At 61.0% G+C, this 227,894-nt stretch carries 213 protein-coding genes, 9 tRNA genes and 2 pseudogenes (2 of these 224 only partly in view); 122 read left to right on the top strand and 102 right to left on the bottom strand.

The annotated features are described in order from the left end of the window. The 17 genes from ASD70_RS13795 to ASD70_RS13715 form a co-directional block, all read left to right on the top strand. Positions 1-725, top strand: partial view of an aspartate-semialdehyde dehydrogenase gene (locus ASD70_RS13795; RefSeq protein ID WP_056846723.1) — the 3' portion only. It extends 286 nt beyond the left edge of the window; 725 of the gene's 1,011 nt are visible here — the last part of the coding sequence; the start codon falls outside the window, past its left edge; it ends in the stop codon at positions 723-725. Between the two features lie 161 nt (positions 726-886). Next, a complete protein-coding gene (locus ASD70_RS13790; protein ID WP_056846722.1) occupies positions 887-3,412 on the top strand; it encodes a FimV/HubP family polar landmark protein in 2,526 nt (841 codons plus the stop codon). Positions 3,413-3,642: 230 nt separating this feature from the next. Next, positions 3,643-4,467 (top strand): tRNA pseudouridine(38-40) synthase TruA, encoded by an 825-nt coding sequence (gene truA / locus ASD70_RS13785; protein ID WP_046068935.1) that lies wholly within the window; start codon positions 3,643-3,645, stop codon positions 4,465-4,467. A gap of 64 nt (positions 4,468-4,531) precedes the next feature. Further along, a complete protein-coding gene (locus tag ASD70_RS13780) occupies positions 4,532-5,164 on the top strand; it encodes a phosphoribosylanthranilate isomerase (protein WP_056846721.1) in 633 nt (210 codons plus the stop codon). 242 nt (positions 5,165-5,406) lie between these two features. Next, positions 5,407-6,327 (top strand): acetyl-CoA carboxylase, carboxyltransferase subunit beta, encoded by a 921-nt coding sequence (gene accD / locus ASD70_RS13775; protein ID WP_032888267.1) that lies wholly within the window; start codon positions 5,407-5,409, stop codon positions 6,325-6,327. Continuing rightward, positions 6,324-7,631 (top strand): bifunctional tetrahydrofolate synthase/dihydrofolate synthase, encoded by a 1,308-nt coding sequence (gene folC / locus ASD70_RS13770; protein ID WP_056846720.1) that lies wholly within the window; start codon positions 6,324-6,326, stop codon positions 7,629-7,631. Before accD ends, folC begins: the two co-directional genes overlap by 4 nt. Next, positions 7,615-8,274, top strand: coding sequence for an SPOR domain-containing protein (locus ASD70_RS13765; protein ID WP_043051727.1), 660 nt, complete (start codon positions 7,615-7,617; stop codon positions 8,272-8,274). The genes folC and ASD70_RS13765 overlap by 17 nt, the downstream gene beginning before the upstream one ends. A gap of 249 nt (positions 8,275-8,523) precedes the next feature. Continuing rightward, the gene (locus tag ASD70_RS13760) at positions 8,524-9,081 is read left to right on the top strand and encodes a CvpA family protein (protein WP_005789751.1); all 558 of its coding nucleotides are present in this window, start codon (positions 8,524-8,526) and stop codon (positions 9,079-9,081) included. Between the two features lie 41 nt (positions 9,082-9,122). Further along, complete coding sequence (purF, locus tag ASD70_RS13755) at positions 9,123-10,628, top strand: amidophosphoribosyltransferase (RefSeq protein ID WP_015884965.1); 1,506 nt, start codon at positions 9,123-9,125, stop codon at positions 10,626-10,628. A gap of 65 nt (positions 10,629-10,693) precedes the next feature. Then, positions 10,694-11,905, top strand: a complete 1,212-nt coding sequence (locus ASD70_RS13750; protein WP_056846719.1) for an O-succinylhomoserine sulfhydrylase — start codon at positions 10,694-10,696, stop codon at positions 11,903-11,905. 11 nt (positions 11,906-11,916) lie between these two features. Further along, positions 11,917-12,681, top strand: coding sequence for an SDR family oxidoreductase (locus ASD70_RS13745; RefSeq protein ID WP_046068931.1), 765 nt, complete (start codon positions 11,917-11,919; stop codon positions 12,679-12,681). 107 nt (positions 12,682-12,788) lie between these two features. Beyond that, a tRNA-Val gene (locus ASD70_RS13740) sits at positions 12,789-12,864 on the top strand. 54 nt (positions 12,865-12,918) lie between these two features. After that, a tRNA-Asp gene (locus tag ASD70_RS13735) sits at positions 12,919-12,995 on the top strand. Between the two features lie 105 nt (positions 12,996-13,100). Further along, positions 13,101-13,177, top strand: a tRNA-Asp gene (locus ASD70_RS13730). 415 nt (positions 13,178-13,592) lie between these two features. Continuing rightward, the gene (locus ASD70_RS13725) at positions 13,593-16,424 is read left to right on the top strand and encodes a xanthine dehydrogenase family protein molybdopterin-binding subunit (RefSeq protein ID WP_056846718.1); all 2,832 of its coding nucleotides are present in this window, start codon (positions 13,593-13,595) and stop codon (positions 16,422-16,424) included. Next, positions 16,417-16,956 (top strand): (2Fe-2S)-binding protein, encoded by a 540-nt coding sequence (locus ASD70_RS13720; protein ID WP_056846717.1) that lies wholly within the window; start codon positions 16,417-16,419, stop codon positions 16,954-16,956. The genes ASD70_RS13725 and ASD70_RS13720 overlap by 8 nt, the downstream gene beginning before the upstream one ends. Before the next feature lie 2 nt (positions 16,957-16,958). Next, positions 16,959-18,194, top strand: a complete 1,236-nt coding sequence (locus ASD70_RS13715) for a c-type cytochrome (RefSeq protein ID WP_056846716.1) — start codon at positions 16,959-16,961, stop codon at positions 18,192-18,194. Between the two features lie 65 nt (positions 18,195-18,259). Here ASD70_RS13715 and ASD70_RS13710 read toward each other — a convergent pair whose 3' ends face one another. Continuing rightward, entirely contained in the window at positions 18,260-19,543 is a 1,284-nt protein-coding gene (locus ASD70_RS13710) for an NAD(P)/FAD-dependent oxidoreductase (protein WP_056846715.1), read from the bottom strand. A gap of 184 nt (positions 19,544-19,727) precedes the next feature. Here ASD70_RS13710 and ASD70_RS13705 point away from each other — a divergent pair. The 5 genes from ASD70_RS13705 (at position 19,728) to ASD70_RS13685 (ending at position 23,312) form a co-directional block, all read left to right on the top strand. Continuing rightward, positions 19,728-19,804: transfer RNA gene (locus ASD70_RS13705), tRNA-Val, on the top strand. Positions 19,805-20,441: 637 nt separating this feature from the next. Further along, positions 20,442-21,158 carry a DUF969 domain-containing protein gene (locus ASD70_RS13700; protein WP_056846714.1) on the top strand — a complete coding sequence of 239 codons (717 nt, stop codon included), beginning with the start codon at positions 20,442-20,444 and terminating at the stop codon, positions 21,156-21,158. After that, entirely contained in the window at positions 21,155-22,105 is a 951-nt protein-coding gene (locus ASD70_RS13695; RefSeq protein WP_046068927.1) for a DUF979 domain-containing protein, read from the top strand. Before ASD70_RS13700 ends, ASD70_RS13695 begins: the two co-directional genes overlap by 4 nt. Before the next feature lie 7 nt (positions 22,106-22,112). After that, positions 22,113-22,727 carry a pyroglutamyl-peptidase I gene (gene pcp, locus ASD70_RS13690; RefSeq protein ID WP_046068926.1) on the top strand — a complete coding sequence of 205 codons (615 nt, stop codon included), beginning with the start codon at positions 22,113-22,115 and terminating at the stop codon, positions 22,725-22,727. A 72-nt stretch (positions 22,728-22,799) separates the two neighbouring features. Further along, positions 22,800-23,312, top strand: coding sequence for an anti-virulence regulator CigR family protein (locus tag ASD70_RS13685; RefSeq protein ID WP_046068925.1), 513 nt, complete (start codon positions 22,800-22,802; stop codon positions 23,310-23,312). A gap of 12 nt (positions 23,313-23,324) precedes the next feature. Here the strand turns inward: ASD70_RS13685 and ASD70_RS13680 are convergent, their stop codons facing one another. From ASD70_RS13680 to ASD70_RS13670, 3 genes are read right to left on the bottom strand one after another with little or no spacing between them, the layout of a single operon-like run. Further along, positions 23,325-24,725, bottom strand: coding sequence for a heavy metal sensor histidine kinase (locus ASD70_RS13680; RefSeq protein ID WP_046068924.1), 1,401 nt, complete (start codon positions 24,723-24,725; stop codon positions 23,325-23,327). Further along, positions 24,722-25,393 (bottom strand): heavy metal response regulator transcription factor, encoded by a 672-nt coding sequence (locus tag ASD70_RS13675; protein ID WP_046068923.1) that lies wholly within the window; start codon positions 25,391-25,393, stop codon positions 24,722-24,724. Before ASD70_RS13675 ends, ASD70_RS13680 begins: the two co-directional genes overlap by 4 nt. A 43-nt stretch (positions 25,394-25,436) precedes the next feature. Continuing rightward, positions 25,437-25,697 carry a DUF2790 domain-containing protein gene (locus ASD70_RS13670; protein ID WP_056846713.1) on the bottom strand — a complete coding sequence of 87 codons (261 nt, stop codon included), beginning with the start codon at positions 25,695-25,697 and terminating at the stop codon, positions 25,437-25,439. A gap of 207 nt (positions 25,698-25,904) precedes the next feature. Between ASD70_RS13670 and ASD70_RS13665 the strand changes: the two genes are divergently transcribed. Next, positions 25,905-26,582 (top strand): HAD family hydrolase, encoded by a 678-nt coding sequence (locus ASD70_RS13665; protein ID WP_046068921.1) that lies wholly within the window; start codon positions 25,905-25,907, stop codon positions 26,580-26,582. A gap of 20 nt (positions 26,583-26,602) precedes the next feature. Here ASD70_RS13665 and ASD70_RS13660 read toward each other — a convergent pair whose 3' ends face one another. From ASD70_RS13660 to csrA, 3 genes are all read right to left on the bottom strand, one after another. Continuing rightward, positions 26,603-26,887, bottom strand: coding sequence for a hypothetical protein (locus ASD70_RS13660; protein WP_046072516.1), 285 nt, complete (start codon positions 26,885-26,887; stop codon positions 26,603-26,605). A 93-nt stretch (positions 26,888-26,980) separates the two neighbouring features. Further along, positions 26,981-27,241 carry a hypothetical protein gene (locus ASD70_RS13655; protein WP_056846712.1) on the bottom strand — a complete coding sequence of 87 codons (261 nt, stop codon included), beginning with the start codon at positions 27,239-27,241 and terminating at the stop codon, positions 26,981-26,983. Between the two features lie 209 nt (positions 27,242-27,450). Further along, positions 27,451-27,645, bottom strand: coding sequence for a carbon storage regulator CsrA (csrA, locus tag ASD70_RS13650; RefSeq protein ID WP_003192511.1), 195 nt, complete (start codon positions 27,643-27,645; stop codon positions 27,451-27,453). Positions 27,646-27,907: 262 nt separating this feature from the next. Between csrA and ASD70_RS13645 the strand changes: the two genes are divergently transcribed. Beyond that, positions 27,908-28,273 (top strand): SPOR domain-containing protein, encoded by a 366-nt coding sequence (locus tag ASD70_RS13645; RefSeq protein WP_046068919.1) that lies wholly within the window; start codon positions 27,908-27,910, stop codon positions 28,271-28,273. Between the two features lie 31 nt (positions 28,274-28,304). On the opposite strand, the gene ASD70_RS13640 is transcribed toward ASD70_RS13645, so the two are convergent. The 3 genes from ASD70_RS13640 to ASD70_RS13630 form a co-directional block, all read right to left on the bottom strand. After that, complete coding sequence (locus ASD70_RS13640; RefSeq protein ID WP_046068918.1) at positions 28,305-28,994, bottom strand: endonuclease; 690 nt, start codon at positions 28,992-28,994, stop codon at positions 28,305-28,307. A 4-nt stretch (positions 28,995-28,998) separates the two neighbouring features. Further along, on the bottom strand, positions 28,999-29,250 hold the full coding sequence (locus ASD70_RS13635) for a DUF1654 domain-containing protein (protein ID WP_231989017.1): 252 nt from the start codon (positions 29,248-29,250) through the stop codon (positions 28,999-29,001). A gap of 169 nt (positions 29,251-29,419) precedes the next feature. Then, complete coding sequence (locus tag ASD70_RS13630; RefSeq protein ID WP_046068916.1) at positions 29,420-30,508, bottom strand: asparaginase; 1,089 nt, start codon at positions 30,506-30,508, stop codon at positions 29,420-29,422. Positions 30,509-31,071: 563 nt separating this feature from the next. On the opposite strand from ASD70_RS13630, the gene ASD70_RS13620 reads away from it, so the two are divergent. Genes ASD70_RS13620 through ASD70_RS13590 form a run of 7 tightly spaced genes read left to right on the top strand, consistent with a single transcriptional unit; the run spans position 31,072 to position 38,040 of the window. Continuing rightward, positions 31,072-32,031: a sugar ABC transporter substrate-binding protein gene (locus ASD70_RS13620; protein ID WP_046068915.1), complete on the top strand. Its 960-nt coding sequence runs from the start codon at positions 31,072-31,074 to the stop codon at positions 32,029-32,031. A gap of 57 nt (positions 32,032-32,088) precedes the next feature. Further along, positions 32,089-33,642: a sugar ABC transporter ATP-binding protein gene (locus ASD70_RS13615; protein WP_056846710.1), complete on the top strand. Its 1,554-nt coding sequence runs from the start codon at positions 32,089-32,091 to the stop codon at positions 33,640-33,642. Beyond that, positions 33,639-34,616, top strand: coding sequence for an ABC transporter permease (locus ASD70_RS13610; protein ID WP_003192502.1), 978 nt, complete (start codon positions 33,639-33,641; stop codon positions 34,614-34,616). The genes ASD70_RS13615 and ASD70_RS13610 overlap by 4 nt, the downstream gene beginning before the upstream one ends. A gap of 3 nt (positions 34,617-34,619) precedes the next feature. Next, positions 34,620-35,642, top strand: a complete 1,023-nt coding sequence (locus ASD70_RS13605; RefSeq protein WP_046068913.1) for a LacI family DNA-binding transcriptional regulator — start codon at positions 34,620-34,622, stop codon at positions 35,640-35,642. Positions 35,643-35,665: 23 nt separating this feature from the next. Continuing rightward, positions 35,666-36,583 (top strand): ribokinase, encoded by a 918-nt coding sequence (gene rbsK, locus ASD70_RS13600; protein ID WP_046068912.1) that lies wholly within the window; start codon positions 35,666-35,668, stop codon positions 36,581-36,583. After that, entirely contained in the window at positions 36,580-36,984 is a 405-nt protein-coding gene (gene rbsD / locus ASD70_RS13595; RefSeq protein ID WP_046068911.1) for a D-ribose pyranase, read from the top strand. The genes rbsK and rbsD overlap by 4 nt, the downstream gene beginning before the upstream one ends. Before the next feature lie 27 nt (positions 36,985-37,011). After that, the gene (locus ASD70_RS13590; protein ID WP_043049572.1) at positions 37,012-38,040 is read left to right on the top strand and encodes a nucleoside hydrolase; all 1,029 of its coding nucleotides are present in this window, start codon (positions 37,012-37,014) and stop codon (positions 38,038-38,040) included. 33 nt (positions 38,041-38,073) lie between these two features. Here ASD70_RS13590 and ASD70_RS13585 read toward each other — a convergent pair whose 3' ends face one another. Next, positions 38,074-38,280: a hypothetical protein gene (locus ASD70_RS13585; protein ID WP_056846709.1), complete on the bottom strand. Its 207-nt coding sequence runs from the start codon at positions 38,278-38,280 to the stop codon at positions 38,074-38,076. Positions 38,281-38,435: 155 nt separating this feature from the next. Here ASD70_RS13585 and ASD70_RS13580 point away from each other — a divergent pair, with 155 nt between their 5' ends. Together ASD70_RS13580 and ASD70_RS13575 are read left to right on the top strand one after the other, a co-directional pair. Further along, positions 38,436-38,741, top strand: coding sequence for a hypothetical protein (locus tag ASD70_RS13580; RefSeq protein WP_056846708.1), 306 nt, complete (start codon positions 38,436-38,438; stop codon positions 38,739-38,741). Positions 38,742-38,885: 144 nt separating this feature from the next. Next, the gene (locus ASD70_RS13575; protein ID WP_056846707.1) at positions 38,886-39,206 is read left to right on the top strand and encodes an I78 family peptidase inhibitor; all 321 of its coding nucleotides are present in this window, start codon (positions 38,886-38,888) and stop codon (positions 39,204-39,206) included. 73 nt (positions 39,207-39,279) lie between these two features. On the opposite strand, the gene ASD70_RS13570 is transcribed toward ASD70_RS13575, so the two are convergent. Together ASD70_RS13570 and ASD70_RS13565 are read right to left on the bottom strand one after the other, a co-directional pair. Then, positions 39,280-39,492 carry a cold-shock protein gene (locus tag ASD70_RS13570; RefSeq protein ID WP_003234260.1) on the bottom strand — a complete coding sequence of 71 codons (213 nt, stop codon included), beginning with the start codon at positions 39,490-39,492 and terminating at the stop codon, positions 39,280-39,282. 289 nt (positions 39,493-39,781) lie between these two features. Then, a complete protein-coding gene (locus ASD70_RS13565; RefSeq protein ID WP_080889086.1) occupies positions 39,782-40,096 on the bottom strand; it encodes a hypothetical protein in 315 nt (104 codons plus the stop codon). 365 nt (positions 40,097-40,461) lie between these two features. Here ASD70_RS13565 and thrS point away from each other — a divergent pair, with 365 nt between their 5' ends. The 9 genes from thrS to ASD70_RS13520 all read left to right on the top strand — a co-directional run bounded on the left by thrS (position 40,462) and on the right by ASD70_RS13520 (position 47,918). Beyond that, positions 40,462-42,384: a threonine--tRNA ligase gene (gene thrS, locus ASD70_RS13560; protein ID WP_046068907.1), complete on the top strand. Its 1,923-nt coding sequence runs from the start codon at positions 40,462-40,464 to the stop codon at positions 42,382-42,384. After that, positions 42,384-42,935 carry a translation initiation factor IF-3 gene (gene infC / locus ASD70_RS13555; RefSeq protein WP_169960276.1) on the top strand — a complete coding sequence of 184 codons (552 nt, stop codon included), beginning with the start codon at positions 42,384-42,386 and terminating at the stop codon, positions 42,933-42,935. Before thrS ends, infC begins: the two co-directional genes overlap by 1 nt. Positions 42,936-42,995: 60 nt before the next feature. Then, positions 42,996-43,190, top strand: coding sequence for a 50S ribosomal protein L35 (gene rpmI / locus ASD70_RS13550; RefSeq protein WP_002553160.1), 195 nt, complete (start codon positions 42,996-42,998; stop codon positions 43,188-43,190). Positions 43,191-43,220: 30 nt separating this feature from the next. After that, complete coding sequence (gene rplT, locus ASD70_RS13545; protein WP_002553161.1) at positions 43,221-43,577, top strand: 50S ribosomal protein L20; 357 nt, start codon at positions 43,221-43,223, stop codon at positions 43,575-43,577. Between the two features lie 109 nt (positions 43,578-43,686). Next, positions 43,687-44,703 carry a phenylalanine--tRNA ligase subunit alpha gene (gene pheS, locus ASD70_RS13540; protein WP_003192486.1) on the top strand — a complete coding sequence of 339 codons (1,017 nt, stop codon included), beginning with the start codon at positions 43,687-43,689 and terminating at the stop codon, positions 44,701-44,703. A gap of 26 nt (positions 44,704-44,729) precedes the next feature. Further along, positions 44,730-47,108, top strand: coding sequence for a phenylalanine--tRNA ligase subunit beta (pheT, locus tag ASD70_RS13535; protein WP_056846706.1), 2,379 nt, complete (start codon positions 44,730-44,732; stop codon positions 47,106-47,108). 3 nt (positions 47,109-47,111) lie between these two features. Further along, complete coding sequence (gene ihfA / locus ASD70_RS13530) at positions 47,112-47,414, top strand: integration host factor subunit alpha (protein ID WP_002553164.1); 303 nt, start codon at positions 47,112-47,114, stop codon at positions 47,412-47,414. Beyond that, the gene (locus ASD70_RS13525; protein WP_003174972.1) at positions 47,395-47,751 is read left to right on the top strand and encodes a MerR family transcriptional regulator; all 357 of its coding nucleotides are present in this window, start codon (positions 47,395-47,397) and stop codon (positions 47,749-47,751) included. Before ihfA ends, ASD70_RS13525 begins: the two co-directional genes overlap by 20 nt. Positions 47,752-47,841: 90 nt before the next feature. Next, positions 47,842-47,918 (top strand) — tRNA-Pro (locus ASD70_RS13520). 292 nt (positions 47,919-48,210) lie between these two features. On the opposite strand, the gene ASD70_RS13515 is transcribed toward ASD70_RS13520, so the two are convergent. Then, positions 48,211-48,678, bottom strand: a complete 468-nt coding sequence (locus ASD70_RS13515) for a DUF1203 domain-containing protein (RefSeq protein ID WP_056846705.1) — start codon at positions 48,676-48,678, stop codon at positions 48,211-48,213. Between the two features lie 255 nt (positions 48,679-48,933). Between ASD70_RS13515 and ASD70_RS13510 the strand changes: the two genes are divergently transcribed. The 3 genes from ASD70_RS13510 to ASD70_RS13500 all read left to right on the top strand — a co-directional run bounded on the left by ASD70_RS13510 (position 48,934) and on the right by ASD70_RS13500 (position 50,203). Continuing rightward, a complete protein-coding gene (locus tag ASD70_RS13510; protein ID WP_043049592.1) occupies positions 48,934-49,131 on the top strand; it encodes a hypothetical protein in 198 nt (65 codons plus the stop codon). Between the two features lie 135 nt (positions 49,132-49,266). Then, the gene (locus tag ASD70_RS13505) at positions 49,267-49,530 is read left to right on the top strand and encodes a hypothetical protein (RefSeq protein WP_056846704.1); all 264 of its coding nucleotides are present in this window, start codon (positions 49,267-49,269) and stop codon (positions 49,528-49,530) included. Between the two features lie 112 nt (positions 49,531-49,642). Then, positions 49,643-50,203: an HNH endonuclease gene (locus tag ASD70_RS13500; RefSeq protein ID WP_056846703.1), complete on the top strand. Its 561-nt coding sequence runs from the start codon at positions 49,643-49,645 to the stop codon at positions 50,201-50,203. 144 nt (positions 50,204-50,347) lie between these two features. On the opposite strand, the gene ASD70_RS13495 is transcribed toward ASD70_RS13500, so the two are convergent. After that, positions 50,348-51,844, bottom strand: a complete 1,497-nt coding sequence (locus ASD70_RS13495) for a trypsin-like serine peptidase (RefSeq protein WP_056846702.1) — start codon at positions 51,842-51,844, stop codon at positions 50,348-50,350. 160 nt (positions 51,845-52,004) lie between these two features. On the opposite strand from ASD70_RS13495, the gene ASD70_RS13490 reads away from it, so the two are divergent. After that, positions 52,005-52,313 carry a DUF2388 domain-containing protein gene (locus tag ASD70_RS13490; protein WP_442965903.1) on the top strand — a complete coding sequence of 103 codons (309 nt, stop codon included), beginning with the start codon at positions 52,005-52,007 and terminating at the stop codon, positions 52,311-52,313. 142 nt (positions 52,314-52,455) lie between these two features. Here the strand turns inward: ASD70_RS13490 and ASD70_RS13485 are convergent, their stop codons facing one another. After that, entirely contained in the window at positions 52,456-53,334 is an 879-nt protein-coding gene (locus tag ASD70_RS13485; protein WP_043049434.1) for a LysR family transcriptional regulator, read from the bottom strand. A gap of 131 nt (positions 53,335-53,465) precedes the next feature. On the opposite strand from ASD70_RS13485, the gene ASD70_RS13480 reads away from it, so the two are divergent. The 28 genes and pseudogenes from ASD70_RS13480 to ASD70_RS13345 all read left to right on the top strand — a co-directional run bounded on the left by ASD70_RS13480 (position 53,466) and on the right by ASD70_RS13345 (position 84,076). Beyond that, positions 53,466-54,332: a hydrolase gene (locus ASD70_RS13480; RefSeq protein ID WP_046068848.1), complete on the top strand. Its 867-nt coding sequence runs from the start codon at positions 53,466-53,468 to the stop codon at positions 54,330-54,332. 126 nt (positions 54,333-54,458) lie between these two features. After that, positions 54,459-56,027, top strand: coding sequence for an ABC transporter substrate-binding protein (locus tag ASD70_RS13475; protein WP_056846701.1), 1,569 nt, complete (start codon positions 54,459-54,461; stop codon positions 56,025-56,027). A gap of 11 nt (positions 56,028-56,038) precedes the next feature. After that, complete coding sequence (locus tag ASD70_RS13470) at positions 56,039-56,980, top strand: ABC transporter permease (protein ID WP_046068847.1); 942 nt, start codon at positions 56,039-56,041, stop codon at positions 56,978-56,980. Next, positions 56,977-57,846: an ABC transporter permease gene (locus ASD70_RS13465; RefSeq protein ID WP_046068846.1), complete on the top strand. Its 870-nt coding sequence runs from the start codon at positions 56,977-56,979 to the stop codon at positions 57,844-57,846. The genes ASD70_RS13470 and ASD70_RS13465 overlap by 4 nt, the downstream gene beginning before the upstream one ends. 2 nt (positions 57,847-57,848) lie before the next feature. Further along, positions 57,849-59,480: an ABC transporter ATP-binding protein gene (locus ASD70_RS13460; protein WP_056846700.1), complete on the top strand. Its 1,632-nt coding sequence runs from the start codon at positions 57,849-57,851 to the stop codon at positions 59,478-59,480. Between the two features lie 129 nt (positions 59,481-59,609). Then, positions 59,610-60,890: an OprD family porin gene (locus ASD70_RS13455; RefSeq protein ID WP_056846699.1), complete on the top strand. Its 1,281-nt coding sequence runs from the start codon at positions 59,610-59,612 to the stop codon at positions 60,888-60,890. 66 nt (positions 60,891-60,956) lie between these two features. Then, on the top strand, positions 60,957-62,474 hold the full coding sequence (locus tag ASD70_RS13450; protein ID WP_056846698.1) for a serine hydrolase domain-containing protein: 1,518 nt from the start codon (positions 60,957-60,959) through the stop codon (positions 62,472-62,474). Then, entirely contained in the window at positions 62,471-63,796 is a 1,326-nt protein-coding gene (locus ASD70_RS13445; protein WP_056846697.1) for an aminotransferase class III-fold pyridoxal phosphate-dependent enzyme, read from the top strand. Before ASD70_RS13450 ends, ASD70_RS13445 begins: the two co-directional genes overlap by 4 nt. 14 nt (positions 63,797-63,810) lie before the next feature. After that, on the top strand, positions 63,811-65,229 hold the full coding sequence (locus ASD70_RS13440; RefSeq protein WP_056846696.1) for an aldehyde dehydrogenase family protein: 1,419 nt from the start codon (positions 63,811-63,813) through the stop codon (positions 65,227-65,229). Positions 65,230-65,341: 112 nt separating this feature from the next. Further along, positions 65,342-65,696: pseudogene (locus tag ASD70_RS28350) on the top strand (MFS transporter); the annotation flags it as partial. Between the two features lie 86 nt (positions 65,697-65,782). Beyond that, complete coding sequence (aqpZ, locus tag ASD70_RS13430; RefSeq protein WP_056846694.1) at positions 65,783-66,475, top strand: aquaporin Z; 693 nt, start codon at positions 65,783-65,785, stop codon at positions 66,473-66,475. Positions 66,476-66,891: 416 nt separating this feature from the next. Beyond that, the gene (gene gspE / locus ASD70_RS13425) at positions 66,892-68,589 is read left to right on the top strand and encodes a type II secretion system ATPase GspE (protein WP_046072508.1); all 1,698 of its coding nucleotides are present in this window, start codon (positions 66,892-66,894) and stop codon (positions 68,587-68,589) included. Continuing rightward, positions 68,586-69,782 (top strand): type II secretion system inner membrane protein GspF, encoded by a 1,197-nt coding sequence (gene gspF, locus ASD70_RS13420; protein ID WP_056846693.1) that lies wholly within the window; start codon positions 68,586-68,588, stop codon positions 69,780-69,782. The genes gspE and gspF overlap by 4 nt, the downstream gene beginning before the upstream one ends. A gap of 20 nt (positions 69,783-69,802) precedes the next feature. Further along, complete coding sequence (gene gspG, locus ASD70_RS13415) at positions 69,803-70,213, top strand: type II secretion system major pseudopilin GspG (RefSeq protein ID WP_108240670.1); 411 nt, start codon at positions 69,803-69,805, stop codon at positions 70,211-70,213. Positions 70,214-70,220: 7 nt separating this feature from the next. Next, positions 70,221-70,646 carry a GspH/FimT family pseudopilin gene (locus ASD70_RS13410; protein WP_046068837.1) on the top strand — a complete coding sequence of 142 codons (426 nt, stop codon included), beginning with the start codon at positions 70,221-70,223 and terminating at the stop codon, positions 70,644-70,646. Then, on the top strand, positions 70,643-70,975 hold the full coding sequence (locus tag ASD70_RS13405; protein WP_046068836.1) for a prepilin-type N-terminal cleavage/methylation domain-containing protein: 333 nt from the start codon (positions 70,643-70,645) through the stop codon (positions 70,973-70,975). The genes ASD70_RS13410 and ASD70_RS13405 overlap by 4 nt, the downstream gene beginning before the upstream one ends. Further along, the gene (locus ASD70_RS13400) at positions 70,972-71,580 is read left to right on the top strand and encodes a prepilin-type N-terminal cleavage/methylation domain-containing protein (RefSeq protein WP_046068835.1); all 609 of its coding nucleotides are present in this window, start codon (positions 70,972-70,974) and stop codon (positions 71,578-71,580) included. Before ASD70_RS13405 ends, ASD70_RS13400 begins: the two co-directional genes overlap by 4 nt. Further along, positions 71,577-72,278 carry a general secretion pathway protein GspK gene (locus ASD70_RS13395; protein ID WP_046068834.1) on the top strand — a complete coding sequence of 234 codons (702 nt, stop codon included), beginning with the start codon at positions 71,577-71,579 and terminating at the stop codon, positions 72,276-72,278. Before ASD70_RS13400 ends, ASD70_RS13395 begins: the two co-directional genes overlap by 4 nt. Further along, a complete protein-coding gene (locus tag ASD70_RS13390; protein ID WP_046068833.1) occupies positions 72,275-73,267 on the top strand; it encodes a PilN domain-containing protein in 993 nt (330 codons plus the stop codon). The genes ASD70_RS13395 and ASD70_RS13390 overlap by 4 nt, the downstream gene beginning before the upstream one ends. Further along, complete coding sequence (gspM, locus tag ASD70_RS13385; protein WP_056846692.1) at positions 73,242-73,844, top strand: type II secretion system protein GspM; 603 nt, start codon at positions 73,242-73,244, stop codon at positions 73,842-73,844. The genes ASD70_RS13390 and gspM overlap by 26 nt, the downstream gene beginning before the upstream one ends. Next, positions 73,841-74,341, top strand: coding sequence for a hypothetical protein (locus ASD70_RS13380; RefSeq protein WP_056846691.1), 501 nt, complete (start codon positions 73,841-73,843; stop codon positions 74,339-74,341). The genes gspM and ASD70_RS13380 overlap by 4 nt, the downstream gene beginning before the upstream one ends. A gap of 5 nt (positions 74,342-74,346) precedes the next feature. Continuing rightward, complete coding sequence (gene gspD, locus ASD70_RS13375; protein ID WP_056846690.1) at positions 74,347-76,473, top strand: type II secretion system secretin GspD; 2,127 nt, start codon at positions 74,347-74,349, stop codon at positions 76,471-76,473. Between the two features lie 481 nt (positions 76,474-76,954). Next, on the top strand, positions 76,955-79,348 hold the full coding sequence (locus ASD70_RS13370) for a TonB-dependent receptor plug domain-containing protein (protein WP_056846738.1): 2,394 nt from the start codon (positions 76,955-76,957) through the stop codon (positions 79,346-79,348). A gap of 19 nt (positions 79,349-79,367) precedes the next feature. Next, on the top strand, positions 79,368-80,339 hold the full coding sequence (locus ASD70_RS13365) for an amino acid ABC transporter permease (RefSeq protein WP_056846689.1): 972 nt from the start codon (positions 79,368-79,370) through the stop codon (positions 80,337-80,339). After that, positions 80,332-81,105: an amino acid ABC transporter ATP-binding protein gene (locus ASD70_RS13360; protein ID WP_056846688.1), complete on the top strand. Its 774-nt coding sequence runs from the start codon at positions 80,332-80,334 to the stop codon at positions 81,103-81,105. Before ASD70_RS13365 ends, ASD70_RS13360 begins: the two co-directional genes overlap by 8 nt. Before the next feature lie 17 nt (positions 81,106-81,122). Continuing rightward, the gene (locus ASD70_RS13355) at positions 81,123-82,046 is read left to right on the top strand and encodes an ABC transporter substrate-binding protein (protein WP_056846687.1); all 924 of its coding nucleotides are present in this window, start codon (positions 81,123-81,125) and stop codon (positions 82,044-82,046) included. A gap of 12 nt (positions 82,047-82,058) precedes the next feature. Further along, positions 82,059-83,642 carry a flavin monoamine oxidase family protein gene (locus ASD70_RS13350; protein ID WP_056846686.1) on the top strand — a complete coding sequence of 528 codons (1,584 nt, stop codon included), beginning with the start codon at positions 82,059-82,061 and terminating at the stop codon, positions 83,640-83,642. 11 nt (positions 83,643-83,653) lie between these two features. Continuing rightward, positions 83,654-84,076 (top strand): RidA family protein, encoded by a 423-nt coding sequence (locus ASD70_RS13345; RefSeq protein ID WP_046068825.1) that lies wholly within the window; start codon positions 83,654-83,656, stop codon positions 84,074-84,076. 9 nt (positions 84,077-84,085) lie between these two features. Here the strand turns inward: ASD70_RS13345 and ASD70_RS13340 are convergent, their stop codons facing one another. The 12 genes from ASD70_RS13340 to ASD70_RS13285 form a co-directional block, all read right to left on the bottom strand. After that, the gene (locus ASD70_RS13340; protein WP_046068824.1) at positions 84,086-84,658 is read right to left on the bottom strand and encodes an HD domain-containing protein; all 573 of its coding nucleotides are present in this window, start codon (positions 84,656-84,658) and stop codon (positions 84,086-84,088) included. Between the two features lie 87 nt (positions 84,659-84,745). After that, on the bottom strand, positions 84,746-85,303 hold the full coding sequence (locus tag ASD70_RS13335) for a helix-turn-helix domain-containing protein (RefSeq protein WP_046068823.1): 558 nt from the start codon (positions 85,301-85,303) through the stop codon (positions 84,746-84,748). 111 nt (positions 85,304-85,414) lie between these two features. Then, positions 85,415-86,251, bottom strand: a complete 837-nt coding sequence (locus ASD70_RS13330) for a 5'-nucleotidase, lipoprotein e(P4) family (RefSeq protein ID WP_056846685.1) — start codon at positions 86,249-86,251, stop codon at positions 85,415-85,417. A gap of 59 nt (positions 86,252-86,310) precedes the next feature. Further along, positions 86,311-88,821 carry a fimbria/pilus outer membrane usher protein gene (locus ASD70_RS13325; RefSeq protein WP_056846684.1) on the bottom strand — a complete coding sequence of 837 codons (2,511 nt, stop codon included), beginning with the start codon at positions 88,819-88,821 and terminating at the stop codon, positions 86,311-86,313. A gap of 85 nt (positions 88,822-88,906) precedes the next feature. Then, positions 88,907-89,647 (bottom strand): fimbrial biogenesis chaperone, encoded by a 741-nt coding sequence (locus tag ASD70_RS13320; RefSeq protein ID WP_056846683.1) that lies wholly within the window; start codon positions 89,645-89,647, stop codon positions 88,907-88,909. A 75-nt stretch (positions 89,648-89,722) separates the two neighbouring features. Next, entirely contained in the window at positions 89,723-90,325 is a 603-nt protein-coding gene (locus tag ASD70_RS13315; protein WP_056846682.1) for a fimbrial protein, read from the bottom strand. A 197-nt stretch (positions 90,326-90,522) separates the two neighbouring features. After that, on the bottom strand, positions 90,523-91,170 hold the full coding sequence (locus ASD70_RS13310; RefSeq protein ID WP_046068819.1) for a response regulator: 648 nt from the start codon (positions 91,168-91,170) through the stop codon (positions 90,523-90,525). 23 nt (positions 91,171-91,193) lie between these two features. Beyond that, a complete protein-coding gene (locus ASD70_RS13305) occupies positions 91,194-94,367 on the bottom strand; it encodes a hybrid sensor histidine kinase/response regulator (protein ID WP_046072506.1) in 3,174 nt (1,057 codons plus the stop codon). A 79-nt stretch (positions 94,368-94,446) separates the two neighbouring features. Next, a complete protein-coding gene (locus ASD70_RS13300; protein WP_056846681.1) occupies positions 94,447-95,640 on the bottom strand; it encodes an EAL domain-containing response regulator in 1,194 nt (397 codons plus the stop codon). Beyond that, positions 95,627-98,425, bottom strand: coding sequence for an ATP-binding protein (locus ASD70_RS13295; RefSeq protein WP_056846680.1), 2,799 nt, complete (start codon positions 98,423-98,425; stop codon positions 95,627-95,629). The genes ASD70_RS13300 and ASD70_RS13295 overlap by 14 nt, the downstream gene beginning before the upstream one ends. Positions 98,426-98,482: 57 nt before the next feature. Continuing rightward, complete coding sequence (locus ASD70_RS13290; RefSeq protein WP_236708704.1) at positions 98,483-99,415, bottom strand: fimbrial protein; 933 nt, start codon at positions 99,413-99,415, stop codon at positions 98,483-98,485. A 74-nt stretch (positions 99,416-99,489) separates the two neighbouring features. Next, on the bottom strand, positions 99,490-100,179 hold the full coding sequence (locus tag ASD70_RS13285) for a fimbrial biogenesis chaperone (RefSeq protein ID WP_082561435.1): 690 nt from the start codon (positions 100,177-100,179) through the stop codon (positions 99,490-99,492). 198 nt (positions 100,180-100,377) lie between these two features. Here ASD70_RS13285 and ASD70_RS13280 point away from each other — a divergent pair, with 198 nt between their 5' ends. Further along, positions 100,378-100,899, top strand: a complete 522-nt coding sequence (locus ASD70_RS13280; RefSeq protein WP_056846678.1) for a hypothetical protein — start codon at positions 100,378-100,380, stop codon at positions 100,897-100,899. A gap of 15 nt (positions 100,900-100,914) precedes the next feature. Here the strand turns inward: ASD70_RS13280 and ASD70_RS13275 are convergent, their stop codons facing one another. The 3 genes from ASD70_RS13275 to ASD70_RS13265 all read right to left on the bottom strand — a co-directional run bounded on the left by ASD70_RS13275 (position 100,915) and on the right by ASD70_RS13265 (position 103,663). Continuing rightward, a complete protein-coding gene (locus ASD70_RS13275) occupies positions 100,915-102,120 on the bottom strand; it encodes a DUF1835 domain-containing protein (RefSeq protein WP_056846677.1) in 1,206 nt (401 codons plus the stop codon). 151 nt (positions 102,121-102,271) lie between these two features. Next, positions 102,272-102,514: a hypothetical protein gene (locus ASD70_RS13270; RefSeq protein WP_052501140.1), complete on the bottom strand. Its 243-nt coding sequence runs from the start codon at positions 102,512-102,514 to the stop codon at positions 102,272-102,274. Positions 102,515-102,586: 72 nt separating this feature from the next. Next, positions 102,587-103,663, bottom strand: coding sequence for an aldo/keto reductase (locus tag ASD70_RS13265; protein WP_056846676.1), 1,077 nt, complete (start codon positions 103,661-103,663; stop codon positions 102,587-102,589). 215 nt (positions 103,664-103,878) lie between these two features. On the opposite strand from ASD70_RS13265, the gene ASD70_RS13260 reads away from it, so the two are divergent. From ASD70_RS13260 to ASD70_RS13245, 4 genes are all read left to right on the top strand, one after another. Continuing rightward, complete coding sequence (locus tag ASD70_RS13260) at positions 103,879-104,511, top strand: glutathione S-transferase family protein (RefSeq protein ID WP_056846675.1); 633 nt, start codon at positions 103,879-103,881, stop codon at positions 104,509-104,511. A gap of 16 nt (positions 104,512-104,527) precedes the next feature. Then, positions 104,528-105,448, top strand: coding sequence for a LysR family transcriptional regulator (locus tag ASD70_RS13255; RefSeq protein WP_056846736.1), 921 nt, complete (start codon positions 104,528-104,530; stop codon positions 105,446-105,448). Next, on the top strand, positions 105,448-106,332 hold the full coding sequence (locus tag ASD70_RS13250; RefSeq protein ID WP_056846674.1) for a LysR family transcriptional regulator: 885 nt from the start codon (positions 105,448-105,450) through the stop codon (positions 106,330-106,332). The genes ASD70_RS13255 and ASD70_RS13250 overlap by 1 nt, the downstream gene beginning before the upstream one ends. 79 nt (positions 106,333-106,411) lie before the next feature. Next, positions 106,412-107,344, top strand: coding sequence for a pyridoxamine 5'-phosphate oxidase family protein (locus ASD70_RS13245; protein ID WP_056846673.1), 933 nt, complete (start codon positions 106,412-106,414; stop codon positions 107,342-107,344). Between the two features lie 191 nt (positions 107,345-107,535). Here ASD70_RS13245 and ASD70_RS13240 read toward each other — a convergent pair whose 3' ends face one another. Both ASD70_RS13240 and ASD70_RS13235 read right to left on the bottom strand, forming a co-directional pair. Next, complete coding sequence (locus ASD70_RS13240) at positions 107,536-107,811, bottom strand: DUF6124 family protein (protein WP_032880349.1); 276 nt, start codon at positions 107,809-107,811, stop codon at positions 107,536-107,538. 541 nt (positions 107,812-108,352) lie between these two features. Continuing rightward, positions 108,353-109,840: an aldehyde dehydrogenase family protein gene (locus tag ASD70_RS13235; protein WP_056846672.1), complete on the bottom strand. Its 1,488-nt coding sequence runs from the start codon at positions 109,838-109,840 to the stop codon at positions 108,353-108,355. Between the two features lie 235 nt (positions 109,841-110,075). Between ASD70_RS13235 and ASD70_RS13230 the strand changes: the two genes are divergently transcribed. After that, a complete protein-coding gene (locus ASD70_RS13230) occupies positions 110,076-111,245 on the top strand; it encodes a p-hydroxyphenylacetate 3-hydroxylase oxygenase component (protein WP_056846671.1) in 1,170 nt (389 codons plus the stop codon). 57 nt (positions 111,246-111,302) lie between these two features. Beyond that, positions 111,303-111,776 (top strand): annotated as a pseudogene (locus tag ASD70_RS13225) (flavin reductase family protein); the annotation flags it as partial. Positions 111,777-111,808: 32 nt separating this feature from the next. Here ASD70_RS13225 and ASD70_RS13220 read toward each other — a convergent pair. Next, positions 111,809-113,131, bottom strand: a complete 1,323-nt coding sequence (locus tag ASD70_RS13220) for a hypothetical protein (protein ID WP_056846669.1) — start codon at positions 113,129-113,131, stop codon at positions 111,809-111,811. Between the two features lie 217 nt (positions 113,132-113,348). Here ASD70_RS13220 and ASD70_RS13215 point away from each other — a divergent pair, with 217 nt between their 5' ends. The 3 genes from ASD70_RS13215 to feaR all read left to right on the top strand — a co-directional run bounded on the left by ASD70_RS13215 (position 113,349) and on the right by feaR (position 116,433). Continuing rightward, positions 113,349-114,848: an APC family permease gene (locus ASD70_RS13215; protein WP_056846668.1), complete on the top strand. Its 1,500-nt coding sequence runs from the start codon at positions 113,349-113,351 to the stop codon at positions 114,846-114,848. Next, entirely contained in the window at positions 114,811-115,377 is a 567-nt protein-coding gene (locus tag ASD70_RS13210) for a DUF3156 family protein (protein WP_056846667.1), read from the top strand. The genes ASD70_RS13215 and ASD70_RS13210 overlap by 38 nt, the downstream gene beginning before the upstream one ends. 114 nt (positions 115,378-115,491) lie before the next feature. Continuing rightward, positions 115,492-116,433, top strand: a complete 942-nt coding sequence (feaR, locus tag ASD70_RS13205) for a transcriptional regulator FeaR (protein WP_056846666.1) — start codon at positions 115,492-115,494, stop codon at positions 116,431-116,433. Between the two features lie 135 nt (positions 116,434-116,568). Here feaR and ASD70_RS13200 read toward each other — a convergent pair whose 3' ends face one another. Genes ASD70_RS13200 through ASD70_RS13180 form a run of 5 tightly spaced genes read right to left on the bottom strand, consistent with a single transcriptional unit; the run spans position 116,569 to position 120,640 of the window. After that, the gene (locus ASD70_RS13200) at positions 116,569-117,324 is read right to left on the bottom strand and encodes an SDR family oxidoreductase (protein WP_056846665.1); all 756 of its coding nucleotides are present in this window, start codon (positions 117,322-117,324) and stop codon (positions 116,569-116,571) included. Further along, a complete protein-coding gene (locus ASD70_RS13195; RefSeq protein ID WP_046068800.1) occupies positions 117,314-118,117 on the bottom strand; it encodes an SDR family NAD(P)-dependent oxidoreductase in 804 nt (267 codons plus the stop codon). The genes ASD70_RS13200 and ASD70_RS13195 overlap by 11 nt, the downstream gene beginning before the upstream one ends. After that, a complete protein-coding gene (locus tag ASD70_RS13190) occupies positions 118,110-118,931 on the bottom strand; it encodes a molybdenum cofactor biosynthesis F family protein (protein ID WP_056846664.1) in 822 nt (273 codons plus the stop codon). Before ASD70_RS13190 ends, ASD70_RS13195 begins: the two co-directional genes overlap by 8 nt. Before the next feature lie 13 nt (positions 118,932-118,944). Then, positions 118,945-119,310: a cupin domain-containing protein gene (locus ASD70_RS13185; protein WP_056846663.1), complete on the bottom strand. Its 366-nt coding sequence runs from the start codon at positions 119,308-119,310 to the stop codon at positions 118,945-118,947. 31 nt (positions 119,311-119,341) lie between these two features. Continuing rightward, positions 119,342-120,640, bottom strand: a complete 1,299-nt coding sequence (locus ASD70_RS13180; protein WP_056846662.1) for an NAD(P)/FAD-dependent oxidoreductase — start codon at positions 120,638-120,640, stop codon at positions 119,342-119,344. 206 nt (positions 120,641-120,846) lie between these two features. On the opposite strand from ASD70_RS13180, the gene hpaR reads away from it, so the two are divergent. Continuing rightward, positions 120,847-121,269 (top strand): homoprotocatechuate degradation operon regulator HpaR, encoded by a 423-nt coding sequence (gene hpaR / locus ASD70_RS13175; RefSeq protein ID WP_005789546.1) that lies wholly within the window; start codon positions 120,847-120,849, stop codon positions 121,267-121,269. A 42-nt stretch (positions 121,270-121,311) separates the two neighbouring features. Here hpaR and hpaI read toward each other — a convergent pair whose 3' ends face one another. The 8 genes from hpaI to ASD70_RS13135 form a co-directional block, all read right to left on the bottom strand. After that, on the bottom strand, positions 121,312-122,112 hold the full coding sequence (gene hpaI / locus ASD70_RS13170; RefSeq protein WP_056846661.1) for a 4-hydroxy-2-oxoheptanedioate aldolase: 801 nt from the start codon (positions 122,110-122,112) through the stop codon (positions 121,312-121,314). 16 nt (positions 122,113-122,128) lie between these two features. After that, positions 122,129-122,932, bottom strand: a complete 804-nt coding sequence (gene hpaH / locus ASD70_RS13165) for a 2-oxo-hept-4-ene-1,7-dioate hydratase (protein ID WP_046068795.1) — start codon at positions 122,930-122,932, stop codon at positions 122,129-122,131. Between the two features lie 11 nt (positions 122,933-122,943). Further along, positions 122,944-124,248 (bottom strand): MFS transporter, encoded by a 1,305-nt coding sequence (locus ASD70_RS13160; RefSeq protein ID WP_056846735.1) that lies wholly within the window; start codon positions 124,246-124,248, stop codon positions 122,944-122,946. A gap of 131 nt (positions 124,249-124,379) precedes the next feature. Then, positions 124,380-124,772 carry a 5-carboxymethyl-2-hydroxymuconate Delta-isomerase gene (locus tag ASD70_RS13155; RefSeq protein ID WP_046068794.1) on the bottom strand — a complete coding sequence of 131 codons (393 nt, stop codon included), beginning with the start codon at positions 124,770-124,772 and terminating at the stop codon, positions 124,380-124,382. Between the two features lie 15 nt (positions 124,773-124,787). Then, on the bottom strand, positions 124,788-125,645 hold the full coding sequence (gene hpaD, locus ASD70_RS13150; protein ID WP_056846660.1) for a 3,4-dihydroxyphenylacetate 2,3-dioxygenase: 858 nt from the start codon (positions 125,643-125,645) through the stop codon (positions 124,788-124,790). Between the two features lie 138 nt (positions 125,646-125,783). Then, a complete protein-coding gene (hpaE, locus tag ASD70_RS13145) occupies positions 125,784-127,244 on the bottom strand; it encodes a 5-carboxymethyl-2-hydroxymuconate semialdehyde dehydrogenase (RefSeq protein ID WP_046068792.1) in 1,461 nt (486 codons plus the stop codon). Positions 127,245-127,249: 5 nt separating this feature from the next. Continuing rightward, a complete protein-coding gene (locus tag ASD70_RS13140; RefSeq protein ID WP_056846659.1) occupies positions 127,250-128,020 on the bottom strand; it encodes a fumarylacetoacetate hydrolase family protein in 771 nt (256 codons plus the stop codon). Next, a complete protein-coding gene (locus ASD70_RS13135) occupies positions 128,017-128,682 on the bottom strand; it encodes a fumarylacetoacetate hydrolase family protein (RefSeq protein ID WP_056846658.1) in 666 nt (221 codons plus the stop codon). Before ASD70_RS13135 ends, ASD70_RS13140 begins: the two co-directional genes overlap by 4 nt. 128 nt (positions 128,683-128,810) lie before the next feature. Between ASD70_RS13135 and hpaA the strand changes: the two genes are divergently transcribed. Beyond that, positions 128,811-129,665 carry a 4-hydroxyphenylacetate catabolism regulatory protein HpaA gene (gene hpaA / locus ASD70_RS13130; RefSeq protein WP_056846657.1) on the top strand — a complete coding sequence of 285 codons (855 nt, stop codon included), beginning with the start codon at positions 128,811-128,813 and terminating at the stop codon, positions 129,663-129,665. Between the two features lie 97 nt (positions 129,666-129,762). On the opposite strand, the gene ASD70_RS13125 is transcribed toward hpaA, so the two are convergent. From ASD70_RS13125 to ASD70_RS13105, 5 genes are all read right to left on the bottom strand, one after another. Next, positions 129,763-130,557, bottom strand: a complete 795-nt coding sequence (locus tag ASD70_RS13125; protein ID WP_056846656.1) for a helix-turn-helix transcriptional regulator — start codon at positions 130,555-130,557, stop codon at positions 129,763-129,765. Between the two features lie 600 nt (positions 130,558-131,157). Beyond that, positions 131,158-131,466 (bottom strand): DUF6124 family protein, encoded by a 309-nt coding sequence (locus ASD70_RS13120; protein ID WP_056846655.1) that lies wholly within the window; start codon positions 131,464-131,466, stop codon positions 131,158-131,160. 338 nt (positions 131,467-131,804) lie between these two features. Next, on the bottom strand, positions 131,805-133,322 hold the full coding sequence (locus ASD70_RS13115) for an ArnT family glycosyltransferase (RefSeq protein ID WP_056846654.1): 1,518 nt from the start codon (positions 133,320-133,322) through the stop codon (positions 131,805-131,807). A 26-nt stretch (positions 133,323-133,348) separates the two neighbouring features. Continuing rightward, positions 133,349-135,004 (bottom strand): lipid IV(A) 4-amino-4-deoxy-L-arabinosyltransferase, encoded by a 1,656-nt coding sequence (gene arnT, locus ASD70_RS13110; RefSeq protein ID WP_046068785.1) that lies wholly within the window; start codon positions 135,002-135,004, stop codon positions 133,349-133,351. Between the two features lie 181 nt (positions 135,005-135,185). Beyond that, complete coding sequence (locus tag ASD70_RS13105) at positions 135,186-135,866, bottom strand: Ais protein (protein WP_056846653.1); 681 nt, start codon at positions 135,864-135,866, stop codon at positions 135,186-135,188. A gap of 273 nt (positions 135,867-136,139) precedes the next feature. On the opposite strand from ASD70_RS13105, the gene ASD70_RS13100 reads away from it, so the two are divergent. From ASD70_RS13100 to ASD70_RS13075, 6 genes are all read left to right on the top strand, one after another. After that, a complete protein-coding gene (locus tag ASD70_RS13100) occupies positions 136,140-136,808 on the top strand; it encodes an ABC transporter ATP-binding protein (protein WP_043051335.1) in 669 nt (222 codons plus the stop codon). Between the two features lies 1 nt (position 136,809). Then, the gene (locus tag ASD70_RS13095; RefSeq protein ID WP_056846652.1) at positions 136,810-139,272 is read left to right on the top strand and encodes an ABC transporter permease; all 2,463 of its coding nucleotides are present in this window, start codon (positions 136,810-136,812) and stop codon (positions 139,270-139,272) included. After that, complete coding sequence (locus ASD70_RS13090) at positions 139,262-140,326, top strand: lipocalin-like domain-containing protein (protein WP_056846651.1); 1,065 nt, start codon at positions 139,262-139,264, stop codon at positions 140,324-140,326. The genes ASD70_RS13095 and ASD70_RS13090 overlap by 11 nt, the downstream gene beginning before the upstream one ends. 139 nt (positions 140,327-140,465) lie before the next feature. After that, on the top strand, positions 140,466-141,458 hold the full coding sequence (locus tag ASD70_RS13085; protein WP_056846650.1) for a hypothetical protein: 993 nt from the start codon (positions 140,466-140,468) through the stop codon (positions 141,456-141,458). Positions 141,459-141,460: 2 nt separating this feature from the next. Continuing rightward, positions 141,461-141,817 (top strand): hypothetical protein, encoded by a 357-nt coding sequence (locus ASD70_RS13080; RefSeq protein ID WP_046068780.1) that lies wholly within the window; start codon positions 141,461-141,463, stop codon positions 141,815-141,817. A gap of 135 nt (positions 141,818-141,952) precedes the next feature. Then, positions 141,953-143,398, top strand: a complete 1,446-nt coding sequence (locus tag ASD70_RS13075) for a hypothetical protein (protein ID WP_056846649.1) — start codon at positions 141,953-141,955, stop codon at positions 143,396-143,398. Between the two features lie 5 nt (positions 143,399-143,403). On the opposite strand, the gene ASD70_RS13070 is transcribed toward ASD70_RS13075, so the two are convergent. Next, positions 143,404-144,105: a sterol desaturase family protein gene (locus tag ASD70_RS13070; RefSeq protein ID WP_056846648.1), complete on the bottom strand. Its 702-nt coding sequence runs from the start codon at positions 144,103-144,105 to the stop codon at positions 143,404-143,406. A gap of 303 nt (positions 144,106-144,408) precedes the next feature. Between ASD70_RS13070 and ASD70_RS13065 the strand changes: the two genes are divergently transcribed. From ASD70_RS13065 to ASD70_RS13040, 6 genes are all read left to right on the top strand, one after another. Then, entirely contained in the window at positions 144,409-145,329 is a 921-nt protein-coding gene (locus tag ASD70_RS13065) for a substrate-binding domain-containing protein (protein WP_046068777.1), read from the top strand. A gap of 62 nt (positions 145,330-145,391) precedes the next feature. Beyond that, positions 145,392-146,900, top strand: coding sequence for a sugar ABC transporter ATP-binding protein (locus tag ASD70_RS13060; protein WP_056846647.1), 1,509 nt, complete (start codon positions 145,392-145,394; stop codon positions 146,898-146,900). Next, a complete protein-coding gene (locus ASD70_RS13055) occupies positions 146,866-147,858 on the top strand; it encodes an ABC transporter permease (protein WP_046068775.1) in 993 nt (330 codons plus the stop codon). The genes ASD70_RS13060 and ASD70_RS13055 overlap by 35 nt, the downstream gene beginning before the upstream one ends. A gap of 27 nt (positions 147,859-147,885) precedes the next feature. Further along, on the top strand, positions 147,886-148,977 hold the full coding sequence (locus ASD70_RS13050; protein ID WP_046068774.1) for an alcohol dehydrogenase catalytic domain-containing protein: 1,092 nt from the start codon (positions 147,886-147,888) through the stop codon (positions 148,975-148,977). Positions 148,978-148,981: 4 nt separating this feature from the next. Then, complete coding sequence (locus ASD70_RS13045; protein ID WP_056846646.1) at positions 148,982-150,514, top strand: FGGY-family carbohydrate kinase; 1,533 nt, start codon at positions 148,982-148,984, stop codon at positions 150,512-150,514. 76 nt (positions 150,515-150,590) lie between these two features. Then, positions 150,591-151,316 (top strand): SDR family oxidoreductase, encoded by a 726-nt coding sequence (locus ASD70_RS13040; protein WP_046068772.1) that lies wholly within the window; start codon positions 150,591-150,593, stop codon positions 151,314-151,316. Here the strand turns inward: ASD70_RS13040 and ASD70_RS13035 are convergent. From ASD70_RS13035 to ASD70_RS12970, 14 genes are all read right to left on the bottom strand, one after another. Next, a complete protein-coding gene (locus ASD70_RS13035; protein ID WP_056846645.1) occupies positions 151,313-152,317 on the bottom strand; it encodes a LacI family DNA-binding transcriptional regulator in 1,005 nt (334 codons plus the stop codon). The two genes, ASD70_RS13040 and ASD70_RS13035, sit on opposite strands and share 4 nt — an antisense overlap. 58 nt (positions 152,318-152,375) lie before the next feature. Beyond that, on the bottom strand, positions 152,376-153,239 hold the full coding sequence (locus ASD70_RS13030) for a LysR family transcriptional regulator (RefSeq protein WP_046068770.1): 864 nt from the start codon (positions 153,237-153,239) through the stop codon (positions 152,376-152,378). A 154-nt stretch (positions 153,240-153,393) separates the two neighbouring features. Continuing rightward, positions 153,394-154,797: an amidase gene (locus ASD70_RS13025; RefSeq protein WP_056846644.1), complete on the bottom strand. Its 1,404-nt coding sequence runs from the start codon at positions 154,795-154,797 to the stop codon at positions 153,394-153,396. After that, positions 154,794-156,062 (bottom strand): Zn-dependent hydrolase, encoded by a 1,269-nt coding sequence (locus ASD70_RS13020; RefSeq protein ID WP_056846643.1) that lies wholly within the window; start codon positions 156,060-156,062, stop codon positions 154,794-154,796. Before ASD70_RS13020 ends, ASD70_RS13025 begins: the two co-directional genes overlap by 4 nt. A 13-nt stretch (positions 156,063-156,075) precedes the next feature. Beyond that, positions 156,076-156,771: an ABC transporter ATP-binding protein gene (locus ASD70_RS13015; protein WP_056846642.1), complete on the bottom strand. Its 696-nt coding sequence runs from the start codon at positions 156,769-156,771 to the stop codon at positions 156,076-156,078. Continuing rightward, positions 156,771-157,520, bottom strand: coding sequence for an ABC transporter ATP-binding protein (locus ASD70_RS13010; RefSeq protein WP_056846641.1), 750 nt, complete (start codon positions 157,518-157,520; stop codon positions 156,771-156,773). The genes ASD70_RS13015 and ASD70_RS13010 overlap by 1 nt, the downstream gene beginning before the upstream one ends. After that, a complete protein-coding gene (locus ASD70_RS13005; protein WP_046068765.1) occupies positions 157,517-158,527 on the bottom strand; it encodes a branched-chain amino acid ABC transporter permease in 1,011 nt (336 codons plus the stop codon). The genes ASD70_RS13010 and ASD70_RS13005 overlap by 4 nt, the downstream gene beginning before the upstream one ends. Before the next feature lies 1 nt (position 158,528). After that, complete coding sequence (locus tag ASD70_RS13000) at positions 158,529-159,389, bottom strand: branched-chain amino acid ABC transporter permease (RefSeq protein ID WP_003215751.1); 861 nt, start codon at positions 159,387-159,389, stop codon at positions 158,529-158,531. Between the two features lie 56 nt (positions 159,390-159,445). Continuing rightward, positions 159,446-160,648, bottom strand: a complete 1,203-nt coding sequence (locus ASD70_RS12995) for an ABC transporter substrate-binding protein (protein WP_046068764.1) — start codon at positions 160,646-160,648, stop codon at positions 159,446-159,448. A 161-nt stretch (positions 160,649-160,809) separates the two neighbouring features. Continuing rightward, on the bottom strand, positions 160,810-161,577 hold the full coding sequence (locus tag ASD70_RS12990) for a FadR/GntR family transcriptional regulator (RefSeq protein WP_056846640.1): 768 nt from the start codon (positions 161,575-161,577) through the stop codon (positions 160,810-160,812). A gap of 108 nt (positions 161,578-161,685) precedes the next feature. Beyond that, entirely contained in the window at positions 161,686-162,432 is a 747-nt protein-coding gene (locus tag ASD70_RS12985) for a hypothetical protein (protein ID WP_056846639.1), read from the bottom strand. A 107-nt stretch (positions 162,433-162,539) separates the two neighbouring features. Then, complete coding sequence (locus tag ASD70_RS12980; RefSeq protein ID WP_056846638.1) at positions 162,540-163,952, bottom strand: efflux transporter outer membrane subunit; 1,413 nt, start codon at positions 163,950-163,952, stop codon at positions 162,540-162,542. Then, a complete protein-coding gene (locus ASD70_RS12975) occupies positions 163,945-165,915 on the bottom strand; it encodes a MacB family efflux pump subunit (protein WP_046068760.1) in 1,971 nt (656 codons plus the stop codon). Before ASD70_RS12975 ends, ASD70_RS12980 begins: the two co-directional genes overlap by 8 nt. A gap of 1 nt (position 165,916) precedes the next feature. Beyond that, positions 165,917-167,086 carry an efflux RND transporter periplasmic adaptor subunit gene (locus tag ASD70_RS12970; RefSeq protein ID WP_056846637.1) on the bottom strand — a complete coding sequence of 390 codons (1,170 nt, stop codon included), beginning with the start codon at positions 167,084-167,086 and terminating at the stop codon, positions 165,917-165,919. 253 nt (positions 167,087-167,339) lie between these two features. On the opposite strand from ASD70_RS12970, the gene ASD70_RS12965 reads away from it, so the two are divergent. The 4 genes from ASD70_RS12965 to ASD70_RS12950 all read left to right on the top strand — a co-directional run bounded on the left by ASD70_RS12965 (position 167,340) and on the right by ASD70_RS12950 (position 171,506). Next, a complete protein-coding gene (locus ASD70_RS12965; protein ID WP_046068758.1) occupies positions 167,340-167,822 on the top strand; it encodes a sigma-70 family RNA polymerase sigma factor in 483 nt (160 codons plus the stop codon). Positions 167,823-167,943: 121 nt separating this feature from the next. Next, a complete protein-coding gene (locus ASD70_RS12960) occupies positions 167,944-169,281 on the top strand; it encodes a lysine N(6)-hydroxylase/L-ornithine N(5)-oxygenase family protein (protein ID WP_046068757.1) in 1,338 nt (445 codons plus the stop codon). 174 nt (positions 169,282-169,455) lie between these two features. Beyond that, positions 169,456-170,676, top strand: a complete 1,221-nt coding sequence (locus tag ASD70_RS12955) for a putative DNA modification/repair radical SAM protein (RefSeq protein ID WP_056846636.1) — start codon at positions 169,456-169,458, stop codon at positions 170,674-170,676. Continuing rightward, complete coding sequence (locus ASD70_RS12950) at positions 170,673-171,506, top strand: TIGR03915 family putative DNA repair protein (RefSeq protein ID WP_046068755.1); 834 nt, start codon at positions 170,673-170,675, stop codon at positions 171,504-171,506. The genes ASD70_RS12955 and ASD70_RS12950 overlap by 4 nt, the downstream gene beginning before the upstream one ends. A gap of 136 nt (positions 171,507-171,642) precedes the next feature. Here the strand turns inward: ASD70_RS12950 and ASD70_RS12945 are convergent, their stop codons facing one another. From ASD70_RS12945 to ctlX, 7 genes are all read right to left on the bottom strand, one after another. Further along, positions 171,643-172,140: an Lrp/AsnC family transcriptional regulator gene (locus tag ASD70_RS12945; RefSeq protein ID WP_043048767.1), complete on the bottom strand. Its 498-nt coding sequence runs from the start codon at positions 172,138-172,140 to the stop codon at positions 171,643-171,645. A gap of 4 nt (positions 172,141-172,144) precedes the next feature. Continuing rightward, positions 172,145-172,975 carry an ABC transporter ATP-binding protein gene (locus ASD70_RS12940; RefSeq protein ID WP_056846635.1) on the bottom strand — a complete coding sequence of 277 codons (831 nt, stop codon included), beginning with the start codon at positions 172,973-172,975 and terminating at the stop codon, positions 172,145-172,147. Between the two features lie 3 nt (positions 172,976-172,978). Next, the gene (locus ASD70_RS12935) at positions 172,979-173,692 is read right to left on the bottom strand and encodes an ABC transporter permease (RefSeq protein ID WP_056846634.1); all 714 of its coding nucleotides are present in this window, start codon (positions 173,690-173,692) and stop codon (positions 172,979-172,981) included. Continuing rightward, entirely contained in the window at positions 173,689-174,390 is a 702-nt protein-coding gene (locus ASD70_RS12930; RefSeq protein ID WP_046068752.1) for an ABC transporter permease, read from the bottom strand. The genes ASD70_RS12935 and ASD70_RS12930 overlap by 4 nt, the downstream gene beginning before the upstream one ends. 173 nt (positions 174,391-174,563) lie before the next feature. Further along, a complete protein-coding gene (locus ASD70_RS12925) occupies positions 174,564-175,343 on the bottom strand; it encodes an ABC transporter substrate-binding protein (RefSeq protein WP_056846633.1) in 780 nt (259 codons plus the stop codon). 226 nt (positions 175,344-175,569) lie between these two features. Continuing rightward, positions 175,570-176,616 (bottom strand): ornithine cyclodeaminase, encoded by a 1,047-nt coding sequence (locus ASD70_RS12920; RefSeq protein ID WP_056846632.1) that lies wholly within the window; start codon positions 176,614-176,616, stop codon positions 175,570-175,572. A gap of 11 nt (positions 176,617-176,627) precedes the next feature. Next, a complete protein-coding gene (gene ctlX / locus ASD70_RS12915) occupies positions 176,628-177,554 on the bottom strand; it encodes a citrulline utilization hydrolase CtlX (protein ID WP_046068749.1) in 927 nt (308 codons plus the stop codon). 237 nt (positions 177,555-177,791) lie between these two features. Between ctlX and ASD70_RS28340 the strand changes: the two genes are divergently transcribed. Beyond that, the gene (locus ASD70_RS28340) at positions 177,792-178,682 is read left to right on the top strand and encodes a GNAT family acetyltransferase (RefSeq protein WP_082561433.1); all 891 of its coding nucleotides are present in this window, start codon (positions 177,792-177,794) and stop codon (positions 178,680-178,682) included. A 128-nt stretch (positions 178,683-178,810) separates the two neighbouring features. Here the strand turns inward: ASD70_RS28340 and ASD70_RS12900 are convergent, their stop codons facing one another. The 5 genes from ASD70_RS12900 to ASD70_RS12880 all read right to left on the bottom strand — a co-directional run bounded on the left by ASD70_RS12900 (position 178,811) and on the right by ASD70_RS12880 (position 184,974). Then, the gene (locus ASD70_RS12900; RefSeq protein ID WP_046068748.1) at positions 178,811-179,830 is read right to left on the bottom strand and encodes a branched-chain amino acid aminotransferase; all 1,020 of its coding nucleotides are present in this window, start codon (positions 179,828-179,830) and stop codon (positions 178,811-178,813) included. Positions 179,831-180,025: 195 nt separating this feature from the next. After that, a complete protein-coding gene (gene lpdA / locus ASD70_RS12895; protein WP_056846631.1) occupies positions 180,026-181,405 on the bottom strand; it encodes a dihydrolipoyl dehydrogenase in 1,380 nt (459 codons plus the stop codon). 4 nt (positions 181,406-181,409) lie between these two features. Beyond that, positions 181,410-182,678: a dihydrolipoamide acetyltransferase family protein gene (locus ASD70_RS12890; protein ID WP_056846630.1), complete on the bottom strand. Its 1,269-nt coding sequence runs from the start codon at positions 182,676-182,678 to the stop codon at positions 181,410-181,412. Continuing rightward, positions 182,679-183,737 (bottom strand): alpha-ketoacid dehydrogenase subunit beta, encoded by a 1,059-nt coding sequence (locus tag ASD70_RS12885; protein WP_005789444.1) that lies wholly within the window; start codon positions 183,735-183,737, stop codon positions 182,679-182,681. It lies immediately after the preceding gene. Position 183,738: 1 nt separating this feature from the next. Beyond that, positions 183,739-184,974 carry a 3-methyl-2-oxobutanoate dehydrogenase (2-methylpropanoyl-transferring) subunit alpha gene (locus ASD70_RS12880; RefSeq protein WP_056846629.1) on the bottom strand — a complete coding sequence of 412 codons (1,236 nt, stop codon included), beginning with the start codon at positions 184,972-184,974 and terminating at the stop codon, positions 183,739-183,741. Between the two features lie 195 nt (positions 184,975-185,169). On the opposite strand from ASD70_RS12880, the gene bkdR reads away from it, so the two are divergent. After that, entirely contained in the window at positions 185,170-185,658 is a 489-nt protein-coding gene (bkdR, locus tag ASD70_RS12875; protein WP_003174877.1) for a Bkd operon transcriptional regulator BkdR, read from the top strand. Positions 185,659-185,793: 135 nt separating this feature from the next. On the opposite strand, the gene ASD70_RS12870 is transcribed toward bkdR, so the two are convergent. Further along, on the bottom strand, positions 185,794-186,657 hold the full coding sequence (locus ASD70_RS12870; RefSeq protein WP_056846628.1) for an MBL fold metallo-hydrolase: 864 nt from the start codon (positions 186,655-186,657) through the stop codon (positions 185,794-185,796). 94 nt (positions 186,658-186,751) lie between these two features. On the opposite strand from ASD70_RS12870, the gene ASD70_RS12865 reads away from it, so the two are divergent. The 4 genes from ASD70_RS12865 to ASD70_RS12850 all read left to right on the top strand — a co-directional run bounded on the left by ASD70_RS12865 (position 186,752) and on the right by ASD70_RS12850 (position 190,776). Continuing rightward, entirely contained in the window at positions 186,752-187,087 is a 336-nt protein-coding gene (locus ASD70_RS12865) for an ArsR/SmtB family transcription factor (protein WP_043048744.1), read from the top strand. A 51-nt stretch (positions 187,088-187,138) separates the two neighbouring features. Continuing rightward, entirely contained in the window at positions 187,139-188,383 is a 1,245-nt protein-coding gene (locus ASD70_RS12860) for an NAD(P)/FAD-dependent oxidoreductase (protein ID WP_056846627.1), read from the top strand. Continuing rightward, positions 188,384-189,190 carry a sulfite exporter TauE/SafE family protein gene (locus ASD70_RS12855; protein WP_056846626.1) on the top strand — a complete coding sequence of 269 codons (807 nt, stop codon included), beginning with the start codon at positions 188,384-188,386 and terminating at the stop codon, positions 189,188-189,190. 107 nt (positions 189,191-189,297) lie between these two features. Further along, positions 189,298-190,776, top strand: coding sequence for a DASS family sodium-coupled anion symporter (locus tag ASD70_RS12850; RefSeq protein WP_056846625.1), 1,479 nt, complete (start codon positions 189,298-189,300; stop codon positions 190,774-190,776). 45 nt (positions 190,777-190,821) lie between these two features. Here the strand turns inward: ASD70_RS12850 and ASD70_RS12845 are convergent, their stop codons facing one another. Further along, complete coding sequence (locus ASD70_RS12845; protein ID WP_056846624.1) at positions 190,822-191,634, bottom strand: oxidoreductase; 813 nt, start codon at positions 191,632-191,634, stop codon at positions 190,822-190,824. A gap of 144 nt (positions 191,635-191,778) precedes the next feature. Then, a complete protein-coding gene (locus tag ASD70_RS12840; RefSeq protein WP_046068740.1) occupies positions 191,779-192,879 on the bottom strand; it encodes an alkene reductase in 1,101 nt (366 codons plus the stop codon). A 305-nt stretch (positions 192,880-193,184) separates the two neighbouring features. Here ASD70_RS12840 and ASD70_RS12835 point away from each other — a divergent pair, with 305 nt between their 5' ends. Together ASD70_RS12835 and ASD70_RS12830 are read left to right on the top strand one after the other, a co-directional pair. Beyond that, positions 193,185-194,831 carry an MFS transporter gene (locus ASD70_RS12835; RefSeq protein WP_056846623.1) on the top strand — a complete coding sequence of 549 codons (1,647 nt, stop codon included), beginning with the start codon at positions 193,185-193,187 and terminating at the stop codon, positions 194,829-194,831. Further along, positions 194,828-195,985 carry an HlyD family secretion protein gene (locus tag ASD70_RS12830; protein ID WP_056846622.1) on the top strand — a complete coding sequence of 386 codons (1,158 nt, stop codon included), beginning with the start codon at positions 194,828-194,830 and terminating at the stop codon, positions 195,983-195,985. The genes ASD70_RS12835 and ASD70_RS12830 overlap by 4 nt, the downstream gene beginning before the upstream one ends. Before the next feature lie 73 nt (positions 195,986-196,058). On the opposite strand, the gene ASD70_RS12825 is transcribed toward ASD70_RS12830, so the two are convergent. The 8 genes from ASD70_RS12825 to copC all read right to left on the bottom strand — a co-directional run bounded on the left by ASD70_RS12825 (position 196,059) and on the right by copC (position 203,635). After that, a complete protein-coding gene (locus tag ASD70_RS12825; protein WP_046068738.1) occupies positions 196,059-197,339 on the bottom strand; it encodes a TRAP transporter large permease in 1,281 nt (426 codons plus the stop codon). A 2-nt stretch (positions 197,340-197,341) separates the two neighbouring features. Next, positions 197,342-197,869 carry a TRAP transporter small permease gene (locus ASD70_RS12820; protein WP_046068737.1) on the bottom strand — a complete coding sequence of 176 codons (528 nt, stop codon included), beginning with the start codon at positions 197,867-197,869 and terminating at the stop codon, positions 197,342-197,344. Between the two features lie 65 nt (positions 197,870-197,934). Further along, positions 197,935-198,897: a TRAP transporter substrate-binding protein gene (locus tag ASD70_RS12815; RefSeq protein WP_046068736.1), complete on the bottom strand. Its 963-nt coding sequence runs from the start codon at positions 198,895-198,897 to the stop codon at positions 197,935-197,937. A gap of 51 nt (positions 198,898-198,948) precedes the next feature. Further along, positions 198,949-199,824, bottom strand: coding sequence for an SMP-30/gluconolactonase/LRE family protein (locus ASD70_RS12810; protein ID WP_056846621.1), 876 nt, complete (start codon positions 199,822-199,824; stop codon positions 198,949-198,951). Positions 199,825-199,854: 30 nt separating this feature from the next. Then, complete coding sequence (locus ASD70_RS12805; RefSeq protein ID WP_177342319.1) at positions 199,855-200,673, bottom strand: NAD-dependent epimerase/dehydratase family protein; 819 nt, start codon at positions 200,671-200,673, stop codon at positions 199,855-199,857. Positions 200,674-200,871: 198 nt separating this feature from the next. Further along, on the bottom strand, positions 200,872-202,134 hold the full coding sequence (locus ASD70_RS12800) for an OprD family porin (protein WP_056846619.1): 1,263 nt from the start codon (positions 202,132-202,134) through the stop codon (positions 200,872-200,874). A 274-nt stretch (positions 202,135-202,408) separates the two neighbouring features. Continuing rightward, entirely contained in the window at positions 202,409-203,266 is an 858-nt protein-coding gene (gene copD / locus ASD70_RS12795) for a copper homeostasis membrane protein CopD (RefSeq protein WP_056846618.1), read from the bottom strand. Between the two features lie 3 nt (positions 203,267-203,269). Beyond that, on the bottom strand, positions 203,270-203,635 hold the full coding sequence (copC, locus tag ASD70_RS12790; protein WP_046068731.1) for a copper homeostasis periplasmic binding protein CopC: 366 nt from the start codon (positions 203,633-203,635) through the stop codon (positions 203,270-203,272). Positions 203,636-203,751: 116 nt separating this feature from the next. On the opposite strand from copC, the gene ASD70_RS12785 reads away from it, so the two are divergent. Beyond that, on the top strand, positions 203,752-204,372 hold the full coding sequence (locus ASD70_RS12785; protein WP_043048725.1) for a TetR/AcrR family transcriptional regulator: 621 nt from the start codon (positions 203,752-203,754) through the stop codon (positions 204,370-204,372). Between the two features lie 113 nt (positions 204,373-204,485). On the opposite strand, the gene preA is transcribed toward ASD70_RS12785, so the two are convergent. From preA to hydA, 3 genes are all read right to left on the bottom strand, one after another. After that, positions 204,486-205,760, bottom strand: coding sequence for an NAD-dependent dihydropyrimidine dehydrogenase subunit PreA (gene preA, locus ASD70_RS12780; protein ID WP_056846617.1), 1,275 nt, complete (start codon positions 205,758-205,760; stop codon positions 204,486-204,488). Further along, the gene (locus ASD70_RS12775; protein WP_046068729.1) at positions 205,760-207,127 is read right to left on the bottom strand and encodes an NAD(P)-dependent oxidoreductase; all 1,368 of its coding nucleotides are present in this window, start codon (positions 207,125-207,127) and stop codon (positions 205,760-205,762) included. Before ASD70_RS12775 ends, preA begins: the two co-directional genes overlap by 1 nt. 162 nt (positions 207,128-207,289) lie before the next feature. Then, positions 207,290-208,729: a dihydropyrimidinase gene (gene hydA / locus ASD70_RS12770; protein WP_046068728.1), complete on the bottom strand. Its 1,440-nt coding sequence runs from the start codon at positions 208,727-208,729 to the stop codon at positions 207,290-207,292. Between the two features lie 593 nt (positions 208,730-209,322). Between hydA and ASD70_RS12765 the strand changes: the two genes are divergently transcribed. Further along, positions 209,323-210,810: an NCS1 family nucleobase:cation symporter-1 gene (locus ASD70_RS12765; RefSeq protein WP_056846616.1), complete on the top strand. Its 1,488-nt coding sequence runs from the start codon at positions 209,323-209,325 to the stop codon at positions 210,808-210,810. 46 nt (positions 210,811-210,856) lie between these two features. Beyond that, on the top strand, positions 210,857-212,140 hold the full coding sequence (locus ASD70_RS12760; protein WP_056846615.1) for a Zn-dependent hydrolase: 1,284 nt from the start codon (positions 210,857-210,859) through the stop codon (positions 212,138-212,140). A 122-nt stretch (positions 212,141-212,262) separates the two neighbouring features. On the opposite strand, the gene ASD70_RS12755 is transcribed toward ASD70_RS12760, so the two are convergent. The 4 genes from ASD70_RS12755 to ASD70_RS12740 all read right to left on the bottom strand — a co-directional run bounded on the left by ASD70_RS12755 (position 212,263) and on the right by ASD70_RS12740 (position 218,749). Beyond that, positions 212,263-212,721: an REP-associated tyrosine transposase gene (locus ASD70_RS12755; RefSeq protein ID WP_056846614.1), complete on the bottom strand. Its 459-nt coding sequence runs from the start codon at positions 212,719-212,721 to the stop codon at positions 212,263-212,265. Positions 212,722-212,966: 245 nt separating this feature from the next. Beyond that, positions 212,967-214,385, bottom strand: coding sequence for an efflux transporter outer membrane subunit (locus tag ASD70_RS12750; protein WP_056846613.1), 1,419 nt, complete (start codon positions 214,383-214,385; stop codon positions 212,967-212,969). Beyond that, complete coding sequence (locus ASD70_RS12745; protein WP_056846612.1) at positions 214,369-215,538, bottom strand: efflux RND transporter periplasmic adaptor subunit; 1,170 nt, start codon at positions 215,536-215,538, stop codon at positions 214,369-214,371. The genes ASD70_RS12750 and ASD70_RS12745 overlap by 17 nt, the downstream gene beginning before the upstream one ends. Next, positions 215,528-218,749, bottom strand: coding sequence for an efflux RND transporter permease subunit (locus ASD70_RS12740; RefSeq protein WP_056846611.1), 3,222 nt, complete (start codon positions 218,747-218,749; stop codon positions 215,528-215,530). Before ASD70_RS12740 ends, ASD70_RS12745 begins: the two co-directional genes overlap by 11 nt. Positions 218,750-218,953: 204 nt before the next feature. On the opposite strand from ASD70_RS12740, the gene ASD70_RS12735 reads away from it, so the two are divergent. Continuing rightward, positions 218,954-219,364: a PA0061/PA0062 family lipoprotein gene (locus ASD70_RS12735; RefSeq protein ID WP_046068721.1), complete on the top strand. Its 411-nt coding sequence runs from the start codon at positions 218,954-218,956 to the stop codon at positions 219,362-219,364. Here ASD70_RS12735 and ASD70_RS29135 read toward each other — a convergent pair. Next, the gene (locus ASD70_RS29135; protein ID WP_005789305.1) at positions 219,361-219,522 is read right to left on the bottom strand and encodes a hypothetical protein; all 162 of its coding nucleotides are present in this window, start codon (positions 219,520-219,522) and stop codon (positions 219,361-219,363) included. The genes ASD70_RS12735 and ASD70_RS29135 overlap by 4 nt on opposite strands. 210 nt (positions 219,523-219,732) lie before the next feature. Here ASD70_RS29135 and ASD70_RS12730 point away from each other — a divergent pair, with 210 nt between their 5' ends. Continuing rightward, positions 219,733-220,395, top strand: a complete 663-nt coding sequence (locus tag ASD70_RS12730; protein ID WP_046068720.1) for a peptidase C39 family protein — start codon at positions 219,733-219,735, stop codon at positions 220,393-220,395. A 125-nt stretch (positions 220,396-220,520) separates the two neighbouring features. Here the strand turns inward: ASD70_RS12730 and pbpG are convergent, their stop codons facing one another. Then, the gene (gene pbpG, locus ASD70_RS12725) at positions 220,521-221,444 is read right to left on the bottom strand and encodes a D-alanyl-D-alanine endopeptidase (protein ID WP_046068719.1); all 924 of its coding nucleotides are present in this window, start codon (positions 221,442-221,444) and stop codon (positions 220,521-220,523) included. Between the two features lie 596 nt (positions 221,445-222,040). Further along, the gene (locus ASD70_RS12720; RefSeq protein ID WP_177342318.1) at positions 222,041-223,003 is read right to left on the bottom strand and encodes a bifunctional GNAT family N-acetyltransferase/nucleoside diphosphate kinase regulator; all 963 of its coding nucleotides are present in this window, start codon (positions 223,001-223,003) and stop codon (positions 222,041-222,043) included. Between the two features lie 233 nt (positions 223,004-223,236). Here ASD70_RS12720 and ASD70_RS28335 point away from each other — a divergent pair, with 233 nt between their 5' ends. Continuing rightward, on the top strand, positions 223,237-223,752 hold the full coding sequence (locus ASD70_RS28335; protein ID WP_080944634.1) for a hypothetical protein: 516 nt from the start codon (positions 223,237-223,239) through the stop codon (positions 223,750-223,752). On the opposite strand, the gene ASD70_RS12715 is transcribed toward ASD70_RS28335, so the two are convergent. Both ASD70_RS12715 and folD read right to left on the bottom strand, forming a co-directional pair. Then, positions 223,654-224,076 carry a hypothetical protein gene (locus tag ASD70_RS12715; RefSeq protein WP_068967425.1) on the bottom strand — a complete coding sequence of 141 codons (423 nt, stop codon included), beginning with the start codon at positions 224,074-224,076 and terminating at the stop codon, positions 223,654-223,656. The two genes, ASD70_RS28335 and ASD70_RS12715, sit on opposite strands and share 99 nt — an antisense overlap. Positions 224,077-224,187: 111 nt before the next feature. After that, a complete protein-coding gene (folD, locus tag ASD70_RS12710; RefSeq protein WP_046068717.1) occupies positions 224,188-225,042 on the bottom strand; it encodes a bifunctional methylenetetrahydrofolate dehydrogenase/methenyltetrahydrofolate cyclohydrolase FolD in 855 nt (284 codons plus the stop codon). A 275-nt stretch (positions 225,043-225,317) separates the two neighbouring features. On the opposite strand from folD, the gene ASD70_RS12705 reads away from it, so the two are divergent. From ASD70_RS12705 to clpP, 6 genes are all read left to right on the top strand, one after another. After that, positions 225,318-225,394, top strand: a tRNA-Arg gene (locus ASD70_RS12705). Positions 225,395-225,426: 32 nt separating this feature from the next. Then, positions 225,427-225,502: transfer RNA gene (locus tag ASD70_RS12700), tRNA-His, on the top strand. A 56-nt stretch (positions 225,503-225,558) separates the two neighbouring features. Beyond that, positions 225,559-225,643: transfer RNA gene (locus tag ASD70_RS12695), tRNA-Leu, on the top strand. A 78-nt stretch (positions 225,644-225,721) separates the two neighbouring features. After that, positions 225,722-225,797: transfer RNA gene (locus ASD70_RS12690), tRNA-His, on the top strand. A gap of 397 nt (positions 225,798-226,194) precedes the next feature. After that, positions 226,195-227,505, top strand: coding sequence for a trigger factor (gene tig / locus ASD70_RS12685; protein WP_056846610.1), 1,311 nt, complete (start codon positions 226,195-226,197; stop codon positions 227,503-227,505). A 91-nt stretch (positions 227,506-227,596) separates the two neighbouring features. Continuing rightward, a protein-coding gene (gene clpP, locus ASD70_RS12680; RefSeq protein ID WP_043048706.1) for an ATP-dependent Clp endopeptidase proteolytic subunit ClpP crosses the window boundary here: on the top strand, positions 227,597-227,894 show its 5' portion. The gene runs 338 nt beyond the window's last position; only the first 298 of its 636 coding nucleotides appear in the window; the start codon lies at positions 227,597-227,599; the stop codon falls past the right edge of the window.

The raw sequence follows: 227,894 nt of genomic DNA, 5'->3' as shown, positions 1-227,894 counted from the left end.
TGTCCGGCGCACTGCCGGCCGAGCAGGCGCCGCAAGTTGTACCGCAGGCTAACGCCCATGTGCTGGAGGGTTTGAAAAAGCCGTTCCAGCTCTGCAGCCCAAGCCCTTGCGCCACTTACCTTGCGACGGTGCTGGCGCCGCTGCGTGGCTTGGTGGACATCCAGCGGGTCAGTGTCACCGCCAACCTGGCGGTCTCCGCCCAGGGCCGCGAAGCCGTCAGCGAGTTGGCCCGCCAGACAGCCGAGCTGTTGAACGTGCGTCCGCTGGAGCCGAAGTTCTTCGACCGGCAAATGGCTTTCAATCTGTTGGCACAAGTCGGTGCCCCAGATGCCCAGGGTCATACAGAGCTGGAGAAACGTCTCGTACATGAGTTGCGTGCCGTGCTGGAAACACCTTTGCTAAAGATTTCCGCAACCTGCGTTCAAGCCCCGGTGTTTTTTGGCGATAGCCTGACTGTGTCGTTGCAATTGGCCGCGCCGGTCGATCTGGTCGCGGTGAACCGCGCCCTCGAGGCGGCGCCGGCTATCGAGCTGGTCGAGGAGGGCGATTATCCAACGGCTGTAGGCGACGCCGTCGGCCAGGACGTTGTATACGTAGGACGAGTCCGCGCAGGTGTAGACGACCCCGCGGAACTAAATCTGTGGCTGACGTCAGATAACGTACGCAAGGGCTCGGCCCTGAACGCCGTGGAATTGGCGCAGTTGTTGATAAAAGGCCTTGTGTAAAAGATACTTGGCGGCAATTTGTAGATTGATTCTAGCCAGGCGCTATGCTTGGCCCCAAGTGGAACACAAGCGCGTCGGTAACCTATCGGCTCGCCATGCCTTATGGCAGCGGTTACCAACCTTCTCGCAGGGCGGGGAGTGTTCAAACAAAGGATGAGGCTATGGTTCAAGTTCGCAAACTGGTGTTAGCAATAGCGGCCGCCTCGGCGCTGACCTCCGGTATGGCGCAGGCGCTGCAACTTGGGGAGATGACCCTCAAGTCGAAGTTGAACCAGCCGCTGTCGGTGGAAATCGAATTGCGCGACGTGGGCGGCCTCACGGCGTCCGAGATCACGCCAAGCCTGGCTTCGGCCCAGGCTTTCGTGGATGCGGGTGTCGACCGCCAGGCGTTTCTCGATGACCTGACGTTCACGCCGGTGATCAACCCCGAAGGTCGCAGCGTCGTGCGGGTGACCTCCAGCAAGCCGCTGCCCGATTCCTATGTGCGTTTCCTGATGCAGGTGCAATGGCCCAACGGCCGCCTGATGCGTGACTACAGCGTGCTGCTCGACCCGGCCAAGTTCGACCAGCCGGCCCCGACTGCCAGCGCGCCGGCCAGCACTGCGCCCGCGGTCAGCCAGCCGGCCCAGCACACCACCACCTCCCGCGACACCTTGTGGGAAATTGCGGCGAAGAATCGCAATGGTGCCTCGATCCAGCAGACGATGCTGGCCATTCAGGCGCTCAATCCTGATGCCTTTGTCGACGGCAATATCAACCGTCTGAAAACTGGCCGGGTCCTGCGCCTGCCGGATGCCACACAAAGCACTGCGCTGGCGCAACCGCAAGCGATTGCCGAAGTAAGCGCGCAGAACGCCGCCTGGCGCCAAGGCCGCCGTACCCCTCAAGGCCAAGTGGCCGGCAAGGCGCAGTTGGATGCGACCAAACGCACCCAGGCCGGCAATGCGCCGTCGAGCACCTCGGCCCAGGACAACTTGAGCCTGGTCTCGGCCGAGTCCGCCAAGAAAGGCGTGAAGGGCAAGGCCGCTGACAGCCGCGCCCTGAGCGACAAACTGGCGATGACCCAGGAAGAGCTGGACACCACGCGCCGCGATAACGAAGAACTGAAAAGCCGCGCCGCCGACTTGCAGAGCCAGTTGGACAAGCTGCAAAAGCTGATTCAACTGAAGAATGACCAGCTCGCCCGCTTGCAGGCTGAAAAAGGTGAGCCGGCGACGGCGGCTATGCCTGCGCAGCTGGCCGGCGAGCCCGAGGCAGCGCCGGCAACACCTGCGGCGCCCGTGGCGGCTCCGGCACCTGAACCTGCCCCTGAACCGGTCAAGCCGGCTGCAGCGCCTGCCAGCACCGAAGGCAAGTTCAACGACCTGCTGACCAACCCGATTGTGCTTGGCATCATTGGCGGCGCAGCCATCCTGGTGGTGCTGCTGCTCTTGCTGCTGTGGGCGCGCCATCGCAATGCCCGCCGCGAAGAAGAAAAACACCTGCGCATGGCTCGGGCGTTGGCCGAAGAGCCTGAGTTCACCTCCAACATTGACCAGGACCTGCCGCCCGACAGTTTCGAAGGCCTTGAAGTACCGCCGCCGAGCGTCAAGCTGGCGACCGCTCCAGCGCCTGCCCCGGTGGTTGAGCCCGTAGTCGTGCCGACTGTTGCCTCTGTGCTCGCGCCGCTGGCTGTGGCCGTGGCCCAGGAGAACTCCAGCGATGCCCTGGCGCAAGCCCAGTCCCATATCGACCGTGGTCACCTGAACCAGGCGGCTGATGTGCTCGAGCAAGCCATCAAGCACGAGCCCAAGCGCAGCGACCTGCGCTTGAAGCTGATGGAAGTCTACGGCCTGCAGAACGACAAGGACGGTTTCGTCACCCAGGAGCGCCAATTGGTGGCCAACGGTGAGAACCATGCCCAAGTCGAGCAGCTGAAGGCGCGCTTCCCGGCCATGGCCGTGTTGGCCGCGGGTGTCAGTGCCGCAGTGGCCGCCGCAGCCTTGGATGCGCAATACGTCAAGGACCTGCTCGACGATAAGCCGGCTCCGACGCCTCAGGCGGATGCGGCCGCGCTCGATACCGATTTCGACCTGAGCCTGGATGATCTGGAGGCCGCTTCACCGGCCGAGATCGCGCAAGACCAGCAAACCTTTGAGGCGCTGTTGCAGCAACAGACCGCAGCCAAGCCTGATGCGCAGGACCTGTCGGACTTCGACCTGGACCTGCAGTTGGAGCCGCCGGCGTCGCAGTCCGATGACGATTTCCTTTCGGGGCTCGAAGGGCAGGTGGCGGATGTGCCGCCGGTAGATCCACCCACACTGACACCCGCCGCACTGGACGAATTCGAACTGCCGGAAGACTTCGACCTGTCTCTGGCAGATGAACCGAACGCCCCCGCAGCCAAGCCCGACGCCTTTTCGTCGGAGCTGGATGATGTCAACGCCGAACTGGACCGCTTGTCCCAGAGCCTGGAACATCCGCCCATCGAGCCTTCCTTCACCGCAGAAGATGCGGCGCTGGGCGGTGATGAGCCGGAATTCGACTTCCTCTCGGGCACCAATGAGGTCGCCACCAAGCTGGACCTGGCCCAGGCGTACATCGACATGGGTGATGCGGACGGTGCAAAGGACATCCTGTCTGAAGTGTTGACCGAGGGTGATGAAGGTCAGCGTAGCGAAGCCAAGGAAATGCTCGGCCGCATCTAACGCCAGGCGCTGTAACAGTTTGGGAGGGGGCTTGCTCCCGATAGCGGTGGCTCAGTCAATGAACCTGTTGACTGATACTCCACTATCGGGAGCAAGCCCCCTCCCTCATTTGTTTGGCATCGATCCATAACAAAACGCCCGCCACGCATCCGGCGCCTTTATAATGCCCGCCTTTGCGCAACTCATCAGGCTCTCAGTTCTTGGCAAATATAGATAACGCGGCCGCCGAAATGGCGGCCGCAGGCTTTTACCGCATCGCCCTGGGCGTGGAATACAAAGGCTCGCGCTATCGCGGCTGGCAGCGCCAGGCTTCTGGCGTGCCAACGGTGCAGGAAACCCTGGAAAACGCCCTGTCCAAAGTCGCTGATTCGCCGGTGTCGCTGATGTGTGCCGGGCGTACCGATGCGGGTGTCCACGCCTGTGGCCAGGTGGTGCATTTCGACACCCAGGCCGAGCGTTCAATGAAGGCATGGGTGATGGGCGCCAATATCAATTTGCCCCATGACGTCAGTGTGAGCTGGGCCAAGGTCATGCCGGCGCACTTTCATGCACGCTTCAAGGCCATCGCCCGGCGTTACCGCTACGTGATCTACAACGATCAGATCCGCCCGGCGCACCTCAACGAAGAAATCACCTGGAACCATCGCCCGCTGGATGCCGAGCGCATGGCCGAGGCCGCGCAGCATCTGGTGGGTGTGCATGACTTCAGCGCCTTCCGCGCCGGCCAGTGCCAGGCCAAGTCGCCAATCAAGGAGGTCCACCACCTGCGGGTCACCCGGCACGGCAAGATGATCGTGCTGGATATCCGCGCCGGGGCCTTCCTGCATCATATGGTGCGCAACATTGCCGGCGTACTGATGACCATCGGTACCGGCGAGCGCCCGGTGGAGTGGGCCAAGGAAGTGCTGGAAAGCCGCATTCGTCGCACGGGCGGCGTTACGGCACATCCGTTTGGCCTGTATCTGGTGGATGTGGAGTACCGCGACGAGTTCCAATTGCCGGAACGCTTTATCGGTCCACACTTCCTCACAGGTTTCAGCGAACTTGGCGGCTGACGCCTGGAAAAGCTTTTGTTACCATCCGGGACTTTCACGGTCCAAACCCTGAGGTTCCTACGATATGCCAGCCGTTCGCAGCAAGATTTGCGGGATTACCCGCATAGAAGACGCGCTCGCGGCAGTCGAGGCGGGGGCGGATGCCATCGGTTTAGTGTTTTATGCCAGGAGCCCGCGGGCGGTGAATGTGTTGCAGGCGCGGGCAATCATCGCCGCGCTGCCGCCATTCGTGACCACGGTGGGCTTGTTCGTCAATGCCAGCCGTTGCGAGCTCAACGAAACCCTGGATGCCGTGCCGCTCGACATGCTGCAGTTTCACGGTGATGAAACGCCAGAGGAGTGTGACAGCTATCAGCGCCCTTACATCAAGGCGCTGCGGGTCAAGGCCGGCGACGATATCGCCGCTGCGTGCGCAGCCTATGCCGGTGCTCGCGGGATCCTGCTGGACACCTACGTCGAAGGCGTACCGGGCGGCACGGGCGAGGCGTTCGATTGGTCGCTGATTCCTGCGGGCCTGAGCAAGCCGATCATCCTTGCCGGCGGGCTCAATCCGGCCAATGTCGCGGCGGCAATCGTCCAGGTCCGACCCTATGCGGTGGATGTCAGCGGCGGGGTAGAGCAGGCCAAGGGCGTCAAGGACCATGGCAAGATTCGCGCATTTGTGCAGGCCGTGCGCAACAGCAGTGGTGGGATGTGACGGCTGGCAGTCTGCCGCCGTCCATAACTACCACTGTGTAAAACAGCCCGGCGCCGCCTGTGGTGGGCCGGAAATGAAGTGGCAACCCTGCGCTGGCAGGTTGTCTGGAAGGCTGAGGATACGGCAGGAAATGGCAGGTCGAACGTCTGACCCCGTCCCGCAGGTATCATCGCCACATATGAATTTAGCTCAAGGGCATACGCGGGGCTGTGTTCAAGCCACCGGTACTGGAGAAAGAAAGCATGAGCAACTGGTTAGTAGACAAACTGATCCCTTCGATCATGCGTTCCGAGGTGAAGAAAAGCTCGGTTCCTGAAGGTCTGTGGCACAAGTGCCCATCCTGCGACGCGGTGCTGTACCGCCCGGAACTGGAAAAGACCCTGGACGTTTGCCCCAAGTGCAACCACCACATGCGTATCGGCGCGCGCGCGCGCATCGACATCTTTTTGGATGCCGACGGCCGCAACGAACTGGGCGCTGACCTGGAACCGGTCGACCGCCTCAAGTTCCGCGATGGCAAGAAATACAAGGACCGCCTGACCGCTGCGCAGAAGCAGACCGGTGAGAAAGACGCGCTGATCTCGGTCAGCGGCAAGCTGCTGGGCATGCCCGTGGTGGTCTCGGCCTTCGAGTTCTCCTTCATGGGCGGTTCCATGGGCGCCATCGTCGGCGAGCGCTTCGTACGCGCTGCCAACTACGCCCTGGAAAACCGCTGCCCGATGATCTGCTTCGCCGCCTCCGGTGGTGCGCGTATGCAGGAAGCCTTGATCTCCCTGATGCAAATGGCCAAGACCTCGGCGGTATTGGCGCGTCTGCGTGAAGAGGGCATCCCGTTCATCTCCGTACTGACCGACCCGGTCTACGGCGGCGTTTCCGCCAGCCTGGCGATGTTGGGTGATGTGATCGTCGGCGAGCCCAAGGCGCTGATCGGTTTTGCCGGCCCGCGAGTGATTGAGCAAACCGTGCGGGAGAAACTGCCGGAAGGCTTCCAGCGCAGCGAATTCTTGCTGGAGCATGGCGCAATCGACTTGATCATTCCACGTGGCGAACTGCGCCCACGCCTGGGCAATCTGCTGGCGCAAATGATGGGCCTGCCGACCCCTGTGTACGTCGCGCCTAAAGTCGAGCCAATCGTCGTGCCGCCGGTGCCTGCAAACCTATGACCCAGCGTACCCTGGGCGAATGGCTCGCCTACCTTGAGCAGTTGCATCCGTCCGCCATCGACATGGGCCTGGAGCGCTCGCAACAGGTAGCGGCCCGCCTTGGGTTGGGTCAGCCGGCACCGCGTGTGATCACGGTGACCGGCACCAACGGCAAGGGCTCCACCTGTGCCTTTGTCGCCGCGCTGTTGCAGGCCCAGGGCCTGAAAGTCGGCGTGTACAGCTCGCCGCACCTGCTGCGCTACAACGAGCGCGTGCAGCTCAATGGTGTCGAAGCCACCGACGAACAGTTATGCGAAGCCTTCGCTGCCCTGGATGCCGGGCGTGGCGATATTTCCCTGACGTATTTCGAGATGGGCACCCTGGCGGCGTTCTGGCTGTTCGAGCGTGCGCAACTGGATGTGGTGGTGCTGGAAGTCGGCCTCGGCGGGCGCCTGGACACGGTCAATGTGGTGGATGCCGACCTGGCGTTGGTCACCAGCATTGGTGTCGACCACGCCGACTACCTGGGCGATACCCGTGAGTCGGTGTCGTATGAAAAGGCCGGGATCTTCCGCCAGGGCCGGCCTGCGCTGTGTGGCGACCTGGATCCGCCGCAACCCTTGCTGGACAAGGTGCGCGAACTGGAGTGCCCATTCTACCTGCGCGGTCGCGAATTCAATCTTGAAATCGGTGCTTCCCATTGGCAATGGCGCGGGCGTGATGCGCGTGGCAAGGCGGTAGAGCTGCTGGATCTGCCGCTGCTGAACCTGCCGATGGAAAACGCCGCGCTGGCGCTGCAAGCGTATTTGCTGCTGGACCTGCGTTGGGATGCCGCGCAGATTGCCCAGACGTTGCAAGCCACGAAAGTGGTCGGGCGCCTGGATCGTCGCGCCTTCGACTGGGCAGGCAAACGCCTGAACCTGTTGTTGGATGTGGGGCATAACCCCCATGCTGCCCACTACCTGGCGCAGCGTCTGTCGCGCACGCCACCGGCCGGTCGTCGCCTTGCCGTGTTCGGGTTGTTGGCCGACAAGGACCTCGACGGCGTGGTTGCGCCGTTGCTGGGCAGCGTTCAGTCTTGGGCCGTTGCGCCGCTGGATACGCCGCGTAGCCGCCCGGCGGTTGAGCTGGAAGTTGCGTTGCAGAACCTTGGCGCGCTTGTGGCGTCGTATGCAAGCGTCACCGCTGCCCTCGAGGCTCAGTGTGCGGTAGCGACCGCCGACGACGAAATCCTGTTGTTCGGATCATTTTATTGTGTCGCCGAGGCGCTCGAATGGTTGGCCCGGCGCTCCACGGAGGAAGCTGCACATGGCATTACTGGATAGCGCATACAAGCAGCGAATGGTCGGAGCCCTGGTGTTGGTGGCATTGGCAGTGATTTTCCTGCCGATGCTGTTCTCCCGCCAGGATGAGCAGCGCCAGGTCGTGGTTGAGGCGCCTGCTGCACCCCAGGCGCCCGTGGTGCCTCAGGTTCAGGTCGAGCCGGTGGTGGTGCCTGAACCGCAGGCTTTGCCAGAGGAAGAACCCGTGCCGACTGACGAGGAGGTCGCCGCGCAAGAGGCGCCTTCGATGCCGGTGCAGCCGAGTGTGCCGGTGGTCAAGCCGACACCGGCCCCGACAGTCGCCGCCAAACCAGCTGCGCCTGCACCGGCGCCCAAGCCGGTAGCGCCGCAACCTGCCGCACCGGGTAAGCCGGACGTGGGCCAGAGCCGCATCGACCCCAATGGCCTGCCGATCAGCTGGTCGATCCAGCTGGCCAGCCTGGCCAATCGCGAAAGTGCCGATGCTCTGCAGAAAAAGCTGCGTGCCCAAGGCTATAACGCTTATATCCGTAGTGCTGACGGCAAGAATCGCGTGTTTGTCGGGCCGCTGATCGAGCGTGCCGAGGCTGATCGCCTGCGGGACTTGTTGGGGCGCCAGCAGAACCTCAATGGGTTTGTGGTGCGCTTCCAGCCTGAGCGCGGCTGATTCAAGCAGGCAGTAATGCAATCTAAATGTGGGAGGGGGCTTGCTCCCGATAGCGGTGGGTCAGTGTCAGTTGTATTGACTGATCCATCGCTATCGGGAGCAAGCCCCCTCCCACAGTGGTTTATGCTGGGCTTGAAATGGCGTTCATACCGCCCAATCTATTGATTTGCAAAGCACCCGCAATCACAGCTTACCCATCGCCCGGCGCTCTGCTAAAATGCGCCGCCTTATCCGTACGTAGGCTGCACTGTGCCATTTACCTGGGTTGATTGGGCGATTGTTGCCATCGTCGCCATCTCCGCTTTGATCAGTCTGAGCCGCGGCTTCGTAAAAGAAGCACTGTCGTTGCTGACCTGGATCATCGCAGGAGTCGTAGCCTGGATGTTCGGTGGTTCACTGTCGGTCTACCTGGCTGGATACATAGAGACACCTTCGGCTCGCGTCATCGCGGGCTGCGCCATCATGTTCATCGCCACGCTGCTGGTGGGGGCAATGGTCAATTATCTTATTGGCGAGTTGATACGTGTCACCGGCCTCTCCGGGACCGATCGATTTCTCGGCATGGCCTTCGGCGCTGCGCGTGGCGCGTTGCTGGTGGTCGTGGCGGTCGGGCTGTTGAGCCTGGGGCCGGTACAGCAGGATTCGTGGTGGCAGGAGTCGGTACTCGTGCCAAAATTTCTATTGGTTGCAGATTGGTCCAAGAACCTCATCCTGGGGTGGAGCAGTCAGTGGCTGGCCAGCGGAATCAGCGTACCCGCTGATCTTCCGTTCAAGGAACACCTCTTGCCGGCGCAAACGCCTCAGTAAGCTGTGTTCAGTCAAGATTCATTAAGTAGGGGTTGCGTCGCATGTGTGGCATCGTCGGTATCGTCGGTAAGTCGAACGTCAATCAGGCGCTGTATGACGCGCTAACCGTCCTCCAGCACCGCGGCCAGGACGCTGCCGGTATTGTGACCAGCCACGACGGCCGGTTATTCCTGCGCAAGGACAATGGCCTGGTGCGTGACGTGTTCCATCAGCGTCACATGCAGCGCCTCGTCGGGCACATGGGCATTGGCCATGTGCGCTACCCGACTGCCGGAAGCTCGACCTCGGCCGAGGCTCAACCGTTCTACGTCAACTCGCCTTACGGCATTACCTTGGCGCACAACGGCAACCTGACCAACGTTGAACAATTGGCCAAGGAGATTTACGAATCTGACCTGCGCCACGTCAACACCAGTTCCGACTCGGAAGTGCTGCTCAACGTGTTCGCCCACGAGCTGGCCCAGCGCGGCAAGCTGCAGCCGACCGAAGAAGATGTATTCGCCGCCGTGACTGACGTGCACAACCGTTGCGTCGGTGGCTATGCGGTAGTGGCCATGGTCACCGGTTATGGCATCGTCGGTTTCCGCGACCCCCACGGCATCCGTCCGATCGTGTTTGGCCAGCGTCACACCGACGAAGGCGTCGAGTACATGATTGCGTCCGAAAGCGTGTCCCTGGATGTACTGGGCTTCACCCTGATCCGCGACCTGGCACCGGGCGAGGCTGTCTACATCACCGAAGACGGCAAGCTGCACACCCGCCAGTGCGCCGTGGCGCCGAAGCTCACCCCGTGCATCTTCGAGCACGTCTACCTGGCGCGTCCGGATTCGATCATCGACGGCGTTTCGGTCTACAAGGCGCGCCTGCGCATGGGCGAGAAGCTTGCCGAGAAGATCCTGCGCGAGCGTCCTGAGCATGATATCGACGTGGTCATTCCGATTCCGGACACAAGCCGTACCGCTGCCCTGGAACTGGCCAACCATTTGGGCGTCAAGTTCCGCGAAGGCTTCGTCAAGAACCGCTACATTGGCCGTACCTTCATCATGCCTGGCCAGGCTGCACGCAAGAAGTCGGTGCGCCAGAAGCTCAACGCCATTGAGCTTGAGTTCCGTGGCAAGAACGTGATGCTGGTGGACGACTCCATCGTGCGTGGCACCACCTGCAAGCAGATCATCCAGATGGCCCGCGAAGCAGGGGCGAAGAACGTGTACTTCTGCTCCGCAGCGCCTGCGGTGCGTTACCCGAACGTGTACGGTATCGACATGCCGAGCGCCCATGAGCTGATCGCACACAATCGTTCGACCCAGGACGTGGCCGACCTGATCGGCGCCGACTGGCTGATCTACCAGGACCTGCCAGACCTGATCGAAGCGGTCGGCGGTGGCAAGATCAAGATCGACCAGTTCGACTGTGCAGTGTTCGACGGCAAGTACGTGACCGGCGATGTCGACGAGGCTTACCTGAACAAGATCGAGCAGGCGCGCAACGACTCGTCGAAGATCAAGACCCAGGCGGTCAGCGCGATCATCGACCTGTATAACAACTGAGTAACAGCCGGCCCTGAGGGGCCGGTTTTGTATCTTAAATAAAGTATTGAGTAAGGAGTCGCAGCATGAGTCAGGAATGGGATGCCGGTCGGTTGGACAGCGAACTCGATGGCGTAGCTTTCGATACCCTGGCTGTGCGCGCCGGCCAGCACCGTACCCCGGAAGGTGAGCACGGCGACCCGATGTTCTTCACCTCCAGCTACGTGTTCCGTACCGCCGCTGACGCTGCTGCGCGGTTTGCCGGCGAAGTGCCGGGTAACGTGTATTCGCGCTACACCAACCCGACTGTGCGTGCGTTCGAAGAGCGCATCGCGGCCCTGGAAGGCGCTGAGCAGGCCGTGGCGACCGCCACCGGCATGGCCGCCATCCTGGCGGTGGTGATGAGCCTGTGCAGCGCTGGCGACCATGTACTGGTATCGCGCAGCGTGTTTGGCTCGACCATCAGCCTGTTCGAAAAGTATTTCAAGCGCTTCGGCATCGAAGTGGACTACGTGCCCCTGGCAGATCTGTCCGGTTGGGATGCGGCCATCAAGGCCAATACCAAGCTGTTGTTCGTCGAGTCGCCTTCCAACCCGCTTGCCGAGCTGGTAGATATCGCCGCGCTGGCCGAGATCGCCCACGCCAAGGGCGCTATGCTGATCGTCGACAACTGCTTCTGCACCCCGGCCTTGCAGCAGCCGTTGAAGCTGGGTGCGGACATCGTGGTGCATTCGGCGACCAAGTTCATCGACGGCCAGGGTCGTTGCATGGGCGGCGTGGTGGCTGGCCGCAGCGAGCAGATGAAAGAAGTGGTGGGCTTCCTGCGCACCGCCGGCCCGACCCTGAGCCCGTTCAACGCCTGGATCTTCCTCAAGGGCCTGGAAACCCTCAGCCTGCGCATGAAAGCCCATTGCGCCAATGCTCAGGCCCTGGCCGAGTGGCTGGAGCAGCAGGACGGTATCGAGAAAGTGCACTACGCCGGGCTCAAGAGCCATCCGCAACATGCATTGGCCCAACGCCAGCAGCGTGGTTTCGGCGCGGTAGTGAGCTTTGAAGTGAAGGGCGGCAAAGACGGCGCCTGGCGCTTTATCGATGCGACGCGCCTGATTTCCATCACTGCCAACCTGGGCGACAGCAAGACCACCATCACTCACCCGAGCACCACCTCCCACGGGCGCCTGGCGCCGCAGGAGCGTGAAGCCGCCGGTATCCGTGACAGCCTGATCCGCATCGCGGTGGGCCTGGAAGATGTCGCTGACTTGCAGGCAGACCTGGCCCGCGGGTTGGCGGCCTTGTGATCGAGTGGTCTATGGAGGCTGCAGCGGCCACTAACGGGCGCGTTGCGCTGGTAACGGGGGCGGCGCGCGGCATTGGCCTCGGTATTGCCGCGTGGCTGATCAGCGAAGGCTGGCAGGTGGTATTGACTGACCTGGACCGCGAGCGCGGTTCCAAGGTGTCCAAGGTGCTGGGCGAGAATGCCTGGTTCATCACCATGGATGTGGCCGACGAGAAGCAAGTCGCCCAGGGTGTCGCCGAGGTGCTGGGGCAGTTCGGGCGCCTGGATGCGCTGGTATGCAATGCGGCAGTGGCCGATCCGCGCAATATCACCCTGGAAAGCCTCGATCTGGCCCACTGGAATCGCGTACTGGCGGTGAACCTCAGCGGGCCGATGCTGCTGGCCAAGCATTGTGCACCTTACCTGCGCGCCCACGGCGGTGCCATCGTCAACCTGGCGTCGACCCGGGCCCGTCAATCGGAGCCGGACACCGAAGCCTATGCGGCGAGCAAGGGTGGCCTGCTGGCCCTGACCCACGCCTTGGCCATGAGCCTGGGCCCGGAAGTGCGGGTCAATGCGGTCAGCCCCGGCTGGATCGATGCGCGTGATCCTGCTGCGCGCCGTGCCGAGCCGCTCACCGACGCCGATCATGCCCAGCACCCTGCGGGCAGGGTGGGCACGGTAGAGGACGTGGCGGCGATGGTAGCCTGGTTGTTGTCGCGTCAGGCCGGGTTTGTCACCGGGCAAGAGTTTGTGGTGGACGGTGGCATGAGTAAGAAGATGATTTACAGCGAGTAGGGCGGTTAGCTGTCTTGAAGTGATTTTGTCTTTTTCAGAAAAACTTCAAGCAGGCTATTGACTTAGGTCCGCTACCTGCGTAAATTTCGCGGCCTCAACGAAGCAAAGGGTGATTAGCTCAGCTGGGAGAGCATCTGCCTTACAAGCAGAGGGTCGGCGGTTCGATCCCGTCATCACCCACCACTTCTTGAGAGTTTTGCTCCAGGGCAAGACGCAACGTTAAGGTTGCACCGACGCGCAGCGGTAGTTCAGTCGGTTAGAATACCGGCCTGTCACGCCGGGGGTCGCGGGTTCGAGTCCCGTCCGCTGCGCCATATTTTCCAGGTTCGATGTATCGGGCTTGAGATTGAACAACCCAGGTTGATCGATCAGATGTTTAAAGGTGGTTGAGGCTTTACGCTCAATCAGCCAAGCGATACGCAGCGGTAGTTCAGTCGGTTAGAATACCGGCCTGTCACGCCGGGGGTCGCGGGTTCGAGTCCCGTCCGCTGCGCCATATCTGCCTCAAGGCCCACTGAACGCCTTGAAGCACAAGAAAGCCACCGGCTGACTTGATCCGATAGCAAAGACCCTGGTCGAAAGACCGGGGTTTTTTGTGTCTGGCGTTTGTAAAACCTCACCATCGTGTTCGCAGCAGCGAACGCCCAATCTCTTGAGCTACGCCAATATCTCGCATTAACAGGCAAACGGCCGACAGATCGTATCGATCTTGTCGGCCGTTTTGCATTGTTGTGTCAAAAAATTTCCATGTGGTTATTTGCCGCAGGCGCAGAAACCTTTAAAGTTAACCCTTCGGTCAACTTTGCACTGTCATCATGGCCTTTTAGTTCGTCCAGAAAGGCTTCTGCAAGTCTCCAGATTAGCTGCACTTAACCATAAGGGCGGATGTATAACCGCTCAGAGGATGATCCATGTCCAACCGTGAAATAACCCGGCGCTCGTTCCTCCAGGGCGGGCTGGTGGCGGGCGTGAGCGTCACGCTCACGCCGCTCAGCACCCAGGCGCTGGCAGCCTTGATGGAAAACAGCGTCACCGTGCCCTCCGAAAAGTGGCTGGGCAATAACGGCAAGGCGCGCCAGCGTAACGATGCCTTGTCGAAAGTCTGCGGCAGCAAAGTCTTCGCTCGCGACATTCGTTCCAAGGACATGCCCGGCTGGCCTGCGCAGCAAGGTCACGCCATGCTGCTCAAGACTACCAAGGCCGACCATATCTATGCGGGCTACGACCTGGCGTGGCTCGGCGCCGACCTGCAGCCGGACCGTGTTGTTACCGCTGCCGACCTGGACAACGACGGTATCGTGTTCCCGGAAGAACATGCTCCGGATCCACTGTTGCCAGAAGGCAAGGTGCCGATGTTCATCGGTCATCCGGTGGCGATCCTGATCTGGAACGATTTCGAGCGGTTCCGTCAGGCAAAAAACAAACTCAAGTTCAATGACAAGGCGATTCGTTACGGTGCCAAAGTGCCGTATTACGAAGGCGACCCGTACGGGAGCTTCCGCTATGTGCGCGTTGGCGGCCCGACCTCGGCCGATAAGGATGAATTCGCCAGCCTCAAGGATTCGATCCTGTTCCCGATGCTGAAAAACCGGCGCCCGGTGTGGAATTCCCAGCCGAACCTGCACGGCAACCTGACCGAGCGTGGTCTGTTCTACGCCGACCGCATGAAGAGCCAGATCAACACGCCGCCCGACAACTGGCTGGTGTTCGACGAGCGCTACAAAACCCCGTCTATCGAACCGGCCGCCATGGAGCCGGATAACGGCAACGGTTGGTACGATCCAGCGACCAAGACCCTGCACTTCGTAGTGGCCACCCAGTGCCCATTGGAAGTTGCGACCGAGACCGCAAAAATGATCTCGCCGTCGCGCTTCGGTCTGGCCAACCTGAACATGCACCCCGGTTATACCGTGGGTTACGGCTCAAAAGACCACAATATTTTTGTCTACTACGCCGCCCTCGCCGCATTGTATGGCGGTGGTGTGCCGGTGCGTCTGGCCAATGACCGTTACGAGCAGTTCCAGAGCGGCATCAAGCGTCACTCGTTCGACATCCGCTACCAGTTGGCTGTCGACAAGAACGACCACAGCTTCAAGATCTTCCTGGCTGACATGAGCGTCGACGGCGGTGGGCGGATTAACTACAGCCCATCGGTCGCCGCAGTAGGCGCCACGGCTGCGCAATCGATCTACTACATGCCGCAGAACGATCTGCAAGTCACCGCCTATCACTCGCGGGGCGTTGAAGCCGGTTCGATGCGGGGGTACGGCACTCTGCAGAGCATGGCTGCGACGGAAATGATGGTCGACGAAATCGCCGGTCGCCTCGGTGTGGATGCCATCGAGCTGCGTCGCAAGAATGCCCTGCGTTCGGGCATGAAGAACACCCAGGGCGCCATTCCTGCCGGTGCCTTGCGCCTGCACGAAATTCTCGACAAGGCCGCTGTGCACGACGTGTGGAAGAACCGTGACGCGATCAAGAAACAACGCGAAGCCGCTGACCCGGACAACTGGTACGGCGTCGGTTTCGCCATCTGCCAGAAAGACTTCGGCACCGGTTCCGAAGCGCCGATGGCCAGTATCGAATTCAACGCAGACGGTCGCATCAGCCTGCGCCATATCGGTATCGAAATCGGCACCGGCATGTCTACCTCGCAGTCGCTGGTGGTCGCTGATTTCCTCGGCAGCCCGGCACACGAGGTGAAGACCGGCGAAACCGAATGGAAGGAGATGCAGCTGATCACCAGCGGCAACCCTTACATCATGAGCCAGGCCGAGCAGGACAACCTGCTGCGTAACCCGCGGTGGGTTGGCAAGCTCGCTTCGGCGTCTTCGGCCACCAACTCGGCGTACTACTTCAGCCACGCCACCCGTGAAGCGGCACGCGTGCTGTTCAACCACGGTTTGTGGCCGGCGGCGCTGGAGATCTGGCGGCAGGGGCCGTTCGGCGGCCAGGCCAACCCCTATGTGGTACGCCGTGAAGATGCGCATTGGGTCGACGGCAAGCTCACCGCCAACGGCATGCAGCCGTTGAGCTTTGAGGTGTTGGCCAAGCACGCCCACGAGCGTGGCCTGGTCACCGCTGCCACGGTTCACGGGTTCAACCGCTGGAGCTGGGCAGAGGCTGAATACAGCATCGACGGCGTGCGCGAGCGCCTGCCCCTCGACGGTTTGGCGGTGAAGTACGGCGACGGTGCACCGAAAGCCAAGCAAGCGCTGATGAGCAGCGCCGGTTTCCACCTGTTGGATCGCCAGAACATCAGCTACCCCGCGACGCAGTTGAACAACGCTGCCGTGACTTACTACAGCCCGGTGGCCACATTGGTCGAGTTGAAGGTCAACAAGGGCTCGGCGCAGGTCGAAGTGCTCAATCACCATTCGTGGATCGAGTGCGGTCGCGTGTTGGTTGAGGAGTTGGTCAAAGGTCAGCTTGAGGGCGGTGTCGCCATGGGCATCGGTCATGCGTTGATGGAAGAAATGCCGCTGTACGAAGGCGGGCCGGGGGAGGGCGACTGGAACTTCAACCGTTACCGTCTGCCGATGGCGCGTCACGTAGCCGTGTGGAAGCAAACGTCGGAGATTCTGCCGGCGCTGTCGCCAAGCGACCCGTCCAAGGGGATCGCTGAAGTGGTGATGATCCCGATCGTCGGGGCCATCGGTAATGCCGTGGCGCATGCCATCGGTAAACGTGTTCGCGACCTGCCAATTACGGCTGCGCGCATCAAGGAGGCCCTCAATGGCTGACCGTCCGCTTCAACTGATCCTCAATGGTCAATCCGTCGGCCCGGTGGACATCCCTGATGACCTGCCGATGATCGATTACCTGCACGAATACAAAAACCTCACCGGCTCGCGTCTAGGCTGCGGCCAGGGTATTTGCCACGCTTGCGTGGTGATCGTCGACAACCCGGACGGCACCAGCGAAGAAGTGCGTACTTGTATCACTGGCGCGCATTACTTCGAAGGCAAGAAAGTGCGCACCATCGAATCTCACGCCAAGCGCGACGAGTCGGGGCAGGTCACAGAGCTGAATCCGATCCAGCAGCGCTTCGTCGATGAGTTCGCGTTCCAGTGCAGCTACTGCGCACCGGGCTTCGTCAACGCGGCAACGGTGCTGGTGGAAAAGCTGCAACGCCAGCCGATTGTGCAAAGCCAGCTGGAGCAGGTTATCGAAGACAGCCTGGGACATCACATCTGCCGGTGCACCGGGTACGTGCGTTACTACAACGCCACCCGCAACGTGCTGAACGATCTCGGCCTGGTCAAGGAGGGTTAGACATGAAGCTATTTCTGACCCGCCTGACCCTGGCGGTCGGCCTGGCTGCGCCGGTGTTGTTTGCCCATGCCGATGATCAGGTCAAGCGCGGTGAATACCTCACCCGCGCAGCTGACTGCATGGCGTGCCACACGGCACCGGGCGGCGCGCCATTTGCGGGCGGCCTACCTATCGTCTCGCCGTTTGGCACGATCTATGGCACCAATATCACACCGAGCAAAGCGCACGGCATCGGTTTGTACAGCGATGAGGAGTTCTTTGCGGCGCTGACCGAAGGCAAGCGTCGCGACGGTGCGCATTTGTATCCGGCGATGCCATACACCTCGTACCACCTGATGCCCCGTGAGGATTCGGACGCGATTCATGCGTACCTGAAAACTATCGAGCCCATAGAACGCGCAGCGCCAGAGACCCGCCTGAGCTTTCCATTCAACGTGCGCCTGGGCCTGATCGGCTGGAACCTGCTGTACGGCAAAGCCCTGGAACTGGAGCCAGCCGAAGGCAAGAGCGACGCCTGGAAACGCGGCCAGTACATGGTCGAGGTACTCGGTCATTGCGGCGAATGCCACACACCTCGCGGCCTGCCGGGTGCGATGCAATTGGACAAGCGCCTGACCGGCGGCATTCTCAATGGTTATCTGGCGCCGAGCCTGCTCGCCACTGACCTGGCGGCTCGCGGCTGGAATGAGCAGGACCTGGCCACATTCCTCAAGCACGGCATGAGTGCCCAAGGCACGATGTTCAACGAGATGTTCCCGGTGTTCCATAACAGCACCCAGGGCTTGAGCGATCTGGATCTGGCAGCGATGGCGACGTTCCTGCTGGGCGATAAACCGCCGGCAGCCAAAGCGCTGGTCGAAGTACCGATGGATAAACTCAGCCCGAGCGCTCAGCGCGGTCGTCAGGAATACCTGAACGTCTGCGCGGGTTGCCATGCTGCGGGTGGTGACGGCAAACCCCACATCGCGGTGGCCATGCGCGGCAACACCACGCTGCGTCTGGAAGACCCGCGCAACCTGCTGCGAGTGATCGAGGACGGTATTGGCGAGCAGAAGTTTTCCGGCTTCGAGCACATGCAACCGATGCCGGGGTTCGCCGGAAAGCTCAGTGCGCAACAGCTCACCGATCTGCTCAACTACCTGCGTCAGGGCTGGGGCGGCCAATCGGCTGAGCTGGCCGTCAGCGATGTGCAGAAGCTGCAAGCCCAGGCGCCGTCCGTCGAACACAAGGCGCATTGACGCCAGCGTAGAAAGCGCTCAGCCAGTGTGGGAGCGGGCAAGTCGCTCTCACACTGGATGTGTGTCTACATTCCGAACTTATCACGCAGTCCGTAATACCAAGCCCCCAGCGCCGCAAATGGCGTGCGCAACAGCTGCCCACCTGGGAACGGGTAGTGCGGCAGGTCGGCAAACGCATCAAAACGCTCTGCCTGACCTCTTAGCGCTTCTGCCAGCACCTTGCCTGCCAGGTGCGTGTACGTCACGCCATGGCCGCTGCAGCCTTGTGAATAATAGATGTTGTCGCCAAGGCGGCCGACCTGCGGCAGTCGCGACAGCGTCAGCAGGAAGTTGCCGGTCCAGGCGTAATCGATCTTCACATCCTTCAACTGCGGGAACGCCTTGAGCATTTTCGGTCGGATGATTGCTTCGATATTCGCCGGGTCCCTAGCGCCATACACCACGCCGCCGCCGAAGATCAGGCGCTTGTCGCTGGTGAGGCGGTAGTAGTCGAGCAGGTAGTTGCAGTCCTCGACGCAGTAATCCTGCGGCAACAAGGTCTTGGCCAATTCGTCGCCCAGTGGTGCGGTGGTGATCACCTGCGTGCCACACGGCATCGATTTGGCCGCCAGCTCCGGCACCAGGTTCCCCAGGTAGGCGTTGCCTGCGACTATGATGAATTTGGCCCTGACCCTGCCTTCGGCGGTGTGCACCACGGGGTTGGCACCGCGCTCGATGCGCACCGCAGCCGATTGCTCATAGATCGTACCGCCCAGGGACTCAACGGCTGCCGCTTCGCCCAGCGCCAGGTTGAGCGGGTGGATGTGCCCGCCGCTCATATCCAGCAAGCCGCCGACATAGTTGTCACAGGCCACCGCCGCGCGGATGCGGCGTTCGTCCAGTAACTCCAGTTGCGTATGGCCGTAGCGCTCCCACAGGCGCTTCTGCGACTCCAGGTGGCCCATGTGCTTACTGTTGAGTGCGGCGAACACACCTCCGTCCTTCAAGTCGCACTGGATCTGGTACTTGGCTACGCGCTCGCGAATGATCCTGCCGCCTTCAAAAGCCATCTGCCCGAGCAGTTGCGCTTGCTTAGGGCCGACACTGCGCTCGATCACATCGATATCGCGGCTGTAGCTGTTGACGATCTGCCCACCATTACGGCCTGAGGCACCAAAGCCGACCTTGGCTGCTTCCAGGACTGTCACGCGAAAGCCGTTCTCCAGCAGGAACAGCGCGCTCGAAAGCCCGGTATAGCCGGCACCAATCACGCACACATCGGTTTCGACTTCACCTTGCAGTGTCGGGCGAGGTGGAACTGCATTGGCGGAAGCGGCGTAATACGACTGGGGGTAGGGGGTGTTCGCCATCCTGGAACCTCTGTTTTATATTTTTTACGAGTGCGGCGATCCTACCTGAGTTGAAAATTGCCTGCCAGCCACCGGAAAATCACAGGCGTGCCCGGCGCAAATAAAAAATTCGCATATTCATAGGCTTAGCTGCAAAAAAGATGTTGACACCCCTCCGGAATTCCGTAGAATGCCGCCTCACAGCAGGCACGTAGCTCAGTTGGTTAGAGCACCACCTTGACATGGTGGGGGTCGTTGGTTCGAGTCCAATCGCGCCTACCAAACAAAATCCGCTCTGCTGGGCGGTCTAGAAGGGCTCACCGAAAGGTGGGCCCTTTTTTGTTGCCTGAAATTTGGGCAATGGGCACCCTCAGACGCCTCACGGCGTTCTTTCAGGTTTGAAGGGTGGGTCAGCAGAACAGCGTAGCCACCGACAGCAGGCAAATTATCTGGGCGACCATCTGGCAGCGTATCTCGCCAATCGTTGTTGCCCTGTTACTCATTTGTCCGGCATACATAGCGCGAGCCCTCATTGTCGGCATAACACCGTGAACGAACTGCAGGTACACACAGCTGCATCATGGAGTATAGATCCTGTTTGGGAATTCATACGGCTGAACCGATGGTGAGTGCCTCGTCGGATCATCTACGCGACCTTTTCCCTATAAGCCTGGGTTGAACCTTCCCATGGCGCCCGATTGCGCGTTGCCATCCCCCACAAAAATTATTGGTTTGCAGCAACAATTTTTCTTGTTGGACACCCCCCGTCCCCAGGCAGCAAAGTTGCCGCCACAGACGCTCGACCTTCCGGGTCAACAATAAAAAACCGAGCCGACTGCACGCCACTTTCAAGCTGTGAGCCCTTTGCCCACATCCTGCTGTAATGGCGCCGCAGCGCGCACTAAAGGACCTCTCCGCCATGCAAACAGTTGTGAACTTATGGCCGTTGATCGGCGTACTTGTCATCGTGGTCGGCTTTGTATTGCGCTTCAATCCGCTGTTGGTGGTCACTGCGGCCGCCATCGCCACTGGGTTCGCCGCCCAGTTCCCGCTGGAAAAAATTCTCGCCACCATGGGCGATGGCTTCCTCCAGACCCGTGCCCTGCAATTGATTCTATTACTGCCGCTGGCGGTGATCGGCCTGTTGGAGCGCCATGGCCTGCGCCTGCATGCGCAGAACTGGATCGCCCGCTTCGAGCGCGCCACGGTTGGGCGTTTGCTGATCATTTATCTGTTTGTGCGTGAATCCACGGCCGCCATGGGGCTGACCAGCCTGGGTGGGCATCCGCAAATGGTGCGACCGCTGTTGGCGCCGATGGCCGAAGGCGCGGCGGAAAAACGCTACGGCAAGCTGCCGGACAAGCTGCGGCATAAGGTATTGGCCATGTGCGCGGCCACCGACAACGTTGGGCTGTTTTTTGGAGAAGACATTTTTGTCGCCTTCGGTGCCATTGCGTTGATGCATACCTTCCTGTTGGGCTCGGGCATTGATGTGGAGCCGTTGCACATTGCGGTATGGGGCATTCCCACGGCGATCTGTGCCTTCATCATTCACGCTATCCGCCTGCATCGTTTTGATCGACGCCTGACCCGAGAGATGAGCCCGGCCACCGCCCCGGTGGAGGCTGCGCAATGATCATTTCCATTCAATACCTGTACTGGCTGGCCGGTGTGCTGTTGCTGATCACCGCGGGCATGATCCTGCTCGATCGTTCCCATCCCAAGCGCTGGTCCAGCGCGCTGTTCTGGCTGTTGTTCGCCATACCGTTCCTGGTGGGGGAGCGCCTGCCTTCGGTGGTGATCGGGGTCGGTGTGGTGGTGATGGCATTGATCGCAGGCCTGGGCGGTGTGGGTCGTGGCCAGCACGCCGAATTGCACGACAAGGCGTCCCGCGCCAGTGCCGGGCGCCTGGGCCACAAGTTGTTTATCCCGGCATTGGCGATCCCGCTGACCACGGTGATTGGCTCGGTATTGCTCAAGCACACTGAAATCGGCGGTGTACCGCTGCTGGACCCGAAGAACACCACTTTTGTGTCCCTCGGCATCGGCTGCCTGATTGCCCTCGGCCTGGCCTGCTGGCTGACCCGCGATACGCCGGTACAAGCTTTGCGCGAATCGCGCCGCCTGACCGAGGCGTTGGGCTGGGCGATGGTGCTGCCGCAGATGCTGGCGATGCTCGGCTTGCTGTTCAATGAAGCCGGGGTGGGCACCGCTGTCGCCCACGTCACCACCACTTATATCAACCTGGATTACAAGTTGGTGGCGGTGATGGTGTATGTGCTGGGCATGGCCTTGTTTACCGTGATCATGGGTAATGGCTTCGCGGCGTTCCCGGTAATGACAGGGGGCGTCGGCGTGCCGGTACTGGTGGGGATTTATGGCGGCAACCCCGCGGTGATGGCGGCGATCGGCATGTTTTCCGGCTACTGCGGTACGCTGATGACGCCGATGGCGGCCAACTTCAACATCGTACCGGCAGCCTTATTGGAGCTGCCTGATAAAAACGCGGTGATCAAGGCCCAGATACCCACGGCGCTGATGATGCTGGTGGTCAATATCGTGCTGCTTTATCTGTTGATGTGAGGCTCAAATGCAAACGGTGCTGCTGACGGGCTTCGAGCCCTTTGATAACGACTTGGTGAACCCCTCCTGGGAGGCGGCGCGACAGCTCGATGGCGTGCAAGTGGCCGAGGGTGTGCAGATTGTCGCGCGTTGCTTGCCGTGCGCATTTGCCACCGCAGGCACGTACCTGGCCCAACTGATAAACGAGTTGAGCCCGGCGATGGTGATTGCTACCGGCCTGGCACCTGGGCGCAGTGAGATGTCCATCGAGCGGGTGGCGATCAATATCAACGACGCGCGCATCCCTGACAACCTCGGGCAACAACCGATTGATACTGCGGTGGTGGTCGATGGCCCGGCTGCGTACTTCTCGACGTTGCCGATCAAGGCCATGGTCAAGGCGCTACGCGAGGCGGGTGTTGCCGCAGCGGTTTCGCAAACGGCGGGGACCTTCGTGTGCAACCAAGTGTTTTATCTTTTGCAGCATCGGCTGGCCGGCACCGGGGTGCGCAGTGGGTTTGTCCATGTGCCGAGCTTGCCGCCAGCGGGCCAGCCTTCCCTGGTTGAAGGCTTGCGGCTGGCGGTCTCTACGGCTTGGCTCATCCAGGCCGATGTGGTGGAAACAGGTGGGCAGGTGAGTTGACGGCTAGGCTGCGCATATAGGTGGGGCAACTTCGGCTATAGTTCACAAGCGTATCCACCTTGGAAAACCATCATGATCAAGTGCCCGAAGTTCGTGTCTGTCGCGTTGTCCCTCGCGCTGTTTGCGGGTAGCGGTCTTGCCCTGGCTGATCCCGGTAATGGCAAGGGCCAAGGTAATAACCAGGGGGGACAGGGTCAGGGTAATAACAAGGCTAATAACCCGGGAGGGAAGGGGCAGGGCAATAACAAAGGCAATAACCCGGTAGGACAGGGCTATGACAAACCCGGAGGCAAGGGCGCGTCGGGTGGTCATGGCCCAAGCGTTGACCGAGGGAGCGTACTTAATGTGTTGGGCGGCTATCGCGATTACTGGAGCCCGGGGCCTGCATTGCCACCAGGTATCCAGAAGAATCTGGCGCGTGGCAAGCCGCTGCCACCCGGTATCGCCAAGAAGCTCGACGGCCGCCTGTTGGGACGCTTGCCCCATTACGATGGTTATGAATGGCAGCAAGCGGGAACCGACTTGATCTTGGTGGCCATTGCCACCGGTATCATCTACGAGGTGCTGAACGGGGCCTTGGATTGAGTGGGCGAGCTGTCACGCGTTGCGCTTTGGAAAAAACAATTCAAAGCACGTCACGCCGCCCTCACTGGTAACCCCATAGCGGCCGTTATGCAACTGCATGATGGTCGCCACAATCGACAGTCCCAACCCGTTGGACTGGGACGAACACCCGCGGGATTCATCCACCCGGTAAAAGCGTTCGAACAACCTGGGCAAATGCTCGGCGGCAATGGTTTGGCCGTAGTTGCTGACCCTAAGGCGGATCCCTTCGGTCGTCGGAATTGCCTGAATATTAAGCTCGGTGTTCGGCGCGCCATATTTGATGGCATTGGCACACAGATTTGCCAGGGCCCGGCGCAGTAGCATCGGTTCAGCCCAGATCACGCCTTCGCCCAAGCCAACGATGTGCATGCCCACATCACCGGCCAACCCCTCGAAATAATCTGCGATGCGTTCCACCTCATCCGCTGCGTCCAGCTCCTGGCGTTGGCGCAAGGCGCTGGCAGGGTCGGTACGGGCCAGGAACAACATGTTATCGAGCATCCGCGCCAAGCGTTCGAGCTCTTCGACGTTAGAGGCCAGCAGTTGTTGGTAACTCTCCATGCTGCGGCTCTGTTGCAGAGCGACCTGGGTTTCACCGAGCAAGTTGTTGATGGGGGTACGCAGCTCGTGGGCCATATCGGTGGAGACCTGGCCCAGCTGGATAAAACCTTTGGCCAGCCGTTCAAGCATGGTGTTGAAGGAATCAATCATCGGCAGCAGTTCTTTGGGAGCGCCGTGGCTGTCGAGGCGTTCGGCCAGGTTACTGACGCCGATGCCCTGTGCATGGCTGGCCAGACGCCGCAACGGCAGCAACCCACGGTGTACCAGCACATAACCGACCAAGGCGAGGATCACCGCTGCGATGCTGGCCAGGATGAACACGTTCAAGCGATAACGCGCGAGCATGCTCGTGCGTTCGGCCATCAGGCGCCCGACGGTGACTTGCAGGCTGCCCAGGTCACCGGTATCGATGGACGCCGCTACGGTGGCGAACGGCACGCCGTTCACATCGAGGAAATGCTGCACATCGGCAAGTCCGAGCGCATGGTCTTTCGTCACGGGCGATACCGGGGGAATCTTGATGTTGCCAGGGTTCACCAGCAATAACGCTTGCTGCCCGGGTGCGGCGATGCTCAATACCGACTCACTGTTGCCCAGCATGTTCTGGAACAGCTGCGGTTTGGACTTGATCAGCTCCAGGGTGTTGCCGTCATTAAGCAGGTTGCGCAGTTGGTTGGCGCGCGAGATCAGCGCGGCGTCGTCACGCTTGATCAGTTCACGCTCCAGCTCGCGGTACAATGTCACGCCCAGGGTTGCCAGCAAGGCGAAGGCGAGCAAGGCGAAGATCAGTGCCAGGCGCAGGGTCAGGGAATAGTGGCGATGATGGTTCATGGCTGGGTATCGAAGCGGTAGCCAATGCCCCGCACGCTGTGGATCAGCTTGAGTTGGAACGGGTCGTCGATTTTCAGGCGCAGGCGTCTGACGGCCACATCCACTACGTTGGTGTCGCTGTCGAAGTTCATGTCCCAGACCCGCGAGGCGATCAACGAGCGGGACAGCACCTGGTCCTGGTGCGTGGCGAACAGGTGCAGCAGGGCGAATTCCTTATTGGTCAGGGTAATGCGCGTGCCGGCACGGGTGACACGACGCTTGAGCACGTCAATGTGCAGGTCGGCGATGTGCAGCTGTTCTTCCTCGCGGCTGGGGCCGCGGCGGTTGAGGGTACGCAGGCGTGCGACCAGCTCGGCGAAGGAGAAGGGCTTGATCAAGTAGTCGTCGGCACCCAGTTCCAGGCCTTTGATGCGGTCGGCAATATCATCCCGGGCGGTGAGGAACAGCACCGGCGTATCGGCTTCTTTACGCAGGCGGCGCAGCACTTCCCAGCCGTCCATCTTCGGCATCATCACGTCCAGCACAATCACGTCGAAGGGCGTCTCCAGGGCCTGGTGCAAACCATCCACGCCATCGCGGGCCAGGCTTACAGAGTGGCCCAGCTCCTGCAGGCCGTTGAGCAGGTAATTGCCGGCCTTGGGTTCGTCTTCGACTACGAGGATGTTCATGGCAGATGCCCCTGCTTCAATAAGTGGCGCCAGTGTAGCCCGATCAATTGTCACTGGCGCAACCGATGCCCTGGACCTGGTAATCCAGCACGTGTTCGCGTCCCTGGTGATCCAGGTAACGCAATTGCGCCGGTACGACCCCGCACTGGCCGTAGGTGTCGGTACTCGACACTACCTTGGCGACATCCAGGTGCACGAAGAAGCCGGTCTTGTCATGAATGACGTTGGAGGCAGGGACCGTGGCGGCAGCAAACGCCGAGCCGGTGGTGAGCAGGGCGGCAAAAGCGAGGGTAAACAGTTTCATGGTGGTATCTCTCGTTACGGATTGGCTGCCGCAGTGGCAGTGAGCTCACGGTAACCAGGCGATCCCAACAGCCAACCAACAGGATCATGACAAGTTCGTCATTCTTGACGTGAGACCGATACGTGGGCGGTTTGAGGGGGCTCAGCGTTTACAAGCGTGAAGGTGATCCGTAGATTGCAGGGGTCCAGCTCTTGAGGAAGCCGCGTAGTGTCCATCCCGAATCCAACTGTGTTTACCCGGCGCTATCGCGCCTTCCTGTTCGACATGGACGGGACGCTGCTTAACTCCATCGCTGCGGCCGAGCGGGTATGGAGCATCTGGGCGGAACGTCATGGCCTGGACGTGGAGGCGTTCCTGGGCACTATTCATGGCGCCCGCGCGATTGATACGATCAAGCGTCAAGCGTTGCCGGGTGTCGATCCCGAGGTGGAAGCCCGGTGGATCACCGAAGCTGAGTTGAATGACGTGGAAGGGGTTGTTGCGATTCCTGGCGCTGTAGAGTTTTTGAAGGGCTTGCCCATCGATCAATGGGCGCTGGTCACCTCTGCTCCAAAGGCGTTGGCGATGCGCCGACTGCAAGCGGCAGGCATTCCGGTGCCGGAAGTATTCGTGACGGCCGAAGATGTGGCGAGCGGCAAGCCAGATCCGGCCTGTTATGTGCTGGGTGCCCAGCGCCTGGGCGTGCCGGTGCAAGACTGCCTGGTATTCGAGGACGCCACGGTGGGCATTCGGGCGGGGGAGGCGGCGGGGGCGGATATCATGGTCGTGACCTCTGCGCACCTGACGCCGATGGTGACTGAGCATGCTTGTATCGAGGGGTACAGCAAGTTGCGGGCGCTACGCGACGATGATGGCTTGCTTTGCGTTCATCCGTTGACACCTTAATGCACAGAAAGGCCGAGCCTTCACCGGGCTCGGCCTTCTGTGCAGGCAACTGCTAGCAACCGGCTGCTTTTCATTCCCTGACGCGACAGCACCATTTCCCTGAGTATCTCTGTGGCGAGCCGGTTGATGGCATCAGTGCCGCGATGATGCGCCCGCACGATTCCGGTAATCGCAAAATGATCGGTTTCGGGGCCGCTGAGAACGGCTGACAAGGTACCGTCGGCATGCAGGGTGCACTCAACCGTGTAGCTGGGCAGGCGATCTGCCAAGGCTTTTTCGATTTGGGATTTGCTGAGCGTGTCCATCTGATTCTGCACCTTTGACTGACCGTGCATGCCCAAGCATAGGTCTTGTTGCTCAACTGTAAATACCGGCGATCCGATAGCAGGCAGCGGTGTTCAGCGCAGGGTTTGCTGGTGTGCGCGTTGAGCTGCGCGTTGACACAACTTGCGCAAAATAACCTTTTGCATGGGTTTGAGGCAGAACACCAGCAAGTAGCCAAACAGCAAAAGTGTCAAGTCCAGCCAGCCGTGGTCATCGGGAAAGGCCCGTTCAGCTTCCACTCTCAGCCCATACCCGAGCGCGAGGAAAACCAAGCCGATCAGCAGGGCAATCATCCAGGAGCGGGTAACAAGTGGGGGCGTCGCGGCTGGCCTCATCGACGTGCTCCTGAATGCACTCGGATGGCAGGAAAAAGCGTCACAAATTGGGCTGCGAATAGTTCGACAAGTTCCAGGTACGCTGACAGTTTCATTTTGCGGCGAAGAGGTATGCAAAGGGCGCGCTGGTCACGCAGGAAAGCGCGAGCAGGCCGATCGGGTTTTCGCCAGCCGTTACAGTGAACGAAAAGGCTGGCTACTGAGGCGTTTCAAGGTGTCTGGTTTTTGTCGGGCGCAGTCAGGCCCGCCTGGATGCGCTGGTAAATTTCCTCGCGATGCACGGCAACGTCCTTGGGAGCGTTGATGCCGATTCGTACTTGCTGGCCGCTAACGCCCAGGATGGTGATCGTAATGTCATCACCGATGTTTATGCTTTCACCGACTTTGCGGGTGAGTATAAGCATGGACTTCTCCTTGATTACTTTTAAGGACACATGTTTCAGACAGGGCAGGTGTCGGATGTGTGTAGCTTACTGCGAAGCGCTTCCCTGTGACTGCCTCTTTTAGGACGCATAGAGGCGACATTAATTCCCATGGCGGCATCATACAGGTCGCGATACATCATTCGCATTGTTTAAGCCAACGTTTATGACGGCCAGAATAGACAGTGAATGGTAAAGTCGCCTCTTTGATCCTCAAAGGAGCAGGGCAGTGCGTAAAGTAGCGATGGCAATTGTGGTGTTGGCGTTGGCCGGATGCGGTGAAGGTAAATCGGTCGATGCCCCCAAGGCCAAGCCTGCCGTGACCGAAAGCCTGCCACAAACCGGTGCGATTGCCGCTCAAGAATGGGATCTATGGGTCGGCCCGCCGGACCACAAGCTGCAGGCGATCACTGACCTGACCGCCTGGTTGCTGGAGCATGGTTTCAGTTTTTACATCGTGAAGGTCGATGGCAAGGATGAAGTGCGGCTGGGCCCGTTCGCCACCAAAGCGGAGGCAGAAGCCAGGCAGGCGTTGCTTAACGAAAAGATGGCGAGGGCCAAGAAAACCGATACGGTGTCGGAGATCATCGAACACAAGGTCGCGCAGTAAGGGCCTGAGTGGGCGGCAGCCCCGCCCACATTCAGCCGCAGGCCTTAAGGTTCACCGGGCCGACAAACTCGTTGCCGCGTCCCATCACACAAGCCACTGTCTGGTTGCGCTGGCGCTCCCAGGTCTGCACCGGATAGGTCTTGTTCCAGGCTTCATACAGTTGCCGGTCCTGCTTCGACAGCCGCAGACCGTACTGCTTGCTCATATAAAAATACGTGCGTGCGATCATTCCACGAATGGACGGGCGCGGCATGACCTTCTTGGCCTTGAAATCCACCTGGGTCAGGCATGAGCCGTACTGCCCGCTTTGTATCGGCAGCCAGCCAAAGCTGAAGTTGTTACGGTCGCCATTCACTTCGCCGATGCTCGGCACCAGGTTGTGCAGGTCAGCCTCGGCGCGTTTGAACACCTCGTCGTGGCGCGTGCAGTTTTTTCGCCCGCCACTTTGCCAACATTGGCGCTGATGCCCGATTTGCCAGGCAGGCACGATGTGTTCCCACTCGATGCGCGCAGCGCGGTTGGCGTTTTTGCGTGGGATGTAGCCACAGGCTTTCAGGTCCACACGATTACCCGTGTACTTACACCCGCAGTAGAACTCGGTGGATTGCGGGGCGTAGAGCTTCCAGGCAATTTTCTTGGCTTCGCTGAAGGTTCGAGGGGCTTGGGCGTGGGCGGTGATGGTAAAAAACAGACAGCACAGGGCAATAAAGCGGGCACTCATTCAATCAATCTTCCTTCGGCACAACCCAGAAAATCTGCACGCCGCCGTCATCCCGATAGGCCAGGGTGACATTGTCGTTTTCAGCAATTTCTTCCAGAAGACGCTGCCACTCGTCCTCCGGCTCATCGGGTAAACGGAAGATCAAGGCTGCCTTGGCTTTCTGGGCGTTGGTCGAATTGATGATTTTTTGCACGCGAATGGCCAGGCGCTGGTAGGCGTCAGGCGATGCGGGTACTGCGGACGAGGGCTTTGCCACGGAGCATTCCTTAATAGGCTGTACGCACATACAGTATTTAAATGTAGGCGATTTCGCAACTGCTTAAATTTCAAGAAGTTGGTCTGACAGCGATTAAGGGAATTTGTTGAAGTGCGGAGGGAGGAGGGCTGTAGGAGCAAACTCGCTCCTACAGGTAGATCATCAGGAATCAGTATTCCCAGAACATCCGTTGCAGTTCCTTGCTGTCCTGGGTCTTGGTCAGGGCGACCATTGCCAGGATCCGGGCTTTCTGCGGGTTCAGGTCATGGGCAGCAACCCAGTCATATTTGTCGTCTGGTTGTTCCGCGTTACGCAGGACGAAACCGCCGGCATTCACGTGGGAAGAGCGAATGATCTGCACGCCTTGCTTGCGCAGTTCCTGCAGGGCAGGGACCACCTTGGCCGATACCGAGCCATTGCCGGTACCGGCATGGATGATGGCCTTGGCGCCAGCCTGGGCCAGTGCCTTGACGGCGGTGTCGCTCACGTTGCCATAACCGTAGGCAATTTCGACATCGGGCAGGCTCTTGATGGTCTTGATATCGAATTCGGAATCCATGGTGTGACGCTTGGCCGGCAGGCGGAACCAGTAGGATTTGCCTTCAACAACCATGCCCAGCGGACCCCATGGGCTCTTGAATGCCTCTGTCTTGATGTTGATCATCTTGCTCACGTCGCGACCCGATTGGATCTCGTCGTTCATGGTGACCAGTACGCCTTTGCCCCGTGCATCCTTGCTGCCGGCGACAGCAACCGCGTTGTACAGGTTGAGCATGCCGTCCGCCGACATGGCGGTGCCTGGGCGCATGGAACCGACCACCACGATAGGCTTGTCGGTTTTCTCCACCAGGTTCAGGAAGTAGGCGGTTTCTTCAAGGGTGTCGGTGCCGTGGGTGATCACGATACCATCCACGTCCTTGCTGTCGGCCAGTTCGGCGACGCGACGGCCCAGTTGCAGCAGGTTTTCGTTGTTGATGCTTTCCGAGGCAATTTGCATCACCTGCTCGCCGCGCACATTGGCGATCTGGCCAAGCTCAGGAACGCCGGCAATCAGTTGTTCGATGCCGACCTTGGCGGCCTGGTAGGTAGCGCTATTGGCGGCACTGGCGCCGGCGCCGGCGATGGTGCCGCCTGTGGCCAGGATGACCACGTTGGACAATTTAGTCTTGGTTTCAACTTCTTTTGCCTGGGCGGCAAGGGGGAACAGCAGCAGGAGCGCGAGGGCGCCCGGGACAAAGTTCTTCAGTGCAGATGTCATTATTTTTCTCTCTGGTTTTTGATGAGTGCTGTAGCAGGTTCATCTAGAACACCCGGGCGGTTCTGAGCGCCGCAGGGTGCTGGGAAAGAGCAGGATTCGTACCAGACTGATGGTGCCTGCTGTTTTAATTTAACGTATTGATTTAGAACAAATTTTGTCGGAATTTAAGATTGCTGGTGCGACGCTTCGTCCGGCTTTCCGAACGATGCAGGGCTGTGGTGTTCGGTTGTCCGAAAGCTGTATGGATTATCTTGGCGACTCGTACGGCTTCGGCAAGCATCATCTGTCGTTTCAGGGGTTATTCGGTAAAGGGCTTTGCTTAAACGTATCAGTGGCTTCGGTGAAGTAGCCAGTGCTGGAGAGCTGGATGAAAGGCTTGTTTTCTACCGTTGACAAATCCCGACAAGGTTCTCATAGTTTGTTCAACGCAAACGTTTGCGAGATGTTTCACAGCACTCTCCTCGAGTACCGTGACAACTCGTATCGGCCACCCAGGTGGGAGGCTACCGAAGGGTCTTCGGCGCAAGCGTTGCTCACAATAATCATAAGATCGGAGTGAACCCATGAAGCTGCCATTTGCTGGACGTCTTCTTGCTGTCGCTGTGCTTGCTGCCGCATCCGCCGCTTTACCTCTCTCCTCTGCATTTGCTGAAGACGCCGCCGCCAAACCCAAAGTCGGCCTGGTGATGAAATCCCTTGCCAATGAATTCTTCGTCACGATGCAAGAGGGTGCAAAGGCTTATCAGAAAGATCACGCCGCCGATTTCGACATGATTACCAACGGTATCAAGAACGAAACCGACACCAGCGCACAGATTGCCATCGTCAATGAAATGATCAATTCCAAGGTCAACGCCATTGTGATCGCGCCCGCCGATTCCAAAGCGCTGGCCAACGTACTGAAAAAAGCCTCTGACGCTGGCATCAAGGTCGTCAACATCGACAACCGCCTTGACCCTGACGTACTCAAAAGCAAAAACCTCGATATTCCTTTCGTAGGCCCGGACAACCGCAAAGGCTCCAAGCTGGTGGGCGACTACCTGGCCAAGCAACTTTCTGCGGGTGACAAGGTTGGCATCATCGAAGGCGTACCGACCACTACCAACGCCCAGCAGCGTACCGCAGGCTACAAGGATGCAATGGACGCCGCAGGCATGAAGATCGTTTCCACCCAATCCGGTAATTGGGAAATCGACCAGGGCCAGAAAGTTGCGTCGGCGATGCTGAGCGAACACCCCGACCTCAAGGCCCTGTTGGCCGGTAACGACAACATGGCCCTGGGCGCTGTTTCTGCCGTACGTGCCGCTGGCAAGGCTGGCAAGGTGCTGGTCGTAGGCTACGACAACATTGAAGCCATCAAGCCGATGCTGCAGGACGGGCGTGTGCTCGCGACTGCCGACCAGGCCGCAGCCCAGCAAGCGGTGTTCGGTATCCAGAACGCGCTGAAGCTGGTCAAGGGTGAAAAGGTCGATGCCAAAGATGGCGTGATCGAAACCCCGGTCGAACTCGTCCTCAAGAAGTAATCCTGGCGGTACCCAACAGCGCTCGCTCGTCCTGAGCGGGCGCCTGGAGATTTTCCTATGTCATCTTCCGCCCCGAACGCTGTCCTCTCGGTCAGCGGTATCGGTAAGACCTATGCCCAGCCGGTTCTGTCCGACATCACCCTGACGCTCAATCGCGGGGAAGTGCTGGCGCTGACCGGTGAGAACGGCGCAGGCAAAAGTACCTTGTCGAAGATCATCGGCGGCCTGGTCACACCAACTACCGGGCACATGCAGTTCAACGGTCAGGATTACTGCCCCGCCAGCCGCACCCAGGCCGAAGCCTTGGGCGTACGCATGGTCATGCAGGAACTCAACCTGCTGCCGACGCTGACGGTGGCTGAAAACCTGTTTCTGGACAACCTGCCGAGCAGCTGTGGCTGGATCAGCCGCAAACAACTGCGCAAGGCTGCGATCGAAGCCATGGCCCAGGTCGGCCTGGACGCGATCGACCCGGATACGCTGGTTGGCAGCCTGGGCATTGGTCATCAGCAAATGGTCGAGATTGCCCGTAACCTGATTGGCGACTGTCATGTGCTGATCCTCGACGAACCCACGGCCATGCTCACCGCCCGTGAAGTCGAAATGCTGTTTGAGCAAATCACCCGCCTGCAGGCCCGGGGCGTGGCGATCATTTATATTTCGCACCGGCTGGAAGAGCTGGCCCGTGTCGCCCAGCGCATTGCGGTATTGCGCGACGGCAAGCTGGTCTGCGTCGAGCCGATGGCCAATTACAACAGCGAGCAGCTGGTGACCTTGATGGTCGGTCGCGAGTTAGGCGAACACATCGACCTGGGTCCACGTACGATCGGTGCCCCGGCCTTGACCGTGACCGGCCTGAGCCGCTCGGACAAGGTTCGCGACGTCTCATTTGCAGTGCGAGCTGGCGAGATCTATGGCATCTCCGGCTTGATCGGCGCCGGTCGCACCGAATTGCTCCGCCTGATCTTCGGCGCCGACCTGGCCGACAGCGGCACCGTGGCCCTGGGCTCGCCGGCCAAGGTGGTGAGTATCCGCTCGCCGGTGGACGCGGTCGGTCACGGCATTGCCCTGATCACCGAAGACCGCAAAGGCGAGGGCCTGCTGCTGACCCAGTCCATCAGCGCCAATATCGCCCTGGGTAACATGCCGGAAATCTCCGGTGGCGGCCTGGTCAATAGCCGCGATGAAACTGCCTTGGCCAAGCGCCAGATCGACGCCATGCGGATCCGCAGTTCCAGCCCGGCGCAATTGGTCTCCGAGCTGTCGGGGGGCAACCAACAGAAGGTGGTGATCGGCCGTTGGCTGGAGCGCGACTGTTCGGTGATGCTGTTCGATGAGCCGACCCGAGGTATCGACGTCGGCGCCAAGTTCGACATTTATGCCTTGCTCGGCGAACTGACGCGCCAGGGCAAGGCGCTGGTGGTGGTGTCCAGTGACCTGCGCGAACTGATGCTGATCTGTGACCGCATCGGTGTGTTGTCCGCCGGGCGCCTGATCCAGACTTTCGAGCGTGACAGCTGGACCCAGGACGAATTGCTCGCCGCCGCCTTTGCCGGCTATCAGAAACGTGATGCGCTGCTCAATGAAGCAGCGCCTAGGAATACCCCATGAAAACAAGCATTTCCCCCGGTAAGACTGGCGGCAACTTCTATGGCCTGGGTACTTACCTGGGCCTGGCGGGTGCTTTGCTGGCGATGATTGCGCTGTTCTCTGTGCTCAGCGACCACTTCCTGTCCTATGACACCTTCAGCACCCTGGCCAACCAGATTCCGGACCTGATGGTGCTGGCGGTAGGCATGACCTTCATCCTGATCATCGGCGGCATCGACCTGTCGGTAGGTTCCGTGCTGGCATTGGCGGCGTCGGCGGTCAGCGTGGCGATTCTTGGCTGGGGCTGGAGCGTGCTGCCCGCCGCGTTGCTGGGCATGGGCTGCGCCGCATTGGCCGGTACTATCACCGGCTCTATCACCGTGGCCTGGCGCATTCCGTCATTTATCGTGTCCCTGGGTGTGCTGGAGATGGCTCGCGGCGTGGCCTACCAGATGACCGGTTCGCGCACCGCCTATATCGGTGACTCGTTTGCCTGGCTGTCCAACCCGATTGCCTTCGGTATTTCCCCTTCGTTCATCATCGCGCTGCTGGTGATCATTGCGGCCCAGTTGGTGCTGACCCGTACTGTATTCGGGCGTTACCTGATCGGTATCGGCACCAACGAAGAGGCGGTGCGCCTGGCTGGTATCAATCCCAAGCCCTACAAGATCCTGGTGTTCAGCCTGATGGGCCTGCTGGCCGGCGTGGCGGCGCTGTTCCAGATTTCGCGTCTGGAAGCGGCGGACCCGAATGCCGGTTCGGGCCTGGAACTGCAAGTGATCGCCGCCGTGGTGATTGGCGGCACCAGCCTGATGGGCGGGCGCGGTTCGGTCATCAGTACGTTCTTCGGGGTGTTGATCATTTCGGTCCTGGCTGCCGGCCTGGCGCAGATCGGCGCAACGGAACCCACGAAACGCATCATTACCGGTGCAGTGATCGTGATCGCCGTCGTCCTCGATACTTACCGCAGCCAGCGCGCCAGTCGGCGGGGCTGAACCATGGCAACGATCAAGGATGTGGCAGCGCTTGCAGGCATTTCCTACACCACGGTGTCCCATGTGGTGAACAAGACGCGCCCGGTCAGCGAGCCGGTACGCATTAAGGTGGAGGCGGCGATCAAGCAATTGGACTACGTGCCCAGCGCCGTAGCACGTTCGCTCAAGGCCAAGACCACGGCCACCATCGGCTTGCTGGTGCCCAACAGCCTCAACCCGTATTTTGCGGAGCTGGCCCGCGGCATCGAGGATTACTGCGAGCGTAATGGTTACTGCGTGATCCTCTGCAACTCCGATGACGACGCTGAAAAGCAGCGCAGTTACTTGCGCGTACTGCTGGAAAAGCGCGTCGACGGCTTGATCGTGACGTCGGTAGGTGGTGATGACAGTGGCCTTGCCGCCGGCTTGAGTGCGGTGCGCACGCCCATGGTAATTGTCGACCGGGCGCTGGATGGCATCGATGTCGATCTGGTGCGCATTGATCACGAAGAGGGCGCTTACCTCGCGACACGGCACTTGCTGGAGTTGGGGCATCGGGACATTGCCTGTATCGGCGGCCCGGGGCATACCCGCGTGGCGCAGATGCGGCTTGCGGGCTACCAGCGTGCATTGCGTGAGGCCGGCGTCGAGGTGCTGGCCAATCGCATCCTGGAAAGCGATTTTACCAGCACCGGAGGTTACGCCGCGGCGGTGCAGTTGCTGTCGGAGAACCCGCCCAGTGCGATCTTCGCCAGCAACGACATGATCGGTTTTGGCGTGCTGCGTGCCGCCGCTGAACGTAATATCCGCGTGCCAGGCGAGTTGTCGGTGATCGGCTTCGACGACATCCAGATGGGTCGCTACGTCTACCCGGCGCTGACCACGGTCGGGCAGTCGATCCTGCAACTGGGCGAGACGGCGGCCGAGTTGTTACTGCAACGAATAGCAACACCCCAACTGCCGATCGATCAACGTATCGTGACGCCGAGTATTGTTTTGCGTGAGTCAACGGCGCCACTGGCCGGTGTGTTCGCCCAATACCGCTGAACCGAATTGATGAGTACTGATGTATGCCAGCAAAAGTAGTGGTAGTAGGCAGCTTGAACATGGACCTGGTCACCCGCGCCAGTCGCTTGCCGCGTGCCGGTGAAACCCTGGTCGGCCAGAGTTTTTCCACCGTTCCCGGAGGCAAGGGCGCCAACCAGGCCGTCGCGTCGGCGCGCCTGGGGGCCGATGTTGCGATGATTGGTTGCATCGGTACGGACGCCTACGGCAGTCAGTTGCGCGAGGCGTTGGTGGCGGAAGGCATCGATTGCCAAGCGGTGAGCACCGTAGAAGGTTCCAGTGGTGTGGCGTTGATCGTGGTGGATGACAGCAGCCAGAACGCAATTGTCATTGTGGCGGGTAGCAATGGTGAGCTGACGCCCGAGTCTCTGAAAGCCTGCGACGCTGTGCTGCAGGCAGCAGAGGTGATCATCTGCCAGCTTGAAGTGCCGATGGACACCGTTGGCTATACGCTCAAGCGCGGTCGTGAGTTGGGCAAGACGGTCATCCTCAATCCGGCCCCGGCAAGCGGACCCCTGCCCGCGCAGTGGTATGCCTCGATCGACTACCTGATCCCCAATGAAAGTGAGGCCAGCGCCCTGAGCGGTGTGGCGGTGGACTCGCTCGACAGCGCCAAGGTCGCCGCGACGGCGCTGATCAAGGCGGGGGCGGGTAAAGTCATCATCACCCTGGGCGCCCAGGGTGCGCTGTTCGCGGATGGTAAAAGCTTCGAGCATCTGGTCGCGCCGAGGGTCAAGGCGGTGGACACCACGGCCGCCGGCGACACCTTCGTCGGTGGCTTCGCCGCTGCGCTGGCTGCCGGCAAGAGCGAGTCCGAGGCCATTCGTTTTGGCCAGGTCGCGGCAGCGCTGTCGGTCACCCGTAACGGCGCTCAGCCTTCCATTCCTACGCTGCACGACGTCCAAGGTTTTGTGCCCTCATGAAAAAGACACCTTTGCTCAATATCGCCCTGTCACGCGTGATCGCGTCCCTGGGCCATGGTGACATCCTGGTCATCGGCGATGCAGGCCTGCCGGTACCTCCCGGTGTGGAGCTGATCGACCTGGCGCTGACCCAGGGCATTCCGGATTTCATCAGCACATTACGCATTGTGCTGAGCGAAATGCAGGTAGAAAGCCACGTGCTGGCCGAAGAAATCCTGCTTAAGCAACCGCCGGCGCTGACCGAACTCAATACACTCACAGAGCAGGCTGCGTTGGGTGAGCGACGCCTGCTCAGCCATGATCAGTTCAAGCAACTGAGTCGCAACGCCCGCGCGGTTGTGCGCACCGGCGAATGCCAGCCTTACTGCAATATCGCGCTGGTGTCCGGCGTAACGTTCTAGCGTCCCCCCTATGACAAGGAGTGCTTTATGCAACGTGGTCTACCTACCCTGAAAAACCTGTTCCGGAGTGTCCTGCTTTTGTCCGCGCTCACAGCAGCAAGCGCCCAGGCGGCGGAAAAAATCGACCTGATCATCGACACTGATCCGGGCGCCGATGATGTGGTGGCGCTGTTGTTTGCCATGGCTTCGCCAGAGGAGTTGAGCATTCGTGCACTGACCACCGTCGCCGGTAACGTGCGCCTGGACAAGACCTCCCGCAATGCACGCCTGGCGCGCGAGTGGGCAGGGCGCGAGGACATCCCGGTGTATGCCGGTGCACCCGCGCCGCTGTTGCGCAAGCCGATCTATGCCGAGAACATCCATGGCAAGGAAGGCATTTCCGGCGTCACCGTGCACGAGCCGAAAAAAGGCCTGGCCGAAGGCAATGCCGTTGACTACCTGATCAAGACCCTGGGCAGCGCCAAGCCGCACAGCATTACCATCGCCATGCTCGGTCCGCAGACCAACCTGGCGCTGGCGCTGACCCAGGCGCCGGAAATCACACAAGGCATCAAAGAAGTGGTGGTGATGGGTGGTGCGCACTTCAACGGCGGCAATATCACGCCGGTGGCCGAGTTCAACCTGTTCGCCGATCCAGTCGCGGCTGAGATCGTGCTGAAAAGTGGTGTGAAGTTGACTTACCTGCCGTTGGATGTGACCCATAAAGTCCTCACCAGCGATGCGCGCCTGAAAAAAATTGCGGACCTTAACAACAACGCGAGCAAGGTCGTCAGCAGCATTCTGAATGAGTACGTCAAAGGTGATATGGAGCACTATGGCATTCCGGGCGGCCCGGTCCACGATGCGACCGTGGTTGCCTACCTGCTCAAGCCTTCGCTGTTCAGCGGTCGTCAGGCCAATATGGTCGTAGACAGCCGCGAAGGTCCGACTTTCGGCCAGACCATCGTCGATTGGTATGACGGACTCAAGCAGGAGAAAAATGTGTTCTGGGTGGAGAACGGCGACGCCCAGGGCTTCTTCGATCTGCTGACCGAGCGTCTGGCGCGTCTGAAGTAAGGCGCTTCCCGGTCAGCGTTCGCTGGCCGGTTCTTATTTGTGCGTTTGTGCACCCATATGGTCGGCCGGGTATTTCTCGAATACCTGGCCGATGAAGGCTTGTGCGGCTTGGGTGCCCAGCTCCTTGACCAGCAGGTCGATACCGATGATCGCCATTTCTTCCGGGCTTGCGGGGCTGTAGGAGCTTTGCCCTTGGGGCCATTTGGCTTTGATGTCGGCTTGGATCGTTACGGTGGTCATGGACGTCTCACGGGCTGAAAGTACTGGGCAATGCGCTGGAATGCGGTTCCAGCCGGCGCAGTTAAGCATTTTACGCGGCATTTGGCACTGCTACTTAGGCATGAAGGAGGGGGTGTGCGACACTGCCAGCCTGTCCAATAGCCGGGAAACAACGCGTGCAGATCAATTTGAACAACCCTGAGGACCTGACCCAGGCGGCCGTGCGCGAACTGCTTGCCAGCGCCAGTGACGATGAACATACCCAGCTGCGTGTTACCAAGGAGGGTATTGCCTACATTTCTTCGGGGACCGTGGGAGGCGTTAACATCGACGGCCTGCTCTTTCGCCTGGAGACCTGGGCAAAGGGCTCCGGGTATGTCGGCATCGTCGCGGCAAGCGACGAAGTCTGGGTCATGCAGATTTTTAACGCGTTGAAGCAGAATTGGCCTACACCTTCTTCTGACTACATTGATATCTACTAGGTGCGTTCATATCTAGTCACGATTGACAGGGCGCTTGCCTGCTGTGAGTGAGGCAGACTTGCGCGCAGGCGGTTAACGTTCTGAAACCAATCGCTTTGACTGCTGTCGCACGATCTCTGTCCATTTTTTATCATAGGAGGCTTCATGCCTTGGAAGCTCGCATCATTCGGTACTTTGTTGGCAGCACTCGCGTTGGCGGGTTGCAGCACCCCGGGTGCCTCTGAGCCAGGCAAAGACGCCGCCGCGACCGATGCCGGTCATAGCCGCTGTGAGTCGAAGGCCGCCGAGTTTGCAATCGGCCAGAAAGCCTCGCCCCAGTTGCTGGAGCAGGCCCGTACGCGTGCCGGTGCGCAGAATGCACGCATTCTCAAGCCCAACGATATGATCACGCTGGAGTATCGCTCCGACCGCTTGAACCTGAACACCGATAACAACCTGGTGATCACTCGGGTCAATTGCGGCTGATTGCCCTGCGGCTTTTGCATCGCCCATAAAAAACCCCGTCACATGGACGGGGTTTTTTTAGCTCAGCGGGGAATTACTCGCCGCGAACCTGTGCAGCTTGCATACCCTTTTGGCCTTTCTCAGCCACGAAGGAAACGGTCTGGCCTTCTTTCAGGCTTTTGAAACCGTCGCTTTCGATAGCTTTGAAGTGTACGAACAGGTCGTCACCGCCACCTTGAGGAGTGATGAAGCCGAAGCCTTTTTCATCGTTGAACCATTTAACGGTGCCGGTTTGGCGATTAGACATGGTGTATCTCCAAGAAACATATATTTTCAGTAGTGCTGTGCTGCTCAGGCCAACTGGGCACACTGGGCTATCATAGTCGAAATGTTCGACTTGGGAGCCCCCCCAAGGCATTGTTTGCTAATCAATCGCGTTGCGTTTGATCCCTGGGCCGGCTGAAAGCCCCGATCTACGGGGCTTTGCGGTGAAATATCAGCTGTTAAAAAAAGCCGTAAAACCTGCATATTTTGTGCGAAATAGCAGTTTTGAGGCCGTTTTTTCAGTGAAATGGCCGTCTGATCAGTGGTCAATCTTACTTTTTCTTCACGACTTTGCAGGACGAAATAGCCGCGACTGCTTTGTTTTTAAGCTCCGGGCTGGCGTTCTGGTTGGTCATGAGTTCCTTGATCTCGGCAGAGCTCAATTCGGCATTGATCTTGTCGGCGCCACATTCGCAGTGGGCTTTGGCAGTCTTGACGTCTACGTTCTGACTGGCGGCGGCACTGCAGTCGCTCACGAAGCTGTCACGGGCACCAGCTGGCCAGTTGGACGGGGCTGCGGCCTGTGCACCGAGGGAAAGGAGGCTCAGGGTAGCGGCGACAGCGAGGGTAGAGGTGAAACGCATCATGGGATGCTCCTTTGGGTCGAGGACGAACGGCGATTCTCAGTGGGTTTGAGGCCCGGCGTACAGCTCAAGTTCACTTTTGCAGCTATAAAGCCTTGAAATGCTGTTTACACAAAGCTTCGCCGGCGCGACGACCGTTCATCTGTGCTAGCATCCTCGCCTGGCTATTTCCCGGCGCGCCATTTGCCGCCTTGCCAGGTCCATTTTGTTCACTCCAGTCACTCTGGTTCGATTATCGGTTGGCCGAAAGGCTCCTGCCGCTGTAAGGCAGGCGTTCTTCATTAGAACGGCCTGGTGTTGGATCTTGTACTGGCTCATCCCAACCCACGTGACCTTTGGTAGGGGTCACCACTAGGAGAGGAGGCGCCATGCCAACTATTACTCTTCCCGATGGCAGTCAACGTTCATTCGATCATGCGGTTTCCGTCGCCGAGGTCGCCGCATCCATTGGTGCCGGCCTGGCCAAGGCCACCGTGGCCGGTAAGGTCGACGGCAAGCTGGTTGACGCCAGCGACCTGATCACCAGCGACGCCAGCCTGCAAATCATCACGCCCAAGGACCAAGAGGGGCTGGAGATCATTCGCCACTCTTGTGCACACCTGATTGGTCATGCGGTGAAGCAGCTGTATCCGACCGCCAAGATGGTGATTGGCCCGGTTATCGAAGAAGGCTTCTATTACGATATCGCCTACGAGCGTCCCTTCACCCCGGACGACCTGGCGGCCATTGAGCAGCGCATGCACGCGCTGATCGAAAAAGACTATGACGTCATCAAGAAGGTCACCCCGCGTGCCGAAGTGATCGACGTGTTCACCGCGCGTGGCGAGGACTACAAGCTGCGCCTGGTCGAAGACATGCCGGACGAGCAGGCCATGGGCCTGTACTACCACGAAGAATACGTCGACATGTGCCGCGGCCCGCACGTACCGAATACGCGCTTCCTGAAATCGTTCAAGCTGACCAAGTTGTCCGGTGCCTACTGGCGCGGCGATGCGAAGAACGAACAGCTGCAACGGATCTACGGCACGGCATGGGCTGACAAGAAGCAGCTGGCCGCCTATATCCAGCGCATCGAAGAAGCTGAAAAGCGCGACCATCGCAAGATCGGCAAGCGCCTGAACCTGTTCCACCTCCAGGAAGAAGCGCCAGGCATGGTGTTCTGGCACCCGAACGGCTGGACCCTGTACCAGGTGCTCGAGCAGTACATGCGCAAGGTTCAGCGCGAAAACGGTTACCTGGAGATCAAGACCCCGCAGGTCGTTGATCGCAGCCTGTGGGAGAAATCCGGGCACTGGGCCAACTACGCCGACAACATGTTCACCACCCAGTCGGAAAACCGCGACTACGCCATCAAGCCAATGAACTGCCCATGCCACGTGCAGGTGTTCAACCAGGGCCTGAAGAGCTACCGCGAGTTGCCGATGCGCCTGGCCGAGTTCGGTGCCTGCCACCGTAACGAGCCATCGGGTGCACTGCACGGCATCATGCGCGTGCGTGGCTTCACCCAGGACGATGCCCACATCTTCTGCACCGAAGAGCAGATGCAGGCCGAATCCGCCGCGTTCATCAAGCTGACCATGGACGTCTACCGCGATTTCGGCTTTACCGAAGTCGAGATGAAACTGTCCACTCGTCCGGAAAAACGCGTCGGTTCCGACGAGCTGTGGGACCGCGCCGAAGCGGCACTGGCCGCAGCGCTGGACAGTGCGGGGCTTGCGTACGACCTGCAACCGGGGGAGGGCGCATTCTACGGTCCGAAGATCGAGTTCTCGCTGAAAGATTGCCTTGGCCGCGTCTGGCAGTGTGGTACCCTGCAGCTCGATTTTAACCTGCCGATCCGTCTGGGAGCCGAATACGTCTCCGAAGACAACAGCCGTAAGCACCCGGTTATGCTGCACCGGGCGATCCTCGGCTCGTTCGAGCGGTTCGTCGGCATCCTGATCGAGCACTACGAGGGCGCGTTCCCTGCGTGGTTGGCTCCGACCCAGGCAGTGATCATGAATATCACTGATAAACAGGCAGATTTTGCCGCTGAAGTTGAAAAAACTCTCAATGAAAGCGGATTTCGTGCCAAGTCCGACTTGAGAAATGAAAAGATCGGCTTTAAAATCCGCGAGCATACTTTGCTCAAGGTTCCCTATCTTTTGGTTATCGGAGATCGGGAAGTCGAGATGCAGACTGTCGCTGTGCGTACTCGTGAAGGTGCTGACCTGGGCTCGATGCCCGTCGCCCAGTTCGCTGAGTTCCTCGCGCAAGCGGTTTCCCGGCGTGGTCGCCCAGATTCGGAGTAATTACTATTAAGCGTGAAATGAGACAAGATAAACGAGCTGCACCGAAAGCCCCGATCAACGAGAATATCTCGGCACGCGAGGTTCGGTTAATTGGGGCTGAGGGTGAGCAGCTTGGGATTGTGTCAATTGAAGACGCGCTTCTTAAGGCTGAAGAAGCCAAGCTCGATTTGGTGGAAATTTCCGCCGATGCTGTACCGCCTGTCTGCAAGCTGATGGACTACGGCAAATCGATCTTCGAGAAGAAGAAGCAGATTGCCGCAGCCAAGAAAAACCAGAAGCAGATCCAGGTTAAAGAAATCAAGTTTCGTCCAGGGACGGAGGAAGGGGATTACCAGGTAAAACTGCGCAACCTGGTACGTTTCCTGAGTGATGGGGACAGGGCCAAGGTATCCTTGCGATTCCGCGGCCGTGAGATGGCCCACCAGGAGCTGGGGATGGAACTCCTCAAGCGGGTTGAAGCTGACCTGCTCGAGTACGGTTCGGTCGAACAGCATCCTAAGATGGAAGGACGCCAGCTGATCATGGTCATCGCCCCGAAAAAGAAGAAGTAATCAACAGGGCACGGCAGGCCTTCTGATTATGTTTATCAACTGAATGCGGAGTATCCGAACATGCCAAAGATGAAGACTAAAAGTGGTGCTGCTAAGCGGTTTCTGAAAACTGCTAACGGTATCAAGCACAAGCACGCTTTCAAGAGCCACATTCTGACCAAAATGTCGACCAAGCGTAAGCGTCAACTGCGCGGTAGCAGCTTGCTGCATCCGTCTGACGTGGCAAAAGTCGAGCGCATGCTGCGCCTTCGTTAATTTTTGGATCAAGAATAGAGGAAGTAACTCATGGCTCGTGTAAAGCGTGGCGTCATTGCCCGTAAACGTCACAAAAAAATTCTGAAACTTGCTAAAGGCTACTATGGCGCACGCTCACGCGTATTCCGTGTTGCCAAGCAAGCGGTAATCAAGGCAGGCCAATACGCCTACCGTGACCGTCGTCAGAAAAAACGTCAGTTCCGCGCTCTGTGGATCGCTCGTATCAACGCTGGTGCACGTGTTAACGGTCTGTCCTACAGCCGTTTCATCGCTGGCCTGAAAAAAGCGTCCATCGAGATCGACCGTAAGGTTCTGGCTGATCTGGCAGTGAACGAAAAAGCGGCGTTTGCTGCGATTGTCGAGAAAGCTAAAGCCACCTTGGCTTAAGTACCCCCGACAGTCACCCTGGGCTGCTCCTGTAGCCCAAGGTGTTAAACGTCATAAATAGGGGAAGAGCCTTCAAGCTCTTCCCCTATTTTGTATCTGGAGTCTGTACATGGAAAACCTGGACGCGCTCGTCGCCCAAGCCCTCGAGGCTGTGCAAAGCGCTGAAGATGTAAACGCCCTGGAGCAAATCCGGGTTCACTACCTTGGCAAGAAGGGTGAATTGACTCAGGTGATGAAGACCCTGGGGAATTTGCCAGCTGAAGAGCGCCCGCAAGTCGGTGCGCTGATCAACGTCGCCAAGGAGCGTGTCACAGAGGTTCTCAATGCGCGCAAGGCGTCGCTCGAGGAGGCCGATCTTGCGGCCAAGCTCGCCGCCGAGTCCATTGATGTTACCTTGCCTGGCCGTGGCCAGGCCTCGGGCGGTCTGCATCCGATCACCCGGACTCTGGAACGTATCGAACAGTTCTTCACTCACATCGGCTACGGCATTGCCGAAGGCCCTGAGGTCGAAGACGACTATCACAACTTCGAGGCGCTCAACATCCCAGGCCATCACCCGGCCCGGTCGATGCACGACACCTTCTATTTCAACGCAAACATGTTGTTGCGCACCCATACCTCGCCGGTACAGGTCCGCACCATGGAAGCGAACAAGCCGCCGATCCGCATCGTCTGCCCAGGCCGTGTGTACCGCAGCGACTCGGATATCACCCACTCGCCGATGTTCCACCAGGTCGAAGGCCTGCTGGTGGATCGCGACATCAACTTCGCCGACCTCAAGGGCACCATCGAAGAATTCCTGCGGGTGTTCTTCGAGAAGGAGCTGGCGGTGCGTTTCCGTCCCTCGTTCTTCCCTTTCACCGAACCATCGGCTGAAGTCGACATGGAATGCGTGATGTGCAGCGGCAAAGGCTGCCGCGTCTGCAAGCAGACCGGTTGGCTGGAAGTTATGGGTTGCGGCATGGTCCACCCCAACGTGCTGCGCATGTCCGGGATTGATCCGGAAGAGTTTTCGGGCTTTGCCTTCGGCATGGGCGTTGAGCGTCTGGCCATGCTGCGTTACGGCGTGAACGACTTGCGTCTGTTCTTCGACAACGACTTGCGGTTCCTTGCGCAATTTCGCTAGTCGTAACGAATCTTTAGGAGAGCAGGATGAAATTCAGTGAACAATGGCTGCGTGGCTGGGTAAGCCCGCAGGTAAGTCGCGACGAGCTGGTTGCGCGTCTGTCGATGGCCGGTCTTGAGGTCGATAGCGTTACGCCGGCCGCCGGTGTTTTCAGCGGTGTAGTGGTGGGCGAGGTGTTGAGCACCGAGCAGCATCCCGATGCCGACAAGTTGCGTGTGTGCCAGGTCAGTAATGGCGCGGAAACCTTCCAGGTCGTGTGCGGAGCGCCTAACGTGCGTCCGGGCCTGAAGATCCCGTTCGCCATGATCGGTGCCCAACTGCCGGGCGACTTCAAGATCAAGAAGGCCAAGCTGCGTGGTGTTGAGTCCAACGGCATGCTGTGTTCCCAGGCCGAGTTGCAGGTGGGAGAGGGCAACGATGGCCTGATGGAACTGCCGGCCGACGCGCCAGTGGGTCAGGACATTCGTGTCTATCTGGAACTGGAAGACGCCAGCATCGAGGTCGACCTGACCCCGAACCGCGGCGATTGCCTGTCCCTGGCGGGCCTGGCCCGTGAAGTGGGCGCGCTGTACAACACGCCTGTCGCCCGTCCAGTCGTCGCTGCCGTGCCGGCAGTGCACGACGAAGTACGCTCGATTGACGTGCTGGCGCCAAATGCCTGCCCGCGTTACCTGGGGCGTGTGATCCGTAACGTCGACCTGTCCAAGCCAACCCCGCTGTGGATGGTGGAACGTTTGCGTCGCGCAGACGTGCGCAGTATCGACGCCGCCGTCGACATCACCAACTACGTAATGTTGGAGCTGGGCCAGCCGCTGCACGCTTTTGATCTCGCCGAAATCAACGGCGGCATCCGCGTGCGCATGGCCGAAGAAGGCGAGAAGCTGGTGCTCCTGGATGGTCAGGAAGTCAGCCTGCGTGCCGATACCCTGGTCATCGCTGACCACTCCCGCGCCTTGGCGATTGCCGGCGTAATGGGTGGCGAGCATAGCGGCGTGTCCGCGACCACCCGTGACGTGTTCCTTGAAAGCGCATTCTTCGACCAGATCGCTATTGCTGGCAAGGCGCGTTCCTACGGCCTGCACACCGATGCGTCGCACCGCTACGAGCGTGGCGTGGACTGGAAGCTTGCCCGTGAAGCCATGGAGCGCGCCACTGGCCTGCTGCTGGACATCACTGGTGGCGAAGCCGGCCCGATCACCGAAACCGTCAATGAACAGTACCTGCCGTCGATTGCGCCTATCACCCTGCGCGCCAAAAGCGTCGAGCAAATGCTTGGCCTGGTGATCGAGCCGACTGAAATCGAGCAACTGCTGTCGGCCCTCGGTCTGGGCATTTCCTCGAGTGGGGAAGGGCAGTGGCGGGTTGAAGTACCAAGTCATCGCTTCGATATCAGCCTGGAAGTCGACCTGATCGAAGAGCTGGCGCGCCTGTACGGCTACAACCGCCTGCCGGTTCGTTACCCGCAAGCGCGCCTGGCGCCACAGCCGAAGGCCGAGGCGCGTGCGGCCCTGCCAGAGTTGCGTCGTCTGTTGGTAGCCCGCGGCTATCAGGAAGCTGTGACTTACAGCTTCATCGACCCAAAGCAGTTCGAGCTGTTCAACCCAGGTGTTGAGCCACTGTTGCTGGCCAACCCGATCTCCAACGATATGGCCGCCATGCGTTCGTCGCTGTGGCCGGGTCTGGTGAAAGCGCTTTCCCACAACTTGAACCGCCAGCAAGACCGCGTGCGTCTGTTCGAAAGCGGCCTGCGTTTTGTGGGTCAGCTCGATGGTCTTAAACAGGAACCGATGCTGGCCGGCGTCGTCTGCGGTAGCCGCCTGCCGGAAGGCTGGGCGCAGGGCCGCGAGGTCGTAGACTTCTTCGACGTCAAGGCTGACGTGGAAGCGGTACTGGGCTTTGCCGGTGCGCTGGATGCCTTCACCTTTGTGCCGGGCAGCCACCCAGCATTGCATCCGGGCCAGACTGCGCGTATCGAGCGCGAAGGTCGTTTGGTGGGCTTTGTTGGTGCTATTCATCCGGAACTGTCGAAAACCCTGGGGCTGGATCGCCCAGTCTTCGTTTTTGAGCTGGTCCTGGCTGAAGTTGCCACGGGCAAGATGCCTAAATTCAGCGAGTTGTCGCGCTTCCCTGAAGTGCGCCGTGACCTGGCCCTGATCGCCGACCGTGACGTCGCCGCCACTGCCGTCCTGGACGTAATCCGTGAAAATGCAGGGGAATGGCTGACAGACCTCAGGCTATTTGACGTCTATCAGGGTAAAGGCATTGATCCGCATAGAAAAAGCCTTGCAGTTGGCTTGACCTGGCAGCATCCATCGCGCACTCTTAATGACGATGAGGTGAATACCACGACACAAAATATCCTCACCTCGCTCGAACAAAGGTTAAACGCCACGTTAAGGAAGTGACGTATGGGGGCTTTGACGAAAGCTGAGATGGCGGAACGTCTGTACGAAGAGCTGGGTCTGAACAAACGCGAGGCCAAGGAATTGGTCGAGCTGTTTTTTGAAGAGATCCGCCACGCTCTGGAAGACAACGAACAGGTCAAGTTGTCCGGTTTCGGCAATTTTGACCTGCGGGACAAACGCCAGCGGCCTGGCCGCAATCCAAAAACGGGAGAAGAAATCCCGATCACGGCTCGCCGTGTGGTCACCTTTCGTCCAGGGCAGAAGTTAAAGGCCCGAGTTGAGGCTTATGCTGGAACCAAGTCATAACGACGAGCTACCCGTCATCCCAGGCAAACGCTACTTCACCATTGGTGAAGTCAGCGAGCTATGTGCGGTAAAACCACACGTGCTGCGCTATTGGGAGCAGGAGTTTCCTCAACTCAACCCCGTTAAACGCACCGGGAACCGTCGGTATTATCAGCGCCAGGATGTGCTGATGATCCGACAGATCCGCGCGTTGCTGTACGACCAGGGGTTCACCATCAGCGGCGCACGCCAGCGTATGTCCGGTGATGAAGCCAAAGACGACACCACCCAGTACAAGCAACTGATCCGCCAGATGATCTCCGAACTGGAAGATGTGCTGGTGGTACTGAAGAAATGATTCAAGCTTTAAAAATACTTCCACATTTCAAAAGCTTGCGGTATATTCCGATTCGCTTCGTTAAGAAGCGAACCCAGTAACACGCCTAGTCGGGGCGTAGCGCAGTCCGGTAGCGCACTAGCATGGGGTGCTAGGGGTCGAGTGTTCGAATCACTCCGTCCCGACCATTATTCCTGAGTAAAATCAGACACTTAAGCCGATCAGACAGATCGGCTTTTTTGTGCCTGAGCAAAAACCGCGCAATACTTGCGTAAAACTACCCGGTCTTGAACGAGCAATACCATAATTAAGCTGAGCAGGGATTGCCCAGGCTTCATTGAGAAACTGAATAGCATTCATCCCCGGTTCGGAGGATACGTTGATGCTTGATTTAGACGAAAACGATCAATGAAATAGAGACGCCCAGCCCAGCGCTGGGCTTCTTGTATCTGGCGAATCAGTGCTCTCCTACAACGACACTCACGCGCGATCTATCCGACAGGAGTAGCAACCTCGTTTTGCGTTATGAGCGTGGATATAGCTGACTTCCTGGTTAGCGAACAACCTAACTATTCCCTCCTCAACAGTTGCCCCTTCGACCACATCAGCATCAATCATCATTCCGCTCTCACTGTAAGCGCGCAGTGACAGGAGCCGAATTCGAACGGATTCGGGCACATGATCGATGGCGCTGTATTGCTGACTGGCACCCTCACGTATGAATATAGCGTGTGAGGCACGGTAAGGCGTGTGGGCGGGCTGACAGAGATGGTTCAGCAGAAGTACGTTCTGGCCTATCTCGGCCTCCTTCATTTCGATGCGATCAGGGAATCCTGGCCTGGTGTCCACGCGGTAGCGCTTGATGTTAAGTGAGTCCAGCTCGGGGTCAGATAGCCCAAATAGCGCCTTGAATGGCTCTGGAGAAAGGCCGGAAATACGAAAAGTCATGTGTGGCTCCTGTCGTTTGTGTCTGCGCATAAGACAGGCACCCTCGCAGGCTCGCTATCCGTTTCTTGCCTTCAAATTCCCTAGGAGATAACCGCTGGATTGATTGTAGGAGTGCTTAAGCAAAGCAGCTACCAACCCTACGCCCCAACACAGCCTTCCGATCCTCCGTTCGTCCAATGCCCGGCACTCGCTGCTACAGGCCTACTCCAATGGTTTAAGTGCGTATTTGTCGTGCTTTTACAGCGGAGAGACAGCATGGAAATCAACGAGAACGCCCCAGGCAATATTTCACAGCAGGCAGTAACGCGTGGCACGGACAATGAGACCGGTCATGATCCAAAGCGCGATGAGGATCATATCCCGCTGCCACCGGATGACGAGGCACCCCTCGAGGAAGATATGTCGGACGTGGACGCTGCCGATTCAGTAGCCAGTGAGCATCCTGACAACTGAGCATTCAGATCAACGGACCCGGCCAAGCGCCGGGTTTGCATTTATATGCCAGCGCAAAATAATTACGCTATTGTCGGCATGAGGCTCTTTTCCGAAAGGCCGAGAAGTTAAAGCAACCCAACTGCGGAGACTGATATGCGTGCCGAAGATATTCTCGCCGACGACACAAACGAAGCAACATTTGAGGGAGTGACCGTACGTAAGGGGACGGTGGGTGCCTTTTTGGCAAACGTACGGGTTTGGAGTGATTCGAACGCGAGCATGGATGATCAACTGCTGGCTGAGCGAGAGATTATTCAATCTTTACCCGCTCTTAAGGCGATCGGGCTCCTCGATGTGTTTGAGCCTAAGGATTCCCGGTTGCGTGAGTTGATCGCCAAGGCGGGTGCGCCTGAGTAGCAACGTCGCGCAACTTGCCTGGGTACAGATGAAAGGTTTGGCACCACTGGCTTTTGGAAGGGCAGGTTTGCGATGATCGACACATCTGAGTCGGGTGGCAGGAAAGTAGCTAATGGAGCTTCCACCAAAGCGTCGGACGGTCACTCGCACTACGGTGCGTAATGCATGGCTGCAGAATTTGCAGTGGGTAGACGACTATGGTTTTTGTGAATATGTCCGAGAGGCCATCGAGGACGATCATGAAGATTTGCGAATTTGCTGGTGCTGTGGCGTCACGGGTTACCAAGAAGTAGCGCACATAATTGCGCATTCCCTGGGCGGTACACATTTGCCGTTCAATTGCTTTCTCTTGTGCGCTGAGTGCCATCTCAACTCCCCCGATTGTAGTATCGCCAAATACTTTGTGGCATTTACCAATGAGAATGCGGGCAGATTCAGTCGTGTCTTGGCCGAAACATTCAAGAAAATTAACCTGAGGGTCATCGAGTTCTGCCAACAGGAACCTGAGCAGGCAAAGGGGTTAGTTGAATCTATGCAGGCAGCGAATCTCGACTTTAGTCGCCGCGCAACCACCCACGGCGCTAACTATTCGATCAGCACCAAGATGGCGCGTCTCGAGATGGTTCTGGACGAGGCCATTGATCGAGCACGTCTCGGTCCTGCTGAAACATAACTGACTTGAACCGCATGACCCGCTTAGGCGGCCTTTTAATGTTGCGCCAGGCATGCCGCATTGCGCGAAGCGCAATCAGCTTGGCTGTGGCTGCCATGCTAAAGCCCTCTAAACACCAGAAGTTGCTGGAAAAAAATTGCCGCATCACCTGGTATGACGCTGTGAGCGAACCGTTGCGCCTCTGATCACATCCGTGCGAATGGCCGACGGTTGCCCACCGTTGTTGCGTGCATAGCTGCATAACATGATCGGCAGCTCTGCTATGTCAATGAAAATGCCATCCATGGCCAGGGTGTAGCGATCGTCGTCAATATCGCCACAGATGGTGCTGATCGCTGCATTCACGCTGTAGTAGTAATGCTGGCTGAAACCGTTGTACTGGGTTTCCCAGGCGACGTGATAGCGGTGCTTGAGCTGCGGTGCCGGTGCCGGGTTGGTCAGGAATACCGAATGGGTGAACGCATTGCGCAGCAGCGCTTCGGTCAGCGGCTGCTCGGCCTTTTGCACCCCGAGTATGCACAGCACATGCGGCCCCAGCTCTGGGCCGATGGGCTGATTGATGTAGGCTTCATCAGAGGCGGCAGCCACTTGGTAGCCGTGCGTGCGTGCGCAATCGCTGATGTCATTCACGGCTTTGAATCGGTAGAACGGTTCCTGGATTGAAAACCTCAGGTTCCAGGTCGGACGAATAATTTTGTCGGCGGCGTCACGTTGTAAATGCACATAGGGTTTCAGGTTCCACGGTTCGTCCAGCGTGATTTCAACGGCCTTGAGCTGGCAGGTCGGGGTGTCGTTACGGAAAACGCCGTCTACAAAGCAGTAGTACAAGTCGTTGGCGGGGTAGCTGTAGTTGAATTTGGCAGCTTCGCACGCCGAGTTGTTCTGGCAGCTATTGAGAATGTCCTTCTGAATGGCAGACGCGACTTTGCTGATGATGCTGGTGATTTCATTGGAGTTACGGTCCAGCATCGGACTGCCGGAGCTGCCTGGACGCAGGCCGTTGCAGCGGTTGCGCAAGGCGCTGGGGAACACGCCGGGGTGCTCGGCAAAACTGTTGAGGGTCGACTCTACGCAGGCACTCATGCGCAGGCCTTTTTTCAGGAATCCGGTCGGCGCTCCCACGTTGATCACGTCTCGATCCGACGTCTGCCGTTGGGAGGCCAGCTTGAGTGGCATGATCGCGCCGGCCACCAGCACGCCCAGTGATGTATCCAGTTCGAGCACGGCCAGGTCAGTGCCCGCCATGCTGCTCCAATGCGCTGTCTTGACGGCATAGGTGACACGCTGTTCTGGCGTGTCATGAAAGTAATTGAAGGTGACATCAGCGGTAAACGCCTGGCGCACGCGCGCTGTACCGTAGCTGTAGAACACACAATGCCCGGCGGTCAGCACATAAGCCGGGCCGACGGCCTTACCCTGGCGGTTGCGCGTGTCGAGCAGAACGGCATTGCAGGTCTGGCCTAAGGCGTTTTTCAGTGAGCCGATGCCGGTCCATTGCGGGTACCGTTGGTTTTTATTTTCAAGTGCCACGGAAGGCGACTGTTCAGTAAGTCCCTCGGCCAGGTCTCTGGCGTGGCTGGGCCAGACAGTGCCGAGCAACAGGAGGTACAGGAGGACACAGGCGGTGTGGGTAAGTGACATAAGGGCCTCGACAAGTAAGTCATTGATTGGCTGAAACTAACCAATCAGGCCTAGGCAGGAGGCATACAAGACTATTGCGTAACCTTTGGTGCGAGTGCGGATTGAAGTTGAAAGCCGATCACGTCGGGTCCATCAGCGACCGGGCGTTCGTCCTGGCGCCTTGGCAGCCATCATCACGGTGTCGATCAGTGCTGACGTAATGGCGTGGTATGTCGAAAATCCAGTAGAGCGGGCGCTGACCGTCACGACGCTGGTTCCGACCATGATCCTCGGTGGAACAACGGCATTTACAATGTATGGTCCCTCGTTGATGAAAAAAGCCAAGAACGATGCGCTCGCATTCATAGGCTCTGATGGTGAGATCCGCGGCGCGCAGTTTGAGCAGGCTTCTCGCTACTATCGCTCGACCTACAACTCGCCGCTAATGTCTGACATGCAGTTGGCGCGAGCGATCGCCGTGGCGTACTGAGTACAACCTTTCACGTCCTCTTCACATTCATGTGTTTATGGTTACTCCAGCTCCTGGTGAAAACCTCTTAGCCCGTGCCCCATCGCGGGCTTTTCTTTGTCTGCGATTTCAGGGGCTGTGTACTACAGGCAAAAGGGGATGATTACGTTGCCACAGCCGACATCAGCAGCTTGCGAATTTCCCCGGTAATTGCACTTTTGGTGCCTTGCTCCAAGATCCCCACTCGGCGCACCGCCAAGTCTCCCGGCAATGGCAGTACACGCAGGCTTGGGTCTTTGTGCCAGTCGAAATTTTTCAGCAGCGGCACAATAGCAACTCCGACTTGCTGGCGTACGAGGTCTGCGATGCCGATGATCGAGTTCAGCTCAAGGATTTCCAGCGGTTCGACCGATTCACTCTTGATGATCGACTGCACCTTGCGGCCCACGGCGGTGGAACGGTCATAGCGAATGAACGGCTGGGTCCTGAGCAGTTCCACAGCGTCATTGATGCCTGCGGTTTGCGCAGTATTGGCGAGCATGACGATGGGCTCGTTGTAGAGTAGGGTCCAGCTCAATCCATCGAAGTTCTGCCGCGCGGTCTCGATCAGCAATGCCGCGTCGAGCTTGGCAGCGTGTACCAGGTTGACCACTTCGTCGGAGCGGGCGGTCATCAGGTTGACCGATATGCGCGGGTGCAGCTTTTTCAGTTGCACCAGGCAATTGGCGAGCAGGCCCATGCCGGAGGTAATGCCGCCGATGGACACTTCACCTTCCATGGCCATGCCATCGGGCGCCTCTGCAATCATTTGCTCGTAGTCGGCCAACAGGCGCTTGGCCTTGGGCAGCAACAACACGCCATCGCGGCTCAGCTTGATCTGCCGCTGGCTACGGTCGAACAGCGGCCGGCGCATCTCTTCTTCGAGGGCGCGCATTTGCTGGCCGACGGCGGCGTTGGTGAGGGCCACACGGTCGGCGGCGGCGGCAAAACTGCCGTACTCGGCGACGGCGATAAACGTCTTGAAGAAACGAATGTTGCTCATGGGTAGGCCCGCGCTTATGGGTACGCCGGCATAGTAAAGCTTTTGTTTACTCTGGTTAAAGTTAAATTAGTTTTTCTTTTTATAGTGCTCGACCAATACTCAAGTCCGAACTGACTCGGCGAACTTTCCAAATGAGCAATCCAGATATCAGCCCTGAAAGCGCAGCATTACGTGCGGCAAAAAACGTGTATCACCTCGGCGCCACCACCGTGTACTCCCACTATGAGGACAGCCGGTTTGCCTACACCCTTTACGTGCCTGAAAGCATCGAGGACCGCACCCGGCCGGTAGACCTGGTGGTTTCGCTGCACGGCTCGACCCGCGCAATGGAGATTTATCGCAATGGTTTCGCGGAATTTGGCCGCTGGAACGATTGTGTGATCCTGTCGCCGCTGTTCCCGGTCGGCGTGTTGGGCGACGGCAATGGTGATGGCTACAAGCAGATGGTCGAAGGCGATATCCGTTACGACCAAGTGTTGCTCGACATGATCGCCAGCGTTGGCAAGCGCTACGGTCGCAGCTTCGATACCTTTGCACTGTTCGGCTATTCCGGTGGTGGGCAATTCACCCATCGCTTCTGCTACCTGCATCCCGAAAAACTCTGGGCGGCGTCCATCGGCGCACCGGGTTCGGTGACCCTGCTCGATGCCGATCAGGACTGGTGGGTCGGCGTGCGGGACTTTGCCACACGCTTTGGCAAACCGTTGAACCTGCCAGCTTTGCGGCGATTGCCCGTGCATATGGTGGTGGGGGATTCAGACCTCGAAACCTGGGAAATTACCCACCGTGAAGGCGGCAAGCACTACATGGCCGGTGCCAACGCTGCCGGGCGTACGCGACCGGAACGTCTGGCTACCTTGAAGGCCAGCTTCGAGGCCGCCGGTGTGCAGGTGCACTTTGACCTGCTGCCCAACGTCGCGCACCAGGGCATCAAGGCCATGCCGGCGGCCCAGGATTTTTTCGCCAAGGTGTTGCGCCACAAGCGCAGCCTGGGCTGATTCACCGCTGCACGCTGCACTCAGAACAGACCGTATAACAATAACCAAGGATTCACTCATTCTGATGCCGGTCCTGCCTTGGCCCACGCCAACGGCCGGAACATTCCTTCAAGGAGTCTTTCTCCCGTGAACAATTACGTAAAGACGGCACTGGCCGTTGCGCTATCGGCGTGCACGTTTTCCATGGCCGTCGCCCAAGACAAGGTCATCAGCGTTGGCCTCAACGGTGATATCCGCAGCACCGACCCGGGCGTCAACCGTGATGACAATACCGATGCGGTAATGATGCATATCGTCGAAGGCCTTGTGGCGTACCGCGAAGACACCAGCGTCGCGCCGATGCTCGCCAGTGCGGTCGCCGTGTCGCCGGATGGCCTGCGCTACACCTTTACCCTGCGCGACGGCGTGCACTTCCAGAATGGCCAGTTGCTGACCGCCAAGGACGTGCAATGGACTTGGCAGCGTTACCTCGACCCCAAGACCCAGTGGCGTTGCCTGGCGGAGTTCGATGGGCGCGGTGCGGCCAAGATCGTCGATGTCGCCGCCCCCAACGCAAACACCGTGGTGTTCACCCTGGACCAGGCCAACGGCTTGTTCCTCGCCGCCATGGCTCGACCGGATTGTGCCGGCAGCGGCATCCTGCACCCGGACTCCCTGGCTGCCGATGGCAGTTGGCGCGCACCGATTGGCACCGGGCCGTTCACCCTGGGCAAATGGCAGAAGGGCCAGTACGTCGAGCTGGAGCGTTTCAAGGACTACAGCTCACGGGCCGAGGCCACGGCGGACGGCTACACCGGCAACAAGCAGGCGTTTGTCGACAAGCTGCGGTTTGAAGTGATCCCCGATTCCGCCTCGGCCAAGGCCGCGTTGCTGTCGGGTGGCGTGGACCTGCTGCCGGATGTCACGGCGATGGACGCTGCGCAACTCAAGCAGGTGAAGAATCTGCAGGTCCAGGTCAGCCCGATCATGACCATCAGCGGCCTGCTTTTCCAGACCCGCGACCCGTTGCTCAAGGATGTGCGCATCCGCCGTGCGGTGGCGTTATCCCTGGATTACTCGCAGATGGTCGCGGCGTTGTCCGACGGCTTGTCGATGGTCAACAACTCCATCATTCCCACTGCGAGTCCGTACTACGACAGCACCGCGCACCAGGGTTATACCTACAACCTCGACGAGGCCCGGCGCCTGTTGAAGGAGGCCGGCTACCGCGGTGAAAAAATCCGCATGCTGGTCAACAAACGCTACCCGCAGATGTTCGACATGGGTTTGCTCAGCCAGGCCATGACCCAGGCGGCAGGGCTGAACATCGAGATGGAAACCCTGGAGTGGGGCACACAGTTGGAGCGTTACCAGACCGGTAGCTACCAGATGATGTCGTTCTCCTATTCGGGACGTTTCGATGCGGCTCAAAGCTACGAATCGGTGATCGGCGACAAGGACAAGGAACCGCGCAAAGTCTGGGACAACCCCGAGGCCCTGGCGATCCTGCGTGAGGCCCAGCGCGAAGTGGATCCCGCCAAGCGCCGGCCCCTGTTCGACCAACTGCACAGGCTGATGCTCAAGGATGTACCGATGGTGGTCATCTATAACGGCACTGCCATCGGCGCCATGGGTAAGCGTGTCGAGGGTTATCGTTCCTGGCCTGTTGCCAAGCCGCGCCTGTGGGGCGTGAAGCTGGCCGACACTTCCAAGTAAGGCGTAGCGCTATGTTTCGATTCATCTCACACAGGCTCGGCATGGCGGTGCCGACCCTGTTGCTGATCTCGGTGATTGTGTTTGCCTTGATCCGCCTGATCCCCGGCGACCCGGCCTTGCTGATGCTCGGCGACATGGCCGACCCGCAAAGCCTGGCCGATATGCGCAGCAGCCTGGGGCTGGACCACTCGGTGGTGACCCAGTACCTGATCTGGATAAAGTCGGTGCTCAGTGGCGACCTCGGGGTGTCCATCAGCAGCCGCCAGCCGGTTTTGGATTTGCTGGTGGAACGCTTCAGCGTCAGCGCCACGGTGGTGCTGGTGGCGGTGCTGTTGGCAACCCTGCTGGCGGTGCCGGTGGGTCTGCTCGCGGCCTGGAAGCAAAACAGCGCGATGGACCTGGGCCTGGTGGTGACGGCGACGCTGTTGCTGTCGGTGCCGAGCTTCTGGTTGGGCTTGTTGCTGCTCTACGTGTTCGGTATCCAGCTGGGCTGGCTGCCGGTGATCGGCTACGTCGGCTTTGGCAGCGACCCGATGAAAGCGCTGACTTATGTGGTACTGCCAATCGTGACCCTGACTCTGGTTGAGTTCGGCGCCATCGCCCGAATGGCACGGGCCAGCACCATTGAAGTGTTGCGCCTGGAATACATCGCCCATGCCCGGGCCAAGGGCTTGTCGGAGGGCGCGGTGCTGTGGAAACACGCCCTGCGCAATGCCTTCGCACCGACCTGGACGCTGATCGGCCTGATCCTCGGCAACCTGCTCGGCGGCATTGCGGTGCTGGAAACCGTGTTCACCTTGCCCGGTATCGGCCGGCTGATGGTCGACGCGATCTTCTCCCGCGACTACCCGGTGTTGCAGGGCTGTCTGTTGCTGATCACCTGCATCTATGTGTTGGTCAACCTGTTGGTGGATCTGCTGTATCCGCTGTTCGATCCAAGGGTGAAGCTATGAACTTGAAGACGCCTGCCTTGCCCGGCGTAGCGGCGATCCCGCCGCGTCGACGCCGACGCTACCCGCCGCTGAATGCGCTGATTGGCGGCGGCTTGCTCGCAGCCCTGGTGTTATTGGCCTTGCTCGGCGTGGTGTGGACGCCATACGACCCGCTCAAGCTCGACCTGCTCTCGCGCCTGCACGCACCGAATGCCGTGCACTGGCTGGGCACCGATGAATTTGGCCGGGATGTGTTCAGCCGCTTGATCATCGGCGCGCGCACCAGCCTGTGGATCAGCCTGCTGTCGGTGAGTGTGGCGGTGGTTTGCGGCACGCTGATCGGCATGCTCGCCGGTTACCTGCGCGGCTGGACCGACCGCATCCTGATGATGCTCAACGATGCGCTGCTCGCGTTCCCCGGCATCCTCATGGCCCTGGGCATCATGGCGATTGTCGGGGCCAGCCAGTACGGCATCGTGCTCGCCCTGGGCATTGCCTACACGCCTTCGGTGGTGCGGGTGGTGCGCGGCAGTGTGCTGTCATTGCGTGAGCTGGAGTTTATCGAGGCGTCGCGGGTGATCGGCAACTCCGAGCTGTACACCATGTTCCGCCACATCACGCCCAACTGCCTCGCGCCGTTGTGTGTGCTGGCCACCAGCATGTTCGGCTGGGCGTTACTCTCGGAGAGCGCGCTGAGCTTCCTCGGCCTTGGCGTGCCACCACCGGCCGCGACCTGGGGCAGCATGCTCTCGGCGAGCCGCACCTATATCTCGAACGCGCCGTGGCTGGGGATCTTCCCGGGCATCTTTATCAGCCTGACGTTGCTTGCTATCAATCTGTTCGGCGATGCCTTGCGTGATCGTCTCGACCCGCGCATGAGGAAATGAGCATGAGCGTACCCGCGCCTTTGTTGGCCGTTGAAAATCTACAGATTCGCGTCGGCGTGGACGGTCCGCTGGCCGTCGATGACTTCAGCTTCACCATGGCCCCCGGCGAGATCGTCGCACTGGTGGGCGAGTCGGGCAGCGGCAAGACCATGGCCGCGCGCGCTGCCATTGGCTTGCTGCCAGCACCGATGCAGGTGTGCGGTGGGCGCATCATCTTTCAGGGCCAGGCCCTGGACAGCAGCAATGCCAAGGCCATGCGTGAAGTGCGTGGCGCACGGATCGGCATGGTGTTCCAGGAGCCGATGGTCTCGCTCAACCCCGCGCTGACCATCGGCCGGCAGATGAGCGAGGCACTCAAACTGCATACCACGCTGGATGCGGCGACGATCCATGAGCGCTGCATCGCCATGCTGCAACGCATCGGCATCAAGGACGCCGAAAAGTGCCTGGCATCCTACCCGCACCAATTCTCCGGTGGCATGCGCCAACGCATCATGCTGGCCTCGGTGATGCTGCTGCGCCCGGCGCTGCTGATTGCCGACGAACCCACCACGGCCCTGGATTGCCTGGCGCAACTGGATGTGATCGAGTTGATGCTGGAACTGACTCGCGAGCAGGGCACCGCGATTCTGTTTATCAGCCACGACCTGTCCCTGGTGGCGCGTTATGCCCACAAAGTGGTGGTGATGCGCTCGGGCAAGGCGGTAGAGCAGGGCCGTATCGAAGACATCCTCTTTGCGCCCAAGGCCGAATACACCCGGCAATTGCTCGAAGCGCTGCCGCGGCGCGGGGAACTGGTGCCAGTGCCGGCGGCCGACAGCGCGTTGTTGCAGGTCCGGGATGTGTGTATCGAACACCCGGGGCCGCGCAGCTTCTGGGGGCGCAGCGTGCCCAAGCGCGTGGTGCACTCGGTGAGCCTGAGTATCGCGCCGGGCGAGACCCTGGCCCTGGTTGGAGGCAGCGGTTCGGGCAAGACCACCCTCGGGCGTGCGGTCGTCGGCTTGGTCAACCCCTGTGCCGGGGCGATCCTGTTCCAAGGCGTGGATATCCTCAAAGCCGCCAACCGGGTACATCGCCTGCAATGCCAGATGATCTTCCAGGACCCGTATTCGTCCCTCGACCCGCGCATGACTGTCGGCCAGATCCTCGCCGAACCGCTGCGCCATGAACCCGCCCTGACGGCCGCGCAAAAGCGCCAGCGGGTCACCGACACCCTGGTCGACGTGGGCCTGCCCGAACAGTTTCGCGAGCGTTTTGCCCATCAACTCTCCGGTGGTCAGCGCCAGCGCGTGGCGATTGGCCGGGCGTTGGTGCGCCGGCCCAAGCTGGTGATTGCCGACGAGCCGATTTCGGCACTGGACATGACCATCCAGAAGCAGATCCTCGAACTGTTCGAGCGCTTGCAACGCCAATACGGCTTTGCCTGCCTGTTCATTTCCCACGATCTCTCAGCGGTGGAACGCATCGCCCACCGTGTGGCGGTGATGAACCAGGGCGAGGTGGTCGAAATGGGCCCGCGTGACGCGATTTTCGACGCCCCACAACACCCTTACACCCGTCGGCTACTCGCCGCGGCCAGCCCCTTGGAGAAACGTGCGGACGGCAGCTATCGCCTCCGTGCCAGTGTGATTTAGGTACTGCTGCACCCCAGGCCACGGCATTAAACCCAGCCCTTCGCAAATCGACGATTTGCGAAGCGGGCGAAGCCATGGCCGAAGAAAACAAAAACAACCCCACTCAACCTGTCTGCCAGGAACCTACACATGAATAACCGCATCAACAAAGTTGTCGCTAGTGCCAGCGTCATGGGCGCCGGTTTCATGCCCTTGTTTGCCCAGGCCGACTTCGTCGCCGACAGCAAAGCGGCGCTGGAGTTGAAGAACTACTACTTCAACCGCGACTACCGCGAGTCCAGCGGGCAGAACAAACGTGCCGAATGGGCGCAGGGTTTTATCCTCAAACTCGAGTCGGGCTTTACCGACGGTACCGTGGGTTTTGGCCTGGACGCGGTGGGTATGTTGGGCATCAAGCTCGATTCGAGCCCGGACAACTCCGGCACCGGGCTGCTGGCACGCTCCAGCATGGCCGAGCCAGGCTCCCCCAGCTACGCCCGCCGCGCCCATGACAACTACTCAAAACTGGGCCTCACCGGCAAAGCGCGCCTGGCCAAAAGCGAGTTGCGCGTGGGTTACATGGTGCCTGACCTGCCGACGCTGCAGCCGAACCTGAGCCGCCTGTTCCCGCAGAGTTTCAGCGGTACCGCAGTGACCTCCAAGGACATCGACAAGCTGACACTGACCGCCGGCCAACTGGACCAGGTCAAGCAGCGCGACTCAACCCACTACGAGGATATGGGGCTTACCAGCCAGTACGGCGCCTACAAAAGCAGCGCTAAGAGCGATGAGTTCCGCTACGCCGGCGGCGAGTACGCACTCACGCCGACGACCTTTGTGACCTACCAGTTCGCGCAACTGGAAAGCCTGTACCAACAGCATTACCTGGGCTTGAAAAACAGCTTTAAGTTGGGCCCGGGCACGTTCAAGACCGATATCCGCTATTTCAGCGCCAGTGAAGACGCTGCAGGCCTGGCCGGCAAGGTGGATAACCGGGCGTTGAGTACGCGCATCGGCTATGGCCTCTACGGCCACAACCTCAGCGGCGGTTACCAGGAACAGTACGGCTCGACGCCGTTCACCTATGTGGACGGCACCAACACCTACCTGTTCACCGAGTATCAACTGGCCAACTTCTCCCAAACCGGCGAGCGCGTGTGGCATGCCCGCTATGACTATGACTTCGCCTCGCTGGGCATTCCGGGCCTGCTGTTCTCGACGCGTTATGCCAAGGGCGACAACGCCAAGGTCATCGGCTTCAACGGCGAAGGACGCGAGTGGGAGAGGGACTTGAGCCTCGGCTATGTGGTGCAGAGCGGCACGTTCAAGGATGTCTCGCTGCGTTGGCAGAACGCCAGCGCGACGAGCAACTTCGCCCGTGACACCAACGAAAACAGAGTGATCCTGGGCTACACCGTGGCGCTCTGGTAGCGGTAATGGCGTGCAGCAGGAACAGCCTGTTGCACGCCCAAGCAGTGGAAAGAGGGGATAGATCAGATGACGAGTTTGCTGTTGCGGCGGGCACTGCCCAGTCAACAACGCGTATCGGCGCGTGGCGTAAGTGATTTCATCGAAGCGGTGAACGCTGCGGACCTGGAGTTGCACAGCTTCATGCTGTACCGCGATGGCGCGGTGGTAGCCGAAGCGTTTTGGGCGCCTTATTGCGCCGAACGCCTGCATGTCCAGCATTCGGCGACAAAAAGCTGGGTGTCCATGGCCGTCGGGCTGTTGGTGGATGACGGCGTGCTGTCGCTGGACGCCAAGGTGGTGGATTTTTTTGCCGCCGATTGCCCGGCATCCATCAGCGCCAACCTGGCGGCCATGACCGTGCGGGATTTGCTGACCATGCGCACCGGCCATCGCCAGGGCATTTCTGGTGGCGCCTGGCGCGGGCGCAGTGACAGTTGGGTGCGGTTATTCCTCAATGAGCCGGTCGAAGACCCGCCAGGGCACCGGTTTATCTATAGCAGTGCGTCGAGCTTCATGCTCTCGGCGATTGTCAGCGTAGTCAGTGGCCAGACGGCGTTCGAGCTGTGCAACGCACGTATCTTCCAACCCATGGGCATGGGCCCCATCGAGTGGGACCTGGCTCCTGGCGGTTTCAACACCGGTGGCAATGGCCTCAGTTGCCGCACCGAAGACTTGCTCAAATTCGGCGTGTTGCACTTGCAACACGGCAATTGGCAGGGGCAGCAATTGCTGTCCCGAGAATGGGTGGCCGAAGCGACCCGTGGGCACGTCGATGATGTATGGATGGGCGCCTTCGATGGCAAGCGCTACCTGAGTCGCGACGAGTCGAGCGGCGCGGCTGTCACGCGCCGCGAAGGCTACGGCTACCAGTGGTGGATGACCCTGCACGGTGGGTATTACGCCTCCGGCGTGTTTGGCCAGCAGTGCATTGTGCTACCGCGCCATAACGCGGTGATTGCGTTTACCGCGGGACTCGCCCTGGGCGAGCGGCGCTTGCACAGCCTGCTCTGGGAGCATCTTTTGCCGGCGCTGGACGTACCCAGTGAAGGCTCGGCGGATGCCGCGCTGGCGGCGCTGCTGGTCCATCAACAACGGCCAGTCATGTCTGGCGCCGCGAGCTCGCCGCGCCAGGCTGAATTCAGCACTACGTTTGCCATGCAGGCCAACGAAGACCAGGTCAGCGAAGTGCGCCTGGAGTTCGGGCCTGAGTATTGTGACTTTTACCTCACCGACCCCCGTGGCACCCATTGCATCCGTGCCGGGTTGAGCGCCGGCATCGAAACCCAGACCAGCATGACCGGCCACTATCTGCATCACCAATACCAGCCGGAACTCACCCCCGTGGTGGCGCAGGCGCGCTGGACCGAAGACCGGGTGTTGAGCATGACCTGGCAGTTTGTCGAGACGGCGTTTTGTGATCGGGTCACCTGCCGTATCGAACACGGCACCTTGTACGTGGACCGCAGCGTCAACGTAAACGCAGGCCCGTTGCAGCGCCCGACGCTGGCCGGCCATCCAACCATCGCTTTGCAGGAGTCGCCATGAACGATTTTTCCAACCCTTCTGTTTCCGCGCGCGGCGCGTTCTGGGCGCCATTTACCCCGATGCGCCAGTTCCAGCAACAACCGATGATGTTCGCCAGCGCCGACGGTATGCACTACACCACCACCGATGGGCGCCGCGTACTCGACGCAATGGCGGGGCTGTGGTGCGTGAACGCCGGGCATGGCCAGCCGAAAATAGTCGAAGCCATTCGCGAAGCGGCGGGGCGCCTGGACTTTGTCTCGTCGTTCAAGATGAGCCATCCCCAGGCCCTGGAAATGGCCGAGCGCCTGATCGACATCAGCCCCGCCGGTATGGAGCAGGTGTTCTTCACCAACTCCGGATCTGAAGCGGTGGATACTGCGTTGAAGATCGCGCGGGCGTATCACCAGGCGCGTGGTGATTGCCGTCGGACCAAATTTATCGGGCGTGCCAAAGGCTACCATGGCATGGGCTTCGGTGGGCTGTCGGTATCCGGTATCGGTCGCCAGAAACGTGACTTTGGCCCGCTGCTGGGGGAGGTCTCGCACCTGCCATTGCCCTATGACGCGGGCATGCGTTTCAGCGTTGGGCAGCCGCAGCAGGGCGCCAGTTACGCTGATGCGCTGACACAACTGCTGGATATCCAGGACCCGAGCACCGTGGCCGCGGTGATTGTCGAGCCGGTGACCGGCTCCGGCGGGGTTTATGCGCCGCCCCAAGGCTATTTGCAACGCTTGCGCGAGATTTGCACACGGCACGGCGTGCTGTTGATTTTCGACGAGGTAATCACCGGTTTTGGCCGCGTCGGCGCGCCCTTTGCCGCGCAAGCCTTCGGCGTGCTGCCGGACCTGATCACCACCGCCAAGGGCCTGACCAACGGCGCCGTGCCCATGGGCGGCGTGCTGGTCAGTGGCGCGGTGTATGAAGCGTTCATGGCCGGGCCGCAGAATGTCATCGAACTGATGCACGGCTACACCTATTCCGCGCACCCATTGGCGTGTGCGGCCGGGTTGGCGACCCTGGAGGTGCATCGTGAATTGGGCATCAACCAGCACGTCAACGCGGTGAGTGGGCTGTGGCAGTCGACCGCACTCGCGCTGCAAGGCATCGGCGCGGTGCTGGACGTTCGCGCGATCGGTTTGCTCTGTGCGGTGGAGCTCGAGCCGCGCCCAGGTTTCCCCGGCGCGCGTGGCAGCGAGGTTGCGCAGTGGTGCTTCGACAACGGCGTGCTGGTGCGCGGCTCGGGTGACACCATTGTGATTTCGCCGCCGCTGGTCATCAGCCCGCAGGAGATCGCCCAGGTGTTCGAAACCCTGGCGACTGCCCTGAAACACGTCGCCTGAAGGGAGTCCAAGGTATGTCGGATCTGTTTGAGTTCTACATTGACGGTGCCTGGGTCAAGCCTCACGGCACGGCCATTGAGCCCGTGGTAAATCCGTCCACCGAGCAGGTGGTTGCGCGCATCACCCTTGGCGACAGCCACGATGTGGACCGCGCAGTCGGCGCGGCCAGGCAAGCGTTTGCCGGGTTCGCAGCAAGTTCGCTTGAGGCGCGTGTCGACCTGCTGCAACGCATTATCCAGGCCTACAAACTCTACAGCGAAGCGCTGGTCGAAGCGGTTCACCTGGAAATGGGCGCGCCGCTGTCCCTGGCCCGCAGTGCACATGTGCCGGCAGGCCTGGGCCATCTGGTGCAGGCGCTGGAAGTGCTACGCGATTACCGCTTCGAACGCCGCATGGGCCAGACGCTAGTGGCGCGTGAGCCTATCGGCGTGTGCGCCCTGATTACCCCTTGGAACTGGCCACTCAATCAACTCACCTGCAAGCTCGCACCCGCCCTGGCGGTGGGCTGCACCGTCGTACTCAAGCCAAGTGAGTGTGCGCCGTTGTCGGCGCATATCGTCGCGCAAATCCTGCATGAGGCCGGGGTGCCGAAGGGGGTGTTCAACCTGGTCAACGGTAATGGGCCGGTGGTTGGCGCTGCGCTGGCCAGCCATGCCGAGGTGGATATGGTGTCGTTTACCGGCTCGACCCGCGCCGGCATCGCAGTGGCCAAGGCGGCGGCCGATACAGTCAAGCGTGTGTCCCAGGAGCTGGGCGGCAAATCCGCGAATATTCTGCTCGACGACGCCTATCTGCCTAGCGCGGTGCGTCACGGGTTACAGGCGTGCATCCGTAACAGCGGCCAGTCGTGCAATGCGCCGACGCGCTTGCTAGTACCGCGCGCGCAGCAACAGGCTGTGATTGATATCGTCCGGGAAGTGCTGGCGCAGGTATGTTTCGACGACAGTCAGCCGACCTGCGCCATCGGCCCTGTGGCGAACGCCCTGCAATTTGAACGGGTTCAGGCCATGATCGTTCAGGCCATCGCCGAGGGTTCGCGATTGATCGCCGGAGGACTGGGACGACCACGGGGGATTGAGCGCGGGTACTACGTGCAACCTACGGTATTTGCCGACGTCACCCCGGACATGCTCGTGGCGCGGGAAGAAATCTTCGGCCCGGTCCTGGCGATCATACCGTACGACAGCGAAGCCGAGGCGATAGCCATCGCGAACGACAGCCCTTATGGCTTGTCAGGCTACGTCACCTCGGCCAGTCTTGAACGCAGCCGTAGGGTTGCGCGGCAATTGCGCACCGGCATGGTCCATCTCAACGGCGCCCGGGCCGACCAGGCAGCGCCGTTTGGAGGCTACAAGCAGTCGGGTAATGGGCGGGAGTGGGGCGAGTTGGGGTTTGAAGAATACCTGGAGAACAAGTCATTGTTTGGGTATTAACGGTTTCAGAGGTACGCGACGGTGCGGCAAATAGATTAACCGCCCCTTTGCTCGCTAGTTGGCGCTAACACGCGAACAAAGCCGACTGCTTCGGTTGGTCGTTAAAGATCCTCGGACCGGCGTATTTCGCTACCATCACTGGGCGGTCGGTTTGATCTTCAGCGCCTTCTTCGCCGACAACCTGGTGTTGTCCGTACTCTTCCTGAGCGTCGCCGCCTCCGGGATTCTCAGCCTGATGCCGATTTTCTGGACCCTGCCGGGGACCTTGTTGTCGGGCGTAGCGGCTGCAGCCGGTATCGGCATGATCAACGCCATCGGCAACCTGTCGGGGCAACATCAACAATGGCACCTATGTGTTGGCCCTGTGTCTGTTCGTCAGTGGCGGGCTGATCCTGGCCATTCCCGTGTCCATGCTCGGCAGGGCGCCGAAAGCGGCAACCACCTCAGTGGCGCTGGAAACCGCATAGACATGCGCCAAGGAAATTTCCCACATCCAACCCCGATACCCGGTTGTTAGGCTCCAACTCTTTGACCTACTTCAAGGAGTTTCCTGATGACAAAACGTCTCGCCGCTGAGTTCTTCGGCACATTCTGGTTGGTGCTGGGTGGTTGCGGCAGTGCCGTGTTGGCTGCCGCATTTCCTGAGTTGGGCATTGGTTTTGTAGGCGTGGCATTGGCATTTGGCTTGACGGTATTAACCATGGCCTACGCCGTCGGCCATATTTGCGGCGGGCATTTCAATCCGGCGGTCACCTTGGGTTTGCTCGCCGCTGGGCGTATTGATGGCAAGGATGTGGTGCCCTATATCCTCACTCAGGTTCTGGGCGCGATTGCTGCGGCCGGGGTGTTGTACCTGATCGCCAGCGGCAAGGCCGGGTTTGATGTAACGGCGGGGTTTGCCACCAATGGTTATGGCGAGCATTCACCCGGGGGCTTCTCGTTGCTGTCGGTAGCGGTCACCGAGTGTGTGCTCACGGCGTTTTTCCTGCTGATCATCTTGGGCGTCACCGATAAACAGGCGCCGGCGGGTTTTGCGCCGCTGGCCATCGGGTTTGCCCTGGTCTTGATTCACCTGATCAGTATTCCTGTAAGCAACACGTCGGTTAACCCGGCGCGCAGTACGGGTGTGGCGCTGTTCCAGGGCGATTGGGCGATGGCCCAGTTGTGGGTGTTCTGGGTGATGCCTTTGCTTGGCGCAGTGGCTGGTGGCCTCGTGCACCGTTTTGCCTTGGCGACAAAACAATAGTCGCTAACTCCAACATCCTGGTGGGCTGCCAGGCCGCCACCGGGAGCAAGTCGAATCGTCGCACCGCCCCTCCCACAGGGGCCTGCGGTGCACCTGAAGTTGTGTAGATACCCATCCGCTGATGGGCCAAGCCAGCAGGCCCGACACGATCTTCTTGCATTGCCGGTTAATTGAACGGGAAGTGCCTGAATTAATAAGAAGTATGGCTAATTGCAACTAGTGGCTATTGGCTGCTAACGCTCTATATCAGTGCATTTGGCAATGTTTTGTATTTAATTCCCCCGTAATCCGGAACTAGCGCTATAACTTCCAGTCGATACCCCCGGCTAACTCCCGTATGGGCTGTGGCGAACTATTGGCATTGTTCGGTAGTTCCAAATAGCCATACTTTTCGCAATCTTAGATATTCCCAGATGATGTCGTCAGCCCTCATTGATGCTTGCAAGCTGCCTATCCCGCACACCGACCAGGTGTGCGCGTGGCTGATGCAGCATGCCGGGCTCAAATCCCTCGACCTGGAGCGCGCCCAGCGCTTATCCACTGACCCCCGCGACCTGCTGGGGTTATTGACGCGCCTGGGCTTGGTCTCCGAGGTCGAGCTGGCGCGTGCCTGGGCCGATCTGCTGAATGCGCCCTTGCTGCTGGCCGACGCCGCGCCGCCGCTGCTTGACCCGCTGCCGGTCTTGACCGAGCGCTTTATGCGGCACTACCAAGTGGTGCCCATGGGCTGGAGCGAAGGTGGCCTGCGCGTACTGGCCGCCAACCCGGCGCAGCTGTATCCGTTCCAGGCCCTGGCCTATGCCTGTCAGGTGCCGGTGTGGCTGGCCGTCGGCCCGCGCAATGAAGTCGACACACTGATCGAGCGCTATTACGGCCAGGGCCGTTCCGCCATGGGCACCCTGATCGAGAACCTCGACGAGCAGGACGGCGCCCTTGAAGATATCGAGCACCTCAAGGACATGGCGTCCGAAGCGCCGGTGATTCGCCTGGTCAACCTGATCTTGCAACGTGCGGTGGAACAGCGCGCTTCGGACATCCATATCGAGCCCTTCGAAAACCAGTTCAAGGTGCGCTATCGCATCGACGGCGTGCTGCACGAGGCCGAAGCGCCGCCCGCCAGTTCATCGGCGGCGGTGATCTCGCGGGTGAAAATCATGGCTCGCCTGGACATTGCCGAACGGCGCCTGCCCCAGGACGGGCGCATCATGCTGCGCATCCAGGGCAAGGAACTGGACCTGCGCGTGTCCACGGTGCCTACCAGTTTTGGCGAGTCGGTGGTGATGCGCCTGTTGGATCGGCAAACCGTGCAGTTCGACTTCCCCAGCCTGGGCTTTGACGGCCAGCGCCTGGCGGCCTTCCTCGACCTGCTCGAACGGCCCCACGGCATCCTGCTGGTGACCGGGCCCACCGGTTCGGGCAAAACCACCACGCTCTACACCGCCTTGTCGCGGCTCAACACCAGCGAACGCAAGATCATCACCGTGGAAGACCCGGTGGAATACCAGCTCGAAGGGATCAACCAGATCCAGGTCAAGCCGGCCATCGGCCTGGACTTTGCCGGAGTGCTGCGCGCCATCGTGCGCCAAGACCCGGATGTGATCATGATCGGCGAAATCCGCGACCTGGAAACCTGCCGCATCGCCGTGCAGTCCTCCCTCACTGGGCATCTGGTCCTTTCAACCCTGCACACCAACAGCGCTGCTGCGAGCATCACGCGTTTGCTCGACATGGGCGTAGAGAGTTACCTGATTGCCTCCACCGTCAGCGGCATCCTCGCCCAGCGCCTGGTGCGGCGCCTGGACCCGGCCACGCGGGTAGCCTTCGAAGCGCCGCCGGCATTGATCCAGGAACATGGCCTGGATCGATTGACCGAGCAGCGCCCGATCCTGCTCTACCGCGGCGATTACCACGGCCGTAGCGCGCTCACCGAATTGCTGGTGATGAACGACGAATTGCGCAGCCTGCTGATGCGCCACGCCGACGCCGCCACCCTTGAGCAGGCGGCGCGCCGCGGCGGTTTGCGCACCTTGTATGAAGACGGTTTGCGCCAGGCACTCGCTGGCGTCACGTCCCTGGAAGAAGTACTGCGCGTGACCCGTGGAGAGCACGCGTGAGTCTGTTCAAGTTCCGCGCCCTGGACAGCCAGGGAGTTGCCCAGAGCGGTACGCTGCACGCCGCTGACCAGGCCGCCGCCGTCGCCGCCATACACAAACGTGGCTGGTTGCTGCTGCATATCGAAACGGCTGGCAGCCCCTTGTTGCATAAAACACGTGGAACATTGAAGGGCACTGCGCTGGTGAGTTTCACCCAGCAGCTGGCCACGTTGCTCGGCGCCGGCCAGCCCCTTGAGCGCTCGCTGGGCCTGCTGCTCAAGCAACCCGGCCAACCCCAGGTGCGTGCGCTGATCGAGCGCATTCGCGAGCAGGTCAAGGCCGGCAAGCCGCTGTCGGTCGCGTTGGAGGAAGAGGGCGGTACGTTTTCCCCGTTGTACCTGAGCATGGTGCGCGCCGGTGAAGCCGGTGGGGCGCTGGAAGCGACCCTGCGCCAGCTCAGCGATTATCTGGAACGCAGCCAGTTAATGCGTGGCGAGGTGATCAACGCACTGATCTACCCGGCGTTCCTGGTGGTCGGCGTACTGGGTTCGCTGGCGCTGTTGCTGGCGTATGTGGTGCCGCAATTCGTGCCGATCTTCCAGGATCTGGGCGTGCCGATTCCGCTGATTACCCAGGTGATCCTGGGGCTTGGCGAGTTTCTGGGCGCCCATGGCCTGGTGTTGCTGGCCGGCTTGTTGATTAGTGCATGGACCCTGGCAGCACGCCTGCGCGACCCCGGCCGGCGCGAACGTTTTGACCGTCGTCTGTTGGGCGTGCGCGTGATCGGCCCACTGCAGCAACGGGTACAAGCTGCCCGCCTGACACGCACCCTCGGCACCTTGCTCAGCAATGGTGTGGCGTTGCTGCCGGCGTTGGTCATCGCCCGGCAGGTCTGCAGCAACCGTGCACTGCAGGCGCAAGTGGCGCTGGCGGCGCAACGGGTCAAAGGCGGCGGCACCCTGGCCGATGCATTTGGCAGCCAGCCTCTGCTGCCGGAGTTGGCCCTGCAAATGATTGAGGTCGGCGAACAAGCCGGTGAACTGCCCAGCATGCTGCTCAAGGTCGCCGACATCTTTGACATCGAAGCCAATCGCGCAATCGAGCGTCTGCTCGCGGCGCTGGTACCGACCCTGACCGTGGTCATGGCCGTGCTGGTGGCGGTGATCATGCTCGCGATCATGCTGCCGCTGATGAGCCTTACCAGCCATATATGAACCTTCATGGAGTTGAATCAATGAAAACCAGGCATCGCCAACGCGGCTTCACCCTATTGGAAATGCTCGCGGTGATCGTGCTGCTGGGTATCGTTGCGACCATTGTGGTGCGCCAGGTCGGCGGCAATGTGGACAAAGGCAAATACGGCGCGGGCAAGGCGCAACTGGCCAGCTTGAGCATGAAGATCGACAGTTACGCCCTGGACGTGGGTGCGCCACCCAACAGCCTGCAACAGCTGCTGGACAAACCGGCCAATGCGTCCAGCTGGGCTGGCCCCTATGCCAAGCCTTCGGAATTGAAAGACCCTTTCGGCCATGGCTTCGGCTATCGCTTCCCCGGTGAGCACGGCGCCTTCGACCTGGTCTTCTACGGCCAGGACGGCCAGCCCGGCGGTGAGGGCTACAGTGCCGACCTGGGCAACTGGGAATAACCCGCCCATGACCCAGCGCGGCTTTACCCTGCTGGAGATGCTGGTGGTGCTTGTATTGATCGGCGTTGCAGCCGGGTTGCTGGCGTTCGGAGTGCGCCAGGGGCTGCAGGTGGCCCAGGAGCGCCGGGTGGTCGGGCAGATGGTCGAGGCACTGCGCACCACGCGGGCGGGGGCGATTATCAGCGGCCAGGCGGCACGCACCGAGTTCGACCTCCAGGGCCTGACTTTCCAGGCCCCAGGGCGTGCGCCGCTACACTGGCCGGCCCAGTTGCAGGTGACGTTGCACAGTGCCGAGGCGGCGGGCGCCGCCGTGGTGTTCTACCCCGATGGCAGCTCCACCGGCGGCAACCTGTTGCTGGCCAACGGCACGCGGCGTTGGCGTATCGACATTGGCTGGCTCACGGGCAGCGTGCAGTCCAAGGCGCTGCCATGAAGCAGCAGGCCGGCTTTACCTTGCTGGAAATGCTCGCCGCCCTGACGTTAATGGCGGTGTGCAGCAGTGTGTTGCTGGTTGCCTTCGGCCAGAGTGCGCGCTCGTTGTCGCAAGTGGCCCACAGCGACCGCCTCACCCATGCCGCGCTCACGGTGCTCGACCAGGAAGCGGCCGGCCCGCTGACCGAGGGCACCCGCCAGGGCGAACTCGATGGCATCCATTGGCAGTTGACCAGCACGCGACAACAACCCCGTCTGTTTCGCCTCGACCTGAGCCTGCGCGAAGGCTCGCACCAGGCCCGTTTCAGCACCTTGAAGGCACGCCAGTGAAGCGCCGCGAGCAGGGCTTCACCTTGCTGGAGATCCTCGTGGTGCTCAGCCTGCTCTCGGTATTGGTGCTGCTGGTGGGCGGTGCGTTGCTAGGGGCCAACCGGGCGGTGGCCAAGGCCCAGGGCTACACCGCCAGCCTGGATGAAATGCGCGCCGCCCAACAGTTCTTGCGCACTGCCATCAGCGAGGCGCTGCCGTTGGATGTGACTGAGGACGACAGCCAGGCCGATGGGTTTTTTATCGCGACGCCAGAGCGCTTGCAGTTTGTGTCGACCTTGCCCGGTGTGCTCGGCGGTGGCATCCAGCGCTTTACCCTGCAGCGGGTCGAGCAGGATCTGCAGGTGGCGTTCTCGCAGCCGGAATCGCACAAACTTCCCCTGCGCGACGATCCCCAGGTGCTGCTGCATAACGTCGAGGCGCTGCGATTCAGTTTTCGTGGTGTCTCGCCATTGGGCCAGCCCACCGGCTGGTTGAGCACATGGCCCTGGCCCAAGCGATTGCCCGCTGCGGTGCGCATCGACGCCAGCGTCAACGGGCCGGTGCCGTGGGTGACCCAGGTGATTGCCCTGCGCCTGAACCTGTCCAGCGCGAGTATTGAGGAATGAGGCGCCAACGCGGTGCGGCGCTGTTGCTGGTGCTGTGGGTGCTGGCCTTGCTCAGCGTGTTGCTTGGCGGTCTGGTGGGTTGGGTACAGCTGGAAAGTCGCCAGGCGCTGTGGCATCGCCAGCACACTCAGACGCTGCTGGCTGCCGAAGCCGGGATCGCTCAGGTCATGGCCGATGGGCATTGGGTGGCGGATGGTCGTGCTATCGCGCTGACCTTCGATGATGCCCGCCTACAGGTACGCCTGCGCAGTGAGCGCGGCAAGCTGTACCTGGTCAACGCCCATACCGATGACCTGCTGCGCTTGGCCCTGGCCTGCGGTGCCACACCGGCCCAGGCCCAACAATTGGTCAAGGCCCTCGAGGCTCGTCGTAAACAGGGCCAGGCACCGTTTCGGGTGCTGGAAGAAGTACGTCAACTGCCCGGTATGACCCAGGCGCTCTACAGCCAACTGTTGCCGGAACTCACCTTGTGGAGCGACCTGGACCGACCCGATCCGGCATTCGCCAGCGCCTTGATGCGCAAGGCACTGAACCTGCCGCGCCAAAACGCCGAGGGCGTCGACCCTGGCCAGGTGCTGGAAATCGACAGCCGCGCCGAACGCCCCGGCGGCTATCAGGCGCGCCTGCAACTCACCGTCTTATTGAGCCCCGTGGAGGACAGCGCACAGCCCTATCGGGTCGTGCGGTGGCAAGAATGAATCGACTCGAACCTATCGCCAGGCAGTGGCGCGGCAGCCTGTTGCAACAAGGCTGGCGGCTGTGGCTCACAGAGTTGCGCGGCTGTGTGCCGAAGTGGCTGGCCCTGCAAGAGCCACCTGAGCAGGTCCATCATTGGCCGCTGACGACGCCGGTCGCGCCGGGCAATGCACGCCAGGTGCTGATGCTCGCCCACGACACGGTGTTGCAGCAACGCGTGCAACTGCCCCTGGCTGCCGCGCGCAACCTCACGGAGGTGGTCGGCTATGAACTGGACCGCTACACCCCGTTCGACGCCGAGCAGCTGTACTTCGTGGCTCGCCAGGAGCGGCGCACGTCCAGTCACCTTGAGGTAACACTGGTGGCGATCCTGCGCGAGCGCCTGGACCAGATCCTTAGTGACTGCGCCGCCCTTGGCTTGCATCCGCACCGCGTGGACGTAGCGGGCCTGGGTATCGACCTGCTGCCCGCGCCGCTGCGCCCGCGCCAACGGCCAGCCGGAAAGCAGTTGCAGCGCAGCTTGCCGTGGTTATGCGGCGCCTTGCTGATCGCTGCGATGCTGCTGTGGCTCAACGACCGCCAGCGCGTACTCGACACCATGCACGCCACGGTACAGCAGCAAAAAGCCCAAGTCGCCCAGGTGCACGCGGTACGCCAGCAACTGCTCAATACCCGCGGCGCAGCACAGTACCTCTCCCAGCGCAAACTGGCACAACCGCCCCTGGCCGCGCTGCTGAATGACTTGACCACCTGCCTGCCCGCCGACACTTGGCTTGACCAGTTGGCCGTCAAGGAGGGTGAGGTGACGTTCTCCGGCCAGAGTGCCAAGGCCAGTGGCCTGATCACCCGCATCAAAGGCTGCCGGCGCCTGGAAAATGCCCAGTTCGAAGGGGTCATTCAACCCGATGCGCGCACCGGCAAGGACCAGTTTGCCTTGCGCGCCCACTTACGCCAGGAGGCCGCCGATGCGCCGACCCCTCACACCCCGTGAACGTCGCGGCGGGGCCTTGTTGATTCTCGGCGTGGTGCTCGGTGCGGCCTATTGGCTGTTGATCGACAGCTGGTTTGCCGGGCCGCTGCGGGCCATGGGCGAACAAGCCGAACAATTGCGTGAACAGCAGCAACGCTACGCCAGCGTATTGCGCCAGGGCGATGCGTTGCGCGAGCAGCTTGAGCGGGCGCGGCAAGACCCGGCCAGCAGCGCCAGTCTGTTGCCCGGCGATGATCCCGATGTGGTCGCTGCCGACCTGATGCAGCGCCTCGCCGACCTGATCAACAGCCACGCCAACCTTGGCGGCGGCTGCACCCTGACCCAACGCAAACCCATCACTGCCGAACAGGATGACAGCGAGCCTTACCGCCAGGTCAAGGTCAGCCTCACGCTCAACTGCGCCATCGAACCGCTGACCGCGATCCTGCATGCGCTGGAATATCAGCCGCCGTTTCTGTTTGTCGATGAGCTGCGCATTCGCCGCAGCAAACAGGCGCCGTCCACTGGCGGGGCGGGCAAGCTGGCGGTGCAGCTGCTGGTGCGTGGTTACCTGCAACCTGCGCGGGTGGTGCAATGATCGGCTCACTGCGCCCATTGGAATGGAGCTTGCTCGGCCTGGCCGGCTTATTAGGTCTGTTGATGGCGGTGATCCTCAGCAGCATCGGCGATGAACCGCAGTGGCTGCCTGCAGCGCCGGTGTCTGCGCAGCCCTCCGTCAGTGTGCAAGCCGCTCCTGCGCTGGCGTTGCAGGATCTGGCTGCCACCTGGCAAGCACCGCTGTTCAGCCCGGACCGCCGCCCGGACCGGGTGGTGGGCAAGGTGCGAGTGGCAAGCCTGGCCAACCTGACCCTCAGCGGCATCATGATCACCGGCAACCTGCAAATGGCCATGATCAAGCAAGCCGATGGCCCGGCGCTGACGGTACGCCTCGGCCAGACCCTGCCCAACGGCTGGCGCCTGGAACACCTGACCCCGCAATACGCCCGTTTCGCCCTGGACGGGCGCACCCAGACCCTGAGCCTCTACGGCAAACGGTTACCCCTGATTTCCCATCCCCGCGAGCCCCTCCCTTGATCGATATGCGCACTTCGCTGTTTTGCCTGGCCACTGCCGTCTCCCTGGGCGGCTGTGGATCGTTGCCCGATACCCTCGACCCGGACGCCGACCTGCTGCACGAAGCACTGCAGGGCACCGGCTCGCAACGCCCGCCGCCCGAGTCGCCCGTGGCTGAAAACCCGCAGCCGGCCACCCCGGCACCGCCGCAACGCCAGTTGATTCGCGGCAATCAAGGCTTCGTGCGCCAGCCCACCGCGCCCGCGAAAGTACCGGAGCAGGGCGGCGACATCGTGTTCAACTTCGCCGACCAGCCCATCGAGGCGGTAATCAATAGCGTGATGGGCGACCTGCTGCACGAGAACTACAGCATCGCCGAGGGGGTGAAGGGCAATGTCAGCTTCTCCACCTCCAAACCGGTGGACAAGCAACAGGCGCTGTCGATTCTCGAGACGCTGCTGTCGTGGACCGACAACGCGATGATCAAGCAGGGCAACCGCTACGTGATCCTGCCGGCCAACCAGGCGGTGGCGGGCAAGCTGGTGCCGCAGATGCGCGTGGCGCAACCGTCCAGCGGCCTCTCGGCGCGGCTGTTCCCGCTGCGCTATATCTCCGCCACCGAGATGCAGAAACTGCTCAAGCCGTTTGCCCGAGAGAACGCCTTTCTGTTGATCGACCCGGCACGCAATGTACTGAGCCTGGCCGGCACCCCGGAAGAGTTGGCCAACTACCAGGACACCATCGACACCTTCGACGTCGACTGGCTCAAGGGCATGTCGGTGGCGGTCTTCGGCCTGCAACGTGCCTCGGTGGCCGAACTGATGCCCGAGTTGCAAGCCATGTTCGGTGCCGACAGCGGCACGCCCCTGGCGGGCATGCTGCGCTTCCTGCCGGTCGAGCGCACCAATTCGGTGGTGGCGATCTCTTCCCAGCCCGAGTACCTCAGCGAGGTGGGCGACTGGATTCGCACCATCGACGAGGGCGGCGGCAACGAGCCGCAGATGTATGTGTACGACGTGCGCAATATGAAGGCCGCCGACCTGGCCAAGTACCTGCGGCAGATCTACGGCAACGGCGCGATCAAGGACGACACGCCCGCCAAGGTCGCCCCGGGCTTGCGTACGACTACATTGTCATCGTCCACCAGCGCCGGTTTGCAAGCCAACACTCCTGTGCCAGCCCCCGAAGAGCCCGAGCCGCAGAGCGGCGAGAACACCCCGGCGGCCCCCACCAGCGACCTCGAGGCCGGCACCCGCATCACCGCGCAAAAGAGCAGCAACCAGCTGCTGGTGCGCACCCGCCCGGCGCAGTGGAAAGAGATCGAAGCGGCGATCAAGCGCCTGGACAATCCGCCGCTGCAAGTGCAGATCGAGACCCGCATCCTCGAGGTCAAGCTCACCGGTGAACTGGACCTGGGCGTGCAGTGGTACCTCGGCCGCCTGGCCGGCAATTCCACCAGCACCACGGTGGCCAATGCCTCCGGCAGCCAGGGCGCACTGGGCGGTGGTGGGGCAGGGCTGGGGGCGGCGGACTCGTTGTTCTACTCTTTTGTCAGCTCCAATCTGCAAGTGGCCCTGCACGCCCTGGAAACCAACGGCCGTACCCAGGTGCTGTCGGCGCCGTCGCTGGTGGTGATGAACAACCAGCCGGCGCAGATCCAGGTGGGCGACAACATTCCCATCAGCCAGACCACCGTCAATACCGGTGACGCTGACACCACCCTGAGCAGTGTCGAATATGTGCAGACCGGGGTGATTCTGGACGTGGTGCCGCGCATTAACCCGGGCGGCCTGGTGTACATGGATATCCAGCAGCAGGTCAGCGATGCCGAGAATCAGGTGGGTAATAGCGACACACCGGTGAATCCGCGGATTTCCACACGCTCGGTGTCCACCCAGGTGGCGGTGCAGAGTGGGCAGACGGTGTTGCTCGGCGGGTTGATCAAGCAAGACAACGCTGAGAGTGTCAGTGCCGTGCCTTACCTGGGCAAGATCCCCGGGTTGCGTTGGTTGTTTGGCAATACCAGCAAGTCCAAGGACCGTACGGAGCTGATCGTGTTGATCACGCCTCGGGTAATTACCAGCAGTAGCCAGGCGCGGCAGGTGACGGATGACTATCGCCAGCAGATGCAGCTGTTGCGGCCCGCTCAATAATTCCGGCTGCACCGAGTACGAATGTGGAAGGGGGCTTGCCCCCGATGAGGGAGTGTTAGTGAGCACATCTGTGACTGACCCAACGCCATCGGAGGCAAGCCCCCTTCCACAAGGGTATGCGCACGTTCAAATTAAAAAATAATCATTTTTATGAATAAAGATATTTATAAATAATGAAATTAGAGAATATTAGCTTATACCAAAACAGCATTATATTTTTAAAATTCATTCCGTTATGTTTGAGTTCAACAGCCTACCCCTGACCTCGGATGGTACCCAGCGTGATTCAGATTCTGCGCGCCTGACCGGGTAATCCCGTCGCAGCAGAATCGTTGGACGGGAGCTCAACGTATGTTGCCACCTCACACCCCGCGCTTGCCCCACACCTAGCCCAAACCGCGCCAACCCCTGGAACGCCGGCCACGCCGCACCAAGCAGCGTGCCTGCCCGACTTCGCGATTTGGACAAGCTGGGAATGGATATGAAGCACGTTCTACAACCCACCACCGCCCTGGCGTTGACCCTGCTGGCCGCAGCGACACAGGCCCAGGACGACAGCACACTCTCCACCGTCGTGGTCACCGGTAACCGTGGCGCCGAGCAGCGCACGGTCACCAGCAGCCCGGTGCCCATTGATGTGGTCAGCGCCAAGCAATTGCAAAGCACCGGCAAGCCCGGGTTGATGGAAGCATTGAGCGCGGTGATCCCATCGCTGACCCTGCCGGAAAAAACCGGCTGGGACGCCAGTGGCATCGCCCGGGCGCCGAACCTGCGTGGTTTGAGCGCCGCCGAAGTGCTGGTGCTGGTCAACGGCAAGCGCCGCCATACCAGCGCCACCCTGAATATCAACGGTATCAACACCGGTGCGGCACCGGCCGACCTGGACCTGATTCCCATCAGCGCCATCGACCATGTGGAAGTGTTGCGCGATGGCGCCGCCGCCCAGTACGGTTCCGATGCCATCGCCGGGGTGATCAACGTGATCCTCAAGGCCGACGCCAGCGGCACCTCGGTAACGAACGCGGGGCTTGGCTATGACGGCAAGAAGCAGACCGTGCAACAAAGCCTCAACAAGGGCTTCGAGATCGGCAATGGCGGCATCGTGCAGCTGGCCCTGGATGCGCGCAGCCAGAACGACGACAACAAGGCCAGCGCCAACGGCTATAGCTATGAACAAGCCTATGACCTGGCAGGCAAGTCCACCTACGGTGGCTACGGCACGCCCAAGACCAACCTGCTGACCCTGGGCTACAACGCCGAGCTGCCGATTGACGACAGTTTCAGCCTGTACTCCTTCACCACCTACTCGCGACGCAAGGCCGAGCAGGGCCAGAACTTCCGCCTGCCGACCATCACCAACACCATCACCACTGGCCCCAACGGCTACCCGGCCGGGTACACCCCGACCTGGTACATCGACGAGGACGATTTCCAGGCGGCGTTCGGTGGCAAGGGCAGCGTGGGCGAGTGGGACTGGGACCTGTCCACCACCTACGGGCGTAACGAGGCGGAGCAGGGCACCACCCACAACCAGAACCCGTCCCTGGGCGAGGCCACGCCGAACAGCTTCACGTCCGGCACCTGGATTTCCACCGAGTTGACCACCAACCTGGACTTCAAGCGCGGCTTTGATATCGGCCTGCAGAAGCCCTTGGATCTGTCCTATGGCTTCGAGCATCGGCGCGACACCTATGAGGTGCAGGCCGGTGACTACGGGTCTTATGCCAACGGCGGCTACTGCGTGGCGCCGGGTAACTGTGCCTCGTCAGGGGCCCAGGTCACCAACGGCATTTCCCCGCAGGAAGAAAGCAGCGCTTCTCGCAACAGCCTGGCCAGTTATGTGGACGTGGGCTTCAACCCCTTGCCGGATTGGTACGTCGGCACCGCCCTGCGCTATGAGCATTACAACCAAGGCGTGGGCGCTACCCGCAGCGGCAAGTTGACCACCCGTTACGACTTCACGCCGCAGTTCGCGGTGCGTGCCACGGTGAGTAATGGCTTTCGTGCGCCGTCCCTGGCCAACAGTTTGTTCAGTGCGCGCTCCACCACCTATGGCGTGGTGGACGGTGTGTACCAGTCGATCAACTACGGCGTGCTGCCAGTGGGTTCGGCGGCGGCCAAGGCGTTGGGCGCCGAAGAACTCAAGCCCGAGCGCTCGACCAATTTCAGCCTCGGCTTGACCCTGACTCCCACCGACCGCCTGAGCTTCACCGCCGATGCCTACGTGATCAACCTGCGCGACCGCATCACCCTCACCGGCACCTTGCTCGGCCCGCAAGTCACCCAGGTGCTGCAGAACAATGGCGTCAACTCCACCTCCGGCGGCCAGTACTTTATCAACGGCGCCGATACCCGCACCAAGGGCCTGGACCTGGTCAGCAGCTACAACCAGGACCTGGGCCCGTTCGGCGCCCTGAAATGGACCGCCGCGTTCAACTGGAACCAGACCAGGATTCTCAATTACAAGCAATCCACCAACATCCTCGGCACCTCCTTTGATCTGATGGACCGCGAGGCCCGCAACCTGATCACCGGCGTGCAGCCCACTACCAAGCTGATCCTCGGCGGCGACTGGAGCATCGGGCGCTTGAACCTCAACCTGGCCCTGACCCGCTACGGTTCCTACAAGGAAGTCAATTCATCGGCCAACCGCGACCTGGACCGGGTCTACAGCGCCAAATGGATCACCGACCTCGACCTTGGCTACAACCTCACCAAAGACCTCAACGTAGCCATTGGTGCCAAGAACCTGTTCGACCAATACCCCAAGAAACAAGGGGTGCCGAGCAGCACCATGGTCGCCAGCTACGGCACCTATTCGCCCTACGGTTTTACCGGCGGGTACTACTACACCCGGCTGACTTACGCCTTCTAAGGCCTGCGAGGAATAGCACATGCCCATTGTCGCCAAACCCTACGACCTGCTCGATGAGATCAGCGCCCAACCGCTGCGCCAGCGCCGTATCTCGACGCCGATCAAGGCTCTGCAAGTAGTACCCGCCCGACATCCCTGGCGCTGGGCCGGGTCGATCTTCGCCTCGCTGGTGCTGCTCGCCATCGTGCATTCCCTGGCCACCAACCCGCGCTGGGAGTGGGGCGTATTCAGCCAGTGGTTCTTCTCGCCGTCAGTGCTGCGCGGGCTGGGGCAGACGCTGTTGCTGACCCTGCTGAGCACTGTGTTCAGCGTCATTCTTGGCACGGCGCTGGCCCTGGCGCGGCTGTCGGGTTCGCCGTTGCTGGCCGCATTGGCCTGGGGCTATATCTGGTTTTTCCGCTCGATGCCGGCGCTGCTGGTGCTGATCATTCTCTACAACTTTGCCTACCTGTATGACCACATCGTGCTCGGGGTGCCGTTCACCGACCTGGTGTTCGCCGAATGGTCGACGGTGGATGTGCTCAGCCAATTCACCGTGGCGGTGCTGGGCTTGAGCCTGATGCAGGCGGCCTACGCGGCGGAGATCATCCGCGGTGGCCTGATCGGTGTGGAAGCCGGCCAGCACGAAGCGGCGGCCGCCCTTGGGTTGCCGGCCTCGCGGCGTATCTTCCGCATCATCCTGCCCCAGGCGCTGCGCTCGATCCTGCCGTCGGGGTTCAACGAAATCATCGGCCTGGTCAAGGGCACCTCCATCGTCTACGTGCTGGCCTTGCCCGAGCTGTTCTACACCGTGCAGGTCATCTACAACCGCACCCAGGCGGTAATTCCGCTGCTGATCGTCGCCACCGTCTGGTACCTGATCATTACTACCGTGCTCACCAGCGCCCAGTACTACGTCGAACGCCACTTTGCCCGCGGCACCGCCCGGGTGCTGCCGCCGACGCCGTTGCAGCGCCTGCGCCGCTGGTTCAAGGAGAAGGCCCATGGCTGAAGCACGCGCCGGGCGCATTCAGATCCAGGGCGTGGGCAAGCGCTTTGGCAATCAGCAGGTGCTCGATAACATCGACCTGACCATCGACCCCGGCAAGGTCACGGTGATCCTCGGGCCGTCCGGCTCGGGCAAGTCCACCCTGCTGCGCACCATCAACCACCTGGAGAAGATCGATAGTGGGCATATCACCATCGATGGTGAATACGTCGGCTATCGGCGCAAGGGTGACCTGCTGTTCGAACTCAAGGAACGCGAGATCCTCAAGCGCCGCATCGACGTGGGTTTTGTGTTCCAGAACTTCAACCTGTTCCCGCACCTGACCGCCTGGGAAAACATCGCCGAAGCGCCGTTGGCCCACAAGCGCTGGAGCAAGGCCCAAGCCCACTTCAAGGCTGCCGAGTTGCTGGCCAAGGTCGGCCTGGCGGACAAGGCCGACGCCTACCCGCGCCAGCTCTCCGGTGGGCAACAACAGCGCGTCGCCATTGCCCGCGCCCTGGCGCTGGACCCCAAGGTGCTGCTGTTCGACGAGCCCACCTCGGCCCTCGATCCTGAGCTGGTGGGCGAGGTGCTGGACGTGATCAAGGGCCTGACCCGGCTGGGCGTGACCCTGGTGATCGTCACCCACGAGATCGGCTTTGCCCGCGAAGTTGCCGACCACGTGGTGTTTCTCTGCGACGGCCAGTTGATCGAAGAAGGCCCGCCCGAACAGATCTTCCGCCGACCCCGCCATCCCCGTACCCAGGCCTTTCTCGGCAAGGTGCTTTAGTTCAAGGAGTGACTGTCATGTTCATCCGTACCACCCGCGTGGCCTTGTTGGCGCTTGCCGCCAGCACCACGCAATACGCCTTCGCCGTGCAACAGGTTGATCTGAGCCCCGACCGCCCGCGCATCCATGTGCCGCGCAATGAAGCGGCCATCGCGCAGATCCCGCCGGGGTTCAAGTTCGCCCAGCCGGGCAAGTTCACCGTGGCCGTGTCCGGCGTGGCCGGGCCGCCGCTGGCGCTGCTCGCCAGTGACGACAAGACCACCATCGGCAGCGAAGCTGACACCGCGCAATTGATCGCCGACAGCCTCGGCCTGCAACTCAACGTGGTGCAGACCAGTTGGGAGGATTGGCCCCTGGGCGTCAGCTCGGGCAAATACGACGTGGTGATCAGCAACGTCACCGTCACCGAGGCACGCAAAAAGCGCTTTGATTTCGCCACCTACCGCCAGGATGTGCTCGGCTTTTACGTCAAGAGCACCAGCAAGATCACTGAGATCAAGCAGGCAGCGGACATTGCCGGGCTGAAGATCATCGTCGGCTCCGGCACCAACCAGGAAAAGGTCCTGCTGGCCTGGAACGAGGCCAATGAAAAAGCCGGCCTCAAGCCTGCACTGTTGCAGTACTTCGATGACCAGGCCGCCGCGCAACTGGCGGTGCAGTCAGGGCGCAGTGATGCGCTGTTCGGGCCGAACTCGGTGTACGCCTATTCGGCGGCAATCACCGGCGGTATCAAGCGCGTCGGCACCGTCAACGGTGGCTGGCCGCTGCAGGCCGATATCGCCGTGACCACGCGCAAGGACAATGGCCTGGTCCAGCCGATCCACACCGCCTTGCAAGGCGCGATTGCCGGTGGCCAATACGAACAGGTCTTGCAGCGCTGGGGCCTGGATGTGGAACGGGTCGACCAGTCGCTGATCAACCCGTCCGGGCTGCCGGATTAAGGAGGTTTGCACATGGGACTGACACGACGTGAAGCGTTGTCGAGCATTGCTGCGGTGGGCGGTGAAAAGGCCGTCAAGGACGCATTGGCGGTCTTGGGCCTGGGCCCATCCTCACACCGCCGGCCGCAACCGCTGAAACTCAACGACGGCCTGGGGCAGGGCACCCGTGTGCTGGTGCTGGGCGCCGGGATTGCCGGGCTGGTCACGGCACTGGAGCTGAGCCGCGCCGGCTTCAACGTACAAGTGCTCGAAGCCCGAGAGCGCGTTGGGGGCCGCACCTGGACCCTGCGCAACGGTGACCGCGTGGACTACAAGGATGGCCGCTCGCAGACCGTGGGGTTTGATCCGGGCCAGTATTTCAACGCCGGTCCTGCGCGCATTCCCAGCCAACACCGCACGATCCTCGACTATTGCAGCGAGCTGGGCGTGCCCCTGGAAGTGCTGGTCAACAGCAGCCATGGCGCCCAGGTGCGGCCGGACCTCAGCCAACCGGCGTTCAGCCTCGGCCAGGCGCTCAACGATACCCGTGGGCACCTGTCCGGGTTGTTGGCCAAGGCGGTGCAGCGTGACGCCCTCGATGATGTACTGAGGAGCGAAGAGCGCACGCGCTTGCTGGGTTTCCTGCAGGTGTATGGCGACCTGTCCCAGGAGCTGGCCTTCGAGGGCACCCTGCGTTCGGGGCACCTGGAATCCGCCGCCCACCCTGGCGCCTTGCCCGCCCGCTGTAGCCCGCTAGGGTTGGAGCGCTTGCTGCACCCGGAACTCTGGGGCGCCTTGCTGCACACCGAGTTTCCGGAATTCTCCGCCACCATGTTCCAGCCGGTGGGCGGTATGGACCGTATCACCGATGCCTTCTACCGGCGCGTGCATGAGCAGGTGCAACTGGGCGCCCGGGTGCGGCAGATCCGCCAATTGGAGGACGGCGTGGCGGTGACCTATCACGACCAGCACAGCGGCCGTGAACAGGTGGTGCGCGCCGATTACTTGATCTCGACCTTGCCGCTGCCATTGCTGGCCAAACTCGATACGGATTTCAGCGACCCGATCAAGGCCGCGTTGCGTAGCACCCGCAGCGATCAGGCGACCAAGGTGGCGTGGCAATCCCCGCGCTTCTGGGAAACCGATTACCGCACCTACGGCGGCCTGTCGTGGATCGAACACCCAGCGCGCCTGCTCTGGTATCCCAGCAACGACCTCAACACCCGCGATGGTGTGCTGGTGGCTGGATACGTGACGGGGGAGGGCGCCGACGCGTTTGGCGCACAGCCTCTCGATAAGCAGTACGCCACTTCGAGGGAGGCCGTGGAGCTCCTGCATCCGGGTTATTCCAAGCACCTGCGTAATCCGCTGGCGGTGTCCTGGGAACAGATCCCCTACAGCGAAGGCCCATGGCTGAAACGCGAGCACTTCCCGGCCGAGGCCAGCGCCTTGCTCGAACGCCCCCACGGCCGCGTGTACTTCGCAGGAGACGGCCTGGTGCAAAGCGGCGTGGGGATCTGGCAGGAGTCAGCCGCCAACTCAGCGCGCCATGTGGTCGCGCAACTGGCCGAGCGCGTCATCCAACAACGGCAGACCGCGGCCGTGGCCGCTTCCTAAGGAGTAACACCATGAGCAACAGCATCCAACGCACCAGCGTCGGCGACTTCCCCATCTCGCAAACCGTCACCGTGCCGGCCTCCGCCAGCCTGGTGTTCGTCAGTGGCACCCTGCCGGACCTTGCCGACCCGAGCGTGCCTGGGGTTTTTGGCGATACCGAAGTGCAGACTGTTTCGGTGTTCAACAAATTGCGCCAGATCCTGAGCCAACACGACCTGGATCTGGGCGATATCGTGCAGTTGCGGGTGTTTCTGGTCGGTACCGAAGAAACCGACGGCAAGCTGGATTTTGCCGGGCTGCAGCGTGGGTATACGCAGTTCTTCGGCACGCCGGAGCAGCCGAACAAACCGGCGCGGACAGCGTTGCAAGTGGTGGCGTTGCCGTTGCCGGGGGCGTTGGTGGAGGTGGAGGCGATTGCTGCTCGGGCGTTGTGATTAAACCCGTTACTCGGCGGCGTGAAGCCTTTGCTCTGTCGCTCGATCGATCAATGCCCGCAATGCTTCGAACAAGGGGTCGGCATCCGTGTGTTTTTTGCCGTAGGCCAGGTTGAAGGCGTAGTCGAAATCGGGAGGGTTCAGCCCCTGGGTGTGCTGCAGCAGGGTCTCCAGTTTGTCCATGGCCTTGACCGCTTTTGCTTCCGGCGAAAGCGCGTTCTCGTAATCATCCCACAACGTCAGGATTTCGGTTTTCAGCGGGCTGTCCAGGGACTGGGCCAACAGCAGCAGGTCGAGTCGCTCCTGTTCGCCCTTGTTGGGAAAGGCCGCCTGGCTGACCGCCGGGATATCGCCGTGGATGGCTTCGCCCAAATCATGGATAACGCACATCTTGAGGATTTTCAGCAGGTCCAGGCCGGGCAGTTGATCGGCGAACACCATCGCCATCAGACACAGGCGCCAACTGTGTTCGGCCGTGCTTTCAGTGCGACCCGAAGCCGTGTGGGCACTTCTGAGCACATCCTTGAGTTTTTCCGCTTCGCGCAGGAAATCGAGACGGCCTTTGATTTTTTCCAGGTCCATGATGCTGCCCCCACAAGGTCGGTTATGCAGGTAAGCCTAGGTGCGCGAGTGTAGATCGTCCACGCATAAAATATGCGCGGTGTTCAGTCAGAGCGTCTCGACCAGGCGCGCGGCGCTGCCATCGCTCAGGGTCATGCGCGTCCAGCGACACAGGCTTGGGCGTATCGGCACGAGGCTGGAATCGTTGCTTCCAGTGGTGAACTCAAGGGCTGGGGGTGCCTGGGTTTCGCGCCAGCCGGTGTGCTCCAGGCTGGCTTCGATCAGCTGGATTTCCTGGGTTGCGAAGCGCCACAGCGACTGGCCCATAAGGTCGGTGAGCGGGCTGGTGAATTGGAGTGCGCGGGAGGGCGAGCATGCGAGCAGGCGGTGCGTCAGGTCGCATACCAGGTGCATCGCTTGCGAACTCTCACTGACCAGCCGGGCCAATGCCTGGTCGGCGGCTGCATCAAGCCGGGCTGCCAACAGTTGCTCAAGCTGTTGGTGCGCAGCCGGATCCATTGCTTGTATGCCACTTTCCCAGCGCGAAATAGTCGATTGCGTGACGTTGAATAGCTGCGCCGCATGGCTTTGCTTGACGCGGTGCAGCAAACGCCATCGCCGCAGCGCAATGCCGGGCAGCGCAGGCTTGAGCAAGGAGTGAGGCATTTGCGGTTCCTGAGCCGGCGGGTGGATGACGAGTGTGATGATATGAGGGCCGCAGTGCAAATGAGTGGGATGAACGGCCCTCGGTTTTCTAATGTGGGAGGGGGCTACTCTCTATTCCTGCAACAACAACGCCTGCTGCTTAAGCCTGCGCTTCTGCACAAACGGCAACTTTTCATCATCCCCATACGGCGCGCTGTACCAATTGCCGTAGCTCGGGTTGGGCAGCAGGAACCAGCGTTGCCCCAGCCAGTCCACATAGGGTTCAACGGCCTTGCGCTGCGCAGCCAGGGTGTTGTGTTCGGCCTGCACGAAATCTCCCAGGGAGTCACCGGCCATCAACAGCACGCGTGCCTGGCTGGCGACCCATTGACGGCGGCAGTTCTTGCCGTAGCCGGCGCTTTCACAGTGGCCGGTAGGCGTGCTGGCCGCCAGGATCTGTTCATTACTCTCAATCGGAAAGCCGCGTAAACGCAGGTTGTTGGCCGTGGCCGCGACCTGGCTGTGTTCCCGGTTGGTGAGGTAATACACCTTGATCCCTTTTTGCCTGGCAGCCTGCAGGAATGCCACGGAACCTGGTAGTGCCTGGGCCTTGGCCTGCTCCACCCAGGTGTTCCAACGGTCATAGGAATACACCTGGTTATTGATGATGTCGCGGGCGTTGAGCGGCACGTTGTCCAGCAGGGTCTCGTCGATATCCACCACCACCGCCGGTGGCAGGCCGGCCAGCTTGCGCGCCGGCAAGGGCAGGGCGTCCCAGGTTGGGTCGGCCAGCGCTACATCGAGTTGGCGGGTGGCGTTGGCGAAGAGCTGGCGGTAGATCAGCTCGTGCTCGATGGACGTCTGGGTCCAGAGCACGGCGTCGAGTTGGTCGTTGGCCGGCGGGGTCTGTTGGCAGCCTGCCAGGGCGGTGGTCAACAGGCAGGCACTGGCGAAGAACAAGTTACGCATGGGCAGGTCTCGCAGAGGGTAGGCGCGTGGTCAGCACAGTAGCGCAATCACCCGCACAATCAAGGCGTGCACACCAGTGACTGGCGCTCATAATTCAGCGCCTTGTTCGGCGGTGGCAACGCATAGGTGGCACGACAATGCTGCTCACCCCACTTGATGATCAGCGTGCCCTGATCCTCTTCCACCAGTGCCAGGGCATTGCCATTCGGATCGGCAATCGCCAACTGCTTGCCATTGGCGTCTTCCAGTGAGGCACCAAACGACAGCGGCTGATGCTGTGCGTCGAACAACTCAAACAATACGCGCCGTCCGGTAGTACCACTGTAATGCGCCACCACGATGGCGCCACGGCGCGGCACCAGTTGCTGGGTGGCGTTGGTGATTTCCACGTCGCCACCCAGGTCGCGGGTGTCCAGGCTGATCCAGTTGACCCGGTAGGGTTGCGCAGTGGGCACCACCGCATAGCCGTTGTAACCGGTTTCCACCCCGCTGTAGCTGCTGATCTTGGCCCCAGAGACGCCTGGTACTTCGGCCAGGGCGAAGGTCTCGCTGACCGTCTGCCCCAGGTTGACGCCACCCGCATGAGCCACCACGGAGCCTGCGAGGTTGAAGTTCTGTGAGTTGTAGCCCTGGCCCTGGCTGTAACCGAGGCTGACGTCTGCCACGGCGGTGCGGCTGTTGATGTTCACCGAGCCTGAGTCGCCGCTGGTGTCACTGTGGCCCGCCTGCACCGAATAGAAGGTGTCGCTGGTGTCGGCCACGTAGCCGTTGATGCCTGCCTGGGTGGTGGTGTCGCCACGTTGGTGGCTGGTGGTGACAAACGCCCGTGGCGCACGGGCCTGGCTGCCCAGCGGGAAGGACACCGACAGGTTCAACTGTGTGTCGCTGCTCGGCTCGCCCCAGGTGACGATCTGCTTGGTGCGCGTCACGCCAAGGTTGTAGCTCAGGTCGCCCCAGTTGCCGGTGTAGCCCGCGGAAAAGCTCTGGGAACCGCCGCGATTCCAATAGCGCTGGTCGCTGGCGTTTACATACAGGCTGCCGAATTCGCTGTTGCGTCCGATGCTCTGGTTGATGGTCAGGTCGGTGCGGGTTTTCGAGTGGCCGGTGCGCACGCGCAGGTCTTCGCTGCTGTCTTCCACATGGTCGGTGAGGGTGCGATAGCCCTCGGTGGAGTAGCGATAGGCGGCCAGGGTGAAGTTGGTATCGGTGCCGGCAAAGGTCTTGGCGTACAAGGCGCGTACGCTGCTGCCCTGGGAGGTTCGGCCCTGGGCCTTGCTGGACGAATGGGTGGTATCCAGGGAGAACGCACCGAATGCGGTGTTCCGGCCGGCGCCGATCGACAGCGCGCTGTAGTCCTCACTGGCTTGCACACCGACAATCCCGCTGAGGTTGCTGGTCAAGCCGTAAGCCAGCGTACCGCTAAAAAAACGCGGGCTTGCCAGGCCATCGGCATTGCTTTTGAACGTGCCCGCCGAGAAGCTGTATTTGACCTGGCCTTCGCGCACCATGATCGGCAGGCTGGAGAACGCCTGCATCGTCACCCGGCGCGTGCCGTCGGCTTCGATCACGGTGATTTGCAGGTCACCGTTGGAGCCGCTGGGGTAGATATCGTTGATCTCGAACGGCCCCGGCGCGACGTTGGCGGTGTAGAGGATGTAGTCGTTCTGGCGGATCTCAACCGTCGCGTTGGTCTGCGCCACGCCGCGGATCACCGGCGCGTAGCCGCGCTCGCTGTCGGCGCGCATGCCGTCGTCGGAAGCCAGCTTGACTCCGCGATAGCGCACGCTGTCGAACAAGTCGGTGTCGGAGAAAATTTCACCGGCGCTGAATTGGCCCTTGATCGCGGTGACGTCATGCTGCAAGTACGTGCGGTTGCTGGTGAAGGTATTCGAGCGATCGGTGCCGCCGCTCAGGTTCGACTCGTTGCGCAGGCGCCAGGCCCCCAGATTGATGCCGTTGCGCAGGCCCAGGTTATTGGCGATGCGGGTCTTGTAGTCGCCGGCGGTGCGGCTGCTGTTGAGCTGGTAATTGATGAAGGCGGCGGGCACACCGTCGTCCCACAACTGTGGGTCGACATACCCGCGCAGGCCGCGCTGCATCGCTACCTGCGGAATACTCGCGAGCAGGCGCAGACGGCTGCTGTCGTAGCGCACGCTGGCGTCTTCGATCATTTCGGCAAGGGCGTAGCATTCCTGCGGCTGCTGCGGGTCGAGCTTGCCCTCGGCCTGCAAACGGTGCAGGTCGATACCCAGTTGCTTGAGCAGGTCGAGGGTCAGGCAGGCTTCGACGCGGTCGTTCTTGGGGTTGCGCTTGAAGTCGATGTCGCGTCGGCCCACCAGCACTTCGTTGCTGTACAGGTCGACGCGGTAGTTGCCCGGCAGCACGCTGTTGGCCGAGAGCAATTGCTGCAGGTCCACTGGTGACTGCGAGCCTTGCAGGAAGGTGGTGTTGAAGGTTTCCGCAGCGTCATCGGCCATGGCCAGGCTGGGCAAGCTGGCAGCGATCGCCAGCGACAGCGTCTTCAACTTCAGTACGCCACGTGCGGGCCTGTTGCTGGAAAGAAAAGACATGCGAAGACCTATGACATCCCTGATTGACGGACAGCCGGGCACGCAAACACGCACGCGAAGTGAGCCTGTGGGTTAACGAAAGTGCTTAGGGGTTGAGGCGCGATTCAGTCGCGTGCGCCGGCAGCGTCGCGCCGCTGAACAAAGGCGCGCTGTAGTGATTCTGCGCGCCGTAGTCATTGATGCTGGAAAACGACAACTGCACCGGTCCGCTGGCAACTGGAGCATTGAGCGCAAACTGTTTTTGCTCGCCAGGCGCGATCATGGTGGAGTCGCTGGCCAGTACCGCCTGCACTTTGATGTCGGCCATGGACACGTGGTACAGCGTCGGGTTTTTCACCTGCAACAGGGTTTGGCTGCCATGTCTGGCCAGCGTCCATTCAAGCTGCGCAGGGGCTTGCAGCGCACTGCCGGTGAGGCCTGCAGGGCGGTAAAAAATCTTGATGCGTTGGCGTATAGCCAACTGCAAGGTGTTCTCGGCTTCGCTGGCCTTGGGGATTTCCTGCACGTTGAGCCACACCACCGACTCGCGGTCCGTGGGCATGCCGGTGCCTTCGTACAGGATTCGCAGCAGTTGTTGTTCCTTGGCAAATACCCGCGCCAGGGGCGGGGTGACGGCAAACGGCGCGCGGCTGGCGCTGGCATCGTTCATGTCGACCCAGGATTGAATCAATACATCCTGGTTACCGTTACGCACGGTAATGTTGGCTTCCTTGTGGTCACCGTCAAACACGATACGGGTGGCATTCAATGAAATGCTGGCGGCGGCCTGGGTAGCCATGAGCAAGCCCAGCAGCCCCAGACATGCGGCAATAGAACGAGGCGGCATGAGGGTTATCCGGTGTAATCAGAAGACAATGGCGAGGCCGCAAGGCCTCGCGCGTTTGGTGCCCGGGGCGCCGAATTATTCGTATTGCAGGATGAACGGCAGGGTGGCGTCACCGCGACCGGCGGTGGACGAACCCGCGGCTGCGGTAGTGACGTAGGCGGCCGCGAAGCTCAGGCTGGCGTCGCCGCCTTCAGTACCGGCACCGTGCATGGTGCTTTCAATGCGTGCGGTGCTTGGCGAGCTGAGGTCGATCAGACCGCCTTTGCTGTCGAGCAGGGCAATACCGACGTTTTGTGCAGTGGCCGAACCCGGGTTCAGGGCCAGTACTTTTTTGCCGGTGACCAGGCCCGAACCGCCGTTGTTGGCGTCAAAGATCATGGCGACCTTGGTGCCCTGGTTGCAGTTGACGTTCAGGTTGAAGTCTTTGGCGGTCACGCGGCCTGCGGTCGGGTTTTCCGCGGTGCCCATGTCCTTGATCGATACGTTGCCCATGTCCACCGAAATGGTGCGGTCGGAGTTGGCGCCGTCCACCGAGCAGGCATCGTTATTAATGACGCCGGTGAAGGTGATTTTACCGCTGCCGCCCAGGGTTGGCGTCGGAGCAGGGTCCGCGGCAAATGCACTGCCGGAAGCGGCGATAATGGCCGAGGCGATCACAGCCAGGGAAAACTTCTTCATGATGATGTCCGTAAGTGTTAGTTGAAAAAAGTGCTGTTGTTGAACTGCGAGCAAAGAGTAGGCGACGAGGCAGAGGGAGCGAATAAGACGATTCTTATAAGCTCTGGGGCGGGCAGCTTATTTGTGCTGTTGCAACGGTGGAAGGCTCGAAAACAAAGGGCAAAGCCATTGTCCAGGAATGGCTTGCAAGTTATGCGTTAGTTGAAGATGTTTCGTTCCAGGCAATAAGCAAGTAGATCCTGGTCGCTGCTCACTTCAAGTTTGCGCATGGCCGATATCTTTTGCGCGCTGATGGTCTTTGAACTTCGGTTCTGACGGCGGGCAATATCACTCACGCTCATGCCGGAAATGAACAAGCGCAGGATCTCGAACTCTTTGGGCGATAAACTGGTGAAGCGTTCGTCTATGGCGGTGAGGGTCTCGATCACTGAGGTTTTGGGCGGCTCCAGGCTTCGATAGGCGCTGCGCTGGGCGATCGCCTTGAGTGCCAATTGAATTTCGGTGTGCAACTGGCTTTTCTGAATGATGCCGACCACGCCCAGTTCCTGCAGGCGGGTGAGGATCAGGTAGTTGGAGATCATGGTCAGGATCAGGATCTGTACCTGCGGGAAATGCCGTTTCAGGTACTCCACCAGCTTCAGGCCATCGCCGTAGGGCGAGTCGCCTGGCATGTTGTAGTCGGTGATCACGATATCGACGCCTTGATGCTGCAACAACTCGATCAGGCCGGCCGAACACACGGCCTCGCCGACGACTTGAAAGCGTATGTCCCGCTCTACCAGTTCGCGAACGCCCAGCAACACGATCGGGTGATCGTCGGCGATTACCACGTTGAATTTTTTCATAAAGGGCCGTCCGTAGTGCCAGTTCAAGTGAGTGAAGAATGCCCGGGCTGGAGAGTCTCCAGAACGGCCGACAGACGCCGCATCACAGTCTTCACCTTGAGCTCAAGCGTTGTGTCGAGGCTGCCGCGGTCAAGGGCGCTTTCCAGTTCGATGCACGCCTGGGCCAGGCTGAGGGCCTGAACAGCACCCAGGGCGCCGGCGATCGAATGCAGCAATTGGCCGAGGTTGCGGGTATCACGCTGTGCCAGAGCCACACCGATGCGCTGTATGTCCTGCTGCACGCTGCTGATGAACAGCGGGCGCATCTTGTCCGACAGTTGCACGCTGTCGTCGAATACCGACGCGGCAGGCTCAACCGGGGGCTGGACCTTGCACAGCTTGATCAACTGGCCACGCAGGGTTTGCAGGCTCAAGGGCTTGACGATCCAGGCGTTCATGCCCACCGCCAGGCAGCGCACGCCTTCCTCGCGCATCGCATTGGCGGTCACGCCGATAATCGGCAACTGAGGGTCATGTTCGCGCAGGATTCTGGCCAGCTCGTACCCATTCATCAACGGCATATTCACGTCGGTCAGTACCAGGTCGAAAGCCTGGGGTTGCCACAATTGCAACGCCTGCTCGCCGTTGGCGGCCAGGCTCACTGAGCAACCGAGTGCCTCCAGCTGCTCCTTGATGATCGCCTGGTTGACCGGGTTGTCCTCGGCCACCAGGATGCGCAGCCCCAACCGCCCCGCGCTTTGTGGTCGGGTCGGCGTCGGCTGCTCATGCTTGCCATGCTGCGCGAGTGACACGGTGGCGGCGAGGGCGCGTACGTCGTGCAGATCCACCACCCAGCCTTGCGCCGTGTGCAGCGGCGGGCTGTGCGCACCCGGCAGGCACAGCACGCGCTGGCCGACCCATGGCCTGGCGGGCTCCCTGGGCAACAGGTCCACCAGCACTGCATGGTGGTTGTCTTTGTCTTGGGCGGTCGCCGCCAGGGCGGCGGTAATGCCCAGGCGGTTGAGCCAGTCACTCATCGCCTGCGCCAGTTCGCGTACCGGTGCCTGTACGTATACCGGGGTCGGGCTGGGTTCGATCAGCGGCAGGTTGGTGAGTGTGCCGCCACACAGCGGCAGGCGCATTTTCAACGTAAAGCTGCTGCCCAGCCCAGGCTCGCTGACCACACGGATCTCGCCGTCCATCATCTGCGCCAGCCACCGGCAGATCGGTAGGCCAAGCCCGGCGCCACCTTCGCTGGCGGTGTCCGGCGCCTGGTAGAACACATCGAAGAGCTTGGCCTGCTGCGCCTCGGGGATGCCTACGCCCGAGTCGGTGACTTGCCATTGCAGGTCGACATGATTGGCGTCGCGCCCCGTCACCCTGGCACGAATCACCACGCGCCCGAAATCGGTGAATTTGATCGCGTTGCTGACCAGGTTATTGAGAATCTGGCGGATGCGCATCGGGTCGCCCATCACGCAGTCCGGCAACTGCGGGTCAATGCAGCTGTAGAGCTGCAGCCCCTTGCGCTGGGCGAAAGCGGCGTAGGTGTGCAGGGTGTCTTCGAGCATGTCCAGCGGGCAGAACTCCACAGCTTCTATCGCCATTTGCCCGGACTCGATCTTCGAGACATCCAGCACATCGCTGATCAGTTGGAACAGCGTGGCGGACGAGCGCTGGATGGTGTGAAGGTAGGCCTTCTGGTGTGGGTCAAGATTCGTCAGACCGAGTAATTCGAGGGTGCCAAGCACGCCATAGAGCGGCGTACGGATTTCATGGCTCATCGTTGCCAGGAACAACGTCTTGGCCTCGCTGGCCGCATCGGCGGCGTGACGCGCTTCTTCCAGGGACTGGGCATCTTCGATATGCCGGGTAATATCGTTGAAAGCGTACAGGCGCACGTTTTCAGCCTGATAGCGGGTTGACACAAAGCCGATCTGCAGGTGCCGGCCCTCGATCTCCAGATGCGTTTCTCCGCTCTCAGCCATGTCGTGCTTACCGGCCATGGCCGCCACCAAACGTGCGGTACCCGGCCATTGCTGGGCCCGCTGGTTTTCGATCAACACCTTGCCATCGCTGCGTCGCACCACGCATAACCCGGTGGGGGCGGTGTCGATGATCACGCGGCTGAATGCCACGCTTTCGGCAATGCGTTCGTGGGCCAGTTGCGCCGGCGTAATCACCTGGCGTCGATACCAGCGACTGCCGGCCCAACCCAGGGTGATCAGGCTGAACAGCAGCAACGCCAAGGTGCTCAACGGCCACAATGCGGAGTGAAAGAAGTGCGAGTAGTTCAGGCCATAGACCGCGCTCCAGGGCTGGTCGCCGGCCTGGGTGATCTTGAATTCAATGCCGTTGGCCGTGAAATGCACACCGTCGCTGAGCTGCGCCTGGATGGTAGGCCCGATCAACCGGCTGCCGTCAGGGCCAATCAGGGTGAAGCGATCAAACGCCGAGTGATTCAATGCGCGCTGTACATCGTCGACCTGCGACACATCGAGCAGGGTGCCGATCACTGCCTGGCCCTGTGAGTCGAGTGGCAGGCCGATGTAGGCCAGCAAATATTCGGGTTCGGGTCCGGCCTGCCAATACACCCGATTCTGCTCAAGCGGCTGCGGTGTCTGTGCGAGGATTTGCTGCACAGCGTTGACTCGCGCCACGGGGTTGTCGGTATCCTCGGGGCTTTCCCGGTGCTGATAGCCCACGGACGGAACAGTGATGGTGTAGTTCGCCTGACGATTGAGCAGAAAGGTTTGCGGCGCCTCGTACGGCGACGAGGACCAGAAGGCGCTGTAGTAACTGGTCAGGTGCGCGCCCAGGGCAAAAATCGGCGGTCTGGCGGCGGCGCCGATCTGCTGTTCATCGAACTTGATGCTGAACGGTACCGAAAACGAATACTTCTGGCCTTCGTACAACGTGCGGCGGTTGTCGACCATGCGGCTCTTGAGGCTGATCTGCACGTGGGTGGCGTGCAGCAGTTCGGCCTGGATGCCGGGATGCGTCAGGCTCTTGAGGTAGGTTTGCTGATCTGAGAGATTTTCCATCAGTCGCGCAAAGTGAAAGCGCATGGCGCCGTACCGGATTTCGACGCCCCTTTGCAGAGACCAGTAATTGGTCAGTACCAGTAGCAAAGCAATTCCCATCAGGACCATCAAGCCCTTGTTCAGGCGCAATGAGCTGCGGGTAAAGGCTTCGAGGATCGCGTTGTTGTGCTTCATCAGGGGGTCCGCAGGCGCAGGAAAAATCGGCACTGGATGCTGCTTACTCCTTTAAAGGGCAAGTAATCCGGGCCGCCAGCTAGTGAGATGTCGCGGGGCCATCATTGTTCAGTAGTTGCTGAAATTGGTCTGAAGACACCGCATGGGAGATCAGGAAGCCCTGCACCTGATTGCAGTCGATTTTGCGCAGCAGCGCCAATTGCTGAGGGGTTTCCACGCCCTCGGCGACCACCGTCAGGCCCAACTTGCGGCCCAGCGCGATAATGCTCGCCAACGCCTGGGCGATGCCTTCGTTGTCGTGGCTGCCCTGCACCAGTGCCTGGTCGATCTTCAATTCGGTAAACGGCGTGGACACCAGGTTGAGGTAGGAGCTGTAGCCCTTGCCGAAATCATCCTGGGACAAACCGAATCCCTTGATCCGCAATCGACAGGCGCCGGCGTAGAAGTTGCTGATGTCTTGCGGCACCGAGCATTCCATCAGCTCAAAGCAGATCATTGCGGGGATGCCGTTGTGGTGCAGCACGAACTCCAACAAGCGGTCGGCCAGGTCATGGCTGTTGAGCAGGTGTGTGGGCAGGTTGATCGACACCGGGATTTCATAGCCACGCTGGCGCCAGTGTTCCTGGGCGTGGATCGCCTGCTTGAGCACCAGCCACAACAGGCGTTCCTCCAGTTCGAATGCCTTGATCGCCGGCAGGAACGCGGCGGGCAGCATCACGCCTTGCTCGGGGTGCATCCAGCGCACCAAGGCTTCGGCGGCTACGATACGGCCGTTGGCAAGGGATTTCTTCGGCTGGAACCAGGCCTGGAACTGGCCACCGCTCATGGCCTGTACCAGCGTTTGACGGTCGATGTCCATGTGCTCGAGCAATTCCGGAGAGGGCTTGTGCACCTTGTTCCTGAGTTGATCGACCAGTGTGCGCAAGGCCTCGGCGGTCACTGGTTTGGAGATCAGCCCGATCACTTCGACATCGAGGTTTTTTGCAACCAGGCTGGCCGCCATCAGCATGCGCCGTGACGCCGCGCTCATGATCGCCAGCGCCGGCTTGCAGCGTAGGCTGGCCAGGCACTGGATAAATTGCACGCCGTCCATGCCGGGCATCAGCAGGTCGGTCAGCACCAGGTCGAAGTCCCGCTGGCGCAGACGCTCCAGCGCCTGGTTGCCATCCTCGGCGGTTTCGAGCAGGAAATCTCCCAACTCGCTGAGCAGGTTCTGCAGGTAGATATGCTGCAGGGGATGGTCCTCGACAATCAGAATACTAAGGGGCTTCATGGGGGATCCGTGCATAAGGCGCCAGGGAGTTGAATAGAGCCCGCAACGCAAAAGGTTTGACCAGGCAATGGTTCATGCCGGCGGCCAGGCACAGGTCGGCCTCGCCGCGCATGGCGTTGGCGGTGGCCCCGATAATCGGCAACGGGCAGCCCTGTCGACGCAGTTCACGCGCCAGTTCATAGCCGTTGATATGGGGCATGTTCACATCCGTCAACACCACATCGAAGTTGCCGGCGCTGTACAGCTGCAACGCTTCTTGACCGTCGGCCGCCAGTTCCACGGTGCAGCCGAGTTCTTCGAGTTGGTCACGCAAAATCAGCTGGTTGATGATGTTGTCCTCGGCCACCAGCAGATGCAGGTTGAGTTTGTTCAGGTCCCGCTGGTGCGTTTGCTCATCGGCGCGGGCCACCCATAGCCCTTGCGCCTGGCTCACGGCCTGATGAATGGCTCCCAGGTGGTTGAGGTTGACGTGCCAGGCGCCAGCGTCGGCTTCTACGCATGGGCAGGCATTGCTGCTCACGTGAATCACCGGCCCTGGCCACTCGGGCACCAGTAACGGGTCAACGCTGCCGGGGTGCACTTGCAGCAGCAGGTGCTTGTCCGCCAACGTCGGCAAGCCCGCCTGGGCCCTGGCGCCCCAACGGCGCAACCAGCCGGCGATCGCGTTTGCCAGTTCCGGGATCGGCGAGGCCACGTAAATGGTCTCGGCCAGCAACGGTGTCATCGGTGCAACAGATGCTTCCTCCAACGGCAGGATCAGGCTGAAACTGCTACCCAGGCCGAGTTCGCTGACCATGCGGATATTGCCGTTCATCAACTCCGTCAGACGCTGGCAAATCGGCAGGCCCAGGCCGGTGCCGGCAACCACATTGGTATTGCCCTCACTCTGGTAAAACGGCTCGAAGATCATCGCCTGGTCTTCCTGGGCGATACCTTTGCCGGTGTCTGAAACTTGCCACAACAGGCTGGAGCGTTCGCCGTCGCGGCCCAGCACTTTGACCCGCAGCACCACGCGCCCATAGTCGGTGAATTTCACCGCGTTGTTGAGCAGGTTATTGAGAATCTGGCGGATGCGCGTCACGTCACCGATCAGCCGTTCCGGCAACTTGGGATCGAAGCAGGCGTACAGCTGCAGGCCCTTGGCGTGGGCGGCCGCGGCGTAGCCCTGGATGATTTCATGCACCAGGTCCAGCGGCGAGAACTCGCTCATCTCCAGTGCCAGCTGCCCGGCTTCGATCTTCGATACATCCAGCACATCGCAGATCAGTTGCAGCAAGGTCGACGATGAGCCTTCGATCGCCTGCAGATAGTCCTTTTGTTGCGCATCCAGTTGCGTGCGCGCCAACAGTTCCAGAGTGCCGAGCACGCCATACAGCGGTGTACGGATTTCATGACTCATGGTCGCCAGAAACAGGGTTTTCGCGGCATTAGCTGCGTCCGCCGATTGCCGCGCCTCTTCCAGCGCCGCCTCGACCTGCTTGCGCGCACTGATATCACTGAATGCGCAAAACAGGACGTCTTCGCCTTTGTAGCGGGTCGGTGCACTGCTCAGGTATAGGTGACGGCCGTCGATGGTTTCAAAGTAGTCACTGCGCTCGGAAGGGGCGTTGGCAAAGGCTTGCTCGATCCAGCCGGCGCGCAGCGCCTCGCGCTCCGGCCCATTACCCAGCCATTGCTGGGCCAGGGTGTTTTCCAGTACCACCTGGCCGTCGGTACGGCGCAGCACGCAGAGGGCCACGGGGGCGGTCTGGATCACATCGCGGCCGAAGGCTTCGCTTTCGATCAACGCCTGGATGCGATGGATAGACGGAAGGATGAAACGCTGATCGACGCGGCGCATCACCAACCAGATCAGCGTCAGGCTGAACAGGCAGAACAGCAGCGAACCGAGCAGCTGTTTCCACAAACCGGTGACCACCGCACGCAGGTCGATGGAGTACATCAACTGCCATTCAGAGGACTTCAGGTGTTTGCGAATCACCAGGTGGTCGGGCAGCCAGCCGTTGCCGACAAAACCGAAAAAACTGTCTTCGCCGGGCCTCAGGTGTTGCTGGCTCAACTGTGTATCGGTGCTGTTGGTGAACACCAGCATGCCCTGGGAATTGAGCATCATGAACTCGCCGGCGCTCTGGTCGCTGAGTGTCGAGGAGACTTCACGGCTATCCATCTCCAGGCCGAGCCAGCCGGAGTCGCGATCACGCTCGTCCAGGCGGATGAAGATATACAGGTGCGAGTGCTGTTCAGTCCTGTCGCTCAGCCAGAGTTCGTTGAGCGTGGCCGGGTCGGTGTGTTGCAGGGCCTTGAGGCGGTTGAGCATGCACTTGGAAATCGGCAATACCTGCGAGGTCGCATCGAACAGCCGCGTCACGTGCGGGTTGGAGCCGGTGTTGACGTAGAGCAGGTTGAGCTGTTTGGCCTTGAGGTAGTCGCGCATGCGCGCGGTCAGCCAGATGCTCCATTGACTGCCTGGCGTGTCCCCCAGCTCCAGGTGTTGTTCTTCCGCCGAAGAGGGATAGACCCTGGTCTGCTTGCGCACTGCCGACAGGCTCAGGCTTTCGAGCAAGGCTTGGCGATTGGTGAAAAACGTATGGGCTTCGGCTATAGCGCTGCTCATATAGCCGCGGCGCTGGGAAATGTCGTTGTTGAAGGTTGACAGCAGAAAGGTATAGACCCCGCCCAGGATGCCCACCAGCAGCACGCTCGCAAAAATACGAAGCAGCCTTCTGGCTGCTTCGGGTCGGGAAAGGACGGGGTTGATCTGGAGCAGATAACTTTTCAATCGCATCGGCAAACTTTATGTCTGGGCCTTTGCCGGTGGCATAAGACGATCCTTAAAAATCACCTACTTGTAGTACATATCCACCACCACGGCAGCGTCGAACGCACCTGGAATCGGCAAGGTGCGCCATTTGAGGTCGGCGCGGAATTCATCGTGGCTCTGGCCCAGGCCCATCAGTTCCTGCAGCGTGAACCAGTTGTTGAAGGGCAGTTGCTGCTGGCTCTCGGCGCGAGACAGCGAGATGCCGACTGAGCTGTTGTTGTCCGGCACCAGCAGGCCATTGTTCACACTGCCGCCGCCCGGCGTGGTGGCGAAGCGTGCGCTGACGGTATAGGGCGTGTCGCAGCCCTTGCGCAGGTTCAGGCTGAAGTTCGCGCTGCTGGCGACTTCACCGATCGAGGCCTTGCGCGAGGGTGTGGGGAAGTTGACCACGCTGGGGCTGATGGTCAGTTCCGGAGTGCAAGGTACGAAGCGGATATCGTTCATGCCGGTGACCACATAATTGAAGTTGCTGTTGGGTCGTGAGTTGAGCCCGCGCACGCCATCCAGTTGGAACACGCGGTAAGAGGTCAAGGTGCTGGCCTGGCCACTCGGTGGGGTGGGGTCGTACTTCTCGATGAATACGCTGAAATTGAGCGTAAAGCGCGCCTTGTCCCAACCCACGCAATTGGACAAATTGCAGCCTCGGTCGGAGAAGAAACCGGTGCCCACCTTGCCGGTGCTTTGGGTAATCGGCTGGTTGTTGTAGCGAATGCCCACGCGGATCCCGGTGCCGATGCTCACGTTGGCCGGGTTGACGTAGAAATACACTTCCTCACGGCCGTGGAGGTAGTCGTCCTTGCAGATCACGTTGGTCGAGCGAGGGCCGGACTCCCAAATGATAGTGCCGTTGGGTGCGTCGGCGGCGACTGCCAGCGCCGTGCCCAGCGCTTCCTGGGTGATGATCGAGTTGGTGCCGTCCTCGCGGCAGGCCAGTGCGTGGCTGGTGGCGGGCAAGACCGCGCAGACCCATATCAGTAGGGGTAAACAGCGTTTGGTCAGTGACATTGGTATAAATACCCCGTGATTTATCAGTTGAGCGCCGTGCGATGACGGGCTTGCAAACCGATATCGGTGATTTCGGTGAAGTGGAGGGTGGCGCCCTTGGGCACAGCGTCGAGCGCGGTCAGGGTTTTGCGTTCATGGGGCTTGAGCAGCAGGTAATCGCTGAGCGTCTGGCTGTCGGTTCGCAGGTTGACCAGTGACAAGTGAAAGGCGCTGGGGTTGTTGACGGTTACCGTGCGCCCGTCGCTGCTCCATACCAATTGCTGCACCGCCTCGGCCGAGCCGCCCTGGAGTGCGGGGGGCCGATAGAACAGCTTGAGCCGCTGGCGGATCGCGAATTGCACGCTGTTGGGGTCTTCGGGCTTGAGCGGGATCTCCATGATATTGAGCCAGAACAGCGATTCGCGATCGCTGGGCAAGCCTTCACCGGCATACAGGATGCGCAGCTTGTGATGCTCCCCGGCGCCCAGCTGTACCAATGGCTCGGTGGCGGCAAAGGGCACGGTACGGTCGGTGGATTCGTCCTCGCCTGTGATCCAGGTTTGCACCACGACTTCCTGCGAGGCCTGGTTGACCACGCTGATACCGGCGGCTTTGTCCTGGCCGAAGTAGATCAGGCGCGTGCCTTCGATCTTCAGCGCCGCATTGGCAGGTGGGGACGCAAGCACCAGCAGCCCGCAGGCCACCAGTACCATTCTGAGTAGAAACATGAACACGGCAATTCCATGGTCGGGTAAGGGAACGCAGCTCATGGTAGGTGGCGAGTGGCGCGAAGGCTTTGAGGCGATTCTTAAAAGTACGGTGTGCCCCGGATTGCCGTTTCAGAATCGCCTTAAAGTCAGCGTTCACCCCTGACGGTTACTTTGCTCAGCGTTGAATGATCGACGCGGATGCCCAACTGTCAGGTTTACCCTATGTCCAATAAAGCGTTACGCCTTCTGATTGCCGATGCAGAGCTTTTGCAACGGATCAAGATCGAGAAAATGCTCAACCAGCTGGGCTATCACCGCATCGCGCCGTTGAGTTCGTTCGACGAGTTGCAGGCACTGACACGCTCGGGCGTTGTGGCGTTTGACCTGCTGATCATCAACACTGCGCTAGTGCACTCACGGCAGGTCAACCTGCTCAAGTACTGCCATGACAACCCGTTGATCCGCCATACGCTGATCTATGACGGGCAATGTGCGCAGCGCTCTGTGGTGTCGGTCTCGGTTAGCCAGACCCTGCACCTGTCGTTGTCACAATCGCCCGACTTCAACTCCCTGCGTCGCTGCATGGAAATTGTCGATCCGGCGCACAGTTCCCCGACCGTTGAGCGCCCGATACTGCGCACCGTGGACGGCCGGTCGCCCCAGCCTTCGATGAGCCCGCGGGCGGTCTACCAGGGCGACCCGACTGTGGTGGCATGTGCCGTGGGGTTGTTTCCCAAGCGCTGATCGTATCGCGCAGCATCAGTCACGCCAGACGGGCTGATCAGCAAGGCCCAGTGCCCAATAAGGTTGCCGTGGCCGCAGGCACACACCGCCGACCCAACGCTCATGGCTGGCGTGGTCCAGCCAGCAGGCATTGCCATCCAGCACCTGCTGCGCCAGTGGCGTCAGCGCCAATACGCGGCGCGGCCACTCCACGTCCGTTTCGGACTCGATCAGCAGCGGCGCCGCCCCATCAATCAATGGGCGCAGCAGCGCATGGAACATCATGTCGCCCAGGAAAGGCAGTGGCTCGCGCTTGGCCATCAACTCGGCAAACACCCGGCCGAAAGGCACAGGCCCGGCCTCGGCGATATACCTCAGGGACAAACGTTCAGTCAGCGACAAACCGTCCTCGATACCCGGCAACTCCTGTAACTGGCGTCGTAACGCCGGTGCCAGAAAAGGCAGGGCAGGGTAATTGCCATGGGCCAGTTCCGCGAGCTTGAGCGGTGAGCTGTCGCAATAAGCCGACCAGGCCCGTTTGGCCAATTGCACTGCGTTGTCGTCGATCAAGCGCCGCTGCGGCCAGAGCCAGGCCAGCACATCGGGGGCCAATTGGCCTATGCCGATAAATCGCTCGACCCCGGGAATGCGGTCTGCCTCAATCAGCTCCAGCTTGCGCGGCGCCCGCTCCAGGCCGGCCAGGGCGCGCACCAGAAACAGTTGGTCGTAGGCGTCCGCCTCGCACCACAGCACACTGTGATCGGCGTTGGCCAAGGTTTGTAGTTGGTCGTATTCATCGTTGACGCGATGCGCGACTTCAGTGGAGTCAAGGGCAAAGGCCTGACTGATAAAGGTACTGCGCATCGCGCGGAACGCTTGGCTGGGCAGTTCACGCACTGGCCCCATGCACAACGGGTCCGTGAGCATCCGGAACTGGCCCTTGAACCCGGCCAGTTGCAGGCTGTGGGCAATATCGTTGCCACACCGCCAATGGGTGGTGCGCGATTCATCGCTGGCCTCGAAACCAGGGTGGCGGGCGGCAAAGTCGAGGGCGTCGACATGGGCCTTGAGCTTGGGCCAACTGGCGAAGCCCAGCTGTTTGGCAAGCTGCCACTGAGCCTGGGACAAGGTTGCGCTGGGGTCTTGGCTTTTCAGGCGCGACAACAGTTCCTTGGCGCGCTTGCGCTGCTGCTCAAGGTTAAGGCGGCCGTCGGTGTTTGAGGCGAAAGGGCGTTGCGACATACGAGCTCCTTGTTCGAACCTTTTCCGCTTTAAGGTTGGGAGTCGTAGAAATGAGGTAGAGCTGTGATGTCCTGGGCGCAGCCCTTTCCGCGGAAGGTGGCGTGGAGAGCGCCAGGCCGCAAATATAGGCAGCGCGACGCACGATTGCAAATCAACCTTGCCCATCACCCTTGCGATCGATCCAATGGGTCTTGATGCCCTTGGCCCAGGCCACTGTATAAAAACAGCTGAGCAAGACGATGCCCCACTGCTCGGCATTGATCGACGACCAGAACCAGAACGGCTGGCCGGCCATGCCAAACAGGCAGGCGTAGCGGCGTACCTTCAAGCGTTTGCTCTGGCTGAACCAGATAGCGACGACGCCGAGGGCGGCGATCATGATTTGCGCGATCAAAGCCAGACTCCTTTGCTGGGGGCACTTGATCCAAAGGTGGGAAGGGTGTGTTCCCACCTTTAAACCGCACTGTTATTTGTCTTTGCGCGCATCCATGGTCTTTTGATGCTCGGCCAGGAACGGCTGTTCTGCAGGATCAAAACGATCGATCCCGGCCGTAAAGCGATGCCAGTAGGGGTACAGCGGCTGGCGACGGGTGACCGCCTCGATGCGTGACGATTGTGCTTCGGTCAGCTTCAGCTCAGTGGCGGCGAGGTTGTCGCGCAGGTGCTCTTCGGTACGCGCTCCGACGATCAGCGAGGTGATCCCTGGACGATCCTTGAGCCAGGCCAGGCAGGTACGGGCGACCGATACGCCATGCTCATCCCCGACGGCGGCGAGGGTCTCGATAATGTCCAGGGCACGCTCCTGGTCATGCACATAGGGTTCCGGCCAGCCGCTGCCCTGGCGGGTATTGAGTGGCGGCTTGTGCCCGCGGCGGGTCGTGCCGGTCAGCAGGCCTTCTCCCATCGGGCCCCATACCAAAGTACCGACGTGCTGGTCCAGGGCCAACGGCAGCAATTCGTACTCGGCTTCACGGGATTCCGGGGTGTAGTAGATCTGCTGGGTGATGGGCTTGAGCATGCCGTGCAGCTCGGCCTTGCCCAGGGTTTTCATCATCTGCCAGGCCGTGAAGTTGCTGGTGCCGAAGTAGCGGATCTTGCCCGAACCGACCAACAGGCGCAGGGCTTCGAGAGTCTCTTCGATCGGCGTCATGCCGTCCCAGTTATGCAGTTGGTAAAGGTCGATATGGTCGGTGCCCAAGCGCTTCAAGCTGGCTTCGCAGGCGCGGATCAGGTGATAGCGCGATGAGCCGGAATTGTTAGGGTTGCTGTCCACCGGGCTGCGGCCCTTGGTAGCCAGCAGGATATCGTTGCGCTTGTCACCCAGGGCCTTGCCGACCACCTCTTCGGCCAGGCCGTGGGAGTAGAGGTCAGCGGTATCGACCATATTTACCCCGGCATCGAACGCGATATCGAACATACGCTTGGCCAGGGGCACGTCCACCGCGCCGCATTTTTCGAACTCCGCACGACCGCCAAAGGGCACGGTGCCCAGGATGATTTCCGATACCAGCAGGCCGGAATGACCCAGTTGTCGGTATTGCATGTCGCCTCCTACTTAACGTTGCACGTGAAGGTGTGAACGATAGGGAGGACGATAGTTTGAATTTTTTTCATGAAATTGCGACGCCGGCGCCGAGAATTTCGGACAGGTGATTGTTTCGCCCAATGAAATGCTGGATTGTAAATCCTGGTCATTCCGCCGACTGAGGCGGCAGTGGAATATGCCTGGCGTCGATACCCATTCTTTTGGAGCCTTTCATGACCCAGCCTGCGATCAAACTTTATGGTTTTCCATTGTCCGGCCACTCCCATCGGGTCGAGCTGATGTTGTCCCTGCTGGGCTTGCCCAATGAATTTATCCTGGTGGACCTCAAGCAAGGTGCGCATAAAACGCCCGAATTCATTGCTAATCTCAACTGCTTCGGCCAGGTACCGGTGATCGATGATGGCGGTACTGTCTTGGCCGACTCCAATGCGATTTTGGTCTACCTTGCCAGTACCTATGGCAAAGGGCATTGGTTGCCAAGCGAGCCCATCGGGCAAGCGCGGGTCCAACGCTGGCTGTCGGCCGCCGCCGGTCAACTCCATGCGGGGCCCGCCACGGCGCGCTTGGCCACAGTGTTTGGCGCCGAGGTGGACACTGTCAGCGCAATCAACCGAGCCTATGCCCTGCTGAACGTGATGGAGCAGCAGCTGGGCGAGAGCCGTTTTCTGGCTGGTGATCAGCCAAGCATTGCCGATATTGCGTTCTATACCTACGTGGCCCATGCGCCGGAAGGCAACGTGTCGCTGGCCGACTACCCTGAGGTGCGTGCCTGGCTTGCCAGCATCGAAGCCTTGCCAGGGTTTGTCGCTATGCCGCGCACGGCGGTGGGGCTGCAATCACAGTAACGATCAAGGGATGGCGATGGACCGATTTCATGAGATGCAGGTATTCCTGGCGGTGGCCGAGGAGGAGGGTTTTGCGGCTGCTGCACGCCGCCTGAAGACCTCGCCACCCAGCGTGACCCGCGCCATTGCCGCTATGGAACAGCGCATCGGTACGCAACTGCTGGCACGCACCACGCGCAGCCTGCACCTGACCGATGCCGGCCAGCGTTACCTGGAAGATTGCCGGCGCATCCTCGCCGAACTGGAAGAGGCCGAGGAAGCGGCAGCGGGCAGTTACTCCATCCCCGGCGGTCACCTGACAGTGACCGCACCGGTGCTGTTTGGCGAGCTGTATGTGGCGCCTGTGCTGGGGGAGTACCTGGACCAGTTCCCCCTGGTGAACATCAGTGCCTTGCTGGTCGACCGTGTGGTCAATATGGCCGATGAAGGCGTCGATGTAGCGGTGCGTATCGGCCATCTGCACGAACCCGGGCAGCAGGCGATCAAGGTCGGCGAAGTGCGCCGGGTGGTGTGCGCATCGCCGGCTTATCTGGACCAACGTGGGCGCCCGCAGCGGCCTGAGCAATTGCGAGAAGCCAAGATCGTCACCTCATCGTCCAGCCAACTGGTCAGTGAATGGACGTTCGTCGACGCCGGCCAGCCGCTGAAGATAGCCATTGAGCCGCGTCTGAGCGTTACGGCGAACAATGCCGCAATCAACCTGTCGCGCCTGGGCTGGGGCATGACCCGTGTGCTGTCGTATCAAGTCGCGGCAGCGGTGGCGGCGGGTGAGCTGGAGCTGGTGCTGGAGGCTTTCGAACCGGCGCCGCTGCCGATCCACGTGGTGTTCCAGCAAAACGGTCGCATACCGGCCAAGGTCAATACCTTTGTGGATTTCTTAAGCCATCGCCTCGGGCAGGACCCGGCCCTGAACCCGGCGACGAAGCGGCGCGCCTGATGGAGCGCTTTCGCGATATGCAGCTGTTTGCGGCGCTGGCCGGGCAACCCAGCCTGGCCTCGGCGGCACGCCGTGCCCAGGTCTCCGGCCCGACCCTGGTACGTGCGGTTGCGCGCCTGGAGGCACGCCTGCGGGTGGTGTTGCTGCAGCGCAGCACACGTGGGGTCAACCTCACCGATGCAGGCCAGGCTTATCTTGCCGACTGTGTACGCCTGCTGGCAGCGGTGGACGCGGCCGAAGCCTCGGCCAACGGCGCCCATGTGCACGCCCAGGGCAACCTGCGGATATGCCTGCCGTTGCTGTTCAGCCGCTATGTGATGGCGCCACTGCTGGCTGGCTATATGGATCACTATCCGGCGGTGCGTGTCATCGCTAACTACCACGACTATTACCCCAACCTGCACGAAGAGGGCTTTGACGTGGCGGTGTGGGTGGGTGAGCTGCCCAACTCGTCGCTGATTGCACGGCAGGTCGGCCAGGTGCGCACCCTGCTGTGCGCCAGCCCCACGTATTTGGCGGCCAAAGGCGAGCCCCGGCATCCGGCCGACCTCAAGCAACATCATCTGATTGCCAGCGCCGAAGCGCTGCGATGGGATTTCCTGCATTACACCCTCAACGCCCGCGCCCGCCTCAGTTGCGCCACGGTGCAAGGCGCGATCAATGCGGCGGTGCAGGGCGCGGGGGTGATTCGTTGCCTCAGTTATCCGGTTCATGATCACCTCATAAATGGCCAACTGCGTCGTGTCTTGCCGGCCTTTGAAATGCCGCCGCTGCCGGTGCATGTGATCTACCGCGAAGGCCGCCATGCGCCCATGCGCGTGCGCAGTTTTGTCGACTACTGCGTCACCGCGTTGCGCGAACATCCGGCATTTCAGTTGGCGTAATAGTGGATTGCCCAGGGTGGGCATTCTCTGCAGGGTTGGGTAGGCGCAGCATTCGGTTATCCAACCAGAGGTGATCGCCATGAACTCGATCGAACAATCCCCTTGGCATGTCGGCGAACGGCAATTGCAGGAAAGTGCAGGCGTCGCCGAACGCATGGCCATGATCGGGCCGAAGGTCATTCGTGATTATTTGCCCGAGCAGCATCGTGATTTTTATCCGTTGTTGCCTTACCTCATTCTGGGTGTGGTGGACGAACAAGGTATCCCCTGGGCGACCATGCTGGAGGGCGCGCCAGGGTTTGCCCATTCACCGGATCCACAGGCGCTGCAAATCGACAGCCTGCCCGCCAGAAGCGACCCGGCCTGGGCTGGCATCACTCGTGGCGCGTCCGTTGGCCTGCTGGGCATCGACCTCGGCACCCGGCGTCGCAACCGCATGAACGGTCGGATCGGAGCGCTGGATCATGACGGCTTTGCGGTGAACGTGGTGCACACCTTCGGCAACTGCCCCAAGTACATCCAACTGCGGCCTGTCGCTGGGATTGCGCGCAAACCTGGCGATACAGCGGAGCGCAGCACCAGCCTGGACGCCGCCGCCCAAACGCTGATCCGCAACGCTGACACCTTCTTCGTCGCCAGCTACGTGGACCAGCACGGCGAACGCTCGGTGGACGTTTCCCATCGCGGCGGCAACACGGGGTTTGTGCGGGTAGAAGGCAACGTGCTGACCATCCCTGATTTTGCCGGCAACCTGTTCTTCAACACCCTCGGTAACCTGCACGCCAACCCGGTAGCGGGGTTGCTGTTTGTCGATTTTGAAACCGGCGACGTGCTGCACGTGGCGGGGCGTACATCATTGATTCTCAGCGGGCCGCCAGTGGCCGAGTTCGAGGGCGCGCAGCGCTTGTGGACGGTGACGGTGGAGCACGTGGTCCGCCGTCCGGCAGCATTGGCACTGCGCTGGCAGTTCGCAGAGTTTTCACCGCACAGCCTGGCAATGGGCACCTGGTAGCCTGGCACGCTCTCCCTGGCACAACTACCTCACTGATGCAGTGAGATCAAATGTGGGAGGGGCGGTGCGACGATTCGACTTGCTCCCGATGAGGTGGTGCCAGTCAGCACATCTGTGACTGACCCAAAGCCATCGGGAGCAAGCCCCCTCCCACAGAGAACGTCATTGCCTGTTGGGTTTGCGTTTGTTCATCAGGCCGCCGGGCATTCCCGGTTCAGCGCTTCATCGACCAGCAACTGCGCAATCTCAATCATCTGCACCACCGCCAGCACATGCTTGCGGCTCTGGCCGTCAAGCTGTTCGGCACAGTCGTAGGCACAGACAGTCGCTGACTCCAGCATTTCGCTGGCATTGCTCAAGGCGGCTTCAGTGCTGAGTCCGGGGCGGACGGTGAAAATGACATCGGGAGGTAGTTGTGGGTTGTCATCCGAGGGGGATGGCGGGGGATTGGGTGTGACTTTCTTCATGGCGAAGCTCCTATGAATGAGCACCTCCATTTCGCTACCACACGAAGTAAGGAGGCGACTGTACACGGGGTGGTAGACCGGTCATAGAAACCCGGCAGGCCGAAGCCTCCCATGCACAGCCGCCACAAAGCAGCCCGCACAAAAAAACGCCCTTGAGCGTTTTGGGGTCTATGAAAGAACTGGGCTACCACACCCATTCGCTGAATTTGCAGCGACCCGCGAAGGTTAGCGGTGAGGCTCATCGGACGCAACCCGAAGTTTGTGTAAGAGCGATCTGATGAACTCACTCCTTGGATCAACGTCGGCGGGTGGTAGTTGCCGGAAGGTTGATCAAGATGGAGGCGCAGGCGCTGGGGCTGAAAACGACAGCTATCTCACTGATGCAATGCGATCCAAATGTGGGAGGGGGCTTGCTCCCGATGAGGCCGTGTCAGTCAATACATCTGTGACTGACCCACCGCCATCGGGAGCAAGTCGAATCGTCGCATCGCCCCTCCCACATGGGGTCGGTGTACACCAAACCAGATGTGCGCTACCCCATTCAATACCGAATCATCACCGACTTAAGCTCGGTGTAATCCTCAATAAACGCACTGCCAAACTCCCGCCCAACCCCCGAAGACCGGCACCCACCAAACGGCACTGCCGGGTCGAGCAAGGTGTGCATGTTCACCCACAAGGTGCCCGCCTTGATCGCCGGGATCATGCGCAGGGCCTTGCCCAAATCGTTGGTCCACAGGCTGGCGCTCAGCCCATAGGGCCCGTGGTTCATCAGCGCCAGCAGCTCGTCTTCGTCGTCGTAGGGCAGGAAGGTGGCGATGGGGCCGAAGGTTTCTTCGTTGAGCAGGGTGTCGTGCAGGTGGTTGGCGAGGATCACCGTGGGTTCGACGTAGCAACCGGGGCGGTCGATAAGGTGGCCGCCGTGGATGATCGTGTTGTTTTCGGCGCGGGCCTGGTTGAAGTAGCCGAGCAGTTTGTGCTGGTGCTGCTGGTGTGTGACCGGGCCGAATTCGGTGTGTTCGTCCAAGGGGGAGCCAATGTTCAGGCGGCCGAGGCGCGTCTTGAGTTTTTCCAGCACGGCGTCGATTTGCGAGCGGTGCACGAAAAAGCGTTCGGCCGCCGCGCAGATTTGCCCCGAGTGCAAGAAGCCCGCTTCGATGATGCCGTCCACTGCCTTGTCCACGTCCATATCGGGCAGGAAGCCGGCGGCATTCTTGCCGCCCAGTTCCAGGGTCGCACGGGTGATGCCGGCGCCCATGGCGCTGCGGCCGACGGCGATGCCGGTGGGCACTGAGCCGGTGAATGAAACCTTGTGCGTGCCGGGGTGTTCCACCAGCCCCTTGCCGACATGGCCGCCGCCGGTGAGCACATTGAGCACACCCGCCGGCAGCCCGGCGTCGATGGCCAGTTCAGCGATGCGCAGCAGGGTCAAAGGCGTGAATTCGCTGGGCTTGATGATGATGCTGCAGCCGGTCACCAGCGCCGAGGCGAGTTTCCAGATGGCGATCATGGTCGAGAAATTCCACGGCACGATGCCAACCACCACGCCCACCGGCTCGCGCAGGGTAAAGGCGGTGTAGCGCTCGCCATTGAATGAAGGCAGGGATGGGGTCAGGGTATGGCCGCTGAGCTTGGTGGCCCAGCCAGCGTAGTAGCGCAGGAAGTGCGCGGCCTGGTCGACCTCGAAAGCGCGGGAAATCTGGATGATCTTGCCCGACTGGCAGGTTTCGATCTGCGCCAGTTCTTCACGGTGCTGTTCCAGCAGATCGGCCAGTTTCAGCAGCACGTTGCCACGGGTGGCGGGGGCGGCCTGGGACCACAGTTGGAAACCGCGGTTGGCGGACGCGACCGCTGCGTCGATATCGGCCAGGTCAGCATCGGCGACTTCGGCGATCACCTGGCCGTTGGCGGGGTTGGTCACGCTCAGGCTTTCAGTGGCGTGGCTGCGCACGTTGACACCGTCGATAAACACCCCATGGCGGCGACGCAGAAAGGCTTCGACTTGGGGCAGCAGCGGGATATCGCTCATGGCAGGTTCCTGGCAGTTCATAAAGAAAACCCGAGAGTAACCAACGCACCGATAATCGGCTTGACTGTGCCTGCCAGGTTTTATGCCTGTGCCTGCCGCACCTGTGAAAAGTACAAGTTTGCCTGCCGAATGTGCATTCTCCGCCTGCGTGAGCCGTTCGATACTGGCCCTGCATCCCGCGCCGTTCCGCGATCTGGAGCGCCTGCCGGACTTCCAATAATAAGCAGGGCTGTCCATGAAAAAGCCAAACCCGCTCCTCGAAGACCTCAAGCCCCTCCTGCCGGCCATCGCCGCCAATGCCAGCCGCGCCGAACAGCTGCGCCAAGTGCCGGATGAGAATATCGCCTTGCTCAAAAGCATCGGCCTGCACCGCGCCTTTCAGCCCAAGGCGTACGGCGGACTCGAGCTGTCATTGCCCGAATTCGCCGACTGCATCGCCTTGCTTGCCGGCAGTTGTGCCAGCACCGCCTGGGCCATGAGTTTGTTGTGCACCCATAGCCATCAGTTGGCGCTGTTCTCGGCTCGGTTGCAGGAGGAAATCTGGGGTGCCAACCCGGATGCCACGGCCAGCAGCAGTATTGCGCCGTTTGGTCGGGTCACCGAGGGCGAAGGCGGCGTGTACTTCAGCGGCGAGATGGGCTGGAGCAGCGGCTGCGACCATGGTGAGTGGGCAATTGTCGGCTGCCGCCGCCAGAATGCCGAAGGCACCCAGGATTACTGCTTTGCCGTGCTGCCGCGCAGTGACTATCAGATTCGCGACGACTGGTTCGCTGCCGGCATGAAAGGCAGCGGCACCAAAACCTTGATTATCGACAACGCCTGGGTGCCCGAGCACCGTATCCAGAAGGCCAAGGACATGATGGAGGGCAAGTCCGCAGGCTTTGGCCTCTACCCCGACAGCCAGATTTTCTACGCGCCTTATCGACCGTATTTCGCCAGTGGCTTTTCCACCGTCAGCCTTGGTGTGGCCGAGCGCATGCTCGACGTGTTCCGCGAAAAAACCAAGACCCGGGTGCGCGCCTACACCGGTGCCGCTGTGGGCGCCGCCACCCCGGCGTTGATGCGCCTGGCCGAGTCCACCCATCAGGTGGCCGCCGCCCGGGCGTTCCTGGAGAAGACCTGGCAGGAACACGCCGAGCACAGCGCCGCCCAACGTTACCCGACGCGCCAGACCCTGGCGTTCTGGCGCACCAATCAGGCCTATGCCACCAAAATGTGCATCGAAGCGGTGGATCGCCTGTTCGCCGCCGCGGGTGGCAATGCCTGGTTCGAACATAACGAGATGCAGCGCCTGTTCCGCGATTCCCATATGACCGGCGCCCATGCCTACACCGACTACGACGTCTGCGCGCAGATCCTCGGCCGTGAGCTGATGGGCCTGGAGCCCGACCCGAGCATGGTGTAGTCGCGTATTCCTCCATAACCATCAGGGCGGCCAATAGACGCCACCCGGGAGTCTTGCATGTCTGACATTTTCGACCCACGTGCCTTTCGCCGCGCCCTGGGCAACTTCGCCACCGGCGTGACCGTGGTCACCGCCGCCACCGCTTCCGGGCGCAAGGTGGGCGTGACCGCCAACAGTTTCAACTCGGTGTCCCTCGACCCGCCGCTGGTGCTGTGGAGCATCGACAAACGCTCCAATAGCCATGAGGTGTTCGAGGAGGCCAGCCACTTTGCCGTGAATGTGTTGGCGGCCGACCAGGTGCACCTGTCCGACAACTTTGCGCGCCCCCGTGAAGATCGCTTCGCCCTGATCGAATACGAGCCGGGGGAGGGCGGCTCGCCAGTGTTCGCCGATTGCTCGGCGCGCTTTCACTGCGAGAAATACCAGCAGATCGATGGCGGCGACCACTGGATCATGATCGGTAAGGTGGTGGCCTTCGACGACTTTGGCCGTGCGCCGCTGCTCTATCATCAAGGCGCCTATGCCGAGGTGCGGGCGCTGCCTCCGTGCGCGCCCGAGGGGGGTCAGAACGGTACGGCCACCACCAGCTGACTGTAGACATTGGTACCGCTGCCGCCGACCTGGTTACCGCCGGTGTCGGCATCTTTGTCGGGTTTGTACAGGCCCAGCAACGGCGTGATGATCAGGTGCTCGTTCACCGCCCATTCGGCGTACAGGTCCAGTTCGCGGCCATCGAGGTTCAACTGGCCGCGAGTGCTGACGGTGTTGTAGTCGAAGAACAATGCGCCGAGGGTGAGGTTCTCCAGCGGCTTGACCTTGAGCGCCACGTGTTGCACCGCTGTGTTGCTGTTGTAGGGGCCGGAATAGTTGCCCGCCACTTCGCCCTGTACCCAGGTGCCATAGCCGCGGTTGAAGCCTGCGAACATGCCGTCCCAGTTTTTTGAATAACGGGCGTAGCGGTAGGTAAGGTCCGGCGACCAGGGCAGGTCGGCGAAGGTGTAGCCGGCTTCGGCGTACCCAGCGTTCTGCTGGCTGTCGCGTCGGTCCTGGCGGGCCAGTTCGAAGGCGAAGTGGGCGTTGTCGATGCCGGCACTGCCGGCACCGCGCAGGCTGTAGAGGTTCATGCCTTTGCGCTGGCGTTGCAGGTCGGTAGCGAAACGCTCATCCACGTCGATCCCGTGTATATAGGTGAGCCCCAGGGTGCCCGGGGCGGCGCTGTATTCCAGGGTGCCCGCAGCCATTTCGGTTCTGGCTTGGGCGCGGTTGTCGGACTTGATCCACATCAGGCTGCCATGCACGCCATCCTTGCCGCCCAGGCGAATGACCGCGGTCTTGTCGAATGCATGGCGTGCAGCGATGTAGTAGGCGCCGCCGCGGTTGAACTCCCCATCGCCCACGCCATTACCGAGGTTGGGGCCGTCGTCGTTGATGATAAAACCGTCGCCCAGCATGATGACCTGGCGGCCGAACGACAGGTCTACACCGTCTGTGCCCAGTGCCGGGAACAGCTCGCCGGAGCGCCAGCCAGCGAAGGCTTCGTCAAACTTGGTGGTGCGCTCGGTGCCGTTGGTGACCCCGGATGCATCGCCATCGCCCCAGGTGCCGGAACTCACCAGGTTGGCCGTGCCATAGACGCCGCCCAGGCTACCCAGGTTTTGCTCGACGCTCAGGCCGTACTTGATAAACGCCTCGCGCCAGGTGGAGCCGCCGCGGCGGCCGTCGTAATTTTTCGGACTGTTGAACATCCCATACACAGCGAGGAAGTTTCCCGTAACCTGGGTGTCGGCATCGGCGTACAACTCGACGGCATGAGCTTGCCCGGCCAACAGCGCGACGCCTATGACGACCGCTTGGCGTAGACGGCGGTTTTTCAGTGTGTGCTCCATTGTTATTGTCCCCATCTTGGTTAAGAGTGAGGGCGCATTAGGGCGAGGGGCGTCAAGCCAAGTCTTTGCCATGCGTGCCAGGGAATTGACCCTGGCCGCCAGGTGCTACGCCGTGGCAGGCAGCTACAAAACCAGCGGCAGACAGGGGCAAGACGATCAACGCGGGTGGGGCGCAGAGTGCCGACACACTAAAAAAACCGCTTTCGAGGACCCCACCATGTCGATCAACGACCGACTCACCGCGCACCTCAACCGAGGCACGGTAGGTTTCCCCACCGCGTTGGCCAGCACCATTGGCCTGATCATGGCCAGCCCGGTGATTCTTACCGCCACCATGGGCTTCGGCATCGGCGGAAGTGCGTTTGCCCTGGCAATGCTGATCGCCGTGGTGATGATGCTGGCCCAGGCGACCACCTTCGCCGAGGCCGCGTCGATGCTGCCCACCACCGGTTCGGTGTACGACTACATCAATTGCGGCATGGGCCGGTTCTTCGCGATCACCGGCACCCTGTCGGCGTATCTGATCGTGCATGTGTTCGCCGGCACTGCCGAAACCATCCTCGCCGGGGTGATGGCGCTGGTGAACTTCGAACACCTCAATACCCTGGCAGAATCGGCCGGCGGCTCGTGGTTGCTGGGCGTGGGGTTCGTGCTGGTGTTCGGGGTGCTGAATGCTTTCGGGGTCAGCGCCTTTGGCCGCGCAGAGATCATCCTTACGTTCGGCATGTGGACCACCCTGATGGTGTTCGGCGTGCTGGGCTTGATCGCCGCGCCAGCGGTGCAACTGGACGGCTGGTTCGGGGAATCGCTGGTGGGCACTGACCTGGTCACCGTGTTGTCGCTGGTGGGCATGGCGATGTTCATGTTCGTCGGCTGCGAGTTCGTCACCCCGCTGGCGCCGGACCTGCGCCAATCGGCCAAGGTGATGCCACGGGCGATGATGCTCGGGCTGATGGGCGTGGCGACGTGCATGTTTATCTATGGCGCCGCGATGAAGCGCCAGGTGGCAAACGTGGTGCTCGACGCCGCCTCCGGCGTGCACCTGTTGGACACACCCATGGCCATCCCCCGGTTCGCCGAGCAGGTGATGGGGCAGATCGGGCCGCTGTGGCTGGGCATTGGCTTCCTGTTCGCCGGCGCTGCAACCATCAATACCCTGATGGCTGGCGTACCGCGCATCCTCTATGGCATGGCGGTGGATGGCGCGTTACCGAAGGTGTTCACCTACCTGCACCCGCGCTTCAAGACACCGCTGTTGTGCATCCTGGTGGCCATGCTGATCCCGTGCCTGCATGCGCTGTACCTGGGCGGCAACACCGACAACATCATGCATCTGGTGCTGGCGGCGGTGTGCGCGTGGAGTTTTGCCTACCTGCTGGTGACGCTGTCTGTGGTGATCCTGCGCATTCGCCGTCCGGATTTGCCCCGGGCGTACCGATCGCCGTGGTTCCCGCTGCCGCAGGTCGTGTCGAGCATCGGCATCCTGCTGGGCATGTGGTTTATCACCCCGCCCGGCATGAACCCTGCCGACATCTACGTGCCATTTGGAGTGATGCTTGGCGTAACGGCGACCTACGCGTTGTTCTGGACCTTGGTGGTACAGAAGGTCAACCCCTTCAAGCCCGCTTGCGTCGCGGAGGTGTTGGCCAAGGAATTCAGTCATGAACCGGGACATGCCCATGAGCCTTATAGCGACTTTGCGGCAAAAACTGTTTGAACTGTTCAGCGCTGATCGCGCACCGAGCGGCTATCGACCCGGGGTGACCCTGGCGCGCTTGCGGCGTGATCTTGGCCTGGCGAAACTCGACGTGGGCGGGGCGGTATTTGAGCTGGTCGAGCGCACCGAATCGCAGTTGTTGATGCATCTGGTCATGACGGAGTTCGTGTTGCACGTACCCACGCCTACCTCAGGGGCGGGCAGCTTCGAGGTGCACCATGGCGGGGCTATTCGGCGCAACGGCATCCGCGTGCGGCAACGTTCTGGCAACCAGGCCCTGGGGCCTGAGTTGCAGGCGCGTTTGCTGGCGGACAAAGGGTTATTCGAAGCGCTGATGCCCCTGGATTTCAAGCGTCTGCGTATCGACCTCAAGGACCGGCAATGGTGCGTGCGCCTGGAGCATATGGGCGGGAGCGAAGTGGTCAACCGCATGCCGGCGTTTCGGCGTTATATCGCTGTAAGCCCGGAGCAACGCAACTATTTACTGGCGGCGTTGGCTGGCATGAAGCGGGTACTGTCGAATCTCTGATTGGCATCATTAGTGCTTCTGCAAAGGCCAAACGAGTTGTTGTTGCGCGCATATAGATAACATGTTAACTATTGCACCAGAACAACAAAAAGAACGCCACTGCGGAGACACCCCATGAGCATCCCACAGCATGCACCCGACGGGCTCGACAGCTGGAACCGCGAACTGCGCGCCGCGTGCGGCCACTTCGACACCGAACTGGCCTTCAACCGTTCGCTGTTTATCGGCGAGATTCACAACCTGCCCCGTGGCCTGGCCATCCTGCGCACCAATGCCGGGCTGATCAAGCGCCTCACGCACCATGCCGACCACGACAACGACCAGGAATGTTTCCTGGTCAGCCAGCGCAGCGGCTATGCGCAGATCACCCAGAACGACCAGACCGTGCAACTGGCCCCTGGCGAGATGCTGCTGATGGACTCGGTAGGCTCTATCGAAATCACTCCCTTCGGCTTGATCGAACACGCCTCGTTGTCCCTCTCGCGCACTGAGGTGTGCAAGCACCTGCGCGGCAAGGGGCGGGCCTTTGGCAAGATTTCATCGACCAAGGCCTGTGGGCGCATGTTGCATGTGCTGATGGATCAATTGTGCAAGGACGACACCGAAGACAACGCCACGGAAGTGGAAGCACTGCAAACGGCCTTCGTATCACTGTTGGGGTCGGCGCTGGAGCAGGGCGATGAGTGCCACGAAGGTGTGGCCTCGTTGCAGGGCAATAACCTGCGCAGCTATGTGCAAAAAGTCATCGACGAGTCACTGGGCCAACCTGGCCTGAGCCCGATTGGCCTGGCCAACCGCCTGAATATCTCGGTGCGGCACCTCTACCGTTTGTTCGAGGAGCAGGACGACAGCGTCTGCCGCTATATCCAGCGGGCGCGGCTCAAGCGCAGTGCGGACGACTTGACCAACCCGTTCCTGCGCAGTGAATCGATCACCTCGATTGCCTACAAATGGGGCTTTACCGACTCGGCGCATTTCAGCCGATCATTCAAGAAACAGTTCGAAGTGTCGCCCAAGGATTTTCGCTCCAGCCGGTTGCAGGCGGTGGGGGCATAAACAGCTTCTTCAATGTGCATGAGATCCAATGTGGGAGGGGGCTTGCTCCCGATAGCAGTGTGTCAGCCAGCACATGTGTAGCTGAAACAGCGCTATCGGGAGCAAGCCCCCTCCCACATTGGACCGAGTTAAGATTCAGATTTCGGGCAGGGTGGAGCCACCGTCTACCACCAAGGTCTGCCCGGTGATATAGCCAGCCAGGTCAGAAGCCAGAAACAACATCGCGCCGGCAATATCCGCAGCCGCGCCCAAACGCCCCAGTGGCACGCGGTTGGCGATGCTGTCGTTCAACGCGGTATCGCCCAGGTTGCTCATCGCCGGCGTGGCGATCATGCCCGGTTCCACGCCATTGACCCGCACACTCAACGGCGCCAACTCCAGTGCAGCATTACGGATAAACCCATTCACCCCCGCCTTTGACGCCGCATAGTGGCTCAGTCCCGGATAACCCACCCGATTGCCGGTGACCGAAGACGTCACCAGCACGCAACCCCGGCCTTGCTCACGAAACATCGGTAACGCCGCCTGGGTCAGCCAGAACAGCGCCGAAAGGTTTACCGCCAAGGTGCGTTGCAGGATCTGCGGGGTGATGTCAGCGAACGCGGTCAGCGGGAAATAGCCAGCGTTGTGCACCAGAATATCCAGTTGCGCCAACCCTTGAACGCAGGCGAACACCGCCTCGGCTTGCGCCAGGTCAACGCCCACGGCCTCGACCTGATAGCCCTGCGCGCACAACCCAGCGGCCACCCTTTCAGCTTGTTCAAGCAGGCGATCAGCAATCACCACCCGCGCACCGCGTTGGGCAAAGGCTTCGACGATGCCCAGGCCAATCCCCTGGGCGCCGCCGGTGACCAGCGCAACTTGGCCGCTGAAATCCAGATCATTGGGCATGGGCAGGCTCCAGGCGCGTAAACGCCAGCGTCGGCACGTCGACGATGCTGGACCCACCGTCCGCCACCAAGGTCGCCCCGGTAATGATCGATGCGTCGTCGCCGGCCAGGAAGCGGCATACCTTGGCGATCTCTTCGGCCCGGGCGGCACGGCGCAGGGGTACATCGGCACACACGCGCTCGTACGCCTGCTGCAAGGTGTCGCCGTGCGCCTCCATCAACGGCTGCATCTCGGCATCGGCCATCGGCGTGTGCACCCAGCCCGGGCACACCGCGTTCACGCGCACGCCGTGGGGGCCGTAGTCCCGTGCCAGCGAGCGATTAAGCCCGAGCAACGCATGTTTGGCCGTGGTGTAGCCGCACACCTCGGGCCCTGCTGCGAGGGAGGCAATGGAGCCGATCAGCACGATACTGCCGGCGCTTTCCCGCAACAGCGGCAGGCAGGCGCGGGCACTGTAGAACGCGCTGTCCAGGTTACTGCGCAGCGCCGCTTCCCACGTAGACGGGCTGGTCTGGGTCGCGCTGCCCAGGCCATGACCGCCGGCACACGCCAGCAGCACGTCGATACGCCCGTAGTGGGCGTGAATCTCGCGGATAAAACCATCCCAGGTGTCGGGGCAGGCGGCATCGCCCACCAGGATCAGGCCGCCGCTGGCCTGCGCCACCTGTTCCAGTGGCTCSCGGCGCCGGCCGATCAGTACCAGCCGTGCGCCTTCCTGCGCGTACAGCCGGGCACAGGCGGCGCCGATGCCGGTGCCGGCCCCGGTGATCACTACCGTGCGCGCCTCAGTCACGGGGGTACTCCGTGCGGTTGAGCACCTGGCAATAGGAACTGATCGGGAAGTTCGACAGCGCGTCGAAGGATGCCCCCGCATAGCCGAAGATCTTGCCGTCGCTGCGGTGTTGTTGCAGGTCGATCAGCACCAGGCCGAGGGTGGGCACGATCTTCTCCTGCCAGACGAACAGGTACAGCTGCTCGGCGATCTTGTAGTAATGGCAGCGGTCGGTGTCGCACAAGCCTTTCTCCACACCCTCAAGGCATTGCCAGGCGTAGAACTGCGGGTTGAGGTAGATGTGCTCGTAGACTTCGCTGGGGCTATAGCGATACTGGTTGCGCAGGCCCACCAGCTCGTCGGTCGGCGCGTGCAGGCAGTGGCCGTCCTGCCAGGGCCGGTCGAGGCTGCCGTGGAGGAAGTCGGCGTGCACCGAGGTCAGCGGCTTGCCGGCCAGGGCGCGGTGATAGAGCCCTTCATGGGTGTCTGCCTGATCCGGCAGACGGCCAATCACGGCGGTAAACGACGCATTCGGCGTGTCCAGCACCAGGCTGATCGACCAGCTTTGCCCGGCCTCGTGCTTGATGAAATCCACCAGGTACAGACCCGGGCGAATCGAACTGGCGCGGTAGGCTGCGCTGCCGCTGGAGTGACCATCGGCAGCGTGCCAGGCCAGGCGCTCCTGCTCGAAACGGTGTTCGATCTGCCAGCCATTGGCGAAGTGCAAGGTGAAGGTCTGGCCGGCCAGGTCGGCAAGGTTTGGCAGAATGAACGCCTCGGGTGCAAAACCGTCGGCCAGGGCACCCACGGTGATCCAGTCAGAAGTACTCGTCATGGCAACGCCCTTCTTACACGACGGCGAAGTAGTGTTTGACGAAACTCTCGCTGACCACCTCCCACAGCACCGGCGTGCCCTTGGTCACGAACCAGCTGTCGCCGGCCTTGTAGCGCGTGGACTGGCCGGTGGATTCATCGGTGAGTACCACTTCGCCGGTGACCACCGTGGCTTGTTCGGCGAACGGGTAGACCATGCGGAACTTGCCCTGGGTGGTGCCGAAGTAAGCGCTGCTGACCGCATCGGTGGGGGCGCCGAAGGTCATCTTGCCGAAGGCACGCACTTCGCCTGCGAGGATCTCGGAGCCGAGGTCGGCCACGGTGCCCCAGGCATCGAGTTCCGACAGCTGGACGTTGTGTTTGATCGTAGTGAGGGTCATGGCAGTGGTTCCTGATGAGTGAAAAAGTGGATCAGCGGCGCCCGTTCCAGTAGCCGGACAATTGGTGCCAGGATTTACCCGCCGTCAGCAGCAAGGGGCGGATCGCGTCCTTGCCGATAATGGTCGGGCGGTGGATCGAGCTGACCAGGTCATAGCGCGCCGAGCCTTCGCTCATGCCTTCGGCCAGGACCTTGCAGATGATGTGGCTGGGCGTGACGCCAAAGCCTGAATAGCCCTGCACGAAAAACGCATTGCTGCGCCCCGGCAAGGTGCCGATCTGCGGGAACAGATTCGGGCTGCACGCCATCGGGCCGCCCCAGGCCAGGTCGATCTTGACGTCCTTGAGGTAGGGGAAGATCTTCAGCATGAGCGTGCGGTTCCAGGCTTTCAGGTCGCCGGGAATGTGTTCCACCAGGGGCGTCGCGGCGCCGAACAGCAGGCGGTTTTCATTGGTTACGCGGTAGTAGTCGATCACCGGGCGGATATCGCTGTAGGCGCCACGGATCGGGCTGATGCGCTGGATCAATTCTTCGGACAACGGCTCGGTCATCATCTGGAAGGCGTAGGTGTTGATGGTCGAGCGGTGCAGTTCCGGTTCGAGCTTGTTGAGAAAGCTGTCACAGGCCCACAGCAACTTGCCGGCGCGTACCGAACCGCGCCCGGTGCGCACGGTGATGCGTTCGCCGTAGCTGACCTCCAGGGCCGGGCTGTTCTCAAAGATCTTTACCCCATGGCCGGCCAGCGCGGTGGCCTCGCCCAGCAGCAGGTTCAGCGAATGCACATGCCCGCCGCCCATGTGCAGCAGCGCACTGGTGTAGGCGTTGGAACCGATGATCTGCTGCACATCCGAGCCGCCGAGAAAGCGGATTTCATGCTGACTGTTGACCGACTTGAAGTCCTTCTCCCAGGCGCGCAGAGTTTTTTCCTGGCGGGCGTTGAAGCCCATATAGCCGTAGCCGTGGCAGAAATCGGCATCGATGTTGTATTTGGCGATGCGGTTCTTGATGATATCGGCGCCCAGGTCGCTGATCTCGAACACCTGGCGCAGGCCGTCTTCGCCCACGTCCTTCTTGATCTTCTCAAGGTCATGGCCGATGCCCGCCATGATCTGCCCGCCGTTGCGGCCGGTGCCACCAAAGCCCAGGTAGCGCGCTTCAAGCACCACGATATTGGTGATGCCTTTTTCCGCCAGTTCAAGGGCGGTATTGATTCCGGAAAAGCCGCCACCGATCACCACGACGTCCGCGTCGATGTCTTGCTCCAGGGTGGGGAAACTGAGGTTGTATTTCTTGGTGGCGGTGTAATAGGTGGGGGTTTCGATATTGATCATGGCGCAGCCTGAAAAAGTGAAGGAAGGCGCTGAAGCGGATGCCTCCATTAGGGCCCCTGACGGGCTGGAAGTCTTGATCCTGCGTGCCCGGGTTTTTGATTCAGCGCGCCACGGGCGAGGGCACACACAAGTTATAGCGCGCTCGCTGGCGGGGAATGTTAGAGTTTCGTTAAATTATTAACTAAATACCTCGTGACCCTGATCCTATGTCCAAACCTCGACAATCCCTGACCCTGGCCTTGCTGCAAGCGCGTGAGGCCGCGATGAGTTTTTTCCGCCCGTCCCTGAATGAACACGGCCTGACCGAACAGCAATGGCGCATCATCCGCATCCTCGAACAGCACGGTGAGCTGGAGATTTACCAACTGGCGGAACTGGCGTGCATCCTAAAGCCGAGCATGACCGGCGTGCTGGTGCGCATGGAAGCCGCCGGCATGGTGCACCGACGCAAGGCCGAACAGGACCAGCGCCGGGTGCTCATTACTTTGGCGGACAAGGGCAAGGCGAGTTTCGAGTCCATGAGCCAGTGCATGGAGGCCAACTACCAGCGCTTGCAGGATCAGCTTGGCGAAGAGAAATTCCAGACCTTGCTGGGGTTGCTGGATGACTTGAAGAACATCAAGCGCTGAATCAATCTCCTGATCAAAACAGGTCAACATGTGGGAGGGGGTTCAGTAGACTCCGCCTGTGTGCACGGCCGCTGGAATGTCTTTGAACTTCCCGGCCAGGCTTTGCAACCCGCGCATCAACACCGTGGTATCCACTCCTACCGCCACGAACGTCGCCCCCAGCTCGATATAGCGCCGCGCCAGACGTTCATCCGCACTGAGAATCCCTGCCGCCTTGCCCGCTCGAACAATGCGCACGATGGCGTCCTCTATCGCCGCCTGCACTTCAGGATGCCCTGGGTTACCGCGATGCCCCATGGCCGCACTCAAGTCCGCCGGGCCGATGAACACACCGTCCACGCCTTCGACGGCGGTGATAGCGTCCAGATTGGCCAGGCCCTCGCGATTTTCAATCTGCACCAGCAGGCACATCTGCGCGTCGGCCTGGTCGAGGTAGTCGGTGATGCCGTTCCAGCGCGAAGCACGGGCCAGTGCACTGCCGACGCCGCGAGTACCCTGGGGTGGGTAGCGCAGGGCTCGCACCAGTTCTTGGGCCTGGGCAGCGCTTTCGACCATGGGCACCAGCAGCGTTCGCGCGCCGATATCCAGCAGTTGCTTGATCAATGCCGTGTCGCCGACCACCGGGCGAATCAGCGCCTGGCTGGGGTAGGGCGCGATGGCCTGCAATTGCGCAAGCATCCCCGGCAGGTGGTTGGGCGCGTGTTCGCCATCGATCAGCAGCCAGTCGAAACCGGCGTTGGCGGCCAGCTCCGCGCTATAGGCATTGGCGAGGCCGAGCCACAGGCCGATCTGCACCTCGCCCTGGTGAAGGCGTTGTTTGAAGCGGTTGACAGGCATGTCCATGACAATCCTCCAGTGTTCAGACGAAGCGACAGGCGATCGAACCGAGCAGGTCGTAGTCGACGTGGAAGGTATCCCCAGGGCGGGCCGCCACCGGGCGGGTAAACGAACCGCCTAGAATCACTTGGCCGGGCAGCAGGGTGACGTCATGCGCTGCCAGCTTGTTGGCCAGCCAGGCCACGCCCTTGGCCGGGTGGTTGAGCACTGCCGCCGAGACGCCGGACTCTTCGATCACGCCATTGCGATACAGCACCGCCGGCACTTTGCGCAGGTCGATCTCGGTCGGCCGCACAGCCCTTCCACCGAGTACCACGCCGGCATTGGCGGCGTTGTCGGAGATGGTGTCGAACACCTTGCGGGTGGCGTTGGTCTGTGGGTCGACCTGCTGGATGCGTGCGTCGATGATTTCCAGCGCCGGGATCACCCATTCGGTCGCGTCGAGCACGTCGAACACCGTGCAGTTCGGGCCCTTAAGCGGCTTGCCGAGGATGAACGCCAGTTCCACTTCCACACGCGGCACGATGAAGCGCTCAAAGGGAATATCACTGCCTTCGTCGAAAAACATGTCATCGAGCAGCGCGCCATAGTCGGGCTCGGTGATGTTTGAAGAGACCTGCATGGCTCGTGAAGTGAGGCCGATCTTGTGGCCCTTGAGCGTGCGTCCATCGTTGATTTTTTGTGCTACCCAGGCGCGCTGGATGGCGTAGGCATCCTCGATGGTGATGCCGGGGTAGTCGAGGGAAAACTGGCGCACCTGTTCGCGGCTGCGTTCGGCGCGGTCCAGGTGCGCGGCGGCCGCGAGGATTTGCTGGGAGTCGAGCATGGCAACGGTCTCTAGTGGGGGTTGACGATGGCGGCCTGAGTGCGCAGCACCAGCAGGCCACCGAGGGCGATAAACAGGGCGAGTACGTACAGGGCCAGGCTGGCGCTCTGGGTGGCGTCGCGCATCCAGCCGATCAGGTAGGGCGCCAGGAACGCGGCAATGCTGCCGAACGAGCTGATCATGGCGATGCCCGCCGCCTGGGTGGTGTTGGAAAGAAACGCCGGCGGCAGTTGCCAGAACATCGGCAGCGCCGCGCTGGCGCCCATGCCGGCAACCACCAACCCGCTCATCACCAGCAGCGCGTTGCCAGGCGCCAGGCCCGCCACGGCGATGCCGGCTGCGGCCATCAGCAGCGGCACGCACAGGTGCCAGCGGCGTTCGCGGTGACGGTCGGAGGAGCGCCCGCAGCCGAGCATGAAGAAGCAGCCGGCCAGGTAGGGCACGGCGCTGAGCAAGCCGACCTGACTGTCGCGGCCGATGCCGGCGCCGTGGATCAGGGTCGGCATCCAGAACGCCAGGGTGTTGACCGCCAGCATCACCGCAAAGTAGACGGCCACCAGCAGCCACACTTGCGGGTCCCGCAGGATGCCGCTGAACGAGGTGATGGTCTTGCGTTGTTCCTCGTTGCTCAACTGGGTGCGCAGTTGCTGTTTTTGCTCGGTGCTCAACCAGCCTACCGACTCGAAACTGTCCGGCAGATACTTGAGCACCACCAGCCCCAGCAGCACCACGGGCGCACCTTCGATCAGGAACATCCACTGCCAGCCGCGCAGGCTGCCGACGTCGTGGAAGTTCTCCAGGATCGCCCCGGAAATCGGCCCGCCCAGCACCCCGGCCATGGGCACGGCAATGGCAAACAAGGCGGTGACCTGGGCACGCCGACGCGCCGGGTACCAGCGGTTGAGAAACACCAGGATGCCTGGGAAAAAACCGGCTTCGGCCACCCCCAGTAAAAAGCGCAGCAGGTAGAAACCGCGGGCGCTCTCCACCCACAGCATGCCGGTGGAGAGCAGGCCCCACACCACCATCAGGCAGGCGATCCAGCGCCGTGGTCCGACGCGGTCCAGGGCCATGTTGCTGGGCACGCCGAACAGCGCGTAGGCGATAAAAAACAGCCCGGCGCCGAAGCCGTACACCGTGTCGCTGAACTGCAGGTCGTGGCTCATCTGCATCTTGGCGAAGCCGATGTTGATGCGGTCCAGATGGGCGAACAAGTAACACACCAGCAACAAGGGCATCAGGCGCCAGGTCACCAAACGATGGGTGCGGTCGTGCTCGGCAAGCCGCAGGCTTGCAGTGGAGTGGGCTGTGCTCATGATGTTGTACTTTTTGTTGTAGGAGCGAGCTTGCTCGCGAAAAACGTCAACGAAAACGCAGCGCTGCTGGATCCGCGGTGCCTGGAGGTTTCTCGCGAGCAAGCTCGCTCCTACAGGGGGGCGGGCCCTTTTCAGTTCGCCGCGTTGTTCAGGAACGCATGCACATTGTTCTGCTTGAAGTTGAGCTGTGGGTGCAGTTCGACCATCTCGAACGACAGCGCCAATAACCGTTGCGCCTGCAGCTCGGCGAAGTGCGCGGTGATCACCCCGAATAAGGCTTCGGCCACCGCCTGGCGCGTGGCCAGGTCGCGGCCGTGGCCGACCTTGAGGGTCATGTGCACGAAGGCATAGTCGTGCTTGCCGTCGGCCATGCGCCAGGTATCCAGGCGCACGCCGCGGCTGCGGATACCGCCGAGGGGGAACACGCCGCTGTCTCCCAGCACGCGGTGGACTTTTTCAAACAGGCCGGGCAGGTCGGCCTGTTGCTCGAGGTTGTCGGTGTATTCGGCAATAAAGTGCGGCATGGTGTTCTCCCTGGTCTACAGCGGGAAAATCGCATTGATCTGGCCGGTGCCCGAACTGCCAAACGCCGGCGTGATGATCTCGGCCGGCTGGGCATAGTCCGGCCCACCCAGCAGGCCCAGGAGCATGGCGGTGTCGTGCATCTTGCCTTCGCCAAAGCAGTGTTCGGCGTAGTCCGGCAGCATGGCGCAGAACTCCTTGAAGCGGCCTTGCTGCCACATCTCGACCACGTGCAGGTCCACCTGCTTGTCGAATTCGCGGGTCCAGTTATGGATATTCGCTTCGGCCTGGCGGTCGTCGGAAAAACGGTGGGACAGCGAGCCGGACGCCAGCACCAGCACCTTGCGCTCGCTCTTTTCGATGGCGCGGCGTACGGCGGCGCCGAAGGCGAAGCTGTCTTCCAGGCGATGCCAGGCACACCAGGCAGCGATGGAAATGACCTTGAGTTTTTCATCCTCGGGCACGCCCATGTGCATGTAACGCATGGGCACCAGCGTGCCGTATTCCAGCTCCAGGCTCGGGATGTTATGGGCCATGCTGCGCACGCCGGCCAGGTTGGCTTCGGCGGCGATCAGTTCGCCCAACTCGGGGCAGCCGGGGTAGGCGTAATCCATGTTCTTGATGAAGTGCGGCAGCTCGTTGCTGGTGTAGGTGCCCTGGAACTGCTCGCCACAGTTGACGTGATAACCGCTGTTGACCAGCCAGTGCACGTCGAACACCACGGCGGTGTCGGCCCCCAGTTCGCGGGCGCGCCGGCCGATTTCCTTGTGCCCGGCAATCGCCGCTTCGCGACAGCCGTGATGTTTGCCGGGCAGTTCCGACAGGTACATCGACGGTACGTGGCAGATCTTCGCTGCCAGAACCACTTCGCCCATGATGATTCTCCTGAATAATTATTCTTGTAGGAGCGAGCTTGCTCGCGAAAAAGGTCAACGATAACGCAGTGCTTCAGGTAGCCAGCGGTGCCTGTGGGTGCTTCGCGAGCAAGCTCGCTCCTACAGGTAATGCGTGCTTCAGATGCCCCAGCGCGGAATGTGATGACTGCCCATGGAAATGCACACGTTCTTGATCTCGGCAAATACTTCAAAGCTGTACTGGCCACCCTCACGGCCGGTGCCGGAGCCCTTCACTCCGCCGAACGGCTGGCGCAAGTCGCGCACGTTCTGGCTGTTGATAAATACCATGCCTGCTTCAATGCCGCGGGCCAGTCGATGGGCCTTGCCGATGTCCTGGGTCCAGATATAGGAGGCCAGGCCGTATTCGGTGTCGTTGGCCAATTGCAGCGCCTCGGCTTCGTCCTTGAACGGGATCAGGCACACCACCGGGCCGAAGATTTCTTCCTGAGCGATGCGCATCTTGTTATTCACATCGGCGAACACCGTCGGCTGGATAAACTGCCCGCGGCTCAAGTGCGCAGGCAAGTTGGCCGGCCGCTCCAGCCCGCCGGCCAGCAGCGTAGCGCCTTCCTCCAGGCCGATCTTGATATAGCCGGTGACCTTGTCGTAATGGGCCTGGGTGATCATCGAACCGACCTGGGTCTTGGGGTCCTGGGGGTCGCCCACGATCAAGCGCTTGGCCCGCGCGGCGAACTCGGCGACAAACTGCGGGTAGACACTTTCCTGGATAAAGATCCGGCTGCCGGCGGTGCAACGCTCGCCGTTCAGGGAAAAGATCGTGAACAGCGCGGCGTCGAGGGCACGCTCAAGGTCGGCGTCTTCAAAAATCAGCACCGGTGATTTGCCGCCCAGTTCCATGGAGTACTTTTTAAGGCCGGCGGTCTGCATGATTTTCCTGCCGGTGGCGGTGCCGCCGGTAAAGGAAATCGCCCGCACATCCGGGTGGCGTACCAGTGCATCACCAGCGGTGGCGCCGTAGCCCTGGATCACATTGAGCACGCCGTTGGGGATCCCGGCTTCCACTGCCAGGCGTCCCAGTTCATTGGCAGTCAGGGGCGACAGCTCCGACATCTTCAACACCGCCGTGTTACCCAGGGCCAGGCACGGTGCGGTCTTCCAGGTGGCGGTCATGAACGGCACGTTCCATGGCGACACCAACGCGCACACGCCCACCGGCTGGTACAGGGTGTAGTTGAGCATCTGGTCGTCCACCGGGTAGCTGTGGCCGTCCATGCGCGTGCAGACTTCAGCGAAGAAATCGAAGTTGTGCGACGCGCGTGGGATCAACACGTTTTTGGTCTGGTGGATCGGCAGGCCGGTGTCGAGCGTCTCCAGCTCGGCCAGGCGTGGTACGTTCTGTTCGATCAGTTCACCCAGCTTGCGCATCAGGCGTGCGCGCTCCTTGGCCGGGGTGTTGGCCCACTTGGGGAACGCCGCCTTGGCCGCCGCCACGGCTTGGGCGACTTCTTCGACGCCGCCGCTGGCCACTTCACCAATGGCCTCGCCGGTGGCCGGGTTGTAGTTGACGAACACGTCTTTGCTCTCGACCTCACGGCCATCGATCCAATGTTTGATCATGTTGCTCAAGCCTCTTTGCGCACGGAGAAAAACTCCGTCTCACTGACAATACGGTTGACCAGGCGGCCCACGCCTTCGACTTCCACCACCACTTCATCCCCCGGCACCACATCGGCCAGGCCCTCGGGCGTGCCGGTGGCGATCATGTCGCCAGGTTGCAGGGTCATGAAGCTGGACAGGTATTCGATGAGGTAGGGGATATCGAAAATCATGTCTTTAGTGCTGCCTTCCTGGCGTAACTCACCGTTGATCCAGGTGCGCAATTTCAGGTTGCCCGGGTCGGGCACATCGGCCACGTCGACGATCCACGGGCCGACTGGGGTGGTGGCGTCGCGGTTTTTAACCCGCAGGTTGGGACGGTAGTAGTTTTCCAGGTAGTCGCGGATCGTGTAGTCGTTGCACACCGTGTAGCCGGCCAGGTAGTCCAGGGCGTCGGCGCGCTTGACGTTGCGCGCGGTCTTGCCAATCACCGCCACCAGTTCGCACTCGTAGTGCATGTAGGCGACGTTGTCCGGGCGCCAGGTGACTTGGCGGTGGCCGGTGTAGGTGCCGACCGACTTGATAAAGGCCAGCGGTTCGGTCGGCGGTGTGAAGGCCAGTTCGGCGGCGTGATCGGCGTAGTTCAAGCCCAGGGCGAACATGTTGCCGGTGGCGGGTGGCAGCCATTGCACCTGTTCTTGCGCGAGCCGGCGGCCATCGCCGAGGCGCACGCTGCAGTCGTCGTCGACCTGCACGGAATGGATTTGACCTTCAAAGCCGATGCGTGCGCGCTTCATGCCAATACCTCTGCCTCAATGGTGTTGAGCAAACGGCCCACACCGGTGATTTCAACTTCAACCCGGTCGCCGGGCTGCACATCGACGCGGCCTTCCGGTGTGCCGGTGATCAGCACGTCACCAGGGTGCAGGGTCATGAACTCGCTGATCTCGGCGATCAATTGCGCGATGTCTCGCACCCAATGAACGGTGGAATTTTCCTGGCGCAGTTGGCCGTTGACGAAGAGCTTGAGGTCCAATTGATTGGGGTTGGTCACTTGGTCGCGGGCAATCACCTCAGGCCCCAGGGCACAGAACCCATCGCGGCATTTGGCTTTGACGGCGGGGCGGTAGTAGCTGTCTTCCGGCAGGCTGAACTCGTTGACCACCACATATCCGGCGACATGGGCCATGGCATTGTCCAGGCTGACGCGGCTGGCGCGCTGGCCGATCACCACGCCCAACGCCGGGCCCGGTTGCAGGCGCTCGCCCGCAGGCTGCAGCACCACACCGCCATGGGCATTGCGGGTGTTGGGGGTCTTGATAAACAACACCGGCTTGGTCGGCGGCTTCTGGTAGGGCGCCTGCTCGAAGGCGGCGAGATGTTGCTCCAGCAGGCCCTGGTAGTTCAGCGCAACGCCGAACAGGGTGCCGCTGGCAACATCATGCAGGGTACGGCTCATGCGTTTCTCCTGGCGGTGACGAAGGCTGCGTTGGCAGTTCGTTAAGTTGTTAACGTTATAATTAATATGTTAACTACCGTCAAGCATGGCAAACTCCAACGGCATCAGAACAACAAGAGGAGGGCCGCGTGAAGCCGATTCCCAATATCAACATCGGGCAGGTCTACGACCAGCGTTACAGCGATGCCGAGGTGCATTACGACAAGCTCGGCAACCTGGCGGGGTTTTTCGGGCGCAACATGGCCGTGCATCGGCATGACCGGTTTTTCCAGGTGCATTACGTCAAGAGTGGCGCCGTGCGGGTTTATCTGGATGACCGTCAATACGTCGAGTCGGGGCCGATGTTTTTTCTCACGCCGCCCACGGTGGCGCATGCCTTCGTTACCGAAGCCGATGCCGACGGGCATGTGTTGACGGTGCGCCAGCAACTGGTGTGGGGATTGATCGACGCCGACCCAAGCCTCGCCTCAGGTGCGGCCTGTGTCGCGCTGGGCGATGCCGCCGAAGGGCTGGATCAGCTCTTCGAAGCGCTGTGCAGCGAGATCAACGCCGAACGGGCAGGGCGCGCTGCCGCCCTCGACAGTTTGACGCGCCTGATCATGATCCGCCTGCTGCGCCTGTGCGCCCACGCGTTGCCGGCACGCCCGATGGCCCATGAAGACTTGCGCATTTTTCATCGTTTCAACGAACTGGTCGAAGCCCATTACCTGGAACATTGGCCATTGGCGCGCTATGCCGAGGGTATCGGCGTGACACCGGCGCGGCTCAATGAGGTATGCCGACGCATCGCCGACTTACCTTCCAAGCGTTTGATTCTTGAACGGCTGATGCAGGAAGCCAAGCGCCTGCTGCTGTTTACCGGTAGTTCGGCAAATGAAATCTGCTACCAGCTGGAGTTCAAGGACCCGGCGTATTTCAGTCGGTTTTTCCTGCGTTATGCGCAGATGACGCCGGGGGAGTATCGGCTGCGGCAGTCGGGGTGATCGCCGGGAACAGGTCTGCGCGCTGGATGCGTTACTGTGCCTGGAACGCCTGTACATTCAGGGCCGCCACTCGCAGGTTGCGGTGTCAGTTTGTTCATCAGGCGCCCACCATCCATTTGGCCAGGCCGTGCCGGCCACTCACGCCGAGCTTGGCGGCGGCACGCTTGAGGTAGGTCTCGATGGAACTGTTTTTGACACTGAGTTTTTCCGCGATCTGCGGCACGGTGCCGCCGGTCAACAGGCCAAGGCACACCTCCTGCTCCCGTGCCGACAAGGTGATATCGCTGAGGGTCAGGCGTTTGTAGAATTCGCGCTGCCATTGCGATTGCTCCAGCAGGGTATGTGCCGGGTCGGTCTCGGCCTGCGGTGCCTGGCGCAGAAGCTGCGCGTGCCGCTCCATCAGCGGCAACAGGGTGTCCGACAAGCATTTGAGGAACGATAACTGCGCCAGGGAAAACCCACGCTGGGTCGCAGGCCGATAGAACGAAATCACGCAGCGTCGATTGCCTTGGCGCGATACCAGGTTGCACTGGTGCGAACTGCCCCGTGGGTGTGCGCTGTCGGCCTTGGCTTTCATCTGGATCAACAACGGGTCTTGCATGCGCAGCATCTGGCGCAGCAACGGGTGGTCGCTCACCGGGCGCAGGGTCTGGGCTACAGACAAATCCTTGTTCAGCCCGGCGCTGCCCAGCAACTTGATGTCCAGCACGCAGTCGCGCAGTTCGTCCAGGGTCCATTCGCTGAGGCCTACCAAATGGATTGGCACCCACTTGTCCACCAGATGCAGCATGTTGGCAGCGAAGTGTTCATTGCCACTGCTTGAAATCAACTCGCCCATTTCGGCAAAAAAATGCGGGCCCTGTGTGTCGCCAATATTACGGGTCAGACTCATAGCCATCTCGTCCTTGATGTCGAAAACCGTCAACCGACGCGCTAGGCCTGGGCGGGACGGTCCGTACTGCTTGAACGTAACTCGGCGTTCGAGATTTTATTAAGCCATAGGGATTTATCCTACGTATGTAGCGGAAACGCGGGACAAAGGCTGCCATAAAAGTCGCGTCAGTAATTCGACGTTTCTGGCGAGTAAAAACGGCAACGAAGGCAGGTGGGTTGTTTTTACAGACAGTTAACTAAATGATATTAAAGATAAAAATATTAATTTAGATGAATGATCGACTGCCAGCATCGGCTACTTATAGCCAATCTCCTACAGGGCTTTAATCGTTTCAGCAATGAACCGCTCGCCAACCCCCGTTCTATCCAGTTGAATGCCCCGGGTTCGGCTGACAGACAGGTCCTCTCCAACATTTTAAGGTGTTGCTTTCAAGGGCTTCATACACTCGATGGAACGTTCCACTCTTCGCCTGCTGAAGCCTAATCCAAGCATTGGAATACGCACAGTGTGGGAGGGGGCTTGCCCCCGATGAGGGAGTGTCAGCAGTGGATATATCAGCTGAGCCACCGCCATCGGGAGCAAGCCCCCTCCCACATTTTAAGGTGTTGTCTTCAAGGGTTTCATACACTCGATAGAGCGATCTACTGTGGTCCTGGCAATCTCCAGCAAATGCCACACCGCGAGGATCTTCGCCCGCCCCGGGCTATCCAGCAATTCACCACAATCGAGCGCCGTCGCCGAAGCACTGTCGAGCAGGCTGGCGGTGTACAGCAACGCATCTTCAAAACTCAGGTCGTCGTTGACGCTGTGGAAACCCTGGCTGGGCAGGTAGTGGTCGATGGCGCGGTTGAACGCGGCGCGGGTTTTGGCGGGATCGAAGGGTGGATCGGGTAGGACTTTATTCATGGTGTAACTCCGCGTTGGATTTAGGAGCCAACACCCGTCGCGACTAAACGAGGGTGGCGGCTGTACGCAGGTTAGTCGACCGGCCCAACACGAAACATCCGGCGCACCCGAAGGTGCCCTACGCACAGCCACCATAAAACTCATGGAGGTCCATGCCGTGTTGGAAGAGGCGGGCGACTAAACCCGATCACTGATGAGCAGTGACGGATCGCAGACTAGCCACCGATTCCAACCGGCACAAGGCGGCGGGGATTGTCTCGGAAACGTCCTGCAATTTAAAGGGATACGACTTGCTGGCCCTTTACAAACCATGACGAAAGGCCAGTAGCGACACAGGCTCACCGCGGCGCAGGCACAAACGCCACGCTCCCATCCTCGCGCGGCTGAAACAACCGCTCGCCATTATCCGGCTGCGTCCTGACCACCTGATGATCCATCCCCAGGAACGCCAGCGGCGTCGGCTCTTGCTTGGAATACTGCACGACGATAATCGTGCGCTGCGGGTCGAAGCGTTGGCCGCTGGTTTTGTCCAGCCAGGCCATGAATGCGGCGCTGTCACCCTGGCGGGGGAAGTTCTGGGTTTCGCTGACGTAGTAGAAAGGCTTGCCATGGTTTTGCAGGTACATCGGCAGCTTGTTGTCGACCTCCACCAGCACCATTTGCCACTGGCTCCAAGGGGCGCTTTTCACCGCTTGGGCCTGTAGGTCTGCGGCGAAACGGGTCACGCCGCCGTTGCCGGTGGTCCAGGGGTAGATCACGCCCAGCACCAGCACCATCAAGCCTGCGCTGAGTCCAAAACCTTTCTGCCAACGCGGCCAACTCGCCGGTTTTGTTTGCAGGCGTTCACTCAGCCACCAGGCGGCGAGCAATTGGGCAAAGGGCACCAGCGGCAGTACGTAGTAGCTGCGACGGCTGCCGCTGGCGGTGAAGAACACAAACAACAGGCCCAGGCCCCACACCAGCCAGCGCACGTTGGGCGGGGTGTGGCGCCACTGCCGCACGGCCAGCCACAGGCCGAGCAGCCAGCAGGGCGCCCAGGGCAGGGTGTAGACCGGCAGGTAGATCAGATAGGTGTAGATCGGCCCCATATGGTCGAAGGGGTCGAAGAAGCGCACCACGTTTTCCCGCAATACCAGTTCCAGGCCGCTCTGGCCGTAAGTGGGCGCGCCGTAGTGATGGGACAGTACGAAAGGGATCGCGTAGAACGCTGCGGCGATGAGCACGGCCAGCAGCATGCGCAGATTGAGGTGACGCTTGTAGCGTTGCTCGTTGAGCAGGTGCGGCAATAGCAGCAGCCCCGGCAGCACGAAACCGATCAAGCCTTTGAACAGTGAGGTGGCTGCCAGCAGCAGGAAAAATACCGTGTAGCGCCCCAGTCGTGTGTCGTCCGGCCCACGCCAATACCACCACACCGCCGCCAGCACGCCGCAAACAGTCAGCACATCAGCGGTGGCTACTCGCCCCCAGAACAGGAAGTAGAAGGTGGTAGCGAGCATCCAGCCGGCAATCAACCCGGTGCCCTTGCGGAACAGGCGTTCGCCAATCAGGTAAATCAGCCAGATACTCAGCCATGCGGCAATTACCGATGACAGGCGCAGCGACCACGGCCCCAGGCCGCCCATCAGGTGGGCGAAGCCTGCAATCAGCCAGTAGGAGGGCAGGGGTTTGTCGTAGTAGGGCGTGCCTTTGAGATAGGGATCGAAGTAGTCACCGCTTTGCAGCATCTGCAAGGCGATGTTCGCCCAGCGGGTTTCCGGCCCCCACAGGTCGCGGCTGCCTAGGCCCAGCAGCAATAGCAAGGCCGAGGTGCCCAGCAATAAAGCCAAGGCGCCGCGTTCGGTTCTCCAGAAGCCCATGGGTTTTCCCTGTGGCAGGCGCTGCATTAAGGTTGTCGTGGGTAAATCGTCAGCACCAGGTTGCCTTTGCGATAACGCTTGCCGCCGAGAGGCAGTTGCCCTTCTTCGCGATGTTCGCTGGTGCTCCTGACCCGCATCAGCACGCCGACCGAACCCTGCTGGCGAGCCTCGGCCAACCAGGCCTGGACGTTATCCAGCGTGATCTTGCGGTGTGCCGAGTCTTGGTAATGCAGGCCGTAGCGCAGCTCGCCCACGGTGTTGTAGAAGGCCACTTGCGGCCGCCGCAAGCGCCATGACAAGGCCGACGCAGCCCCCAGTTCGTTGCTCAGCAAAGCCTGGGTTTGCTGCAGTTCGTCCAGGTGCTCAAGCACGAACTGGTCGGGCATTTCGTTATCCGCGATCAGCGCCGGCATGCCCGCCGGCAACAATGCCACCAGCAGGCCGATGCCCAGGGCCGGCATCGCCCATAACGTCATTGGCCGTACTGCTTGCAACAGGTTGGCGAGGATCCAGCCCAGCAGCACGATAAACACCAGGGACAGGCTGAACATCTCGGCATGGCTGTTGCCGTACAGCGGGTCGGTGATTTGCAGGTAAATCAGCAGCACCATGGCGGTCATGCCGAGGGTGAAATTGACCGCACCGTTGATCACGATCGTGCGCGCCTTGCCTTGCTTGATCAGGTCGATCAACCCGTGGCCCATCAGCAATGCCAGGGGCAACAGGCACGGCATGATGTAGGTGGGCAGCTTGCCTTTGCTCAGGCTGAAAAAGCCCAGGGGCAGCAGCAGCCACAGGGCGAGAAAGGCAATCGCCGGCTGGCGCTTTTCCTGCCAGGTCTTGAGCAATGTGGTGGGTAACAAGGCGGCCCACGGCAGGCACGCCACCACCATGATCGGCAGGAAGAACCACATCGGTCGCGCATGTTGTGCGTTGTCGGCAGCAAAGCGGCGGATGTGTTCATGCCAGAAGAAAAAATGCCAGTAATCCGGTTCCCGCACGTGGATCGCCAGGGCCCACGGCAGGCACACCAGCATGGCGACCAGCACTGCCAGTGGCCCGTAACGCATCAGCTCGCCCACGCGGCGCTGCCAGAGCAGGTAAGGCACAGCGATCAGTACCGGCAGCAGCCAGGCCAGGAAACCCTTGGTCATAAACCCCATGGCGCAGGCCAACCCCAACACTGCCCAGGCCCCCAGGCGCTCGCGGGGCGTGCGGCTATCCAGGGCAAACCATAGCGCTACCAGGCTCAGGTTCACCCACAAGGTGAATTGCGGGTCGAGGTTGGAATACCCCGCTTGCCCGGCCACCAGGCCAAAGCTCATGTACAGCAGGGCGCAGGCGAAGCTCTTGCGCGGATCGTTCCACAAGCGCCGGGCGAGCAGGTAGGCCAGCAGCACACTCAGGCCGGTGCTCAGGGCCGAGGCGATGCGCACCCCAAACAGGTTTTCACCGAACACGGCCTGGCCGAGGGCGATCAGCCAATAGCCGGCGGCAGGTTTCTCGAAATAACGCACCCCCATGAAGTGCGGCGCCACCCAATTGCCGCTCATCAGCATTTCCTGGCTGACCTGGGCATAGCGGGTTTCATCCGGGGTCCACAAACCATGCAAACCCAAGGGCAGCAGGAAGAAGACGGCGAAGCCGAGTAATAACCAGGGCAGGGGATTCAAACGGGTCATGAGTGCGTCGCTCCATGACGTTCAATAAGACACAATGAGGCAATTAAATGAGTAGGGCGAAGAGTCACGATGTTCACTGAACCATTGAGGAGGTGCTAACTAACAGGTGTAAGCGAACATGCCATAACAGGGCTGTCGTTTTGCTGAACGTAATAGCCGTGGTATATGTAAAAAAGTGTGTTTAAAGTTGTTTTAGTGCGACCGTCCATTGCCGCATGTTCATAGTGCCCAATGCCTCGAATTCGCCGTTGGGTAATACCTTGACGAACAGCGCGCTGCCATATTCGGCGGCGGCAGCGTGGGGGAAGCCAAGCGACTTTTGGAAGTCGCTCATGCAGGCACTGTGGGTGATCAGCATCAGGTTGCGACCGCTGCGTTTGTGGCCGAGGATTTCCTCGCCCATGGCGTCACCGCAGATGGCGAGGGGCCCCGGCGACAGCTCGGCCTTGCCGAACATGAACAGTGAGGTCTGGGCGGTGCGCGTGGTGGGGCTGCTGAGCACGTCGGTAAGCTCCATGCCCAATGAATCAAAGGCTTTGCCCAGTTGCGCGGCGCGTTGGCTGCCTTGGACCGTGAGGCCGCCGGCGGGGCCGAAGCAGGGGTTGGTGGAGCGGTCGCACCGCTCTTCATGGCGCACCAGCACTACCACGTCACCATTGCGCCAACTGGCGAGCACCCCCGAGGTTACCAGTCGGTTGCCCACGCCCAGGTCCAGCGGCGAGACCGGCCATAACAGGAAGCCCGTCAGAAGAGCTGCGGTAACAGTTATACCCAGCAAATGCAGGCGGTATTTTTTCAGGCGCTTTAACCGTGCCCATTTGAGTTTAGGGTCGGCCAGGGTCATATCTGCCACGCTGTTCACCTTTGGCACTATTGTTGTGTTTATAAACACGCACAGTGAATGGGCAGTTGCCCGTTGTGGAACAGGAGCCTGTCATAGCGCTGCTGTCTTTTTGCTGAACACCTGCCTATTAAAAGTACTCTGTGCGCTAACTAATAAGTTGCGGCTTATCGCCACTTGACGCGCAATCTAAAGTGTCGAGGATGGGCAGGCAGTGAAATCCATGTGAAAAATTTGCATGGGCTGCACAATCAGCCGTTATTCTCGTTGGCAGTCCTTCCTACGAGCGTTTTTATGTTGCAGGTGCAAGGTGTTGTAAAAAACTACGCCACCCCCCAAGGCCCGCTGGCCGTCCTGGCGGGTGTCGACCTCTACCTGGGGGAACGCAGCAGCCTGGCGCTGATGGGCGAATCGGGCAGCGGCAAAAGTACGCTTTTGCACCTGGTGGCTGGGCTGGACCGTGTGGATGGCGGCAGCATTCAAATCGGCGCGCAGCGCCTCGACCAATTGACGGAGGCGCAACTGGCCCATTGGCGCCGCACTGAAATCGGCCTGGTGTTCCAGCAGTTCAACCTGATCGGCAGCTTGCGCGTGGAGGACAACCTGGCATTCCAGGCGCGGTTGGCCGGGCGTTTCGATGCGCAGTGGCAGGCGCAGTTGGTGGAGCGCCTGGGACTGGGCGATTTGCTCAAGCGATATCCTGAGCAACTGTCTGGCGGCCAGCAGCAACGGGTGGCGGTAGGGCGAGCACTGGCCTCGCGCCCGGGCTTGCTGTTGGCTGATGAGCCTACCGGTAACCTCGACGAAACCACCAGCGATGAAGTGCTGCAACTGCTGTTGGACCTGCTGCGCGACAGCCCTACGAGCCTGTTGATGGTCACCCACAGCCCACGCCTGGCCGCACGCCTGGACCGCCAGGTGGTGCTGCATCATGGCCGTGTCGTGCCGATGGATGCGCGCTGAGATGGCACTGTTCTACTGGACGTTGCGTGCGTTGGTAAGCCATTGGCGACGTCACCCAGTTCAATTTTTCAGCGTGCTCACCGGTCTGTGGCTGGCCACGGCGTTATTGACCGGCGTGCAGGCCCTCAACAGTCAGGCACGGGACAGCTATGCGCGCGCCAGCCAGTTGATCGGTGGTGAGCCCCAAGCCAGCCTGAGTGCGCCGGACGCCGGCAGTTTCCCGCAAGCGCTGTTTGCCCAACTGCGCCGCGCCGGGTGGCCGGTGTCCCCGGTGGTGCAGGGACGGTTGGTGCTCAAGGGGCATGAGCAACAGCGCCTGCAACTGATGGGCATCGACCCGGTGTCGTTGCCCGGCAGTGGCAGTGTGGCGGGGCAGCGGCTGAGCCAGGCGCAGATGCTGGCGTTTTTCACCCCGCCAGGGCGTACCTGGGTGGCTGCGCAAACCTTGCAGGCGCTCGGGTTGCACGAGGGCGATCAGCCGCAGACAGTCAACGCGCACACCCTGCCGCCATTGCAGGTACAGGCGGACATGGCGCCGGGTTTGCTGTTGACCGATATCGCGTTTGCCCAACCCTTGCTCGACATGCAGGGGCAACTGTCACGCTTGTTGCTGGACAACACCTTCGCCGCCCGCCACCCCACGCCACCCGCCGCGCTGCAACTCAAGCAGGGCGAGGACAACAACCTCGCGCGCCTCACCGAGAGCTTTCACCTGAACCTTGATGCGTTGGGCTTTCTGTCCTTTGTGGTGGGGCTGTTTATCGTGCATGCGGCCATCGGCCTGGCCCTGGAACAACGCCGTGGCCTGCTGCGCACCTTGCGTGCCTGTGGAGTCAGCGCGCGGATGCTGATCCTCAGCCTGGGGGTTGAGCTGGGATTTCTGTCCTTGTTGGGCGGCTTGCTCGGCATCGCCAGCGGATATGTATTGGCCAGCCTGTTGCTGCCGGATGTGGCCGCCAGTTTGCGCGGCCTGTACGGCGCAGAGGTTCCGGGTCAATTGAGCTTGAGTCCCTGGTGGTGGCTCGCCGGCCTGGGCTTGAGCCTGCTTGGCGCACTGCTCGCAGGGGCCAGCAGCCTGTGGCGTGCCGCGCGCCTGCCCTTATTGGCATTGGCCAACGCCCAAGCCTGGCATGAGGCCCATGGGCGCTGGTTGCGGCGCCAGGGTTGGGTGGCGTCTGCGGCGTTGCTGATCGCGCTGTTGGCGCTGTGGCTGGGCGACAGCCTGGCCGCCGGGTTTGTACTGATGGCGGCCTTGCTGCTGGGCGCCGCACTGGGGTTACCGGTGCTGCTCAACGGGTTGTTGAAAGGCATGCTGGGTCGCAGTCGCTCGGTGCTCGGCCAGTGGTTCCTCGCCGATTGTCGCCAGCAACTGCCGGCCTTGAGCCTGGCGTTGATGGCGCTGCTGTTGGCCCTGGCGGCAAATATTGGGGCCGGTTCCATGACCTCGGGTTTCCGCCAGACCTTCAACCATTGGTTGGAGCAGCGCCTCACCGCCGAGCTGTACCTCAACCCGCAGAACCCGGCTCAGGCCGAGCAGCTCAATACCTGGCTGACCCGCCAGCCGCTGGTGCAGGCAGTGTTGCCTACCTGGCAGGTGGCGGTGCAGCTGCAAGGCTGGCCGGCAGAAGTGTTCGGCGTGGTCGACGACCCCACCTATCGCCAGCACTGGCCGTTGCTTGAGGCTGCAAACGCACCCTGGGACCGCTTGCTGCAGGACGACAGTGTGATGCTCAGCGAGCAACTGGCGCGACGCTTGAACGTTCAGTTGGGCGATACGCTCTCGATCCCTACGCCACAAGGAAGCTGGGCGCCGAAAATCGTCGGGATCTATGCTGACTACGGCAATCCCAAGGGTCATCTGCTGGCTAATTCCAAGCATGTATTGGCGCACTGGCCGACACTGTCACCGGCGCGATTCAACCTGCGGGTGGCGCCCCAGAACGTGCCGGCGCTGGTGGGTGAAGTGCAGCGTCAATTTGCCCTCGAAGACAGCCGCATCGTCGATCAACAGCAACTCAAGGGCTGGTCCAGCCAGGTCTTCGAACGCACCTTCGCCGCTACTGCCGCGTTGAACAGCCTTACGCTGGGCGTGGCTGGCGTGGCGTTGTTTATCAGCCTGCTGACCCAGAGCCAGAGCCGCCTCGGCCAACTCGCGCCGCTGTGGGCATTGGGTGTGACACGGCGCCAACTGATGCTGCTCAACCTGGGCCAGACCTGGCTGCTGGCGCTGCTCACGCTGATGCTGGCGTTGCCGCTGGGGCTGCTGCTGGCGTGGTGCCTGGATGCGGTGATCAACGTCCAGGCCTTCGGTTGGCGCCTGCCGTTGCAGGTGTTCCCCTGGCAGCTTGCGCAATTACTGGGGCTGGCGATGGTTGCCACGTTGCTGGCGTCTGCCTGGCCCTTGTGGCAGTTGTACCGCAGCCGCCCGGCGGATTTGTTGAGGACCTTTGCCCATGAAGATTAAGGCGTTGTGCTGCGCCGCCTTGTTACTGCTGAGCGCATGCGACAAGACGCCTGCGCCTGAGACCAGCTTCGCCGGCCTGGGCAGTGAGGCGGCGGACTTTACTCAGGTGGTGCCCGGCAAAGTCTTCAGCTTTCCCGAGGACCATGGCCCGCACCCAGGCTTTCGTATCGAATGGTGGTACGTCACCGCCAACCTCAAGGATGCCCAGGGCAATCTCTTCGGCGTGCAATGGACGCTGTTTCGCAATGCGCTGAAGGCCGGCCCCACGCAACCGGGCTGGCACGATTCAACGGTGTGGCTCGGCCATGCTGCCGTCACTTCGGCCACCCGCCACTACGCCGCCGAACGCCTGGCCCGCGGCGGCGTCGGCCAGGCCGGGGCCCAGGCGGTGCCGTTCAACGCCTGGATTGACGACTGGAACTTTGCCACCCAACCTGGCGCCGCCACCCCCCTGGCTGACATGCAGCTCAAGGCCAGCGGTGCCCAATTCGCCTACGACCTACGCCTGACCTCCAACCGCCCACTGGTGCTGCAAGGTGACAAGGGCTACAGCCGCAAATCCGACCAGGGCCAGGCGTCGTACTACTACAGCCAGCCTTTCTTCACCGCCAATGGCAGCGTCAGTCTCGACGGCCAGGTCTACCAGGTCAGCGGCCCGGCCTGGCTCGACCGCGAATGGAGCAGCCAACCCCTGGCCGCCAGCCAGACCGGTTGGGACTGGTTCTCCCTGCACCTGGACCGGGGCGAGCAACTGATGCTGTTTCGCGTGCGGCAAAAAGATGGTGGCGGTTACCTCACCGGCACTTGGATCGACGCCCAAGGCCATACCGAGACGTTGCACAACGCCGATATCCAACTCACACCGCTCGCCACCACGGGCATCGACGGGCGCAGCATTCCTACGCGCTGGTCGCTGAAAATTCCTGGCAAACAGCTGGATATCACTACCCAGGCGGTCAATCCAAAGGCGTGGATGAACCTGGGGATTCCCTACTGGGAAGGTCCAGTGAAGTTCGAGGGTGGGGTGGGGTATTTGGAGATGACGGGGTATTAGGGGCGCTTTCCGTAGGTTCTTATCTTTTGCTGTGTAGGCAACTTCCCAAACTTATTTTTTGACCCCTCCTGCTTGTGTCCAGGCTGTAGGCGCTTGCTTATCTTTCGATGCCATCCCTCTCGGTATCGGAATCCAGGACATGGCGTACGGCTACATCAATCAACAGGCTTTACCGTACGCATTTTTGAAATCACAGCTGTGGCATGCAGGTTTGTTGCAGGGCCGAGATCATTTCGATGTGCTGAACCAACACCTGAGCCACGGATTGGTGAGGCCGGGTGAGTTGGTGATCGTTCCAGAAGCGTCCGGTGCCCATTGCACAATCGAAGAAGCCTGGTTGATGCGCCATGCGGAAAAGATTAGTCGCCAGTTGGACCAGAATATGTCTCTCGATGGAGCTGGAAATAAAAATTATGACCTGGCGCAGAGCATTCTGGGGTATGGCTCGATTGGGATAGGCAGTGCGACATCGGCTTGGAGCCGACACCTGAGGGAGGTCGCAAACACCTTGGAGGAAGTCGAGCAATTGCATCGACAATTGAAGGACGGTGGACTGGACAGAGAGACGTTTATACGCCAACGCCAACGGATGTTTGACGTTTTGCATTCGCAACTGCAAGGGACTGCACGATTTGGCTCGGGGTTGCGTGGCAATCAATCGCTGAAGGGAACGCTTGGGATCTCGACCAAAAGCTATCTGCATCAAGGCGAGATTGCGGGGTATGCGCAGCGGGTTCACACAATTACGCAGATGTCGAAATGGTTGAAGCAAGGTACGTATCTTGGGATGGCGTTGGATGTGGGCGTGGCGGGTCTGGAAATCAAGGAGGCGTGTGTGGCGGGAAGGGAGGTGCAATGCAAAAGAGCGAAGTATGTGGAGACGGGAAGGTTGGTGGGTGGGGTGGTAGGGGCTGCTGGCGCAGGGGGGCTGGGTGCTGAATTAACACGCCGTGCATGCAACATTTTTCTAGGTGTCGCGACGAGAGGATCCGGTGCTCTGGCCTGCGCAATCATTGGGGGCGCGACGGCAGGGTATCTAGGAGGTAAGAAGGGCGGGGATGGTGGGGCGTTCCTGGGTGGAAAAATCATAGAGAACGACGGTGATTTGATATTCCAGCCAGGGGGGGCTTAAGCATGGATTTTTTTCTCGCCTATACCGCTGTGATGGTTATCGGGACGTTTGTGGTTTTGGGACTGATACTTTTTGTCGAACGAACAAAACTCGACGAGATGGAAGGTTACTTCAGTGAAAACGTGCAGGTCCGTGAATATCAGCAACGCTGGGGACGAAACCAGCGGTTTATCAGGTTTCATCGTATGTGTCTGATGATTGATATCCTCCGCGAGCCAGAACGCTCCGTAAAAGAAGGCTTTATGACTGAGGCAGAGTTAGCCGCCATTCCGTCAGCGCTCAAGCGTTGGGCTGTCTGGCCCTATCGTCTTGCGATGATTTGGGCTATCAGTTGGGGCTATTGGTGCACCTGGCTTTAGAGGACCTGAATTCCTGGAGCTCACATTATAAAAAAATACTGTACATCCATACAGCATTGTCCTACAGTCCATCCCAGGTGACCGGATGTCACCGGTTACCTGAGCTTCAATTTTTTAACTATGGATGGATAAAAAATGAAATCGAAAAAAGCCTTTATGCTGGGCGCGGCCATGGCGGCCTCCTGCTTCGTTTCGGCCTTCGCCCTGGCCGAGCAAGCCCCGCTGAAACTCAGTGCGCAGACGGTCAAACAGGCCGTGGATAAAGCGTTGAAACCCGGCGGTACGTTGGAAAAAAACAGCCTGTCGGATGCACTCAAGCAAAAGCTCAATGCGGCCAAGGCGGGGCAGACCAAGGTCGTCAAGAGCAAACCAGTGGCCAGCAATGTGGCGGTTGACACCAAGATCAGCGAGCTGCAAAAACCTGACCCGGCGCAAATGAAACAGGCTGCGATCGCTGAATTCACGCCGCTGTTTCCGACCCTGGATATCAATACCCTCTACACCCTCACCGGGGTAGAGACCGGCGCGCAAATCGCTTACCACTTCAACCTGCCGAAAAACTCGCGAATCCAGGTGCAACTGCTGAACCAGAGCGCCGGTACGGACATGTCGTTGACCCTGTTCCACGACGACGGCCAGGGTAACCTGACGCCACTGGGCACTTCTGATAACCCTGGCAGTGCCGATGAATACCTCAACGGCGTGTTGCCGGCCGGTGACTACTACTGGTTCATGGTGGCCAATACCGCGAGTAACGCGCAGTTCAGTTTCGGCGTGGCGGTGGACAGCAACATTGATGCCTACGAGCCCAACGACACCGAGCAAACCGCGTTCGCGCTGCCGGATGCCTTGAACCAGGTGACTGGTAACCTCGACAGCGTCAATGACGTGGATTACTTCTCCTTCGTCTCGTTGCGTGGCCAAGGTGTGGGCATGTTCCTGGGCGATGACGGTGCGGGCACGCGTAACCAGTGGATCTTCGAACGGTTCGATGGCACCAAGTGGGTGGAAGTCCCGCAGGGCTCCACCTCCACCTATCCCAACCTGACGCCGGGCTACACGGTCAAGGTGCGTGTACGGGCCAATCCAGCGGTGGCACTGAACCCTCAGGCTCAATACAAGCTGACCCTCGGTTCGGCGCCACGCCTGAACCAGCACAATGTGAACGGCGATAACGTGGTACGCATCCCCAGCTCGATCTTCCAACTGGCCACCCAGGCGGCCCGCAATCTGAGCTGGAGCACCCAGTGGTCAGACAGCACTGGCGAGCCCCTGCGCGGCGTCACCCCTGTACTGCGTGTCGACAAGCATTTTGGCGCCACTTACAACTGGGTCGACTATGAGGCCAAGACCGGCATCACCGGTGCAGCCTCGGGGAATGTCGCGCTGGGCACCTGCTCTGGCGACTACAAAGTGCGGTACCCGGACAGCGCCTCGGGCCAGACCTACAACTGGGAAACCTGGTTCAACGAGGGCGGCTGGCGCATCGAGCTCAGGGAGTTCCCTGGTGTGGGCGTGGGTGGCAATAACGTCCAATACGTCAGCCTCGGCCACATCTGCAGCCAGACCATCGTGCACTGATTGATCTATGTGTGTGAAGCGGGGGGCAGTCCAGTTGGACTGCCCCTTTTTTTTACCGTGGGTTCCCAATGCAAAGTGCCAAACAGATAGTCCATCAACGGCAGCACGATATTGAAATTACGCCCCTGCATCAGCTCGCGACGGTGGTGCAGGGCGTGCAGGCGGTGCATCTGGCGAATCCATGGCAGACGCGCCACCGCGTGTTCAGCGGGCAAGTGTTCGCAGGCGTGGAACACTTCGTAGAGCAGGTAGCCGAGGATCATGCACCCGGCAAACAGCCCGGCGACGTTGGGGCTCAATTGCTTGAGCAGCCACCAGGCGGGGAGGGTGATGACCAGGCTGTGCAGCACAATCAGCCAGGCGGGGAACAGAATGACGCGCCAGTCCCGGGGGCTGTCGTAGGTCATGTGCCCAGGGGTGAAGAAGCTGTGGTGGTCGCCGGTGTGGCGTGCGTAGAACAGCCGAGCGAACCCATGTTTGTGATGGCCGAGGTGGCGGTGAACGAGGTAGATGCACAGGTTGAAGAACACCAGGGTCAAGGGCACGGTCAGCCACTCTAGCGCGGTGATGTCGGCGGTGGCGGACCAGGCCAGGGTCATGCAGGCGATGCCGTAGCCGAGGACGAACATGGCGTGCAGCCAGGGGTTGTAGTGGCGGTGCACGTTGGTGCGGTAGTGGGCGCGGAAGGTTTCGGTGGGGTGGGGCATGGTGGGCTGCTCGGTCTTTTTGTCAGGGACTGAGCTTAGTGGATGGGGCGCAATGTGCGAGTTTTTGCTGGGGATTTGCGCCAGTGACGGCGAGCCAATGTGGGAGGGGGCTTGCCCCCGATGGCGGAATCTGAGTGATACATCAGTGACTGACCCACAGCTATCGGGGGCAAGCCCCCTCCCACATTTTGATCAAGACCGACCAGTGGAGGCTTGCGCAGGTCCGATTTACTTGTTAGTTTCTGGCGAAATGTTAACGATAACATTTGCTCTAAAAATAAAAACAAAACAGAGACCCACGCCATGAAAATGCTCCCGAAGACCCTGTGTTTACTGGCTGCCGGCATCACCCTCGGCACTCAGGCATTTGCCGCCACGTCACCTGCGCCCATCCGCATCGGTGCGTCGTTCCAGGAAATCAATAACCCCTATTTCGTCACCATGAAAAACGCCCTGGAAGAAGCCGGCGCGACCATCGGTGCAAAGCTCATCATTACCGACGCTCGCCACGACGTGTCCAAGCAGGTCAGTGATGTCGAAGACATGCTGCAAAAAGGCATCGATATTCTGCTGATCAACCCTACCGATTCGGTCGGTGTGCAATCGGCCGTGAAGTCGGCCCATGCCGCGGGCGTCGTGGTGGTGGCGGTGGACGCCCAGGCGGACGGCCCGCTGGATTCGTTCGTCGGCTCGAAGAACTTCGACGCCGGCTTCCAGGCGTGTGAATACCTGGCGAAAAACATCGGTGACAAAGGCAATATCGCCATCCTCGACGGCATTGCCGTGGTGCCGATCCTCGAACGTGTGCGCGGTTGCAAAGAGGCGGTGGCCAAGCACCCGGACATCAAGATCGTGAGCATCCAGAATGGCAAGCAGGAACGTGACCAGGCGCTGACCGTCACCGAAAACATGTTGCAGGCCCAGCCCACCCTCAAGGGCATTTTCAGCGTCAATGACAACGGCTCCCTCGGTGCACTCTCGGCCATCGAAGCCAGCGGCATGGATGTGAAACTGGTCAGCGTCGATGGCGCGCCGGAAGCGATCAAGGCGATCCAGAAGCCCGGCAGTCATTTCATCGCCACCTCGGCCCAATACCCCCGTGACCAGATCCGCCTGGCTTTGGGCATTGCCCTGGCCAAGAAGTGGGGCTCGCAAGTACCCGCCACCATTCCAGTGGACATCACCCTGATCGACCAGGCCAAGGCCAAGGATTTCAGCTGGTAAACCCCTCAAGCCCCGCGCTCGCCGTGGGGCCAGGCAAACCTTCTGAACGCGAGGTCGGCGGTATGAGCAGTCTTCTGAAGCTGGAAAACATCTGTAAGCGGTACCCGGGCGTGCAGGCCCTCAAGTCGATCAACCTGCAAGTGGAGCGCGGCGAAATCCACGCCTTGCTTGGGGAAAACGGCGCGGGTAAATCCACCCTGATGAAGATCCTCGGCGGTGTCGAGCATCAGGACGAAGGGCAGATCCTCATCGATGGCCAGGCCCGGCAATTTGCGACTTACCGTGACGCGATTGCCGCCGGTATCGGCATCGTGTTCCAGGAATTCAGCCTGATTCCCTACCTCACAGCCGTAGAAAACATCTTCCTCGGCCATGAGTTGAGCAACCGTTTCGGCCTGTTGCGCAAGCGCGAGATGGCCGTGGCGGCGCAGGCGTTGTTCCAGCGCCTTGGGGTGAGCATCGACCTGCATTGCGCGGTCAAGCACCTGAGCGTAGCTGAGCAGCAGTTCGTCGAAATCGCCAAGGCCCTGGCTCTGGATGCGCGCTTGCTGGTACTCGATGAACCGACCGCAACCCTGACCCCCAGCGAAGCCGAGCTGCTGTTCGAGATCATGCGCGAACTCAAGCGCCAGGGCGTGGCGGTGATTTTTATCTCGCACCACCTGGAGGAGATTTTCCAGGTGTGCGACCGCATCAGCGTGTTGCGCGACGGCGGCAATGTGGGCGTTACCGATGTGGCCGACAGCGATATCGACCGCCTGGTGGAGATGATGGTGGGGCGGCGCCTGGCATGCAGTTTCCCACCCAAGCCCACCGGCGAGCGCGGCCCGCTGTTACTGGAGGTCAAGGACATCCAGTTGGTACGCAACGGCCCGCATAACAGCTTTCAACTGCACAAGGGCGAGATCCTCGGCTTCGCCGGGCTGGTGGGCTCGGGCCGCACCGAACTGGCCCTGGGCATGATGGGCGCGCTGGCGTCGGTGAGCAAAGAGGTGTGGCTGCGCGGCGAAAAAATCAGCCTCAATGACCCGGCCGAGGCACTCGCCCATGGCATCGGCCTGCTGCCGGAAAGCCGCAAGAGCGAAGGGCTGATCACCGATTTCAGCATTCGCGAAAACATCTCCCTGAACAACCTGCCCAAGTACCAGAACGCCAGCGGGCTGATCGACACGGCCAAGGAATGCGCCAGCGTCGAAGCGCTGATGCGCCAGCTGTCGATCAAGGCGCCCAGCGGCGAAAGCCGGGTGCTTAACCTCAGCGGCGGCAACCAGCAAAAAGTCGTGATCGCCCGCTGGATCAACCACCACTGCGATGTGCTGGTGTTCGACGAACCCACACGCGGTATCGACGTCGGCGCCAAGGCGCAGATCTACGCCTTGATGCGCAGCCTCACCGAACAGGGCTACGCCATCATCATGATTTCCTCCGAACTGCCCGAAGTCATCGGCATGTGCGACCGCGTCGCGGTGTTCCACAAGGGCGCGATCGTCAAGGTGCTGGAAGGGTCCGCCGTCAATCCTCAAGAGGTCATGCGCCATGCAACAGGGGGCTCAAGTGAATACGTCCATTAACACCGCAGGCACCAGCCGCTTGCGCCTGAACCTGGCGCGGCTGCTGCGCTCGCCGGCGTTTTATCCGTTTGTCGGGCTGGTGGTGGTGACCCTGGTGATGATCCTTGCCAGCGACACGTTTCTTACCACCAGCAACCTGTCCAACATCGCCCGCCAGGTGTCGATCAACGCGATTATCGCGGTGGGCATGACCTGCGTGATTCTCACCGGTGGCATCGATTTGTCGGTGGGGCCGGTGATGGCGCTGTCCGGCACCTTGACTGCCGGGCTGATGGTCGCGGGTGTGCCTCCCGGCCTGGCGATTGGCGCCGGGTTGCTGGTGGGCGTGGCGTTCGGCATCGGCAACGGCTTGTTCGTGGCTTACCTGCACATGCCGCCGATCATTGTCACCCTGGCGACCATGGGCATCGCCCGTGGGTTCGGGCTGATGTACACCGACGGTTACCCGATTTCCGGGTTGCCGGAGTGGTTTGCCTTTTTCGGTCGCGCCAGTGTGTTCGGCATGCAGGTGCCGATCCTGATCATGCTGCTCACTTACCTGGCGGCCTATGTGCTGCTGCAACACACGCGCATCGGCCGCTACATCTACGCCATCGGTGGCAATGAAGAAGCAGTGCGTTTGTCCGGGGTGCGCGCAGCGCGCTTCAAGCTGCTGGTGTATGGCATCAGCGGCTTCACCGCGGCGATTGCCGGGTTGGTGCTCACCTCGCGCCTGATGAGCGGCCAGCCGAATGCCGGCGTGTCGTTTGAGCTGGATGCGATTGCCGCCGTGGTGCTTGGCGGCGCGTCGATTGCCGGCGGACGCGGGGTGATCGTCGGTACCTTGCTCGGCGCCATGCTGCTGGGCGTGTTGAACAACGGCTTGAACATGCTTGGCGTATCGCCTTACGTGCAGAGCGTGATCAAGGGCGGGATCATTTTGCTGGCGATCTTTATCAGCCGTCAGCGCCATCGATAAATACCTCATCACACAGGACTGAACACCATGGACAAGCACACCCACATGCAAGCCGTCGTCTGCCACGGCCCGAAAGACTACCGCCTGGAACGCATCGGCAAGCCCCAGGCCCGCGCCAATGAGCTGGTGATCCGCATCGCCGCCTGTGGCATCTGCGCCAGCGACTGCAAGTGCCACTCGGGCGCGGCGATGTTCTGGGGTGGCGACAACCCCTGGGTCAAGGCGCCGGTGGTGCCCGGCCACGAATTTTTCGGCTACGTGGTGGAAGCGGGCGAGGGCGCCGAGGAGCACTTTGAGGTCAAGGTCGGTGACAAGGTCATCGCCGAACAGATCGTGCCCTGTGCCAAGTGCCGCTTCTGCAAATCGGGCAAATACTGGATGTGCGAAGTGCACAACATCTTCGGCTTCCAGCGCGAAGTGGCCGAAGGCGGCATGGCCCAGTACATGCGCATCCCCAAGACTGCCATCGTGCACAGGATTCCCGAGGCAGTGTCCCTGGAGGATTCGGCGCTGGTGGAGCCGATGGCCTGCTCGATCCATACCGTCAACCGTGGCGATATCCAGCTCGACGACGTGGTGGTGATTGCCGGCGCGGGCACCCTCGGCCTGTGCATGGTCCAGGTGGCGGCGCTGAAGACCCCGAAAAAACTGGTGGTGATCGACATGGTCGACGAGCGCCTGGAACTGGCGAAAAAATTCGGCGCCGATGTGGTGATCAACCCGGCCCGTGACAATGCTCGCGAGATCATCAACGGCCTCACTGACAACTACGGCTGTGACGTCTACATCGAAACCACCGGCGTACCGGCCGGCGTCACTCAAGGCCTGGACCTGATCCGCAAGCTCGGGCGCTTCGTCGAGTTCAGTGTATTTGGCGCCGAGACCAGCGTCGACTGGTCGATCATCGGCGACCGCAAGGAACTCGACGTGCGTGGTGCGCACCTTGGGCCGTATTGCTACCCGATCGCCATCGATCTGTTCGAACGCGGCCTGGTCACCTCCAAAGGCATTGTCACCCATGATTTCCCGCTGGACGACTTCGCCGAAGCCTTCGAGCTGGCCAACTCCACCAAGTCGATCAAGGTGCTGTTGAAGCCGGTGCTGCCCGCCCATGAGTAACGGCATGCACTACGTCATGGGTGTCGACATCGGCACCCAGAGCACCAAGGCGCTGTTGGTGGATGCCCAGGGCACGATCATCGCCCAGCACAGCCAGGGCTATCGCGTGGATACCCCGAAAGTGCGCTGGGCCGAGCAATGGCCGCAGGTGTGGCTGGATGCAGTCGAGGCGTGCGTGGCCCAGTGCATGACCAAGGCCGACGTGCCGGCGCAGCAGGTCAAGGCGCTGTGCATCAGCAGCCTGTACGGCGGCTCGGGGATTGCCGTGGATGCACAGATGACGCCGCTGCACCCGTGCCTGATCTGGATGGATCGCCGCGCCGGCGAGCAGGTCGAGTGGGTGCGTGAGCACGTGGACCTGGACCGGCTGTTTGCGGTGACCGGCAACTCGGTGGACAGCTACTACGGCTTCACCAAGATGCTCTGGCTCAAGCAGCATCAGCCGCAGGCGTGGGCGAACACCCGCTACCTGTTGCCGCCCAACAGCTATATCAACTGGTGCCTGACCGGTGAGCTGGCGGTGGACCACAGCAGCGCCGGCAATATCGGCGGGGTATATGACGTGGCCCAACGCGGCTGGTCCGAAGAGATGCTCGCGGCGCTGGAAATCCCCCTGGCCATGATGCCCGAGCGCCTGTTGTATTCCGGCGAGGTGGTGGGTGGGCTGTTGCCGGACTGGGCGGCGCGCCTGGGTTTGCAGGCGGGCATGCCGATCCTTGCCGGCGGTGTGGACGCGGCCATGGCCACCCTGGCCGCAGGCGTCACCCAGCCGGGCAATCATGTGGCAATGATCGGCACCAGCATGTGCTGGGGTTACCTCAACCAGCAGGTGGATGCCCGCCATGGCTTGGTCAGCATGCCCCATGTCTACAACGGTCACCGCGACCTGTACATCTTCGGCGGCGCGATCACCGCCGGGGCCTCGGTCAGCTGGTTTCGCGAGCAGTTCTGCCAGGCCGAAGAGCAACAGGCCCAGGCGACGGGGCGAGACAGCCTGGTGCTGCTGGAGCAGAGCGCGACGAAGATTCCGGCGGGCAGTGAAGGCCTGTTGTTCCTGCCGTACCTGATGGGTGAGCGCAGCCCGGTATGGGACGACCGCGCCAGCGGCAGTTTTGTCGGGCTCAACCTGTATCACAGCCGCATCCACCTGTATCGCGCAGTGCTGGAAGGGGTGAGTTTTGCCCTGCGCCACAATATCGAAGCGGGCACCCAGGGCGCACACTCCCTGGATCCGCGCTTGATTGTAGTGGGCGGGGCGAGCCATTCGGACCTGTGGATGCAGATTATTGCGGATGTCACTCGCTACCCCGTCTACACCATTGTTCAAGAGGTTGAAGCGGCCCTGGGCGCGGCGTTATTGGCGGCGCATACGGTGGGGTTGGTGAGTGATGAAGCCATGGACACGGGCTGGGTGAAACTGGAGCAACGGGCGCAGCCCAAGCGCGAGAATGTCCTGGCCTATGATCAAGCGTTTGCCGAGTACCTGAAGCTATACCCGGCGCTGAAACCGATCATGCACAACCTGCAAGTTACCTGATTCAACACAGAAAAAATGTGGGAGGGGACAAGCTCTCTCCCACAGTGGATCTTCATTGTTCTTGAGATTTTTATCTATGAACGCAGTCTTCAACTTCACCCACCACCGCATCCTCGTCACCGGCGCCAGCAGCGGTATCGGCCGGGAAATCGCCCGGCAGTTGATTGCCAGCGGCGCCGAAGTCTTTGCCCTCGGCCGCGACGCCCAAGCCTTGGCCGAACTGGGCTGCCACTCCCTCTGTGTGGACATTGCGGACAGCGCGGCCCTCGATAAAGTGCTGCAAGACCTGCCGCCCCTGCACGGCCTGGTCAATTGCGCCGGCATCTCGCGCCTGGAGCCCGCCGCTGCCATCAGCGCAGACGCCTTCGACCAGGTGATGCACGTCAACGCTCGTGCTGCCGCCCAGGTGGCCAGCCGTGTCGCGGCCAAGATGATCGCGGCGGACATCGCCGGCCGTATCGTCAATGTGTCCAGCCAGGCGTCGTTGGTGGCGTTGGATGACCATCTCGGCTACTGCGCCTCCAAGGCGGCCCTGGATGCAATCACCCGTGTGCAATGCGCCGAATGGGGGCGGTTTGGCCTGCGCGTCAACAGCGTCAACCCCACCGTGACGCTGACGCCGATGGCAAGCATGGCCTGGTCCGACCCGGCCAAGCGCGACCCGGCGTTGGCGGCGATCCCCCTGGGGCGTTTTGCGCAACCGGCGGAAGTGGCGTTGCCGGTGCTGTTCCTGCTGAGCGATGCGGCGAGCATGATCAGCGGCGTGAGTTTGCCTATCGACGGTGGCTACACCAGCCGCTAGCCGTTTTCCAATTGCCCGGCGATCACAACCTTGTCCCGTGGCTTGTAGGGATCTTCCAGCCGGTCGAGCAGCAGGCGTACCGCGCTGCTGCCGGCCAGGGAGGCATCGTGGGCCACGCAGGCGATGGGCACGCCAAAGATATCGGCGAAGGGCAGGCGGTCGATACCGCAGATGGTCAGGCTGTCGTGGGGGATGTCGTGCATGCGCAATGCGCGCAAGGCTCCCAGGGTAATCAACTGGTTGAAACCCATGATCGCTTCCGGCGCCGAGTGGGTGGCCAGGTAGTCGAGGGTGTGCAAATACGCCGGCATCAAGGTGTAGTCGCCGGCCTGCACCTCGACCTGAATGTGCGGGTGTTCGGCCAGCACTTCGCGCAGGCCCTTGAGGCGCTCCACCGTGATACGCGAATGCTCGGGGCCGGTCAGCACCAGCAGGCGCCTGAAGTTCGGGGTCTGGCGCAGCAGGTAGTGTGCTGCTTGCAGGCCGCTGTGGTAGTTGTCCAGCACCACGCGGCTGAACGGGCTGTCGTGGATCGTGCGATCAAGCAGCACCACCGGGGTCTTGCCATTGCCCAGGCGTTCCAGGTAATCGGGCTGGTAGCTCGGTTCATCGGAGACCGGCGACAGGATGATCCCCGCCACGCGGTAGCCCAGCAGGGTATCCACCGCTTTGCTCTCGAGTTCCTCCAGCTCATCGGTGTCCACCAGCATGATGGTGTAGCCGTGCTTTTTCGCCTCGCGGGAAATCGCCTTGATCATCTCGCTGTAGAACGGGTTGTCCACCGACGCGGTAATCACCCCGATGATCAGGCTCTCACTGCGCTTGAGCCCACGGGCGAAGGCGTTGGGCACATAGTCCAGCTCCCGCGCTACCTCTAGGATGCGCGCCAGGGTGGCGGGTTTGACCAGGTCGGGTTTGCTCAGCGCCCGGGACACCGTGATGGTGGTCATGCCGACGCGTTTGGCGATGTCGCTGATGGTGACGGACTTTTTCTTGTTCATCGGTAAGGCTGCAAAAGGACACACCCGCAGGCTAGCATGCGCGGCGGCATCCGGTGCTTCAAATCAGCGGATCCCAGCGTTGCGACCAGTCACTTTCAGCCTTGACCACTTCGCGCAGCAGCGCCAATGCCTGTTGCAGCACCGCCGAGTCCCGCGCCCGTGAATACACAAGATAGGTAGGGAAACTGAATTCCGGGGCCTTGGCCACCCGCTGCATCACGCCGCTGTCCAGGTAGCTTTGCACCACCCGCGTACGGAAGTAGCCGGCACCGCCATTTTCCAGGATGTACTGCAACGCCAACGGCCCGAGGTTGAAGCTCAGCGCGGCGCGGGCCTTGTCGGGCAGGGCGGCGTCATGTTGCTGGCGAAAACCCTGGCCCCAGTCGATATATACGTAGGGCTCGGGTTTGCTCGCCAGTTGCACCAGGATCAGTTTTTCTTCCAGCACTTGCTCCACTTGCAAGCCCGGCCAGTATTGCGGCTGGAACACCAGCGCTGCGTCGAGCACACCCAGTTCCAATTGGCGCAGAAGGTGTTCACCCTCGCGGATTTCGGTGCGCAGGGCATGCCCGGGGATATGTTCGCGCAGCGCCTGAGCCCAGCCGAGCATCAACGGGTTGCACAGGCTCACCTCACCGCCGATATGCAGCACATTGCGATAGCCATCGGGCAACGGCAGATCACGGCGTGCAGCCTCCCAGGTTTGCAGCAGCTGGTTGGCGTACACCACAAAGGCTTCGCCATCGGCGGTCAGGCGCGCACCGGCACGGTTGCGGATAAACAGCGTGCTGCCCAGCTGGCTCTCCAGGTTCTTCACCCGGGCGGTGATGGCGGTCTGGGTGACGTGCAGTTTCTCGGCCGCTGCGGCCAGGCTGCCGCAGCGCGTGATTTCCAGGAAGGTGCGTGCCAGTTCGATGTCCATGAAGCCCCCCGGAAGATGAATGGAGGGCATTGTAGTGGAATGCGGTAAAACTGTGGGAGGGGGCTTGCTCCCGATGAGGGAGTTTCAGCAAATGCAGCGGTGACTGACTCGCCGCCATCGGGAGCAAGCCCCCTCCCACCGGTTCAACTGAATTTCAGCTCAGGGTTTCAGGTGCTGCCAAATGCTCGGTAGGGAATGCCTTTGCATACGCGTGGCAAACCCTCAACACCTGCTCATCGGCAAACCGTGCGCCCACCACATGCAGCCCCACCGGCAGCCCATTCGCCGCCAATCCACAGGGCACCGACGCCGCTGGTTGCTGGGTCAGGTTGAAGGGGTAGGTAAACGGCGTCCATTCCATCCATTCGTTCATCCCCGAACCCGGCGGTACGTTGTGCCCGGCTTCGAACGCGGTAATCGGCATCATCGGCGACACCAGCACGTCGTAGTGCTCATGGAACGCCGCCATGCGCGCAACCAGTGCGGCGCGCGCTTCCAAGGCGACGTTGAAGTCATCCAGGCTCAGATGCTCGCCCCGTTGCGCAATACGCAGCAGCCCCGGGTCCAACAGTTGCTTTTGCGCGTCGCTCATGGAACTGGTCAGGCGTGCGGCGCCGGCGGCCCAAAGGGTGCTGAACACCTCAAGCGGGTCGCTGAAACCCGGGTCGATCTGCTCGACATGGGCGCCCAATTGCACCAGGCCCTCCACCGCCTGGGCGACGACCTTGGCGACTTGCGGGTCGACATCCACATAGCCGAACGAGGGGCTATAAGCCACGCGCAAGCCCTTCAGATCCGCCCCTGGGGTGAGCCAGGGCGTGGTCCTTGGCGCCCCGATCAGGCCATCGCGCACATCCATTTGTGCCACGGTTTGCAACATCAGCACGCTGTCTTCCACCGTGCGGGTCATGGGCCCCAGGTGCGACAGGATGGTCATGGAGCTGGCCGGCCACTGCGGCACATAACCGAAGGTCGGCTTGATCCCGAAAGTGCCGGTGAAGGCACAGGGGATGCGGATCGAGCCGCCGGCATCGCTGCCCTGGTGCAGCACACCCAGGTTCAGCGCCGCTGCCGCACCGGCGCCACCGGAGGAACCGCCCGCCGTGGTGCGGGTGTCCCACGGGTTGCGGGTGATGCCGTACATCGGGTTGTCGGTGACGCCTTTCCAACCGAACTCGGGGGTGGTGGTCTTGCCCAGCAGCACCGCGCCGGCCTTGCGCATGAAGTGCGAGAAGGGCGCGTCCACATCCCACGGTCCCTCGGCGGATGAGGTGCGCGAGCCCTTGCGCGTAGGCATGCCGAGGGTCAGGGTCAGGTCTTTGATCGACGCCGGCACGCCGTCCAGGGCGCCGCAAGGGGCACCTTTTAACCAGCGTTGTTCCGAGGCACGCGCCGCGTTCAATGCGCCTTGCGGGTCCACATGGCAGTAAGCGTTCACCACCGGGTTGTAGCGCTCGATGCGCAGCAACGCATCTTCGGTGACCTCCACCGGTGACAAGCTTTTGTCGCGAAAATGCTGCAGCAGTTGCACCGCTGTCAGTTGGCCAATCTCACTCATGCCAGATCCCCCTGTGCCGCATTGACCATGGCCCGCAGCAACACTGCGCAACCTGCCGCCAGGTCATCCGGTGTGGCGTTTTCGATTTCGTTATGGCTGATGCCACCTTCGCACGGCACAAAGATCATCCCGGCCGGGCCCAGTTCGGCGACGAAAATCGCGTCATGCCCAGCGCCGCTGACGATGTCCATATGGCTCAAGCCCAAGGCGCTCGCAGCCTCGCGCACGGCATTGACGCAGGTCGGGTGGAAGTCCAGCGGCGGGAAGTCGGCGGTGGGCGTCAGCTCAAAGGTCAAGCCGTGGCGGGCGGCCGTGGTTTCGATCACGCCGCGCACTTCATCGACCATGGCTTGCAATTTGTCGGCATGCAGGTGGCGCAAGTCGATGGTCATCTGCACCTGGCCGGGAATCACATTGCGCGAACCGGGGTGCAGGCTCAGGCAACCAACGGTGCCGCAGGCATGGGGTTGTTGCTGATGGGCGATACGGTTGACTGCGCTGACCACCTCGGCGGCGCCGACCAGGGCGTCCTTGCGCAGGTGCATCGGGGTGGGGCCGGCGTGGGCTTCGACGCCGGTGAGGGTCAGGTCGAACCACTTCTGGCCCAGGCAGCCCATAACCACGCCGATAGTGGTGGCCTGGTCTTCCAGTACCGGGCCCTGCTCGATATGCGCTTCGAAGTACGCACCCACCGGGTGGCCCAGCACTGCGCGCGAACCGGCATAGCCGATGCGCTGTAATTCGGCGCCCACCGAAAGGCCCTGGTCGTCGAGTTTGTCGAGGGTGTCCTGCAAGTCGAACTTCCCGGCAAATACCCCGGAACCCATCATGCACGGCGGGAAGCGCGAGCCTTCTTCGTTGGTCCACACCACCACTTCAATTGGTGCTTGGGTCTCGATCTGCAAGTCATTCAAGGTACGGATCACTTCCAGTCCGGCCATCACCCCGTAGCAACCGTCGAACTTGCCGCCGGTGGGTTGAGTGTCGATGTGGCTGCCGGTCATCACCGGGGGCAGGGCGGGGTTGCGTCCGGCACGACGCGCAAAGATATTGCCGATGGCGTCGACAGTGACGCTGCACCCGGCCGCTTCGCACCACTGCACAAACAGGTTACGGGCCTGGCGGTCCAGATCGGTGAGGGCCAGGCGGCACACGCCACCCTTGGCGGTGGCGCCGAGTCGGGCCAGGTCCATCAGCGATTGCCACAGGCGGTCGCGGTTGATCAGCGGGGCGTTGCTCTGGAGCGGTTGCGCAAAACTATTCATGGGCATTCTCCGGTCAGGCACTCAGGGCCAGATAGCGGTTCTTGATCGACGGGTCGGCACGGAAGTCAGCGGCGCTGCCCTCGTACACCACGCGGCCCTGTTCGAGTACGTAATGGCGGTCGGCGAGCTTGTCGCAGACCATCAGGTTCTGTTCCACCAGCAGCACCGGCAGGCCGTCGTCCTTGACCTTGCGCAGGATCTTCACCAGCTCGTCGACAATCACCGGGGCCAGGCCCTCGGTGGGTTCGTCGAGGATCAGCAGCTTGGGATCGTTCAGCAGGGCACGGGCGATGGCGAGCATCTGTTGTTCGCCACCGGACAACGCATGGCCGGCGTTTTTGCGCCGCTCCTTGAGGCGCGGGAACATGGCGTAGACGTCTTCCAACTGCCAGCGGCTGTTCTTGCGGGCGGCGATGCGCAGGTTTTCCTCAACGGTCAGCAGACGGAAAATCCCACGGTTCTCCGGCACCAGCGCCAAGCCCTTGCGTGCGATTTCAAAGATCTTCTGCCCCACCAGCGCCTGGCCGTTGAAGTGAATCTGGCCCTGGCGCGGGCAGATGATGCCCAGGATGCTGCGCAAAGTGGTGGTCTTGCCGGCACCATTGCGACCCAGCAGGGTCACCAGTTCGCCAGGGTTGACGGTCAATGACACGCCCTCCAGCACATGGCTCTTGTCGTAGTAGGAATGGATATTCTCGACGATCAGCATCAGGCGGCCTCCCCAAGGTACGCAGTACGCACACGCTCATCGGCTCGCACGAAATCCGGCGTGCCTTCCACCAGGATCTGGCCGTGGCTCATCACCGTGATGCGTTGGCTGATGGACATGACGATGCTCATGTTGTGTTCGATCAGCAGCACCGTGTGGTCGCGGCCCAGGTCGCTGATCAGTTGGGTCATGATCGGGATGTCGTCGATGCCCATTCCCGATGTGGGCTCGTCGAGCATCAGCAGTTTCGGTTTGGAACAGATCGACATGCCCACTTCCAGTACCCGCTGCTGGCCGTGGGACAACTCGCCGGCCAGGGTGTCGGCACGGGCGGTGAGTTGCAGGCGCTCCAGCACCTGGTCGGCCATCTCCAGGTGTTCGCGCTTGCTGTCCACACGGCGCCAGAAATTCAGGGCGCGCGCACCGTCACGGCCCTGGGCGGCCAGGCGCAGGTTTTCGCGCACGCTGAGGTTCTGGAACAGGCTGGTGAGTTGGAACGAGCGCGCCATGCCCAGGCCGACACGGGCGTGGGCCGGTTTGCGCATCAGGTTCTTGCCGTCGAAATGCATTGCTCCGGCGGTGGCCTGGCGTTCGCCGGTCAGGCAGTGGAACAGGCTGGTCTTGCCGGCGCCGTTGGGGCCGATGATGGTGTGGATGGTGCCGGCCTCGACCTTGAGGTTGACGCCATTGACTGCATGGAACGCGCCGTAGGCCAGTTCCAGGTTCCGGGTTTCCAGCAGGATGCTCATAGCTCTTGCTCCTTGGTGACGACGGCGGGTTTGCGGCTGCCGCGCACCTTCTCGAACAGCGACGCCAGGCCGCCCCACAAACCACCGCGCATGAAGATCACCACCAGGATCAGGATCACCCCCAGCAGCATCAGCCAGCGCGGCCACAGGTCGGAGAGAAAATCCCCCAGCAGCACGATGGAGCCGGCGCCGAGCAGGGAGCCGAACAGCGAGCCCGTGCCGCCGACAATGGTCATGATCAGGATGTTTTCGGACATCGCCAGGTCGATGTTCGACAGCGGCACAAAATGCAGCAACATGGCGTACAGCGCTCCGGCAATCCCGGTGACCGCGCCGGACAGCACGAACACCAGGATCTTGAAGTGCCGCGTGTCGTAGCCGATGGCCGAGGCGCGGGTTTCGTTTTCGCGGATCGCCATCAGCGTGCTGCCGAACGGCGAAGCGATCACCCGGCGTGCGCCGATAAAGATCAGCAGGAACAGCACCGCGACAAAACCATAGAAGGCCCGAGCGTCGGCCAGCGATAACAGCACGGTGTCACCGATACGGATTTCCGGGCGCGGCACGCTGAGCAGGCCGTTGTCGCCGCCGGTCCAATCGCTCAAGGTGTAGGCGACGAAGTAGGCCATCTGGCTGAACGCCAAGGTCAGCATCACGAAGTAGATGCCGGTGCGACGAATCGCCAGGGCGCCCACCAGCAACGCCAGGAAACCGCCGGCGATGGCGGCACCCAGCAGTGCGGTGAACAACCCCAGTTGCAGGTGAATCATCAGCAGTGCTGCGCAATAGGCACCGGCGCCAAAGAAGATGCCTTGGCCGAACGACAACAGCCCGGTGTAGCCCAGCAGCAGGTTGCACGCCAGGGCAGCCATGGCAAAGATCAGGATCTCGGTGGCCAGGGTCGCCGAGGGCAATAGCAACGGCAGGCCGACCAGCACCGCCAATACCCAAAGCAGCATGGCTTTGGATTGCGTCTTGGCAAACGGCAGGGGATTTTTCTCGCTCATTTCAGGCTCTCCCGAACAGGCCGTAAGGGCGCACTAGAATCACCACGGCCATCGCGCCGTAGATCATCAAGCTCGCACCCTGGGGCCAGAGTGTGGTCATCAGGCTTTGCACCACGCCCACCAGCAAACCGCCGACCAGCGCACCGCTGAAGGAACCCATGCCGCCGATCACCACCACCACGAACGCCACCCCGAGAATCTCCGGGCCGACAAAGGGCTGGGCGCCGCGCAACGGTGCGAACAGCACGCCGGCGACGCCGGCCAGGGCCACGCCGAGGGCAAAGGTCATGGAGAACAGGCGGAAGATGTTGGTGCCCAACAGCGACACGGTTTCGGTGCTCTCACTGCCGGCGCGCACCAGGGCGCCGAAGCGCGTGCGTTCCAGCAGCAGCCACAGGCCCAGGCCAACCAGCCCGGAAAACACGATGAGGAACAGGCGGTAGTAGGGGTAGACGAAATCCCCCACCACCAGCACGCCGCGCAGCAGTTCCGGTACGGCGACGCTCTTGCCCACCGGGCCCCAGATCATCACGCTGGCTTCCTGGATGATCAGTGCGATGCCCAGGGTCACCAGGATCTGAAACATGTGCGGCAAGTGGTAGATCCGTTGGATCAGCAAGCGCTCGATCACCCAGGCCAGCGCGGCGACCACCAGCGGCGCGATCAGCAGCGCCAGCCAGAAGCTGCCGGTGAGGCTCACGGCGGTGTAACAGATGTAGGCCCCCAGCAGGAAGAACGCGCCGTGGGCAAAGTTGACGAAGTTGAGCAGGCCGAAAATGATCGTCAGCCCGACCGCAATCAGGAAATAGATCATCCCCAGCCCAAGGCCGTTGAGGATCTGGAACAGGTAAAGATTAAGCATGCAGGAACCCTCGGCAGGACGCCGCTTACGCGGCCCTGCGCTACATATTCAGGGGATCAGCCGAGCGAGCAGCCCGTCGCCTCGACCGCAGGGAACGACTGGCCGGCGCTGAGCACTTTGGCCAGGTCGTCCTTGTCGGCCATGTCGCCGCTGGCCTTGCCGACCAGCAGGTAGTAATCCTTGATCACCTGATGGTCGCCGGCACGGATCGACTCTTTGCCGGTCGGGCCTTCGTAGCTCAAGCCCTGCATGGCCTTGGCCACGGTTGCACCGTCGAAGCTGCCGGTGGCAATGATGGTATCGAGCATGACCTTGGTACTGATGTAGTCGGCGGCCAGCGGGTAGGTGGGGTTGATCCCGTATTTGGCCTGGGTCAGCTTGACCAGTTCACGGTTGAGCGGGGTGTCGACCTGGTGCCAGTACTGCGCGCCGAGGTACACGCCTTCGAGCACATCGCTGCCCAGTTCCTGGAACTGATCGAGGCCGGCCGACCACACCAGCAGTACCTTCATGCGCTCCTTGATGCCGAAGTTCACCGCCTGGCGCAGGGTGTTGGACGACTGGCTGCCGAAGTTGAGCAGCACCAGCACATCGGGCCGGGTGGAAATGGCGTTGGTCAGGTAGCCGGAGAACTCCTGCTCCTGCAGCGAGTGATAGCTGTTGCCGACGTGTTCCAGGCCGTGCTCCTTGAGCACGTTTCTGGCGCCTTCGAGCAAGGCTTCGCCGAATACATATTGCGGGGTGATGGTGTACCAGCGCTTGGCGTCCGGCAGCAGCTTGATCAGCGGCACCATGGTTTCGCGGATCGCGCCGTAGGTGGGCACCGACCAGCGGAAGGTCGCCTTGTTGCAGTCTTTACCGGTGACTTCATCGGCGCCCACCGGGGTCATGAACACGCCGCCGACCTTGTCGACTTCCTTGGCCACCGCCAGGGCGGAGGATGACAAGGTGCAACCCTGGAAGAATCGCGCGCCGTCTTGCTGGATCGCCTCCTGCACCTTGCGCACCGCCTTGCCGGCGTTGCCTTCGGTGTCGATGACCTTGTAGTTCAGCGGGCGCCCGAGCAGCTCGGGGTGCTGGTCCACTGCCAGGCGCGAACCCATGTCGGCAAATTTGCCATAGCTGGCAAAGGCACCAGACATGGACTTGAGGCCGTAAAAGGTAAAGGGCTGGGCGGCGAATGCCGAACGCACGCTCAGCGGCAAGCTGAGGGCGGCGGCCGCGGTGAGGCTGGCTTTCAATAACGTACGACGCTGCATGGGGTGACTCCCTGGTTTAGTTATTGGCAGGAGCGGCAAGGGCGATACGGTGGTGCAAGGGCCTGTGGGCAGGCTTTTTATGGGATAACTCGATTCAGCGGGTGAACTCGGTAAAGTGTGGGAGGGGGCAAGCCCCCTCCCACATTGGATTGTCGGTGTACTTAAGAGTGATCGAACTCCAGAAGGAAGTGTGGGCTGACCTGGCCTTCAAGGGCGGTCATGTGGTGTTCGGCGTCGCACATATGTTCATGCATCAAGCTGCGCACCGCGCCCTCATCCCCTGCACGAAAGGCAATCAACAATTGCTTGTGATAGTCCAGGTTGGCCGCGTCGAACTGCTTGCGCTTGGGCTTGTAGGCTTTTTTCAGCACCACCAGGTCGCGCAGCAGGTCGTTGAGAAACTGCGCCATAAAGCTCAGCAGCGGGTTGGGGCAGGCCCTGGCCAGCAGGTTGTGGAATTCCAGTTCCGCCAGGCGCTGTTCGCGCTGGCCGGCTTCGCTGTCTTCGGGGGCGCTGCAGAAATCCACGTTGGCTTGCAGGGCTTGATAGTCGTTTTCGCTCAAGCGCCCGAGTACTGACACCGCCAGTTCCACTTCGATGACCTTGCGCAATTGATAGACCTGCTCGCCATCCAGATGCTGGAAGTGCAGGTAGTTGCGCAAGGCACGGCTGGCCGGCTCGGTGCCGGCCTGGTTCAGATAGGCGCCACCACTGGGGCCGGTGCGCGTACTCACCAGGCCCTCGACCTCCAGCGCCTTGAGCGCTTCACGGGCCGAGCCCTTGGAGCACTGGAAACTCTCCATCAGCTCGCGCTCGGTGGGCAGGCGGTCGCCGGGCTTCAAGGCATCGGTGACGATGGAGCGCTTGACCGATTCGACAATCACATCGGAAAGCTTCTGGCGTTTGCGGCGCAGCGGACGAGTCAGCATGGGTGCTATTTATCGTATTAATGCGGATAAATAGCACTTAATAACGATTGGGCTTGAGCGTCAACGCAGGGTGTCGTTTTCGGTGGCAACAGGTCGTAAATGTGCTGATCAACGCCAGGTGCCGAGGTCGAGGCAACGGGCGGACGGCGGTGGTTGTTTACCAAAGGCGAGGAAATCCCCCAGCCAGCGGCTGACACAGCCATCGGCGTTCGACTCCTTGAGCAGGAGTTGCTCGACGCCCATGGCGATAGGTTCGCCAGGCTCGACATTGATCAGCACCATGCGCGCCACGCGTTCGGGATACAGCGTGCCGTAGCGGCTGCCGAGGCGGGCGGCGGTGGCGTTGCCCAGGTAGTTGAGGCGTGCCTCGCCGAGTTGCACACGTACAAACTCCATGTCCCGTGCGGCTTGCTCGACCGCATTCATCTGCCGTAGGTCGCGGGCGCTCAGTTCGATGACGTCATAACGGTCAACCAATGTGCGATAGGCGCGGGTGGCAAGGGATTCCCAGCGGCTGGCCAGATGCAGGGCGAAAGGCGCTTCCCTGGCCGGAGAGGGCTCGCCGGCCTGGATAAACACCACACCTTCGCGGTCGAGCGGTTGCCGTGCGCCGACGCGGGTTACGCTCAGGCGTATACGGCCGCGCTCGGGAGCGGCATGGTCGCGGGGTACGCTGACCAGGCCGCATTGGGTGCGTTCTACGACCTCTGGGTCCAGGCGCGCCGTCGTGGGCAGGGGGCAGTCCAGCAGCCAGTCGATTGCAGTAGGGGCAATCAAGGGCTCGGCCAGCGCCAGGTTGGGTATCAGCCAGCAGCAGATGCAGGCCAGGCTTTTTACGAAAACGCTGGGTTTCATCAAAGAGGTCCCGGGCAGCCGTGTGATAACGGCTTTTTTACCAAGGACCTTGGGTTGGAAAATGTAAGGTGAAGAAACAGCTCGTGTATGAAATGAGAGTTTGTTTATCAGCTTTCGGTGTTCCAACCCCCCCCTAATGCCTTGTACAGGGCGATGCTGGCTTGCATGCGCGACAGGCGTAATTGCACGTTCAAGTCTTGGGCGGCGTACAGGGTGCGTTGGGTCTCCAGCACCGTGAGCAAGTCCTCGGCCCCGGCCTCATAGCGGCTTTGCGCAATCTGGAAGGCCGTCTGCGCCTGTTGCAACTCTTGGGTCTGCCATTGGCGTTGTTGGTCCAGGCGGGTGATGCTGCTCAGGCCTTTCTCTACATCGGCAAAGCCATTGATGATCGCCCCGCGGTAGGTTTGCAGCAGCTCATCCTGACGTGCCCGGGCCTTGTCGCGCTCGGCGCTTAAACGGCCGTTGTTGAAAATGGGTGCGACCAGGCCGGCGGTCAGGGTGTAGTAGGGGCTACGCAGGATTTGCCCAGCCTTGTAGGCGTCGGAGCCGAGCGTGGCGCCGAGGGTCACGGCGGGCAGCATGGCGGCGCGGGCCACGCTGACATCCGCCTGGGCAGCGGCCAGCTCGGCTTCGGCCTTGGCCAGGTCGGGGCGCCGGCTCAGCAGTTGGCTGGGCACACCCGGGCCGATCGCCGGCCAGGTAAGTGTCTGGAAGGCTTCATGGCCCAGGTCGAGGGCCTGCACCGGCTGGCCGAGGAGGGCGGCGAGGGTGATCCGCGCCTCTTCGGCCACCTGTTGGATCAGCGGCAATTGCCGTTGCTGGCTGGCCACCAGGCTCCTCTGCTGGGCCAGCTCCAGGGCGGTGGCAGAGCCTGCGTCGTAGCGGGTCTGCACCAGGCCGAGAACGTTGCGCGCATTGGCCAGGTTGAGTTCGGCAATGTGTTGGCGTTGCTGCGCGGCCAGGGTTTGCGCATAGCGGTCGGCCACGTTGCTGAGCAAGGTCAGCTCCACCGTGGCCTGGTCCGACTCACTGGCGCGCAGGCTGTACAGCGCGCTGTCGCGGGCGGCAGCGCGGCCGCCCCAGAAGTCCACTTCATAGCTGGCGCTGAAGTTGGCGCCGAAATTATTCACCGTTTCATCGCTTTGCGAGGCGTCCAGGTCAGGCCCGCCCTGGCCGCGCAGCAGCCTCTGGTGACTGCTGGCGAGGTTGAATTTCACCTCCGGCAACAATGGCGCGCCAGCGATCACTGCCGTGGCCTGGGCCTGCCGCACCCGGGCCATGGCGGCAGCCACGTCGAAACTGTCGCGCCGGGCCTGGTCGATCAGGCGGTTCAACGCCGGGCTGCCAAACTGCGTCCACCAGCGCTGGTTGGTGGCCTGGGTCGCCTCGCGTTCGGCGTATTGCCAGGCGGCGGGCGGGGCGATGCCGCTGTCGAGTATCGGCCGGTTGCCGTTACAGGCACTGAGCAGCAGGCATAGGCTGAGCGCTGACAGCTGCGCGGGAATGGATCGATTATTCACTGGTCAACGCCTTTACCGGATCGAGCCGGGCAGCTTTACGGGCCGGCATAAAGCCGAATACGACGCCGGTGACCAGTGCACAGCCAAACGCACCGAACACTGCCACCAGGGAAAACTGTACTGCCACCTCGGCCAGCACCAGCACGCCGCCCACCAGCAACGCCAGGGCGATACCGAATAGGCCGCCGACCACCGAGAGCAGCACTGCCTCGGTGAGAAATTGGCGCAGGATGTCGCGCTGGCGAGCCCCGGTGGCCATGCGAATTCCGATTTCACGGGTGCGCTCACGCACGGTCATCAACATGATGTTCATCACGCCGATACCGCCTACCAGCAGGGAAATCGCGGCAATCGAGCCGAGCATCAACGACAGTGAGTTCTGGGTCCGCGCTTCGGCCTGGATCATCGCGGCGTTGTTGGTCAGCTCGTAGTCGCGCTTGCCGTTGTGCAGCTTCAACATCAGTTGGTCGATCGCCACTTCGGCTTCATGCACCTTGCGTGCATCGGTGGTGGCAATCGCCACGTATTCGGGGTTGTAGCTGCCGAACAGACGGACACTGGCGGCGCTGTAGGGAATGGCGACACGATCGTCACTGTCCTTGTTGCCGGAGCTGGAGCCTTTTTCCGCGAACACGCCCACCACTTGGAACGGCACATTCTCGATCAGAATGTATTGGCCGATAGGGTTGGACACGTCCTTGAACAGTTTTTGACGAACACGCGCGCCGATTACTGCGACCGTTGCGGCAGCCCGTTCATCGGCCTCGGTGAAGTAGCTACCCTCGACCACTGGCCAGTTGAAGATGTGCGGGAAGTTGGTGTCGTTGCCACCCACGTAGGCCATGTAGTCGACATTGGCGAAGCGCACGCCGGCTTCGGCGCCGTTGACCGGCATGATGCGCTTGACCTGGGGCAACGCCGCCAGGGCCTCGACATCCTTGAGGGTCACGATACCCAGTGGCGTACGCGGGTTGGGCGAAGAGCCGCTGAGGTAGATGATATTGGAGCCGAACGCGCCCATCTGCGCCATGACCTGGCGTTTGCTGCCTTCACCCACTGCCAGCATCACCACCACCGACGCCACGCCGATGATGATCCCCAGCAAGGTCAGGGCGGTGCGGAAGCGGTTGATCCACATCACTCGCCAGGCGGCCTGCACCGCGTCCAGCAACTCGGCCTTCCATGCGCCGTTGTGCTCGGCGCCGTCGGCCAGGCGCTGGCGCAGGTCCACGGCATGCAGGGCGCCGGCCGCCAGGGCTGGCTTGACCGTGCAGGTGTCGGCCGAGTCGCTGATGATCTGGCCGTCGCGAATCTCGATGATACGGTTGGCCCGCGCCGCCACTTCGCGGTCGTGGGTGATCAGGATGACCACATGGCCCTGGCCCGCCAGTTCGTCGAGCAGGGTCATGACCTCGGCGCCGCTGTGGCTATCGAGGGCGCCGGTGGGTTCGTCGGCGAGGATGATATGGCCGCCGTTCATCAGGGCGCGGGCGATGGATACCCGTTGCTGTTGCCCGCCGGAAAGCTGGTGCGGGCGATTGCCGGTGCGTTCAGCCAGCCCCAGGCGGGTGAGCAGGGCGTTGGCGCGGGCATGCCGTTGAGCAGCGCTGATGCCGGCATAGATCGCCGGCATCTCGACGTTTTCCTGGGCCGAGCCTGAGGGAATCAAATGGTAGCCCTGGAACACAAACCCGAAGGCTTCACGGCGCAGCCAGGCCAGCTCGTCGCTGCCCAGGTGGGCGACGTTTTCCCCGGCGAACAGGTAGTCGCCTTCGGTCGGGCGGTCGAGGCAGCCAAGGATATTCATCAGCGTCGACTTGCCGGAACCGGAGGCACCGACAATGGCGACGAATTCCCCGGCATGGATCGACAGGTCGATGCCGCGCAACACGTCGACCTGCGGGCTGTCGCCGCCGCCGTAGGATTTGCAGATGTGCTTGAGTTCGATCAGCGGCGTGGCCACGTCAACTCCCACTGCTGTCGGACGGGCCGATCAACAGGTGATCGCCCTCATTGAGACCCTCGAGCACCTCGACGCGCAGACGGTCGCTGATACCCAGGCGCACTTTGCGCTCTTCGATGGCGCCGTTTTGCGCCACGACCCGGGCGATCTGTGTGTCTGCGCCGGGTGTGCCCTGCAGGGCGGCGACGGGCACGGTCAGGGTGTCCTTGACTTGGCCTGAGACGAAAAATACCTGGGTGGTCATTTCCGCCATCAGCGCGTTATCGGCGTTGTCCACGTCCAGCAGCACGGTGTACAGCACCACCCGACCGGTCCCGCTCTTGCTGGAGCTGCTCGGGCTGCCACTGCCCTGGGTTTCGTTCAGGGGCTTGGGCGGGATCGGCAGGATCTGGCGCACGGTGCTGGCCCAGCGCCGGCTGCCGCCGCTCAACGTGGTGAAATACGCTCGCATGCCGGGTTTGACGTGGCCGATGTCGGCTTCGGAGACTTCGGCCCATACGGTCATCGGCGACAGCTTGGCGATGCGCAGGATCAGCGGGGTTTGCTGCTGTGCGTTGAGGGTCTGGCCGACCCGCGCATCCACGGCCACCACGGTGCCGGTCATCGGTGCATAGATGCGCGTGTAACCCAATTCGGCCTCATCGCTGCGCAGGCTGGCCCGGGCCTGGCGGATCTGGGCCTGGAACATGTCGACCCGGGCCTGGGTCGCGCTCAGTTCGGCCTGGGCGGTCTGCACGTCTTCTTCACGGGTGGCGTTGCCGGCACTCAGGCGCTGCTGGCGCTGATACTTCTGGCGGGCCAGCGCGTGCTGGGCCTTTTGCTCCTGCAATTGGGCCTCGAGGTTTTCGATGGCGTAGCGGCTGGCATCGAGCTTGGCTTGTTGTGTCGAAGGATCGATCTCCACCAGCAACTGGCCTTCCTTGACCTGGTCACCGGCTTCGACATGGATCTTGCGGATCTGCCCGGAGGCCTGGGCGCCGACGTCCACATACCGTCGCGGTTGCAGGGTGCCCAGGGCGGTGACGCTGTTTTCGATATCGCCGCGGGTCACGGTGACGGTCGCCAGGGCGTCACGGCCCGGCGCCAGGCCCTGCCAGGTGGCGAACGCAACGATGGGAATCAGGCACGCTACCGCTAGCAGGGCGCGTCGGGCAGGTCGAGGGCGTTTCATGGGTAGGTTCCAGCCAGGAAAGATCGGGGCGCAGTTGCGCAAAGCTGACAGTTAAACGAGAAAAAGCCCCAGGGATTTAGGCTGTTACACACGCAGAAACAGGTCTGCGGAGAAAAAAACCGACGTTGATGCAAGACTTCTTTAAAAGTAGATGAGAATTACTATAAATTGCACACACTCAAACTGCCATCATCGATGACCTCGTTCTGCTCGGGCGGGCATCGTCAGCACCACGGCCACGGGGCCAGGAGTCATGTTGGAAAACTACTATCGCGAGCTGGTGTGTTTCCTCAACGCTAAGCTGGGCAACCGTCAGGTGGCCGAAGATGTGGTGCATGACGCTTATGTGCGGGTGCTGGAGCGCGCCAGCGATACGCCGATCGAGCAGCCCCGCGCGTTTCTTTATCGCACGGCCTTGAACCTGGTGATTGACGGCCATCGACGCAATGCCTTGCGTCAGTCCGAACCCCTTGAGGTGCTGGACAGCGAAGAACGTTTCGCCCCTTGTTCACCCCACACCAGCCACGACCAGCGCCAACGCCTGGAGATGCTCGAGCGCGCCCTGGCCGAGTTGCCGGCCGCCTGTCGCGACAGCTTTCTGCTGCGTAAACTCGAAGGCCTGTCCCACCTGCAGATCGCTGCGCGCCTGGGCATTTCCCGCAGCCTGGTGGAAAAACACATTGTCAACGCGATGAAGCATTGCCGGGTGCGCATGCGCGAGTGGGAAGCGCACTGATCAGCTGTTGGTTAAATTTTATTTCACTGTCCTCGTTTCCTATCAACACACGGCCGGTTGTTCAGGCCATGAAAGGTATTCCCGCCCCCACCGCCAAGGGGCTTATCCAGAGGACACTGGAATGACACAGGCAATTGCTTCGCCCGCGGTTCATGACTTGATCGGGATCGGCTTCGGCCCCTCGAACCTGGCGCTGGCCATCGCCCTGCAGGAACGTGAAAAGGCCCAGGGCAAGCTGGACGTGCTGTTTCTCGACAAGCAAGCCGACTACCGCTGGCACGGCAACACCCTGGTGACCCAGAGTGAACTGCAGATTTCCTTCCTCAAGGACCTGGTGACCCTGCGCAACCCCACCAGCCCATATTCCTTCGTCAATTACCTCAAGGCCCATGACCGCCTGGTGGACTTCATCAACATGGGCACCTTCTACCCCTGCCGCATGGAGTACAACGATTACCTGCGCTGGGTCGCGGGGCAGTTCCAGGCCCAGGCGAGCTACGGTGAGGAAGTGCTGGCCATCGAGCCGATCCTGCATCAGCAGCAGGTCGAGGCGTTGCGGGTGATCTCCCGTGATGCCCAGGGTGAGCAGCATGTGCGCACCACTCGCTCGGTGGTGGTCAGCGCCGGTGGCACGCCGCGTATTCCCGAGGCGTTCCAGGCGCTTAAGGACGATACCCGCGTGTTCCACCACTCCCACTACCTGGAGCGCATGGCCAGCCAGCCCTGCGTGAGCGGCAAGGCCATGCGCATTGCGGTGATCGGCGGCGGCCAGAGCGCGGCTGAAGCGTTTATTGACCTCAATGACAGCTTCCCGTCGGTGCAGGTCGATATGATCCTGCGCGGCTCGGCGCTCAAGCCGGCTGATGACAGCCCGTTCGTCAACGAAGTGTTTTCGCCGGCCTTCACCGACCTGGTATTCCAGCAAGTCGGTGCCGAGCGCGAGCGTCTGGTCGCCGAGTACCGCAACACCAACTATTCGGTGGTGGACCTGGACCTCATCGAGCGCATCTACGGGATTTTCTACCGCCAGAAAGTCTCCGGCATCGCGCGCCAGGCGTTCCGCACCATGACCGTGGTGGAGAAAGCCACCGCCGGCCCGCTGGGTATCGAACTGGTGCTGCGCAACAACGCCACTGGCGAAACCAGCCTCAACCATTACGACGCAGTGATCCTGGCCACCGGCTACGAGCGCCAGATGCACCGCGAACTGTTGGCGCCGCTGCAGGCCTATATGGGCGATTTCGAAGTGGCCCGCGACTACCGCATCGTCACCGACGAGCGCTGCAAGGCCGGCATCTACATCCAGGGCTTCAGCCAGGCCAGCCATGGCTTGAGCGATACCTTGCTGTCGGTGCTGCCGATTCGCGCCGATGAGATTGCGGCGTCGTTGTATGAGAACGATCGAAATCGTGACAAGGGCCGTTCGGTGCAGGACCTGCTGCTGGCCACCGCCAGCTGAGCGGCCCCTCTGTAGGAGCGAGCTTGCTCGCGAAGAACCCAAGAGCAACGCGTTAATCCAGACAGGACGCGTAATCGTTGACTTTCTTCGCGAGCAAGCTCGCTCCTACAGACGGCACTTGTGACAAGGTGTGGCTATTGGTACTGTACAAAAAACCAGTATCGGTAGCCCGCCATGCAGTTGATCGAAAAACTCAGCATCCTCGCCGATGCCGCCAAGTACGACGCGTCCTGCGCCAGCAGTGGCGCGCCCAAGCGCAGTTCCGAGGGCAAGGCGGGGCTGGGGTCCACCGATGGCATGGGCATTTGCCACAGCTACACACCTGACGGGCGCTGCGTGTCGTTGCTCAAGGTGTTGCTCACCAACTTCTGTCTGTACGACTGCCAATACTGCGTCAATCGCCGTTCCAGCGACGTGCCCCGTGCGCGTTTCAGCCCGGAAGAGGTGGTGACCCTGACCCTGGATTTCTACAAGCGCAACTGCGTCAGCGGGCTGTTCCTCAGTTCCGGCATCATCCGTTCGGCCGACTACACCATGGAACAACTGGTGCGGGTGGCCAAGCTGCTGCGCGAAGAGCATGACTTTCGTGGCTATATCCACCTCAAGACCATCCCCGAGGCCGACCCCGCGCTGATCGCCGAGGCCGGGCGCTACGCCGACCGGCTCAGCGTGAATATTGAACTACCCACTGACGCCAGCCTGCAAACCCTGGCGCCGGAGAAGCAGATCGTCTCGATCAAGCAGGCCATGCAGACCATCTACACCGGCGAGCAGACGGTGCTGAACGAACCCCGTGCCCCGCGTTTCGCCCCGGCCGGGCAGAGCACGCAAATGATCGTTGGCGCCGACGACACCGATGACAGCACCATCCTCCACGGTGCCGAGGCGTTGTATGGCAATTTCAAGCTGCGCCGCGTGTATTACTCGGCGTTCAGCCCCATCCCCAACAGCCCGAAAAGCGTACCCCTGGCCGCGCCGCCGCTGATGCGCGAACACCGCTTGTACCAGGCCGATTTCCTCCTGCGCAGCTACGGTTTCAGCGCCAACGAACTGTTTAAAGGCCCCGGCCACCTGGCCTTGGATATCGACCCCAAGCTGGCCTGGGCCCTTGAGCACCGCGAGGTGTTCCCGCTGGACCTGAACCGCGCCGAGCCGACCCTGATAGCACGTATTCCCGGCATCGGCCTGCGCACCACCCAGCGCCTGGTGGACCTGCGCCGCGAACGCAAGATCCGCTTCGAAGACCTTGCACGCATGCGCTGCGTGCTGGCCAAGGCCAAGCCGTTCTTCATCACCAGCGACTACCACCCGCAACAGGCCGACAGCACCAGCGTGTTGTTGCGCGAGCAATTGCGCGACCGCCCGCAGCCACAACAGATGGGGTTATGGGGATGATCAGCCTGGAATGCGACAACCTGTTCAGCACCTGGCGCGAACAGGCGCGCTGGCTGCTCAGCCATCAGGTCGACCCCAGCCAGGTGAGTTGGGGCCAGACGCAGGCGGCGGATCTGTTCGCCACCGATGAGCCGATCCCGCCAGGGCTGGGGCCGTTCCAGGCACGGATCCCCAAGGCGCTGTTGGAATTGCTGGAGTCGGCCGCCTGTTACCACGGCGATCAGCGTTGGAGTTTGTTGTACGAGGTGCTGTGGCGGGTCAGCCATGGTGATCGCACCGCGATGTTGGCGGGGGACAAGCTCGGCAGTGAGTTGCAACGGCGCATCAAGCAGGTCAGCCGTGAAGCCCATCACCTGCATGCGTTTGTGCGCTTTATTGCCCTTCCCGCCGAGGCAGGACCAGAACTGCCGGAGTACGTGGCCTGGCATGAGCCGGCCCACGACATTCTCAAAAGCGCCAGCCAGCACTTTGTCGGGCGCATGGGCCGCCATCGCTGGATGATCGCGACGCCCCTGGACGGGGTGTATTACGACGGCGAACAGTTGATTCATCAACGCCGGTGCCCCGAGGCCTGGCAGCAACTGGCGCAGAATGTCGAGGACCCCCACAGCGCGATGTGGTTGACCTACTACAGCCACATCTTCAACCCGGCACGGTTGAACCCCAAGGTGATGGAGGGTCACTTGCCGAGTCGATTCTGGAAGAATCTGCCCGAGGGCAAGTTGATACCGGGTTTGATCAGCGAGGCGCGCACGGGCAAGCAGAAGGATGGGCAGGCGAAGCTGGTTGGGGCAAGGCCTGGTAAGAAAATCTTAAGTGGGCATGGCTAAAAATGAGGGAGGGGGCTTGCTCTCGATAGCGGTGGGTCAGTGATAGATGAGCTGACTGTCACGCTGCTATCGGGAGCAAGTCGAATCGTCGCACCGCCCCTCCCACATTTGTTCTTCTGTGACTGGGGTAAGGGGCTCAGGCCAGTTCGGTGGCAGTGTTCTTGACTACCGCTAACTCCGGATGCGCCACCAGCTTATCAATGTGCAACTCATCATTATTCAACCAGGTCTCGGTCAGCACCCGGTAATGCTCCATGTCCCGGCAGCGCATGCGCAGGCTGTAGTCGAACGGCCCGCTGATCAGTTGGCACTCGAATACCTGCGGGCAGGCCTTCACACACGCTTCGAAGGCCTTTTGCGCCGAGCGCCCGCTCTGGTTGGACAAGGCCACCAGCACCAGCAGCGACAGCCCTGGCGAGACCATCTGCACATCGATGATCGCCCCATACCCACGGATCACCCCGCGTCGCTCCAGCTTGCGCACCCGTTCCAGGCAGGGCCTGGGGGTGAGGTGCACCAGCGATGAGAGCCTTTCGTAGGTGATACGCCCCTGGTGCCGCAGCACGTCGATGATCGCTTCGTCGATGCGATCCAGCGCAGGGGAAGAATGGGGTCCGTTGGCCTTGGTATCCATGGGTTCACTTCAAACGGTTGGAAAGAAATTGCTGCAAGCGTTCGCTGTTGGGATGGTCGAGGATCTCGGCGCCGCCGTGTTCCTCGACCCGGCCCTGATGCAAGAACAGCACCTGGCTGGACACCTGGCGGGCAAAGCCCATTTCGTGGGTGACCATCAGCATGGTACGACCTTCCTCGGCCAACGTCTGTATGACTTTGAGGACTTCTCCTACAAGTTCTGGGTCGAGGGCAGAAGTCGGTTCATCGAACAGGATAATCTCCGGCTCCATTGCCAGCGCCCGGGCAATCGCCACGCGCTGCTGCTGGCCACCGGACAGGAACGCCGGGTATTGGTCCGCCACGCGGCTTGGCAGGCCAACCTTGTCCAAGTACAGGCGTGCGCGTTTTTCCGCTTCGGCGGCGCTCACGTCCAGCACCCGGCGCGGGGCCATGGTGATGTTTTCCAGCACGGTCATGTGGCTCCACAGGTTGAAGTGCTGGAACACCATGGCCAGTCGCGTGCGCAGGTTTTGCAGTTGCGCCTGATGCGGTGCGCGGCTGCCGGCGCGGCCTTGCTGCATCTGGATGCTGATGCCATCCAGGGTGATAACCCCGGCGTCGGGTTGTTCGAGAAAATTGATACAACGCAACATGGTGCTCTTGCCCGAACCGCTGGCGCCGATCAGGCTGATCACATCGCCCTGGCGCGCATTGAGGGACACGCCCTTGAGCACTTCGTGTTCGCCGTAGCGTTTATGGATGCCTTCGACTTGCAGCTTGATCGCGGCAGTTGCAGCGTTGGTCACGGGTACATCCACCGGATAAGCGGCCAGGGCCTGCGCGGACTGATTCATGGGTTAGCCTCGGGTAGGAACAAGAAAACGCATCCAGCGACGTTCGGCCAGTCGAAACAGGCCCACCAGTGCAAAGGACAGCAGCATGTAGAGCAGGGCGGCGATGCCGAAGGCCTGGAAGGTCAGGAATGTCTCGGCATTTGCGTCGCGGGCGACCTTGAGGATGTCGGCAACCGTGGCGGTGAACGCCAGCGAAGTGGCGTGCAGCATCAGGATCATTTCATTGCTGTAGGCCGGCAGCGCGCGGCGCAAGGCGGCGGGCACCACCACACACAGGTTCAGCCGCCAGCCGTGCAGGCCATAGGCGCGTGCCGCTTCGATTTCGCCGTGGGGAATATTGCGGATCGCCCCGGCGAAGATTTCCACGGTGTAGGCGCAGGTGTTGAGCACAAACGCCAACAGAGTGCAGTTCAGCGCATTGCGGAAAAACTGGTTGAGCAGGGCGTTGTCCTGCACCACCTCCAGGCTGTACAGCCCGGTGTAGCAAATCAGCAATTGGATATACAGCGGTGTGCCACGGAACAGGTAGGTGTAGACCTCCACCGGCCAGCGCAGCCAAAAGTGCTGCGAAACCCGCGCCAGTGCCAGCGGGATCGACAGGCAAAAGCCGAGCACCACCGAGATGATGAACAGCCACAAGGTCATGGCCACGCCGGACAACCCCGTACCATCGCTGAACAGATAGGCCAGGCCGTATTGCTGGAACAGTTCGATCATCGCGCCATCCCCTTGATGCCCAGGTTGTAGCGCCGTTCGAGGCGCTTGAAGATGCGGTTGGAGAGGGTGGTGATCACCAGGTACACCAGCCCCGCAAGGATCAGGAAGTAAAGCGGCTCGCTGGTGGACTTGCCGGCGTTCTGCGCGGCCTTGACCAAGTCCGACAGGCCGATGATCGACACCAGCGCCGTGGACTTGAGCAGCACCAGCCAGTTATTGCCGAGGCCCGGCAGGGCAAAGCGCATCAGTTGCGGGAACAGCACCAGGTGAAAGCGCTGCCAGCGGCTCAGGCCATAGGCGGTAGCGGCTTCCAATTGGCCTACCGGCACACTGAGGATCGCGCCCCGGAAGTTCTCGGTGAAATACGCTCCATAGATAAACCCCAGGGTGACCACCCCGGCGGTAAACGGGTCGATTTCGAAATACTCCCAGCCGAACACTTCGGTCAGGTCATTGAGCCACAGTTGCAGGCTGTAGAAGATCAGCAGGATCAGCACCAGGTCCGGCACGCTGCGGATCAGCGTGGTGTACAGCGTGGCCGGTACGCGCAGCCATTTGGCGCTGGAAAGCTTGGCGCCGGCGGCGACCAGGCCCAAGGTGAGGCTCAGGGCCAGGGCCAGGAAGGCCAGCTTGAGCGTCATCCAGGCACCCTGGGCCAGCATCGGGCCGTAGCCTTGCAGGTTGAAGAGTTCGTTCATGGGGAAGATCTCTAAAAGGCACACACTCAATCTCTGTGGGAACCGACTTGTGTGGGAGGGGGCTTGCTCCCGATAGCGGTGGTTCAGTCAATATTTTCAATGACTGACACACTGCTATCGGGAGCAAGCCCCCTCCCACACAAGCGTGTTCCACAGGGCAGGCGATGGCTTAGTTATTCGTTGTAGATGTCTTGATCGCCGAAGTATTTCTTCTGGATCTTGGCGTAGGTGCCATCGGCCTGGACGGCGGCGATGCCCTTGTTGATCAGCTCACGCAGTGCCTGGTCGTTCTTGCGCAGGCCCATGGCGATGTCCAGGGGCAAGGTCGGGTCCTTGAAGGCCGGGCCGGTCTTGAAGTCGGCGCCTTCGGGCTTGGACAGGAAGTTGAGCTGGGCTTCGAGCTTGTCGGTCAAGGTAGCGTCGAGGCGACCGTTCTGCAGGTCGGCGTAGTTCTGCTCCTGGGATTGGTACGCCTTGATCTGCGCGCCAAGCTTGGCCAGGTGTGCCCGCGCGTAGGCTTCCTGCAGCGAGCCTTGCAATACGCCGACTTGCTTGCCATTGAGCGATTCGGGCGTGTCGCCGAAATCCGCGCCTTTGCGAGTGATCACCGACGTCGGACTGAGGAACAGCCGATCGGTGAAATCGATGACTTTTTCCCGCGCCGGGGTCACCGCCATGGAGGACATGATCGCATCGAACTTGCGCGCCCGCAGGGCCGGGATCATGCCGTCGAACTCGTTGTGCACCCAGGTGCATTTGACCTCGAGCTTGGCGCAGATGGCGTTGCCCAATTCGATATCGAAGCCTTGCAGGCTGCCGTCGGCGGCTACGGATTCGAAGGGTGGGTATTCGGGGAACACGCCGAAGCGGATTTCTTTCCACTCCTGAGCGTGGGCAGCAGTAGCGCACAGTGGCAACAGCAAAGCAGCGAAAAGTGATCGCAGTGGAGTCATGTGGAGGTCCCTTTATTTTGTAATTGATGTCAGGGCAGTGAATAACTGGGAGCAGAGAATKCTTCATGATGGTGCGTTTTTTGTGTCGTTTACCCGGTGCACAAAGCGCAAATTGCGCTGTTAAAACGAGCAATGCAGCTGAATCGGCTGTGACACCCGCTGAATCGGCTTTTCATCGGTAAAAATCCGGCCTGCCCTTGGCGCAAAGCGGCAGGCCAGAGCGGTCTCAGGCGCGCTTTTTCTGCTGTGCGGCCGGCTGCTGGGCCAGGCGGGCAAACAGGTCTTTCGGGTCGGCCAGGTCGGGTACCAGTTCCAGTTCGCTGCCTACATCGAGGGCCTTGGCCACGTGCAGCACATAGCGCAAGGCCGAATAGTCTTCGATGGCAAAACCCACCGAGTCGAACAGGGTGACTTGGCGCTCATTCTCGCGGCCGGGTTTCTGGCCGTTGATCACCTGCCATAGCTCGGTGACTGGCGAGTCTTCCGGCATGTGCTGGATCTCGCCCTCGACACGGCTTTGCGGTTCGTACTCGACGATCACGCGGGCGCGCTCGACGATGCGTCGGTCCAGTTCGGTCTTGCCTGGGCAATCGCCGCCCACGGCGTTGAGGTGCATGCCGGGCTCGATCATCTCGTCCGTCAGGATGGTGGCGTAGGCCTTGTCGGCGGTGACGGTGGTGACGATATCCGCGCCTTTGACCGCTTCGGCGACGCTGCCGGCCAGGACCACCTTGATCGCCGGAAACGCCTTGAGGTTGGCGGCGAGCTTGGCGGTGGCCTTGGGGTCGATATCGAACAAGCGGATTTCAGTGATGCCGAGCATGGCGTGGAAGGCCAGTGCCTGGAATTCGCTCTGGCAGCCGTTGCCGATCAGCGCCATGCTGCGGCTGTCGGCACGGGCCAGGTAGCGGGCAACCAGGGCCGAGGTGGCGGCGGTGCGGATCGCGGTGGTCAGGGTCATTTCCGCCAGCAGCACCGGTTTACCGGTGTCCACATCGCCCAGGGCGCCGAAAGCCATCACCGTGAGCATGCCAGCCAGGGTGTTTTTCGGATGGCCGTTGACGTATTTGAAGGCGTATAGCGAAGCGTCGGACACCGGCATCAGTTCGATCACACCATCCGGAGAATGGTTGGCCAGGCGCGCGCATTTCTCGAAATCCTGCCAGCGCAGGTAGTCGGCGCGGATATAGTCGGCCATCTCGGTGATGCAGGTTTGCAGGCCTTTCTGCGAGACCAGGTAGCTGAGGTCGTTGACGTCGATGTAACGGGTCATGGCAAGACTCCTTATTGAAATGAGGGACGGGCCGGCAGATGCACTTCGGCCAGCATGCAGCGGGCACTGCCGCCGCCGATGCGTTCGATGTTGTCGATATTCACCACCACCGGCCGCGTATGGCGCTCCACATGCTGGCGCTGGGCAGGTTGCAGCGCGCCCCAGGCGCTGGCGGACATCACCAGCAGCGGCTGACCGTCACGGTCGTGGACTTCGAGCATGTTGCCGGCGAAGGCTTCCAACTGGTCGAAGTCGAGGGCGAGGATATCTTTGCCGGTGTCGCGCAGGGAGCGCTCCAACGTCAGGCGCTCGCCCTCATCAGGCAGCGCTTGCAGGCACACCACCGCGAGGTCGCGGCCGACGCTCATCATTACGTTGCTGTGGTAGATCGGCGCGTGGTGGCGGTCGAGGGCGTGGAACACGCAGAGCTGGTAGTCGAGGCGTTCGGCGAACTGGCGCAAGGCGGCGTGGTGGGTGCGCCCGGAGTGGCAGGCGTAGCTGATGCGGTGCTGGCGGTCGAGCACCATGCTGCCGGTGCCTTCGAGGAAGATGTTCTGTTGTTCAAGGTGACTCAAGTCGATGGTGTCTTTTATCGCAAAGCGTTGCTCCAGTACTTGCAGTACGCCTTTGTTACGCTCCAGGCGGCGGTTCTGGCCCTCCATGGGGTAGAGCACCAGGCTGCCGTCGGCGTGGCTGCTCCACCAGTTGTTGGGGAAGATCGAGTCCGGAGTGTGGGGCGCCGGGGTGTCCTGCACCACCAGTACTTCCACGCCGTGATTGCGTAGGGTTTCGACATAACCGTCGAACTCTTCCAGCGCTTTGTGCTGTGCACTGAGTGGGTCCAGCGGCGGGCGTTGAAAACGGTTGTTGATCGCGGTGTCCGGGTTGAAGGCAAAGCGCGCCGGGCGGATCATCAGGACGGTATTGGTGGTTTGCATGGGGGCACGGGTCCATGGGGTGATCTTGTAGCGCTATTTTGTGCGTTGTCGGGGAAGTATCTCGGCTGAAACAGCAGGGCGGCCCAGCCGGGAAAGCTGAAAAGGGCAGTGATGCAGCCGAATCGGCTGTCAGATTGAAATGCAGTCATATGTGGGAGGGGTACGTCGAATCGTCGCACCGCCCCTCCCGCATTGGTACAGTAGCGATTGTGATAGCTTTGTCAGCCAGGAGGAGTCATGTCTACCGCCGTTCGCCTCGCCCAGCCAGCCGATGCCGAGGGCATCAGCCAGGTCATCCTGGCCGCCTTGCACAGCAGTAATGCGCGGGATTATCCGGCGGATGTGATAGCGCGAGTCGCCAGCAGTTTCACCCCTGACGCGGTGATGGAACTGCTCAAGCGCCGTGTCGTGTTGGTGGCCACCCAGGACCAGGTGATCGTTGCCACCGCTGCCCTTGAAGCCAACGTAGTGCGTTCGGTGTTCGTCAATCCGGCGTTGCAAGGGCAGGGCATTGGCCGGTTGTTGATGATCGAGATCGAACTGCGTGCCCGGGAGGCGGGCGTAACGGTATTGAGCGTGCCATCTTCGCTGACTGCGGAGCCCTTCTATACCAGGCTGGGTTTTCATACCGTGCGCGACGTCTACCATGGCAACGAGCGCACGCTGGTGATGGAAAAGGCGCTGCTGTCACGACATCCCATCGGCCCTTATCGAGACCGTCAGCACCGTACCCAAGTGATCGAGTTATGGCAGGAGGCGTTTGGCTATGACACCGCACATAACCTGCCGAGCCTGGCGATTGACAAGAAGCTGGCGGTCAACGATGGGTTGTTCTTCGTCGCCACCGACAAGAAAGCTGTGATCGGCACGATACTCGCCGGCTATGACGGTCACCGTGGCTGGCTGTACTCCGTGGCTGTGCATGCCGACTATCGTCGCCATGGTTTGGGATCGTCGCTGGTGCGCCATGCCGAGCAGGCGTTGACGGCCTTGGGCTGCATGAAGATCAACCTGCAGATCACCGGCGGCAATGACGCGGTGGTGGGGTTCTACGAAGCGTTGGGGTATGGGGTGGAGCCGAGGATCAGTATGGGCAAGAAGATTGTCGGGAATATCCCTCAATCCTGAAAATACTGGAGATCCAATGTGGGAGGGGGCTCGCTCCCGATAGTGGAGTGTCAGTCGATGAAGATGTTGACTGACCTGCCGCTATCGGGAGCAAGCCCCCTCCCACAGGGTATTGCGGTGTCGCTGGCTTATACCTTGACGATCCAACCCGCCGGCGCTTCAACATCACCGGTCTGCACACCCGTCAGCTCCTTGTAGAGCTTCTGGGTGATCGGGCCGACTTCGGTCTCGCTATGGAACACGTGCAGCTTGCCGTTGTACTGGATGCCGCCGATCGGCGAAATCACTGCCGCGGTACCGCAGGCGCCGGCTTCCTTGAACTGGTCCAGCTTGTCGATGAACACTTCGCCCTCGACCACTTCCAGGCCCAGGCGGGTCTGGGCCAGTTCGATCAGCGACAGGCGGGTGATGCCTGGCAGTACCGAAGGCGACTTCGGCGTGATGAACTGGTTGTCGTGGGTGATCCCGAAGAAGTTGGCCGAACCGACTTCTTCGATTTTCGAGTGGGTCATCGGGTCCAGGTAGATCGCGTCAGCGAAGCCGGATTTCTTCGCTTCCGAGCCCGGCATCAGGCTGGCGGCGTAGTTGCCACCGACCTTGGCGGCGCCGGTGCCTTGCGGCGCGGCGCGGTCGTAGCCGGAGATCTGGAAGTTGTGCGGCACCAGGCCGCCCTTGAAATAGGCACCGACCGGGATGCAGAACACCGAGAAGATGAACTCCGGCGCAGTGCGCACGCCGATGTTGTCACCAGTGCCGATCACGAACGGACGCAGGTACAGCGCACCGCCGCTGCCGTACGGCGGGATGAAGCGCTCGTTGGCCTTGACCACTTGTCTACAGGCGTCGATGAAGGCTTCGGTCGGTACTTGCGGCATCAGCAGGCGACCGCAGCTGCGCTGCATGCGCGCAGCGTTCTGGTCCGGGCGGAACAGGTTGATCGAACCGTCCTTGCAACGATAGGCCTTCAGGCCCTCGAAACACTGCTGCCCATAGTGCAGGGCGGTGGAGCCCTCGCTGATGTGCAGCACGTTGTCGTCGGTCAGGGTGCCTTCCTGCCATTCGCCGTTTTTCCAGACTTGGAGAAACCGCTTGTCGGTCTTGATGTAGTCAAAACCCAGCTTGTCCCAATTGATGCTTTCGTTACCCATGACACCCTCTATCTCTGGTCAAGTCGGATTTTTTTCTGGATGGGCTCAACAATACTTCATTCGTTGGTCTGTTCGCATCCCCTGGAGGAGCGAGCTTGCTCGCGAAGAACATAAGGGCGCCGCGTTTAATCAGGTTGCACGCGTAATCGTTGACGATTTTCGCGAGCAAGCTCGCTCCTACAGGTTTTGTGTCATTTATAGGTGCAGCGCGTGGCCCAAGGCCCGCAGCGCGGCTTCCTGCACCGCTTCACCCAGGGTCGGGTGGGCGTGGATGGTGCCGGCCACATCCTCCAGGCGTGCACCCATTTCCAGGCTCAGGCCAAAGGCGGTGGACAGTTCGGACACGCCAGCCCCCACGGCCTGCCAGCCGACAATCAGGTGATTGTCACGCCGCGCCACTACCCGCACAAAGCCGGCTTTGGACTCCAGGGTCATGGCCCGGCCATTGGCGGCAAACGGGAAGCTCGACACGATGCAGTCCAGGCCGGCGGCCTTGGCGTCGTCCGGGGTCTTGCCGACTACCACCAGCTCCGGGTCGGTAAAGCACACTGCTGGAATCGCCGCCGGGTTGAATTCGCGGGCTTTACCGCTGATCAGCTCGGCAACCATCTCGCCCTGGGCCATGGCCCGGTGCGCCAGCATCGGTTCGCCACTGAGGTCGCCGATGGCGTACACATTGCGCATGCTGGTCTGGCAGCGGCTGTCGATCTTGATCGCTGCGCCGTTCATGTCCAGGTTCAGCGCTTCGAGATTCCAGCCCTGGGTGTTGGGCTTGCGGCCCACGGCCACCAGCACCTGGTCGGTGTCCAGCGCGAGAGAGTCGCCGTCGGGTGCGCGCACTTGCAGTTTGTTGTCGGCAAAGCCGGTGACACTGTGCCCGAGGTACAGCTTCACCCCGAGTTTCTTCAGGGACTCGGCCACCGGTAAGGTCAGCTCGGCATCGTAGGCGGGCAGGATATGTTCCTGGGCCTCGACCACACTCACTTCGGCACCGAGCTTGCGATAGGCAATGCCCAGTTCCAGGCCGATATAACCGCCGCCGACCACGATCAGGCGCTTGGGCACGCGGGTTGGCGCCAGGGCTTCGGTGGAGGAGATGATCGGCCCGCCAATCGGCAGCATCGGCAGATTGACGCTTTTCGAGCCAGTAGCCAGCAGCAGGTGCTCGCACTGGATACGCTGGTCGCCTACCTCGACGGTCTTGCCGTCGACCACCTTGGCCCAACCGTGGATCACCTGCACCTTGTGTTTTTTCAGCAGCGCGGCGACGCCGGTGGTCAGGCGGTCGACGATACCGTCTTTCCATTCCACGCTTTTGCGGATGTCCAGGGTCGGCACATCCACTTCGATACCCAGTTGCGAGCCCTGGCTGTGGTGCACGGTTTGCTGGAACTGTTCGGCCACATGAATAAGGGCCTTGGACGGAATGCAGCCGATGTTCAGGCAGGTGCCGCCCAGTGCCTGGCCTTCCACCAGGATGGTGGGGATACCCAACTGACCGGCGCGAATCGCCGCCACATAACCGCCGGGGCCGCCGCCGATAATCAGCAGCGTGGTGTGCAATGTCTGAGTCATGCCTTTACTCCAGGAACAGGCTGGCGGGTTGTTCGAGCAGGCCGCGGATGGCCTGAATGAATTGCGCCGCGTCCATGCCATCGACCACGCGGTGATCGAAGGAGCTGGAGAGGTTCATCATCTTGCGCACCACGATCTGGCCCTTGATCACCATCGGCCGTTCGACGATGCGGTTGACGCCGACGATGGCCACTTCCGGCAGGTTCAGCACCGGCGTGCTGACAATGCCGCCCAAGGCGCCAAGGCTGGTCAGGGTGATGGTCGAACCGGACAACTCTTCACGGCTGGCCTTGCCCGTGCGCGCGGCGTTGGCCAAACGTGCGATTTCCTCGGCGGTGCCCCACAGGCTACGGGCTTCGGCGTGGCGTACCACTGGCACCATCAGGCCCACGTCGCTCTGGGTGGCGACGCCCACATGCACCGCGCCGAGGCGAGTGATGACCTGGGCTTCGTCGTCATAGCGCGCGTTGATCTGCGGGAACTCGCGCAGCGCCACCACCATGGCGCGCACAATGAACGGCAGCAGGGTCAGCTTGCCGCGTGTAGCACCGTGCTTCTCATTGAGGTGCACGCGCAACTCGTCGAGGGCGGTGACGTCGATTTCTTCCACGTAGCTGAAGTGTGCGGCGCGGCGTGTGGCGTCCTGCATGCGCTGGGCGATCTTGCGACGCATGCCGATCACCGGGATCTGGTGTTCGTCATTGCGCTCGGTGTAAGGGTTGGCTGCACTCGCACCGGCGGCCGGCCCCTGCTGCAGGTACGCCTCCAGATCTTCATGCAGGATTCGGCCCGCCGGGCCCGAGCCCTGGACCAGGCGCAGTTGAATCCCCGCGTCCAGCGCGTGCTTGCGCACGGCGGGGGAAGCCAGGGGGCGCTCACTGGCTTCACGGGCCACGGGTGCTTGCGGCGCTTTCACGGCAGGCGCGGGTCTGCTTTCTACCGGTGCCGGTGCCGGTGCCGGTTTGGCTTCGGCCACAGGCGCGGCCTTTACCGGTTCGGCGGCTGCTGGCACATCCTTGGTATTGCCCGCGCCTTCCACTTCAATGCTGATCAAAATACTGCCCACCGCCATGACTTCACCCGGCTCGCCGCCGAGGGAAATCACCTTGCCGTGGACCGGCGATGGAATATCCACCATCGCCTTGTCGGTCATTACATCCGCCAGCACCTGGTCTTCAACCACCAGATCGCCAACCTTCACATGCCATTGCGACAATTCAACTTCCGCGATGCCTTCGCCGATGTCTGGCATCTTGATAACGTGCGTGCCCATTCAGACCTCCATGACCCGTTTCAACGCCGCGCCCACTCGGGACGGGCCTGGGAAATACGCCCATTCCTGCGCGTGGGGGTAGGGGGTGTCCCAACCGGTGACGCGCTCGATTGGCGCTTCCAGGTGGTGGAAGCAATGCTCTTGCACCAGCGACACTAGCTCGGCACCAAAGCCGCAGGTGCGGGTGGCTTCATGCACTACCACGCAACGGCCGGTCTTTTTCACCGACTTGACGATGGTTTCCAGGTCCAGCGGCCACAGGCTGCGCAGGTCGATGACTTCGGCGTCAATGCCGGTTTCTTCGGCGGCGACTTGGGAGACGTACACGGTGGTGCCGTAGGTCAGCACGGTCACGGCCGAACCTGGGCGCACGATGGCGGCCACGTCCAGCGGCACGGTGTAGTAACCGTCCGGAACCTGTGCTTGTGGATGTTTCGACCAAGGCGTTACCGGGCGGTCGTGGTGCCCGTCGAATGGGCCGTTGTACAGGCGCTTGGGCTCAAGGAAGATCACCGGGTCATCGTTTTCGATGGAGGCGATCAGCAGGCCCTTGGCGTCATAGGGGTTGGACGGCATCACCGTGCGCAGGCCGCAGACCTGGGTGAACACCGCTTCGATACTCTGGCTGTGGGTCTGGCCGCCGTAGATGCCGCCGCCGCAGGGCATGCGCATGGTCAGGGGCGCAGTGAACTGGCCGGCCGAACGATAACGCAGGCGTGCCGCTTCGGAGATGATCTGGTCGGTGGCCGGGTAGACGTAGTCGGCGAACTGGATTTCAGCTACCGGGCGCAAGCCGTAGGCACCCATGCCCACGGCCACGCCGACAATGCCGCTTTCCGAGATCGGTGCGTCGAATACCCGCGAGCTGCCGTACTTGGTTTGCAAGCCTTCGGTGCAACGGAACACGCCGCCAAAGTAGCCGACGTCCTGGCCGAACACCACCACATTGTCGTCACGTTCAAGCATCACATCCATGGCCGAGCGCAGGGCCTGGATCATGGTCATGGTGGTGGTGGTCATGGCGGTTTCCAGTTCGATGCTGTTGTTGTGGTCGTTCATGTCACACCCCCAACTCTTGACGCTGGCGCTTCAAGTGCTCCGGCATCTCTTTATAGACGTCCTCGAACATGGTCGCGGCGCTTGGAATCTGGCCGCCGGCCAGGGTGCCGTACTGCTCGGCTTCCTTCTGCGCCTTGACCACTTCGGCTTCAAGCTCGGCACTGACCGCCGCGTGTTCCTCTTCGGACCACTGGCCAATCTTGATCAGGTGCTGCTTGAGGCGGGCAATCGGGTCGCCCAACGGGAAGTGGCTCCAGTCGTCGGCGGGGCGGTATTTGGATGGGTCATCGGAGGTGGAATGCGGACCGGCGCGGTAGGTGACCCATTCGATCAGGGTTGGCCCAAGGTTGCGGCGCGCACGCTCGGCAGCCCAGGCCGAGGCGGCGTACACCGCGATAAAGTCGTTGCCGTCTACCCGCAGGGAGGCGATACCGCAGCCCACGCCGCGTCCGGCGAAGGTGGTGGCTTCACCGCCGGCGATGGCCTGGAAAGTGGAGATGGCCCATTGGTTGTTGACCACGTTGAGTATCACCGGCGCACGGTAGACGTGGGCGAAGGTGAGGGCGGTGTGGAAGTCTGATTCAGCCGTGGCGCCGTCGCCGATCCAGGCCGAGGCGATCTTGGTATCGCCCTTGATTGCCGAAGCCATCCCCCAACCCACGCCCTGGACGAATTGGGTGGCGAGGTTGCCGGAAATGGTGAAGAAACCCGCCTCTTTGACCGAGTACATGATCGGCAACTGGCGACCCTTAAGCGGGTCGCGCTCGTTGGACAGCAGTTGGCAGATCAGGTCTACCAGCGGCACGTCGCGGGCCATCAGAATGCTTTGCTGGCGATAGGTGGGGAAGCACATGTCGTCGATGTTCAAGGCCAGGGCCTGGGCGCTGCCGATGGCTTCTTCGCCAAGGCTTTGCATATAGAACGACATTTTTTTCTGACGTTGGGCGACCACCATGCGGTTGTCGAAGATGCGCGTCTTGAGCATGGCGCGCATACCGCGGCGCATGATCTCGACAGGCACGCCTTCAGCCCACGGGCCAAGGGCCTGGCCCTGGTCGTCGAGCACGCGGATCAGGCCCTTGGCCAGGTCGGCGGTGTCGGCGGGTTCTACGTCGATGGCGGGTTTGCGTACCAGGCCGGCGTCGGTCAGGCGCAGGTAGGTAAAATCGGTCTTGCAGCCCGGGCGGCCCGAGGGTTCGGGAACGTGCAGGCGCAGCGGTGCATACGGCTGGGTCATGGCTTTCTACGCTCTATCTTGTGAATTTCTTGTAGTGGGCGCGCTAGCTGACAGTCAGTCTTCGGGTAGAAGAAATCCTGTCCTACAACAATCATAGGCGTGGCGTAGAAGAATATTTATCTGTGTTTCATTGCGCCCGGGACCATTTGCGGATAAAAAAACTGCATAAACATAATAAACAGGTAATTTTGTCTCATGCGCAAACTGGACCGTACCGATATCGGCATTCTCAACGCCCTGCAGGAGAATGCACGGATCACCAACGCCGACCTGGCCCGCTCGGTCAACTTGTCGCCGACGCCGTGTTTCAACCGGGTCAAGGCCATGGAAGAACTGGGCCTGATTCGTGAGCAGGTCACGCTGCTGGATGCCGACCTGTTGGGGCTGCACGTGAATGTGTTCATCCATGTGAGCCTGGAAAAGCAGAATGAGCTGGCATTGCAGCAATTCGAAGGGGCGATCTCCGACCGGCCGGAAGTGATGGAGTGCTACCTGATGGCCGGCGACCCGGATTACCTGATCCGCGTGCTGGTGCCGACGATCCAGTCGCTGGAGCGCTTTATGATGGACTTTTTGACCAAGGTGCCGGGGGTGGCGAACATTCGCTCCAGCTTTGCGTTAAAGCAAGTGCGCTACAAAACCGCGCTGCCGCTGCCGGCCAATGGCATCAGCCTCGGTTCCTGATTCAACACAGAACAAAATGTGGGAGGGGCGGTGCGACGATTCGACTTGCCCCCGATAGCAGTGGATCAGCTACACATAAGTTGACTGACACGCCGCTATCGGGAGCAAGCCCCCTCCCACATTTTTTACCGCATTTCAAAGTTGGTTGAGGGGGATCTTCAGGTAGGTCACGCCATTCTCTTCCGCTGGCGGCATGTTCCCCGCCCGCACATTCACCTGGATCGCCGGCAACAACAGCGTCGGCATACCCAGCCCGGCATCACGGGTGGTGCGCATCTCTACAAACGTCGCTTCATCCACCCCGTCATGCACGTGGATATTCCCCGCCCGTTGTTCCGCCACCGTCGTCAGGCACTTGGCCTCACGCCCCTCAGGCGGATAGTCATGGCACACGTACAGCTTGGTATCCGAGGGGAACGCCAGCAGCTTGCGCATCGACGCGTACAACTGCCGCGCATCGCCGCCGGGGAAATCGCAGCGGGCGGTGCCGACGTCGGGCATGAACAGCGTGTCGCCCACCAGGATCAAGCGGCCGTCGATCAAGTAGGCCATGTCGGCCGGGGTGTGTCCCGGCACATGCAGGGCTTGGGCTTTCAAACCGCCGATATGAAAGATTTCATCCGGTGCGAACAGGTGATCGAACTGTGAACCGTCGACGCGAAATTCCGGCTCCAGGTTGAACAGGTGCTTGAATACGCCCTGCACCTTGCTGATCGACTCGCCGATCGCGATCTTGCCGCCCAACGTGCGACGAAGGTAGGGCGCGGCGGACAGGTGGTCGGCATGGGCGTGGGTTTCGAGCAACCACTGCACCTGCAAGCCGTGCTCGCGCACAAAGGCAATGACCTTGTCAGCCTGGGCGGTGTCGGTACGCCCGGACGCCGGGTCGTAATTGAGCACCGAGTCGACGATGGCGCAGGGGCCGCCATCCGGTTCATAGACGATATAGGTGTAGGTCGACGATGCGTCATCCAGAAAAGCTTGAATCAACGCTGGCATGGCGGCTGTCCCCGATGAAGAAAAAAGTGGTTACAATCAGTTTATGTTTAAACATAATGTCTTGAGCTTAAGTGACATAAAGGACCCGAAGCAAATGGAATCTACCTTGAGTGAGGGCGAAGTCGCCCAGTTGCGTGCGTCGGCGTCCAAGGCCTGTTGCCTGCTCAAGGCCCTGGCCAACGAAGACCGGCTGTTGATCCTGTGCCAGTTGACCCAGGGCGAGCGTAACGTCGGTGAGCTGGAAGCCTTGACCGGCGTGCGCCAGCCCACCCTGTCCCAACAGTTGGGCATCCTGCGCGATGAAGGGCTGGTCGCAACCCGTCGTGAAGGTAAATACATTTTCTACGGCCTGGCCAGCCACGAAGTGATTCAAGTAATGAAGACCCTGTCCGGCCTGTATTGCGGCGCGGTCATAAAAAGCTGGGCGTGACGCCATCCGGCAGCGACCCTTGTGTGCATTGACTCAAAAAGGCAGTAGACAATGACCGAACAACACTGGGGACCCACCATCAGTGGCGATATCGTCGTTATCGGCGCCGGTTCGGCAGGCATCGGCCTGGTGGCCAGCCTGCTCAAGCGCGACCCGCACCTGAATATCACCCTGATCGAACCCAACGACTACCACTGTTACCAGCCGGCCTGGACCCTGGTGGGCGGTGGCGCCTACGACCTGGCAAAGACCCGCCGCCCGCTGGCCGACGTGTTGCCCAACGGCGTCAGTTGGGTACAGGCCGCCGTCAGCGAGCTGCTGCCCGACGAACAAACCCTGGTGCTCGACAGCGGCCAGCGCGTGACCTGGAACAACCTGATCGTCTGCCCCGGCCTGCGCCTGGCCTGGGAGAAAATCGAGGGCCTGCAGGACACCCTCGGCCGCCACGGCGTGACCTCCAACTACAGCTATGAGCATGCCGCCTATACCTGGCAACTGGTGCAGCAACTCAAGGGCGGCAAGGCGCTGTTCACCCAGCCGGCCATGCCGATCAAATGCGCTGGCGCGCCGCAGAAAGCCATGTATCTGTCGTGCGACCACTGGCTCAAGCAGGGCAATCTCAACAACATCGACGTCGAATTCAACCTGGCCGGCGCCGCGCTGTTCGGCGTGCCGACCTTTGTGCCGCCGTTGATGAAATACGTCGAGAAATACAAGGCGCGCCTGGCGTTCAATTCCAACCTGGTGAAAGTCGATGGCCCGGCGCGCAAGGCCTGGTTCGAAGTCAAAGACGCCGAAGGCAAGGTGAACGTCGAAGAGAAAACCTTCGATATGTTGCACGTCGTGCCGCCGCAGCTGGCCCCGGACTTTATCCGCCAGAGCCCGCTGGCCGATGCCGCCGGCTGGTGCGAAGTGAACCCCCACAGCCTGCAGCACCTGCGCTACCCGCACATCTTCGGCCTGGGCGATGTGTGCGGCACCAGCAACGCCAAGACCGCGGCGGCGGTGCGCAAGCAGATCGTGGTGGTGGCCGAGAACCTGCTGGCCCTGCGCAAACAGGCGCCGCTGCCGCTCAAGTACGACGGCTATGGCTCCTGCCCGCTGACGGTGGAGAAGGGCAAGGTGGTACTCGCCGAGTTCGGCTACGGCGGCAAGCTGCTGCCGACCTTTCCCCTCGACCCGACCCGGGCGCGCCGCTCTATGTGGTTTCTCAAGGCCACGCTGCTGCCGTGGTTCTACTGGAACGGCATGCTCAAGGGCCGCGAGTGGCTGACCCGCCTGAGCAAGGTGGACTGAATGCTGCTGGCCAGTGTGTTGGGTGTATTGATGGGCCTGGTCATGGGTCTGACCGGCGCCGGTGGCGGCATCCTCGGGGTGCCGGCACTGGTGCTGGGGCTGGGCTTGAGCATGACCCAGGCCGCCCCGGTGTCGCTGCTCGCAGTAGGCGCGGCGGCGGCAGTGGGCGCCATTGATGGCTTGCGCCATGGGCTGGTGCGTTATCGCGCTGCGCTGTTGATCGCATTGCTGGGCGCATTGTTTTCGCCGTTGGGCGTGTTCGTCGCCCACCAATTGTCGGAGCAACTGCTGATGGGTTTGTTCAGTGCCTTGATGGTGCTGGTGGCTTGGCGCATGTTGCGGCGCGAGAAAGTCGAAGCCGGGCCAAGCGACCATGGCTCGGCTTCGTGGGGCCAGAAGAACTGCATGCTCAACCAGCAGACCGGGCGCCTGGCCTGGACGGCCAAATGCACGGCCACCCTGGCCGCATTGGGCGCGGTGACCGGCGCGGTCTCGGGGTTGCTTGGCGTGGGCGGCGGCTTCCTGATCGTGCCGGCGTTCAAGCAACTGACCGACGTGCAGATGCGTGGGATCGTCGCGACTTCGTTGATGGTGGTCAGCCTGCTTTCCCTGATCGGCGTGGTAGGGGCGTTTCATGCCGGGGTTAGCATCGAGCCTGTAGGCTGGGTGTTTATCGGCGCAAGCATCGTCGGCATGCTGGCCGGGCGACGCCTGTGTTCGGTGATCCCTGCACGCAGCTTGCAGGTGGGTTTTGCCAGCCTGTGTGTGGTGGTCGCGGTTGGAATGCTGGCTAACGCATTGCGCTGAACCTCTTCGGGTGGTGCGGCGGCGTGGTGTGTTGATGCCCGTCAACGCCTGCTGCGGCGAATGGGTCCATGGTGTCTGCCTGATTAACAGGCCGACGGAGACCCCCCATGAGCGCCCCGGCAATAACCACGGCATCCTTCAAATTACCCCTGGGCCTGGTGGGCGGCGTGCTGGTGATGGTCGGCGTCCTGCTGTTGCCGCTGCCCGCCGACCTGCCGGTGGCCGGGCACCGCATGCTGGCGATCCTTGCGTTTGCCGTGGTGGTGTGGATCACCGAGGCGGTTTCTTATGAAGCCAGCGCGATCATGATCACCTCGCTCATGGCGTTTCTGCTGGGCACCGCGCCGTCGCTGCAAGATCCCACGCACCTGATCGGCTCCAGCCCGGCCATCAGCATGGCGCTCACCGGCTTCTCCAACCCGGCGCTGGCGTTGGTGGCGGGGGCGTTGTTCATAGCTGCGGCCATGACCCACACGGGCCTGGACCGACGCATCGCCCTGGTGACCCTGACCCGGGTCGGCACCAGTACGCGCGGTATTTTGCTGGGGGCGATTGCGGTGACTATCCTGCTCAGCCTCGTTGTACCCAGCGCCACGGCGCGCAGTGCCTGCGTGGTGCCGATCATGATGGGGGTGGTTGCCGCGTTTGGCGTCGACAAACGCTCGAACATCGCCGCTGGGCTGATGATCGTGGTGGCCCAGGGCACCAGCATCTGGAATGTCGGTATCCAGACCGCCGCTGCACAGAACCTGTTGACCGTGGGCTTTATGGACAAGATGCTCGGCCAGCGCGTGTCGTGGATCGACTGGCTGATCGCCGGCGCGCCGTGGGCAGTGATCATGTCGGCGGTATTGCTGTTGCTGGTGATCAAGTTGCTGCCGCCGGAAACCGACAGCATTCCTGGCGGCAAGGAAGCGGTGGCCCAATCGTTGGTGGACATCGGCCCGATGACCGGACCGCAGAAGCGCCTGTTGGCGGTCTCGGTGTTGCTGTTGCTGGCCTGGGCCACCGAAGGCCGCCTGCACGCGTTTGACACTACTTCGACGACCTATGCAGGTCTGGTCTTTTTGCTGCTGCCGGGCATCGGTGTGATGACTTGGAAGGATGTGCAGTCGCGCATCCCCTGGGGCACTGTGATTGTGTTCGGCGTGGGTATCAGCCTGGGTACCGCACTGCTGACCACCCAGGCTGGGCAATGGCTGGGCTCGCAGGTGGTGACGCATACCGGGTTGGGCCTTGTCGGGCCGTTAGGAGTGTTTGCAATCCTGGCGGCGTTTTTGATCGTGATTCACCTGGGGTTCGCCAGTGCGACGGCGCTGACCTCGGCGTTGCTGCCGATATTGATCGCGGTGTTGCAGACCTTGCCGACTGAGTTCAATCGGTTGGGGATGACGATGCTGCTGGGGTTTGTGATGAGCTATGGGTTTATCCTGCCGATCAATGCGCCGCAGAATATGGTGTGTTTGGGCACCGGGACGTTTACGGCGCGGCAGTTTGCCAAGGTGGGGATCCTGGTGACGTTGATTGGTTACGGGTTGATGTTGGTGTTTGCGGCCACTTATTGGAGTTGGCTGGGTTGGGTCTGATTTGGAATGCGCATGCTGAATGCGCACAACCGCACGTCTAGTGATTCAAACCGGCAGGCGAAATTGCTTGCGCAAGGCCGTGTCGAAGAACCCGGCGGGGGCGAAGCGGCGCAGCAGGCTGATTTGTCGCGCTGCCTTGCCAGCCGTGTAGCGATGCTGAGGGCGGGCATCGGTCGCGGCTTTCACTACGACTGCCGCCACGACGTCTGGGAGGTCGGCCTTGGGCATTACCTCGCCCAGCAGTGCCCGGAACCCGGACCGAGGCTGATCGTACTCCGTCAACGGCGAGTCCGGCTCGATGCCGTTTTGATCGAAGACGGTTCGCACGAATGCGGGCTCGATGACCGAAACGCGAATAGCGAATGCGCGTACCTCGTGATCAAGAGATTCCGAATAGCCCTCCAGCGCGTGCTTGACCGCCGAATAATGAGCGGAGTAGGGCGCGGGCACTACGCCTAGGATCGATCCGATATTGATGATGCGCCCCTGTCCACCTTGGCGCATCAGCGGCAATACCGCGTTGGTCATGCGAATCACCCCGAACAGATTGACATCGAACAATGCCTTGACCTGCGGGATCGAGAACTCTTCAGCGCCACCGAGCATACCGATGCCGGCATTGTTGACCAACAGATCGATCCGCCCGGTCTGTTCGAGTACGGTGCGCACGAGCGCACTGACAGAGTCGTCGTCTGTCACGTCGCAGGTGAGCATGGATACCTGCGTTGCGCTGGCACCCGCCTTGCGACTTGTGCCGAATACCCTATAGCCGGCACGCACCAGCGCCTGCGCAGTCGCTTGACCAATACCGGACGATGCTCCCGTCACTATTGCGGTTCTTTGCGAAGATGTTTTCATTTGATATTCAGCCTGTTATTGAGTGCTTGCTCATATGATCCTGATGAGCACTTTGCCCTTCGCTCTGCCCCGCTGGCATGCACCTTGATCACGGTTTATTCAATGCCGGTTCATGAGTTTGAGTCAGGTCAGCTTCCAGGCTGTTCAGCCCTGTGCGGAGCTGGTTTCGCCAAGCGCCGGATAGTCGATATAGCCCGCTGCACCGCCGCCATACAGCGTCGTCGGATCGATTGCGGATAAGGGGACATTGTTTTTGAGCCGATCGACCAAATCCGGGTTGCCAATGAACGGGCGTCCAAAGGCGATCAAGTCAGCCTTGTCGTCGTTGAGTCGGGAGGTCGCCAGATCCAGGTCATAGCCGTTGTTGGCGATGTAGGTATTTTTGAAGCGCTGGCGTAGCGCGCCAAAGTCAAAAGGGCAGACGTCGCGCGGCCCGCCGGTGGCCCCTTCAACCACATGCAGGTAAACCAGGCCCAAGGCATCGAGCTGTTCGACGACGTAGTCGAATTGCGGCTGCGGATCACTGCTTGAAACCCCATTGGCTGGTGACACCGGCGAAATACGGATGCCGGTTCGATCAGCACCGATCTCATCCACTACTGCAGCCGTGACTTCGAGCAGCAATCGCGCACGGTTTTCAACCGAGCCACCGTAGGCATCGGTGCGAATGTTGGCGCCGTCCTTGAGGAACTGATCGAGTAGATAACCGTTAGCGCCGTGGATTTCTACGCCATCGAACCCCGCGGCGATGGCGTTTATCGCCGCTTGGCGAAAGTCATTAACGATCCCCGGCAACTCCTCTATATCAAGCGCCCTGGGGGCCGAGGCATCTTCGAAGCGGTTGTTGACGAAGACTTTTGTCGCGGCTTGCAGGGCGGAAGGCGCCACCGGCGCAGCACCGTTTGCCTGAAGGTCGACGTGGGATACGCGCCCGACATGCCACAGCTGCAAGAAAATGCGCCCGCCTTTGGCATGAACGGCGTCGGTGACTGGGCGCCAGCCTTCAATCTGCGCCTTGGTATAGATACCGGGCGTATCCTGATAGCCCTGACCTTGCTGCGAGATCTGGGTCGCCTCAGAAATCAGCAGGCCTGCCGACGCTCTCTGGCTGTAATAGGTTGCAGCGTACTCACTCGGAACAAAGCCCGCCCCTGCGCGGTTCCGCGTCAGTGGTGCCATTACCACTCTGTTGGAAAGCGTCAGTGCGCCCAGTGTGTAGGGTTCAAACAAAGGATTGGCGTTCATTTCGATTCCATACACGTTGATCGGAGACGGCGATCTGCGCCGAACAGCCACAGAGACATGCGCTGGTGAATTTATGATGTCGATCATAATCAAAGCTGTCAACTGTTTTGATTATGATCGACATCATAGTGTCTTGTCGCACCGAGATCATGGCGGCACTGTCTTCGAGCAAAGAAAGCAGCGTGTGACTGGCTGGATGGGCGCTTACCGATACGTCCGAGATGGCAAGATGAACGCCGCTCAGGTTTACTGTGCCTGAGTAATGGTTTTACCGACTTAACCCGTCGGGTCATCAAGGTCACCGAATGGATAAATACACCCCCCACACCTGGCAGCCCCACGAGCGCCCGAGCCTGCCCGGTTCGCCGTCGACGCCGCTGCACCCCACCCACAAACGCTGGCTGTACGCGATGGTCGGAGTGCTGGTGGCGATCACTGGTGGCCTGGGCAATGCCCTGGTCATCGCCAACCTGCAATACCTGCAAGGCGCCCTGGGCGCGACTACTGCTGAAATGGCCTGGCTGCCGGCCGCCTATGTAATGACCAACGTGTGCATGAACCTGCTGCTGGTGAAGTTTCGCCAGCAGTTCGGCCTGCGCGCGTTTACCGAGGTGTTCCTGGTGCTCTATGCGCTGGTGACCTTCGGGCATTTGTTTGTCAACGACCTCAACTCTGCCATCGCCGTGCGCGCCGCTCACGGCATGGTCGGCGCGGCACTGAGTTCACTGGGCCTGTACTACATGATCCAGGCGTTCCCAGCGAAGTGGCGTTTGAAAGCCCTGGTGCTCGGCTTGGGCACCGCGCAGCTTGCGTTACCGTTGGCGCGGTTGTTTTCCGAAGACTTGCTGCAGATCGCCGAATGGCGCGGGCTATACCTGTTCGAATTGGGCCTGGCCTTGATCTGCCTGGGCTGTGTGTTCCTGCTCAAGCTGCCACCCGGCGACCGCTTCAAGACCTTTGAAAAACTCGACTTTCTCACCTTCGCCATCCTCGCCAGCGGCGTGGCCTTGCTCTGCGCGGTGCTGTCGTTGGGGCGTATCGACTGGTGGCTGGAAGCACCCTGGATCGGCGTGGCCTCGGCCTGTTCCCTGGTGCTGATCATGACGGGGCTGGCCATCGAGCATAACCGCAGCAACCCGATGCTGATGACGCGCTGGCTGGGCAGTGGCGCGATGATTCGCCTGGCCTTGGCGGTGGTGCTGATCCGTATGGTGCTGTCCGAGCAATCCACCGGTGCAGTGGGGTTCATGCAGATGCTCAACATGAGCTACCAGCAGATGCATACCCTGTATGTGGTGATGCTGGCCGGCGCGATCGCCGGGCTGGTGGTCAGCGCATTGACGATCAACCCGGCGCACCTGCTGATGCCCCTGGTGATTTCCCTGGCGCTGATGGCCACAGGCTCGGTCATGGACAGTTTCTCCAGCAACCTGACCCGTCCGCAAAACCTCTACATCAGCCAGTTCCTGCTAGGCTTTGGCGGCACGTTCTTCCTCGGGCCGACCATGGTGCTGGGCACAAAAAACGTGCTGACCAACCCACGCAACCTGGTGAGCTTCTCGGTGATGTTCGGGATTTGCCAGAACCTCGGCGGCCTGATCGGCGCGGCCTTGCTCGGCACCTTCCAGATCGTGCGCGAGAAGTATCACTCGAGCATGATCGTCGAGCACCTGACCTTGATCGATCCACGTGTAGCGGCGCGGGTGCAAAGCGGCGGTTCGGCCTACGGTGGGATCGCCGCCGACCCTGAGCTGCGCAACCTCATGGGTATTCGCAGCCTGGCCACGGCGGCCACCCGTGAGGCGAACGTCATGGCCTACAACGATGTCTTCATGCTGATCGCGATTATCGCGATGCTGACCATGCTTTGGATCTTTACCCGCAGCTTGTGGCTGATGAGCACCACCAAGGCAGCAACCCCTCCCGTTCAACCCAGCGGCGCTTCTTCATGACCGAACCGACTTCTACCACCACGACCACCAACGCCATCGCCGCGACCCCGGAAGGCACCACGCCGCCCGGCGCCACGGTGACCGAGCCGCGTTCCCTGCGGGTGCGTATCCTCTCGTCCCTGGGCTTTGCCGCGATTGCCATCATCGGTGTGTTGATCGTGCTGTATGCCTGGCAGTTGCCACCGTTCAGCAGCGCGGTGGAGACCACCGAGAACGCCCTGGTGCGCGGACAGGTGACGATTATCGGCCCGCAGCTCAGCGGCTATGTGTTTGAAGTGCCGGTGCAGGATTTCCAGTATGTGAAAGCCGGCGACCTGCTGGTGCGCCTGGACGACCGTATCTATAAGCAGCGCCTGGACCAGGCGCTGGCGCAACTGGCGGTGCAGAAGGCGTCGCTGGCCAATGTGGTTCAGCAACGCAACAGCGCCGAAGCGACCATAAAGCTGCGTCAGGCCGCATTGGTGGACAGCCAGGCCCAGGCGCGCAAGAGTACGGCGGATCTGCGCCGCAATGAAGAGCTGATCAGCGACGGCTCGGTGTCCAAGCGCGAGCTGGACGTGACCCGCGCCGCCAATGCCCAGACCATCGCCGCCGTGGCCCAGGCCCAGGCCAGCCTGGAAATTGCCCGCCAGGACCTGCAGACCGTCATCGTCAACCGCGGCTCCCTGGAGGCGGCAGTGGCGAGTGCCGAGGCGGCGGTGGAACTGGCACGGATCGACTTGTCCAACACCCGCATCACCGCCCCCCGCGACGGCCAGCTCGGGCAGATCGGCGTGCGCCTGGGCGCCTACGTCAACTCCGGCGCGCAATTGATGGCCCTGGTGCCCAAGCAGCTGTGGGTGATCGCCAATATGAAAGAAACCCAGATGGACAATGTGCAGGTGGGCCAGCCGGTGACCTTCACCGTGGACGCGCTGAACCACCGCAAATTCCATGGCACGGTGCAGCACATCTCACCGGCAACCGGGTCCGAGTTCAGCCTGTTGCAGGCCGACAACGCTACCGGCAACTTCGTCAAGATCGCCCAGCGCGTGCCGGTGAGGATTACCGTAGACCCGGATCAGGCCGAGAGTGAGCGGTTGCGGCCGGGGTTGTCGGTGGTGGTGAGTATCGATACTGCGGGGCGCCTGAAAAATTCACCACCCTCACCCTGACACAATGCGGAACAAAATATGGGAGGGGGCTTGCCCCCTCCCACATTTGCTCACCTCTGTTCTGACGATTGGGTTACAGCACCACGCTCGGCAACCACAACGACAACGCCGGGATGTAGGTGACGGCCATCAGCACCAGAAACAACACCGCATAGAACGGCAGCAGCGCGGTCACGGTTTTCTCGATGCTGACCTTGCCCACCGCCGCGCCGACGAACAACACCGCGCCCACCGGAGGCGTGATCAAGCCGATGCCGAGGTTGACCAGCATGATCATGCCGAAGTGCACCGGGTCGACGCCGATGCCGAGGATCACCGGCATCAGGATCGGCGTGAGGATCAGGATCAGCGGCGCCATGTCCATTACCGTGCCAAGCAACAGCAGCATGACGTTGATGCACATCAGGATCACATAGCGGTTGTCCGACAGGGTCAGGAACAGCGTGGTGATCTTCGCCGGGATCTGCATCAGGGTCATGATGTAGCCGAAGCTGGCGGCGAAGGCGATGAGGATCATCACGATGGAAATGGTGCGCACCGTGCGGTGCATCAGCTTGGGCAGCTCGCTCCACTTGTAGTCGCGGTAGATGAACATGGTGACGAAGAACGCCCACAGCACCGCGATGGCCGCGGACTCGGTGGCGGTGAAGATGCCCGACAAGATGCCGCCAAGGATGATCACCATGGCCATCAGGCCCCAGAGCGCATCAGCGCAGATTTTCAGCGCCTGCTTGAGCGGGATGACTTCGCCTTTGGGGTAGTTGCGCTTTTTTGCGAAGATCAGGCACAGCACCATCAGGCACGCGCTCATTAAAAGGCCCGGCACCACGCCGGCCATGAACAATGAGGCGATCGACACCGTGCCGCCGGCAGCCAGGGAGTAGAGCACCGAGTTGTGACTGGGCGGCGTCAGCAGCGCCTGTACCGAGCCACTCACGGTTACCGCCGTGGCGAACTCTCGCGGGTAGCCACGGCGTTCCATTTCCGGGATCAGCACCGAACCGACCGAGGCGGTATCGGCCACCGACGAGCCGGAAATCGCGCCGAAAAACGTCGAGGCCATGATGTTGACCAGGGACAGGCCGCCACGCACAAAGCCCACCAGCACCCCGGCAAACGCCACCAGGCGCCGCGACATGCCGCCCTCGGCCATGATTGCGCCGGCCAACACGAAGAACGGAATCGCCATCAGCGAAAACTTGTTCACCCCGCCCGCCACCTGGATCATCAAGGCCTGGAAGGGAATGTCGATCCACCACGCGCCGATCAGCGCCGACAGCCCGAGGGCGTAGGCCACCGGCATGCCAATCAGGATCAAGGCGATAAAGCTGCCCAACAGAATCAATGCGTCCATAGTCAGGCAGCCCCTTCGCTTTCTTCCACCAGGTCGAAGCGCACAACGCGCCGGTTGCTCTGGTCCCCGAGCAGGAGTTTTTCCACCACAAAGATCAGGGTCAGCAGGCCGCCAATGGGGATCGGCATGTAGGTGATGCCCACGCGCAGGGTGGGGATCGCGCTCATGAACTGGTTCCAGGTCGACAGGCACAGCTTGGTGCCCCAGAGGGTCATGAACAGGCAGATGGTGCCCATCAACAGTTGCGAGAAGATGCCGACGATGCGGCGTTGGGCGGGGGGCAGGCGGTCGGTGACCATCGCCACCGACATATGCGCGCCGGCTCGGTAACTGGCGGCGGCGCCGATAAAGGTGAACACCAGCATCAGCAGGATCGCAGTGGGCTCCGGCCAGCTGGAACCGGTGCCGAGGACGTAGCGGGCGAAGATGCCCCAGGGAATGATCAGCGCCACCCCCAGGACCGAGAGGCCGGCGACCCAGATGCAGGTCATGTAGATACGGTCATTGATGCGCAGCAGTAGATTCTTCATGGCGTTCACCGTGACCGGGCGCGTCGATGCCGACCGCGCCGGGCCTTATGCAGGGAGCAGGGAGATTATTGAACGGCGTCGATGCGCTTGATCATGTCTGCATACGGTGCGCCGTACTTGGCGCGCACCTGGGCGGTGGCGTCGTAGAAGGGCTTTTTGTCGACCGTGATGAACTCGACACCGGCAGCCTTGAGTTTTTCCTCGCTGCTGGCGGATTTCTTGTCCCACAGCACACGCTCGTCGGCCTGGGCGGCCTTGGCGGCTTGCTTGACCATGTCCTGCTGCGCGGGGCTGAGCTTGTTCCAGGTGATCTTCGACATCACGATGGGTTCCGGCAGGATCAGATGCTCGGTGAGGGTGTAGTACTTGGCGTTCTGGTAGTGGTTATGTTCCAGCAAGGTCGGCGGGTTGTTTTCCGCACCGTCGATGACCCCGGTCTGCAAGGCGCTGAAGATTTCGCCGGTGTCCATTGCGATGCCGTTGGCGCCCATGGCGTTGAAGGCGTCGATAAACAGCGGGTTGCCTTGCACACGGATCTTCATGCCCTTGAGGTCTTCGATCTTACGCACCGGCTTCTTGGTGTAGAGGTTGCGCGTGCCGCCATCCATCCAGGCCAGGGCCACCAGGCCGAACTCGGAGTTGGTGATCTTGGCGAGGATTTCGTCGCCGATCTCGCCATCGATGACCTTGCGCATATGCGCCTGGTCACGGAACACGAACGGCAGGTTGAACACGTTCACATCCGGCACCACCGGGCCGACGATGCCGAGGCTGACGCGGGTCATCTGGACTGCGCCGACCTGGGCCTGTTCGACCACTTCTTTCTCGGAGCCGAGCACACCGCCGGGAAAGTACTTGAAGGTCAGTTCGCCGTTGCTCGCTTTGGTAAGGGCCTTGCCCATGTTTTCTTCGGCGACCACGGTGGGGTAGCCGGCGGGGTGGATGTCGGCGAATTTGATTTCCAGCGCGTGGGCGGCGCTGCTGAGGGTGATGAGTGCGGCGGCGAGCAAGGTGCGTTTGAAGTCCATGGGGTGTCACTCCTGTCTTGTTATTGTTGTATTCAAGGCACAGCAGTACAGCTAGAGGATGAAGTGCGGTTCGGCCAGACCCTTGACGCCTGGGTTGAGCGCGAATACGCCGCCGGACAGCGACTGTTCGCTCGCATCGTCACGGATCGAGGTGACGTACAGGGTGTCCAGGCGGCTGCCGCCAAAGGCGCACATGGTGGGTTTTTTCACCGGTACGCTGAGGGAACGATCCAGGCGGCCCTCAGGGGTGAAACGGTGGATCAGCCCGGCGTCATTGGCACAGATCCAATAGCAGCCCTCGGCGTCCACGGCAGCGCCGTCGGGGCGGCCGGGGAAGTGGTTCATATCGATAAACAGGCGACGATTGGACGGCGTGCCGGTGTTGGTGTTGTAGTCGAAGGCCCACACCTGCTGCACCTGCGGATGCGAATCCGAGGCGTACATCGTGCGGCCATCGGGACTGAAGGCCAGGCCGTTGAGGGTGATGAAGCCATCCAGTTGCGCGTGGGGCGCGCCCCCGGACGCATAGCGGTAAAGAATGCCCTCGGCCGCGTTCAAGCCCATGTCCAGCACCATGCTTCCTGCCCAGAAACGGCCCTGGCGATCACAGCGACCATCGTTCAAGCGCATGTCCGGACGCGGGTGTTCGACACCAGCCAGGAGCGTAGTATCGAGGCTACCGTCATTGTGGGTGGTCAGTTCAAAGAAGCCGGTTTCCATGCCTGCCACCCAGTTGCCCGCTTGAGTGCGTGCGATGCAGGCGAGCATCTGTGGTGCCTTCCACGCGCTGAGGTAGCCGGTGGCGGCGTCCCAGCGTTGCAGGCTGCCGTTGGGGATATCCACCCAATACAAGGCGTTTTCTTCGGGCACCCACACCGGGCATTCGCCCACAGCGTTGCGGACGTCGACAATCAATTCAGCGCTCATGGCCACTCATTCCCTTGGGTTGCTGTGCACTCAGTCACCGAACGGCCCTGCCGCGCAAAAAGCCCCGCCCTGGTAGACCGCGGCCGGGTCATCGGCGGCGACCGGTGGCTGGGCTTCAACCTGGGTGCGGAACACTTCGGAGCTGTCCTTGGGAGCAAAGCCCAGGTGCGCGGCGTAGCGGTTGTCCCACCAGGTGTCGAGGTTCGCCGACATGCCGTAGACCACGGTGTGGCCGACGTTGGGCGTATACAGCGCGCGCTCGAGCAACTGGGTCAGGTCATCGAAGCTCAGCCAGGTGTGCATCATCCGGCGGTTCTGCGGTTGCGGGAACGAGGAGCCGATGCGGATGCTCACGGTCTCGATGCCGTAGCGGTCGAAGTAGAAACTGGCCATGTCCTCGCCGTAGGACTTGGACAGGCCGTAGTAGCTGTCAGGACGGCGAGGGGAGTGGGCGTCGAGTTGTTCGCCCTGCTTGTAGAAGCCGATCACATGGTTGGAGCTGGCGAAGATCACACGCTTGACCCCATGGCGACGGGCGGCTTCGTAGATATGGAAAATGCCGCTGATATTGGCGCCGAGGACTTCTTCGAAGGAACGCTCCACCGATACGCCGCCAAAGTGCAGGATGGCGTCGACGCCTTCCACCAACTGGTGCACAGCTTGTTTATCGGCAAGGTCGCAAGGCTGTACTTCTTCGTGAGCGCCGACAGCGGGGGCCATGTCGGCGATGTCCGACAGGCGCAGGACCTTGGCGTAAGGGCGCATGCGTTCGCGCAGGACTTTGCCGAGGCCGCCGGCGGCACCGGTGAATAGCAGGCGGTTGAAGGGGGCGGGCGTGGTGGTGGTCATGAGCATTCCAATTTTTGTTGTAGGTTGTCGTATGACTATGAGGAAATAGTGTTAGGGATTCCCTGTGTTGTCAACGCCCTTCCAGTAGGAGCGAGCTTGCTCGCGAAAAACGTTAACGATAACGTGTGGTTACTGAATAAACGCGGTGCCCATAGGTTTCTCGCGAGCAAGCTCGCTCCTACAAAAGCTCTGGCACATTTAAAGCAGTGATATCGGGTAGCTGACAAATACCCGGTTCTCATCAAACTCGTTATTGCTGAAATCCCGGCGCATGGTGGAGTTGCGCCACCGCACGTTTAGGTTTTTCAACGCACCACTTTGCACCGTGTAGGCCAGCTCCGATTCGCGTCCCCATTCCTTGCCATCGGTGATCGCCCCGGTGTGCACGTTACTGCCACTGATATAGCGGTTCATCAGGGTCAGCCCGGGGACGCCGAGCACCACGAAGTTGAAGTCATGGCGCAACTGCCAGGATTTTTCCTTGGCGTTGTCGTAGCTGGCGTTGTAGCTGTCGTTGGCCAAGGTGCCGCCACTGGTGCCGTTGACGCGCATCCACACGCTGTCGCCGGTGAGCTTCTGCAGGCCGACGTAGAAGGTGTGGCCGTTGTATCTGGCTGAGAGCAGGGCGGACACGGTCTTGTTATCCAGGTCGCCGGCCAGGGCGCTGCCGTCTTCCTTGCCGTTGAAGAAGCCGAGGTTGGCGCCCAGGGTCCAGTCGCCCACGGGTTGGCTGTGGGTGAAGTTGAGGTATTGCTGCTGGTAGATATCGGTGAGTTCGGCGTACCACAGGCCAACCTGGGTGCGTTTGTCATTGAAGGTGTATTCGCCGCCACCGAAGTTGAAACGGTCCGAGGTGAAGGCGGCTTTGCCGTTCATGAACATGTCTTCCATGCTCGCGTCGTTGCGCGGGCTGTTGCCGCGAAATTGGCCGCCGTAAAGGGTCAGGCCGGCAATTTCATTGGACGTGACCTGGCCGCCCCGGAAGGTCTGGGGCAGGGAACGGCCATCATCGGAACGCAGGATCGGGAGCACCGGCATCCATTCGCCCACCTTCAATTCGGTCTTCGACAGCTTGGTCTTCAGCGCCACGCCCAGGCGGCCGAAGTTATCGGCGGGGCGGCCATCGTCATGCACCGGCAGCAACTGGGTACCGGCGGTGCCTTTGCCGCCATCGAGTTTTTGCGAATACAGGCCCAGCACATCGATCCCGAAGCCCACGGTGCCTTGGGTAAAGCCGGACTTGGCGTCGAGAATGAAGTTCTGCGTCCACTCTTCGGCCTTGCCCTGGGGGTTGGTCGGGTTGGTGAAGTTGCGGTTGAAGTAGGCGTTGCGCAGGTTGAGCGTGGCCTTGGCATCTTCGATGAAGCCTTCGGCATTGGTATCGAGGGGCAGGGTCAGCGCCAGGCCGCCGAGACCTATAAGGCCGAGGCACGAGCAGGAATTGCGGGCGAATTGACTCACAGTGAGGCTCCCTTTCTTTTGTTGTTTTTATTATTTGTTATACGTCGTCGTACAACATTGGGCGGGATATTTACGGGGTTTTCTGGGTGTGTCAAGCAGAAGTTATACGATGACCTGCCGAGCCTTGATATAAAGCGGGCACGGCCAAATGTGGGAGGGGGCTTGCTCCCGATAGCTGTGTGTCAGTCACAGATGATATGACTGATACACCGCTATCGGGAGCAAGCCCCCCGCCCACATTGACCGAGTTCAACTTTAAAAAATTGCCGTGGATTTATCCCGCCAGGACCATCGGAGGCAGGGTGCCAAGGAGTGAAACGGCGGCTACTGCGCAGACCCCCAGCAGCCACTCCACCATCACACTGGCCTTCAAGCTGCCCAGCCGCTGTTCGCAGCGATCAAGGCGCAACCGGTTCAGCAGCGCCAGCGCCAACATGCCCAGCACCAGCATCACCTTGATCAACAGAATCAGGGCAAACCCATTGAACAACGGCGTGGGCCAAAGTTGCCCGGTGAGCACGCGCACGTTGATCAAACCGGTTACCAGCAAGCCTGCGACCAGGCCGTAACCCACGCCGCTGAAGCGCCGCAAAATCGGCTCCATCCGCTGGTCTTGCGCGTGTCCGAGGATCAGCACCAGTAGCAGCAACCCACCCAGCCAGGCCCCTACGCACAGCAGATGCACCACTTGGTTGAGGATCAGCAATTGTCCACTCAGCCCGTCGAGCATGGCGCCATGGCCCACCGGTGCCAGAGTCGCCAGCAGTAGGGTGATCAACGGCAAACGCAAGGCCGGCCAGGGTTTGATCAGCACGATCACCAGCAGAACATTCAGCAGCAGATGCCAGGTCCATACCTGGCCGAAAAAGGTCTTGCCCAGCACCAATCGCACGGTGGCCGGTTGCAGCGCTGCGTCCCAACTGCCCGCCATGCTGGCGGTGATCAGCAGTAACCACGCCACGCCGGAGCCAAGCCCCAGCCAGGCCAGGCCACGGGTGATGCATAGCAGTTGCCGGTCCAGAGCCGGTTGTACCTGAGCGCCGAGCAGCCAGGGCCGGAGCACGCAAGCCCCGAACATGAGCAGCACGACGATAAAATGCAGGAAACGGCACAGCACCAGCAGGGTTGTCATGGGTTACTGGCCGACTTTGAAGCTGTATTCACCGCTGCTCTTGTGGGTGTCGACCGACACCGCATTCCACACCACTTTGTAATTGCCGCTCGCGAGCGGGGCAGCAGGGGTCACGACCAGGACTTTCTTGTCCGCGTCCGGGGTTTCCAGGTCCTTGATGGCGATTTCAGTGCCGTCCTTGCTCAGGGACACCTTGGTGAAGGTGGCTTCGACGCCCTCGGTGAAGGTCAGGCGCAGGTCTTTCGGTGCGGCGACATTGCTGTTGGCCGCAGGTTTTGCGCTCTCGAGGTGGGCATGGGCAAATGCCGCCGAGGCGCCCAGCAGAGAGGTGAGCAGGGCGACGGTGGTCAGGGCTTTCTTGATCAACATTGTTCAATACCAATCAATGGGTAGGAGCGGGCAGTGTACGAAGTTTCGGCTTGGCCTGTCGCCCCGATCTAGAGCCGGTGGTAGTCTTTAGGCCGTGTTGTTGTCAGGGAGCCCTTATGGGCAATCACAAGAGTGGAATTCGTCGAGTCAACGTCGAGAAAATCCTGTTGGCCGCAGAAAAAGTCTTCGCCGAAAAAGGCTATGGCAGCACCGCCATGGCCGACATCGCCGAAGAGGTGCAACTGCCTCGCTCTAACCTGCATTACTACTTCACCACCAAGAGCGAGCTGTACAGCGCGGTGCTGTTCGACCTGCTCGAGCTGTGGAAGCAGGACGCCCTGAGCTTCGAGACCTTCGACGACCCGCGGGTGGTGCTCAGCAGTTATATCCGAGCCAAGATGCAGCGCTCGCGGACGCGACCCTATGGCTCCAAGGTCTGGGCCAATGAAATCATCCACGGCGCGCCGACCCTCGGCGAGGCATTGGATGAAAGCCTGTACGACTGGGCCAAGATGAAGGAGGCGAAGATTCGCCAGTGGGTGGAAGACAAACGCATCCTGCCGGTGGAGCCTTCGAGCCTGCTGTATATGATCTGGGCCTCGACCCAGCACTATGCCGACTTTGATCACCAGGTGAAAATCTTGAATGATCACCAGCCTTTGTCGGATATGCAGTTTGAGAAAGCGATTCAGACGGTGACCAGCGTTATTTTGCGAGGGATCGGGTTGGAGCCTTGAGTCTTGTCGTGTGGCTGAGGGCCTCATCGGGGGCAAGCCCCCTCCCACAGTGGATCTATGTGAACCTGATCAAATGTGGGAGGGGGCTTGCTCCCGATAGCGGTCTAAAAGGCCTACACAGCCTCGCGATAAGGATTACGTGGATCGTGCGTCCAATTCAAAAACGGCTTGCCGGTGTCCATCGGCACCATCTCAATACAGTCCGCCACCGGGCAGGTGATCTGGCACAGGTTGCAGCCCACGCACTCATCATCAATCACTTCGTACTTATGCGTGCCATCTGCCTGCTTCAAACTGGCGATCGCCTGGTGCGAAGTATCCTCACAAGCAATGTGGCAACGCCCACAGCCGATACACGCCGCCTGGTCGATCCTGGCGATCACCTGGTAGTTGATATCCAGGTACTTCCAGTCTGTAGTGTTACCCACGGCCCGCCGCGAAAATGCCTGCAGGCTGGTGTAACCCTGGCTGTCCATCCAACGCGACAGCCCGTCCTTCATCTCGTCCACAATCCTGAAGCCATGCAGCATCGCCGCCGTGCACACCTGTACCGCGCCGCAGCCCAGGGCGACGAATTCCGCGGCATCGCGCCAGTTGCCGATACCGCCGATGCCGCAAATCGGCAGGCCCTGGGTCTGCGGGTCGCGGGCGATTTCGGCGACCATGTTCAGTGCTATCGGCTTGACCGCCGAACCGCAGTAACCGCCGTGGGTGCTCTGAGTGCCGACCACCGGCAGGGCGACCATGCGCTCCAAGTCTACGCTGGTGATGGAATTGATGGTGTTGATCAACGACACCGCGTCCGCACCGCCGCGATACGCTGCTCTTGCTGCCACGCGGATATCGGTGATGTTGGGCGTGAGCTTGACGATCACCGGCAGCGAGCAATACGTCTTGCACCAGCGTGTCACCTGTTCCACATACTCCGGTACCTGGCCGACCGCTGCGCCCATGCCACGTTCGGGCATGCCGTGGGGGCAGCCGAAGTTCAGTTCGATGCCGTCGCAACCGGTGGCCTCCACCAGGGGCAGAATATTTTTCCAGGATTCTTCAACGCACGGCACCATCAGCGACACGATCAGCGCACGGTCGGGCCAGTCTTTTTTGACCTGGGTGATTTCCCGCAGGTTGATCTCCAGGGAACGGTCGGTGATCAGTTCGATATTGTTGATGCCCAGCACTTCGCGATTGGCCCCGTAATGCGCTGAGTAACGCGACGACACGTTGACCGCCGCGGGGTCTTCCCCAAGGGTTTTCCACACCACGCCGCCCCAGCCGGCTTCGAAAGCGCGGACCACGTTATAGGCTTTGTCGGTGGGCGGCGCGGAGGCCAGCCAGAATGGATTGGGGGCCTTGATACCGGCGAATACAATCGAGAGATCGGCCATTACGCAGCCTCCACATTCAGCATGAGTTGAGCGTGCATGGCCTCGGCGGCCAGCTTGCCATGTTGCACGGCCTGGACGGTGAGGTCCTGGCCGAGGCTGACGCAATCACCGCCGGCATACACGCCAGGGATGCTGGTGCGCAGCTGTTCGTCGACAAAGATGCGCTCGCCCACGCGGTGCAGTTGCTGGGCCAGCGGGTCGTGCAGCGCGTCGCCGTCAAACCCTTGGCCGATGGCCTTGAAGATCGCATCGGCGGCCAGCTCGAAGGTTTCGCCAGTGGGCAGCAGGCGACCGTTATCCAGGTGAGTACGGGCGAAGCGCATGCCGCGGACTCGTCCCTGATCGTCGAGTAACACTTCTTCGGGTTGGGCCCAGGTTAACAACCGCACCTGATTGGCCTTGGCAATGTCCTGTTCGTGGTGGGTTGCGCCCATGTCCGCGAGGCCGCGGCGGTACACGAGGTTCACATCCCGTGCACCGAGGCGGGCCATCTGCACGGCCATGTCGATGGCGGTATTGCCGGCGCCGAGTACGATGCAGCGGTCGGCCAGGGGCAATTGGCTGAGGTCATCGGCCTGGCGCAGTTCGCGGATGTAGTCGGTGGCGGCGAGTAGGCCCGGGGCCTCTTCGTGGGGTAAGCCGAGCTGTTTGCTGGCGGCCAGGCCTAGGCCAAGGAACACCGAATCGAACTGCTGGTGCAGCTCGCTCAAGCTCAGGTTGTCGCCCAGGCGCTGGCCGTGGCGGATTTCGATGCCGCCGATCTGCAGGAGGAAATCCAGTTCCTTCTGGGCAAAGTCATCCACCAGTTTGTATTTGGCGATCCCGTACTCGTTCAGGCCACCGGCTTTTTCCCGGGCTTCGAAAATCACCACGTCATGGCCGTGCAATGCAGCGCGGTGGGCGCAGGCCAGGCCCGCCGGCCCGGCGCCGACCACGGCGATGCGTTTGCCGGTGGGCGCGGCGCGTTGGAAAGGGTGTTCGTTGAAGTGCGCGTTATCGATGGCGTAGCGTTGCAACAGGCCGATCAGCACCGGGGCGCATTCTTCGGCGTTGTTACGTACACAGGCTTGCTGGCAGAGGATCTCCGTGGGGCAGACTCGGGCGCAGCTGCCGCCGAGGATGTTGGCCGAGAGGATTTTCTGCGCAGCACCCTGGACGTTGTCGGTGTGGATATTGCGGATGAACGACGGGATATCGATCTCGCTGGGGCACGCATTCACGCATGGCGCATCGTAGCAGTACAGGCAGCGCGAGGCTTCCAGTTGGGCTTGGCGGGCGTTAAGGGGCGGTGCTAGGTCGGTGAATTGGCTGGCGAGGGTGGCCCCGTCTTCTCGGGGGTGGGGGAGGTGGGTCAGGGTCTGGATCACGGTGGTGGCCTCACGGTTTTTTTTGGATTGCCTCTATGTGGGCATTTTTGTTGGCTGTACTGGCCTCATCGGGGGCAAGCCCCCTCCCACACTGGATCTATGTGAACCCGATCAAATGTGGGAGGGGCGGTGCGACGATTCGACTTGCCCCCGATGGCGGTATCAGCGCTTCACAGCAACCGGCCGGGAATGCTCCGCCCGCTTGCTCAACTGCTCAAACACCGACGGGTACGCGGGCCGCTCCACATAGCGCCCGGCGCCACGTTCGGCGCGCAGGTCGCCATCGGCCCAGACCAGCTTGCCCTGGCTGATGGTGTGGCTCGGCACGCCGCGTACGGTCTTGCCTTCGAAGATGTTGAAGTCGACCTGCTGATGGTGAGTCTTGGCCGAAATGGTTCGCGTGCCTTGCGGATCCCACAGCACCAGGTCGGCGTCGGCACCTACGCGCACTGCGCCTTTGCGTGGGTAGAGGTTGAAGATCTTCGCGGTGTTGGTGGAGGTCAGCGCAACGAACTCCTGCATCGACAGGCGCCCGGTGTTGACGCCTTCGTGCCACAGCAGCGCCATGCGGTCTTCGATGCCGGCGGTGCCGTTGGGGATCTTGCTGAAGTCGTCACGCCCAGCGGCTTTTTGTTCGGCGCAAAAGCAGCAGTGGTCGGTGGCGGTGGTGTGCAGGTTGCCCGATTGCAGGCCGTGCCATAGAGCCTCCTGGTGCCCGCGCGGGCGGAAAGGCGGGCTCATCACATAGCCGGCGGCTGTCTGCCAGTCGGGGTGCTGGTAGACGCTGTCATCCAGCAACAAGTGGCCGGCGAGCACCTCGCCGTAGACCGCCTGGCCCTTGCCCCGGGCGTAGGTGATCTCATCCAGCGCTTCCTTGGTCGACACATGCACCAGGTACAGTGGCGTACCGATGGTCTCGGCAATACGAATCGCCCGGCTGGCCGCTTCGCCTTCCACCTGGGACGGGCGCGACAGCGGATGCGCTTCCGGCCCGGTGATGCCCTGGGCCATCAGCTTGCGTTGCAGGTGGTACACCAGCTCGCCGTTTTCGGCATGTACGGTGGGCACCGCGCCCAGTTCCAGGCAGCGCTCGAAGCTGGCCACCAGGGTGTCGTCGGCAGCCATGATCGCGTTCTTGTAGGCCATGAAATGCTTGAAGCTGTTGATGCCGTGATGGCTGACCAGCTCGGCCATTTCTTCGCGTACCTGTTCGCTCCACCAGGTGATTGCCACATGAAAGCCGTAGTCGGAGGCGGACTTCTCTGCCCAGCCGCGCCACTGGTGAAACGCTTCCATCAGCGATTGCTGCGGGTTGGGAATCACGAAGTCGATGATCGATGTGGTGCCACCGGCCAGACCCGCCGCCGTACCACTGAAAAAGTCTTCACTGGCCACGGTGCCCATGAAGGGTAGTTGCATATGGGTATGGGGGTCGATGCCGCCCGGCATCAGGTATTGGCCGCTGCCATCGAGTATTTCAGTGCCGGCGGGTATATCCAGATCCGTGCCAATGGCGCGAATTAGACCGCCTGCGCATAAAACATCGGCGCGGTAACTTTCATCATGGGTAATAACGGTGGCGCCACGGATCAACAGCGACATGTCGAGTTCCTCACAGGCTTGACCGGCTTGTGCCAGTTCTAAGTGTTGTAATGCTGCACGCCGATGGTCGGTTAATTCCTGTCATCGGTGACAGGAATAGAAACTAGCCCGAGTTTTTAGATTGAGCAAGAAGATTTTTCTTCAGCTTTTTCTGACATTAAGCTACTGATTTATAGAGTAAAAATTACTGAGTCACCAAAATGTAGCAACACTTCACCGTTTTGACGCACTTGACAGGTTCTGCTTTTGAGCAACATTTCTTATTGCAAATCAGACGCTTGAGATATGCCTCTTGACGGCGTCGGCAAATAAAAATAATTGTGTTGCACCAGATTGAGTCCGGACGGTTCGGATAACGTTGGCGTTATGTAGTCTGCATAACGTCGACGGACGCCTGAATACAATCTGAAAGTTGAATAACATCAGCACGTTATATAAGCGGTGCGGGTTCAAGTTGGGTTGTCGGCACGGTAATTGAGTGCAGTGGCGGCTGGCAGGAGCCCGTGATGTCATGTTGTTTACGCGGTACTCCGGCCACCTGGACACAACGTGCAGGTGAGCAACAATAATTTTAAAAAAACCGTGGAGCGGCCATGCAACAGAACAGATCGCAAGTCATCGAGCGCAACGGCCTGTATGAACTCGACGCCGGCCCCGACGTCCTCGACAGCCCTCGCTACAACCACGACATGGCACCCACCAAGGTGCACGAGCGCACCTGGAACAAATGGCACATCACCGCGTTGTGGGTCGGCATGTCGATCTGCGTGCCCACCTACACCCTGGGCGGTGTGCTCACCGCGTATTTCGGGCTGTCGGTGGGCGAGGCGCTGATGGCGATCCTGCTGGCCAATATCGTGGTGCTGATCCCGCTGACCCTCAACGCTTTTCCAGGCACCAAGTACGGCATTCCGTTTCCAGTGCTGCTGCGCTCGTCATTCGGCATTCTCGGTTCCAACGTGCCGTGCCTGATTCGCGCGTTGGTGGCCTGTGGCTGGTTTGGTATCCAGACGATGTTTGGAGGGTTGGCGATTCACCTGTTCCTGGGTTCGATTTTCGACGGCTGGAAGGCCCTTGGTGGTACCGGTGAGGTGATCGGTTTCATGATCTTCTGGTGCCTGAACCTGTGGGTGGTGCTGCGTGGTGCCGAGTCGATCAAGCGCCTGGAAACCTTGTCGGCACCGCTGCTGGTGGCCGTGGGGGTTGGCCTGCTGGTGTGGGCGATGCCGAATGTGTCCCTCAGCGAATTGATGGCGATCCCACCCAAGCGCCCCGAAGGCGCGAGCCTCACCGGTTATTTCATGGCGGGGCTGACGGCGATGGTGGGGTTCTGGGCTACCTTGTCGCTTAACATTCCCGACTTCAGCCGCTACGCCAAGAGCCAGAAAGACCAGATCCTCGGGCAGATTTTCGGCTTGCCGCTGACCATGTTCCTGTTCGCCGCCCTCGGCGTGATCATGACCGCCGCCTCGGTAAAACTGGTGGGGGTCAGTGTCTCCGACCCGGTGACCCTGATAGGCCATATCCAGAGCCCGGTATGGGTGGCCGTGGCGATGGCGCTGATCATTGTCGCCACTTTGTCCACCAACACAGCGGCGAACATTGTCTCGCCCACCAACGACTTCCAGAACATTGCGCCCAAGCTGATCAACCGCACCACGGCGGTGATCCTGACCGGTCTGGTCGGGCTGGCACTGATGGCCCATGAGCTGCTGAAAAAACTCGGCTTGATCGTTTCCGATGTGAGCCTGGAGACGGTGTATTCCAACTGGCTGCTGGGCTATTCGAGCCTGCTGGGGCCGATTGCCGGGATCATGGTGGTGGACTACTTCATCACCCGCAGACAGCAGCTGGACCTGGCGGGCTTGTACCGCGATGACGTGTACCCCGCCTGGAACTGGAGCGGTTTTATCGCCTTTGGTGTGCCGGTGGTGCTGACGCTGCTGTCCCTGGGCAGTGATGCGTTCAGCTGGTTCTACAGCTATGGCTGGTTTACCGGCTCGGCCTTGGGTGGAGTGTTGTATTACGGTTTGAATGCCAAGCGTGCGACCAACCCAGTGGCTGCCAAATCACCGTTGTAGTGAATATGAAATGCAATCATAAGAAATACAGCCTGAGGAGATCCCCATGAACGCTGCCCTCGACGTTCTGCAATCGACCCATCAGCACATCAACCGCGACCGCCTGTGGCAGTCGCTGATGGACCTGGCCAAACTCGGCGCCACCCCCAAGGGCGGGGTGTGTCGCCTGGCCCTTACCGACCTCGACCGCAAGGCCCGCGACCTCTTCGTGCAGTGGTGCGAAGCGGCCGGTTGCACAGTGACCGTCGACGGCATCGGCAATATCTTCGCCCGCCGCCCGGGCCGCAATCCCGACCTGCCCCCGGTGATGACCGGCAGCCACATCGACACCCAGCCCACCGGCGGCAAGTTCGACGGATGCTTTGGTGTGTTGGCCGGCGTGGAAGTGTTGCGCACGCTCAACGATTTAAAGATCGAAACCGAGGCGCCGCTGGAAGTGGTGGTGTGGACCAACGAAGAAGGTTCGCGTTTCCCGCCGTGCATGATGGGCTCCGGGGTGTTCGCCGAGAAGTTCAGCCTGGCCGATACCTTGGCCAAGGTCGATGTAGATGGCGTCAGTGTCGGCGACGCATTGAACGCGATTGGCTACGCGGGCACACGCCCTGAGAGCGGGCATAAGGTCGGCGCGTATTTTGAAGCCCATATCGAACAGGGGCCGATCCTGGAAGATGAAAAGAAAACCATCGGCGTGGTGCTCGGCGCCCTGGGGCAAAAGTGGTTCGACCTGAAACTGCGTGGCGTGGAAGCCCATGCGGGGCCGACGCCCATGCACCTGCGCAAGGATGCCCTGGTGGGTGCGGCAGCGGTGGTGGCAGCGGTGAATGCGGCCGCGCTTGGGCACCAGCCTCATGCATGCGGCACCGTGGGTTGCCTGCAGGCGTATCCGGGCTCGCGCAACGTGATTCCCGGTGAAGTGCGCATGACCCTCGACTTCCGTCACCTGGAACCTGCGCGGTTGGATTCGATGATTGCCCAGGTACGCCAGGTGATCGATGACACCTGTGCCAAACATGGCCTGACTTACGAGATGGAACCTACCGCTGATTTCCCGCCGTTGTACTTCGACAAAGGCTGTGTCGATGCCGTGCGCGATGCGGCCAATAGCCTGGGCCTGTCGAACATGGATATCGTCAGCGGGGCAGGGCACGACGCGATCTTCGTCGCCGAGCTGGGCCCGGCGGGGATGATCTTCGTGCCGTGTGAAGGTGGCATCAGCCATAACGAAATCGAGAACGCCGCGCCGGATGATTTGGCGGCGGGATGTGCGGTGTTGTTAAGGGCGATGGTGGCGGCCTCAACGGCAATCGCCAGCGGCAAGTTAGCCGCTTGAAATGCAGTAAAAAAATGTGGGAGGGGGCTTGCTCCCGATAGCGGTGGGTCAGGTACATGTGTATTAACTGAACCACCGCTATCGGGAGCAAGCCCCCTCCCACATTTGAATTGTATTTGGAGTTATACCCAGATGGCATCCCACAGTGGGTAGTCGCCAATCCGCTCGACCAACCCCGCTCGCAATGGATTGGCCACCACATACCGTGCCATTTTCACCAGGTCATCTTCCTTGCGCAGGGCACGGTCATGGAAGCTCTCCTGCCACAACCGCCCCTTACGGCCGCTTGCACCATTCACGGTGCGCGTGCTTTTCGATTTCACCTGACACATCAAATCCGCCAGCGAGCCTTTTCGCAGCTCGACGATCCAATGAAAGTGGTCGGGCATGATCACCCATGCCAGAGAGTTCGCCAGTCTTTGGTATTGAGCGATGCGAAATTGCCAGACCACCAGGCGACCGAGATAAAAGTCGCTGAAGATGGGTAGGCGTTCATGGGTGTTGGTGGTGATGAGGTAGATGCGATTCGGCTCGCTGAATCGACCGATGCGCAGGCGGTGTGAAGCGGGTAAATCTGCCATTCGCTGGCCCTCTCAGATGTGTCTAGGGAGGCTAGACCGCAGAGCAAGAAGCTGGCGGGTAGGCTTTTGGCAGGATGTGTCTGGAAGGGCGCTATCGGGAGCAAGCCCCCTCCCACATGAGTTGCGCAGTGTTCATTCATTGTGTGTCTGGCGCAGAACCAGTGTGGGAGGGGGCTTGCTCCCGATTGCAGTATTTGAATCACAGCATCATTGACTGACTCACCGCCATCGGGTGTAGGGTGATGTCAGGCCCCAGGCTGCCAGCCGCCGCCGAGTGCGGTCACGAGTCCCACACTCGCCTGCAACTGCCGCGTCTGCACCGCCTGCAATGTCCGCTGCGCCTGCAACGCCGCTGTCTGGGCGGTGACCACATCCAGGTAACTCACGGCCCCGGCCTGATAGCTGTTCATCGCCAGGGCTTGGGTATGCCGTGCCGCATCCGCCGCTGCCTGTTCATCCTGCGCTTGCTGCTGCAAATCCCTTAGCTGCCCCAGGTTATCTTCGACCTCTCTCACGGCTTTCAACACCTGACTACGGTACTGCGCCGATGCCTCTTCAAACTCGGCCTTGGCCTGGCGTTCGTTGGCACTCAACCGCCCTCCATCAAAGATTGGCAGATTCACCAGCGGCCCCAGCGCCCAATAGCGATTGCCTGCAGACAGCAGGTTACCCACGCCTTGGGTTTGCCCGCCAATCAACCCGGTCAGGCTGAAATCCGGATACCACGCGGCCTTGGCCACGCCGATATTCGCGTTGGCCGCAAACACCCGTCGTTCCGCCGCGGCGATGTCCGGGCGGCGTTGCAGCAGGTGGCTCGGCAACTGCGACGGAACCCCCGGCAACGCAAGCAACTGGGGGCTGGGTGGCAATGAAAAATCGCTGGCCGCCACCCCCACCAATTCACCAATGGCATGCTCGGTCAGGTTGCGTTGCCCACGCACTTCATCGCGTTCGGCCTTGGCTTGCGCCAGTTGGTTTTGTGCGCGGGTCAGGTCCAGCTCCGAAGCAATCTGGCCTTCATAACGGTTGCGGGTCAGCTGTAGCGCCTGGCGGAAATCCTCCAGTGAGCTGTCGAGTATCCGGCCCTGTGCATCCAACCCATTGAGCTGCACATACAAGCTCGCCAATTGGTGTTGAAGGCTCAATCGCGCCACCGCCAGGTCATCCGCGGACGCTTGCGCCTGGGCATTCCCGGCAGCCACTTGGTTGCGGATTTTGCCCCACAGGTCGAGGTCATAGCTCAGGGAAAAGCCGGCGGTGTTGCTGTTGTACACCGACGGCTGCGTGCTCCCCCGCAACGGTCGCGAATCCGATTGTCGCTGGCGCAGCGGTTGTGCACTGGCGGTGAGTTGCGGGAACAGGCCGGCATGCAACTGGCTGGCATACGCTTGGGACGCATCGAAATGCGCCAGCGCTGCCGCCAGGTCGGGGTTGGCCTGGAGTAGGCGCTGTTGCAGGTTATCCAGCGTTGGGTCGTTGTAGAGCTTCCACCATTCGGGCGCCAATTGGTCGGACGGTTGTGCGCTGTGCCACGGTCCGTCGCTGGTCTGTTCGCGGTAATGAGTCGGCAGGTCCACCCTCGGCATTGTGTAGGTGGGCGCCATCGAGCACCCCTGCAATGCCAGCAGCATCAGTGCGGCGAGGGGTTTAAGCCTTGGGCGCATGGGCACCTCCGGAGGCGTCAGCCAGTTGCACCGAGTCGCCTTCGCGCAGGGCGTCAGGCGGGTTGTCGATGATGCGGTCGGCGGGCTTCAGGCCTTGGTCGATCACCAGGCGTTCGCCCAGGTCGAGGCCGATATGAATGGCTTGCAAGTGCACATGATTGTGCTTGTCCAGCACCGCAACCTGGGTGCCCTGGGCGCGGAAGATCAAGGCGCTGGCCGGGATGCTCACGCCATGGGTATCGGCCGGGATCGGCAGGGTGGCTTCGGCGTAATCGCCGGGCAGCAGTTCGCCGTTGGGGTTGTCGGCGACGAACTGGGCAAGCAGGGTGCCGGAGCGGCGGTCGATGGCGGTGGAGTCACCGATCAGGCGCGCCTTGAAGTGCTCGCCAGGGTGTTCGGGCACGGTCAGCTCGGCTTCCAGGCCAGGATGGATCACCGCTGCATAGTTCTGCGGCACCGGCACATACAGGCGCAACTGGTGAGTGTCGGTAATGTTGAACAGCTCAGGGTCGCTGTCGGTATCGGCCTTGATCAACTGGCCGATATCGGTGTTGCGCGCAGTAATGGTGCCGGCGAATGGCGCCCGAATGGTCTTGTAGCTCTCCAGCGCCGACAGTCGCGCATAGTCGGCAGCGGCGGCCTGGGCGTTGGCCTTGGCCGCCGCGGCGTTGGAGGTTTTTTCATCGGCCTCCTGGCGCGATACCGAGTGGCTGGCCAGCAGGTTTTGCCAACGGGTCGCGCTGGTGGCGGCCAGGCGCGCATTCGCTTGTTGTTGGATCAGCCGCGCATGGGCCTGGGCCAGTTGTTGATCAAGGTCGGGGCTGTCGATTTCGGCGAGGATCTGCCCGGCCTGGACCTGGCTGCCGATGTCGACTTTCCAGTCCTTCAAGTAGCCGCTGACCCGCGCATGGATCGGTGCCTTGCTCCAGGCCTCGAGGTGCGCGGGCAGGCGCAGGGTATCGCCGGCGGCGTTCTGCTTGGGTTGAAACACCATCACTTGGGGGATGGCGGCGGCCTCGGTCCAGGCAGTGACCGATTGTTCGTGCAGCGTGCGAGCGTGCAGGCCGCTGGCGACCAACAGGGCGGCCAACGTCAGGCCGCCGGCACCCATGAGCATCAGACGCTTGCGCGAGGGTTTTTGATCAGACGACATGTGCGGTTTCTCCAGCTGCAGCGCGAGTAGGGTGACGACCGTGGACCAGGCTGAAGACCACGGGAACAAACAACAGGGTGGCGAGGGTGGCGAAGATCAGTCCGCCGATGACCGCACGGCCGAGCGGGGCGTTTTGCTCCTCGGAAATCGCCAGGGGCAGCATGCCGATGATCATCGCCAGGGCGGTCATGCACACCGGGCGGAAGCGTGTGTAGCCCGCCTCAAGCGCCGCCTTCAATGCATCGCCATGTTCGGCCAGGCGTTCACGGCAGAAGCTCACCACCAGGATCGAGTTGGCGGTGGCCACGCCCATGCATAAGATGGCTCCGGTAAGGGCCGGCACCGACAATGAGGTACCACTGAGGAACAGCATCCACACGATGCCCGCCAGTGCAGCCGGCAAGGCCGTGATGATCACAAAGGGGTCGGCCCAGGATTGGAAATTGACCACGATCAGCAGATAGATCAGCACCACCGCGCCGAGCAAACCGAAACTCAAGCCACTGAACGCCTCATGCAGCGCATCGATCTGCCCATGCAGGCTGATCGTCGCGCCCTTGGGGCGCATGGCGGCGGTGTCATCCAGGACTTTTTGCACGTCGCGGGCGACGCCGCCGAGGTCGCGGCCTTGTACGTTGGCATACAGGTCCAGGGTCGGTTCGATGTTGTAGTGGGTGACCACCGCCGGGCTTTGCACACGGGAAATGGTGGCCACGCCGCCAAGGATCTGCGACTGGCCATCGGCGCCGGTCACGGGTAGCGCTTCCAGGGACGGCAAGCTGTCGAGGCGGTATTGCGGGGTGGCAGCAACAATGGAATAGGACACGCCATTGGCCGGGTTAAGCCAGAAGGTCGGTGCGGTTTGCGAGCTGCCAGCGAGGGAGGCGACCATGCTGTTGGTGACGTCGCGCTCGGTGATGCCCAGGCCATTGGCACGCATGCGGTCGACATTCACCTGCAATGATGGATAGCCGGTGGACTGCTGGATACGCAGGTCGGCGATGCCCGGCACATGTTGCAGGCGTCGCTCCAGTTCCACGGCGTAGGCGCGGTTTTCTTCATCGCTGCGCCCGGAGATTTTTACATCCAGCGGGGCCGGCGCGCCGAAGTTGAGGATCTGGCTGCTGATGTCGGCCGGCAGGAAGGCGAAGTGGCTGCCGGGGAAACTCTGCGGCAGGGCTTCACGCAGTTTTTTCACGTAGTCGGCAGTGGGCGCATGGTCTTTTTTCAGGGTGACCTGGATGTCGCCATCCTGCGGGCCAATGGTGCCGCTGCTGCTGTAGGCCATGTCGATGCCGCTTAGCGGGATGCCGATATTGTCGACGATGGTGTCCAGTTCTTCGGCGGGGATCACTTCACGGATCCGCGCTTCGATGCGGTCGAAGGCCGCGGCGCTTTCCTCGATGCGCGTGCCCAGCGGCAAACGCACGTGCAGCGCCAGGGCTCCTGCATCGGTGGCCGGGAAAAAGTCCTGGCCCAGGCTTGGCAGTAGCAGGAATGACGCGAGTACACAGGCCAGAAAACCCACGATAAAGCGCTTGCGATGACCCAGGGCCAACGTCAGCAAGCCATAGTAGGTGTCGCGGATATTCGAGAAGTGGCGCTCGAAACCTTGCTGGAAATTCAATACGGCTTGCAGCGCGGCATTGCGCGGCTGCTTGTGCTGCTCGCCTTCATGGTGGTTGATGAACGCGTCTTCAGGATGATGCCCAACGCCTGGCTCCGGTGTGTGCGGCTTGAGCAGAAACATCGCCAGTGTCGGCACCAGGGTGCGCGACAGGATGAACGAACTGGCCATGGCAAAGATCACCGCCAGGGCCATCGGCCGGAACAGATAACCGGCGATGCCTTGCAGCAAGAACATCGGCACGAACACGATGCAGATGCACAGCAGCGAGACGAATGCCGGGCCGACGATTTGTGCGGCACCGTCGAGGATCGCAGTCTTCACCGCCTTGCCTTGTTCCAGGTGCCAGTTGATGTTTTCGATGGTCACCGTGGCGTCGTCTACCAGGATCCCCACCGCCAACGCCAGCCCGCCGAGGGTCATCACGTTGAGGGTTTGCCCGCTGACCGCCAGCAGCGCAATGGCCGACAGTACCGCCAGGGGAATCGACGCGGCAATGATCAGGGTCGAGCGCCAGCTGCCGAGGAACAGCAGGATCATCGCGCTGGTCAGCAACGCGGCGATGATGCCTTCCTGGGCCACACTGCCCACCGATTGCTTGACGAACACCGAGGCATCACCCAGCAGTGAGGTTTTCAGTGAAGGCGGCAGGGTTTCGTTGATGCGTGGCAGCATCTGGCGGATGCCGTCGATGATCGACAGGGTAGAGATGCTGCCGTTCTTCAACGCCGGCATCAGCACCGCGCGATGGCCGTCGACGCGCACGATGTTGGTCTGTGGTGGCGAGCCGTCGCGCACGTGGGCCACTTGGCCGATGGTGATCAGCGCACCATCGACGGTCTTGATCGGCAGGTCGTTGAGCTCATCGATCGCCTTGGGGCTGTTGTTGAGCAAAATCGTGTATTCGTTGGGGCCGAGCTTGGCGGTGCCCACCGGGATGATCTGGTTCTGCAACGCCAGGGCATTGCCCACGTCCTGGGCCGACAAGCCTTTGGCGGCGAGGGCCTGCGGGTCAAGGTCGAGGGTGATCTGCCGTTGCTTGCCGCCCATCGGCGTAGGCATAGCCAAGCCGGGCAGGGCGCTCAGGGGCAGGCGGATATTGTTCTGCACCAGGTCGCGGATCTTGGCTTCCGAGAGGCTGGGGCTGGAGAACGCCATTTGCAGGATCGGCACCGTGGAGGCGCTGTAGTTGAGGATCAGCGGTGGGGTAATGCCCGGTGGCATCTGCTTGAGCACGGTTTGTGACACCGCCGTGACCTGGGCGTTGGCGGTGCGGATATCGACCCCCGGCTGGAAGAAGATCTTGACGATGCCCATGCCGGGCAGCGATTGCGATTCGATATGTTCGATGTCGTTGACGGTGGTGCTCAAGGAGCGTTCGTAGGTGTAGATCACCCGCCCGGCCATGGCGTCCGGGGACAGGCCGTTGTATTGCCAGACCACGGCGACCACCGGGATACCGATATCGGGGAACACGTCAGTAGGCGTGCGCAGGGCCGCCATGGGCCCGATGATGCAGATGAATATGGCCAACACGATGAACGTGTACGGCTTTTGCAGTGCGGTCTTTACCAGCCCGAGCATGCGTGAGTCTCCGAGAAAAGCAGGGTTGCAAACCCCGGCAGTCTTGCCCGACCCACCTAACACGCACCTTTCAGCCAGGTGAAGGAAGATTTAGTTAACGGCTGAAGATCGTTTCATATGTATTCATTTGTTCTACAAAGGCGGGCTGATCAAGCTTGTCAGCCATCGGATACCCCCTTTTTTTGATGCCTTTGGAGCCCTGCCATGTCACATAGACCCCTGTTGTTGATTCCCGCACTTGGCGTTGTATTGTTGCTCTCGGCCTGCGCCGGCCCTATCCCCAAGGCTGACCCCAGCGAAGCCTGGATCGGCTTGAAGGAAGAAGCACCGAACGACCTGATGGCTGAGCGCGTTGACGGCCAGCGCGTGAATGACGGCCGCTATTTTGAAGTGACCCCGGGGGACCATCGCCTGGACGTAACGTTATTTGAAGAGGAGCCAGGCGACGACAACCAGCAGGATTGCCAGGGCCGGATCGAGTACAAGCATTTCAAGGCGGGCGAACACTACACCCTGGTGGAGTCGAGCCTGGGTACCACCGTGCGTGCAACCCTCGAGGATGGGCACGGCAAGGAAATCGCGGCGACTCAGGACTTCAATTGCATGCCTGGCTAGGCATGATGCGCCGTCGCCTTGGGCGGCTTGGCGGGGGCTGCGGGTTTGACGTGGGGGTGATGATGCCGGCGGGTCACGCGCATCACGCCCCACAGCATGGCGGCGGCGACCGCCAGCCAACCGCAGATCAACAGGAAAATCGTCGTAGCAAGGCTCATTCGGGCCTCCTTTCGCCCCTTGGGGCACACACAGTCTTCTCAATGGACAGTCTAGCTACACGGCGGTTGCCTGTTATTGACCAATGGTCGAGTCTGTCCAACTTCTTTGCTCTATCAGCAAGGCTTTACTAGCTCAGTGGGCTATACCCACGTCGCAGAGCGCCCTATGATCGGGGCCTTCACCGGCAGTTGATCAAGAGAGTCAAAAAATTGTGTACACGGTCGAACATTAGAACCTCACTGCTGCTGGCCGTTACCCTGGGGCTCGTGGCCTGTTCCAGCCAGCCCTCGAAACTGCCTGGCCTGCCAGAGCGCGTCGAACTCAACGGCGTGCCGACCTTCCGCAGCGAGGCTTATCAGAGCGGTCCTACGGCATTGGCCAGCATGCTGTCGCAACAAGGCATTGTCATGACACCCGGGCTTTTGGATAAGCCGCTGCGTCTTCCGGGCGCTGAGGCGGATCTTGAACGCAACATGCAGGTACTGGCCCGTGAATACGGGCTGATGGTCTACCCGCTGGATGCCAAGCTGACTGCGCTGCTTGCGCAGGTGGCGGCAGGTTACCCGGTAATGGCGCGAATCAACTCCAGCTTCTGGTCCGGGGCGCGCTATGTCGTGGTGGTGGGGTTCAACCAGCAGAAGAGTACGGTGTTGTTGCGTTCCGGGAACGAGCGCCGATTGACCATGGGGTTCAGCGACTTCGAATCGGCGTGGAAGAGCGCGGGGCACTGGGCCATCCTGACTCAGCGGCCGAGCCAGCTGCCGGCGAATGTGGATGCGCAGCGCTGGCGTAATGCGGCGAATGCAACGGGCCAGGCGGGGCAGGAGCAAGCGGCAGCGCAGGCGCTCAAGGTTCTGGCAGAGCGCAAATAAAAATGTGGGAGGGGGCTTGCTCCCGATAGCGGTCTATCAGGATAAGTTTTATAGCCTGGCACACTGCTATCGGGGGCAAGCCCCCTCCCACATTGGTTTGCGGTGCTTCAGTAATGCTGGTGAGGTTAGCGGCGAACTTCTACCGCATTCCCCCGGTTCTTCAGATTCTTGTCAGCCTTGTAGCGCAACGCCACGTCCGGCACTGCGCCGCCTTTGCCGGTCTCGACCCAGCTGCGAATCCGGCTGGCGTCGGCAAAATGGGTGAATTTGCCAAAGGCATCCAGGATCACCAGCGACACCGGGCGGTTACCCATGCTGGTCACCAATACCAGGCAATGACCAGCCTGGTTGGTAAAGCCTGTCTTGGTCAGCTTGATGTCCCAGTTGGCGCGGTTGATCAGGTGATCAGTATTGGAGAAACCCAGGGTGTAGTTGGGCTTGCGGAACGCCACGGTTTTTTCCTTGGTGGTGCTCAGTTGGCTCAGCATCGGAAATTTGCGCGCATAAGCCAGTAGCTTGCTCAGGTCGCGGGCAGTCGACACGTTATGAATCGACAGGCCAGTGGGCTCAACATAGTGGGTGCTGGTCATGCCCAGGGCCTTGGCCTTGGCGTTCATCGCCGCAATGAAGGCTGCATAACCACCCGGATAGTGATGGGCCAGGCTCGCCGCGGCGCGGTTTTCCGAGGACATCAGCGCGATCAGTAGCATTTCCTTGCGCGGCATCTGGCTGCCGATCTTTACCCGCGAGAACACACCTTTCATTTCCGGCGTGTCGGTGATGTTGATGTCGATGTATTCGTCCATGTTCTGCTTGGCTTCCAGCACAATCAGGCCGGTCATCAACTTGCTCACCGAAGCGATGGGTACTACCACGTCAGGATTACTGGAATAAATGACTTTATTGGTTTGCAAGTCCACCAGCATGGCACTGCCGGAAGCAATCTGCAGTTTGGACGCATCACGCGGGGCCAGAGTGGATTCGGCAGCGTGGGCGAAGGTGCCTGTGAAAGCGAAAAACAGGCTGATAATTGAAAGACGAATTTTCACGCGGATGAACTCGCTAAAAAGTAAAGAAATACCGTCCGGGAACGGGTTTTATGACAAATGACGTTACATTCTAGGAGTATGGATCATAAAGTGGTAGAGAGCCTTTAAATAAAGGCTCTAAGCCGATGATTGGTTAGGGTTGTACCGATTTTGAACCAATCATGGATTGCTCCAGCTTCCCAGCTTCCGACCAGTCGGTCGTGGACGACACAGGTGAACACCTGGGCCTTGGCCGGGTCGGTTACGTACCCGGAACCTCGAGGCCTCAGAACGACAACCCGTCGCCGACATAGGCGTGACTGCGGCCGTCTTGAAGGTAGAACTGTTCGTCCATGGATTATCTCCAGTCAGGCGCCGCCCTCCGGTGGCCGGTGGTGGCAATTTGTTTTGGGGTGGGGTATTACGGGAAGGCTTGGATTTAGAGAATTAAAACTGTCGCAGGAGCCGGCCAGGTCTGTTCTACCGCCTCCTGCCTCTCGCAACTGGCTCTGCTCCTACCCTTGACCCTACAACGGATCGCTCAGGCACGGAAGGCGAGGCGCCGTCCTTTGGGGAGTCCTCGCGTCTGATGGGCGAATACTGAGCACAAGGCGCAATTATAGGTGGAAGTCGCCCGCAGCCTCCGGCTGGTAAAGCACTCTCTTGATCTCAATCCGGTGGGTCCGATCAGAAATTCGCCAGTCGATGGCGTCACCCTCCTGATAGCCAAGGATGGCGGCGCCTATGTCGGAATACACGGAATGCTTCCCTGCGTTGCTGTCCGCGTCTTCAGGGTAGACCAAGGCCACTTCGAACTCTTCGTCGCCCAGTTGCAGCAATGCCCTAGAGTTCATCGTGATGACATTGCACGCCACCTGCTGCGGTTTAACGACAATGGCTCGCTCAAGCTCATGTTCGAGTTCAACAACCGCCGGGCCTTGCTCGAGCGCGATTAGATTCTCGAGCCTGGCCTTGTCGATTTCAGTGATGTAGATCCTGGTGGAGTCGCCACCAGCTCCTTCGCGCAAGAACTGGAAATAGCGCGCCGCCGTCATGGAAAACGACTTCAATGTCGGCGTTTCGCTCTCAAGCATAAAGCCGCTGCGCAGAAAGGCTTTCAGCGAGCGCGAGTTGTCCGGGTGAATCTTGGCGATGAGCTTCTCGGCCCGCATGTCGAGGAAGGCCAGTTTCATGCCTTCGCGGATCGTGCGGGCGCCTAGGTTTCGGCCCCATTTGTCGCTGTCTCCGATGACTAGGACTATCTCGCAATTTGAGTCGGTCTTGACCAGACGGACAAAGCCCACCGGGGCGTCATGCCGGTCATAGGCCATAAAGAATCTGCCGCCCCGGTTGAATAGATGGGTCAGGATCGGCAACTGGGTCCGATCAATGGCTTGCTCAATGGCGCGGGAGACATGGCGCGAATCGCTCAGATAGCAGGTGACGCGCTCATCCTCTAACCAATTCATTAATGTCAGCGCATGCGCCCGAGTAATTTCAGGGCACAGCGAAATGAAAGGCTTGTTCATCTTAACCACACTTATTTGTAAAGGATTGAAGCCCTTCATGGATATGGTCATGGCGGTTCTTCGGCAACCGGATATTTTAAGACATACCGCGAGTAATGGCGAACATCCCAGAGAGTTCCAAGAGACCACCGCTCGCTTGCTCGCCAATCCAGCTCAGCTTTTTTCATGACCCGCCGACATTCCGATGCAGCCTCCTGAGGGCGCTCGTGTTGTTTGAAATAAGTGGCAACATTTACGAGGCTGTGCCAGCATCCGGCCACAAACTTTGGCAAGGAAGCTGAACAATGTTCGATGCTCTGGAAGGCACGCCACTGTGGGTTTACGGCGCATTTCTCTTAGTCTGCTACTACGGTTTTAGTGCCAGGAAAACCAGTCGTGAGAGTCAGCGGTCGCTGATCATCACACCGGTTGTTTTGGTGGCCTGGTCACTCCTTTCTCTCAGCTACGCGGACCGCGTTGAATTGACCGTGGGCAGCTGGGCCACGGGAATGCTTTTAGGTGGCCTAGTCGCATTTGCACTATTTCCTCGACGCGGACTGACTTTGGACGAGGAGGGCAAGCACCTGATCGTTCCTGGGACATGGAAAGTTCTTGGTATCTCGCTTCTCTTTTTTGCCGTGAAATACTTCATCGGTTATCAAGCTGCCGTACATCGAGAATTCTCGGCCACTGTGGAAATGCTCGTCCTTGCTGGTGCCGCATCAGGGTTTACGGTCGGCCTGTTCTGCGGACGCACGGGTGTCTTCTACTTGGCATGGCTCGCACTTCGAGATATCCACCAAAGCAAACGCACTGTCTGAACTCGCTCGTTTATAGCTCGACGCGCGCTCATAGATAAGTGCCACCAGTTCGAGCAGAAGACGCTGGTTTTCCACGCGCAAATGCTCGTTCTGGTATGAAATCTTCTTCAGGCCCATGATCTCTTTGCCTCTTTCCGAGTATTCGACGTTTTTGAGGCTGAGCTCGGCCTCAACAGATCGAAGCTTTTCTTCTGCTGCCATCTTGCCGGTAACCGGCAGGTCGTTCATCTGCATCAGGCCGGCGATATTCGCTCGAGCCCTGCGCAACATGCGCTCGGTCTCCACCAGCTCGTCTACGAGAAGTGCGCACTGGTGCTGGTACATTTCCAATGTTCTTCTAGAGACAGACGAAAGTGCTTAAAACTAACAAAAACAGTTTTTTCGGGTAATAAAAAGCCCTGCGCTAAGGCAGGGCTTTTTCATTACGCCTGGTTATTAACCGTGCAGGGTTTCCGCTGCGTACAAGGTATTTTCCAGCAGGCAAGCACGGGTCATTGGGCCGACGCCGCCTGGCACTGGAGTGATCCAGCCTGCGCGGGGCAGGGCGGTTTCGTAGACTACATCGCCGACCAACTTGCCGTCGTCCTGGCGGTTGATGCCCACATCAATGACGATGGCGCCTTCTTTGATCCATTCGCCTTTCACCAAGCCCGGCTTGCCGGCGGCGACCACCACCAGGTCAGCACGGCCGACGTGGCCGGCCAGGTCCTTGGTGAAGCGGTGGGTGACGGTCACGGTGCAACCGGCCAGCAGCAGCTCCATGGCCATTGGGCGACCGACGATATTGGATGCGCCGACGATAACGGCATCGAGGCCGTACAGGTCGACACCGGTGCTTTCCAGCAGGGTCATGATGCCTTTGGGTGTGCACGGGCGCAGCAGCGGGATGCGCTGTGCCAGTCGGCCGACGTTATAAGGGTGGAAACCGTCGACGTCTTTGTCCGGACGGATACGCTCCAGCAGCTTGGAAGCGTCCAGATGCTCGGGTAACGGCAGTTGGAGCAGGATGCCATCGATCGCCGGGTCTTCGTTGAGGCCGTCGATCAGGTCGGTAAGGGCCTGCTGGGTGGTCTCGGAAGGCAAGTCATAGGCCTTGGAAATAAAGCCGACCTCTTCACAGTCTTTACGCTTGTGCGAGACATAAACCTGAGAGGCAGGATCGCTGCCGACCAGGATCACCGCGAGCCCCGGCGTACGCAGGCCTTGCTGGCTGCGCTCGGTGACTCGTTTGGCGATCTGCTGGCGCAGGCTGGCGGCGATTGATTTGCCATCGATAAGTTGTGCAGTCATTACGCGTGATTAACCATCAAGAGGGGGAAGAAAAGTGCGCGCATTCTCGCACGCCAAGGCGCGAGGGCAAAGGCGCTTGGTCTGCAAATTGCCCTAACCCCTTAAATAAAATCAGTTTTTTTCAAAAAAGATTTGACGGGTTTCCGGGGCATCTATACTATTCGTCGCACTTGTCGGGCACAGCCTAGCACTGGTTAAGAAGGTCGAGCAGAATAGTTGTCCTGCAAGGCTGGAAGCACTTAGTTTGTAATCCTCCAAGAGTACAGATTAATAAGGCGCCCGTAGCTCAGCTGGATAGAGCATCCGCCTTCTAAGCGGATGGTCGCAGGTTCGAGTCCTGCCGGGTGCGCCATTAGGCAGCTTTGGCACAAGTAGCGCTATATGGTGGGCGTAGCTCAGTTGGTAGAGCACGGGATTGTGACTCCCGTTGTCGAGGGTTCGATCCCCTTCGTCCACCCCATATTTTGAAAGGCGCCAGATTAATCATCTGGCGCCTTTGCTTTAAGAGCTTCAAGCGCGGATGTGGTGGAATTGGTAGACACACTGGATTTAGGTTCCAGCGCCGCGAGGCGTAAGAGTTCGAGTCTCTTCATCCGCACCAATTAAGCTTTGCTCGGCCGTCAGGCCAGTAGGGCTGGACAAAGAAGAAGTGGTTTGGTTTCTTTGTTAACGCAATATGGTGGGCGTAGCTCAGTTGGTAGAGCACGGGATTGTGACTCCCGTTGTCGAGGGTTCGATCCCCTTCGTCCACCCCATATTCGAAAGGCGCCAGATTTAACAGTCTGGCGCCTTTTTTGGTTTCAGGGGTTTGAATATTCGGCGGTTGCAGATACTGGGCCGCATCGGCAGGGCGTTTCATCGTATTTGTGTATCTCGATGATGCCGCGCTGCCTGCCCACTCTGTTCGCAGGGCGGGCCGTCAGGGAGATGAACGGCTTCGCCTTCTATATATAGAGGCGGCGCAGGGCCCTGGCGCAATTGGCTGTATTTGTCACCGGGGCGAGGTACATCAGTGCTTTCGTACCGATAAATTGCCGGCGGTTTTCCGGTGTATTTTCAGTAGGGTGACTTCTTGAGTTTGACCCACTAGAATGCATGCCCTTGATTGGGGTCGGAAATGGCCGGCTAACGTCTGTGCAACGAGGAATATCCATGCAAGTTTCTGTTGAAAATACTACTGCTCTCGAGCGCCGCCTGAGCATCACCGTGCCGGCAGAGCGTATCGAGACTGCGGTCAACAAGCGTCTGCAGCAGACTGCCCAGAAGGCCAAGATCGCTGGTTTCCGTCCAGGCAAAGTGCCGATGAGCGAAATCAAGCGTCGTTTTGGTGCCGATGCGCGCCAGGAAGCTGTAGGTGACGTGATCCAGGCTTCCTTCTACGAAGCCGTTGTCGAGCAGAAGCTGAACCCGGCTGGCTCGCCTTCGATCGAGCCCAAGTCCCTGGAAGCGGGCAAGGACCTGGAATACGTTGCCGTATTCGAAGTGTTCCCAGAGTTCGAAGTGGCCGGTTTCGACGGTATCGCCATCGAGCGCCTGAGCGCCGAAGTGGCTGATTCGGACCTGGACAACATGCTGGAAATCCTGCGCAAGCAGAACACCCGTTTTGAAGTGGCCGACCGTGCTGCCCAGAACGAAGACCAGTTGAACATCGATTTCGTTGGCAAGGTTGACGGCGAAGTCTTCGCTGGCGGCTCCGCCAAGGGCACCCAGCTGGTGCTGGGTTCCAACCGCATGATCCCGGGTTTCGAAGACGGCCTGGTTGGCGCCAAGGCCGGCGAAGAGCGCGTGCTGAGCCTGACTTTCCCTGCTGACTACCAGAACCTGGACCTGGCCGGCAAAGCCGCCGAGTTCACCGTGACCGTCAACAGCGTTTCCGAGCCTAAGCTGCCAGAACTGAACGAAGAATTCTTCGCTCAGTTCGGTATCAAGGAAACCGGCATCGAAGGCTTCCGCACCGAGGTTCGCAAGAACATGGAGCGTGAGCTGCGCCAGGCGATCAAATCCAAGGTCAAGAACCAGGTCATGGACGGTCTGCTGGCCGCCAACCCGATCGAAGTGCCTAAGGCCCTGTTGTCCAACGAAGTGGATCGCCTGCGCGTACAAGCTGTGCAGCAGTTTGGTGGCAACATCAAGCCTGACCAACTGCCGGCCGAGCTGTTCGAAGAGCAAGCCAAGCGCCGCGTTGTGCTGGGCCTGATCGTGGCTGAAGTGGTCAAGCAGTTTGACCTCAAGCCAGATGAAGACCGTGTTCGCGAAATGATCCAGGAAATGGCTTCGGCCTACCAGGAGCCTGAGCAGGTCGTGGCGTGGTACTACAAGAATGACCAGCAGCTGAACGAGGTACGTTCGGTTGTGCTGGAAGAACAAGTTGTGGATACTGTTCTGCAGAAGGCTAAGGTGACCGATAAAGCGGTCTCTTACGAAGAAGCAGTCAAACCGGCGGAAGCAGCACAAGCCGACTGATTGTCCAACTCGTTGGAAATTCAACCATAAGCCAGCCTCGCGCTGGCTTATGCGTTTTCAAGACATGACTATTTGGGAGTAACTGCAGAGCATGTTCCGTAATTCCTATATTCAGCAGAACTCTGATATCCAGGCCGCAGGCGGCCTGGTCCCGATGGTTGTCGAGCAGTCCGCTCGTGGCGAACGCGCCTACGACATCTACTCGCGCCTGCTCAAGGAGCGAGTGATCTTTCTGGTGGGCCCGGTAGAGGACTACATGGCCAACCTGATCTGTGCGCAACTGCTGTTCCTTGAAGCGGAAAACCCGGACAAGGACATCCATCTCTACATCAACTCGCCGGGCGGTTCGGTGACAGCGGGCATGTCGATTTACGACACCATGCAGTTCA

The sequence above is a fragment of the Pseudomonas sp. Root569 genome (assembly GCF_001427465.1).
In the GTDB taxonomy this organism is placed as follows: Bacteria; Pseudomonadota; Gammaproteobacteria; order Pseudomonadales; family Pseudomonadaceae; genus Aquipseudomonas; species Aquipseudomonas synxantha.
This window is presented reverse-complemented; position numbering and strand designations above follow the sequence as displayed.

Coding starts and splice junctions, on each gene's coding strand:
- ASD70_RS13790 (WP_056846722.1), top strand. CDS start 887: ATGGTTCAAGTTCGCAAACTGGTGTTAGCAATAGCGGCCGCCTCGGCG.
- truA (WP_046068935.1), top strand. CDS start 3,643: ATGGCGGCCGCAGGCTTTTACCGCATCGCCCTGGGCGTGGAATACAAA.
- ASD70_RS13780 (WP_056846721.1), top strand. CDS start 4,532: ATGCCAGCCGTTCGCAGCAAGATTTGCGGGATTACCCGCATAGAAGAC.
- accD (WP_032888267.1), top strand. CDS start 5,407: ATGAGCAACTGGTTAGTAGACAAACTGATCCCTTCGATCATGCGTTCC.
- folC (WP_056846720.1), top strand. CDS start 6,324: ATGACCCAGCGTACCCTGGGCGAATGGCTCGCCTACCTTGAGCAGTTG.
- ASD70_RS13765 (WP_043051727.1), top strand. CDS start 7,615: ATGGCATTACTGGATAGCGCATACAAGCAGCGAATGGTCGGAGCCCTG.
- purF (WP_015884965.1), top strand. CDS start 9,123: ATGTGTGGCATCGTCGGTATCGTCGGTAAGTCGAACGTCAATCAGGCG.
- ASD70_RS13750 (WP_056846719.1), top strand. CDS start 10,694: ATGAGTCAGGAATGGGATGCCGGTCGGTTGGACAGCGAACTCGATGGC.
- ASD70_RS13745 (WP_046068931.1), top strand. CDS start 11,917: ATGGAGGCTGCAGCGGCCACTAACGGGCGCGTTGCGCTGGTAACGGGG.
- ASD70_RS13725 (WP_056846718.1), top strand. CDS start 13,593: ATGTCCAACCGTGAAATAACCCGGCGCTCGTTCCTCCAGGGCGGGCTG.
- ASD70_RS13720 (WP_056846717.1), top strand. CDS start 16,417: ATGGCTGACCGTCCGCTTCAACTGATCCTCAATGGTCAATCCGTCGGC.
- ASD70_RS13715 (WP_056846716.1), top strand. CDS start 16,959: ATGAAGCTATTTCTGACCCGCCTGACCCTGGCGGTCGGCCTGGCTGCG.
- ASD70_RS13710 (WP_056846715.1), bottom strand. CDS start 19,543: ATGGCGAACACCCCCTACCCCCAGTCGTATTACGCCGCTTCCGCCAAT.
- ASD70_RS13700 (WP_056846714.1), top strand. CDS start 20,442: ATGCAAACAGTTGTGAACTTATGGCCGTTGATCGGCGTACTTGTCATC.
- ASD70_RS13695 (WP_046068927.1), top strand. CDS start 21,155: ATGATCATTTCCATTCAATACCTGTACTGGCTGGCCGGTGTGCTGTTG.
- pcp (WP_046068926.1), top strand. CDS start 22,113: ATGCAAACGGTGCTGCTGACGGGCTTCGAGCCCTTTGATAACGACTTG.
- ASD70_RS13685 (WP_046068925.1), top strand. CDS start 22,800: ATGATCAAGTGCCCGAAGTTCGTGTCTGTCGCGTTGTCCCTCGCGCTG.
- ASD70_RS13680 (WP_046068924.1), bottom strand. CDS start 24,725: ATGAACCATCATCGCCACTATTCCCTGACCCTGCGCCTGGCACTGATC.
- ASD70_RS13675 (WP_046068923.1), bottom strand. CDS start 25,393: ATGAACATCCTCGTAGTCGAAGACGAACCCAAGGCCGGCAATTACCTG.
- ASD70_RS13670 (WP_056846713.1), bottom strand. CDS start 25,697: ATGAAACTGTTTACCCTCGCTTTTGCCGCCCTGCTCACCACCGGCTCG.
- ASD70_RS13660 (WP_046072516.1), bottom strand. CDS start 26,887: ATGGACACGCTCAGCAAATCCCAAATCGAAAAAGCCTTGGCAGATCGC.
- ASD70_RS13655 (WP_056846712.1), bottom strand. CDS start 27,241: ATGAGGCCAGCCGCGACGCCCCCACTTGTTACCCGCTCCTGGATGATT.
- csrA (WP_003192511.1), bottom strand. CDS start 27,645: ATGCTTATACTCACCCGCAAAGTCGGTGAAAGCATAAACATCGGTGAT.
- ASD70_RS13645 (WP_046068919.1), top strand. CDS start 27,908: ATGGCAATTGTGGTGTTGGCGTTGGCCGGATGCGGTGAAGGTAAATCG.
- ASD70_RS13640 (WP_046068918.1), bottom strand. CDS start 28,994: ATGAGTGCCCGCTTTATTGCCCTGTGCTGTCTGTTTTTTACCATCACC.
- ASD70_RS13630 (WP_046068916.1), bottom strand. CDS start 30,508: ATGACATCTGCACTGAAGAACTTTGTCCCGGGCGCCCTCGCGCTCCTG.
- ASD70_RS13620 (WP_046068915.1), top strand. CDS start 31,072: ATGAAGCTGCCATTTGCTGGACGTCTTCTTGCTGTCGCTGTGCTTGCT.
- ASD70_RS13615 (WP_056846710.1), top strand. CDS start 32,089: ATGTCATCTTCCGCCCCGAACGCTGTCCTCTCGGTCAGCGGTATCGGT.
- ASD70_RS13610 (WP_003192502.1), top strand. CDS start 33,639: ATGAAAACAAGCATTTCCCCCGGTAAGACTGGCGGCAACTTCTATGGC.
- ASD70_RS13605 (WP_046068913.1), top strand. CDS start 34,620: ATGGCAACGATCAAGGATGTGGCAGCGCTTGCAGGCATTTCCTACACC.
- rbsK (WP_046068912.1), top strand. CDS start 35,666: ATGCCAGCAAAAGTAGTGGTAGTAGGCAGCTTGAACATGGACCTGGTC.
- rbsD (WP_046068911.1), top strand. CDS start 36,580: ATGAAAAAGACACCTTTGCTCAATATCGCCCTGTCACGCGTGATCGCG.
- ASD70_RS13590 (WP_043049572.1), top strand. CDS start 37,012: ATGCAACGTGGTCTACCTACCCTGAAAAACCTGTTCCGGAGTGTCCTG.
- ASD70_RS13585 (WP_056846709.1), bottom strand. CDS start 38,280: ATGACCACCGTAACGATCCAAGCCGACATCAAAGCCAAATGGCCCCAA.
- ASD70_RS13575 (WP_056846707.1), top strand. CDS start 38,886: ATGCCTTGGAAGCTCGCATCATTCGGTACTTTGTTGGCAGCACTCGCG.
- ASD70_RS13570 (WP_003234260.1), bottom strand. CDS start 39,492: ATGTCTAATCGCCAAACCGGCACCGTTAAATGGTTCAACGATGAAAAA.
- ASD70_RS13565 (WP_080889086.1), bottom strand. CDS start 40,096: ATGATGCGTTTCACCTCTACCCTCGCTGTCGCCGCTACCCTGAGCCTC.
- thrS (WP_046068907.1), top strand. CDS start 40,462: ATGCCAACTATTACTCTTCCCGATGGCAGTCAACGTTCATTCGATCAT.
- rpmI (WP_002553160.1), top strand. CDS start 42,996: ATGCCAAAGATGAAGACTAAAAGTGGTGCTGCTAAGCGGTTTCTGAAA.
- rplT (WP_002553161.1), top strand. CDS start 43,221: ATGGCTCGTGTAAAGCGTGGCGTCATTGCCCGTAAACGTCACAAAAAA.
- pheS (WP_003192486.1), top strand. CDS start 43,687: ATGGAAAACCTGGACGCGCTCGTCGCCCAAGCCCTCGAGGCTGTGCAA.
- pheT (WP_056846706.1), top strand. CDS start 44,730: ATGAAATTCAGTGAACAATGGCTGCGTGGCTGGGTAAGCCCGCAGGTA.
- ihfA (WP_002553164.1), top strand. CDS start 47,112: ATGGGGGCTTTGACGAAAGCTGAGATGGCGGAACGTCTGTACGAAGAG.
- ASD70_RS13525 (WP_003174972.1), top strand. CDS start 47,395: ATGCTGGAACCAAGTCATAACGACGAGCTACCCGTCATCCCAGGCAAA.
- ASD70_RS13515 (WP_056846705.1), bottom strand. CDS start 48,678: ATGACTTTTCGTATTTCCGGCCTTTCTCCAGAGCCATTCAAGGCGCTA.
- ASD70_RS13510 (WP_043049592.1), top strand. CDS start 48,934: ATGGAAATCAACGAGAACGCCCCAGGCAATATTTCACAGCAGGCAGTA.
- ASD70_RS13505 (WP_056846704.1), top strand. CDS start 49,267: ATGCGTGCCGAAGATATTCTCGCCGACGACACAAACGAAGCAACATTT.
- ASD70_RS13500 (WP_056846703.1), top strand. CDS start 49,643: ATGGAGCTTCCACCAAAGCGTCGGACGGTCACTCGCACTACGGTGCGT.
- ASD70_RS13495 (WP_056846702.1), bottom strand. CDS start 51,844: ATGTCACTTACCCACACCGCCTGTGTCCTCCTGTACCTCCTGTTGCTC.
- ASD70_RS13485 (WP_043049434.1), bottom strand. CDS start 53,334: ATGAGCAACATTCGTTTCTTCAAGACGTTTATCGCCGTCGCCGAGTAC.
- ASD70_RS13480 (WP_046068848.1), top strand. CDS start 53,466: ATGAGCAATCCAGATATCAGCCCTGAAAGCGCAGCATTACGTGCGGCA.
- ASD70_RS13470 (WP_046068847.1), top strand. CDS start 56,039: ATGTTTCGATTCATCTCACACAGGCTCGGCATGGCGGTGCCGACCCTG.
- ASD70_RS13465 (WP_046068846.1), top strand. CDS start 56,977: ATGAACTTGAAGACGCCTGCCTTGCCCGGCGTAGCGGCGATCCCGCCG.
- ASD70_RS13460 (WP_056846700.1), top strand. CDS start 57,849: ATGAGCGTACCCGCGCCTTTGTTGGCCGTTGAAAATCTACAGATTCGC.
- ASD70_RS13455 (WP_056846699.1), top strand. CDS start 59,610: ATGAATAACCGCATCAACAAAGTTGTCGCTAGTGCCAGCGTCATGGGC.
- ASD70_RS13450 (WP_056846698.1), top strand. CDS start 60,957: ATGACGAGTTTGCTGTTGCGGCGGGCACTGCCCAGTCAACAACGCGTA.
- ASD70_RS13445 (WP_056846697.1), top strand. CDS start 62,471: ATGAACGATTTTTCCAACCCTTCTGTTTCCGCGCGCGGCGCGTTCTGG.
- ASD70_RS13440 (WP_056846696.1), top strand. CDS start 63,811: ATGTCGGATCTGTTTGAGTTCTACATTGACGGTGCCTGGGTCAAGCCT.
- aqpZ (WP_056846694.1), top strand. CDS start 65,783: ATGACAAAACGTCTCGCCGCTGAGTTCTTCGGCACATTCTGGTTGGTG.
- gspE (WP_046072508.1), top strand. CDS start 66,892: ATGTCGTCAGCCCTCATTGATGCTTGCAAGCTGCCTATCCCGCACACC.
- gspG (WP_108240670.1), top strand. CDS start 69,803: ATGAAAACCAGGCATCGCCAACGCGGCTTCACCCTATTGGAAATGCTC.
- ASD70_RS13410 (WP_046068837.1), top strand. CDS start 70,221: ATGACCCAGCGCGGCTTTACCCTGCTGGAGATGCTGGTGGTGCTTGTA.
- ASD70_RS13405 (WP_046068836.1), top strand. CDS start 70,643: ATGAAGCAGCAGGCCGGCTTTACCTTGCTGGAAATGCTCGCCGCCCTG.
- ASD70_RS13395 (WP_046068834.1), top strand. CDS start 71,577: ATGAGGCGCCAACGCGGTGCGGCGCTGTTGCTGGTGCTGTGGGTGCTG.
- ASD70_RS13390 (WP_046068833.1), top strand. CDS start 72,275: ATGAATCGACTCGAACCTATCGCCAGGCAGTGGCGCGGCAGCCTGTTG.
- gspM (WP_056846692.1), top strand. CDS start 73,242: ATGCGCCGACCCCTCACACCCCGTGAACGTCGCGGCGGGGCCTTGTTG.
- ASD70_RS13380 (WP_056846691.1), top strand. CDS start 73,841: ATGATCGGCTCACTGCGCCCATTGGAATGGAGCTTGCTCGGCCTGGCC.
- gspD (WP_056846690.1), top strand. CDS start 74,347: ATGCGCACTTCGCTGTTTTGCCTGGCCACTGCCGTCTCCCTGGGCGGC.
- ASD70_RS13370 (WP_056846738.1), top strand. CDS start 76,955: ATGAAGCACGTTCTACAACCCACCACCGCCCTGGCGTTGACCCTGCTG.
- ASD70_RS13365 (WP_056846689.1), top strand. CDS start 79,368: ATGCCCATTGTCGCCAAACCCTACGACCTGCTCGATGAGATCAGCGCC.
- ASD70_RS13360 (WP_056846688.1), top strand. CDS start 80,332: ATGGCTGAAGCACGCGCCGGGCGCATTCAGATCCAGGGCGTGGGCAAG.
- ASD70_RS13355 (WP_056846687.1), top strand. CDS start 81,123: ATGTTCATCCGTACCACCCGCGTGGCCTTGTTGGCGCTTGCCGCCAGC.
- ASD70_RS13350 (WP_056846686.1), top strand. CDS start 82,059: ATGGGACTGACACGACGTGAAGCGTTGTCGAGCATTGCTGCGGTGGGC.
- ASD70_RS13345 (WP_046068825.1), top strand. CDS start 83,654: ATGAGCAACAGCATCCAACGCACCAGCGTCGGCGACTTCCCCATCTCG.
- ASD70_RS13340 (WP_046068824.1), bottom strand. CDS start 84,658: ATGGACCTGGAAAAAATCAAAGGCCGTCTCGATTTCCTGCGCGAAGCG.
- ASD70_RS13335 (WP_046068823.1), bottom strand. CDS start 85,303: ATGCCTCACTCCTTGCTCAAGCCTGCGCTGCCCGGCATTGCGCTGCGG.
- ASD70_RS13330 (WP_056846685.1), bottom strand. CDS start 86,251: ATGCGTAACTTGTTCTTCGCCAGTGCCTGCCTGTTGACCACCGCCCTG.
- ASD70_RS13325 (WP_056846684.1), bottom strand. CDS start 88,821: ATGTCTTTTCTTTCCAGCAACAGGCCCGCACGTGGCGTACTGAAGTTG.
- ASD70_RS13320 (WP_056846683.1), bottom strand. CDS start 89,647: ATGCCGCCTCGTTCTATTGCCGCATGTCTGGGGCTGCTGGGCTTGCTC.
- ASD70_RS13315 (WP_056846682.1), bottom strand. CDS start 90,325: ATGAAGAAGTTTTCCCTGGCTGTGATCGCCTCGGCCATTATCGCCGCT.
- ASD70_RS13310 (WP_046068819.1), bottom strand. CDS start 91,170: ATGAAAAAATTCAACGTGGTAATCGCCGACGATCACCCGATCGTGTTG.
- ASD70_RS13305 (WP_046072506.1), bottom strand. CDS start 94,367: ATGAAGCACAACAACGCGATCCTCGAAGCCTTTACCCGCAGCTCATTG.
- ASD70_RS13300 (WP_056846681.1), bottom strand. CDS start 95,640: ATGAAGCCCCTTAGTATTCTGATTGTCGAGGACCATCCCCTGCAGCAT.
- ASD70_RS13295 (WP_056846680.1), bottom strand. CDS start 98,425: ATGCGATTGAAAAGTTATCTGCTCCAGATCAACCCCGTCCTTTCCCGA.
- ASD70_RS13280 (WP_056846678.1), top strand. CDS start 100,378: ATGTCCAATAAAGCGTTACGCCTTCTGATTGCCGATGCAGAGCTTTTG.
- ASD70_RS13275 (WP_056846677.1), bottom strand. CDS start 102,120: ATGTCGCAACGCCCTTTCGCCTCAAACACCGACGGCCGCCTTAACCTT.
- ASD70_RS13265 (WP_056846676.1), bottom strand. CDS start 103,663: ATGCAATACCGACAACTGGGTCATTCCGGCCTGCTGGTATCGGAAATC.
- ASD70_RS13260 (WP_056846675.1), top strand. CDS start 103,879: ATGACCCAGCCTGCGATCAAACTTTATGGTTTTCCATTGTCCGGCCAC.
- ASD70_RS13255 (WP_056846736.1), top strand. CDS start 104,528: ATGGACCGATTTCATGAGATGCAGGTATTCCTGGCGGTGGCCGAGGAG.
- ASD70_RS13250 (WP_056846674.1), top strand. CDS start 105,448: ATGGAGCGCTTTCGCGATATGCAGCTGTTTGCGGCGCTGGCCGGGCAA.
- ASD70_RS13245 (WP_056846673.1), top strand. CDS start 106,412: ATGAACTCGATCGAACAATCCCCTTGGCATGTCGGCGAACGGCAATTG.
- ASD70_RS13240 (WP_032880349.1), bottom strand. CDS start 107,811: ATGAAGAAAGTCACACCCAATCCCCCGCCATCCCCCTCGGATGACAAC.
- ASD70_RS13235 (WP_056846672.1), bottom strand. CDS start 109,840: ATGAGCGATATCCCGCTGCTGCCCCAAGTCGAAGCCTTTCTGCGTCGC.
- ASD70_RS13230 (WP_056846671.1), top strand. CDS start 110,076: ATGAAAAAGCCAAACCCGCTCCTCGAAGACCTCAAGCCCCTCCTGCCG.
- ASD70_RS13220 (WP_056846669.1), bottom strand. CDS start 113,131: ATGGAGCACACACTGAAAAACCGCCGTCTACGCCAAGCGGTCGTCATA.
- ASD70_RS13215 (WP_056846668.1), top strand. CDS start 113,349: ATGTCGATCAACGACCGACTCACCGCGCACCTCAACCGAGGCACGGTA.
- ASD70_RS13210 (WP_056846667.1), top strand. CDS start 114,811: ATGAGCCTTATAGCGACTTTGCGGCAAAAACTGTTTGAACTGTTCAGC.
- feaR (WP_056846666.1), top strand. CDS start 115,492: ATGAGCATCCCACAGCATGCACCCGACGGGCTCGACAGCTGGAACCGC.
- ASD70_RS13200 (WP_056846665.1), bottom strand. CDS start 117,324: ATGCCCAATGATCTGGATTTCAGCGGCCAAGTTGCGCTGGTCACCGGC.
- ASD70_RS13190 (WP_056846664.1), bottom strand. CDS start 118,931: ATGACGAGTACTTCTGACTGGATCACCGTGGGTGCCCTGGCCGACGGT.
- ASD70_RS13185 (WP_056846663.1), bottom strand. CDS start 119,310: ATGACCCTCACTACGATCAAACACAACGTCCAGCTGTCGGAACTCGAT.
- ASD70_RS13180 (WP_056846662.1), bottom strand. CDS start 120,640: ATGATCAATATCGAAACCCCCACCTATTACACCGCCACCAAGAAATAC.
- hpaR (WP_005789546.1), top strand. CDS start 120,847: ATGTCCAAACCTCGACAATCCCTGACCCTGGCCTTGCTGCAAGCGCGT.
- hpaI (WP_056846661.1), bottom strand. CDS start 122,112: ATGGACATGCCTGTCAACCGCTTCAAACAACGCCTTCACCAGGGCGAG.
- hpaH (WP_046068795.1), bottom strand. CDS start 122,932: ATGCTCGACTCCCAGCAAATCCTCGCGGCCGCCGCGCACCTGGACCGC.
- ASD70_RS13160 (WP_056846735.1), bottom strand. CDS start 124,248: ATGAGCACAGCCCACTCCACTGCAAGCCTGCGGCTTGCCGAGCACGAC.
- ASD70_RS13155 (WP_046068794.1), bottom strand. CDS start 124,772: ATGCCGCACTTTATTGCCGAATACACCGACAACCTCGAGCAACAGGCC.
- hpaD (WP_056846660.1), bottom strand. CDS start 125,645: ATGGGCGAAGTGGTTCTGGCAGCGAAGATCTGCCACGTACCGTCGATG.
- hpaE (WP_046068792.1), bottom strand. CDS start 127,244: ATGATCAAACATTGGATCGATGGCCGTGAGGTCGAGAGCAAAGACGTG.
- ASD70_RS13140 (WP_056846659.1), bottom strand. CDS start 128,020: ATGAAGCGCGCACGCATCGGCTTTGAAGGTCAAATCCATTCCGTGCAG.
- ASD70_RS13135 (WP_056846658.1), bottom strand. CDS start 128,682: ATGAGCCGTACCCTGCATGATGTTGCCAGCGGCACCCTGTTCGGCGTT.
- ASD70_RS13125 (WP_056846656.1), bottom strand. CDS start 130,557: ATGAGTCTGACCCGTAATATTGGCGACACACAGGGCCCGCATTTTTTT.
- ASD70_RS13120 (WP_056846655.1), bottom strand. CDS start 131,466: ATGAATAAAGTCCTACCCGATCCACCCTTCGATCCCGCCAAAACCCGC.
- ASD70_RS13115 (WP_056846654.1), bottom strand. CDS start 133,322: ATGGGCTTCTGGAGAACCGAACGCGGCGCCTTGGCTTTATTGCTGGGC.
- arnT (WP_046068785.1), bottom strand. CDS start 135,004: ATGACCCGTTTGAATCCCCTGCCCTGGTTATTACTCGGCTTCGCCGTC.
- ASD70_RS13100 (WP_043051335.1), top strand. CDS start 136,140: ATGTTGCAGGTGCAAGGTGTTGTAAAAAACTACGCCACCCCCCAAGGC.
- ASD70_RS13095 (WP_056846652.1), top strand. CDS start 136,810: ATGGCACTGTTCTACTGGACGTTGCGTGCGTTGGTAAGCCATTGGCGA.
- ASD70_RS13090 (WP_056846651.1), top strand. CDS start 139,262: ATGAAGATTAAGGCGTTGTGCTGCGCCGCCTTGTTACTGCTGAGCGCA.
- ASD70_RS13085 (WP_056846650.1), top strand. CDS start 140,466: ATGGCGTACGGCTACATCAATCAACAGGCTTTACCGTACGCATTTTTG.
- ASD70_RS13080 (WP_046068780.1), top strand. CDS start 141,461: ATGGATTTTTTTCTCGCCTATACCGCTGTGATGGTTATCGGGACGTTT.
- ASD70_RS13075 (WP_056846649.1), top strand. CDS start 141,953: ATGAAATCGAAAAAAGCCTTTATGCTGGGCGCGGCCATGGCGGCCTCC.
- ASD70_RS13070 (WP_056846648.1), bottom strand. CDS start 144,105: ATGCCCCACCCCACCGAAACCTTCCGCGCCCACTACCGCACCAACGTG.
- ASD70_RS13065 (WP_046068777.1), top strand. CDS start 144,409: ATGAAAATGCTCCCGAAGACCCTGTGTTTACTGGCTGCCGGCATCACC.
- ASD70_RS13060 (WP_056846647.1), top strand. CDS start 145,392: ATGAGCAGTCTTCTGAAGCTGGAAAACATCTGTAAGCGGTACCCGGGC.
- ASD70_RS13055 (WP_046068775.1), top strand. CDS start 146,866: ATGCAACAGGGGGCTCAAGTGAATACGTCCATTAACACCGCAGGCACC.
- ASD70_RS13050 (WP_046068774.1), top strand. CDS start 147,886: ATGGACAAGCACACCCACATGCAAGCCGTCGTCTGCCACGGCCCGAAA.
- ASD70_RS13045 (WP_056846646.1), top strand. CDS start 148,982: ATGCACTACGTCATGGGTGTCGACATCGGCACCCAGAGCACCAAGGCG.
- ASD70_RS13040 (WP_046068772.1), top strand. CDS start 150,591: ATGAACGCAGTCTTCAACTTCACCCACCACCGCATCCTCGTCACCGGC.
- ASD70_RS13035 (WP_056846645.1), bottom strand. CDS start 152,317: ATGAACAAGAAAAAGTCCGTCACCATCAGCGACATCGCCAAACGCGTC.
- ASD70_RS13030 (WP_046068770.1), bottom strand. CDS start 153,239: ATGGACATCGAACTGGCACGCACCTTCCTGGAAATCACGCGCTGCGGC.
- ASD70_RS13025 (WP_056846644.1), bottom strand. CDS start 154,797: ATGAGTGAGATTGGCCAACTGACAGCGGTGCAACTGCTGCAGCATTTT.
- ASD70_RS13020 (WP_056846643.1), bottom strand. CDS start 156,062: ATGAATAGTTTTGCGCAACCGCTCCAGAGCAACGCCCCGCTGATCAAC.
- ASD70_RS13015 (WP_056846642.1), bottom strand. CDS start 156,771: ATGCTGATCGTCGAGAATATCCATTCCTACTACGACAAGAGCCATGTG.
- ASD70_RS13010 (WP_056846641.1), bottom strand. CDS start 157,520: ATGAGCATCCTGCTGGAAACCCGGAACCTGGAACTGGCCTACGGCGCG.
- ASD70_RS13005 (WP_046068765.1), bottom strand. CDS start 158,527: ATGAGCGAGAAAAATCCCCTGCCGTTTGCCAAGACGCAATCCAAAGCC.
- ASD70_RS13000 (WP_003215751.1), bottom strand. CDS start 159,389: ATGCTTAATCTTTACCTGTTCCAGATCCTCAACGGCCTTGGGCTGGGG.
- ASD70_RS12995 (WP_046068764.1), bottom strand. CDS start 160,648: ATGCAGCGTCGTACGTTATTGAAAGCCAGCCTCACCGCGGCCGCCGCC.
- ASD70_RS12990 (WP_056846640.1), bottom strand. CDS start 161,577: ATGCTGACTCGTCCGCTGCGCCGCAAACGCCAGAAGCTTTCCGATGTG.
- ASD70_RS12985 (WP_056846639.1), bottom strand. CDS start 162,432: ATGAAACCCAGCGTTTTCGTAAAAAGCCTGGCCTGCATCTGCTGCTGG.
- ASD70_RS12970 (WP_056846637.1), bottom strand. CDS start 167,086: ATGAAACGCCCTCGACCTGCCCGACGCGCCCTGCTAGCGGTAGCGTGC.
- ASD70_RS12965 (WP_046068758.1), top strand. CDS start 167,340: ATGTTGGAAAACTACTATCGCGAGCTGGTGTGTTTCCTCAACGCTAAG.
- ASD70_RS12960 (WP_046068757.1), top strand. CDS start 167,944: ATGACACAGGCAATTGCTTCGCCCGCGGTTCATGACTTGATCGGGATC.
- ASD70_RS12955 (WP_056846636.1), top strand. CDS start 169,456: ATGCAGTTGATCGAAAAACTCAGCATCCTCGCCGATGCCGCCAAGTAC.
- ASD70_RS12950 (WP_046068755.1), top strand. CDS start 170,673: ATGATCAGCCTGGAATGCGACAACCTGTTCAGCACCTGGCGCGAACAG.
- ASD70_RS12945 (WP_043048767.1), bottom strand. CDS start 172,140: ATGGATACCAAGGCCAACGGACCCCATTCTTCCCCTGCGCTGGATCGC.
- ASD70_RS12940 (WP_056846635.1), bottom strand. CDS start 172,975: ATGAATCAGTCCGCGCAGGCCCTGGCCGCTTATCCGGTGGATGTACCC.
- ASD70_RS12935 (WP_056846634.1), bottom strand. CDS start 173,692: ATGATCGAACTGTTCCAGCAATACGGCCTGGCCTATCTGTTCAGCGAT.
- ASD70_RS12930 (WP_046068752.1), bottom strand. CDS start 174,390: ATGAACGAACTCTTCAACCTGCAAGGCTACGGCCCGATGCTGGCCCAG.
- ASD70_RS12925 (WP_056846633.1), bottom strand. CDS start 175,343: ATGACTCCACTGCGATCACTTTTCGCTGCTTTGCTGTTGCCACTGTGC.
- ASD70_RS12920 (WP_056846632.1), bottom strand. CDS start 176,616: ATGACCCGTTACATCGACGTCAACGACCTCAGCTACCTGGTCTCGCAG.
- ctlX (WP_046068749.1), bottom strand. CDS start 177,554: ATGCAAACCACCAATACCGTCCTGATGATCCGCCCGGCGCGCTTTGCC.
- ASD70_RS28340 (WP_082561433.1), top strand. CDS start 177,792: ATGTCTACCGCCGTTCGCCTCGCCCAGCCAGCCGATGCCGAGGGCATC.
- ASD70_RS12900 (WP_046068748.1), bottom strand. CDS start 179,830: ATGGGTAACGAAAGCATCAATTGGGACAAGCTGGGTTTTGACTACATC.
- lpdA (WP_056846631.1), bottom strand. CDS start 181,405: ATGACTCAGACATTGCACACCACGCTGCTGATTATCGGCGGCGGCCCC.
- ASD70_RS12890 (WP_056846630.1), bottom strand. CDS start 182,678: ATGGGCACGCACGTTATCAAGATGCCAGACATCGGCGAAGGCATCGCG.
- ASD70_RS12885 (WP_005789444.1), bottom strand. CDS start 183,737: ATGAACGACCACAACAACAGCATCGAACTGGAAACCGCCATGACCACC.
- ASD70_RS12880 (WP_056846629.1), bottom strand. CDS start 184,974: ATGACCCAGCCGTATGCACCGCTGCGCCTGCACGTTCCCGAACCCTCG.
- bkdR (WP_003174877.1), top strand. CDS start 185,170: ATGCGCAAACTGGACCGTACCGATATCGGCATTCTCAACGCCCTGCAG.
- ASD70_RS12870 (WP_056846628.1), bottom strand. CDS start 186,657: ATGCCAGCGTTGATTCAAGCTTTTCTGGATGACGCATCGTCGACCTAC.
- ASD70_RS12865 (WP_043048744.1), top strand. CDS start 186,752: ATGGAATCTACCTTGAGTGAGGGCGAAGTCGCCCAGTTGCGTGCGTCG.
- ASD70_RS12860 (WP_056846627.1), top strand. CDS start 187,139: ATGACCGAACAACACTGGGGACCCACCATCAGTGGCGATATCGTCGTT.
- ASD70_RS12855 (WP_056846626.1), top strand. CDS start 188,384: ATGCTGCTGGCCAGTGTGTTGGGTGTATTGATGGGCCTGGTCATGGGT.
- ASD70_RS12850 (WP_056846625.1), top strand. CDS start 189,298: ATGAGCGCCCCGGCAATAACCACGGCATCCTTCAAATTACCCCTGGGC.
- ASD70_RS12845 (WP_056846624.1), bottom strand. CDS start 191,634: ATGAAAACATCTTCGCAAAGAACCGCAATAGTGACGGGAGCATCGTCC.
- ASD70_RS12840 (WP_046068740.1), bottom strand. CDS start 192,879: ATGAACGCCAATCCTTTGTTTGAACCCTACACACTGGGCGCACTGACG.
- ASD70_RS12835 (WP_056846623.1), top strand. CDS start 193,185: ATGGATAAATACACCCCCCACACCTGGCAGCCCCACGAGCGCCCGAGC.
- ASD70_RS12830 (WP_056846622.1), top strand. CDS start 194,828: ATGACCGAACCGACTTCTACCACCACGACCACCAACGCCATCGCCGCG.
- ASD70_RS12825 (WP_046068738.1), bottom strand. CDS start 197,339: ATGGACGCATTGATTCTGTTGGGCAGCTTTATCGCCTTGATCCTGATT.
- ASD70_RS12820 (WP_046068737.1), bottom strand. CDS start 197,869: ATGAAGAATCTACTGCTGCGCATCAATGACCGTATCTACATGACCTGC.
- ASD70_RS12815 (WP_046068736.1), bottom strand. CDS start 198,897: ATGGACTTCAAACGCACCTTGCTCGCCGCCGCACTCATCACCCTCAGC.
- ASD70_RS12810 (WP_056846621.1), bottom strand. CDS start 199,824: ATGAGCGCTGAATTGATTGTCGACGTCCGCAACGCTGTGGGCGAATGC.
- ASD70_RS12805 (WP_177342319.1), bottom strand. CDS start 200,673: ATGACCACCACCACGCCCGCCCCCTTCAACCGCCTGCTATTCACCGGT.
- copD (WP_056846618.1), bottom strand. CDS start 203,266: ATGACAACCCTGCTGGTGCTGTGCCGTTTCCTGCATTTTATCGTCGTG.
- copC (WP_046068731.1), bottom strand. CDS start 203,635: ATGTTGATCAAGAAAGCCCTGACCACCGTCGCCCTGCTCACCTCTCTG.
- ASD70_RS12785 (WP_043048725.1), top strand. CDS start 203,752: ATGGGCAATCACAAGAGTGGAATTCGTCGAGTCAACGTCGAGAAAATC.
- preA (WP_056846617.1), bottom strand. CDS start 205,760: ATGGCCGATCTCTCGATTGTATTCGCCGGTATCAAGGCCCCCAATCCA.
- hydA (WP_046068728.1), bottom strand. CDS start 208,729: ATGTCGCTGTTGATCCGTGGCGCCACCGTTATTACCCATGATGAAAGT.
- ASD70_RS12765 (WP_056846616.1), top strand. CDS start 209,323: ATGCAACAGAACAGATCGCAAGTCATCGAGCGCAACGGCCTGTATGAA.
- ASD70_RS12760 (WP_056846615.1), top strand. CDS start 210,857: ATGAACGCTGCCCTCGACGTTCTGCAATCGACCCATCAGCACATCAAC.
- ASD70_RS12755 (WP_056846614.1), bottom strand. CDS start 212,721: ATGGCAGATTTACCCGCTTCACACCGCCTGCGCATCGGTCGATTCAGC.
- ASD70_RS12750 (WP_056846613.1), bottom strand. CDS start 214,385: ATGCGCCCAAGGCTTAAACCCCTCGCCGCACTGATGCTGCTGGCATTG.
- ASD70_RS12745 (WP_056846612.1), bottom strand. CDS start 215,538: ATGTCGTCTGATCAAAAACCCTCGCGCAAGCGTCTGATGCTCATGGGT.
- ASD70_RS12740 (WP_056846611.1), bottom strand. CDS start 218,749: ATGCTCGGGCTGGTAAAGACCGCACTGCAAAAGCCGTACACGTTCATC.
- ASD70_RS12735 (WP_046068721.1), top strand. CDS start 218,954: ATGTCACATAGACCCCTGTTGTTGATTCCCGCACTTGGCGTTGTATTG.
- ASD70_RS29135 (WP_005789305.1), bottom strand. CDS start 219,522: ATGAGCCTTGCTACGACGATTTTCCTGTTGATCTGCGGTTGGCTGGCG.
- ASD70_RS12720 (WP_177342318.1), bottom strand. CDS start 223,003: ATGACCATATCCATGAAGGGCTTCAATCCTTTACAAATAAGTGTGGTT.
- ASD70_RS28335 (WP_080944634.1), top strand. CDS start 223,237: ATGTTCGATGCTCTGGAAGGCACGCCACTGTGGGTTTACGGCGCATTT.
- ASD70_RS12715 (WP_068967425.1), bottom strand. CDS start 224,076: ATGTACCAGCACCAGTGCGCACTTCTCGTAGACGAGCTGGTGGAGACC.
- folD (WP_046068717.1), bottom strand. CDS start 225,042: ATGACTGCACAACTTATCGATGGCAAATCAATCGCCGCCAGCCTGCGC.
- tig (WP_056846610.1), top strand. CDS start 226,195: ATGCAAGTTTCTGTTGAAAATACTACTGCTCTCGAGCGCCGCCTGAGC.